At 70.8% G+C, this 227,105-nt stretch carries 195 protein-coding genes, 1 tRNA gene, 1 other RNA gene and 2 pseudogenes (1 of these 199 only partly in view); 113 read left to right on the top strand and 86 right to left on the bottom strand.

The genetic code is table 11. The features are described 5' to 3' along the window. The 34 genes from flgK to WQ53_RS15430 all read left to right on the top strand — a co-directional run. Positions 1-754 carry the 3' end of a flagellar hook-associated protein FlgK gene (flgK, locus tag WQ53_RS15595; protein ID WP_052633619.1) on the top strand. Its footprint begins 1,124 nt before the window's first position, so only the last 754 of its 1,878 coding nucleotides appear in the window; the start codon falls outside the window, past its left edge; the stop codon is at positions 752-754. After that, positions 751-1,953, top strand: a complete 1,203-nt coding sequence (gene flgL, locus WQ53_RS15590; protein WP_052633618.1) for a flagellar hook-associated protein FlgL — start codon at positions 751-753, stop codon at positions 1,951-1,953. The genes flgK and flgL overlap by 4 nt, the downstream gene beginning before the upstream one ends. A 591-nt stretch (positions 1,954-2,544) precedes the next feature. Next, positions 2,545-3,711, top strand: a complete 1,167-nt coding sequence (locus WQ53_RS15585; RefSeq protein ID WP_144409350.1) for a flagellin — start codon at positions 2,545-2,547, stop codon at positions 3,709-3,711. Between the two features lie 214 nt (positions 3,712-3,925). Continuing rightward, positions 3,926-5,314 carry a flagellar filament capping protein FliD gene (fliD, locus tag WQ53_RS15580; protein ID WP_052633616.1) on the top strand — a complete coding sequence of 463 codons (1,389 nt, stop codon included), beginning with the start codon at positions 3,926-3,928 and terminating at the stop codon, positions 5,312-5,314. A gap of 22 nt (positions 5,315-5,336) precedes the next feature. Beyond that, positions 5,337-5,756, top strand: coding sequence for a flagellar export chaperone FliS (gene fliS / locus WQ53_RS15575; RefSeq protein ID WP_052633615.1), 420 nt, complete (start codon positions 5,337-5,339; stop codon positions 5,754-5,756). After that, complete coding sequence (locus tag WQ53_RS15570; RefSeq protein ID WP_201774017.1) at positions 5,753-6,049, top strand: hypothetical protein; 297 nt, start codon at positions 5,753-5,755, stop codon at positions 6,047-6,049. Before fliS ends, WQ53_RS15570 begins: the two co-directional genes overlap by 4 nt. Next, a complete protein-coding gene (locus WQ53_RS15565; protein WP_052633614.1) occupies positions 6,046-6,624 on the top strand; it encodes a PilZ domain-containing protein in 579 nt (192 codons plus the stop codon). The genes WQ53_RS15570 and WQ53_RS15565 overlap by 4 nt, the downstream gene beginning before the upstream one ends. A 109-nt stretch (positions 6,625-6,733) precedes the next feature. Then, positions 6,734-7,366: a response regulator gene (locus WQ53_RS15560; protein WP_052633613.1), complete on the top strand. Its 633-nt coding sequence runs from the start codon at positions 6,734-6,736 to the stop codon at positions 7,364-7,366. Positions 7,367-7,525: 159 nt separating this feature from the next. Then, positions 7,526-8,953 carry an RNA polymerase factor sigma-54 gene (gene rpoN / locus WQ53_RS15555; protein WP_052633612.1) on the top strand — a complete coding sequence of 476 codons (1,428 nt, stop codon included), beginning with the start codon at positions 7,526-7,528 and terminating at the stop codon, positions 8,951-8,953. Positions 8,954-8,965: 12 nt separating this feature from the next. After that, positions 8,966-9,346, top strand: coding sequence for a response regulator (locus tag WQ53_RS15550; protein WP_052633611.1), 381 nt, complete (start codon positions 8,966-8,968; stop codon positions 9,344-9,346). Beyond that, the gene (locus tag WQ53_RS15545; protein ID WP_052633610.1) at positions 9,343-10,806 is read left to right on the top strand and encodes a sigma-54 dependent transcriptional regulator; all 1,464 of its coding nucleotides are present in this window, start codon (positions 9,343-9,345) and stop codon (positions 10,804-10,806) included. Before WQ53_RS15550 ends, WQ53_RS15545 begins: the two co-directional genes overlap by 4 nt. 414 nt (positions 10,807-11,220) lie before the next feature. After that, positions 11,221-11,601 carry a flagellar hook-basal body complex protein FliE gene (fliE, locus tag WQ53_RS15540; protein WP_052633609.1) on the top strand — a complete coding sequence of 127 codons (381 nt, stop codon included), beginning with the start codon at positions 11,221-11,223 and terminating at the stop codon, positions 11,599-11,601. A gap of 18 nt (positions 11,602-11,619) precedes the next feature. After that, positions 11,620-13,320, top strand: coding sequence for a flagellar basal-body MS-ring/collar protein FliF (fliF, locus tag WQ53_RS15535; protein WP_052633608.1), 1,701 nt, complete (start codon positions 11,620-11,622; stop codon positions 13,318-13,320). A 10-nt stretch (positions 13,321-13,330) separates the two neighbouring features. Then, a complete protein-coding gene (gene fliG / locus WQ53_RS15530; protein ID WP_052634123.1) occupies positions 13,331-14,320 on the top strand; it encodes a flagellar motor switch protein FliG in 990 nt (329 codons plus the stop codon). After that, complete coding sequence (locus tag WQ53_RS15525) at positions 14,317-14,937, top strand: FliH/SctL family protein (protein WP_052633607.1); 621 nt, start codon at positions 14,317-14,319, stop codon at positions 14,935-14,937. Before fliG ends, WQ53_RS15525 begins: the two co-directional genes overlap by 4 nt. Continuing rightward, positions 14,934-16,364, top strand: coding sequence for a FliI/YscN family ATPase (locus WQ53_RS15520; RefSeq protein WP_052633606.1), 1,431 nt, complete (start codon positions 14,934-14,936; stop codon positions 16,362-16,364). The genes WQ53_RS15525 and WQ53_RS15520 overlap by 4 nt, the downstream gene beginning before the upstream one ends. Beyond that, complete coding sequence (fliJ, locus tag WQ53_RS15515) at positions 16,361-16,819, top strand: flagellar export protein FliJ (RefSeq protein ID WP_052633605.1); 459 nt, start codon at positions 16,361-16,363, stop codon at positions 16,817-16,819. Before WQ53_RS15520 ends, fliJ begins: the two co-directional genes overlap by 4 nt. Then, positions 16,816-17,997, top strand: a complete 1,182-nt coding sequence (locus WQ53_RS15510) for a flagellar hook-length control protein FliK (protein ID WP_052633604.1) — start codon at positions 16,816-16,818, stop codon at positions 17,995-17,997. The genes fliJ and WQ53_RS15510 overlap by 4 nt, the downstream gene beginning before the upstream one ends. A 283-nt stretch (positions 17,998-18,280) precedes the next feature. Beyond that, positions 18,281-18,811 (top strand): flagellar basal body-associated FliL family protein, encoded by a 531-nt coding sequence (locus tag WQ53_RS15505; protein ID WP_052633603.1) that lies wholly within the window; start codon positions 18,281-18,283, stop codon positions 18,809-18,811. Between the two features lie 18 nt (positions 18,812-18,829). Further along, positions 18,830-19,849: a flagellar motor switch protein FliM gene (gene fliM / locus WQ53_RS15500; RefSeq protein ID WP_052633602.1), complete on the top strand. Its 1,020-nt coding sequence runs from the start codon at positions 18,830-18,832 to the stop codon at positions 19,847-19,849. Further along, entirely contained in the window at positions 19,846-20,181 is a 336-nt protein-coding gene (gene fliN / locus WQ53_RS15495) for a flagellar motor switch protein FliN (protein ID WP_052633601.1), read from the top strand. The genes fliM and fliN overlap by 4 nt, the downstream gene beginning before the upstream one ends. A gap of 20 nt (positions 20,182-20,201) precedes the next feature. Then, on the top strand, positions 20,202-20,588 hold the full coding sequence (gene fliO, locus WQ53_RS15490; protein ID WP_052633600.1) for a flagellar biosynthetic protein FliO: 387 nt from the start codon (positions 20,202-20,204) through the stop codon (positions 20,586-20,588). Between the two features lies 1 nt (position 20,589). Further along, positions 20,590-21,360 carry a flagellar type III secretion system pore protein FliP gene (gene fliP / locus WQ53_RS15485; protein ID WP_052633599.1) on the top strand — a complete coding sequence of 257 codons (771 nt, stop codon included), beginning with the start codon at positions 20,590-20,592 and terminating at the stop codon, positions 21,358-21,360. Between the two features lie 2 nt (positions 21,361-21,362). After that, positions 21,363-21,632, top strand: a complete 270-nt coding sequence (locus tag WQ53_RS15480) for a flagellar biosynthetic protein FliQ (RefSeq protein WP_052633598.1) — start codon at positions 21,363-21,365, stop codon at positions 21,630-21,632. Positions 21,633-21,644: 12 nt separating this feature from the next. Further along, positions 21,645-22,439: a flagellar biosynthetic protein FliR gene (gene fliR, locus WQ53_RS15475; protein WP_052633597.1), complete on the top strand. Its 795-nt coding sequence runs from the start codon at positions 21,645-21,647 to the stop codon at positions 22,437-22,439. A gap of 527 nt (positions 22,440-22,966) precedes the next feature. Then, positions 22,967-25,171 carry an EAL domain-containing protein gene (locus WQ53_RS15470; RefSeq protein ID WP_052633596.1) on the top strand — a complete coding sequence of 735 codons (2,205 nt, stop codon included), beginning with the start codon at positions 22,967-22,969 and terminating at the stop codon, positions 25,169-25,171. A 94-nt stretch (positions 25,172-25,265) separates the two neighbouring features. Further along, positions 25,266-26,405: a flagellar biosynthesis protein FlhB gene (gene flhB, locus WQ53_RS15465; RefSeq protein ID WP_052633595.1), complete on the top strand. Its 1,140-nt coding sequence runs from the start codon at positions 25,266-25,268 to the stop codon at positions 26,403-26,405. Positions 26,406-26,425: 20 nt separating this feature from the next. Beyond that, the gene (gene flhA, locus WQ53_RS15460; protein WP_082113079.1) at positions 26,426-28,489 is read left to right on the top strand and encodes a flagellar biosynthesis protein FlhA; all 2,064 of its coding nucleotides are present in this window, start codon (positions 26,426-26,428) and stop codon (positions 28,487-28,489) included. A 42-nt stretch (positions 28,490-28,531) separates the two neighbouring features. Next, positions 28,532-29,944 (top strand): flagellar biosynthesis protein FlhF, encoded by a 1,413-nt coding sequence (gene flhF / locus WQ53_RS15455; protein ID WP_052633593.1) that lies wholly within the window; start codon positions 28,532-28,534, stop codon positions 29,942-29,944. Next, positions 29,931-30,800, top strand: a complete 870-nt coding sequence (locus WQ53_RS15450; RefSeq protein ID WP_052633592.1) for a P-loop NTPase — start codon at positions 29,931-29,933, stop codon at positions 30,798-30,800. Before flhF ends, WQ53_RS15450 begins: the two co-directional genes overlap by 14 nt. Next, positions 30,797-31,540: an RNA polymerase sigma factor FliA gene (locus tag WQ53_RS15445; protein WP_052633591.1), complete on the top strand. Its 744-nt coding sequence runs from the start codon at positions 30,797-30,799 to the stop codon at positions 31,538-31,540. The genes WQ53_RS15450 and WQ53_RS15445 overlap by 4 nt, the downstream gene beginning before the upstream one ends. Positions 31,541-31,601: 61 nt before the next feature. Then, positions 31,602-31,994: a chemotaxis response regulator CheY gene (gene cheY / locus WQ53_RS15440; RefSeq protein WP_052633590.1), complete on the top strand. Its 393-nt coding sequence runs from the start codon at positions 31,602-31,604 to the stop codon at positions 31,992-31,994. Further along, on the top strand, positions 31,991-32,617 hold the full coding sequence (locus WQ53_RS15435; RefSeq protein ID WP_052633589.1) for a protein phosphatase CheZ: 627 nt from the start codon (positions 31,991-31,993) through the stop codon (positions 32,615-32,617). Before cheY ends, WQ53_RS15435 begins: the two co-directional genes overlap by 4 nt. 18 nt (positions 32,618-32,635) lie before the next feature. Next, positions 32,636-34,492, top strand: a complete 1,857-nt coding sequence (locus tag WQ53_RS15430; protein WP_052633588.1) for a chemotaxis protein CheA — start codon at positions 32,636-32,638, stop codon at positions 34,490-34,492. Between the two features lie 70 nt (positions 34,493-34,562). On the opposite strand, the gene WQ53_RS17340 is transcribed toward WQ53_RS15430, so the two are convergent. From WQ53_RS17340 to WQ53_RS15395, 7 genes are all read right to left on the bottom strand, one after another. Beyond that, positions 34,563-36,728, bottom strand: coding sequence for a M56 family metallopeptidase (locus tag WQ53_RS17340; protein ID WP_052633587.1), 2,166 nt, complete (start codon positions 36,726-36,728; stop codon positions 34,563-34,565). Then, positions 36,721-37,149, bottom strand: a complete 429-nt coding sequence (locus tag WQ53_RS15420; RefSeq protein WP_052633586.1) for a BlaI/MecI/CopY family transcriptional regulator — start codon at positions 37,147-37,149, stop codon at positions 36,721-36,723. Before WQ53_RS15420 ends, WQ53_RS17340 begins: the two co-directional genes overlap by 8 nt. Positions 37,150-37,307: 158 nt before the next feature. Continuing rightward, positions 37,308-38,264, bottom strand: a complete 957-nt coding sequence (locus tag WQ53_RS15415; protein WP_052633585.1) for an HDOD domain-containing protein — start codon at positions 38,262-38,264, stop codon at positions 37,308-37,310. Positions 38,265-38,347: 83 nt separating this feature from the next. Next, the gene (locus WQ53_RS15410) at positions 38,348-39,271 is read right to left on the bottom strand and encodes a M14 family metallopeptidase (RefSeq protein WP_052633584.1); all 924 of its coding nucleotides are present in this window, start codon (positions 39,269-39,271) and stop codon (positions 38,348-38,350) included. A gap of 71 nt (positions 39,272-39,342) precedes the next feature. Then, on the bottom strand, positions 39,343-41,052 hold the full coding sequence (locus WQ53_RS15405; protein ID WP_144409348.1) for a hypothetical protein: 1,710 nt from the start codon (positions 41,050-41,052) through the stop codon (positions 39,343-39,345). Between the two features lie 25 nt (positions 41,053-41,077). After that, entirely contained in the window at positions 41,078-42,820 is a 1,743-nt protein-coding gene (locus tag WQ53_RS15400) for a TIR domain-containing protein (protein WP_052633582.1), read from the bottom strand. Beyond that, positions 42,813-44,561 carry a TIR domain-containing protein gene (locus WQ53_RS15395; protein ID WP_052633581.1) on the bottom strand — a complete coding sequence of 583 codons (1,749 nt, stop codon included), beginning with the start codon at positions 44,559-44,561 and terminating at the stop codon, positions 42,813-42,815. The genes WQ53_RS15400 and WQ53_RS15395 overlap by 8 nt, the downstream gene beginning before the upstream one ends. A 437-nt stretch (positions 44,562-44,998) precedes the next feature. On the opposite strand from WQ53_RS15395, the gene WQ53_RS15390 reads away from it, so the two are divergent. Next, positions 44,999-45,469, top strand: a complete 471-nt coding sequence (locus WQ53_RS15390) for a YaiI/YqxD family protein (protein WP_052634122.1) — start codon at positions 44,999-45,001, stop codon at positions 45,467-45,469. Between the two features lie 12 nt (positions 45,470-45,481). Here WQ53_RS15390 and WQ53_RS15385 read toward each other — a convergent pair whose 3' ends face one another. Beyond that, complete coding sequence (locus WQ53_RS15385) at positions 45,482-45,949, bottom strand: YciI family protein (RefSeq protein ID WP_052633580.1); 468 nt, start codon at positions 45,947-45,949, stop codon at positions 45,482-45,484. Between the two features lie 134 nt (positions 45,950-46,083). Here WQ53_RS15385 and WQ53_RS15380 point away from each other — a divergent pair, with 134 nt between their 5' ends. From WQ53_RS15380 to WQ53_RS15360, 5 genes are read left to right on the top strand one after another with little or no spacing between them, the layout of a single operon-like run. Next, entirely contained in the window at positions 46,084-46,425 is a 342-nt protein-coding gene (locus tag WQ53_RS15380) for an ArsR/SmtB family transcription factor (RefSeq protein WP_052633579.1), read from the top strand. After that, positions 46,422-46,904 carry an ArsI/CadI family heavy metal resistance metalloenzyme gene (locus WQ53_RS15375; RefSeq protein ID WP_052633578.1) on the top strand — a complete coding sequence of 161 codons (483 nt, stop codon included), beginning with the start codon at positions 46,422-46,424 and terminating at the stop codon, positions 46,902-46,904. Before WQ53_RS15380 ends, WQ53_RS15375 begins: the two co-directional genes overlap by 4 nt. A 17-nt stretch (positions 46,905-46,921) precedes the next feature. Beyond that, positions 46,922-47,323, top strand: a complete 402-nt coding sequence (locus WQ53_RS17470; RefSeq protein ID WP_428992254.1) for a hypothetical protein — start codon at positions 46,922-46,924, stop codon at positions 47,321-47,323. Next, positions 47,320-47,715 (top strand): arsenate reductase ArsC, encoded by a 396-nt coding sequence (locus WQ53_RS15365; protein ID WP_052633576.1) that lies wholly within the window; start codon positions 47,320-47,322, stop codon positions 47,713-47,715. Before WQ53_RS17470 ends, WQ53_RS15365 begins: the two co-directional genes overlap by 4 nt. Then, on the top strand, positions 47,712-48,383 hold the full coding sequence (locus WQ53_RS15360; protein WP_052633575.1) for an aquaporin: 672 nt from the start codon (positions 47,712-47,714) through the stop codon (positions 48,381-48,383). Before WQ53_RS15365 ends, WQ53_RS15360 begins: the two co-directional genes overlap by 4 nt. On the opposite strand, the gene WQ53_RS15355 is transcribed toward WQ53_RS15360, so the two are convergent. The 5 genes from WQ53_RS15355 to WQ53_RS15340 form a co-directional block, all read right to left on the bottom strand. Then, positions 48,380-49,294 (bottom strand): VOC family protein, encoded by a 915-nt coding sequence (locus WQ53_RS15355; RefSeq protein ID WP_052633574.1) that lies wholly within the window; start codon positions 49,292-49,294, stop codon positions 48,380-48,382. The two genes, WQ53_RS15360 and WQ53_RS15355, sit on opposite strands and share 4 nt — an antisense overlap. A 111-nt stretch (positions 49,295-49,405) precedes the next feature. Then, a complete protein-coding gene (locus tag WQ53_RS17095; protein ID WP_158497852.1) occupies positions 49,406-49,549 on the bottom strand; it encodes a hypothetical protein in 144 nt (47 codons plus the stop codon). 11 nt (positions 49,550-49,560) lie between these two features. Then, positions 49,561-50,184 (bottom strand): hypothetical protein, encoded by a 624-nt coding sequence (locus WQ53_RS15350; protein ID WP_144409347.1) that lies wholly within the window; start codon positions 50,182-50,184, stop codon positions 49,561-49,563. 112 nt (positions 50,185-50,296) lie between these two features. After that, positions 50,297-51,187, bottom strand: a complete 891-nt coding sequence (locus tag WQ53_RS15345; RefSeq protein ID WP_052633572.1) for an acyltransferase — start codon at positions 51,185-51,187, stop codon at positions 50,297-50,299. Between the two features lie 87 nt (positions 51,188-51,274). Further along, on the bottom strand, positions 51,275-51,808 hold the full coding sequence (locus WQ53_RS15340; protein ID WP_052633571.1) for a hypothetical protein: 534 nt from the start codon (positions 51,806-51,808) through the stop codon (positions 51,275-51,277). 306 nt (positions 51,809-52,114) lie between these two features. Between WQ53_RS15340 and WQ53_RS15335 the strand changes: the two genes are divergently transcribed. Next, positions 52,115-52,510 carry a hypothetical protein gene (locus WQ53_RS15335; RefSeq protein WP_052633570.1) on the top strand — a complete coding sequence of 132 codons (396 nt, stop codon included), beginning with the start codon at positions 52,115-52,117 and terminating at the stop codon, positions 52,508-52,510. A gap of 67 nt (positions 52,511-52,577) precedes the next feature. On the opposite strand, the gene WQ53_RS15330 is transcribed toward WQ53_RS15335, so the two are convergent. Then, positions 52,578-53,345 carry an amidohydrolase family protein gene (locus tag WQ53_RS15330; protein ID WP_144409346.1) on the bottom strand — a complete coding sequence of 256 codons (768 nt, stop codon included), beginning with the start codon at positions 53,343-53,345 and terminating at the stop codon, positions 52,578-52,580. Here WQ53_RS15330 and WQ53_RS15325 point away from each other — a divergent pair. After that, the gene (locus WQ53_RS15325) at positions 53,344-55,101 is read left to right on the top strand and encodes an amidohydrolase family protein (RefSeq protein ID WP_082113076.1); all 1,758 of its coding nucleotides are present in this window, start codon (positions 53,344-53,346) and stop codon (positions 55,099-55,101) included. The two genes, WQ53_RS15330 and WQ53_RS15325, sit on opposite strands and share 2 nt — an antisense overlap. A 52-nt stretch (positions 55,102-55,153) precedes the next feature. Here WQ53_RS15325 and WQ53_RS15320 read toward each other — a convergent pair whose 3' ends face one another. After that, the gene (locus tag WQ53_RS15320) at positions 55,154-57,016 is read right to left on the bottom strand and encodes a right-handed parallel beta-helix repeat-containing protein (RefSeq protein WP_201774016.1); all 1,863 of its coding nucleotides are present in this window, start codon (positions 57,014-57,016) and stop codon (positions 55,154-55,156) included. Positions 57,017-57,255: 239 nt separating this feature from the next. Between WQ53_RS15320 and WQ53_RS15315 the strand changes: the two genes are divergently transcribed. Next, positions 57,256-58,209, top strand: coding sequence for a glutathione S-transferase family protein (locus WQ53_RS15315; protein WP_052633568.1), 954 nt, complete (start codon positions 57,256-57,258; stop codon positions 58,207-58,209). 261 nt (positions 58,210-58,470) lie between these two features. On the opposite strand, the gene WQ53_RS15310 is transcribed toward WQ53_RS15315, so the two are convergent. Together WQ53_RS15310 and WQ53_RS15305 are read right to left on the bottom strand one after the other, a co-directional pair. Continuing rightward, entirely contained in the window at positions 58,471-58,944 is a 474-nt protein-coding gene (locus tag WQ53_RS15310; RefSeq protein ID WP_052633567.1) for a heme-binding protein, read from the bottom strand. A gap of 50 nt (positions 58,945-58,994) precedes the next feature. Next, positions 58,995-60,479, bottom strand: coding sequence for a PQQ-dependent sugar dehydrogenase (locus WQ53_RS15305; protein ID WP_082113074.1), 1,485 nt, complete (start codon positions 60,477-60,479; stop codon positions 58,995-58,997). 166 nt (positions 60,480-60,645) lie between these two features. Between WQ53_RS15305 and WQ53_RS15300 the strand changes: the two genes are divergently transcribed. Beyond that, positions 60,646-62,880, top strand: coding sequence for a winged helix-turn-helix domain-containing protein (locus WQ53_RS15300; protein WP_052633565.1), 2,235 nt, complete (start codon positions 60,646-60,648; stop codon positions 62,878-62,880). 32 nt (positions 62,881-62,912) lie between these two features. Here the strand turns inward: WQ53_RS15300 and WQ53_RS15295 are convergent, their stop codons facing one another. Continuing rightward, a complete protein-coding gene (locus WQ53_RS15295; RefSeq protein WP_052633564.1) occupies positions 62,913-63,773 on the bottom strand; it encodes a CPBP family intramembrane glutamic endopeptidase in 861 nt (286 codons plus the stop codon). 430 nt (positions 63,774-64,203) lie between these two features. Between WQ53_RS15295 and WQ53_RS15290 the strand changes: the two genes are divergently transcribed. The 4 genes from WQ53_RS15290 (at position 64,204) to WQ53_RS15275 (ending at position 69,076) form a co-directional block, all read left to right on the top strand. Beyond that, the gene (locus WQ53_RS15290) at positions 64,204-65,559 is read left to right on the top strand and encodes an alpha/beta hydrolase family protein (RefSeq protein WP_052633563.1); all 1,356 of its coding nucleotides are present in this window, start codon (positions 64,204-64,206) and stop codon (positions 65,557-65,559) included. Positions 65,560-65,894: 335 nt separating this feature from the next. Then, positions 65,895-66,524: a hypothetical protein gene (locus tag WQ53_RS15285; RefSeq protein WP_144409344.1), complete on the top strand. Its 630-nt coding sequence runs from the start codon at positions 65,895-65,897 to the stop codon at positions 66,522-66,524. Positions 66,525-66,614: 90 nt separating this feature from the next. Further along, positions 66,615-67,922 (top strand): HdeD family acid-resistance protein, encoded by a 1,308-nt coding sequence (locus WQ53_RS15280; RefSeq protein WP_052633561.1) that lies wholly within the window; start codon positions 66,615-66,617, stop codon positions 67,920-67,922. After that, positions 67,922-69,076 (top strand): MFS transporter, encoded by a 1,155-nt coding sequence (locus tag WQ53_RS15275; RefSeq protein ID WP_052633560.1) that lies wholly within the window; start codon positions 67,922-67,924, stop codon positions 69,074-69,076. Before WQ53_RS15280 ends, WQ53_RS15275 begins: the two co-directional genes overlap by 1 nt. A 57-nt stretch (positions 69,077-69,133) precedes the next feature. Here WQ53_RS15275 and WQ53_RS15270 read toward each other — a convergent pair whose 3' ends face one another. After that, the gene (locus WQ53_RS15270) at positions 69,134-70,996 is read right to left on the bottom strand and encodes a DUF885 domain-containing protein (RefSeq protein ID WP_052633559.1); all 1,863 of its coding nucleotides are present in this window, start codon (positions 70,994-70,996) and stop codon (positions 69,134-69,136) included. 110 nt (positions 70,997-71,106) lie between these two features. Continuing rightward, positions 71,107-72,147 (bottom strand): S66 peptidase family protein, encoded by a 1,041-nt coding sequence (locus tag WQ53_RS15265; RefSeq protein ID WP_052633558.1) that lies wholly within the window; start codon positions 72,145-72,147, stop codon positions 71,107-71,109. Between the two features lie 198 nt (positions 72,148-72,345). Between WQ53_RS15265 and WQ53_RS17335 the strand changes: the two genes are divergently transcribed. Together WQ53_RS17335 and WQ53_RS15260 are read left to right on the top strand one after the other, a co-directional pair. Next, entirely contained in the window at positions 72,346-72,480 is a 135-nt protein-coding gene (locus WQ53_RS17335; RefSeq protein WP_269078951.1) for a hypothetical protein, read from the top strand. 222 nt (positions 72,481-72,702) lie between these two features. Next, positions 72,703-73,182, top strand: coding sequence for a VOC family protein (locus tag WQ53_RS15260; RefSeq protein WP_052633557.1), 480 nt, complete (start codon positions 72,703-72,705; stop codon positions 73,180-73,182). A gap of 123 nt (positions 73,183-73,305) precedes the next feature. Here WQ53_RS15260 and WQ53_RS15255 read toward each other — a convergent pair whose 3' ends face one another. Both WQ53_RS15255 and WQ53_RS15250 read right to left on the bottom strand, forming a co-directional pair. Beyond that, entirely contained in the window at positions 73,306-74,373 is a 1,068-nt protein-coding gene (locus tag WQ53_RS15255; protein ID WP_158497851.1) for an endonuclease/exonuclease/phosphatase family protein, read from the bottom strand. Between the two features lie 129 nt (positions 74,374-74,502). Further along, positions 74,503-75,351, bottom strand: a complete 849-nt coding sequence (locus WQ53_RS15250; RefSeq protein WP_052633555.1) for a plasmid stabilization protein ParE — start codon at positions 75,349-75,351, stop codon at positions 74,503-74,505. 344 nt (positions 75,352-75,695) lie between these two features. Here WQ53_RS15250 and WQ53_RS15245 point away from each other — a divergent pair, with 344 nt between their 5' ends. Continuing rightward, the gene (locus WQ53_RS15245) at positions 75,696-76,601 is read left to right on the top strand and encodes an SDR family NAD(P)-dependent oxidoreductase (RefSeq protein ID WP_082113072.1); all 906 of its coding nucleotides are present in this window, start codon (positions 75,696-75,698) and stop codon (positions 76,599-76,601) included. A 37-nt stretch (positions 76,602-76,638) separates the two neighbouring features. On the opposite strand, the gene WQ53_RS15240 is transcribed toward WQ53_RS15245, so the two are convergent. Both WQ53_RS15240 and WQ53_RS15235 read right to left on the bottom strand, forming a co-directional pair. Then, the gene (locus WQ53_RS15240; protein ID WP_052633554.1) at positions 76,639-76,842 is read right to left on the bottom strand and encodes a hypothetical protein; all 204 of its coding nucleotides are present in this window, start codon (positions 76,840-76,842) and stop codon (positions 76,639-76,641) included. Positions 76,843-76,970: 128 nt separating this feature from the next. Beyond that, the gene (locus tag WQ53_RS15235) at positions 76,971-78,422 is read right to left on the bottom strand and encodes an amidohydrolase family protein (RefSeq protein WP_052633553.1); all 1,452 of its coding nucleotides are present in this window, start codon (positions 78,420-78,422) and stop codon (positions 76,971-76,973) included. A 373-nt stretch (positions 78,423-78,795) separates the two neighbouring features. On the opposite strand from WQ53_RS15235, the gene WQ53_RS15230 reads away from it, so the two are divergent. Both WQ53_RS15230 and WQ53_RS15225 read left to right on the top strand, forming a co-directional pair. Beyond that, the gene (locus tag WQ53_RS15230; RefSeq protein ID WP_330217143.1) at positions 78,796-79,755 is read left to right on the top strand and encodes a hypothetical protein; all 960 of its coding nucleotides are present in this window, start codon (positions 78,796-78,798) and stop codon (positions 79,753-79,755) included. Positions 79,756-80,109: 354 nt separating this feature from the next. After that, positions 80,110-80,559 (top strand): VOC family protein, encoded by a 450-nt coding sequence (locus tag WQ53_RS15225; RefSeq protein ID WP_052633551.1) that lies wholly within the window; start codon positions 80,110-80,112, stop codon positions 80,557-80,559. A gap of 205 nt (positions 80,560-80,764) precedes the next feature. Here the strand turns inward: WQ53_RS15225 and WQ53_RS15220 are convergent, their stop codons facing one another. The 5 genes from WQ53_RS15220 to WQ53_RS15200 all read right to left on the bottom strand — a co-directional run bounded on the left by WQ53_RS15220 (position 80,765) and on the right by WQ53_RS15200 (position 89,068). Then, positions 80,765-81,682 carry a DUF4344 domain-containing metallopeptidase gene (locus WQ53_RS15220; RefSeq protein ID WP_052633550.1) on the bottom strand — a complete coding sequence of 306 codons (918 nt, stop codon included), beginning with the start codon at positions 81,680-81,682 and terminating at the stop codon, positions 80,765-80,767. 666 nt (positions 81,683-82,348) lie between these two features. Further along, entirely contained in the window at positions 82,349-83,251 is a 903-nt protein-coding gene (locus WQ53_RS16480) for a restriction endonuclease (RefSeq protein WP_082113071.1), read from the bottom strand. 23 nt (positions 83,252-83,274) lie between these two features. Continuing rightward, positions 83,275-87,048 (bottom strand): methylmalonyl-CoA mutase family protein, encoded by a 3,774-nt coding sequence (locus WQ53_RS15210; protein ID WP_052633548.1) that lies wholly within the window; start codon positions 87,046-87,048, stop codon positions 83,275-83,277. A gap of 414 nt (positions 87,049-87,462) precedes the next feature. Continuing rightward, a complete protein-coding gene (locus WQ53_RS15205; RefSeq protein WP_082113070.1) occupies positions 87,463-88,401 on the bottom strand; it encodes an alpha/beta hydrolase in 939 nt (312 codons plus the stop codon). A 22-nt stretch (positions 88,402-88,423) separates the two neighbouring features. Continuing rightward, positions 88,424-89,068, bottom strand: coding sequence for a TetR/AcrR family transcriptional regulator (locus WQ53_RS15200; protein ID WP_052633547.1), 645 nt, complete (start codon positions 89,066-89,068; stop codon positions 88,424-88,426). A gap of 224 nt (positions 89,069-89,292) precedes the next feature. On the opposite strand from WQ53_RS15200, the gene WQ53_RS15195 reads away from it, so the two are divergent. Beyond that, a complete protein-coding gene (locus tag WQ53_RS15195; RefSeq protein WP_052633546.1) occupies positions 89,293-90,393 on the top strand; it encodes a Glu/Leu/Phe/Val family dehydrogenase in 1,101 nt (366 codons plus the stop codon). 255 nt (positions 90,394-90,648) lie between these two features. Beyond that, the gene (locus WQ53_RS15190; RefSeq protein ID WP_052633545.1) at positions 90,649-91,806 is read left to right on the top strand and encodes an acyl-CoA dehydrogenase family protein; all 1,158 of its coding nucleotides are present in this window, start codon (positions 90,649-90,651) and stop codon (positions 91,804-91,806) included. A 235-nt stretch (positions 91,807-92,041) separates the two neighbouring features. Here WQ53_RS15190 and WQ53_RS15185 read toward each other — a convergent pair whose 3' ends face one another. Further along, positions 92,042-94,912, bottom strand: a complete 2,871-nt coding sequence (locus tag WQ53_RS15185; RefSeq protein WP_052633544.1) for an autotransporter serine protease — start codon at positions 94,910-94,912, stop codon at positions 92,042-92,044. A 162-nt stretch (positions 94,913-95,074) separates the two neighbouring features. On the opposite strand from WQ53_RS15185, the gene WQ53_RS15180 reads away from it, so the two are divergent. The 14 genes from WQ53_RS15180 (at position 95,075) to WQ53_RS15120 (ending at position 111,102) form a co-directional block, all read left to right on the top strand. Beyond that, positions 95,075-96,250, top strand: a complete 1,176-nt coding sequence (locus tag WQ53_RS15180; protein WP_052633543.1) for a thiolase family protein — start codon at positions 95,075-95,077, stop codon at positions 96,248-96,250. Between the two features lie 124 nt (positions 96,251-96,374). Then, a complete protein-coding gene (locus WQ53_RS15175) occupies positions 96,375-96,716 on the top strand; it encodes a hypothetical protein (protein ID WP_052633542.1) in 342 nt (113 codons plus the stop codon). Between the two features lie 162 nt (positions 96,717-96,878). Next, on the top strand, positions 96,879-97,277 hold the full coding sequence (locus WQ53_RS15170; RefSeq protein WP_052633541.1) for a hypothetical protein: 399 nt from the start codon (positions 96,879-96,881) through the stop codon (positions 97,275-97,277). 126 nt (positions 97,278-97,403) lie between these two features. Then, positions 97,404-99,011, top strand: coding sequence for a carboxyl transferase domain-containing protein (locus tag WQ53_RS15165; protein WP_052633540.1), 1,608 nt, complete (start codon positions 97,404-97,406; stop codon positions 99,009-99,011). A gap of 56 nt (positions 99,012-99,067) precedes the next feature. Next, complete coding sequence (locus WQ53_RS15160) at positions 99,068-99,844, top strand: SDR family NAD(P)-dependent oxidoreductase (RefSeq protein ID WP_052633539.1); 777 nt, start codon at positions 99,068-99,070, stop codon at positions 99,842-99,844. Between the two features lie 95 nt (positions 99,845-99,939). After that, positions 99,940-100,389 carry an SRPBCC family protein gene (locus tag WQ53_RS15155; protein ID WP_052633538.1) on the top strand — a complete coding sequence of 150 codons (450 nt, stop codon included), beginning with the start codon at positions 99,940-99,942 and terminating at the stop codon, positions 100,387-100,389. 222 nt (positions 100,390-100,611) lie between these two features. Next, the gene (locus tag WQ53_RS15150) at positions 100,612-101,817 is read left to right on the top strand and encodes a glycosyl hydrolase family 8 (RefSeq protein ID WP_236685869.1); all 1,206 of its coding nucleotides are present in this window, start codon (positions 100,612-100,614) and stop codon (positions 101,815-101,817) included. A 261-nt stretch (positions 101,818-102,078) separates the two neighbouring features. Then, positions 102,079-103,914, top strand: a complete 1,836-nt coding sequence (locus tag WQ53_RS15145; RefSeq protein WP_236685868.1) for an FTR1 family protein — start codon at positions 102,079-102,081, stop codon at positions 103,912-103,914. Continuing rightward, the gene (locus tag WQ53_RS17090) at positions 103,911-104,084 is read left to right on the top strand and encodes a hypothetical protein (protein ID WP_158497850.1); all 174 of its coding nucleotides are present in this window, start codon (positions 103,911-103,913) and stop codon (positions 104,082-104,084) included. Before WQ53_RS15145 ends, WQ53_RS17090 begins: the two co-directional genes overlap by 4 nt. A gap of 267 nt (positions 104,085-104,351) precedes the next feature. After that, on the top strand, positions 104,352-105,140 hold the full coding sequence (locus tag WQ53_RS15140; RefSeq protein WP_052633535.1) for an enoyl-CoA hydratase-related protein: 789 nt from the start codon (positions 104,352-104,354) through the stop codon (positions 105,138-105,140). 4 nt (positions 105,141-105,144) lie between these two features. Next, entirely contained in the window at positions 105,145-105,531 is a 387-nt protein-coding gene (locus WQ53_RS15135; RefSeq protein ID WP_052633534.1) for a VOC family protein, read from the top strand. 17 nt (positions 105,532-105,548) lie between these two features. Then, on the top strand, positions 105,549-107,636 hold the full coding sequence (locus tag WQ53_RS15130; protein ID WP_052633533.1) for an acetyl/propionyl/methylcrotonyl-CoA carboxylase subunit alpha: 2,088 nt from the start codon (positions 105,549-105,551) through the stop codon (positions 107,634-107,636). Next, a complete protein-coding gene (locus WQ53_RS15125; RefSeq protein ID WP_052633532.1) occupies positions 107,633-108,526 on the top strand; it encodes a hydroxymethylglutaryl-CoA lyase in 894 nt (297 codons plus the stop codon). The genes WQ53_RS15130 and WQ53_RS15125 overlap by 4 nt, the downstream gene beginning before the upstream one ends. Then, complete coding sequence (locus WQ53_RS15120; protein WP_052633531.1) at positions 108,523-111,102, top strand: sensor domain-containing protein; 2,580 nt, start codon at positions 108,523-108,525, stop codon at positions 111,100-111,102. Before WQ53_RS15125 ends, WQ53_RS15120 begins: the two co-directional genes overlap by 4 nt. A 313-nt stretch (positions 111,103-111,415) precedes the next feature. On the opposite strand, the gene WQ53_RS15115 is transcribed toward WQ53_RS15120, so the two are convergent. The 3 genes from WQ53_RS15115 to WQ53_RS15105 all read right to left on the bottom strand — a co-directional run bounded on the left by WQ53_RS15115 (position 111,416) and on the right by WQ53_RS15105 (position 113,935). Further along, complete coding sequence (locus WQ53_RS15115) at positions 111,416-112,114, bottom strand: MOSC domain-containing protein (RefSeq protein ID WP_052633530.1); 699 nt, start codon at positions 112,112-112,114, stop codon at positions 111,416-111,418. A 31-nt stretch (positions 112,115-112,145) separates the two neighbouring features. Further along, complete coding sequence (locus WQ53_RS15110; RefSeq protein WP_052633529.1) at positions 112,146-113,345, bottom strand: PLP-dependent aminotransferase family protein; 1,200 nt, start codon at positions 113,343-113,345, stop codon at positions 112,146-112,148. Between the two features lie 92 nt (positions 113,346-113,437). Next, positions 113,438-113,935, bottom strand: coding sequence for a nuclear transport factor 2 family protein (locus WQ53_RS15105; protein ID WP_144409342.1), 498 nt, complete (start codon positions 113,933-113,935; stop codon positions 113,438-113,440). A 165-nt stretch (positions 113,936-114,100) separates the two neighbouring features. Here WQ53_RS15105 and WQ53_RS15100 point away from each other — a divergent pair, with 165 nt between their 5' ends. Next, on the top strand, positions 114,101-114,292 hold the full coding sequence (locus WQ53_RS15100) for a hypothetical protein (protein ID WP_052633527.1): 192 nt from the start codon (positions 114,101-114,103) through the stop codon (positions 114,290-114,292). Between the two features lie 8 nt (positions 114,293-114,300). Here the strand turns inward: WQ53_RS15100 and WQ53_RS15095 are convergent, their stop codons facing one another. The 6 genes from WQ53_RS15095 to hrcA all read right to left on the bottom strand — a co-directional run bounded on the left by WQ53_RS15095 (position 114,301) and on the right by hrcA (position 122,140). Further along, entirely contained in the window at positions 114,301-115,431 is a 1,131-nt protein-coding gene (locus tag WQ53_RS15095; RefSeq protein ID WP_052633526.1) for a prephenate dehydrogenase, read from the bottom strand. Positions 115,432-115,433: 2 nt separating this feature from the next. After that, positions 115,434-116,342 (bottom strand): pyridoxal kinase, encoded by a 909-nt coding sequence (gene pdxY, locus WQ53_RS15090; RefSeq protein WP_052633525.1) that lies wholly within the window; start codon positions 116,340-116,342, stop codon positions 115,434-115,436. A gap of 827 nt (positions 116,343-117,169) precedes the next feature. Beyond that, positions 117,170-118,294, bottom strand: coding sequence for a molecular chaperone DnaJ (gene dnaJ, locus WQ53_RS15085; RefSeq protein WP_052633524.1), 1,125 nt, complete (start codon positions 118,292-118,294; stop codon positions 117,170-117,172). A gap of 101 nt (positions 118,295-118,395) precedes the next feature. After that, a complete protein-coding gene (gene dnaK, locus WQ53_RS15080) occupies positions 118,396-120,321 on the bottom strand; it encodes a molecular chaperone DnaK (protein ID WP_052633523.1) in 1,926 nt (641 codons plus the stop codon). A gap of 111 nt (positions 120,322-120,432) precedes the next feature. After that, complete coding sequence (gene grpE / locus WQ53_RS15075) at positions 120,433-120,945, bottom strand: nucleotide exchange factor GrpE (RefSeq protein ID WP_052633522.1); 513 nt, start codon at positions 120,943-120,945, stop codon at positions 120,433-120,435. A 133-nt stretch (positions 120,946-121,078) separates the two neighbouring features. Beyond that, positions 121,079-122,140 carry a heat-inducible transcriptional repressor HrcA gene (gene hrcA / locus WQ53_RS15070; protein WP_052633521.1) on the bottom strand — a complete coding sequence of 354 codons (1,062 nt, stop codon included), beginning with the start codon at positions 122,138-122,140 and terminating at the stop codon, positions 121,079-121,081. Between the two features lie 208 nt (positions 122,141-122,348). Here hrcA and recN point away from each other — a divergent pair, with 208 nt between their 5' ends. Continuing rightward, a complete protein-coding gene (recN, locus tag WQ53_RS15065; protein WP_052633520.1) occupies positions 122,349-124,097 on the top strand; it encodes a DNA repair protein RecN in 1,749 nt (582 codons plus the stop codon). 165 nt (positions 124,098-124,262) lie between these two features. Here recN and fur read toward each other — a convergent pair whose 3' ends face one another. Further along, on the bottom strand, positions 124,263-124,670 hold the full coding sequence (gene fur / locus WQ53_RS15060; RefSeq protein ID WP_052633519.1) for a ferric iron uptake transcriptional regulator: 408 nt from the start codon (positions 124,668-124,670) through the stop codon (positions 124,263-124,265). Positions 124,671-124,787: 117 nt separating this feature from the next. On the opposite strand from fur, the gene WQ53_RS15055 reads away from it, so the two are divergent. Next, entirely contained in the window at positions 124,788-125,192 is a 405-nt protein-coding gene (locus WQ53_RS15055; protein ID WP_052633518.1) for an outer membrane protein assembly factor BamE, read from the top strand. 6 nt (positions 125,193-125,198) lie between these two features. Here WQ53_RS15055 and WQ53_RS15050 read toward each other — a convergent pair whose 3' ends face one another. Together WQ53_RS15050 and WQ53_RS15045 are read right to left on the bottom strand one after the other, a co-directional pair. After that, positions 125,199-125,471: an RnfH family protein gene (locus WQ53_RS15050; protein ID WP_052633517.1), complete on the bottom strand. Its 273-nt coding sequence runs from the start codon at positions 125,469-125,471 to the stop codon at positions 125,199-125,201. Then, positions 125,468-125,896, bottom strand: a complete 429-nt coding sequence (locus WQ53_RS15045; RefSeq protein ID WP_052633516.1) for a type II toxin-antitoxin system RatA family toxin — start codon at positions 125,894-125,896, stop codon at positions 125,468-125,470. Before WQ53_RS15045 ends, WQ53_RS15050 begins: the two co-directional genes overlap by 4 nt. A gap of 45 nt (positions 125,897-125,941) precedes the next feature. On the opposite strand from WQ53_RS15045, the gene smpB reads away from it, so the two are divergent. Together smpB and WQ53_RS15035 are read left to right on the top strand one after the other, a co-directional pair. Continuing rightward, complete coding sequence (smpB, locus tag WQ53_RS15040; RefSeq protein ID WP_052633515.1) at positions 125,942-126,457, top strand: SsrA-binding protein SmpB; 516 nt, start codon at positions 125,942-125,944, stop codon at positions 126,455-126,457. Between the two features lie 282 nt (positions 126,458-126,739). Continuing rightward, complete coding sequence (locus tag WQ53_RS15035) at positions 126,740-126,952, top strand: hypothetical protein (RefSeq protein WP_052633514.1); 213 nt, start codon at positions 126,740-126,742, stop codon at positions 126,950-126,952. A gap of 63 nt (positions 126,953-127,015) precedes the next feature. Here the strand turns inward: WQ53_RS15035 and ssrA are convergent. Further along, positions 127,016-127,370, bottom strand: a transfer-messenger RNA (tmRNA) gene (gene ssrA / locus WQ53_RS16475). Positions 127,371-127,549: 179 nt separating this feature from the next. On the opposite strand from ssrA, the gene WQ53_RS15030 reads away from it, so the two are divergent. Further along, positions 127,550-127,786, top strand: coding sequence for a hypothetical protein (locus WQ53_RS15030; RefSeq protein WP_052633513.1), 237 nt, complete (start codon positions 127,550-127,552; stop codon positions 127,784-127,786). Positions 127,787-127,802: 16 nt separating this feature from the next. Here the strand turns inward: WQ53_RS15030 and WQ53_RS15025 are convergent, their stop codons facing one another. From WQ53_RS15025 to WQ53_RS15000, 6 genes are all read right to left on the bottom strand, one after another. Beyond that, a complete protein-coding gene (locus WQ53_RS15025) occupies positions 127,803-128,282 on the bottom strand; it encodes an MgtC/SapB family protein (protein WP_052633512.1) in 480 nt (159 codons plus the stop codon). A gap of 61 nt (positions 128,283-128,343) precedes the next feature. After that, positions 128,344-129,789 carry an efflux transporter outer membrane subunit gene (locus WQ53_RS15020; protein WP_052633511.1) on the bottom strand — a complete coding sequence of 482 codons (1,446 nt, stop codon included), beginning with the start codon at positions 129,787-129,789 and terminating at the stop codon, positions 128,344-128,346. Next, positions 129,783-130,517, bottom strand: a complete 735-nt coding sequence (locus tag WQ53_RS15015) for an SDR family oxidoreductase (protein ID WP_052633510.1) — start codon at positions 130,515-130,517, stop codon at positions 129,783-129,785. Before WQ53_RS15015 ends, WQ53_RS15020 begins: the two co-directional genes overlap by 7 nt. A gap of 31 nt (positions 130,518-130,548) precedes the next feature. Then, the gene (locus WQ53_RS15010; RefSeq protein WP_052633509.1) at positions 130,549-133,719 is read right to left on the bottom strand and encodes an efflux RND transporter permease subunit; all 3,171 of its coding nucleotides are present in this window, start codon (positions 133,717-133,719) and stop codon (positions 130,549-130,551) included. 90 nt (positions 133,720-133,809) lie between these two features. Further along, a complete protein-coding gene (locus tag WQ53_RS15005; protein WP_173427220.1) occupies positions 133,810-134,991 on the bottom strand; it encodes an efflux RND transporter periplasmic adaptor subunit in 1,182 nt (393 codons plus the stop codon). Positions 134,992-135,069: 78 nt separating this feature from the next. Beyond that, positions 135,070-135,861, bottom strand: coding sequence for an SDR family NAD(P)-dependent oxidoreductase (locus tag WQ53_RS15000; RefSeq protein ID WP_052633507.1), 792 nt, complete (start codon positions 135,859-135,861; stop codon positions 135,070-135,072). Between the two features lie 349 nt (positions 135,862-136,210). Here WQ53_RS15000 and WQ53_RS14995 point away from each other — a divergent pair, with 349 nt between their 5' ends. Then, a complete protein-coding gene (locus WQ53_RS14995) occupies positions 136,211-137,245 on the top strand; it encodes a LysR family transcriptional regulator (RefSeq protein WP_052633506.1) in 1,035 nt (344 codons plus the stop codon). Positions 137,246-138,064: 819 nt separating this feature from the next. On the opposite strand, the gene WQ53_RS14990 is transcribed toward WQ53_RS14995, so the two are convergent. From WQ53_RS14990 to WQ53_RS14960, 7 genes are all read right to left on the bottom strand, one after another. Further along, positions 138,065-138,742, bottom strand: coding sequence for an OmpA family protein (locus WQ53_RS14990; RefSeq protein WP_082113068.1), 678 nt, complete (start codon positions 138,740-138,742; stop codon positions 138,065-138,067). A 160-nt stretch (positions 138,743-138,902) separates the two neighbouring features. Further along, positions 138,903-140,300: a replicative DNA helicase gene (locus WQ53_RS14985; RefSeq protein ID WP_052633504.1), complete on the bottom strand. Its 1,398-nt coding sequence runs from the start codon at positions 140,298-140,300 to the stop codon at positions 138,903-138,905. Between the two features lie 212 nt (positions 140,301-140,512). Next, complete coding sequence (rplI, locus tag WQ53_RS14980) at positions 140,513-140,962, bottom strand: 50S ribosomal protein L9 (RefSeq protein ID WP_052633503.1); 450 nt, start codon at positions 140,960-140,962, stop codon at positions 140,513-140,515. A 74-nt stretch (positions 140,963-141,036) separates the two neighbouring features. Then, positions 141,037-141,267, bottom strand: coding sequence for a 30S ribosomal protein S18 (gene rpsR, locus WQ53_RS14975; protein WP_052633502.1), 231 nt, complete (start codon positions 141,265-141,267; stop codon positions 141,037-141,039). A 23-nt stretch (positions 141,268-141,290) separates the two neighbouring features. Beyond that, positions 141,291-141,719 (bottom strand): 30S ribosomal protein S6, encoded by a 429-nt coding sequence (gene rpsF / locus WQ53_RS14970; RefSeq protein WP_052633501.1) that lies wholly within the window; start codon positions 141,717-141,719, stop codon positions 141,291-141,293. A gap of 328 nt (positions 141,720-142,047) precedes the next feature. Continuing rightward, positions 142,048-143,841 (bottom strand): DUF885 domain-containing protein, encoded by a 1,794-nt coding sequence (locus WQ53_RS14965; RefSeq protein WP_052633500.1) that lies wholly within the window; start codon positions 143,839-143,841, stop codon positions 142,048-142,050. A gap of 752 nt (positions 143,842-144,593) precedes the next feature. Continuing rightward, positions 144,594-144,926 (bottom strand): HesB/IscA family protein, encoded by a 333-nt coding sequence (locus WQ53_RS14960; protein ID WP_052633499.1) that lies wholly within the window; start codon positions 144,924-144,926, stop codon positions 144,594-144,596. A gap of 183 nt (positions 144,927-145,109) precedes the next feature. On the opposite strand from WQ53_RS14960, the gene asnS reads away from it, so the two are divergent. The 14 genes from asnS (at position 145,110) to WQ53_RS14890 (ending at position 161,053) form a co-directional block, all read left to right on the top strand. Beyond that, positions 145,110-146,510, top strand: coding sequence for an asparagine--tRNA ligase (gene asnS / locus WQ53_RS14955; protein WP_052633498.1), 1,401 nt, complete (start codon positions 145,110-145,112; stop codon positions 146,508-146,510). A gap of 66 nt (positions 146,511-146,576) precedes the next feature. Beyond that, on the top strand, positions 146,577-146,882 hold the full coding sequence (locus tag WQ53_RS14950) for a hypothetical protein (RefSeq protein WP_052633497.1): 306 nt from the start codon (positions 146,577-146,579) through the stop codon (positions 146,880-146,882). After that, the gene (locus tag WQ53_RS14945) at positions 146,879-147,190 is read left to right on the top strand and encodes a hypothetical protein (RefSeq protein ID WP_052633496.1); all 312 of its coding nucleotides are present in this window, start codon (positions 146,879-146,881) and stop codon (positions 147,188-147,190) included. The genes WQ53_RS14950 and WQ53_RS14945 overlap by 4 nt, the downstream gene beginning before the upstream one ends. Positions 147,191-147,195: 5 nt before the next feature. Further along, positions 147,196-147,828: an FMN-binding negative transcriptional regulator gene (locus WQ53_RS14940; protein ID WP_052633495.1), complete on the top strand. Its 633-nt coding sequence runs from the start codon at positions 147,196-147,198 to the stop codon at positions 147,826-147,828. A gap of 55 nt (positions 147,829-147,883) precedes the next feature. Further along, entirely contained in the window at positions 147,884-148,549 is a 666-nt protein-coding gene (gene can / locus WQ53_RS14935; protein ID WP_052633494.1) for a carbonate dehydratase, read from the top strand. A gap of 29 nt (positions 148,550-148,578) precedes the next feature. After that, the gene (locus WQ53_RS14930; protein ID WP_052633493.1) at positions 148,579-149,142 is read left to right on the top strand and encodes a 3-hydroxyanthranilate 3,4-dioxygenase; all 564 of its coding nucleotides are present in this window, start codon (positions 148,579-148,581) and stop codon (positions 149,140-149,142) included. Positions 149,143-149,188: 46 nt separating this feature from the next. After that, on the top strand, positions 149,189-150,469 hold the full coding sequence (gene kynU / locus WQ53_RS14925) for a kynureninase (protein ID WP_052633492.1): 1,281 nt from the start codon (positions 149,189-149,191) through the stop codon (positions 150,467-150,469). 81 nt (positions 150,470-150,550) lie between these two features. After that, complete coding sequence (locus WQ53_RS14920) at positions 150,551-150,880, top strand: GIY-YIG nuclease family protein (protein ID WP_052633491.1); 330 nt, start codon at positions 150,551-150,553, stop codon at positions 150,878-150,880. Positions 150,881-150,926: 46 nt separating this feature from the next. After that, positions 150,927-152,324: an FAD-dependent oxidoreductase gene (locus tag WQ53_RS14915; protein WP_052633490.1), complete on the top strand. Its 1,398-nt coding sequence runs from the start codon at positions 150,927-150,929 to the stop codon at positions 152,322-152,324. A gap of 11 nt (positions 152,325-152,335) precedes the next feature. Then, positions 152,336-153,775 (top strand): exodeoxyribonuclease I, encoded by a 1,440-nt coding sequence (gene sbcB, locus WQ53_RS14910; protein WP_052633489.1) that lies wholly within the window; start codon positions 152,336-152,338, stop codon positions 153,773-153,775. Continuing rightward, positions 153,772-154,458, top strand: coding sequence for a DUF2461 domain-containing protein (locus WQ53_RS14905; RefSeq protein WP_052633488.1), 687 nt, complete (start codon positions 153,772-153,774; stop codon positions 154,456-154,458). Before sbcB ends, WQ53_RS14905 begins: the two co-directional genes overlap by 4 nt. Before the next feature lie 4 nt (positions 154,459-154,462). After that, the gene (locus tag WQ53_RS14900) at positions 154,463-155,065 is read left to right on the top strand and encodes a DUF2939 domain-containing protein (protein ID WP_082113067.1); all 603 of its coding nucleotides are present in this window, start codon (positions 154,463-154,465) and stop codon (positions 155,063-155,065) included. Between the two features lie 76 nt (positions 155,066-155,141). Continuing rightward, complete coding sequence (locus tag WQ53_RS17220; RefSeq protein WP_201774015.1) at positions 155,142-157,811, top strand: N-acetylmuramidase domain-containing protein; 2,670 nt, start codon at positions 155,142-155,144, stop codon at positions 157,809-157,811. A 41-nt stretch (positions 157,812-157,852) separates the two neighbouring features. Further along, positions 157,853-161,053: a hypothetical protein gene (locus WQ53_RS14890; protein WP_052633485.1), complete on the top strand. Its 3,201-nt coding sequence runs from the start codon at positions 157,853-157,855 to the stop codon at positions 161,051-161,053. 298 nt (positions 161,054-161,351) lie between these two features. On the opposite strand, the gene acnB is transcribed toward WQ53_RS14890, so the two are convergent. From acnB to WQ53_RS14875, 3 genes are read right to left on the bottom strand one after another with little or no spacing between them, the layout of a single operon-like run. After that, positions 161,352-163,955 carry a bifunctional aconitate hydratase 2/2-methylisocitrate dehydratase gene (gene acnB, locus WQ53_RS14885; protein ID WP_052633484.1) on the bottom strand — a complete coding sequence of 868 codons (2,604 nt, stop codon included), beginning with the start codon at positions 163,953-163,955 and terminating at the stop codon, positions 161,352-161,354. A gap of 51 nt (positions 163,956-164,006) precedes the next feature. Further along, positions 164,007-164,411 carry a type II toxin-antitoxin system VapC family toxin gene (locus WQ53_RS14880; RefSeq protein WP_052633483.1) on the bottom strand — a complete coding sequence of 135 codons (405 nt, stop codon included), beginning with the start codon at positions 164,409-164,411 and terminating at the stop codon, positions 164,007-164,009. Between the two features lie 42 nt (positions 164,412-164,453). Further along, positions 164,454-164,702 (bottom strand): AbrB/MazE/SpoVT family DNA-binding domain-containing protein, encoded by a 249-nt coding sequence (locus WQ53_RS14875; protein WP_052633482.1) that lies wholly within the window; start codon positions 164,700-164,702, stop codon positions 164,454-164,456. 226 nt (positions 164,703-164,928) lie between these two features. On the opposite strand from WQ53_RS14875, the gene acnA reads away from it, so the two are divergent. Beyond that, complete coding sequence (gene acnA, locus WQ53_RS14870) at positions 164,929-167,697, top strand: aconitate hydratase AcnA (RefSeq protein WP_052633481.1); 2,769 nt, start codon at positions 164,929-164,931, stop codon at positions 167,695-167,697. A gap of 500 nt (positions 167,698-168,197) precedes the next feature. On the opposite strand, the gene WQ53_RS14865 is transcribed toward acnA, so the two are convergent. After that, positions 168,198-168,650, bottom strand: a complete 453-nt coding sequence (locus tag WQ53_RS14865; RefSeq protein ID WP_236685867.1) for a nuclear transport factor 2 family protein — start codon at positions 168,648-168,650, stop codon at positions 168,198-168,200. A gap of 103 nt (positions 168,651-168,753) precedes the next feature. Here WQ53_RS14865 and WQ53_RS14860 point away from each other — a divergent pair, with 103 nt between their 5' ends. Continuing rightward, positions 168,754-170,457, top strand: a complete 1,704-nt coding sequence (locus tag WQ53_RS14860) for a long-chain fatty acid--CoA ligase (RefSeq protein ID WP_052633480.1) — start codon at positions 168,754-168,756, stop codon at positions 170,455-170,457. A 282-nt stretch (positions 170,458-170,739) separates the two neighbouring features. Further along, the gene (locus tag WQ53_RS14855; protein ID WP_052633479.1) at positions 170,740-171,609 is read left to right on the top strand and encodes a crotonase/enoyl-CoA hydratase family protein; all 870 of its coding nucleotides are present in this window, start codon (positions 170,740-170,742) and stop codon (positions 171,607-171,609) included. Positions 171,610-172,418: 809 nt separating this feature from the next. Here the strand turns inward: WQ53_RS14855 and WQ53_RS14850 are convergent. The 6 genes from WQ53_RS14850 to WQ53_RS14825 all read right to left on the bottom strand — a co-directional run bounded on the left by WQ53_RS14850 (position 172,419) and on the right by WQ53_RS14825 (position 181,425). Further along, positions 172,419-174,617 (bottom strand): ATP-binding protein, encoded by a 2,199-nt coding sequence (locus WQ53_RS14850; protein WP_052633478.1) that lies wholly within the window; start codon positions 174,615-174,617, stop codon positions 172,419-172,421. Then, the gene (locus WQ53_RS14845) at positions 174,610-175,749 is read right to left on the bottom strand and encodes an HD-GYP domain-containing protein (protein ID WP_052633477.1); all 1,140 of its coding nucleotides are present in this window, start codon (positions 175,747-175,749) and stop codon (positions 174,610-174,612) included. The genes WQ53_RS14850 and WQ53_RS14845 overlap by 8 nt, the downstream gene beginning before the upstream one ends. 173 nt (positions 175,750-175,922) lie before the next feature. Further along, positions 175,923-177,440 (bottom strand): lysine--tRNA ligase, encoded by a 1,518-nt coding sequence (lysS, locus tag WQ53_RS14840; RefSeq protein ID WP_052633476.1) that lies wholly within the window; start codon positions 177,438-177,440, stop codon positions 175,923-175,925. Between the two features lie 103 nt (positions 177,441-177,543). Beyond that, a protein-coding gene (gene prfB, locus WQ53_RS14835; RefSeq protein WP_144409341.1) for a peptide chain release factor 2 occupies positions 177,544-178,672 on the bottom strand; the annotation gives its coding sequence in 2 pieces (ribosomal slippage) (positions 177,544-178,596 and positions 178,598-178,672; 1,128 coding nt in all). Positions 178,673-179,076: 404 nt separating this feature from the next. After that, positions 179,077-180,813 (bottom strand): hypothetical protein, encoded by a 1,737-nt coding sequence (locus WQ53_RS14830; RefSeq protein WP_052633474.1) that lies wholly within the window; start codon positions 180,811-180,813, stop codon positions 179,077-179,079. Positions 180,814-180,828: 15 nt separating this feature from the next. After that, positions 180,829-181,425 carry an NfuA family Fe-S biogenesis protein gene (locus WQ53_RS14825; RefSeq protein WP_052633473.1) on the bottom strand — a complete coding sequence of 199 codons (597 nt, stop codon included), beginning with the start codon at positions 181,423-181,425 and terminating at the stop codon, positions 180,829-180,831. Positions 181,426-181,505: 80 nt separating this feature from the next. On the opposite strand from WQ53_RS14825, the gene WQ53_RS14820 reads away from it, so the two are divergent. From WQ53_RS14820 to zupT, 3 genes are read left to right on the top strand one after another with little or no spacing between them, the layout of a single operon-like run. Further along, positions 181,506-181,850, top strand: coding sequence for a 4a-hydroxytetrahydrobiopterin dehydratase (locus tag WQ53_RS14820; protein WP_052633472.1), 345 nt, complete (start codon positions 181,506-181,508; stop codon positions 181,848-181,850). A 3-nt stretch (positions 181,851-181,853) separates the two neighbouring features. Next, positions 181,854-182,276, top strand: a complete 423-nt coding sequence (locus WQ53_RS14815; protein ID WP_052633471.1) for an energy transducer TonB — start codon at positions 181,854-181,856, stop codon at positions 182,274-182,276. A 30-nt stretch (positions 182,277-182,306) separates the two neighbouring features. Further along, positions 182,307-183,116, top strand: a complete 810-nt coding sequence (gene zupT, locus WQ53_RS14810) for a zinc transporter ZupT (protein WP_052633470.1) — start codon at positions 182,307-182,309, stop codon at positions 183,114-183,116. 732 nt (positions 183,117-183,848) lie between these two features. Here the strand turns inward: zupT and WQ53_RS14805 are convergent. Beyond that, complete coding sequence (locus WQ53_RS14805; protein WP_052633469.1) at positions 183,849-184,820, bottom strand: RluA family pseudouridine synthase; 972 nt, start codon at positions 184,818-184,820, stop codon at positions 183,849-183,851. A gap of 434 nt (positions 184,821-185,254) precedes the next feature. Here WQ53_RS14805 and WQ53_RS14800 point away from each other — a divergent pair, with 434 nt between their 5' ends. Continuing rightward, positions 185,255-188,359, top strand: coding sequence for an Rne/Rng family ribonuclease (locus WQ53_RS14800; protein ID WP_052633468.1), 3,105 nt, complete (start codon positions 185,255-185,257; stop codon positions 188,357-188,359). Between the two features lie 100 nt (positions 188,360-188,459). Here the strand turns inward: WQ53_RS14800 and WQ53_RS14795 are convergent, their stop codons facing one another. After that, positions 188,460-189,107 carry a response regulator gene (locus WQ53_RS14795; RefSeq protein WP_052633467.1) on the bottom strand — a complete coding sequence of 216 codons (648 nt, stop codon included), beginning with the start codon at positions 189,105-189,107 and terminating at the stop codon, positions 188,460-188,462. Between the two features lie 99 nt (positions 189,108-189,206). Between WQ53_RS14795 and WQ53_RS14790 the strand changes: the two genes are divergently transcribed. Next, positions 189,207-190,118 carry a M28 family metallopeptidase gene (locus tag WQ53_RS14790; RefSeq protein WP_082113064.1) on the top strand — a complete coding sequence of 304 codons (912 nt, stop codon included), beginning with the start codon at positions 189,207-189,209 and terminating at the stop codon, positions 190,116-190,118. Between the two features lie 335 nt (positions 190,119-190,453). Here WQ53_RS14790 and WQ53_RS14785 read toward each other — a convergent pair whose 3' ends face one another. The 4 genes from WQ53_RS14785 to WQ53_RS14775 form a co-directional block, all read right to left on the bottom strand. Then, the gene (locus WQ53_RS14785) at positions 190,454-191,911 is read right to left on the bottom strand and encodes a serine hydrolase (RefSeq protein ID WP_052633465.1); all 1,458 of its coding nucleotides are present in this window, start codon (positions 191,909-191,911) and stop codon (positions 190,454-190,456) included. A 294-nt stretch (positions 191,912-192,205) separates the two neighbouring features. Further along, complete coding sequence (locus tag WQ53_RS17085; protein WP_158497849.1) at positions 192,206-192,376, bottom strand: hypothetical protein; 171 nt, start codon at positions 192,374-192,376, stop codon at positions 192,206-192,208. Positions 192,377-192,589: 213 nt separating this feature from the next. Further along, positions 192,590-192,679, bottom strand: a tRNA-Ser gene (locus WQ53_RS14780). Positions 192,680-192,762: 83 nt separating this feature from the next. Beyond that, positions 192,763-193,743: a LysR family transcriptional regulator gene (locus WQ53_RS14775; protein WP_052633464.1), complete on the bottom strand. Its 981-nt coding sequence runs from the start codon at positions 193,741-193,743 to the stop codon at positions 192,763-192,765. A gap of 119 nt (positions 193,744-193,862) precedes the next feature. Here WQ53_RS14775 and WQ53_RS14770 point away from each other — a divergent pair, with 119 nt between their 5' ends. After that, positions 193,863-194,450, top strand: a complete 588-nt coding sequence (locus WQ53_RS14770) for an FMN-dependent NADH-azoreductase (protein WP_052633463.1) — start codon at positions 193,863-193,865, stop codon at positions 194,448-194,450. 141 nt (positions 194,451-194,591) lie between these two features. Here the strand turns inward: WQ53_RS14770 and serS are convergent, their stop codons facing one another. Then, positions 194,592-195,869: a serine--tRNA ligase gene (gene serS / locus WQ53_RS14765; protein ID WP_052633462.1), complete on the bottom strand. Its 1,278-nt coding sequence runs from the start codon at positions 195,867-195,869 to the stop codon at positions 194,592-194,594. 115 nt (positions 195,870-195,984) lie between these two features. On the opposite strand from serS, the gene WQ53_RS14760 reads away from it, so the two are divergent. Further along, on the top strand, positions 195,985-196,629 hold the full coding sequence (locus WQ53_RS14760; protein ID WP_052633461.1) for an energy transducer TonB: 645 nt from the start codon (positions 195,985-195,987) through the stop codon (positions 196,627-196,629). A gap of 133 nt (positions 196,630-196,762) precedes the next feature. Continuing rightward, positions 196,763-197,326 carry an energy transducer TonB gene (locus tag WQ53_RS14755; RefSeq protein ID WP_052633460.1) on the top strand — a complete coding sequence of 188 codons (564 nt, stop codon included), beginning with the start codon at positions 196,763-196,765 and terminating at the stop codon, positions 197,324-197,326. Positions 197,327-197,536: 210 nt separating this feature from the next. On the opposite strand, the gene aroA is transcribed toward WQ53_RS14755, so the two are convergent. The 3 genes from aroA to serC form a co-directional block, all read right to left on the bottom strand. Then, positions 197,537-198,847: a 3-phosphoshikimate 1-carboxyvinyltransferase gene (aroA, locus tag WQ53_RS14750; RefSeq protein ID WP_052633459.1), complete on the bottom strand. Its 1,311-nt coding sequence runs from the start codon at positions 198,845-198,847 to the stop codon at positions 197,537-197,539. Between the two features lie 295 nt (positions 198,848-199,142). After that, a complete protein-coding gene (pheA, locus tag WQ53_RS14745; protein WP_052633458.1) occupies positions 199,143-200,309 on the bottom strand; it encodes a prephenate dehydratase in 1,167 nt (388 codons plus the stop codon). Between the two features lie 88 nt (positions 200,310-200,397). Next, complete coding sequence (serC, locus tag WQ53_RS14740; protein ID WP_052633457.1) at positions 200,398-201,483, bottom strand: phosphoserine transaminase; 1,086 nt, start codon at positions 201,481-201,483, stop codon at positions 200,398-200,400. Between the two features lie 148 nt (positions 201,484-201,631). On the opposite strand from serC, the gene msrP reads away from it, so the two are divergent. Together msrP and msrQ are read left to right on the top strand one after the other, a co-directional pair. Continuing rightward, positions 201,632-202,603: a protein-methionine-sulfoxide reductase catalytic subunit MsrP gene (gene msrP / locus WQ53_RS14735; protein WP_052633456.1), complete on the top strand. Its 972-nt coding sequence runs from the start codon at positions 201,632-201,634 to the stop codon at positions 202,601-202,603. Between the two features lie 28 nt (positions 202,604-202,631). After that, on the top strand, positions 202,632-203,276 hold the full coding sequence (gene msrQ / locus WQ53_RS14730) for a protein-methionine-sulfoxide reductase heme-binding subunit MsrQ (protein ID WP_052633455.1): 645 nt from the start codon (positions 202,632-202,634) through the stop codon (positions 203,274-203,276). Here msrQ and WQ53_RS14725 read toward each other — a convergent pair. Next, positions 203,245-204,042 carry an FHA domain-containing protein gene (locus WQ53_RS14725; protein ID WP_052633454.1) on the bottom strand — a complete coding sequence of 266 codons (798 nt, stop codon included), beginning with the start codon at positions 204,040-204,042 and terminating at the stop codon, positions 203,245-203,247. The genes msrQ and WQ53_RS14725 overlap by 32 nt on opposite strands. Positions 204,043-204,134: 92 nt before the next feature. Here WQ53_RS14725 and WQ53_RS14720 point away from each other — a divergent pair, with 92 nt between their 5' ends. From WQ53_RS14720 to WQ53_RS14710, 3 genes are all read left to right on the top strand, one after another. After that, positions 204,135-204,410 (top strand): polyhydroxyalkanoic acid system family protein, encoded by a 276-nt coding sequence (locus tag WQ53_RS14720; protein ID WP_052633453.1) that lies wholly within the window; start codon positions 204,135-204,137, stop codon positions 204,408-204,410. 74 nt (positions 204,411-204,484) lie between these two features. After that, complete coding sequence (locus WQ53_RS14715) at positions 204,485-204,964, top strand: phasin family protein (RefSeq protein WP_082113062.1); 480 nt, start codon at positions 204,485-204,487, stop codon at positions 204,962-204,964. Between the two features lie 187 nt (positions 204,965-205,151). Continuing rightward, on the top strand, positions 205,152-206,132 hold the full coding sequence (locus WQ53_RS14710) for a restriction endonuclease (protein WP_052633452.1): 981 nt from the start codon (positions 205,152-205,154) through the stop codon (positions 206,130-206,132). A gap of 465 nt (positions 206,133-206,597) precedes the next feature. On the opposite strand, the gene gyrA is transcribed toward WQ53_RS14710, so the two are convergent. Continuing rightward, positions 206,598-209,210, bottom strand: a complete 2,613-nt coding sequence (gyrA, locus tag WQ53_RS14705; protein ID WP_052633451.1) for a DNA gyrase subunit A — start codon at positions 209,208-209,210, stop codon at positions 206,598-206,600. 288 nt (positions 209,211-209,498) lie between these two features. Between gyrA and WQ53_RS14700 the strand changes: the two genes are divergently transcribed. The 6 genes and pseudogenes from WQ53_RS14700 (at position 209,499) to WQ53_RS14680 (ending at position 214,355) form a co-directional block, all read left to right on the top strand. Further along, positions 209,499-209,843: a GntR family transcriptional regulator gene (locus WQ53_RS14700; protein ID WP_173427219.1), complete on the top strand. Its 345-nt coding sequence runs from the start codon at positions 209,499-209,501 to the stop codon at positions 209,841-209,843. Beyond that, complete coding sequence (locus WQ53_RS14695; protein ID WP_052633449.1) at positions 209,840-210,730, top strand: ABC transporter ATP-binding protein; 891 nt, start codon at positions 209,840-209,842, stop codon at positions 210,728-210,730. Before WQ53_RS14700 ends, WQ53_RS14695 begins: the two co-directional genes overlap by 4 nt. Further along, positions 210,727-211,395: an ABC-2 transporter permease gene (locus tag WQ53_RS14690; RefSeq protein WP_052633448.1), complete on the top strand. Its 669-nt coding sequence runs from the start codon at positions 210,727-210,729 to the stop codon at positions 211,393-211,395. The genes WQ53_RS14695 and WQ53_RS14690 overlap by 4 nt, the downstream gene beginning before the upstream one ends. Positions 211,396-211,407: 12 nt before the next feature. Further along, positions 211,408-212,490 (top strand): annotated as a pseudogene (locus tag WQ53_RS17295) (acyltransferase family protein); the annotation flags it as partial. A 207-nt stretch (positions 212,491-212,697) separates the two neighbouring features. Further along, on the top strand, positions 212,698-213,564 hold the full coding sequence (locus WQ53_RS17290; RefSeq protein ID WP_052634116.1) for an ABC transporter ATP-binding protein: 867 nt from the start codon (positions 212,698-212,700) through the stop codon (positions 213,562-213,564). Continuing rightward, positions 213,561-214,355, top strand: a complete 795-nt coding sequence (locus WQ53_RS14680) for an ABC transporter permease (protein ID WP_052633447.1) — start codon at positions 213,561-213,563, stop codon at positions 214,353-214,355. The genes WQ53_RS17290 and WQ53_RS14680 overlap by 4 nt, the downstream gene beginning before the upstream one ends. 726 nt (positions 214,356-215,081) lie before the next feature. On the opposite strand, the gene mtnA is transcribed toward WQ53_RS14680, so the two are convergent. The 5 genes and pseudogenes from mtnA to ligA form a co-directional block, all read right to left on the bottom strand. Beyond that, entirely contained in the window at positions 215,082-216,137 is a 1,056-nt protein-coding gene (mtnA, locus tag WQ53_RS14675) for an S-methyl-5-thioribose-1-phosphate isomerase (RefSeq protein ID WP_052633446.1), read from the bottom strand. A 305-nt stretch (positions 216,138-216,442) separates the two neighbouring features. Beyond that, positions 216,443-217,111, bottom strand: a complete 669-nt coding sequence (locus WQ53_RS14670) for a DUF3011 domain-containing protein (protein WP_144409340.1) — start codon at positions 217,109-217,111, stop codon at positions 216,443-216,445. A gap of 128 nt (positions 217,112-217,239) precedes the next feature. Next, entirely contained in the window at positions 217,240-218,232 is a 993-nt protein-coding gene (gene epmA, locus WQ53_RS14665) for an EF-P lysine aminoacylase EpmA (protein ID WP_052633444.1), read from the bottom strand. 189 nt (positions 218,233-218,421) lie between these two features. After that, positions 218,422-218,676: pseudogene (locus tag WQ53_RS17155) on the bottom strand (endonuclease domain-containing protein); the annotation flags it as partial. Between the two features lie 4 nt (positions 218,677-218,680). Further along, positions 218,681-221,029, bottom strand: coding sequence for an NAD-dependent DNA ligase LigA (ligA, locus tag WQ53_RS14660; protein ID WP_052633443.1), 2,349 nt, complete (start codon positions 221,027-221,029; stop codon positions 218,681-218,683). 135 nt (positions 221,030-221,164) lie between these two features. Here ligA and WQ53_RS14655 point away from each other — a divergent pair, with 135 nt between their 5' ends. Continuing rightward, positions 221,165-222,295, top strand: coding sequence for a pyridoxal phosphate-dependent aminotransferase (locus WQ53_RS14655; RefSeq protein ID WP_052633442.1), 1,131 nt, complete (start codon positions 221,165-221,167; stop codon positions 222,293-222,295). Here WQ53_RS14655 and fosX read toward each other — a convergent pair. The 3 genes from fosX to smc all read right to left on the bottom strand — a co-directional run bounded on the left by fosX (position 222,250) and on the right by smc (position 227,049). Beyond that, the gene (gene fosX, locus WQ53_RS14650) at positions 222,250-222,681 is read right to left on the bottom strand and encodes a FosX/FosE/FosI family fosfomycin resistance hydrolase (protein WP_162488671.1); all 432 of its coding nucleotides are present in this window, start codon (positions 222,679-222,681) and stop codon (positions 222,250-222,252) included. The two genes, WQ53_RS14655 and fosX, sit on opposite strands and share 46 nt — an antisense overlap. A gap of 25 nt (positions 222,682-222,706) precedes the next feature. Then, entirely contained in the window at positions 222,707-223,459 is a 753-nt protein-coding gene (gene zipA / locus WQ53_RS14645; protein ID WP_052633440.1) for a cell division protein ZipA, read from the bottom strand. 86 nt (positions 223,460-223,545) lie between these two features. Next, positions 223,546-227,049, bottom strand: coding sequence for a chromosome segregation protein SMC (gene smc, locus WQ53_RS14640; protein ID WP_052634115.1), 3,504 nt, complete (start codon positions 227,047-227,049; stop codon positions 223,546-223,548). Positions 227,050-227,105: the final 56 nt, after the last annotated feature.

Here is a 227,105-nt window from a genome sequence, read left to right as displayed (position 1 = left end):
GCCGGTCGCCGGCAGCGGCGCCCCAGGCGACCCGCTGCGGGTCAACGGCATCGCGATCGTGGTCGCCGGCACGCCGGCCAGCGGCGACCGCTTCCTGCTGCAACCCACCGCCGGCGTCGCCGGCGGGATCTCGGTGGCCATCACCGATCCGTCGCGGATCGCCGCGGCGACGCCGGTCAAGGCCCGCGCCGACATCGGCAACCTCGGCACCGGCATCCCGGGCAAGGTCACCGTCACCGACGCGTCCGACGCGGCGCTGCTGGTCCCGGCCCGGATCGAATTCCTCGACGCCGGCCAGTACACCGTCGACGGCGCCGGCCCGTTCGCCTACACGCCCGGCCAGAGCATCAGCGCCAACGGCTGGAGCCTGGTGCTGGACGGCATGCCCGCCGCGGGCGACTTCTTCGAGGTCGTTCCCACCGGACCGGGTTCCAGCGACAACGGCAACGCGACCCGGCTGGCCAACCTGGACGACGCGCGCGTGCTCAGCGGCGGCACGGTCACCCTGAACGGCGCGATCGGCGGCCTGACCACCGCGATCGGTTCGGCCGCGCGCCAGGCCGGGTACTCGGCCGAGGCGCAGCAGGTGCTGCACGACCAGGCCCAGTCCGCGCGCGACGCCATCTCCGGGGTCAACCTGGACGAAGAGGCGGCCAACATGCTGCGCCTCCAGCAGGCCTACCAGGCGGCGGCGCAGATCATCGCCACCGCCGACACCATGTTCCAGTCCATCCTCAACGCGGCCCGCCGATGAACACGCGCATCTCCACCGGCATGATGTACAGCCAGACGGTCGGCACCCTGCTCTCCAAGCAGGCCAAGCTCAACCACCTGCAGCAGCAGCTGGCCACCGGGCAGAAGCTGGTCAGCGCCAAGGACGATCCGGTCGCGGCCGGCGTGGCGGTCGGCCTGGACCGGGCGCTGGCCGAACTGGAGCGCTTCGGCGCCAACGCCAACAACCTGCAGAACCGGCTCGGCCTGCAGGAGAACGTGCTCGCGCAGGCCGGGCAGATGATGGCGCGGATCAACGAGCTGACCGTGCAGGCCAACGGCGGTGCGCTGTCGGATGCCGACCGCAACGCCATCGGCAAGGAGATCCGCAGCCTGCGCGACGGCCTGCTCGACCTGGCCAACAGCAGCGACGGCGCCGGCCGCTACCTGTTCGGAGGCACCGCCGACGGCAGTGCGCCGTTCGCGATCGGCAGCGGTGGCGTGGTCTATTCCGGCGACCAGACCCAGCGCCGGGTGGAAGTGGCGCCGGAGATGAGCGTCGCCGACACCCGTCCCGGCAGCGAACTGTTCCTGCGCGTGCGCACCGGCGACGGCCGGGTCGACGTCCAGGCCGACGCCGGCAACGCCGGCTCCGGCCTGGTCAAGCAGTACGGCGTCGCCGATTCCGGCGCCTGGAACGGCGGCATCTACCGCATCGAGTTCACCGCACCCGATGCCTACGTGGTGCTCGACGGCAACGGCAATCCGGTCGGCGGCGGCAGCTACGCCTCCGGCGACAGCATCGTCTCGCACGGCCTGAAGCTGCAGCTGGAAGGACAACCCGCCGCCGGTGATGCGTTCACGATCGGCCCGGCCGGCACCCGCGACGTGTTCGCCACCATCGACCGCCTGATCGGCGCGCTGGCGCTGGCGCCGACCACCGACGCTCAGAAGACGGAAATGCAGAACCTGCTGCAGTCCTCGCTGCGCGACATCGCCACCGCGCAGGAACATCTGATCGATGCGCGCGCGGCCGGCGGCGCGCAGCTGGCGGCGCTGGACACCGCCGCCGGCCTGCGCGACTCGCAGTCGCTGACCATCAGCACCACGCTTTCCGGACTGCGCGACCTCGACTACGCCGAAGCCATCAGTCGCTTCAGCCTGGAGAAGACCGCGCTGGAAGCAGCGCAGTTGGCCTTCACCCAGATCCAGCGGATGTCGCTGTTCAACCTGCTGCGCTGAGGCGGCGAGGGGTCGCCTCTGCCGGTACCGTCGCGTCGCGGGCAAGCCCGGCTCCTACAGCAGCCGGAGCCCCCGTCCAGTAGCCAGAGCCCCGTCGTTCCGGCGAAAGCCGGAACGACGGGGAATGCAGGAGCCCAGCCAGTCGGCGACACCGGCATCGGGACAAGGAGGCGTCGCCTGTGCCCGCGTCGCCGCGGCGCCGGGAAACCGCCTCCCGCACCAACCACCCCGCGAAGATCGCCCACGCATGACGAGGCCGGATCGGCCAAGCCGTCTCGCCGAGCCGCCTGGACGACAGCGCCTGCGGCATGACCATGAGCCCTGCGAGACGGGGGCGAAGATCCCTAAATTTCCCGCTGCGCCCGCCGCTACACGCAGCAGCGGCAGGCATCTGCCGGGCCATCGGATCTTCTCTCCATCCGCCGGCCCTACAGACAGCCGGAAATTTTTTCAAGGCCACGCTAAAGGTTCCTGGAAAAGCGCCGCTACTCATGTCAGCAGAGGACAGGGCCGGCACAGACGGCAAGCCCCTGCGGAGCCACCGGCAAGGCCCTGTAATCCACGCCGGATTCCCCAAACCAGGAGACCAGCATCATGTCCGTCATCAACACCAACACCATCTCGCTGAACGCACAGCGCAACCTGGCCACCAACAGCGCCAGCCTGTCCACCACCATCCAGCGCCTGTCCTCGGGCCTGCGCATCAACAGCGCCAAGGACGACGCCGCCGGCCTGGCGATCTCGGAGCGCTTCAGCACCCAGATCCGCGGCATGAACCAGGCCGCCCGCAACGCCAACGACGGCATCTCGCTGGCGCAGACCGCCGAGGGCTCGCTGAGCGAGATCGGCAACAACCTGCAGCGCATCCGCGAGCTGGCCGTGCAGTCGCGCAACGCCACCAACTCCACCTCCGACCGCGAGGCGCTGAACGCCGAAGTCACCCAGCTCAAGGCCGAGATCCAGCGCGTGGCCGAGCAGACCGACTTCAACGGCACCAAGCTGCTGAACGGCAACTTCACCGCCCAGGCCTTCCAGGTCGGTGCCAACCAGGGCCAGACCATCACGGTCGCCTCGATCGCCAACGCCAACACCACGGCGCTGGGTAGCTGGACTTCGCCGGATACCACCGCGTACACCCAGACCACCGCCGCGGCCACGGCGACGGCCTTCGCCACCGGCATGTCGATGGAAATCAACGGCGTCACCATCACCACCGCCGCCGGCGCAGCGGATGCCCCCGCCGCCGCCGCAGCGCTGAAGGCAGCGTTCGACGTCGCCAAGGCGATCCCGGCCAACACTGGGCTGGCCAACGTCACCATGGCGGCCGACGGTGCGATCACCTCGACCGACCAGAACCTGACCCTGGCCAACCTGACCAACGTCAGCGGCGTCACCGCAGGCACCACCGCAGGCACCGCCAGCGTCGTCGCAGGCACCGCCCAGACCGGTTTCTCCGCCGAAACCGTGCTGACCGCCGAGGCCGCCGACCGCATGATCCTGGCCATGGACGCTGCGCTGACCGCGGTGAACTCCTCGCGCGCCGACCTGGGTGCGATCCAGAACCGCTTCACCTCGGTGGTCGCCAATCTGAACACCGGTTCGGAGAACCTGTCGGCATCGCGCAGCCGCATCCGCGACACCGACTTCGCCAAGGAGACCGCTGAGCTGTCGCGCACGCAGATCCTGCAGCAGGCCGGTACCGCGATGCTGGCCCAGGCCAACCAGATCCCGCAGAACGTGCTCAGCCTGCTGCGCTGATCCCGCGGCACCCGGTTCGGCCATACAGCCCTCCCCCGGCGACGGGGGAGGGTTTTTTTGTGGCGGCGGCGTCCCGGCATCGGTCCCGCGGCACGGATCCTGCATCGGCTAAAGATCGCCGTCCCCGCGCCGCTAGAACAGGCGGACGGGTCGGCAGCGCTGCCGCCCGTGGGGCGGCGCTTCCACATCCACCGGGCGCCCAGGAGAACCGGCAATGGCAGATTACAGCTTCGGATACGGCGGCGTGGGCTCGAGCCTGGACATCAGCGGCATCGTCAGCCAGCTGGTGGCGGCCGACCGCGCGCCGATGGACGCGCGCCTGACCAAGCTGGAAAGCAACACCAAGTTCAAGATCTCCGGCCTGGGCACGGTCACCTCGGCGTTCAGCACGCTCAAGACCGCACTCGAGGCGCTGAAGAAGGTCGACTCGCTGGAGGCGCGCACGGTCAAGTCGGTCTCTGCCGACAGCAGCAACGGCGTCGACAACGTGCTGTCCGCCAGCGGCAGCAAGGGCATTCCCGTCGGCAGCTACCAGGTGGAGGTCCTGTCGCTGGCCAGCGCGCACAAGCTGGTCGGTGCCGGCGTGACCGAGGACGCCACCTTCGGCGCCGGCCGGCTGTCGCTGTCGATCGGCGGCGAGGCCGTCGAGATCGAGGTAGGCGAAGGCAACACCCTGGCCGACGTGCGCAGCGCGATCAACAAGGCCGCGCAGAACCTGGGCGTGCAGGCCAGCCTGCTCAAGTCGGATGCCGGACTGCACCTGGCGGTGGGCTCGGACAAGACCGGCGCCAGCCACGTGGTCTCGTTGCAGGTGCTCGAGGGCGGCAGCGACCTCGCCGGGCTGGTCGCCGGCCTGGAGGAACGCTCACCGGCCAGCGACGCCCGGGTCTCGATCGACGGACTGGTCACCACCTCGGCCAGCAACAAGATCGGCGACGCCGTGCCTGGCCTGACCCTGGAACTGAAGAAGACCGGCACCAGCACCGTCAACGTCGGCAGCGACCCGGCCGCCAGCCGCGCGGCGGTGCAGGGTTTCGTCAATGCCTACAACGGCGCGATCAAGGCGCTGGGTTCGGTCACCTCGTTCAATGCCGGAAGCAACACGCCGTCCTCGCTGACCGGCGACGCCCAGATCCGCGGCGCGGCCAGCCAGTTGCGCAACGTGCTCGGCAACCTGCTGGGCGAGCTGGCTGCCAGCGGGCTCGACGCCCGGACCCTGGGCCTGCAGACCCAGGGCTATCCCAATCCGGATGGCACCCTGGTCCTGGACGCGGCCAAGTTCGACGCCGCCCTCGCCGCCGAACCGGGCAAGGTCGCCGCCGCCTTCACCGGCGACCAGGGACTGGCCGCCAGGCTCGCGGCGGTGGTCGACAACTACGTCGGCAGCAACGGCGCCTTCACCCTGCGCAACAAGACCCTCAACGACCAGCTCAAGGACGTGGCCAAGCAGCGCGAGACGCTGGACCTGCGCATGGAGAGCGTGGCCGCCCGCTACAAGGCGCAGTTCGTCGCCCTGGACAGCCTCATGGGCCAGATGACCACCACCAGCAACTACCTGGCCCAGCAGCTGACCGCGATCGCCGCGCAGACCAGCAGCCGCTGACGCAGCCACCAAGGAGAATCCCATGTCCTCCCGCGCCTACGCCGACCAGTACCGGCAGAACAGCCTGGAAGGCGCCGTCATGGGCGCCGACCCGCACAAGCTCGTCGCCCTGCTCCTGGCCGGCGCCTGCCAGCGCATCCGCCTGGCGCAGGCCTGCCTCGACCAGGGCGACCTGGCGCGCAAGGGCAAGGCGATCGGCGAGGCCTGCGCGATCGTCGGCCACCTCAACGGCTCGCTCGACCACGAGGCCGGCGGCGACCTGGCCGGCAACCTGGCGGGGCTGTACGACTACGTGGTCCAGCGGCTGACCGAGGCCAACCTGCACAACGACCACGCCGCCCTGGACGAGGCCCTGCAGCTGCTGGGCGAGATCGACTCGGCCTGGAACGCGATCCCGCAGGCGCAGCGCCAGGGCCATCCGGCGCTTGAGGCCACGCCGTGAGCACCGACACCCTGGCCACCCTGCACCAGGACCTGGCCACCCTGCGCCGGGCCCTGGACGAGGGCGACTACGGCCGCGCCGGCGACGTGCTCGCCTGGCACGACCAGCGCCTGCGCGAATACATCGACACCGTGGGCCTGCAGGCGCCGATGCAGGCGCTGCGCGAGCTGCTGCAACTGCAGCACCGGCTGCAGGACGACATGCTCGCCGCGCGCGACGCCGCCGCCGCCGGCCTGCGCGGGCTGCGCCAGTCCGACCAGGCCAGCCGCCGCTACCGCGAGGTCGCGCCGTGAACCCGGCCTGGCCGCGTGCGGCGCAGGCGGCCGAAGCCGGCCTGTTCGAAGAGACGCTGAGCTGCGAGGCGGTGCTGCCGGCCTGTTTCATCCCCGACGGCGGCCACGGCCGCCTGCCCCAGGCCGAAACGCTGCTGCGCGGCCTGGCCCAGGTCGAGGACCTGCGCTCGGACGAGACCGGCGAGGAAAAGCGCGGCGAACTGCCGCTGCTGGCACAGCGCATGGACGCCAAGCTGGACCTGATGCTGGTCCTGCTCGGCCGCCTGGTGCGGCAATCGGAACGCCCCCTGCCGCCGCGCCCCCTGCGCTGGTCCGCGCGCGGCCTGCGCCTGCGGCTGGATGCGGACACCGCGGCGCCGGCGACCGACACCGCCGGCACCCTGCGCCTGCAGCCCTCGGACTGGCTGCCGGACGAGCTGGAACTGCCGGCGATCGTGGCCGCCAGCGCCGCCGAGGCCGGCGGCCACTGGCTGTGGCTGCGCTTCCCGGCGCTGCCGGCGGGCCTGGAAGAGGCGCTGGAACGGCACCTGTTCCGCATGCATCGCCGCCAGGTCGCGGACGCGCGCCGGCGCTGAAGACCCCCGCCGCCCCGGTCGGGGCGGCCACTCGCGGGAGCGGCGCCTACAACTCGCTGCCACGATGGGCTAAGGTGACCGTCGACGTCCGGGGATCCTTCACCCATCCGTGCGAGTTCTGATCGTTGACGACCACACCCTGGTGCGCGCCGGCCTGAGCCGCCTGCTGCAGACCTTTTCCGACGTGGACGTGGTCGCCGAAGCCAGCAACGCGGACCAGGCCATCGACCTGGCCGCCATCCACCGCCCGGAGCTGGTCCTGCTCGACCTGTCCCTGCCCGGCCGCACCGGGCTGGAAGCGCTCAGCGGCATCCTCGAGCGCGTGCCGGACACGCGCGTGGTGATGATGTCCATGCACGACGACCCACTGCACGTGCGCGACGCGCTGGACCGCGGCGCGGCCGGCTTCGTGGTCAAGGACGCCGCGCCGCTGGAACTGGAACTGGCGCTGCGCTCGGCGGCCGGCGGCGAGGTGTTCCTCAGCCCGCGCATCTCCTCGCGGATGATCGCCCCGATGCTGGGCAAGGCCAAGCCGGTCGGGGTGGCGGCGCTGCCGCCGCGCCAGCGCGAGATCCTGGCCCAGATCGGCCGCGGCCTGAGCAGCAAGGAGATCGCCGCCGACCTGGGGATCAGCGTGAAGACGGTGGAGACCCACCGCGCGCGGATGATGGAGACGCTGGGCTGCCGCCGCGCCAACGAACTGGTCCTGCTGGCGGTCAAGCACCGGCACGAGCTGGGCTGACCGCGCCCCGGCGCCGGAAAACCGGCGATGTAGGGAAAACCCCGACAGCATGTCGGGGAAACGACCACCGGCCTCGGGAACGCCCCGATTCAATTCCCGACACGGCGGGCGCACGATGCCTCCATCGCGCCAGGGGGTCCGGCGCAGCGGGGGAAATCGATGAAAGCCAGCGTCTCGGTCCAGCTTGGGCAGCAACTGCACCTCACGCCGCAGCTGCTGCAGTCCATCCGCCTGCTGCAGCTCGATGCGCAGCAGCTGCAGCTGGAAATCACCCGCGTGCTCGAGCAGAACCCGATGCTCGAACTGGACGAGGAACTGGCCGACACCGCCGATGCAGGCGCCGTGCCGGAAGGCACGCAGCCGGACACGCAACTCGAGACGGCCGCGTTCGACGAACTACCCGAGTCTTCGATGTGGGACGTGGCCGGCGCCAGCTGGAACGGAGAAGGCGACGACCGCATGCAGCGCATCGCCGAGCCCGGCTCCAGCGACCCGTGCGTGCGCGTGCTGCAGCGGCTGGCCCTGGAACTGGACCCGCAGTCGCTGGAGATCGCCGCCTTCTGGCTGGAGCATTGCGACGACGCGGGCTACCTGGACGGCACCCACGAGGCGCTGCTGCTGCGCGCCTGCGCCCGTTTCGACGTCGCCGCCGAGCGCATCGAGGCAGTGCGCCAGCGCCTGCTGCACGGCGAACCGGCCGGCCTGGCCGCGCGCGACCTGGGCGAATGCCTGCAGGCGCAGCTGGCCGCCCTGCCCGCCCCCTGCGCCGGCCGCCCGCTGGCCGCGCGCATCCTCGAATACTGCCTGCCGGCGCTGGCCGCGCACGACCACGCCGCCATCGCCCGCCAGCTGCACGTCGAAGAGGCCGACGTGGCCGAGGCCGTGCGCCTGGTGCTGTCGCTGCAGCCGCGCCCGGCGCAGGCCGAGGCCGAACCCGGCGACGCCGGCTACGTGGTCCCCGACGTGGTGGTGTGGCAGGCCGACCGCCAGTGGCGGGTGGCGCTGAACCCGGCCACCGCGCCGAAGCTGTCGGTCAACGGCACCTACGAGCGCGCCCTGGCCCAGGCCGGCGACGGCGAAGGCGCCGGCCGCCTGCGCGAACTGCTGCAGGAGGCGCGCTGGCTGACCCGCGGCCTGTCGATGCGCTATGACACCCTGCTGCGCACCACCCGGGTGATCGTCGAACGCCAGGCCGCGTTCCTGGAGCGCGGCGACGAGGCGATGGCGCCGCTGACCCTGAAGGAAGTGGCCGACGCGATCGGCATGCACGAGTCCACCGTCTCGCGCATCACCAGCGGCAAGTACGTGCAGACCCCGCGCGGCACCTTCGAACTCAAGCACTTCTTCGCCGTGCGCCTGGAAGGCGCCAGCGTCTCCGGCGCGGCGGTCAAGGCGATGGTGCGCCGGCTGATCGAATCCGAACCGGCGGCGCGGCCGCTGGCCGACGACGCGATCGCCGCGCTGCTGGCCCGCCAGGGCGTGCACATCGCCCGCCGCACCGTGGCCAAGTACCGCGAACAGATGTCCATCGCCCCGGCGCGCGAACGCCGCCGCGGCGCCGCCCCCCTGCTGGCCCGCGCGGGCTGAGGAACAGCGACCATGCGCCACCTCCGTGTCCTGCTCGTGGACGACCACGACGGCTTCATCAACGCCGCCATGCGCCATTTCCGCAAGCTCGAATGGCTGGAGATCGCCGGCACCGCCAGCAACGGCCTGGAGGCGATCGAACGCTCCGAGGCGCTGCGCCCGGACGCGGTGCTGATGGACCTGGCGATGCCGGAGATGGGCGGGCTGCAGGCCACCCGCCTGATCAAGGCCCAGGACGATCCGCCGTACATCGTGATCGCCAGCCACTTCGACGACGCCGAGCACCGCGAGCACGCCATGCGCGCCGGCGCCGACAACTTCGTCAGCAAGCTGTCCTACCTGCAGGAAGTGATGCCGATCCTGGAGCGCCTGGCGCAGAGGGACGGGCCGTGAGCGAGTCGCGCATCCTGGTGATCGACGGCAACGCCGAGCGCGCCGAGCGCGTGTGCGGCCTGCTGGAGTTCATGGACCTCAATCCGCGCTGGGCGGCCTCGCCCGGCGACGTGGCCACCGCGCGCCAGCGCCCGACCGACTGGATGGCGCTGGTGGTGGGCGAACTGGACGACGAGGCTGCCGCGCGCGACTTCTTCGCCTGGCTCGGCGCCACGCCGCTGCCGCCGCCGGTTCTTCTGCTGCAGGGTGACACCGGTGCCTTCGCCGCCGCCCACGGCCTGCACGAGGCCGGGGTGTGGCCGCTGGAATCGCCTATCCGCCACGCCCAGCTGGAAGCCTGCCTGCGCCGCGCCAGCCTCAAGCGCCTGGACGCCGAGCAGCAGGCCGGCGCCGCGGTGGCCCAGGACAGCGGCCCCACCGGCAACAGCCCGGCGGTGCAGCGCCTGCGCCGGATGATCGGCCAGGTCGCCCCGTTCGACACCACGGTGCTGGTGCTGGGCGAATCGGGCACCGGCAAGGAAGTGGCCGCGCGCGCGATCCACCAGCAGTCGGCGCGCCGCGACGGCCCGTTCGTGGCGATCAACTGCGGCGCGATCCCGCCGGACCTGCTGGAGAGCGAGCTGTTCGGCCACGAGAAGGGCGCCTTCACCGGCGCGCTGAGCGCGCGCAAGGGCCGCTTCGAGATGGCCGAAGGCGGCACCCTGCTGCTGGACGAGATCGGCGACATGAGCATGCCGATGCAGGTCAAGCTGCTGCGCGTGCTGCAGGAACGCAGCTTCGAGCGGGTCGGCGGCAACCAGACCATCAAGTGCAACGTGCGGGTGGTCGCCGCGACCCACCGCAACCTCGAGGACCGGATCGCCGACGGCCAGTTCCGCGAGGACCTGTTCTACCGCCTCAACGTGTTCCCGATCGAGATGCCGGCCCTGCGCGAGCGCACCGCCGACCTGCCGGCGCTGGTGGAGACCATCGCCGGACAGCTGGCCCGCACCGGTCGCGGCGAGGTCCGCTTCGCCGCCGAGGCGCTGGCGACCCTGGCCGGCTACGCCTGGCCGGGCAACGTGCGAGAGCTGACCAACCTGGTCGAGCGCCTGGCCGTGCTCAACCCCGGTGGCCTGGTGCGGCTGGAGGACCTGCCGGCGCGCTACCGCGCGCACATCCCGGCCGGCGCCGTGCCGGCGCCGCTGGTGACGCCGGTTGTCGCCGCCACGCCGGCCACTCCCGCGACCACCCCGGCCCCGGCCGCTGCGGCTGCCGTGGATCCGGCCACCACCCTGCCCGAAGAAGGCCTGGACCTGCGCGAGCACATCGCCCGGATCGAACTGCAGCTGATCCGCGAGGCGCTGGAGCGCAGCCAGGGCGTGGTCGCCCATGCCGCCCAGCTGCTCGGCCTGCGCCGCACCACCCTGGTGGAGAAGCTGCGCAAGTACGGCATCGAGCGCGAAGAGCTGGCCCAGTAAGGCCATCCCGCCGCCGCGACGCGGCCGCGCTCCTGTAGGAGCTGACTTCAGTCGGCGACACGGGCGTCGGGAACACGGGGGCGTCGCCTGGGCCGACGGCGTCGGGTCGCCGGCTGAACCCGGCTCCTACAACAGCCGCGACACGGGCGCTCTTCATGTAGGAGCTGACTTCAGTCGGCGACAGGGGCGTCGGAGACGCGAGGGCGTCGCCTGTGCCGACGGCGTCGGGTCGCCGGCTGAACCCGGCTCCTACAACAGCCGCGGCCTCGGGCGCCCTTGTGTAGGAGCCGACTTCAGCCGGCGACACGGGCGTCGGAATCACGAGGGCGTCGCCTGCCGCCCTTCCGCCGGAAACCCGCCGCCATTCCGGCACGCCGCTTGCATCGTGAGCGGCGAGCACCGCCAGGAGGCCCCATGACCGATTCGATCAGCTCCGTCCTGTCGCAGATCCGCGCCTACCAGAACCAGCTGGGCCAGGCCACGCGGGTCGCCGGCGACATGCCGCGCAGCGACGCGATCCAGGGCTTGGCCGGCGGCGTGCAGGCACCCGGCCAGGCCGGCGCGGTCACCGGCGCCAGCTTCAGCGAAACCCTGCGCGGCGCGCTGCAGGGCGTCAGCGAGGCGCAGGCCAAGGCCGGCGCGCTGCAGCGCGCCTTCGAACTGGGCGAGCCCGGGGCCGACCTGGCCCGGGTGATGGTCGCCTCGCAGCAGTCGCAGGTCGCCTTCCGCGCCACCGTGGAAGTACGCAACCGACTGGTGCAGGCGTACCAGGACGTCATGAACATGCCGCTCTAACCGCAGGACCGGATACCGATGGCGCTTTCGATCACCAAGGATTCGTTGAACCGCGACCAGGCCGCCGAGAAGGCCGCGCAGGCCGTGGTCAAGCTGCAGGAGATGCAGCTGGGCCGCAAGGCCGGCACGATGCTGATGATCGCGCTGGCGGTGGCCGCCGGCCTGTACGTGTTCTTCTGGTCGCAGAAGCCGGACTACAGCCCGCTCTACACCGGCCTGGACCCCAAGGCCACCGCCGAGGCCGTCGACCTGCTGCGCGCGGCGAAGATCCCGTTCAAGCTCGACCAGGCCAGCGGCGCGATCGCCGTGCCCGAGGCCCACCTGCACGACGCCCGCCTCAAGCTGGCCGGTTCGGGTCTTGCCGACAGCGGGCGCCTCGGCTTCGAGCTGATGGAGCGCGACCCCGGCTTCGGCGTCAGCCAGTTCGTCGAGAACGCGCGCTACCAGCACGCGCTGGAAACCGAACTGGTCCGCACCATCGGCACCCTGCGCCCGGTGCGCGACGCGCGCGTGCACCTGGCCATTCCCAAGCCTTCGGCGTTCACCCGCCAGCGCGAGGCGGCCAGCGCCTCGGTGGTGCTGGAACTGCGCTCGGGCGCGCTGCTGGAGCGCAACCAGGTCGACGCCATCGTCCACCTGGTTGCCTCCTCGATCCCCGACCTGGCCCCGGAACGGGTCACCGTGGTCGACCAGAACGGCCGCCTGCTCAGCCGCAACGGCAGCGACAGCGCCTCGGAAATGAGCGCGGTCCAGTTCGAGCAGGTGCGCCGCCAGGAAACTTCCTACAACCAGCGCATCCGCGAGCTGCTCGAGCCGCTGACCGGCCCCGGCCGGGTCAACGCCGAGGTCACCGTGGACATGGACTTCTCGGTCACCGAGGAGGCGCGCGAACTGTTCAACGCCGAGCCGCCCAAGCTGCGCAGCGAGCAGGTCAGCGAGAACAATTCCAGCACCGGCGACGGCCCGCAGGGCATTCCCGGCGCGACCAGCAACACCCCGCCCGGCGCGACCGCCGCCCAGCAGGCCGACGGCACCCCGCTGCCCGGCGCCGCCACCGCGGCGGCGGCCACGCCGACCGAGTCCTCGCGCAGCGCCACCCGCAACTTCGAGCTGGACCGCACCCTGCAGCACACCCGCCAGCCGGCCGGGCGCATCCGCCGGGTGACCGCGGCGGTGCTGGTCGACCACGTGCCGCGCCCGGGCAAGGACGGCAAGGCGGCGATGCAGGCGATGGGCGAGGACGAGATCAAGCGGGTGGAGGACCTGGTCCGCCAGGCGGTCGGCTTCGACGCCGCCCGCGGCGACGTGGTGTCGGTGGTCAACGCGCCGTTCGTGCGCGAGACCGGCGACACGGTCGAGCCGCCGCAGTGGTGGGAGGACCCGCGCCTGCGCGACGTCGCCCGCCTGGTGCTCGGCGCGCTGGTGGTGCTGGCGCTGCTGTTCGGCGTGCTGCGTCCGGCGCTGCGCCAGATCGCCGGCCCGGCCCCGCGCAAGGCCAGGCAGGCGGCCGACGAGACCGCCGAGGTCTCGCTGGTCCAGGACGACATGCCGGTGCTGGCCGACGACACCGCGCAGATCGGCGGGGCGCGGCAGCAGCCGATCGCCCTGCCCTCCAATGCATACGAGGACCGGCTGCGCAACGCGCGCGAGGCGGTCAAGTCCGATTCCAAGCGGGTCGCCCAGGTGGTGAGGGAATGGGTGGGCAATGAAGCAACCTAATGCCGACGAACTGAACGGCGTGCAGCGCGCCGCGGTGCTGCTGCTGTCGCTGGGCGAGAACGACGCGGCCGAGGTGCTCAAGCACATGGGCGCCAAGGAAGTGCAGAAGCTGGGCCTGGCGATGGCCACCATGAGCGGCGTCACCCGCGAGCAGGTGCTGCGGGTGATGGACGAGTTCGACGGCGCGCTGGACAAGCAGACCTCGCTGGGCGTGGGCGCCGACGACTACATCCGCAACGTGCTGATCCAGGCGCTGGGCGCGGACAAGGCCGGCGGCCTGATCGACCGGATCCTGCTCGGCCGCAACACCACCGGCCTGGACACGCTCAAGTGGATGGACTCGCGCGCGATCGCCGACCTGGTCCGCAACGAGCACCCGCAGATCATCGCCATCGTGCTCTCGCACCTGGACGGCGACCACGCCGCCGACACCCTCAAGCTGCTGCCCGAGCGCACCCGCGCCGACGTGCTGCTGCGCATCGCCACCCTGGACGGGATCCCGCCCAACGCGCTCAACGAACTCAACGAGATCATGGAGCGGCAGTTCTCCGGCAACCAGAACCTGAAGTCGTCCAACATCGGCGGGGTCAAGGTCGCGGCCAACATCCTCAACTTCCTCGAGACCGGCCAGGACCAGTCGATCCTCGGCGCGATCTCGCAGGTCGACCAGGAACTGTGCCAGCGCATCCAGGACCTGATGTTCGTGTTCGACGACCTGGTCGAGCTGGACGACCGCGAGCTGCAGACCCTGCTGCGCGAGGTCTCCGGCGAGCGCCTGGGCATCGCATTGCGCGGCGCCGACGTCAGGGTGCGCGAGAAGATCACCCGCAACATGTCCCAGCGCGCCGCCGAGATCCTGCTCGAGGACATGGAGGCGCGCGGCCCGGTGCGCCTGACCGACGTCGAGGCGGCGCAGAAGGAGATCCTGACCATCGTCCGGCGCCTGGCCGACGAGGGCGTGATCGCGCTCAGCGGCGGCGGCGGCGAGGAGCTGGTATGACCGGGACGGCGGTGCGCTGGCTGGCGCCGGAGCTGGCCGCGGTCGCGCGCGCGCCTGCCGGCGTGCCGGTCGACGTGCCGGTGCCGCGGCCGCCCAGCCTGGAGGAGATCCAGGCCATCGAGGACGCCGCGCGCCGCGAAGGCTACGAGGCCGGGCTGGCCCAGGGCCACCAGGAAGGCTTCGCCCAGGGCCAGGCCGAGGTGCGCCGCCTTACCGCGCAGATCGAAGGCATCCTCGACAACTTCTCCCGTCCCCTCGCCCGCCTCGAGGACGAGGTCACCGCCGCGCTGGGCGAACTGGCGGTGCGCATCGCCGGCAGCCTGGTCGGCCGCGCCTACGATGCCGACCCGGTGCTGCTGTCGGACCTGGTCGCCGAAGCGCTGGACGCGGTCGGCGGCGCGAGCCGCGAGGTCGAGGTGCGCCTGCACCCGGACGACATCCAGGCGCTGGCGCCGCTGCTGGCGCTGGTCGCCGGCGCGCGGCTGACGCCGGACCCGGCGCTCGGCCGCGGCGACCTGCGCGTGCATGCCGAGAGCGTGCGCATCGACGGCACCCTGGAGGCGCGCCTGCGCGGCGCGCTGGAAACCGTGGTGCGCAAGGCCGGGACCGGCGCATGACCCCGCCTCCCGCACCCGCCACCGCCGCGGTCGTGCCCGGCGCCGTGCCCGCCGACTGGCTGGCCGCGCGCAACCTGCGCCTGGCCACGCGGCTGGACGCGATCGCACTGGACCCGGCCGCCGGCCGCGGCCTGATCCGCGAGGGCATCCTGCGCCGCGCGGTCGGCCTCACCCTCGAGGCGACCGGCTGCGAGGCGCCGATGGGTGCCACCTGCAAGGTCGAGGTCGCCGACGGCGGCTGGGTCGAGGCCGAGGTGGTCGGCTTCGCCGGCGAGCGCACCTCGCTGATGCCCAGCGCCGAACTGCACGGCCTGCTGCCCAATGCCCGCGTGGTGCCGGTGCGCCGCCGCGGCGGCGTGGAGGTCGGCGAAGGCCTGCTCGGCCGGGTGATCGATTCCGACGGCGTGCCGCTGGACGGGCGCGGGCCGATCCGCGCCGAGGGCAGTGTCGGCATGGCCGGCGTGGCGATCAATCCGCTGGCGCGCGAACCGATCATCCAGCCGCTGGACGTGGGCGTGCGCGCGATCAACGCGCTGCTGCCGATCGGCCGCGGCCAGCGCGTGGGCCTGTTCGCCGGCTCGGGCGTGGGCAAGTCGACCCTGCTGGGCATGATGACCCGCTATACCGCCGCCGACGTCATTGTCGTGGGCCTGATCGGCGAGCGCGGCCGCGAAGTGCGCGACTTCGTCGAGACCACCCTGGGCGAGGAAGGCCTGCGCCGCGCGGTGGTCGTGGCCGCCCCGGCCGACCGTCCGCCGCTGGCGCGCCTGCACGGCGCCTACCGCGCCACCGCCATCGCCGAATGGTTCCGCGACCAGGGCCTGAACGTGCTGCTGCTGATGGACTCGCTGACCCGCTTCGCCCAGGCCCAGCGCGAGATCGGCCTGTCGGTCGGCGAGCCGCCCACCACCCGTGGCTATCCGCCGTCGGTGTTCGCCAAGCTGCCGGCGCTGGTCGAGCGCGCCGGCAACGGCGCCGCCGGCCGCGGCTCGATCACCGCCTTCTACACCGTGCTGACCGAGGGCGACGATCCGCAGGACCCGATCGCCGACGCCGCCCGCGCGATCCTCGACGGCCACATCCTGCTCTCGCGCCGGATCGCCGACGCCGGCCTGTACCCGGCCATCGACGTGGAATCCTCGGTCAGCCGCGTGGTCCAGGACATCGCCGACGAGACCTGGCGCATGCGCATCCGCGCGCTCAAGCGCCTGGTCGCCGCCTACAACGCCAACCGCGACCTGATCGCGATCGGCGCCTACCAGCGCGGCGGCGACGCGGCGGTGGACGAGGCGCTGGAGCGCTGGCCGGAGATCGTCGAGTTCCTGGGCCAGGACGTGGCCCGCGCCGCCGACCTGCACCACAGCCGCGACGCGCTCACGGCCCTGCTCGAGCCCGGTCTGCTGCAACCCAAGGAGAACGCCGCATGATGCAGTCCCGCCGCATCGACCCGCTGCTGCGCCGCGCGCAGGAGCACGAGGATGCCGTGGCCCGCGAGCTGGCCGAGCGCCAGCGCGCGCACGAACTGCAGGAATCGCGGCTGGCCGAACTGCGCCGCTACGCCGACGAATACGCCTCCAGCCAGATGGCCGCGATCAGCCCGGCGCAACTGGCCAACCGCCGCGCCTTCCTCGATCGCCTGGAAAACGCGGTCGAACAGCAGACACTCAACGTGGACAACAGCCGCGAGAAGCTGGAGGCCGAGCGCACCCGCCTGCTGCTGGCCAGCCGCGACAAGCAGGTGCTCGAGCAGCTGGCGGCCAGCTACCGCGCGCAGGAACGCAAGGGCGAGGAACGCCGCGACCAGCGCGAGATGGACGACCTCGGCGCACGCCGGGTGCGTGCCGCGCAGCAGGCTGGCGAAGCGGAAGGAGAAGCGCGTTGAACCTGCCGGCGATCGGCGGTCCCGGGCCGGCGCAGCCGCAGTCCGCGCCCCAGTCCGGCAACGGCAGCGGCGCCGCCGGCGGCGAGGATTTCTCGCGCCTGCTCGACGGCGGCGCACACAAGGCGGAGACGACGGACGCGAAGGCGTCGAGCGCGGCGGCGGCCTCCCGCCGCGACGCAGGCGACCAACGCCGCACCGGCGCCGCCGACCGCGACGGCCAACGCCAGCGGACGGCCGACGCGCGACCCGAACCGGCGCCGGTCGACGGGTCCGAAGCAGCCGTCACCGCCACCAGCACCGACACCAGCAGCGCATCCGCCAGGGAAACCGACATCGCAGCCGGCGGCTGGCCGCCGCCGGGGCTGGCCAGCCTGCTCGATCCGACCGCTGCCGCTACCGCTCCTCCCGCCATCCCCGCCGCGTCCCCGACGCCTGCCGCTGCTGCCGGCGATGACCAGACGCAGCCACCGCACGGCAGCCTGTCGGGCAATGCCGGGCCGGGCATCGCCGCGGCGGCCAACGCACTGGCGGCACCGTCCCGGCAGGCCAGCCAGACCGTGCAGGCCACGCAGGCAGCGGCCGAGCCGCTGCCCGGCGAAGCCATGGCCGGGCTGCTCCAGGAGGTCGACGCAGCCGCCGGTGATGACAAGGCCGGCGCCAGGCCGACGGCGGCGCCAGGCCTGGCGTTCGCCCTGCAGCCCGCGGCACCTGCGGGTGCGGCCAGCGCCACCGCACCGGCGCCGCCGCTTTCCGCCGCGCCGGCACCGGTGCCGCAGCTGCACGGCGAAGGCTTCGCCGACGATGTCGGCGCCCACGTGCAGTGGCTGGCCGGGCAGAAGATCGGCCACGCCCACATCCGCATCTCACCGCAGGAACTGGGCCCGGTCGAGATCCGCCTGCAACTGGACGGCGACCGCATCAGCGCCGATTTCAGCAGTGCCCAGCCGGAAGTCCGCCAGGCGCTGGAGAACGGCCTGCCGCGCCTGCGCGAGATGCTCGGCCAGCACGGCTTCCAGCTGGCCCATGCCGGCGTCGGCCAGCAATCGCGGCAGGACGGCGGCGAGCGGCAGGGTCGCTCGTCCGATGGCCCGGGCGGCGGCGACGGCACCGGCGACGAGCCCGCTGCCGCGGCACCGCTGCAACGCATCGCCCGCGGCCTGCTCGACGCCTACGCCTAGCCGCGCCGGGCCCTTCTGCCCGGAGCCCATCTCCCTCCAGCGCTGACGGCCCGCGCTGGAGCCCCTCTCCGTACGGGAGAGGGGTTGGGGTGAGGGTCGGGCAGCCCGCGGCAATCCAGACCGCGCGGGCCTCCCCGTACCCTCATCCGCCCCTTCGGGGCACCTTCTACCCCGAGGGCACCCTGTCCCGAAGGGAGAAGGAAATTCCCTCCCCGTCAAAACCCCGCCGCGACCACGGCACACCGCTTGCATCCTGACCGGGGCAACCTCCAGGAGACGACGCGTGGCCGCCGCAGCCGACAAGAATTCCCGCTCCCCGGCGCCGAAGAGCGCCGCACCCGCCGCCAAGGCCGGCGGCAAGCTGCCGCTGATCATCAGCGCGGTGGCCGTGCTCGCCGCCGCTGCCGCCGGTGGCGGCTGGTACTGGACCTCGCGCCAGGCCGCCGAAGCCGAGCAGGCCGCCGCCGAGGCGAGCAAGCCCAAGCTGCCGGCACCGGCCCAGTACCTGGCCCTGGAGCCGCCGTTCGTGGTCAACCTCCACGGCGCCAACGGCGGCCCGCAGTACCTGCAGGTCGAGATCCAGCTGATGACCCGCGACAGCGGCGCGCTGGCCCACCTGGAACGCCACGCCCCGGCGATCCGCGCCTGCCTGCTGATGCTGCTGGCGCAGCAGGACGCGCACGGCATCGCCGACCGCGCCGGCAAGGAACGGCTGCAGGCCCAGGCCCTGGCCGAGGTGCGCAAGCTGATGCGCGCCGAGACCGGAACCCCGGCCGCCGAAGACCTGCTGTTCACCAGCTTCGTCACCCAGTAACGGAAGCGGCCCGCGCCCATGAGCATCAACGACCTGCTGTCCCAGGACGAGATCGACGCGCTGCTGCACGGCGTCGACTCCGGCGCGGTGAACACCGAGCCGGAGCCGGTCGATCCCGGCGTGGCCCGCACCTACGACTTCGCCAGCCAGGACCGGATCATCCGCGGCCGGATGCCGACCCTGGAGATGGTCAACGAGCGCTTCGTGCGGCTGTGGCGGATCGGCCTGTTCAACCTGATCCGCCGTTCGGCCGACCTGTCGGTGCGCGGCATCGACCTAGTCAAGTTCGGCGAGTACATGCACTCGCTGTACGTGCCGACCAACCTCAACCTGATCCGCTTCAAGCCGCTGCGCGGCATGGGCCTGATCGTGTTCGAGCCGAAGCTGGTGTTCAGCGTGGTGGACAACTTCTTCGGCGGCGACGGCCGCTATCCCACCCGGATCGAGGGCCGCGAGTTCACCCCCACCGAGATGCGGGTGATCCAGCTGCTGCTCAAGCAGACCTTCGCCGACCTGGTGGAGGCCTGGGCGCCGGTGATGGACGTGGAGTTCGAGTACATCAACTCCGAGATCAACCCGCACTTCGCCAACATCGTCACCCCGCGCGAGTACGTGGTGGTCAGCCGCTTCCACGTCGAGCTGGACGGCGGCGGCGGCGAGATCCACGTGACCCTGCCCTATTCCATGCTCGAGCCGATCCGCGAACTACTCGACGCCGGCATCCAGAGCGACCGCATCGACCGCGACGAGAGCTGGAACACGACCCTGCGCGAGCAGCTGATGCTGGCCGAGGTCACCGTCTCCAGCGTGCTCGCGCGCAAGCGCATCGACCTGCGCCAGCTCACCCGGATGAAGGTCGGCGACATCCTGCCGATCGAGCTGCCGCCGTCGGTACCGGTCTGCGTCGAGGACATCCCCGTGTTCACCGGCGAGTTCGGCGTGGCCAACGGCCGCAACGCGGTGAAGATCGTGCAGACCCGCCCCCCTGGCGCCCCGCAGCCCCGCCTCCCCGTCGTCACCGAGGAAACACCCGCATGAACACCCAAGACACCGACACCGCCCTGGCGCAGTTCGACGCACTGCAGTCGGACGTGGCCGCCGATGCCCGCGACCTGAACCTGGACGTGATCCTCGACGTCCCGGTCACGCTGTCGCTGGAAGTCGGGCGCGCGCGCATGCCGATCCGCAACCTGCTGCAGCTCAACCAGGGCTCGGTGATCGAGCTGGAGCGCGGCGCCGGCGAACCGCTGGACGTGTACGTCAACGGCACCCTGATCGCGCACGGCGAGGTGGTGGTGATCAACGACCGCTTCGGCGTGCGCCTGACCGACGTGGTCAGCCCCAGCGAGCGGATCCGGAGACTGCGTTGAGCGCTTCGGCCGCCATCGCGATGCTCGGCGCGGCCGCACCGGCCGCGGCCCAGGCACCGGCGACGCCCGGCGTGTTCGGCGCGTTCTTCGCGCTGCTGCTGGTGCTCGGACTGATCCTGGGCCTGGCCTGGCTGCTGCGGCGCCTGCCCGGCGCCGGCCTGCGCCCGGCCGACGGCCTGCGGGTGGTGGCCAGCCTGCAGCTGGGCGCCAAGGAGCGCGCGGTGGTGGTCGAGGTCGGCGGGCAGCAGTTGCTGCTCGGCGTGACCCCGGCCGGCATTTCCCGCCTGCACGAACTGCCGCAGCCGCTGCCGCCGGTCGCGCCGGCGAAGCTGCCCAGCCTGCCCAATCTGAAAGAACTGCCCAATTTCGCCCAGCTGCTGTCGCAGCGGCTGCGCAAGGACGCCTGAGATGTCGCGCCAGAGCTTCAAACGCTTCGCCCTGCCGCTGCTCCTGCTGCTGCTCGCCTGCGCGCCGCTGCTGGCGGCGGCGGCGCCGGCGCAGGTCCCCGCCCTGCCCGACGTGACCGTCGGCCGGATCGGCGACGCACCGGTCAGCGTGCCGCTGCAGACCCTGCTGCTGATGACGGCGATCACCCTGCTGCCGTCGCTGCTGCTGGTGATGACCGCCTTCACCCGGATCATCATCGTGCTGGCGCTGCTGCGCCAGGCGCTGGGCACCGGCCAGACCCCGTCCAACCAGGTGCTGGTCGGCCTGGCCCTGTTCCTGACCGCGATGGTAATGATGCCGGTCTGGCAGACCGCCTGGGACGCCGGCTTCGCGCCCTACCTCAACGGCGAGATCGACTTCCGCACCGCCTGGGACCTGGGCAGCGCGCCGCTGCGCGGCTTCATGCTGGCGCAGGTGCGCGAGACCGACCTGATGACCTTCGCCGGCCTGGCCGGGCACGACACCTACGCCGGCCCGGACGACGTGCCGTTCCCGGTGCTGGTCGCCTCGTTCGTGACCTCCGAACTGAAGACCGCGTTCGAGATCGGCTTCCTGATCTTCATCCCGTTCGTGATCATCGACCTGGTCGTGGCCAGCGTGCTGATGTCGATGGGCATGATGATGCTGTCGCCGATGCTGATCTCGGCGCCGTTCAAGATCCTGCTGTTCGTGCTGGTCGACGGCTGGGTGCTGACGGTGGGCACGCTGGCCGCCAGCTTCAACGGGGTCTGAGCATGTCCCCCGAACTCGCCCTGACCGAACTGCGCCGCGGCCTCGAGGTCGCGCTCTGGGTCGGCGGCCCGCTGCTGCTGGCGGTGCTGGTGGTCGGCGTGGTGGTCGGCATCATCCAGGCCGCCACCCAGCTCAACGAGCCGACCATCGCCTTCATCGCCAAGGCGGTCGCGCTGACCGCCTCGCTGTTCGCGCTCGGCAGTTTCCTGCTCGCCTACCTGGTCGACTACACCACCGCGCTGTTCCAGCGCATCCCGCACCTGATCGGCTGAGCGCGAGCGCCCGTGGACGCCGCCACCGCCATGGTCATCGACGGCCAGCAGGCCTTCGGCATGATCGGCACGATCATGTGGACCATGCTGCGCACCGGCGCGATGCTGATGGCGATGCCGCTGATCGGCACCCGCGCGGTGCCGGTGCGGGTGCGGGTGCTGTTGGCCGGCACCCTGGCGATGGCGATCGCGCCGATGCTACCCGCGCCGCCGCAGTCGGCCGGGGTGGATGCGGCGACCGTCATAGGGGTAGCCCGCGAACTGGCGCTGGGGGTGGCGATGGGCTTCGTCCTGCGCCTGGTGTTCGAGGCCGGCGCGCTGGCCGGCGAACTGGTCTCGCAGGGCATGGGCCTGGCCTTCGCGCAGATGAACGACCCGCTGCGTGGCACCAGTTCCGCCGTCGTGGGGCAATGGTTCTACATCGCCTTCGGCCTGCTGTTCTTCGCCGCCGACGGCCACCTGGCCATGGTCGCGCTGCTGGTGCGCAGCTACCAGGCGCTGCCGGTGGCCGCGGCGTGGCCCGACACCGGCGCCAGCCTGGGCGTGGTCATCGAGCTGTTCTCGCTGGTCCTGCGTGGCGGCCTGATCCTGGCCCTGCCGGTAATGGTCGCGCTGCTGGCGACCAACCTGGCCTTCGGCGTGCTGGCCCGCGCTGCGCCGCAGCTCAATCCGATCCAGCTGGGCCTGCCGGTGGCGGTGCTGAGCGGCCTGTTCCTGCTGGCGGTGCTGGCCGGGGAACTGGCTGCGCCGGTGCAGCGGCTGTTCGACGCGGCCTTCGCCAGCGGCGCCCGCTTCCCGGCGCCCTGAGCGCACCCGGCACGACCGGCGCTTGTGCACGCGCGCATTCATGGGCGGCACGGGCGTCGGTACCAGGAGGAAGTCGGCTGTGCCGACGGCGTCGGGTCGCCGGCTGAACCCGGCTCCTACAACAGCCGCGACGCCACCGCTCTCCTGTAGGAGCTGACTTCAGTCGGCGACACGGGCGTCCGAAGCATGAGGACCTCGCCTGTGCCGACGGCGTCGCGTCGCAGGCAAGCCCGGCTCCTACAAGAGCAGGTCGCCGACGCGAACGGAGCCGCGCCTCCAAAGCCCCCGAAGACGTGGCAGGCCGGGTGTGTTGCGGCAACAGCCATGGATGGCCGCGTCGGCGAGTCGGCACACGGATGTGCCGCCGAGACGACCGCAACACACCCAGCCTGCCGCGGCTCAGCCCGAAGCCGACCACGCCCAACGCTCTGGCCGTTACCGTTGCCCCCTCCCCGAACCGGCGAAGCATCTTTTCATTTGCCGGCCGCGGCCGCATAGTGGCCGCAGGCAGTGACGCAGGGGGCGTCATGGACCGATGGAGCCGGCGCAATACACGCGACGCGATCCTGATCGCGGTGACCTGCTTTGTCCTGCCGCTGCTCACCATCCCCTACTGGCCGGGCTTCGGCGACGGCGAGCCCGCCTCGCTGGCCCACCTGCAATGGGGTCTGCTGCTGGCGCTGGCGATGCTCTCGCCACACAAGCTGTATTTCCGTATCGGCTATCTGTCGCTGCTCCTGGCCTGGTGCCTGCAGCTGCTGCTGCGCGCGCCCGAGGGCACGGCCCTGTCCCTGTTGCTGCGCTCGCTGCCGCTGTACGCGGCCATGTACGGCTGGACAGTGCTGTGCGCGCACTGGATGGGCTGGCCGCGCCCGCCCGAGCAGGCGCGGATCCGGCAGCGCGACATCGTGCCCTTCGGCGCGATCGCGTTCGTGCTCTATCCGCTGGGCTGGGCCCTGGGCCATGCGCTGGTCAACGGACTGTTCTCCGCCGTCAGCCCGCCCAACCTGCTCGACCATACCCTGCAGGTCGGCTTCTCCCGCTTCTTCGGCGTGCTCTGCCTGACCCTGCCGATCGTCCTGTACTTCACCGGCCGCCACGAGCCGGCGCCGATACCCAGCCGCATGCTGTGGTGGGAATGGATGCTGCTGGGCGGCTACTCGATGCTGCTGACCGCGCTGCTGTGGGCCCTGCCGAAGCAGGGCGAGCACCCGCTCGGCGGCCTGATCGACCAGCGCTTCATGCTCGCCGCACTGATGGTCTGGGCGGTGTTGCGGCTGCCGTGGCGCTGGTCGGCGCCGCTGATCGCCGCGGTGACCATGCTGCTGGTCTACCTGGTCGGCGCCGGTACCCGCGCGGGCCTGCGCACCGACGCCCTGCACCTGCTGCAGATCGGCTTCGAGATGAGCATCCTGCAGCAGCTGATGGTGCTGACCCTGGTGATCGGCCGCGACAACCGCCGCGCGATCGCGCGCCTGGCCCAGGAGAGCCGCCGCGACGGCCTCAGCGGCGTGCCCAACATCAACGCGCTGCGCCACGACCTGGCCCATCACCCGCAGCCGCCGGCGGAGATCGGCTGCCTGGGCATCGAACACCTGGACAACCTGATGGCCGGCTACGGGCTGCCGGCGCAGGAGGCGCTGACCGCCGCGATCCACGACCACCTGGCCCCGGAGGTGCAGGCCTACACGCTCGGCATGGGCCGCTTCGCGCTGGTGCCGCGCGCGCAGGATCTGTCGTGGAAGGCGCTGCTGGCGCGGATCGAGCACTTCGAGTTCAACCTGGGCGAGTCGCAGGTGCGGATCGAACCGCACCTGGGCGTGTGTCCCCTGCGCGACAACAGCCAGCAGTCGCTGGACCTGGCGCTGGACGCGGCCTACGGGGCGATGCAGGCCGCGCGCCGGCGCGGCGAGACCGCGCCGGTGTTCGCCACCCCCGGGCTCAGCGACCCGGCCGCGCTGCGCGCGGTGCTGGAGACCCACTCGCTGGCCCTGTCGCTGCTGCGTCGGCGCCAGCTGGAGCTGCACCTGCAGCCGATCCGGCGCCTGTCCGGCGGCGCCGCGTCGATGGGCGAGATCCTGTGCCGCCTGCGCACCGACGACGGCCGCCTGCTGATGCCGCGCGACTACATGGGCGAGCTCGACGCCAGCCGCGGCGTGGTCGAACTCGACCGCGCGGTGATCGAGACCCTGCTGGCCTGGATGCGCGACCACGCCGCCACGCTGCCCTACCAGCGCCTGACCGTGAACCTGACCGGCCGCAGCCTGGTGTCGGAGAACTTCCGCAACTGGCTGCTGTACCAGCTCGACATCTTCCCCGGCTGCGCCGAGCGGCTGTGCTTCGAGATCACCGAGCGCGCGGTCGGCGGCAGCCTGGCCCAGGTGCGGCCGCTGCTGGACGGCCTCAGCCAGCGCGGCTGCCTGATCGCGCTGGACGACTTCGGCACCGGCATGCAGAGCTTCGAGCGGCTGCAGCAGCTGCCGATCGACCTGGTCAAGATCGACGGCACCTTCGTCCGCAACGTCGCCGACAACCCGCGCGACCGCGACCTGGTCCGGGCGATGGTCGCCATCGCCCGCGCCTACCAGGCCGAGACCGTCGCCGAGTACGTCGAGGACGCCGGGATCCTGGCGGCGCTGGAGGAACTGCAGGTCGACTGGGTCCAGGGCTACCACATCGGCCGCCCGGCGCCGCTGTCGACCCTGCCCGCCGCGGCCGGATCGGCCGCCTGAGCCCGCGCCGCGCCCGGCCGCGCCGGGCACTGGAACGGGGCTTGCATCGCCAGCCCCGAGTCCCCCCGGCCCTCCGCCCGGGCAGGAGCCGGCGATGGCCGAGAACGAAGACGGCCAGGAACGTACCGAACAACCCAGTGCCAAACGCCTGCGCGAGGCACGCGAGAAGGGCAACATCCCGCGCTCGCGCGAGCTCGCCACCGCCGCGGTGTTCGGCGCCGGCGTGGCGGCGCTGCTGGCCGCCGGGCCGCTGCTCGCCCGCGGCGCCCAGGGCTGGATGCGCGGCGCGCTGAGCCCGGAGCCGGCGCTGCTGCAGGCGCCGGAGCGCCTGTTCGGACACATGGGGCTGCTGCTGCTGAAGCTGCTGTGGGTGGTGCTGCCGCTGGTGGCCGTGTCGCTGCTGGCCGCCCTGCTCGCGCCGCTGGCGATGGGTGGCCTGCAGTTCTCCAACAAGGCGCTGACGCCCGACCTGAACCGGCTCAACCCGGCGGCCGGGCTCAAGCGCATCTACGGCCCCGAAGGCCTGGCCGAACTGGCCAAGTCGCTGCTGCGCGTGGCCCTGGTCGGCACCGCCGCCGGGCTGACCCTGAGCCACGGCATGGACCTGCTGCGGACCATGCCCAACCAGGGCCTGGAGGACGCCGCGCGCACCGGCCTGCACTTCACCGGCCGGCTGCTGCTGGCCACCGCCTGCGCGCTGGCGCTGCTGGCCGCCATCGACGCCCCGTACCAGAAGTGGAACTGGATGCGGAAGCTGAAAATGACCCGCCAGGAACTGCGCGACGAACTGAAGGAAAGCGAAGGCAACCCGCAGGTCAAGGGCAAGATCCGGCAGATGCAGGCGCAGCTGTCGCAGCGCCGGATGATGGAGGCGGTGCCCACCGCCGACGTGATCGTGGTCAACCCGACCCACTACGCGGTGGCGCTCAAGTACGAGAGCGGCAGCATGCGCGCGCCCACGGTGGTGGCCAAGGGCGTGGACGAAATGGCCCAGCGCATCCGCGAGGTGGCCGACCGCCACCGGGTCGCGACCGTCTCGGCCCCGCCTCTGGCACGCGCCTTGTATAGGGAAGGCGAGCTCGGCAAGGAAATCCCCGTGAGACTGTACGCCGCCGTCGCCCAGATCCTGTCCTACGTCTACCAGTTGCGTGCCTGGCGCGCCGGCACCGCCCCGGCCTCGCCCGAGCTGGGCCCGGTGGCCGTCGACGAATTCCCCGCGGAGCCGGGCCGGTGAGCGCCGTTCCCGCCACGCCGATGTCGCGGCGCCTGCTCGAACTGGCCCGCAACGGCCTGGGCGCGCCGCTGGTGGTGATGGCGCTGCTGGCGATGATCGTGGTGCCGATGCCGCCGGTGCTGCTGGATGCGCTGTTCAGCTTCAACATCGCCATCTCGCTGGTCGTGCTGCTGTCGGTGGTCTACGTGAAGCGGCCGCTGGACTTCACCATCTTCCCGATCATCCTGCTGACCACCACGATGCTGCGCCTGGCGCTGAACGTGGCCTCCACCCGAGTGATCCTGCTCCACGGCCAGGACGGCCCCGCCGCCGCCGGCAAGGTGATCCAGTCGTTCGGCGAGTTCGTGGTCGGCGGCAACTATGCGATCGGCATCGTGGTCTTCGCGATCCTGACCATCATCAACTTCGTGGTGATCACCAAGGGCGCCGGGCGCGTGTCCGAGGTGACCGCGCGCTTCATCCTCGACGCGATGCCCGGCAAGCAGATGGCGATCGACGCCGACCTCAACGCCGGCCTGCTGACCCGCGAGGAGGCCAAGGCCCGGCGCGAGGAAGTCCGCCAGGAAGCCGACTTCTACGGCGCGATGGACGGCGCCAGCAAGTTCATCCGCGGCGACGCCATCGCCGGCATCCTGATCCTGTTCGTGACCCTGATCGGCGGCCTGGTGGTGGGCGTGCTCCAGCACGGCATGCCGGTCGGCGATGCAGCCGCCACCTACACCCTGCTGTCGATCGGCGACGGCCTGGTCGCGCAGCTGCCGGCGCTGCTGGTCTCCACCGCCGTGGCGATGCTGGTGACCCGCGCCTCGCGTGCCCAGGACATGGGCGAGGAGATGGCCGGCCAGGCCTTCGGCCAGCACAAGGCGCTGGCGATCGCGGCCGGGATCCTGACCGTGGTCGGGCTGGTCCCGGGCATGCCCAATGCCGCCTTTTTGACGCTGGGCGCGGCGCTGGGCTTCGGCGCCTGGAAACTGTGGAAACGCAGCCTGGAGCACGCACCGGCGGACGCAACCGAGGCCGCGGCGGCGCTGCCCGCGCCCGGCCAGGCCCAGGGCGAGCTGGACTGGGACGAACTGCGCCCGGTCGATCCGCTGGACCTGGAAGTCGGCTACCGCCTGATACCGCTGGTGGACAAGGCCCAGGGCGGCGAACTGATGGCCCGGATCAAGGCCGTGCGCCGCAAGCTGACCCGGGAGATCGGCTTCCTGGTGCCGCCGGTGCACATCCGCGACAACCTGGAGCTGCCAGCCAACCACTACCGCCTGCTGGTGCACGGCGTGCCGGTGGCCACCGCCGAGATCCATCCGGACCGGGAACTGGCGCTGGACCCGGGCGGCGCACTGGGCGCGCTCGACGGGATCAAGGGCAAGGACCCGGCGTTCGGCCTGGACGCGGTCTGGATCCAGCCGCACCAGCGCGCCCAGGCCGAGTCGATGGGCTACACCGTGGTCGACCCGGCCACCGTGGTCGCCACCCACCTCTCGCACCTGGTCCGCGAGCACGCCCCGGAACTGCTCGGCCACGAGGAAGTGCAGCAGCTGCTGGCCACCCTGGCCAAGAGCGCGCCGAAGCTGGCCGAAGACCTCACGCCCAAGGCGCTGCCGCTGTCGGTGGTGGTGCGGGTGCTGCAGAACCTGCTGGTCGAACGCATCCCGGTCCGGCAGCTGCGCAAGATCGCCGAGTCGCTGGTCGAGCACGGCGCGCACACCCAGGACCCGGCCGTGCTCACCGCCGCGGTGCGCAACACGCTGGGCCGTTTCATCTTCCAGGAGATCGCCGGGACCGCGCCGGAGCTGCCGGTGTTCACCCTGGCCGCGCCGCTGGAACGGGTCTTGCAGGATTCCGCGCAGGGTGCCGCCGGCGCCGCGCTGGAACCCGGCCTGGCCGAACGCCTGCAGCAGAGCCTGGCCGATTGCGCCGGCCGCCAGGAGGCGCGCGGCGAACCGGCGGTGGTGCTGGTGCCGGCCACGGTGCGCGCCGCGCTGGCGCGGCTGGTCCGCCACAGCGTGCCCTCGCTGTCGGTGCTGGCCTACACCGAGGTACCGGAAGACAAGCGGCTCAAGCTGGTCGGCACGATCAGCTGAAGCCGGTAACGCGGGAACGGAACGGAGCGGTAAGGAGCAGTCATGAAGATCAAACGATTCGTCGCCGCCGACATGCGCACCGCGCTGCGGATGGTCCGCGCCGAGCACGGCCCGGACGCGGTGATCCTCTCCAACCGCCGCACCGACGAGGGCGTGGAGATCGTCGCCGCCAGCAACTACGACGAGAACGCGGTGCAGAAGGCGCTGGTCGAAGCCCAGCGCGCCGCCGAGGCCGAAGCCCAGGCCGCCGCCGCGGCCCGGCCGGCACCGCGCCCGAATCCGTTCCTGGACAACCTGCCGCCGTTGCCGCAACCGGCCGCACCGGCGCCGGCACGCCCGAGCGCCCACGATTTCTCCGCGGCGATGGCCGCCGCCCTGTCCACGCCGACCGCGCAGGCGGTCGTCGCCCAGCCACCGGCGGCCGTGCCGGCAACAAGCGACATCCCCGCCGCCGCGGTCGCGGCGCCGCCGGCCGCCGTACCGGCCGCTGCCCCGGCATCCGCCGCGCCGACGCTCGCGCCGGTGCCCGCGCCTCCGCCGCCGGCCAACGACGAGCAGCTGGTCGCCATGCGCGAGGAACTGGCGCAGATGCGGCAGATGATCGAGCGCGAGATGCACCGCCTGACCGACGAGCGCCTGCGCGGTTCGCCGGTGCGGCTGCAGGCGATGGAGCTGATGGAGGACTACGGCTTCGACGCCGGCATCACCCGCGACATCGTCCTGCAGCTGCCGGCCGACACCGCCGCGCACCGCGGCCGCGGCCTGATGCTGGGCCTGATCTCGCGGCAGCTGCCGGTGTGCCCGGCCGACCCGCTGGAACAGGGCGGCGTGATCGCCCTGGTCGGCCCGACCGGCGCCGGCAAGACCACCACCATCGCCAAGCTGGCCGCGCGCTACGCCGCCGAGCACGGCGCCCGCAACGTGGCCCTGGTGACCACCGACACCGCGCGCATCGGCGGCCGCGAGCAGCTGTACAGCTACGGCCGCCAGCTCGGCATCGCCGTGCACGAGGCCGACACCGACGCGGCCCTGATCCAGCTGCTGCAGCGCCTACAGGACTACAAGCTGGTGCTGGTGGACACCGCCGGCCTGGGCCAGCGCGACCGCGCCCTGGCCAGCCAGCTCAACTGGCTGCGCGCCGCGCGCGAGGTGCGCACCCTGCTGGTCCTGCCGGCCAACTCCCACTACGCCGACCTGGACGAGGTCGTGCGCCGGTTCGGCGCCGCCAAGCCGCAGGGCGTGGTCCTGACCAAGCTGGACGAGACCGGCCGCCTGGGCAGCGCCCTGTCGGTGGTGGTCGACCACCAGCTGCCGCTGACCTGGGTCACCGACGGCCAGCGCGTCCCCGACGACCTCCACCGCGCCAACGCGGCCAGTATTGTTCTTCGCCTTGAAGATCTGCGCCGCGCGGCCGATAAGCCGAACATCCCGGAGCACGACCATGCCGCCGCGTGAGTACCCCGCCTTGAACCTGACCGCCGCCAACCACAGCCTGGCCCCCGTCCGCAGCATCGCCGTCACCGGCGGCAAGGGCGGCGTGGGCAAGACCAACCTGTCGGTCAACCTGGCCGCCTCGCTGGCCGGGCTGGGCAAGCGCACCCTGCTGCTGGACGCGGACCTGGGCCTGGCCAACGTCGACGTGCTGCTGGGCCTGTCGCCGCAGTACACCCTGGCCGACCTGGTGTCGGGCCGCTGCGAGCTGGACGAGGTGATCCTGGAGGGCCCGGCCGGCATGCTGGTAGTGCCCGCCGCCTCCGGCCGCCGGCACATGGCCGAGTTGCAGCCGGCCCAGCACGTGGGCCTGGTCAACGTGTTCAACGACCTGCAGCGCGAACTGGACATCCTGATCGTCGACACCGCCGCCGGCATCACCGACAGCGTGCTGACCTTCTGCCAGGCCGCGCAGGACGCCATCGTGGTGGTCTGCGACGAGCCGGCCTCGATCACCGACGCCTACGCCCTGATCAAGGTGCTCTCGCGCGAGCGCGGGGTCGACCGGGTGCAGGTGGTGGCCAACATGGTGCGCAGCCCGGCCGAGGGCCGCGGCCTGTACGACAAGCTCTCGCGGGTGTGCGAGCGCTTCCTCGGCGACGTCTCGCTCAACTTCCTCGGCGCGGTCCCGCACTGCGACTGGCTGCGCATGGCGGTGCAGCGCCAGCAGGCCGTCGCCACCGCCTACCCGGCCAGCCCCTCGGCCCGCGCCATCGCCGAGATCGCCCGCCGCGCCGCGCGCTGGGAAGCACCGGCCGCACCGCGCGGCAACATCGAGTTCTTCGTCGACCGGATGATCCGGCAAGGCGCGGTGGCATGAACGCCCTGGCCGAATACCGCGCCGTCCAGCGCACCGGTGCCGACGACGCCGTCACCCGCCACGCCGACCTGGTCCGGCGCATCGCCCACCACCTGGCCGCGCGCCTGCCGGCGAGCGTGGAGATCGATGACCTGATCCAGGCCGGGATGATCGGCCTGATCGAGGCCTCGCGCAGCTACGACCCCGAACAGGGCGCCTCGTTCGAGACCTACGCCTCGATCCGCATCCGCGGCTCGATGATCGACGAGATCCGCCGCGGCGACTGGGTGCCGCGCTCGGTGCACCGCCGCGCCCGCGACGCCGCCGCCGCGGTGCGCCAGATCGAGCAGGCCACCGGCCGCGCCGCCAGCCCGCAGGAAGTCGCCGCGCACCTGGACATGCCGCTGCCCGAGTACCTGCGCCTGCTCGAGGACGCCTCGCGCGGCCAGGTGCTGAGCCTGGACTCGCACGTGGAGGACCACGGCGAGGTGCCGGTGCACAGCGGCGCCATGAGCCCGCAGCAGGCGCTGGAGCGCAGCGACTTCGGCCGCGAGCTGGCCGCCGCCATCGGCCTGCTGCCCGAGCGCGAGCAGCTGGTGCTGTCGCTGTACTACGAGCAGGAGCTGAACCTGAAGGAGATCGGCGCCGTGCTCGGGGTCAGCGAGTCGCGGGTCTGCCAGATCCACGGCCAGGCCGTGCTGCGCCTGCGCGGCCGCCTGTCCCAGTACGAATCGCGCGACGCCGGCCTGGAAGAACCCTAGGCCGTCCCGCACCGCGACCCGCAATGCCGCGCCACACAAGAACCAAGAACCGGAGCACGAAGTGAACAAGAACATGCGCATCCTGATCGTTGACGACTTCTCGACGATGCGCCGCATCGTCAAGAACCTGCTCAACGATCTGGGCTACAGCAACACCGCCGAGGCCGACGACGGCCACACGGCGCTGGCCGCGCTGCGCTCGGCCCCGTTCGACTTCGTGGTCACCGACTGGAACATGCCCGGCATGACCGGGATCGAGCTGCTGCGCGCGATCCGCGCCGACGACAAGCTCAAGACCCTGCCGGTGCTGATGGTCACCGCCGAGGCCAAGCGCGAGCAGATCATCGAGGCCGCGCAGAACGGCGTGAACGGCTACATCATCAAGCCGTTCACCGCGCAGACCCTGGAAGAGAAGCTCGGCAAGATCTTCGAGCGCCTGGCGGCCACCGCATGAGCGCCGTCGCCGCCGTGTCCCCCGAACGCGCCGCGCTGATCCAGCGCCTGCACGAGGCCCTCGACGCGCTGGAGCGCGGCGACGAGAGCGCCATGCGCGCGGTGATCGACGCCCTCGCCTCCGCCCGCACCCGCCCGCTGGTGCAGGGCCTGGGCCGGCTGGCCCGCGAGCTGAGCCAGGCCCTGGGCGACCTGCCGCGGCTGCCCGGCGAGGACGCCCAGGCCGCCGAGCTGGACGACGCCTGCGCCCGCCTCGACCACGTGGTGGCGATGACCGAGCAGGCCACCCACCGCACCCTGGACCTGGCCGACCAGTGCCGCGACCTGCTCGAGGACGTGCGCGTGGAAGGCGTGTCCGCGCGCCAGGACGAAGTCCTGGACCGGGTCCGCCACAACCTCACCGAGATCGGCCTGACCCAGAGCTACCAGGACCTGACCGGGCAGATCATCCGGCGCGTGGCCGACATCGTCAGGCGCGTGCACGAAGGCTTCGGCGCGCTGGGCCTGCCGCCCAAGGACGAGCCGGCCGAAACCAAGCTGGCCGGGCCTGCGGTGGCCGGCCTGGACCGCCACGCCGTGTCCCAGGACGACGCCGACGCCCTGCTGGCGGACCTGGGGCTGTAACCCGATGGAGAGCTTGCGATGAGCGGGGTCACGCCGGAGATCGCCGCCGACTTCGTGGTCGAGGCGCAGGAGATCCTGGACCGCCTCGGCGAGCAGCTGGTCGCGCTGGAGTACGCGCCGGACGACCGCGGCCAGCTCAACGCGGTGTTCCGCGGCTTCCACACGCTCAAGGGCGGCGCCGGCTTCCTCGGCGTGCTGGCAATGGTCGAACTGTGCCATGCGGCCGAGGACACCCTCGGCCGCGTGCGCGCCGGCGAGGCCGCGATCGAGCCGCAGCACTTCGACGCCGCGCAGCGTTCGCTGGACTGGCTGCAGGCCATGCTCGACGCGCTGGCCGCCGGCACCGAGGTGCCGCATGCGCCGCCGGAACTGATCGCGCAGTTCAGCCTGGACCCGGCGCCGGTCGCCGCGACCGCGGCGGCCAAGGCCGCCGCGCCTGTGTCCGACCTGATCGACGATGATGAATTCGAGGCCCTGCTCGACCAACTGCACGGCGCCGCCTCGCCGGGTACCGTCGCGACGCGGCCGGCCGCCGCGCCGGCCGCGGCCGGATCCGGCCTGATCGACGACGACGAATTCGAAGCCCTGCTCGACCAGCTGCATGGCGCGGCCGCCCCCGGCGCCGTGCTGTTGCCGGCCGTGGCCGAGGCTGGCGTCGCGGTCGCCGCGCCGCCTGCGCCGCCGCGTCCAGCCGCGCCGCCACCGCGCGCCGCCCCGGCCGGCGAAGCCGAGCAGACCGTGCGCGTGGACACCCGCCGCCTGGACGCCATCGTCAACCTGATCGGCGAGCTGGTGCTGGCGCGCAACCGCCTGAAGACCCTGCGCACGCGGCTGAAGGACGAAGAGCTGGACCGCGCCGTCGCCACCCTGGACGTGGCCACCGCGCGCCTGCAGTCGGCGGTGATGCGCACGCGCATGCAGCCGGTCGGCAAGGTGTTCTCGCGCTTCCCCAAGGTCGCCCGCGACGTGGCCCGCTCGCTGCGCAAGGAAGTCGAACTGGAGATGGTCGGCGCCGAGACCGAGCTGGACCGCAACCTGGTCGAGGCGCTGGCCGATCCGCTGGTGCACCTGGTCCGCAACGGCATCGACCACGGCGTCGAATCGCCGGAGCTGCGCGAGGCGGCCGGCAAGGCGCGGGTCGGCCGGCTGCGCCTGTCGGCCCAGCAGGAAGGCGACTACGTCGGCATCGAGGTGCAGGACGACGGCGCCGGGATCGACCCCGAACGCCTGCGCGCCAAGGCACGCGAGAAGGGCCTGCTCGACCCGGAGGCCGCCGCGCGCCTGGGCCCGGAGGAATGCCTCAACCTGATCTTCCTGCCCGGCTTCTCGACCAAGGCCGAGGTCACCGACATCTCCGGCCGCGGCGTGGGCATGGACGTGGTCCAGTCGCGGATCCGCGAGCTCGGCGGGCAGATCCAGATCCAGTCCGAACTCGGCCGCGGCACCCGCTTCCTGATCCGGGTGCCGCTGACCCTGGCGATCCTGCCGACCCTGCTGGTCCAGGCCGGCGAAGCGGTGTACGCGCTGCCGCTGGCGCGGGTGCAGGAAGTGCTGCACGCCGCACCGGCCTCGCTGGGCTGGTTCGACGGCCGCCCGGTGCTGGACCGGCACACCCACACCCTGCCCCTGCTCGACCTGCGCCGCTGGCTCGGCATCGAGGCGCACGAGGCCACGCTGCTGACCGTGGTCGTGCTGCAGATGGGCGACTCGCGCTTCGGCCTGATCGTCGACCAGGTCCGCGGCCGCGAGGAAGTGGTGATCAAGCCGCTGCCGCGCGCGCTGCGCGGCCTGCCCGGCTACGCCGGCGCCACCCTGATCGGCGACGGCCGCCTGGCGCTGATCCTGGACGTGGACGGGCTGCGCGCCTCGGGCTGAGGCGCCGGTATCGCGGGCTGCGGACCACGGGCATCCCGGCCGCGGGATGCCCGGCAGCGCATGCGCGTGGTCACTGCCGCTGCGGCAGCGGCTTGGCCAGGCCCTTGTCGAACGATTCGGCGATCAGCTGGCGGGTTTCGCGTTCGGCGCGCTGGCTGGCCTCGTCCATCTGCCGGCCCAGCCCGTCCATCTGCCTGCCCAGGGCGTCCATGGGCTTCGACGCCTCCTCCATCTGCCGCGACAGCGCCTCCATCGGCTGCATCTGCCGCTGGTGGCGTCCGGCTTCGGCCTCCAGTTGCCTGGACTGCGCCTCCATCTTCCGGGACAGCGCCGCCTGCTCGCGCTCCAGCGCCTGCATCTGCCGCTGCAGTTCGGCCTGGCGCTGGTCGTCGGCGCCGATCATGGCCAGCGCCAGGCGCGCCTGGCGCTCGCCGATACCGCCCTGCTGGCGGCCCAGCGTTTCCATCTGCCGCGCCGCCGCCTCGAATCCCGCCGGCGGCCTGGCGGCGCCGGCGACCTTTTCCATCTCGCGGCCGATCGTTTCCATCTTGCGGCCGTGGCCCTCCATCTCCTGGCCGAGGACGCGCATGCGCTCGCCCAGTGCGTCGGCCTGCGACCAGGACCGCCCCACGCGCGACAGCACGGCCGGATCGGTGACCACGTACGCCTGGCCGTTGCGGCGGAACCAGAAGAAGTCGCCGTCCAGCGAGCGGCGCGCCGCCTCGATCTGCGGCATGTCGTCGCTGGAACCGGACATCAGGTAGGCCTCGCTGCCCCTGCGCACCAGCGCATACGGCTCGCCGGCGGCGCCGTGGTGGCGCACCTGGGCCACTGCCGGCGGACGCGGCGGCGCCGGCGGTGCCGGAACGGGCCTGGCCGACGGCGTCGCGGGAGGCGCGGGTGGCGCCGGGACGGTGCCGGCCGAGGGCACTGCGGGAGGCGGAGGCGGCGCAGGAACGGCCCTGGAAGGCGGCGTGGGTGGTGCAGGCGGCGCGGATACCACCGGTGCGCCGCCAGGCGATGCGGCGGCCGCTGGCGCTGCGACCGGCGCGGCCTGCACCGCCGCGGTGGCACGCGGCGCAGGCGCCGGAGTTGCCGGCGCATGCGCGGTCGCTGCGACCACGCCGCTGATCGCTGGTGCCTCCGCCTCCAGCGGCGTCGTGGCGGTCGCCGGCGCCGTGGCCACGCTGGCCGCCGGGACTGTGGTCGCCAGCTCGCGCTGCGCCTGGGCGTAGAACGCCAGGCCGGCCGCGGCCAGGCCCAGCAGCGGGAACACGAAGCGGCCGCCGCTGGCGGCGCGGCCGGGAGCGACGAGTTGTTCGATGCGTTTCACGAGATGTCCTCCAGGCGGACCGAGTGCGGTAAGTGCGGGTTGCGGGACGGCGCGCAGCGCCGCCTGTTCGTCGGCCAGCGCGGCCAGAGCCACGGCCAGCCGCCGCGGTTCGCCGATCGCATCGGCGGCCAGCCGGTCGGCCACCTGCTCGCGCTCGAGGCGGATCCGCCGCGACAGCCACCAGGTGACCGGGTGGTAGAACAGCAGCGCCTCGGCCACGCCCTGCAGCAGGTTGACCAGGTAGTCGTGGCGGCGCACGTGCGCCAGTTCGTGGGCCAGCAGCGCCTCCAGGTAGTCCACCGGCATCCGCGCCAGCAGCGCGGCGGGCACCAGCACCACCGGCCGCCACCAGCCCGCCACCACCGGCGAATCCAGGGTCATCGCCAGCCGCAGTTCCACCGCCCGGCGCACGCCCAGGCGCGTACCGAGCGCGTCGAGCCGGGCCTGCCACTTGCGCTGCAGGTGCGGCGCCGACAGCACCGGCAGGCGACCGATCCACCACACGCCGAGCGCCAGGCGCAACGACAGCGTGCAGGCGCCGGCCGCCCACAGCAGGACCAGGCGTGGCAGCAACGATTCCAGGCCCTGCACGGCCTGGCCGACCGGCAGCAGCGCCAAGGCGACCACCAGGCCGGTCGCGCCTGCCTCCGTCGCGGCCGCCGCCTTCGACGCAGACGCCATGGCCGCGGGCGCGTCCATCGACGCCCAGGCAACGTACGCCATCGGCGCCAGCACGCAGGCCAGCAGCGCCAGGCAGGCCACCGCGTAGCGCAGCTGTGGCCGGGCATCGCGCAGCAGCTGCAGCGCCAGCGCCGCCAGCAGGCCGATCAGCGCGCCCTGCCAGAGGAAGTGCAGCAGCGCACGCCCCAGTATCGGTACCAGTCCAGCGATCGACTCATGCATGGCGCTTGCCTCCCTTGCCCGGTGCCCGGGGTTCGGTTTCCTGCAGCAGGCGGCGGATCTCCTCGCGCTCGCGCTCGCTGACGTGGCCGTCGAGCGCGGCCATCACCAGCGCCTTGCCGGAGCCGGCGAACGCCTTGTGGATCAGCTCGCCCAGCAGGTTGGTCTGCAGCGCGTCCTGCGCGTGCGCGGCGGCATAGACGTGCGAGCGCTGACTCTCGTCGCGCACCACCAGGCCCTTGCCGTGCATCACCTGCAGCAGGCGCAGCACGGTGGCCTGCTGCAGTTCCGGCCGTTCGGCCTGCAGCGCCTGGTGGACCTCGCGCGCGGTCGAAGGCCCCTGTCGCCAGATCACCCGCAACAGGTCCAGTTCGGCGGCGGTGGGCCTGGGCGGACGCGGCTTGCGGTCGTGTGGACGCGACATCGTCGGGGTCATCCAGGAGGAGCGATGGCCGCATCCTGCGCCTTCCAGACAAGTTTGTCTAGACCATTTTGTCTAGGTCGAAAGTCATGGGTCCAGCACCCCGTCCGCAGGATCGGGATCCGTGCGCATCGAGTGGCTCGCCGCCGTGCGGCGACGGCCTAGCCTGCGACCGGCTCCTGCCGCATCCGCTCCGCCGCTTCCGCCCCGGCGGCCGCCAGCGCGCGTCCGAGCCCGCCCATCGCCCCCGTCTCGGGCCGGGCCTGGTCGTCCAGCGCCTCGAGCAGGCGCGGCGACAGCTGCCACTGGCCGGCCAGCAGCCGGCCGATGCGCGGCGACCACTGCCGCAGCAGGTCGGCGGTGGTCGCGGCCTGCGGCGCACCGCCGCCGGCGCGCTGGCATTCGTCGCGCAGGGTCTGCACCACCACGATCGCGCCCAGGCCCTGCAGCAGCACCAGCAGCTGCGCGGCGAAGGTATCCTCGCCCGCCACCTGCGCGTGCCGCACCGCCGCCACGGTCGCGTGCTGGGTGTGCTCCCAGACCAGCCCGGGCAGGCGGCCGAACACTCCGCCTTCGGTGCGCATCACCGGCTGCATCAGCGCCACCGCCACCAGCCGGCGCAGGCCCTCGGTGCCGACCAGCATCACCGCCCGGTCCACGCTTTCGACCGGCGCCTGCTGCAGGCGGTACAGCGGACTGTTGGCCAGCTTGAGCAGGGTCGCGGCCAGCGCCGGATCGCGCGCGATCAGCGCGGCGATCTGGCGGCCCGATGCCTCGTCGTCGTTGAGCGTGCCCAGCAGCTGCGGCAGCAACTGCGGCCGCCGCGGCAGGCGCTGCGGTTCGGAGGCGAAGGCAGCCAGCGCCCGCGCAGCGGCGGCGCGGAGCCCGGCATCAGCGTCGACATCGGCTGAAACGGACGAGCAAGGCAGCGCGGCCAGCTCCACCAGCGGCAGCGCCCACTCGCGTGTGGCGTCCGGGCCGACCGACGCCGGAACGGCGGACGGCGGCGTGGCGATGGGCATCGGCGATGGCCGCGTTGCACGGCTGGCGCGCAGGCGCCACCCCAGGACCGCTCCGACCACCACCAGCACCAGCACGATCCAAGGAAACAACGACATTCGACCCCTGCAGGCGCACGGCGCCATCCGACCCCGCGCCATGTTAGCAATCCGCGCGTCCGGCAACGCGCCGGCGTGGCCGGCTACGGATGCGCCAGCGCGTAGTCGATCGCCGCGCGCACCGCCGCCACCTGCGCCGCGTTGCACTGTTCGGGCGTGGCGCTGGGACTGTCGGGATAGACCTCGGTGGTGGTCACGTACCTGGCGCCGGTCGCCGACGCGCACAGGCCCAGCGCCTTGACCGGGTAGTTGATCACCCCGTGCGCGACCACCGGCGAGCCGATCATCTTGCCGTCGGCATCGGCCGGGGCGATGTGGGTCACCTGTTCCACCGCGGCGATGATCGCCTGCTGGAACTCCGGCTGCGGGTCGTCCGCGTCGCCGACCAGGTAGAAGCCGTCGGGGATGCCGCCGGGCTCGAACGGCTTGCCGTCGCGCGCGGCCAGCGCCGGGCGGAACTCGCTCTCGTCGGTGTCGGTGGTCTCGTGCAGGTCGACGTGGACCAGGAACCGGCCCTGCAGCGGCGCCAGCAGCCGCATCAGCGCGATCGCTTCCAGCGCCTGGCCGTGCTCGCGGAAGGAGCGGTTCGGGTCCACCGCGGCCGGGTTCCAGCGCTGGATGTGCTCGTAGCCCCACGGGTTGACGCAAGGCACCACCAGCAGGTTGATCCGTCCCTCGTAGGCGCTGCCGTGCTCGGCCGCGAACTTCAGCGCGCCGTGCACGCCGCTGGTCTCGTAGCCGTGCACGCCGCCGGTCACCAGCGCGACCGGGCGGGTGTGGTCCCAGTCGGCGCTGTGCAGCGCGACCAGCGGGTAGAAGTCGGGGTCGTAGTCGAGCTCGCCGTAGGCCTGCGCGTCCCAGTGCGCATGCAGGCGGCCGACCGCCTCGAGCACGTCGGCGGCGTAGCTGCGCTGGCGCCGCTGAAGCGCGCGCCATTGGGTCCGCTCCGCCTCGCCCCAGGGCTGGCCGGGAACGCCGACGGAAAAGGGACTTGCGGGGGTGGCCATGGCGATGGGTTTCCGGTGCGCGGTATGGCTGCCACTCTAGCAGCCGGCCCGCCGCAGGCACCGCGCGTCGTTCAGATCCTGGACGTCGGCAACGGCCGATCGCGATGCATCAGCGACCACTCGGCGTGCTCGGTGAGCGCGGCCTCGCCGAGCGCGGCCAGGATCCGCCGCTTCTCCGCCTTGTCCCTGGCGCCGTCGAGCAGGCGCCGCGCCGAGGCGAATATCCGCTGCATGAACCGGAACTGGCGCGCCAGTTCCTTGTCCGCCTTCTTGTGCATGTAGGCCTCGTGCACGGCGGCGGCCACCGACAGGATGCCCATGACCGACACCAGGATGTGCTTGAGGTGGTCGTCGAACTGCCTGGCGAACAGCGCGAGCACGACGCTCATGCCCACGCCGAGCGTGATGCAGACCAGCCCCAGGGTCTCGGCACGGCGATGCTGCCGCTCGCGGCGCAGCGAGGCCGCCGAGTAGTAGCCCAGCTGCCCGCCCGACTGCGCGCTGCCGATCCATTCGCGGATCACCGCGTCCACTTCGGCGACGTCGTCCGCGACCTGAACCCGCATGCCGTCCAGGCTGGCGCCGCGCATCACGTTGCGGATCCAGCCCAGTTCCACGTCCTGCTTCTGCAGGAAATTGTCGTGGACGAAGGCCGGGGCACCCGGCTGCACCAGCCCGGCCCGCCGCCAGTAGGACTGGACCCTCAGGCCCTCGGCCAGGGTGCGGTAGTCCAGGTACTTACGTTGCCACTGGCGGCGGCTGGCGAGCGTGGCCACGCCGAAGCCGACCAGGAAGATGGTCAGGAACGCGTAGATCACCACGTCGTGGCTGATGACATGGGTATAGGTGAAGAAGGTGAAGCCCATCAGCGCCACCAGCACGTAGGTGATCCAGAGCACGCGCGCCACCCGCCGCTGGCAGGTGCGTGCCAGCCAGTCGGCCGCGGAGAACGTGCGCCAGATCGGGCACCGGCGCGCGCCGGGCGACGCCTCGTGCTGCGCCGCGATCTCGGCGGCGTACTTGTCGCGATCCACGTTGAACGCCGACTGCCGCGCGAACATCCGCGCGAACGCCGGAGGCGGGTCGGCGTACGAGGAGACGATCTCGTCTTCCGCCGTCAGCCAGCGGCCGGGCAGCGGCGGTGTGTCCGTATCCCCCTGCCTGGCCGTGGGCAGGTGATAGACGACGCTCTCCCGGTCCGGCCCCAGCAGCGTGTCGGCCGAGTACCGCCGCTCGACCGCGCCACCCAGGGTTCCGTGCAGGTGGTAGCGCACCACCTGGGCGGTTCCGCCCGTGCTTCCGGACTCCTTGCCGTCCCACAGGGCCAACAGCACGTGGCAATGGCTGGAGACGAAGACCCCCGAGCGGGCGTACTGGCGATCGCGCGCCGGCCCGGGCCGGGCCACGTCCTCGGGCCAGACGCCCTGCTCCAGCGGCAGCTCGATCGCCTCGACCTGCCGCAGTTGCTGCCCGAACCCGTCCAGCGCCTGCGGGTCCTCGAAATCCTCGCGGTACATCCGCTCCGGCAGCGGCAACGGCGCGACCACGCGGATGCCCAGGTCCAGCGCGGCCTGGGCGGCCAGCTGGTCGCTGCCCTCGGCCAGCGAAGACAGCAGCACCACCGGCAGCCGCGGGTAGCGGGCCTGCAGTTCCTGCAGGAAGCTGCTCACCCGCGACTGCAACGCGGGAAGATCGGTATCGCGCAGCTTGCGGTGGCCGGTGACCCCTACGACGAGGCTGTGGGCGAGCAGCGGGGCCTCTTGAGTATCGGCACGGGTCATCGGCGGTTCCATCCGTCCCCGGGCCTCAGGCCGGCCGGGCGTCGGCCTTCTGTGCCAGGCGCTGCCTGGCGCGGTCGATCATCACCCGGTAGCGCGGATCGTCGCGGATCGCGTCCAGGTCCGAATCGGTCTCGATCCAGCTGAGCATGCCCAGCGAAGAGCGCTCGGCCACGCCTTCCAGGATGTCCAGCGCCCGGCCGCGCTCCCCCAGCAACGACATCCCGCACGCCAGGTTGTACAGCAGGTTGGCGTTGTCCGGATCGATCAGGCGGGCCCGGGTGGCCCATTCCATCGCCCGCTCGCGTTCGCCGAGCGCCACCAGCATGGCCACGCCGAAGCCGATCGCGCGGCCATGGCCCGGATCCTCCGACACGATCTTCTCGATCCGTTTCATCGCCCGCAGTGCCGCCGTCCGGGTGCGGGCCTGGTCGTTCTTGACCTCGTAGCACTGGACGATGATGCCGGCCGCGGTGAAATCGGACTCCATCACGTCGGCCGCCACCCCCAGGTACTCGATCGCCTCGTCGTAGAGTCGCAGTCCCATGCAGCTCAGGCCCGCCAGCCGGTTGGCGACGTACGAGGTCGGCTCAAGCTCGATCGCCCGCCTGGCCGCCGCCAGCGCCTCCTTGAAGTTGCCCACGCTGCGCAGCACCGCCGCCCGCGCAGCGTGCGAATCGGCCAGGTGCGGGCCCAGCGCCAGCGCCTGGTTGGCCGGGTACTCCAGGTCTTCATACGCCAGATCCGCCTGCCAGAACAGGTTCCACTGGGCCAGCGCCATGGTCGCCCAGGCCTGCGCGTAGTTGGGGTCCAGCTCGACCACGTGCCTGCAGATGCGGATCACGATCTCGTTGTTGCGCTCGTTGTCCTTCAGCCAGAACTGCCGCGCCATCAGGTACAGCCGGTAGGCCTCGGCGTTGCTGGTGGCGCGCTGCGCCAGTGCCTCCTTCTCCTCGGGCAGCAGGGTCAGCTTCAGCGCCGCGACGATCGCCTTGGAGATCTCGTCCTGCAGGGCGAAGATGTCGTTGAGGTCGCGGTCGTAGCGTTCGCCCCAGACCTGGGAATCCCGCGACGCGTCGATCAGCTGGGCGGTGATGCGCACCCGCTCGCCAGCCTTGCGCACGCTGCCGACCAGCACGTGCGAGGCATGGGCCTGGCGGCCGATGTCGGCCATCCCGCCGGTGGCGCCCTTGAACGAGAACGCCAGGTTGCGCGACACCACCGACAGCGCCGAAACCTTGCCCAGGTCGGTGATGATGTCCTCGGTGATGCCGTCGGAGAAGTACTCCTGCTCCGGGTCGCCGCTCATGTTGGCGAACGGCAGCACGCAGATGCTGACCTGCGGGCGCTTCTTCTGCGCGACCGAGGCCACCGCCCGCGCCGCGCCCAGCTTGGCCTCCAGCGCCTTGCACAGGCTCAGGAACGCGGCGTGTCCCCGGTCTTCGTTCCAGCCGTCCAGATCGGTGGCGTGCAGGGCGCGGAAATCGATCGGCAGCTTGGCATTGTCGAGCCGGACCGGCACCAGCACGCCGCGGTCGGCCGCATCGCGCGCCTCGCCGCGCACCCAGCGCGACTCCACCGACAGCGGCGTCCACACCACCACCAGCGAACGCGCCGCGTCCAGCTCGCGCGCGATCAGCGAATCGAACTCCTCGCCCGGAGTGATCTCCGGATCCCACCACACCGACCAGCCCTGGGCTTCCAGCGCCGCCACCAGCGGCGCCACCCGGGCGCGGTCCTGGCGGGAATAGGAGACGAAGATGTCAGCCATGGGCTTCCGTTCCCCGCGTGGCGGCCGCCATCGCATCGATCCTTGCCAGCAGCGCCGCGAAACGGGGATGGCTGTGCAGCGGGTCCAGGTCGCTGTCGGTCTCGATCCAGGCGCGGTCGCCGAAGCCCATCTCGACCGCCCGTTCGAGCAGGTCCATGGCACGCTCGTGGTCGCCCCGGATGACGTTGAAGCAGGCCACGTTGTAGAGCACCAGCGGCTCGTCCTGGTCCTGGCGCAGCGCCTGCTCGGCGAGTTCCGCGGCCTGTTTCCGCTCGCCGACGTGGAGCAGGTTCAGGGCGCTCATGTACAGCGCGCGGGTGTCATGCGGATTGAGCCGGATGTGCTGGCCCAGCGTCGACAGCGCGGCCAGGCGCACGCGCATCTCGTCCTGCCGGCGGCCGAGCGATGCATAGGCCTGGGCCAGGAACATCGGCGTCTGGAAGTCGGCCGGGTTGATCGCCATCGCGCGCTGGTAGCGCTCGGCGGCGCGCTCGTGCTCGCCCTGGGAGGACAGCGCCAGGCCGTAGTAGAGATAGGCCTCGAACAGGTTCGGGTTGAGCGTGGCGGCCAGTTCGAACTCCTGCTGGGCGGCCGCGTAGTCCCCGTCGATCAGCAGGGCCAGGCCCCGCGACGCGTGCGCCTCGGCCGACTGCGGGTCGAGCACCAGCGCCTGCTCGCTGGCGCGCTTGGCCTGGGCCACGTTCTCGGCGCTGGCGTCGGCGTAACGGTAGATCTGCGAGTACGCATCGGCCATTCCGGCGTAGGCGAGCGCGTACAGGTTGTCGATCTGGATCGCCTGCTCGAACATGCGGATCGCGTGCTCGTAGTCGCGCTTGGCCATCGAGTACATGTAGCGGCGGCCGCGCAGGTAGAAGTCGTAGGCCACCGGATCGGTGGTGGCGACAACCTGCAGCGCACGCCGCTCGCCCGGCGTCAGGGTCACCTGCAGCGCCTTGACGATGCTCTGCGCGATGTCGTCCTGGATGGCGAACACGTCCTTCATGTCGCGGTCGTAGGTTTCCGACCACAGGTAGGAATCGGATTCGGCTTCGATCAGCTGCGCGGTGATGCGCACGCGGTCGCCCACCCGGCGCACCGTGCCCTCCAGCACCACGCCCACGCCCAGTTCGCGCGCGACCGTCGGGATGCTGACCTGGCGGCCCTTGTAGTTGAAGGAAGACGTGCGCGAGGCCACCTTCAGCTTCGGCAGCTTGGCCAGCAGGTTGAGGATCTCGTCGGCGATCCCGTCGGAGAAATATTCGGTGTCGGCGACGTTGCTCATGTTCAAGAACGGCATCACGCAGATGCCGATGCGGTCACTCTTGCCCCCTTCGGCAGCGGCATGCGTGCCCGCGCCCAGCTTGGCCTCCAGCGCCTTGCACAGGCTCAGGAACGCGGCATGCCTGCGATCGCCGTTCCAGCCGTCCAGGTCGGTCGCGTGCAGCGCGCGGAAGTCGATCGGCAGCTTGGCGTGGTCGAAGCGCACCGGCACCAGCACGCCGCGGTCGGCCGCATCGCGCGCCTCGCCGCGCACCCAGCGCGAATCCACCGACTGCGGCGTCCACACCACGATCAGCGAACGCGCAGCGTCCAGTTCGCGCGCGATCAGCGAATCGAACTCCTCGCCGGGGGTGATTTCCGGATCCCACCACACCGACCAGCCCTGGGCTTCCAGCGCCGCCACCAATGGCGCCACCCGGGTCCGGTCCTGCCGGGAATAGGAAACGAAGATGTCGGCCAAGCATCGCCTCCATACGTCCGGAAAAGCGTCGCACTTGCCCCCGCACCGAACGTGCGGCCCGCCTGGAGATCTCTGGATACCCCCTTGCCCCGGCTGGCATCGCCGCGGCCGCGGGCCAGCGGCCCGACCGCCCGATTAGGCGCCGCTTTCCCTTCTGGGTCAACTCATTGCAGGTGGCTGCCACATGACCTCGGGTCGGTGGCCGGTCCGGCGGACAGTCTGCGTTGAGCCTGCGCGACGAGCCTGGAGATTCGCTGCCGCGCGGACCCTCTGCCCGCCCGCGCATCGACGCGGTGGCGCATCGCGATGCCGGGCCTGCGGCTATGCTGCCAACGCATGGACGCCACCGACCTTCCCCGCCCGATACCGACCGCCTCCCGGCACCGTTGCCGGACGAACCGAACCTGCAAGATGCCTGCGGCCGGCGGGGCGACACCGTGAACAGCCCGGCGCCCGGCACCTCGCAGATCTGGGTCGACGCCGATGCCTGCCCGGCGGTCATCAAGGACATCCTGTTCCGCGCTGCCGAGCGCGCGCGCGTACCGGTCACCCTGGTCGCCAACCAGTGGCTGCGCACGCCGCCTTCGCGCTATGTCCGCGCCCTGCAGGTACAGGGCGGCTACGACGTGGCCGACGACGCGATCGCCGAGCGGGCCGGTCCGGGTGACCTGGTGGTGACCCAGGACATCCCGCTGGCCGCGCGGGTCCTCGAGCGTGGCGCCGAGGCGGTCAACCCGCGCGGCGAGCGCTTCACCGCCGACAACATCGCCCAGCGGCTGTCGATGCGGAACTTCATGGAAGAACTGCGCGGCGCCGGCGTGCAGACCGGCGGCCCGGCAGCGTTCCATGCCCGCGACCGGCAGGCCTTCGCCAACGCCCTGGACGGCTGGCTGGCGAAACGCGGCTGAAGCACCCGGGGGTCAGGGCGCGGGCGGCGGCACCAGCCGTTTGTGCAGGTCCGACAGCAGCATGTTCGCCGCGCTGCCGTACCAGCGGTGGTACTCGGCGACCATCTCGCCATTGACGATGACCGGGTCGGTCTCCGTCAGCGCCCTGGCCTGCTCCACGTCGTCGAGCGCGAACACGAACAGCCCGCGCCACCCGTCGGGGTCCTGGACGAAGGGGCCGGCCAGCACCAGCTTGCCCTCGTTGGACAGGCGCTCCATGTTGGCGAAATGGCCGGCGAACATCGCCTGGCGCGCCTCACCGTCGGGCATGCGCTGCGGCCCGGTCTTCAGGATCACCAGCACGTACGGCCGCATGCCGCGCTCGTCGGCGCCGGTGCGCCTGGCCAGTTCGGCGTCGAACGCCGGCACGGGCGCGGGCTCGGCAGCCGCCGCCGGCATCGCGAGCAGGACAGACAGCAGGCAGATGGATGTCAGGTTCATGCGATGCCTCCTTTGGCTCGATGGCTTCGTCCCCGTCGGACCACCGGCGGAATGCGCGGTCGCCGGTTCCCGTGCACCGATATTAGTGCGGGCGGTGGACTTGACGGAGATATTATTTCCATTATTCTGGAAATATGGAAACAAATACCGCCCTTCGCGCCTTGGGTGCGCTCAGCCACGAATCGCGCCTGTCGGCGTTCCGCCTGCTGGTCCAGGCCGGTCCCGATGGCATGTCCGTCGGTGAGCTGCGCGAACGGCTGGACCTGCCGCCGGCCACGCTGAGCGCGCACCTCAACGTGCTGCGCGCCGCGGCGCTGGTGCACGACCAGCGCGAGGGCCGGGTGATCCGCGTGCGCGCCAACTACCTGCAGATGAACGCCCTGCTCGCCTACCTCACCGAGAACTGCTGCGGCGGCGCCATCGCTTGTGCGCCCGCCACGGCCTGCACCCCACGAAGGAAGGGAACCCGCCGATGAACCGCTTCCACGTCCACCTCAACGTCGCCGACCTGGAGGCCAGCATCCGCTTCTACACCGCGCTGTTCGGCGCCGGACCGAAAGTGCTGAAAGACGATTACGCCAAGTGGCTGCTCGACGACCCGCGCGTGAACTTCGCCGTCTCCCGCACCGGGCGTGCGCCGGGTGTCGACCATCTCGGCCTGGAGGCCGACGACGCGGCCGGGCTCGCCGAGTTCGGCGCGCGGCTCGATACCGCTGGCGGCCGGGTGCTTCCCGAAGCAGATGCACACTGCTGCTACGCCCGCTCGGACAAGTTCTGGACCGAGGACCCGCAGGGCACGCGCTGGGAGACCTTCCACACCCATGGCGAGGCCGCCACCTACCACGGCGGCCCGGCCGCCTGCGCCGGGGGGACAGCCGCCTGCGCACCCACGCGCCAACCAGCCGCGCAACCGGTCGGCGTCAACGCCTGCTGCGCAGGCTCGGACTGCTGCTGAGCCGGAAGGAGCGCGCCGTGGGCGAATCCGTCTACAACGTCCTGTTCCTGTGCACCGGCAACTCGGCGCGGAGCCTGATGGCCGAGGCGCTGCTCAACGTGCTCGGCCGGGGCCGGTTCCGCGCCTGCAGCGCGGGCAGCCGGCCGGCCGCGTGCAGCCGTTGGCGGTGCAACTGGCGCACCGACTCGGCTATCCGCCCGAACGGCTGCGCAGCAAGGACTGGGACGAATTCCTCGCCGGCGACGCGGCCGGACGACATGTCCGGCTTCATGGATGCATGGGCCACCCTGCGCCGGCGCATCGAACTGCTGCTGGCCCTGCCGCTGGACAAGCTCGACGCGCTGGCGCGCGAGCAGCACCTGCGCCGCATCGGCAGCGCATCCGCCGATTCCTCCCGCACGGACGCCCCCGACCCATGACCCCGCCGAAGAAACGCGTGCTGTTCGTCTGCATCGAGAACGCCAACCGCAGCCAGATGGCGCAGGCCTTCGCCCGCATCCACGGCGGCGCGGCGGTCGATGCGCTCAGCGCCGGCTCGCGGCCATCGGGGAAGATCAATCCGAAGGCGGTGCGCTTCATGGCCGAACTCGGCTACGACCTGGGCACGCACGCCTCCAGATCGCTGGACGAGGTCGACGGCGAGTTCGACGCGGTGGTGACCATGGGCTGCGGCGACGCCTGCCCCTGGGTGCCGGCGCGCCTGCGCGAGGACTGGGCGCTGCCCGATCCGCGCGACATGGACGACGACGGCTACCGCGCGGTGCGCGACGAGATCGGCACGCGCGTGCGCCAGTTGCTGGCGCGGCTGTGAACGCCTCGACCACGCAGCGCCTGCTGGCCGAATTCGCCGGCACGGCATTGCTGCTGGCCACCGTGGTCGGCTCCGGGATCATGGCCGCGACGCTGTCGGGCGGCAACGCCGCGCTGGCCCTGCTCGCCAATGCCGCGGCCACCGCCGCGATCCTGTACGTGCTGATCGCGTTGTTCGGGCCGTTGTCGGGTGCGCATTTCAACCCGGCGGTGACCCTGGTCGCCGGCCTGCGCCGCGAGCTGCCGGCCCGGACCGCGCTGGCGTACGCCGCGGTGCAGCTGGCCGGCGCGGTGGCCGGCGTGCTGCTGGCCCACGCCATGTTCGAACTGCCGCTGCTGCAGCCCGGCATCCGCGTGCGCAGCGGCGCGGCGCAATGGCTCAGCGAGGCGGTGGCGACGTTCGGCCTGCTGCTGACGATCCTGCTCGGCCTGCGCCATCGTCCCGCCGCGATCCCCGCGCTGGTGGGCGGCTACATCTTCGCCGCCTACTGGTTCACCGCCAGCACCTCCTTCGCCAATCCCGCCGTCACCCTCGCCCGCGCCCTGACCCGCAGCTTCGCCGGCATCCGCCCCGACGACGTCGCCGGCTTCGTCCTGGCGCAACTGGCCGGCGCGCTGGCGGCAATGGCGTTCGCGGCCCGGTTGGCGCCGCCGACCGCAAGGCCCTAGTCCTCGCCGCGCGCCGCCTCGAGTGTGGCCAGGTCCGGCTTGTGCATCGGCATGAACGCCCGGGTGACGCGGTCGATCGCCGCCTGGTCGCCGGAGGCCATCACGTCCTCCATCAGCACCGGCGTGATCTGCCAGGACAGCCCGTAGCGGTCCTTGCACCAGCCGCACTGCTCGGCCTCCGGCACGTGCGACAGCGCCGCCCAGTAGCGGTCGATCTCGGCCTGGTCGCGGCAGTGGACCAGGAACGACACCGCCTCGTTGAAGACGAAGCCGTGCGGATACCCGCTTTCCATCGCCGCGAACCAGGTCTCGCCCAGGCGGAAGTCCGAGTACATCAGGGCACCCGCCCGGTCGGTCTCCGTGTCCTCCGGGTACGGCGCCAGCTGGCCCTCGCGCGAACCGTCGAACACCGAGCGGTAGAACGCGCCGGCCTCGGCGGCCTGGCCGTAGACCTCGCCGGTGAACAGCAGCGCAGGCATGACCGGCGGCCGCGGCTCGCCGTCCGGAGCGGACAGGATCAGCTGCCAGGACAGCCCGTAGCGGTCCTGCACCCAGCCGTAGCGCGGACTGAAGGGATAGGCGTCCAGCGGCATCAATGCCTGGCCGCCTTCGGCCAGCGCCGCCCAGGTGCGGTCCAGCCGCGCGCGCGCATCCGGCTCGCGCGAGGGATCGAAGTTGAGGAAGAACGAGACCGACGGGTTGAAGGTGAAATGCGGCCCGGCGCTGATCGCCATGAACGGCTGGCCGTGCAGGACGAAGGACACCACCTCGCAGTCGCCCGACGGGGTGTCGCGCAGGGTCGCCAGCGATTCGATCCGGGAGTCCGGCAACAGCGAACAATAGAACTCGGCGGCTTCGCGGGCCTGGGTGTCGAACCACAGGTGCGGAGTGATCGGCTTGACGAGCGGCATGGGCATCCTCCCTCGCTGGATGGGTCTATGCGGTGGCGACGGCCCAGGGGCCCGCGGATCGACAATGCCGACCCGGGCAACGCCCGGCGGCGGCCGCGTCGCAGGTGGCTGTCAGGCAGCGTCGCAGGCATGCCTGTGCCAGGCCTCGACCCCGGCGGCGTTGGCCTCGGCGATCGACTCGCTCCGGCTCCAGCCGGTCCGCTTCTCCAGGTTGGCCCACTGGCTCGCCTCGGCGGCCTGGCTCTTGTCGTTCATCGCGTCCCTCCTCAACATCCCATCGGCGGCAGGAAGGTCAGCACCGCGATCTCGTCCCAGTCCCCGCCGCGTTCCACCTCCAGCTTCACCCGCACCCGGCCGATCTCCACGAACGGGTACACGCCGATGTCGGAGGTCACTCCGTGCAGGTCGTCCAGCCATGCCTCGGCCAGGGCGGGATTGCCCATCCTTAGGCCCAGCGCCCGCACCGCCTGCTCCAGTTCCTCGCGCGTGTAGTCCGGGAAGCACGACTGCTGTTCCGGCGTCGGCGTGGGCAGGACGAACGACAGGGGCTCCGACGATTGCGCCGGCATCCAGGCGGAGTTGCAGTGCTTCCAGTCCAGCAGGTCCAGGTGCGGGCCTCCGGCGGCCAGGCCCATGCTGGTTTCGTACTGCACCTGTACCCGGTAGCGGCCGCCGGGCCGCTCCGGCTCCAGCTGCAGGGTGGCGCCGTATATCTGGTCGCCCAGTTCCAGGTGCACGTCCAGCGCCCGCGGTGGCGGCCCCTCGCTGCGCCAGCCTGAGAAGGAATACTCCGGCCCCGTATGCGCCAGCACTTGCACGCCGCGCAGTTCGGCTGCCTGCGCCACCATGCCCAGGCACGATGCCAGTGCGACCGCGGCGACGCGACTCATCCCGAATCCGGCCATCGCATCTTGCTCCTGTGCCCCTGTGGATCGCCGCCGATGGTAGCCGGTCCGGCGACGACGCCCACCCGTCGCCGCCTGCCGTGCGCAGAACCGGCCGCTACCTGGACTCGAGGAACCACTCGAGGTCGGCGTCCTTCTCCTCCCACAGCCCGTTCATCCACTGCTGGAAACGGGCGCGGAAGGCGCGGTCGTCCTGGTAGCTGCCGGCGGCCAGTTCGGCCGGGATCGGGCGCTGCCGTACCCGCACGCACACCTCCGGCACGCGGTCGGCCATCAGGTCGATCATCGTGGGCCGGCCGCCGGGATAGGCGATTGTCACGTCCAGCACCGCGTGCAGTCCCTGCCCCATCGCGTCGATCACGAAGGCCACGCCGCCGGACTTGGGCTTGAGCAGGTGCCGGTATGGCGAGGCCTGGCCGGCGTGCTTGGCCGGGGTGAAGCGGGTGCCCTCAACGAAATTCATCACCGCCACCGGGATGTCGCGGAACTTCTCGCAGGCGCGGCGGGTGACCTCCATGTCGCGCCGGCCCAGCTCCGGGTTCTTCGCGATCTGCCTGCGCGTGTAGCGGCCCATGAACGGGAAGTCCAGCGCCCACCAGGCCAGGCCCAGCACCGGCACCCAGAACAGCTGGCGTTTGAGGAAGAACCGCAGCAGCGGGATGCGCCGGTTGAACACCTTCTGCAGCACCACGATGTCCACCCAGCTCTGGTGGTTGGCCAGCACCAGGTAGTGACCGTCGCGCTGCAGGGCGGCATCCTGCTCGACCTGGAAACGGGTGCCGGTGAACACCCCCATCATCGCGCTGTTCAGCCCGATCCAGCTTTCGGCGATACCGGTCAACAGCGGGTCGAACGCCCGCCGCACGGGCGGGAACGGCAATACCGCCTTCACCAGCGCCGCCGCCAGCAGCGGGATCGCGTGCAGCAGGGTGTTGGCCGCGATCAGCAACAGGATCAGGGTCGCGCGCAACCACAGCAGGAAGGACACCGGTCTGGATTCCTGGCCAGGAAAGGGCGCGCAGCGTACCAAATCGCCGGCCCGGCCAACTCCCCCTGCCTGGCGCCTTGCCGTTCGCTACAGAGTACGGATCGTTTCGCCGCCGTGCGCCGAGAGCATTTCATGCGCGCGGTCACGCTCGCTGTCGTCGAAGGCATGCACCACGACCGCGCAGCGGCCCTCCTTCAACGCGGTGCGGACCTTGGCCACGTACGGGCTGTGGTCCGGCCGCAGCGACACCAGGCCGCCGGCCATCAGGCCGAACACGCCGCCGTAGCCGATGATCAGTGCGGCGGCCAGGCCCGGCGAGAGCACCACCGCTTCCAGTCCCACCGCATACAACACGGCGAACAGCAGCACGCCCAAGCCCAGGCCGATCAGCCCCAGCTTGTAGTGCGCGACGATGATCGTGCGGAAGATGCCGCGTCCCTCCGGCTCCATCTTGCGGCCGGGCCGGGTGTCCTGCGGGGTGATCACCTGCACCTGCGCCGGCTGCGCGCCGAGCATGTGCTGCACCTGCCGCGCGATGGCGCGGGCTTCGCGTTCGCTGTCGAACACCGCCGCCACCTTGCTGTCGGATTTCTCGCCGGTCACGGAGGAAAGGATGTCCATGGCCTGGGTCCGGTAGTAATCATGGACGGAAGGCTAGGACGATTGCGGTCACGGGGACGTGAGCCCTCGGCAGGTAAAAATGGCTGAGGTTCAGCCTGAACGACGATAGCGTGCGCAGGCATGAATGCATCGTTGCGCCCCCGGCGGTCCGACTTTCACCGTTGCCGCCACTTCCAAGCGCTTCCGGTGACCGGCAACGTCCGCCGGCATCCGGTCCGCCACCGCCCCCTACGGCATGCCTGTCGCAACGGGCATCGGCATGGAGACAGGCGTACCCTGCACTTGCCGTCCCCCAAGTCGCGCACCATGGCCCGCCCCGCCTACGAACTGATCCGCGAAGCCGCCGCCGGCTCGGCCGAGGGACGCCTGCATTTCGGCCAGGTGGTCGGCCTGATGGTGGTGGCCGGGGTGGACTCCTATGTCGTCGATTACCGCAGCCGGCGCACCACCTACTATCCGCGCGGTGCCGCTCCGCTCGACCTGGCCCTGGACGTACCGGACATCCCGATCAGCGAGGAGTTCGACGTCGACGCACTCCGGGCGGCCATCGCCGGCGCCCAGCGCAACCAGGTCATGTATCCGCAGTTCAAGCGCCTGTCGATGCTGGCCGGCTGCGTTGGCTACACGGTATGGATCACCGGCCGCCACGTCACCTACTACGGCCGGCGCGGCGAAACCCATGTGGAGCAGTTCCCGGACTGAACCGGGGCCGCTGGCCGGGCGGGCAGGCATCTCCACCCGTCATCGCCATGCCGCGGTACTTGCCGCGCTAACGGTCGAGCAGCCGCTGTGCGTTGCCGGACCGGATCTTCGCCTTCTCCCCCTCGTCCAGCCCCAGGCGCTCGAGTGCCTCGACGGTACGGCCCAGGCCGATCTGCGGATAGTCCGACCCCACCAGGACCCGGTCGATGCCCACGTTGCGCAGCGTCCACACGAACTCGTCCTCGATCGGCGAGTCGGCCACCAGCAGCACCGTGGCCGAAATGTCGAAGTTGACGTTGTCCATCGAGAAGCCCTCGGCGGTGCGCGCCAGTGCCAGGACGTTCCAGAAGCGGAAGCCCAGGCCGCCGATATGGGCGAACACGAACGTCGTCTGCGGGGCCCGCAGCGCCAGGTCGAACAGCCGCTGGTGGTCGCCGGCGACGATGCCGGCGTTGTCCAGCAGCACCGCCAGATCCAGTTCGCCTGCACGGCGCAGCAGCGGCAACACGCGCGGATCGGCCAGGTCGAACTGCTGGGTGTGCGGGTGCAGCTTGAGCACCCGCACGCCCTGCGCCGCCACCCGCGCCAGTTCGTCCAGCGCGGCCTGGCCGTCGTAGGGATGCACGGTGGCCACCGCCACCACGTCCCGGTGCCGGCGCGCGAGGGCGATGACGCCGTCGTTGCCGGCGCGGATCGCCGCGGGATCGCCTGCTCGCGCCTGGTGCGGGCCGCCGAACCACATCGCCGCCAGCCCGGACAGTTCCAGGCCCGAGGCCGCCACATCGGCCCGGTAGGCCGCCAGCGACGCCTCGCCATCGTGCAGGTGCACGTGCATGTCGAACACCGGCGCCTGTGCCGATGCGGTGCCGAAGACGCAGACGAGCAGGAAGGCAAGCGATCGCGGGACCATACCGCGAACTCCGGATGACGTGGCCGCACGAGTCTACGTCGCGCACCGTGCCTCCGACTTCACATTCGCCCCATCTTCGCCTCGCACGCGGCCGCTGAAGCGGCGGCATGCTCAGCGGCCGCCAGACAAGGACAAAACTGGATCCGACGTCTGCAAGGGCCATCCGGCCCTACACTGCCGGGATATCGATGAAGGGAGGAAGGGCATGCGTTTCCTGATCGCGATGACCGCCGCGGGCCTGTGCCTGTCCGCCTGCACCTCGGGACAACCCGGAAACGACGCCGGGGGACCCGCCGGCACCCTGATCCGCGACGTCATGGTCGCTTCACCCGAACGCGATGCCGCCTACGGTCCGGTCTCGGTACGCATCGCCGGCGACGCCATCGCCGAAATCGGCGACGACCTGAGCCCGCGCCGGGGCGACACCGTGATCGAAGCCGCCGGCCGCTACCTCAGCCCCGGCCTGATCGACAGCCATGCCCACGTCGGCGACATCCCCGGCCTGCGCCCGGAGGACGAGCAGGCCCATCCCGGGCTGGTCGAAGTGGCGCGCGCGCAGATCCCACGCTCGTACCTGTTCCACGGCTACACCACGGTCGTCGCCCTGGGCAGCGGCAAGGCACCGGTCGAGGCGTGGAACGCGCATGACCTGAGTCCCCAGGCCTACTTCTGCGGCGCCGCCCCGGTGCTCGACGGCTATCCCACCAATTACGCGCCGGCCCCGCAGCGCTATGCGATGGCGCCGGACTACCTGCACGACCCCTCGCGAAGCGAACCGCTCCCGTCCGGTGCCGATCCCGCGCAGCACACTCCAGAAGCGGTCGTCGCGCGCATCGCCGATGCCGGCGCAGTGTGCCTGAAGACCTACTACGAGACCGGTTTCGGCCAGGCCCGCAACCTGCCCGTTCCCAGCCCCGGACTGATGCAGGCGCTGGTGGCCGCAGCGCATGCGCGTGGTCTGCCGGTGTTCCTGCACGCCAATTCGCAGCAGGCACAGGCGTTCGGCCTGGCCAACGGCGCGGATGCCTTTGCCCACGGGCTATGGCACTGGAACGCGCGCGAAGCCACCGAAGTGGACGACGACCTCGCCGCGCAGCTCGACCGCACCGTCGCCGCCGGCATCGCCCTGCAGCCGACCATCCAGGTGCTGTACGGCGAAGGCGAACTGCTAGATCCGGCCTTCCTGCAGCGTCCCGGCCTGGCCGACGTCTACCCGCAGGAGCTGCTCGACTTCTACGCCACCGCCGACGGCCAGTGGTTCCGCGACATCCTCGCGCAGTACGTCTACACCGGCGGCTGGACGCCGGACTCGCCGGTGGTGCTGCGGGTGAAACACGCGCTACGCCATTTCGCCGACCGCGGCGGGCGCCTGCTGTTCGGCACCGATACGCCCAGCGCTCCCACCTACGCCAATCCTCCCGGCCTCAACGGCCGCTGGGAAATGGACCGCTGGGTCGAATCCGGCGTCGCGCCGCGCGAGGTCTTCCGCGCGGCCACGCTCGGCAACGCCGCCTTCTTCGGGCTGGACGACACGCTCGGCAGCATTGCCGTGGGCAAGCAGGCCGACCTGCTGCTGCTCGGCGCCGATCCGTTCCAGTCCGTGTCCGCCTTCGATCGCATCGAAACCGTCTTCATCGATGGCCGTGCGGTACCGCGGGCCGAACTCTCCGCCCGGCGCTGATCCGAAGAAGCGGGGCCGCACGCACCGGCTTCGGCCGCGGCGCGACCCGTTGTCACTGTTGCGCGACCGGATGGGCACCCGGCACGTGGGTTGGTCCGCTCCAACCGAGCACCTCCAGCGCCTCGGGCGCGACCGCGACCTCCTGCATGCCGGGCGGAAGCGCCGCCAACTCGAAACGGCGCAGTTCGACGCTGCGGAACAGCGTGCCCTCGTGCGGCACCCAGGCCTTGCCCTGCGCCTCCAGCCCGGTCGCCTTACGGAACGCCTCCAGGGTGGCGAAGCCGGTGCGGCAGTCCTTGTTGCGCGCCGGGCTCCAGACGACCAGCGGCTCGTCGCCCAAATCGGCGCGGAAGTAGGCGTTGCCGTCCACCCGCGTCGTCATCGGTCGGGTCAGCTGGCCGCACAGCGCGGCCGGCTGCTCGAAGTTCAGCAGCGGCTTGGCGAAACCGGGACCTGCCGCCAGCAGGTTGCCCTCGAACACGTGGCCGTCGCGCTCGTCCACGTCCGGTCCGGTCTGCGGGTGCCAGCCGAAATGATCGTCCTTGGCGCTGCGTTCGTTGCGGTCGAACAGCACCGGCGAATTCAGGAATGTGTTGTGGTACACGCGCGCACCGGCGCTGTTGAGCACGCGGATACCCTGCCCGTTGTCCACGAACACGTTGCCGGCCACCACCACGTCCCTGGAGATCTCGAAGAAGAAGCCGATCTGGGTGCCCTCGACGTGGTTGTTGGCGAACACCCCGTCGACGTTGCCGACGTCGTACCAGACCCCGTTCGAATGCGGGTGGTCGATCACCAGGTTGTCGCGGACCACGACCCGGTACGACTGGTTGAAGATCTTCACCGCCGCCGGGAAGTAGCCGGTCAGCTGCTCGATGTTGTTGCGGCGGACGATATTGCGCTCCAGCAGCACGTCCGAGGAGCCGATCACGTAGATGCCCTCGGTGCCGGTATCGCTGACCAGCGAATTGCGGATGGTCAGCCCGTCGCCGCGGAAGTACCCGGCCACGCGCGAGGTGAAGCTGATGGTCACGTGCTCCAGCGTGGTGCCGACCACCTCCTTGCCGTGGTCGGCCGGGTCGGACACGCCGACCGGATCGTCGGTCGGCTCCTGGTCGGCCGTGGTCGAGGGCTTCTTGCCCTCGATGTCGATCGCCCGGTACGCGTACTGGGTGAAGGTCAGGCCGCGGATCGTCGGCCCCTTGCCGTCGGAGGGCTTGCCGTGCACCGGCCGCGACGGGCGGTGCAGCGCGATGTCGTGGGCGGTGATCTCGACCAACCGGTCCTTCGGATCCGCGCCCAGGTAGACGTAGCCATTGGTGTAGTCGACGTAGAACGAGTCCTCGTCCAGTTCGCCCTCCCAGCCGGCCGACTTCAGCAGCCGGCCGTCGACGAACACCATGTCGTTGTTGAAGCGGTGCAGCGGCGTGCGCATGCCCTCGCGCTCGCGCCGCCACCAGCCCAGCGGCCCGGCCGGGAACAGCGTCGTCCACTTGGTGCGCCAGACATTGTCGCGCAGCGCCTCCCACTCGCTGGCGACCCGTGTGCCCTTCAGCACCGGACGCTCGCCCAGATAGGGCTGCAGGGTGATGCCCTGGTTGAGCTGCAGGCCGCCGACCCGGTAGGTGCCGCCGCGCAGCACGATGGCATCGCCGGTGACGACGCGTGCGACCGCCGACTCGAGGGTGGTCGGCCGCGCCAGCGCGGTGCCCGGTGCGGCGGCGTCGCCGTTGGGCGAAACGTAGTAGACCGTGCCTGCCGCCGGCACCTCGTAGGACTGCGGGATCGGCCCGTAGGGCCCGCCCGAGGGCTGGGCCGCGGCCGGCGCCGCGGCGAGTACGCCGAGCACGAACAGCACGGGCCACGGCAGGCGGCCCAGGCGGCGGAGCGGAACCAGGAACAGCGGCATGAGCATCGACAACCTCCCCGTGACTCGTCTGGATGCGCGCGTGGAACAGGCGGTGCCCGCACGCGGGTCCGGCGAGGCTACCACTGGAGTGTTACCGCTACCACTCGCCCGCGGACTCCCACCTCGGCATGGCCGTCCACAGGCGCGACAACGGTGGGTGGCGCGCAGCAGCAACACACAGGTCACCGCGCCTCCACATCCCACGGTCTTCAATGGCGCGAACGGATAGCGGACACGGGCACACCATGGGCATGCTGATCGACGGCAAGTGGGACAGCGACGCCGACACGCTGGTCGACAAGGACGGCCGCCTGCAACGCCCCGAATCGGCGTTCCGCCACTGGATCACCGCCGACGGCAGTCCCGGCCCGACCGGAGATGGCGGCTTCCGCGCCGAGCCGGACCGCTACCATCTCTACGTCGCCCGCGCCTGCCCGTGGGCGCACCGCACCACGATCTTCCGCGAGCTGAAGGGCCTGCAGGAAATCATCGGCCTGTCGGTCACCCACTGGCTGATGGCCGACGACGGCTGGACCTTCCGCGACGGCCCCGGTGTCGTCCCCCACCCGCTGTACGGCAGCGATGCCCTGTGGCAGCTCTACGCGAGATCCGATCCACGCTACAGCGGCCGCGCCGCCGTGCCGGTGCTGTGGGACCGGCGCACGCAGCGCATCGTCAGCAACGAGTCGGCCGACATCATCCGCATGTTCAACAACGCCTTCGACGCGGTGGGCGCGAGCGGGGGCGACTACTGCCCCGAGCCGTTGCGCGCGGAGATCGACGCGGTCAACCGGCGCGTCTACGACGGCCTCAACAACGGCGTGTACAAGGCCGGCTTCGCCCGCAGCCAGTCCGCCTACGACGAGGCGGTGACCGGCGTGTTCGAGACACTCGACTGGCTGGAGGACCGGCTGTCCGCCCGGTCGTGGCTGTGCGGCGACACCCTCACCGAGGCCGACTGGCGCCTGTTCACCACCCTGCTGCGCTTCGACCTGGTCTACCACGGCCACTTCAAGTGCAACCTGCGCCGGCTGGTGGACTATCCCGCTCTGTGGACCTATACGCGCCGCTTGTATGCGCATCCGGCGGTCGCACCCACGGTCGATTTCGACCATATCAAGCGCCACTACTATCAGAGCCACCGGCATATCAACCCGACCGGAATCGTGCCGAAGGGGCCGGACATTTACTTTGAGTAGGTATTGCTAGGCAAAGCCGGGGGCTTCAGAGGTGAACCCCGCCAGGGAGTCATCCAAATACAAACTCCGCCTGAAGGCGGCAGATACCCTTTCCCTTCTCCCTCCGGGACAAGGTGCCCTACGGGGTAGAAGGTGCCCGAAGGGCGGATGAGGGTAAGGCGAAGCGATGGAGGTCTGAGCCGTCGCAGCTTCACCGTACCCTCTCCCCAACCCCTCTCCCAGAGGGAGAGGGGCTTTTTAAAGCAGGCCACCGGCTTCTTCCTAGCGCCCGGCGGGCGACACCGCCAGGCCCGCCGCCTCGGCCGCGCGGGTCGCGCATTCGGCGTCGAACGCCGACGGTGCGCCGGACACGCCGACGCCGCCGATCCCGATACCGTCGCGGGTGAACAGCGGCACGCCGCCTTCGATCGTGGCGATCATCGGCGCGGTCGGCACGTTCCAGGAACCGGTCTCAAGCGTCGAGTTCAGGTAGACGGCGGCCGAGCGGCCCTTCCACTGGGCCACGGCGGCCGTGCCCGGCTTGGCCCGGTCCTTGGCGAAGCTCACCAGTTCCCCACTGTGGTCGAAGACCGCAACCGCGACGATATGCCCGGCCCGTTCGGCGTGGGCCAGGCAGTGGTTGCGGATGGCGTCGGCCGTGCGGAAGTCGAGGACGGGCCGCGGGGTCTGCGCCTGCGCTTCGATGCCCGCGAAGCCGGCCAGTGCAACTGCGAGCGCGGAAACGATCGTCTTCATCGGACTCTCCTCGTGGAAAACGGCATGGCTGGACTGGAACGGCGGGTCCGCTACTGCCGGCGCTCTTCCTGCGCCGTCAGCCGCAGGATCTGCGCCGGATCGTCGGTGACCAGGTAGATGGCGCCATCGGGACCGACCACCGGTTCGTAGGGCCGGCCCTGCGACCGGAACAGGATTTCCTCGTGCTGGACGCGGTCGCCGTCGAGGGTCAGCAGGCGCAGCTCGCGCGGCGCCAGCGCGGTGACCAGGAGCTTGCCGTCCCACAGCGGGAACTCGGTGCCGCGGTAGAACGTCAGCCCCGACACGCCAATCGAGGGCCGCCAGTAGTAGACCGGCTGCTTCACCCCGTCGGCGCGCGTATGCGGAGTCAGGATCGTGCCGTCGTAGTTGATGCCGTGGGAGACCACCGGCCAGCCGTAGTCGCCGCCGCGCTCGACGATGTTCAACTCGTCGCCGCCGCGCGGTCCGTGCTCGGTCGACCACGGGCGCCCGCTCGACGGTTCGATCGCCAGGCCCTGCGGGTTGCGGTGGCCGAAGCTGTAGATCGAGGCCAGCGCGCCGTCGCGACCGCGCAGCGGGTTGTCCGCCGGCACCGCGCCGTCCGGCAGCAGCCGATGCACCTTGCCGGTGGGCCGCCCCGGCTCGCGCGCCAACTCTTGCGCGCCGCGGTCGCCGACGGAGAAGTACAGCCGTCCCTGCGCGTCGAACGCCATGCGCCCGCCGTAGTGCCAGAACGGTTCGCCATAGGCGGACGGATCGGCTTCGAACACCACCTGCTGGTCGACCCAGGCGTTGTCACGGATGCGGCCGCGCACGACGCGGGTCATGGCCAGCGGATCGCCCTCCGGCCCGGTCCGGTCCAGGCGGTGGCTGTAGGACAGGTAGATCCAGCCGTTCTCCGCGTGGCGCGGATCGATCGCCACGTCCAGCAGGCCGCCCTGGTTCCAGCGGTGGGTATGGACGTATACCTCGGGCGTGCCGGCCACCGGCTGCGGCTGCAGCACGCCGTTGCGGACGATCCGTAGCCGGCCCGGACGCTCGCTGACCAGCGCCGTGTCCGCATCCACGAAGGCGATCGCCCAGACCGTCTGCAGCCCGTCGGCGAACACCTCGGCCCGCAGCGCGTAGTCCAGGGTGTCGACCACGCCGGGCACCGGGTCGAACACGCGCGGCGGCGCTTCGGCCTCGGCGTCGTCCGTCTCCGGGGCCTGCGCGCTTTCCCGCGCGGGCAGGAACGCGGCGACCGCGTCGATCTCCTCGGCCGAGAGGATGCCGCCGAACGCCGGCATGCCCTGCGAGTCGATGCCGTTGCGGATGATCCGGGACAGGTCGCGGCGGGTCCCGCCATAGCGGTAGGCCTGCGTGGACAAGGGCGGGCCCAGCCCCGTGCCCTGCCGCTCGGCACCGTGGCAAGCCGCGCAGTTGCGCTGGTACAGCGCCGCTCCCGACGGCTGCGCGACCGCCGGCGCCGCGGCGGCAATCGCCAGCAGCAATGCGGCCGTGCGGGCGGCGGTTCGGGTAATGAGACCGTGCATGGATTCCCTCCTGGCTGCGGAATGTCCGGGCGCGGTCGCGGACCGCACGCGACCAGCAGAAGACCGAAGGTCGTCCGGCTGAATGGAGGGAAGCTATGGTTCTGCTATAGATTTCCTGCGCACGCCACCGGCGGCGCCTGAATGCGCATTGCGGGCGGAAGGACGGATGAGCGAACACACGGCCATCGGCAAGATCGACGACGCGTCCGAGGCCAGGGCGGGCGGCGGCAACGCCGGCTTCACCGCCGGCGAGGCGCTGGTCCAGCCCGCGCTGAACCGGATCTCGATCCGCGGCCGCGTCGCCCAGGTCGAGCCGAAGGTGATGCAGGTGCTGGTGCTGATGGCGCAGCGGCCGGGCGCGGTGATTTCCCGGAAGACCTTCCTCGACACGGTCTGGGCCGGCACCGTTGCCGACGACTACCTGCTCAACCGCGCCGTGTCGGAGCTGCGCAAGATCTTCGACGACGACCCGCAGGCACCGCGCTACATCGAGACCATCCGCAAGAGCGGCTACCGGCTGGTCGCGCCGATCGCGCCGGCCCGGGTGGCCGCGGCTGTCGCCACGCCGACCGCCGACGCGGCGGCCACGGATCCGGCGCCGGACGCATCATCCACTGCACCGTCGCCCTCACCTCCCGCCACCGGGTTCCTGCGCAGCGCGCCGGCCAGGCAGGGGCTGGCCCTGGCCTGTGTGGCGGTCGTCGCGGCCGGCGTGGTGCTGCTGGCCTGGCGCCCGTTCGGCGGCGCCTCCGGCGGCGTCGAGGCCTACGAGGTCCGCCCGCTCACCAGCCTGGTCGGCCGCGAGCTGGAGCCGTCGCTGTCGCCGGACGGAAGCCGGGTCGCCTTCATCTGGGATGGCGGCGATGGCGGCCCATTCGACGTCTTCGTGAAGACGATCGGCAGCGAGGACCTGCTCAACCTCACCGACAGTCCCGCCGGCGAGCGCCATCCGCTCTGGTTCCCGGACGGGCGCGCCCTGCTGTTCGCACGTACCGAGGGCGACGGCACTTCGTTCATGCGCGTATCGGCGCTGGGCGGCGGCGCGACCCGCGTGCACGCCGACCCGGCCGCGACCGACGTCCGTGGCCTGGGCCTGTCGCCCGACGGTACGCGGATCACCTACGCCGCACGCGCGGACGCCACCGCCCCGTATCGCATCGTGCTGGCCAGCCTCGACGGCGGCGAGCAGCGGATCGTCACCGACCCGCCGCCGGGCACGCTCGGCGACACCGACCCGCGTTTCGCCCGTGACGGCCGCTCGCTGGTATTCGTGCGCGGCGTCAACGAGGTCACCAAGGACCTGTACCGGACCGGCCTGGATGGCGGCGAGGCCACCCGGTTGACCTTCGACAACCGCAAGATCAACGGCCTGGCCTGGTCGCCCGACGGCACCCGGCTGCTGTTCACCTCGACCCGCGCGGGCATGTACGCGCTGTGGTCCGCCGACCCGGACGGCGGCGACCTGCAGCCGCTGTCGCTGGGCAACGAGGACGTGCACCAGCCGGCGACCGCGGCCGGCGTGGACGCGATCGCCTTCGAACAGTGGATGCACCGCTCGCGGCTGCGGCAGGTCGACCTGGCCGCGCCGGCCGGCGATGCCGGCAGGACGCTGCAGTCCACCCGCTGGGATTCCAATCCGGCGTGGTCGCCCGACGGCGAGCGGATCGCCTTCACCTCCAACCGCGGCGGCCCGCACGGCATCTGGGTCAGCCGGCACGACGGGCGCGGCGCGGTGCAGATCGCTGCTTTCGGCGGCGCCTTCGTCGACAACCCGGCGTGGTCGCCCGACGACCGCCTGATCGCCTTCGACGGCAGCCCGGACGGCAGCACCGCGATCTACGCCGTCTCGCCCGAAGGCGGGACGCCGCGGCGGATCGTCGAAGGCCCGGGCGACAGCCGCAATCCGTCCTGGTCGCGCGGCGGCGCCTGGCTCTATTTCGAATCCAACCGCAGCGGTCAGTGGCGGATATACGCCCAGCCCGCTGCCGGCGGCGAGCCGGTCGCGATCACCGCCGGATCCGGCATCAATCCGCGCGAATCGGCCGACGGCCGGCACCTGCTCTACAACAAGCCGGACGCGGCCGGCCTGTGGCAGCGGCCGCGACAGGACTGGCGCGCCGCCGTCGCGACGCCGGAGGCGCTGCTGATCGCGGAGCTGCAGCCGCAGGACGGCGGCAACTGGGCACCCGCGGACGCCGGCGTCTACTTCGTGCGGCGCCCGTCCGACGGCGCGCCGCAGCTGTCGCTGTTCGACCCGGCGAGCGCGTCCACAACCGACATCGTCGCCCTGTCGCCCGCGTTCGAGGGCTGGGGCCTGGACCTGTCGCCCGACCAGACCCGGCTGATGTTCTCGGAACTGATGGCCCGCGAGAGCGACCTGCGGCTGGCGGTGCCGCGGTAGGCGACCAGGAACGCCCGGATGACGCCTGCCTGTCATCGGCCGGCCGCATGCCGCCCCTCCTGCCGGCGCTGCCACCACCATGCCCCGATCCCCAATGCGGTCACGCCCGCCAGCAGTACCATCGTCGGCGCCGGACCTTGCGGCTCGAACAGCGGCGTCGGTGCGTTGCCCAATGCGTGCGCGCCGACGGCGACGAACAGGTTGCGCGTGGCCGCATACAGCAACGCGAACACCACGCCGACCACGAACAGCATCAGCACCATGCCGACAATCGCCTCGCTCCCGGCGCCGGCCTGCAGCTGCAGCGGCACATGCAGCAACCCGAACAGCAGCTGCGAGGCGACCAGGCCGATCCATGGCGCATGGCGCCCGGCGCCGCCGTCGGCCAGCCGCCGGGCCAGCTGCGGCCACAGGTAGCCGCGGAACACCGTTTCCTCCATCAGCGCCGTCCCCAGCAACTGCGCCAGCAACGGTCCCAGGGCCACGCCGAGGCCGGTGCTCCAGGCGGCCGCCGGTTGCAGGGTCGTCCCGGACGACCACGCAGCCGCCACGCTCGCCAGCTGCATCGCCGCCCACAGGCCCACGGTGGCCAGCAACGCCGGCCCCAGCGCGCGCCGCCGCCAACCGACGTCGCCCGGGCGTTGCCGGCCCGGGCCGAAGATCACCAGCAGCTGAAGGCCGCCCAGCAGCACCGAGGCCATCAATGTGACCGACACCCAGCCACCGCTGGCCAGCTGCCACTGCCTCAGCCACGCCAGCGGGAACGCCGGCGAGGCGAACCACAGCGTCGACGCCACCACGACGACAAGCAGCAGGCCGAGTGCCCGGCCGGGCGAACGGCGCGCGGCGATCGCGATGACGCTCTCCCGTTGGATGGGGTGGACGCAGGGCACGAGCCGACTCGGCATGGATGACGAAGGCTCGCGGACATTACTGCAGCAGGTGTCCGGCATCCCCTGCCAGAAGCTGGGAGCATGAACCGCCTAGTCGTTCGCGGGGAAACGGCTTTACCAGCGGGCTGCCGGTGAACCGTCCCGCCGGGTCTGCACTACCTTGCGGACCATCGTCCGCCTGTAGGAGCCGACTTCAGTCGGCGACACGGGCGTCAGGACCACGATGGCGTCGCCTGCGCCAACGGCATCGGGTCGCCGGATGAATCCGGCTCCTGCAACGGCAGGAGCCCGATGATCCAAGCCGCAGCGTTGGCGCTTGCCAAGCCCGGCAGGGAGTGTGCCTTTCGTCTGCAGATCCAGTGACTTCTGGAACTTGTCCCGGACCTCCCGCAGCCACACGCTGGTGGACGGGTGCCAGGGAGAACGCGTCATGGTCACGAAGCTGCTCGGCCTGCTCACCGTGGTGGCCATGGCCTCCGTGCTGTGGTTCTGGCCGAGGGAGCCCGCGCTGGACCCGGAAGCGGCCTGCCATGTCGGCACCTGGCGCCTGGATGACGGACGCACCGTGGACCTGTCGCCGTTGAGCGACGGGCGTTCGCTGCGCTGGCGGTTGCTCGATGGCCGCAGCGGGCGCCTGCGTCCGGAGCCGGTGGGCCAGTGGCGCAACCTGCAGGGCTGGACCAACCGCCCCGCACCGGAGCAGGTCGCGCTCGGCGACTGCCAGGCACCCGCGCTCCGGCTTGAGGGACATGCCGCGCAGCGGCTGGCGTTCGAGGTGAGCGAAACCCGCTTCCCGGCCCGTGGCGCGCAGCTGGCCGGCCGGCTGGTGCTGCCACCCGGCGATGCGCCGGTACCGATCGCGGTGCTCGTGCACGGCTCCGAGGACCGGTCGGCGCGTCGCTACGACGCGATGCAGCGCCTGCTGCCGGCACAGGGCGTGGGCGTGTTCGTCTACGACAAGCGCGGCACCGGCGCCAGCACCGGCAAGTACACCCAGGATTTCGACCTGCTCGCCGACGATGCGGTGGCCGCGCTGCAGCAGGCGCGGCGGCTGGCTGGGGCGCGCGCCTCGCGCGTCGGGTTCAGCGGCGGCAGCCAGGCCGGCTGGATCGCACCGCTGGCCGCCACGCGCAGCGACGCGGATTTCGTCGCAGTGGCCTACGGCCTGGCCGACAGCCCGCTGGCCGAGGACCGCGACCAGGTCATGCTCGACCTGCAGGCCGCCGGCCATGGCCCCGAGGTGCTCGGCAAGGCGCGCGAAGTGACCGACGCCACCGGCGCGATCATGGCCTCCGGCTTCCGCGACGGTTATGACCGCCTGGAAGCGGTGCGCGCGAAGTACGGCCACGAGCCGTGGTGGAAGGACCTGCGCGGCGAGTTCACCGGCGACCTGCTGCGCCATCACCGTTTCGCGCTGCGCCTGGCCGGCCCGCTGTTCGACCAGGGCACGAGCTGGGAGTACGACCCGATGCCGACCCTGCGCGCGCAACGCGCGCCACTGCTGTGGATCCTCGCCGGCGCCGACCGCGAGGCGCCGCCCGAGGAGACGCGCCGGCGCCTGCTGGCCGTCGCAAGCGAAACCGGCCGCCTCACCGTGGTCGAGTTCCCGGACACCGACCACGGCGTGCTCGAGTTCGAGACGGGACCCGACGGTGCACGGACACCGACGCGCGTGGCCGCAGGCTACTACGCGCTGCTGGCCGACTGGATCCGCGACGACCGCCTGGGCGAAGGCGACTACGGCCGCGCAGTCGTGCTGGCACGCACGGTTGGCCAGGCGCGGTAGCCGTCGGCCTGACGGACATCCAGGGAATTCCCAAACGCGAGCCGGATCTGGCCGCGGCCTGCGTCACCGTGTGCCCCGTACTCACCCTCCCGGCGGAGTGCCGCATCGCACCGGACACGCGCCCCTCCCTGGTCGAGGCGCTGTCGATCCTCCCGATGCCGGCGACCCCGGCCGTGCGCCAGTGGCGCCTGCGTCCGCCGCGCCGGGGTACATGTGGAACAGTTCCCGGACTGACCTGCGGCGGCTGTCGCCGTTCGGCCGCGGCTGGCATACAGTGGCCGCCGAGGTACGGATGGTTCACGTTCCCCGCCGACAGACAGACCGGGAGTATCGAGATGAAATCCATGCTGCTCGCTGTTTCGATCCTGTTGCTGGCCTGCGCCTGTCGCGCGCAGGCACCCGCGGACGCCGCGCCCGCGGCGGGGCCCGCCGCGGAAGCCGCGCCCGCCGGTGTTCCTGCCGACGCGGTGGCCGCGCCCGCGGACACCGCGACGCCGCCTGCCACGACACCTGCCCAGGCCGAGGCGACCGCACCGGCGGCTGCCGCCAATCCCGCTGCAGAAGCGGCCACCGACGCCGCGGGCGAGCAGGCCGTCAACCACGCCATCGACGCCACCCTGGGCGACCATACCCGCTACAAGCCGGTCATCCAGGCGTTGCAGTCGGCGGTGGCCGCCGGGGACGCGGCACAGGTGGCCGCCCTCGCCCGCTATCCGTTCAACGTCACCATCAACGGCCGGCCGACGGTGTTGCACGACGAGAAAGCCTTCATCGCCCGGTACCCGGAGTTCATGACCCCGGAGATCCGCGACGCCATCGTCGGGACGAAGTACGGCGACCTGTTCGTCAACTACCAGGGCGTGATGTTCGGCCGCGGCCAGGCCTGGATCAACGGACTCTGCCACGACGACAAGTGCAAGGAGTTCGAGGTGAAACTGGTGACCCTGCAGCCCTTCTCCGGCTGATTCCCCGGCACCGCGCGGCGCTGCCGCGCACGGCCACGGCGCGGACGTACGGACGACGGCGGGCATCCGCCGCCCCCAGAGGAACGACGCATGGTGCGATTGGCGATGCTGCTGGTGGGTGCCGACGCCTTCAGGCGGCGCTGGTGGCTGCTGTGGCTGGCCGGCGTGCTGTGGATCGGCCTGGGCGCATGGCTGGCGATCGACGCCTCCGACGGCGTGCTGTTCTATGCGGTGGAACTGCTGGGCCTGGTGCTGGTCCTGCAGGGCCTGGGCGCGCTGTTCGCCGCCGGACGCAAGCCGCCATCGGTGCGGCCGCTGCTGTACCTGCGGGCCACGGCCCTGGTCGTGCTCGGCCTGCTGGTGGCGATGCCGTTGCGGGTGGACCACGGCATCCCCGACCGGCTGCTGTTCGGCTCCGCCTTCCTGATCGATGGCGCCATCCGCACCGCCTCGGCCTGGGTGGTCCGGTTCCGCCACTGGCACGTCGCGCTGGCGGCCGGCGTGGCGGAGATGCTGGTGGCGATCGCGGTGGCGACCAACTGGCCGCTGCACCACCACTACACGGTGCCGATGGCCTTCGGCATGATCCTGGCCGTGTCGGGCTGGAGCGCGATCCTGCTGGCACTGCAGATCCGCCGCCTGCCGCCCGGCACCTCGATCACTTCGCTGCCACTCTTCTCCGCGCGCAGCTGGTACCGCGCCACCGCCGCGCCGGTCGTGCTGCACACCCGTCCCGAAACCCACGCCGAGCCGATGATCCTGCACGTGTGGACGCCGGTGGGATCGGCGGACCATCCGCAGCGCCGGCTGCTGGTGGACCGCTACATTGCCGCGGTCGACGCCAAGGGCGTGATCTCCACCGGGCACTCGTCGCTGGAACGCCTGCCGGACCTGTACATCAGCCACTACCCGGCCGTTGAGATCGACCATTCCCCCGACGACTTCACCCACCTGCTGCGGGCCGGCCCGGAGAACGACGTGCCCGGGCGCTGGCAGCCCGGCTACGCGTTCGAGGTCTCGCAATGGTGCGAAGCCGACCAGCACGTGCGCTTCCACTACTACAACGCCGGCGCGCTTGAGCAGTTCTGGGCCAACTACCGCGTCGACGCCACCTACAACCTCACCAGCCGCAGCTGCTCCACGGTGACCGCGCTGGCGATCGAATCGGCGCTGGAAGGCACCCGCACTTCCCGGTGGCCGCTGCTGACCTTCCTGCGCCTGCTGTGCGACCCCAACGTCTGGACCGCGGCGCTGCTGCGCCGGCGCGGCGCCACCATGGCCTGGACCCCGGGCCTGGTGCTGGACTACGCGCGGCTGCTGCGGGTGATCGTGGGCCATCGCCACCGCACCGGCGCCGAAAGCGGCGCCGCCCCGGCGGCCGGCGCGGAAACGGCCTGATGTCCACCGCCGCGCGCGGCCCCCTCGCCGGCCTGCTCCCGGTCCACGCCGCCGCCGCGGTGTTCGGCCTGGCCTATGGCCTGAGCGCGCCGCTGATCTCGCTGGCGCTGCACGCGCAAGGCGTCACCGAATCGGTGATCGGCGCCAACGCGGCGATGTATGCCCTGGGCGTGCTTGCGGTGGCGCCGCACCTGCCCCGCGGCATCGTCCGCTGGGGCAGCTGGCCGCTGCTGGCGGCGGGGCTGGCGCTGGTCGCCCTGGTGCTGCCGGCGTTCTGGCTGCTGCCGTGGATCGGCGCCTGGTTCGTGCTGCGCTTCCTGCTCGGCGCGGCCTCGGAAACGGTGATGGTGCTGACCGAGACCTGGGTGAGCGCCGGCAGCGGCGACGCGCACCGCTCCACCCACATCGCCATCTACACCGCCAGCCTGTCGGCCGGGTTCGCGATCGGCCCGGCGATCCTCAGCGTGGTCGGCACGCACGGCTGGATGGCCTACGCGGTCGGCGGCCTGCTGCCGCTGGTCGCCCTGGCCGTGCTCTCGATCGGGCGCGCCCGGCCGCCCGTCGTGCCGGCCGAAACCGGGCACCGCGGGCTGCTGGCGCTGGCCGCGTCCGCGCCATTGGCGATGGCCGGCGCGGCGCTCAACGCCGCGCTGGAGGCCGCCGGCCTGTCGCTGCTGCCGGTCTACGCGGTGCAGCAGGGCTGGCCCGCCACATCGGCCACCCTGCTGATCTCCACCCTGATGCTCGGCGCGATCGTGCTGCAGCTGCCCGTCGGCTGGCTCGGCGACCGGCTTCCGCGCCGGCCGCTGATCGTCTCGCTGGCCGTGCTGTCGACCCTGGGCGCCTGCCTGTGGCCCTGGGCGATGGCCACGCCCTGGCTGGCCTACTCCCTGCTGTTCGCCTGGGGCGGCGTCTTCGTCGGCATCTATACCCTGATCGTCACCGAGGTCGGCGCGCGCTACCAGGGCCCCGAACTGGTCGCGGTCTACGGCGCGATGTCCATCGCCTGGGGCGTGGGCGCGCTGCTGGGCCCGCTCGGCGCCGGCCTGGCGCTGGAAGTGTCGCCGCACGGACTGCCATGGTTCGCTGCCATCTGCTGCGGCCTGTTCGCGCTGGGGGTGGCGGTTGCGGGAAAGCAGGACGAAGGACGCTGAGGCCGAACGCGAACGCCGCCGATCGCAATACCGCCGCGGCGTCGCGTGCGCCCGCGTTCAAGTCGCCGGCGTGCTCTTCACCATCGCGATCCAGTCGTCCACCGCCGCCTCCAGCACCGCCAGCGGCACGGCACCGTTGCCCAGCAGCAGGTCGTGGAAGGCGCGGATGTCGAAGTGCTCTCCGAGCTGCGCGCGGGCGCGCTCGCGCAACTCCACGAACTTCAGGTGGCCGACCTTGTACGAGCTGGCTTGCCCCGGCTGCACCAGGTAGCGGTAGACCTCGGTGCGCACCTCGGCCGGATCCATCCCGGTCTGCGCGTGCATGTAGGCGATCGCCTGCTCCGGGGTCCAGCGCTTGCGGTGCAGGCCGGTGTCCACCACCAGCCGCACCGACCGGAACAGCTCGGCGCGCAGGCGACCGATGTCGCCCCAGGGGTCGTCGCGGTACAGGCCCATCTCCGCGACCAGCTGTTCGGCGTAGAGCGCCCAGCCCTCGGTGAAGGCGCTGGGGTTGAGGCTGCGGCGCATCAGCGGCAGGTCGGTCAGGGTCTGGCCGATGGCGATCTGGAAGTGGTGCCCCGGCGAGCCTTCGTGGTAGGTCAGGGTCGGCAGGCTCCAGCGCGTGTTCGCCTTCGGATTGCCGAGGTTGATGAAGTACAGGCCCGGGCGCGAGCCGTCCATCGCCGGCCCCAGGTAGTAGGCGCCCGGTGCGGTCGCCTGCGCCTCGACCGCCACCGTGCGCACTTCCAGCGGCGCCGGCACGCGGCTGAAGTATTCGGGCAGGTGCGGTTCGAGCCGGGCCAGGATCGCGTGGATGTCGGCGACCAGTTCGGCGCGGCCGGCCTCGGAGTCGGCGTACAGGAAGCGCGGATCGTGGGTCAGCGCGGCCATGCGCTCGCCGACCGTGCCCTTGGCCATGCCCTGCGCGCGCAGCAGGCGGTCCATCTCGTTCTGGATGCGCGCGACCTCGGACAGGCCCAGGCGATGGATCTGGTCGGCATCCAGGTCGGTGCTGGTGTTCCAGCGCAGCGCGGCGTCGTAGTACGCATCGCCGCCGGGCAACGACCACATTCCCTGGTCTCCCGGCCGGGTGGCGATGGCCGCGTCCAGCCGCGCCAGCAGGCGCGCATAACCGGGGTTGGTGTCGGTCTCCACTGCCGCCACCGCCTGCGCCACCAGCTCCTGCCGCCGCTGCGCCGGCAGCGAGGTGTTCTCGAGCTTGCGCTGCAGCGCGAGCACGAAGCGGCTCTGCGCCGCCGGCGGCGCGATGAGGGCGCGGATCTGCGCGGCGGCGCCTTCAAGCGCCACCTGCGGCGGCAGCACGCCCTGCCCGGCCTGCAGGTCGAAGTTGTCGCGCACCTGGTCGAGCTTGGCGCCGATGGCATGCAGCCGCGAAACATAGGCCAGCGCACTGTCCTCGTCGCGCACCACGTGCTGGTTCTCCATGAACTGCGGCAGCGACACCGGGATGCTGAACAGCTGGTCGACCGCATAGACGGTCGCGCCGGCCGGCAGCCAGGCCGGCGCCCAGTCCGGGGCCATCATCTCGATCTGGCGCTGGTACAGCCAGCGCATCAGGCCCAGGCTCCAGCGGTCCTGGCCGACGATCTCGTGGGCGGCGGCGTAGCCTTCCAGTTCGGCGAGGTTGTCGCGCATGGTCGCGCGCAGCACCTCGCGGCGCGGCAGCGAAACGTCGGTCAGCTGCCCGGACAGGTCGATGCCATCGCCGGACATGCCCAGCAGCGTGCGCACCTCCGGATCGGTGCCGATCGCGCGCATGGTCTGCGCGTCGACCAGCGCGCCCAGCGCGTGCGGGGCCTGCGCGTCCTCCAGCGGCGGCGATGCGGCGGATGCGGGCATCGGCGCAGCGATGCCGCAGGCGGACAGGCAGGCCAGGAACAAGACGGCGTGGCGACGCATGGGACTCCTTGACGCGGTGGCCGGGGAAAGCCGCCAAGGATCGCATGCGCAGGACAACCGGAACCGGGATCGAAGCGCGCTTTTCCGGAAGTGAGCGTTCCGCCGCCCCTTCAGCCCTGGAACACGGGTTCCAGCAGGCGGAAAGTGCCCGCGTCGGCATCCATCTCCACCCGGCCGCCCACCGGCACGATGAACTGCTGGCGGATGTGGCCGATCATCGCGCCGCGGTAGGCGGGGATTTTCAGCGGCGTGATGTGGTCGTCGAGGATCTGCTGCAGGTTCAGCGAGCCGTAGCCGCCGCCAGGATTGCAGTCGGTGCATTCGCCGAAGATCAGGCCGGCGATCCGGTCCAGCGCGCCCATCAGCTTGAGCGTGCTGAACATCCGGTCGATGCGGTACGGCGCTTCCGACACGTCCTCCAGGAACAGGATCTTGCCGGTGAAATCCGGCAGGTAGCGCGAGCCGGCCAGCGCAGTCAGCACGGTGAGGTTGCCGCCGACCAGTTCGCCGCGGGCCTTGCCGCCGGTGAGGGTGACGGTGCGGTTCCTGCGCGGCACCAGCTCGTCGCCGGCCTCGGCCACGTTCCGGTACTCCACCAGCTCGCGCTCGAAGAACACGCGCCGGAACTGGTCGACGTTGAAGCTGTTCCAGCTGCCCGAGCCGATCGGCCCGTGGAAGCTGACCAGCCCGGCCTGCGTCAGCAGCGCGTTGTGCAGGGCGGTGATGTCCGAATAGCCCAGCAGCACCTTGGGGTGGCGGCGGATCAGCGCGTAGTCGAGCAGCGGCAGCAGCCGCGCGGCACCGGAGCCGCCGCGGGCGCAGACGATGGCCCTGACCTCCCGGTCGGCGAACATGGCGTTGAGGTCGCCGGCACGCTCGGCGTCGCTGCCGGCCAGGTGGCCCCAGCGCGAGCCCAGGTGCGGGCCGAGCTTCACCTTGAAGCCCAGCGCCTCCATGGCCTCCCGCGCCAGCTGCAGGTCGAACGGATCGTCGGTGGCCGCCGACGGGCTGACCAGGGCGATGGTGTCGCCCGGGTTGAGCGGCACTGGCAACAAGCGCCGGTGCGGGGCCGCCAGTACCTCGCCGCCGCGGACCAGCGGCAGCACCAAGGCCGCAAGTGCCGCGCTTCCGATGAAGTGTCGCCTTTGCATGGTGCGTCAGTCCGACGATCGGCAGGCCGGTGCCAGAGTAACAACCGGCCTCTCCTTCCCACAATTCGGGGGGACGCCGGATTCCGGCCCCCGACTTCCTGGCAGGCAAGTGAACCCACCCCCCGTCGTCAGCTGCCTGTTTTGCCCTTCTTCCGGCTTCGGTCCGTACACTGGGCATCCACACCAGAGAGATCGCCCATGGCCAAGCCCAATTATTCGTTCGAGAAGCGGCAGCGCGAACTTGCCAAGAAGAAGAAGCAGGACGAGAAGGACGCCAAGAAGCGCGCCGAACGCGAAGCCGCCAAGGCCGCCGCACTCCCCCCGCAGGAGTAACCGGGCCGGGTCCCAATGATGCCGTCCGGACGGATGCCGATGGGCGTCCGGCGCGGATCAAGGGAGTCCCTTTCCCCGCGCGGCTCACCGGTACGGCCCGGGCCCCTGCCACGCCAGCGCCCCGGTCTTCGCCTCCTGTCCGTTTTTTCCGGTCCCGCTGTCGATCCCGCTCCTTGGCGTTCGTCCTACTCTGGTCACACACCAAGACCCAGGAGAAGCAAGATGACGTCCAAGAACACGATCTGCCTGTGGTTCGACGGCACCGCACTTGATGCTGCGACGTTCTATGCCCGGACCTTTCCGGACAGCGCGGTGACGGCCGTGCACCACGCCCCGGGCGACTTTCCTTCCGGCAAGCAGGGCGACGTACTGACGGTTGAATTCACCGTGCTGGGCATTCCCTGCCTCGGCCTCAACGGCGGGTCGGCGTTCCGGCACAGCGAGGCCTTCTCGTTCCAGGTGGCCACCGACGACCAGGCCGAAACCGACCGCCTGTGGAACGCGATCGTCGGCAACGGCGGCCAGGAAAGCGCCTGCGGCTGGTGCAAGGACAAATGGGGCCTGTCGTGGCAGATCACTCCGCGCGTGCTGACCGAGGCCGTCACCGGTCCCGACCGCGCAGCCGCCAAGCGGGCGTTCGAGGCCATGATGACGATGCGGAAGATCGACGTCGCCGCGATCGAGGCGGCACGGCAGGGTTGATGCCGGCCCATGCAAGGAAGCGCGGCGGCACGGCTGTTGTAGGAGCCGGGTTCAGCCGGCGACACGACGCCCTCGGCACAGGCGACGCCCCCAGCATTCCGACGCCCGTGTCGCCGACTGAAGTCAGCTCCTACGAAAAAAGCGGAAAGCGGACGGCGCGCCGCCCGTGCCCGCCTCAGTCCGGCACCCCGGCGAACGGCTCAGGATGGTCCATATCCACCCCAGGATGCCCGCCATCGCCTCCTCGCTGCGGTCGGTGGAGAACTCGATCCACAGCGGCAGGTGGTCACTGATGCGGGGCGACACCTGGGTCTGGGCCAGCTCCTGGAACACGGCGCCGGCGAAGTCGATGGTCCCCGCAAGTCCGCTGGGCCGCAGCCCGAAGTCCTCGCCCTGGAACCAGGCGATCTGGTCGTAATGCTTGGCCCTCTTGCCGGTGGTGGTCCTGACCGCCTGCAGGGCCTCGGGCACCCACAGGCCGGTCTCGACGAAGGCATCGAACAGCGGGTTGCCTTGGCGCCTGTCGATGTTGAAGTCGCCCAGGACCAGCAGGTTCGGCTCCTCGCGGCTCTGGCCGGTGCGCGTGCGCTCGCGCAGTTCCCGCGCGGCGTAGTGGGCGAACTGCTGCAGTTCGGGGAGGCGGTTGGCCGGGAGGGCGCCGTAGCGGATGTGGACCGTGAGCAGGGTGAAGTGCTCCTGGCCCGCGCGGAATCCGGCAATGTAGGGCGTGCGGTCGAACTGCTCGGGCACTCCGGCAGGCGCAAGCGGCAGCACGATCTCGCCCGACAGCCCGGACAGCACCACCCGCCGCGTGTCGTACAGGTAGGCCAGCCGCTCGGAGTTGCCCTTGTCGCCGGCGGTCACGTCGGTGAGCAGCACCGCCCAGTGGGAACCGAGGAAATGCTCCATCAGGTAGCGCAGCGCGGAGGTATCGCGCTGGACCTCCTGCAGGGCGATCACGTCGAAGCCGCGGATGACCTCGGCGATGAGCGCCAGGCAGCGCAGATTGCGCTTGGGGCTGCCCGGGTTTTCCGTCCAGGCCGGATGGAAACCACCGAACTTCTGCAGGTTCCAGGTGCCGACGATGACGTTGGCATCGGTGCGCCGCGGCGGCAGGCCGGCCGCCTGGATGCGGCGGCGGAGGCGGATGATGTCCTGGACCACTTGGCTCGGGTATCGGGAGTAGTCCACGGACGCCTCCACATGTGCAGGCTCTGGAAACAACGGAGCCCGGGCCGGCGCCAGGTCAGTCAGCCCCTTGGATGCAGTGGAGTGAACCCGATCCCGGGCGTTGCCGACCCTGCCCCCTTCTTCGCGGGCTCACCGGTACGGCCCGGGCCCGCGCCAGACCAGTTCCCCCCGCCGGTACACGGCGATCACCACGACGACCTGGCGGGCATCGCCGATGGCCTGCATTTCAGGGTCATTGGGGTCGAGCAGCCGGCACTTGCCGGAGCCGCGCTTGAGCGCGATTTCCACGGGGCAGACCATCTGCGATCGCATGCCCGGCAGCGGAAAGGAGATTTCCTTCATGCCCTGGTCTTTCCAGATGCGCAGCCGCTCTTCCGCGAGCAGGTCGTAGTAGATCTGGAAGCCGCCCACTTCCATGCTGGCCTCGCCGGCCTCCGGGTCGTTCTGGTTGCCCTGGCGATCGGCCGGGCCGCGCGCCCTGCCTCTGTTCACGGGTGCGGTGTCTTCATCGAGCATCCCCGGTGGCCGCCCGGTCCAGGTCTCCGGACGACGCTGGGCCGGTTCGGGCGGGCTCGAGGCGGGCGCCTGCGCCTGGCTGTCCGCCGGGGGGGCCTGGCTCTCGCGCTGCTCGGGTTGAAGGTCGCTCGGACGCTGGATGTATTCGGCCTGCAGCACTGGCCGGCGCTCGTCGGCGCGGTCTGGCGCCTTCGCCTTGGAGGGCGGCCTGGGCGCTGGCGAGGGGGCCGGGCTTGGCGGGGCCGGTGTGGGCTGCTGCGCCGACTCGCCGACGAAATTGACCCGGACCCGGCCGCCGGCGGACGCACCCTGCGGCGGCGTCACGACCGGCGTGGAGGAGAACAGCAGGATCAGCAGAAGCAGCACATGCAGCAGCGCGCTCAGAAGCGCGGCGATCCACGGCTGCCAGCGTTCGATCCGGGGCTTGGCGCTGGCGTCCAAGCGAGTCGGGGTGTGGCTCATGCCGCCTGGGGGGTGTAGGGATTGCGGGCCCTCATGCGGGAACCACGAAGTGCTGCGGATGGGAGTGCGACATCGTAACGCCTGCCGCTGGCCGATGAGCGTCCTGTTGCCCTTGCTCCGGTACCGGCTCGTTCATCGGACGCCCATGCCGACCCGAGAGCCCGGTGGACCTGGCCCGCTGCTGGCCGTCGGCAGGAACCGCTACGCAGCGCCCCCGCCCGCGAAGCCCCCCCCACGACGTACGCTGAGACGACGTCAGAGACACTTTCGGGTGAGCAGGTGACCCTGAAACCGCCTTTCCTCGTTCTGGCCTATGCTGCTCCCCGTCCGAATGGAGAACCGTCATGCGCATTCTGCTGGCCGCATTCGCACTGTCCGTCCTGCTCGCTGTCGCGCCGGCGCATGCACAGACGCCCGCAGCGCCCCTGTCCTACGCGGGCAAGACCGTCCTGGTCACAGGCTCGACCGATGGACTCGGGCGCGAACTCGCCCTCGCGCTCGCCGCCGACGGCGCGCATGTCATCGTCCATGGCCGCAATGCCGAACGCGGCCAGGCCGTGGTCGACGAAATCACCGGATCGGGCAAGGGATCGGCGAGATTCATCGCCGCCGATTTCTCCTCGCTGCAGGCGGTCCGCGACTTCGCCGACACCATCGCAAGCGACTACCCCAGGCTGGACCTGCTGGTGAACAACGCCGGCATCGCCTTCCTCAAGGCACCGCAACGCAGCGCCAACGAGGACGGCTACGAACTGCAGTTCGTCGTCAACTACCTGGCCGGCTGGATCCTGGCCAACCGGCTGCTGCCCAACCTGGAGGCCGCCGCGCCGTCGCGCATCGTCAACGTCGCCTCGATCAGCGCGAACTCGATCGATTTCGACGACGTCATGCTCGACCGGCCGGACGCCCACCATCGCGGTTACGGCCAGAGCAAACTGGCGCAGGTCATGATGACCATCGAGCTCGCCCCCGCGTTCGCCGAACGCGGCGTCACCATGATCTCCCTGCACCCGGCCACGCTGATGGACACCACCATGGTCAAGGGCATCGGCGTCCCCGCGCGCACCACCGTGGCCGAGGGACGCGACCACGTGATGGGCCTGATCACCGCGCCGTCGCTGCAGCCCGGCGCCTTCTACGTCGACGGCCGGCCCGTCGCGCCCTTCGACGAACAGGCGGGCGATGAGGAAGCGCGCGTGCGCCTGGTGGCGGTGAGCATCGTGCTGACCGATGTGCCCGCTGCGCCCTAGCCGGACCGGAGAAGGCAGAAGCCGAGGCGTCAACCGCCTATTTCCGGTCGCGCTCGCGTTCGGCCTCCACCTCGGCCTGCACTTCCTCCTGCGCCCCACCCTTGCCGTCATAGAGCGCGCCGCTCAGGTCGTCCGACGACACGCCGAATCCACGCGCCCAGATACTGACCTCGTGCTGCCGGTCGGCTTCGATCTGCTCGCCGTCCGGGCGCGTAGCCTCCTGCTCCTTCTCCCTACCCATGGCCCTTCTCCGGTCGTTGACCAATGCCGCCGGCCAACGATCGCGTGCACCGGCGACACCCACGGTTCTACCGGCCTGGCCGTGCCGCGCGCGTGACGTGCCGATGACACCTTTTCCCTCGGGGCAACCTACTCCGCCACCTGCCTTTCCTCACCGACCGTCTCCGCGATCCGCTGCAGTCGCGCCTGGATATCCGCCTCCGGCAGCCAGCGCCCGTTCACCAGCACACCGGCGCGCCGCTGCACATTGGCCAGGTCGTCCAGCGGATTGGCCTCGAGCAGGATCAGGTCTGCACGGCGGCCGGGCTCAACCGTACCGAACGCGTCCGGCGTGCCGAAATACCGCGCCGGCTCGCGCGTTCCCGTCGCCAGCACCTGGTAGGGCGTCAGCCCCGCGGCCGCCATCATCCGCATCTCGTGGTGGATCGAGAAACCGGGCACGTTGAAGAACTGCGGCGCGTCCGAGCCGAGCGCGATCGGTGCGCCGGCGTCGTGCAAGGCCTTGAGCAGTCGCCGGCGCAGCTCGACCAGCTGCTGAGCCGCCAGCGGCTGGAAGTTGTCGCGCGACTGCACTTCCCGCTTGGACCGTACCCAGCCGTCGAGGACGTCCTGCGGCAGATAGCGCATCTCCGGCCACCGGATCATCGCCTCGGCCGGCTCCGCCGAGGCCAGGTGCTCGATGAGGCTCAATGTCGGCACGTTCCACGTGCCCGCGACGAGGGTCCGTTCCACCGCTTCCGCAATGCGGTCGGTATCGACCAGATCGACCACGCCACTGCCGAACCAGCCAGGGTCGCGCCCCGAGACCTCCGCACCCTCGGCCACCAGGAATTCGACGTAGCTGTCCAGGTGGTCGATCGACGCCTGCCGCGCATCGAGCGCGCCGGTCAACCCGACTTCGCGCGGCACGTGGCCGGCGAACGGCATGCCGAGCGCGTGCGCCGTCTCGGCCATGCGCACGTAGGCGTCGGGTGGGATGCTGCCGAGCTTGATCAGGTCGAAGCCCGCGGCTTGGTACTCGCGTACCGCCTGCTCGGCGGACTCCGGCGTGCCCGCCTTGTCGGGGCTCAGCCACGGACTGGCCGCGTAGAGTCTCGGTCCGAGCAGATCGCCCCGGGCGATCCCGTCGCGCAGTTCGAGGTGTGACGCGTTCCCGGCCATGTTGCGCACCGTGGTCACGCCGTTGGATACGTACAGGAACAGCACGTCCTCCGCGTAAGCGGGGTTGTCCGGCCCCGGCACGTGTCCGTGCATCTCGGTCAGCCCCGGCATCAGCCAGCGGCCGGCGCCGTCGATGCGCTGTGCGCCCTCGGGCACCTGGGCTTCGTCCGCCGGAGCGACGGACACGATCCGGCCGTCCTCGACCACCACCGTGTGGTTCTCCAGCACTGCCTCACGGTCCATCGGCACCACGTTGACGCCGACGAAGGCGATTGCCGCGGAGGAAGGCGCCGAAGTGGTTCTGCCGTCGACGGCCGCATCGGTGGAATCCGGCGACGAGCAAGCGGCCAGCAGCAGCCCGAACGCGGCCGCGGTCAGGATCGTTCCCAGGCGCGGCGCAGGCGACGCAAGTCGGTGCATGGGGGGTTCCTCCTTTCGATCGGATGCTGCCCGCGACCCTACCGTCGACCGCGTGCGGGCTCAAGCAGGACGGCCATTCCAGGCCTGCTGCCTTGCACCATGTCGCCGGACGCGGGGCGGCCTTCCGGAGCGTCCGGGCCGGTTCGCCTTCCGGAAGGTCCCGGAGTTGTCTCGGCAAGCTTTTCTGCCGGACGGTCTGCGCAGATCACGGAAAGTGCACTCTTCACAATCTCCTGACTTTTTCCCTTGCCAGAGATCGCATCCACTTCACGGCGCCGCACGCAGCATGCCGTGAAACACCCATCGAGCGAGGACCGCTATGCATCCAGCATCCGCATCTCCAGCGGCATCCACCGTCATCGCAGCCCCGCCCTTGGCCGCTCCCGAGCAGAGCGCGGTTTCCTGGGCGGCCATCCTGGCCGGTGCCGCAGCCGCGGCGGCGCTGTCGTTGATCCTGCTGATCCTCGGCGTGGGGCTTGGCATGTCGACCGTGTCGCCCTGGTCGTATGAAGGGGTCAGCCGGGAAGCCTTCGGCTGGTCGACGATCGCCTGGATCACGCTCACCTCCATCGCCGCCTCGGGCCTGGGTGGTTACCTGGCAGGACGGCTGCGCACCCGATGGGTTTCCGTCCACACGGACGAGACCTATTTCCGCGACACCGCACATGGGTTCCTGGCGTGGGCCGTGGCGACGCTGCTGACCGCCGCCGTGCTGACCACCGCGATCGGAGCGATCCTCGGTACCGGCGCCAAGGCGCTGGGCTCGGCAGCGGGCGCATCAGCCACGGCCGCCGGCGGCATCGCGGCCGCCGGTGCCGGCGCTGCCGCGTCCGATGACGCCGAGAACGACATCCAGTACTGGGTGGACGCGATGTTCCGGCAACCGGCCGCCGCCGCCCAACTGGCCCCGAGCGATGACCCGACCGCCAACGGTGCCGCGACGGGGCCGCTGCAGGCACGCATCGCCTCGTCCGCGTCTGCCCGTCCGGCCACACCGGCAACCGCCGACACCGACCTGCGTCCCGAAATCGGCCGCATCCTCGCCAATGGCCTGCGCGGCGACGCGCTCGACGCGGACGACGCCCGCTACATCGCCCAGCGGATCGCCGAACGCACCGGGCTGGGCCAGGCCGAAGCCCAGGCGCGTGTCACCGAACTGGAGGCCAGCCTGCGCGCCCGCCTCGACGAGGCGGAAACCCAGGCACGCGAAGTGGCGGACGAGGCCCGCAAGGCATCGGCCTACGCCGCGCTCTGGCTGTTCATCACCCTGCTGATCGGAGCATTCTCCGCCAGCCTGCTCGCCACCTTCGGCGGCCGCCAACGCGACCGCTGAGCGCGCCATCCTTTCCGACCAAGGAGACGTCCCATGAAATACCTCTTGCTGTGGCTGCTGGGCCTGCCGATTCCCGTGCTGATCCTGATCGCCCTGCTGACCTGACTCCGTCGTCGTGACACCACGAACAGGCGGCCCCATGCAGGGCCGCCTGTTCCTTTCTGAAACAAAGAGCTCAAATGCGCGTGCCAACGATCGCCACGCCCCATCTTGCCGGCAGGCAACGGCGACGCTGCGGCCCGGGTCGCGGCCGCTCCGGTGAAACCCGCCGGACATCCCCCGTTCGCGGTCAGCTAATGCGGGCAGGCGTACCAATGACCCGCCCATCCCCCGTGGGCCCACCGAGGAGACCGCATGAAGATCGTGACCAGCCTGAGCTTCCAGGGCCAATGCCGCGAAGCGTTCGAGTTCTACGCCAAGGTGCTGGACGGCCGCATCACCGGCGCCTTCCCCTACGGTGACGGCCCGCCGGGCATGGAGGTCAGTGACCCGAAGCAGAAGGAGTGGCTGATGCACTGCTGGATGGACGTCGGCGACCAGGCGCTGATGGGCGCGGACATGGCCCCCGAATGGGCGCCGAACATCGACAAGCCCAAGAACGGCTTCGACGTCAGCCTGCACACCGACGACATCGACCAGGCGCGGCGCTGGTTCGAGCAGCTGTCCGAAGGCGGCAAGCAGGTCATGCCCTTCGCCGAGACCTTCTGGTCGCCGGGGTTTGGCTCCCTGGTCGATCGCTTCGGGATCCCGTGGATGGTCAATACCCAGCCGTCGGCCGACTGGAAGCCGTCGCACGGATCGTGAGCAGCGCGTCCGGCGGGCGGCTACGCCGGGTTCCCTGCAGGAGCTTCAGCCGGTGACCCGAGGCCGCTCGGCCGAGCCAACACACCTGTCACGGTCATGCCCGCACCTGCGAGGGCGGTACCCATGCCCGGCAGGGAAACTAGGCCTCGCAGGAGAACGACCTGGAAAAAGCAAGGCGCGCCCCCGGCTTTTCAACAACGCTGGCCTACCCCTCCCACCCCAGGTAGCGCTTCGCCTCTTCCGCGTACACCTCGTGGCCGGGCGCCAGGTATGGCAGGAGCAGGCGCAGCCAGGCGCGGACCACCTGGCGCATCTCGCGCTCGCAGCCGGCGGCGCGCTCGGGGGTCAGGTCCCTGGCGGCCACCATGTCCGCGAACCCGGCCGGATCCGTGCCGAAGATCATGCATTGCAGGTTGAAGTAACGCTGCTCGCCCAGCGCGTGGACATCGGCGTAGGCGTGCAGGTCGTAGGCACCGGTACTGTTGGACAGCAGCCAGTTGGCCGCCAGGCGCATGTTGTCGATCACCTCTTCAGGCGTTTCGTCGCCGCTGGCGAAGCGCAGCATCAGGATCGTGGCCAGCTGGTCGACCGCATCCTCCTGGCGCCCGGTGACCGGCAGGTCCAGCAGGTCCACCAGCGCGTGGCCGATCTCGTGCAGCACCATGAAGCGCATGCTGGCGCGCACGTATCGCAACGGATAGCCCTCGCCCAGGCCCAGCGTACGCTGCTGGTCCTGGCCGCGCTCGTACAGGGCGCGCAACGTCTCGTAGCACAGCACCACTTCGGTCCCGGCCGGCCGGTAGAGGGCGCCGGCGCCGCCGCATTCGGCCATCACCAGGCGCAGGGGCCGCGGCAACACGAACATCCCGTCGATCGCCTGCACCTCCGGCAGCTGGCGCCACAGGTCCGCCTCGCGTACCTGCGCGTAGATCGGCTTCAGGTCGGCCGATTGCGGCGGCTCATAGGCGTACTCGAACCGGGGTACCGCAGGCCGCACCGCTGGCGTTGCCCGCACCACGCTGCGCGGCGTGCGATGGACGGTTCTCTGCCCTACCGGTGCGGCGGCCGGATCCAGCGCGATGGACGTCGGAGCGCTGGCGCAACCGACGATCGCGACCGCCATCGCGAACAATAGCGCGCTAATGCAGCACTTCAATAACACCTGCCTCAACCCCTACATCCATGCCGCGACTTGGAAGGCTACTCCATACTCGCCACATAATCCCGCCTCTTGAAGATCCAGCTCTCATGCACTAGCAGCGTGACGACATCACCCTCCTTAATGGGCCCTTGAGCGACAGTCACTGGAAATATCGCGCCACTCTCTAGCCTTACTCGGATGGTGATCGAAGGACCTGAGAATCGACCGCGCCCTTCGACCTGAACCACCTCGCCGTGGACGCGCCCGACATAGCGCGAGAAGGGATCCAAGACAATGAAGACGCCAGCAACGAGAAGTAACGAAAGAACCATCTTGCGAAGCAGATCCATCCTCTGACTTTCTCCTTGGCTGGAAGTATCGTGGCGCACACACGCAGCCGTCCTTCAGGCAGTCCTCCTTGAGGACGAACTGCCATGAAACATCATGACGAAACCTGCGTGGGACTTGTCCCTGACACCTTCTCCATCACATCAAATTTCGTCCGGACCGCAAGTGAACCTGCCCTGCTAGCCGACAAGCCAACTTGACCCCGTTAAGCCCCAAGAAGTGAACCTGACCCCGTTACCTATCGACCTGCTTCACGAAAGTGCACTCTGACCCCCGTTTCTGATAACAAAGTGAGCTTGATTATCGGAAGTCGTCGAAGAATGCCTCTTGAACTTCATATGTCGTGACTGGGCGCAACCCAAGTTCGAGTTTGGCAAACAACTCTACAAGTTTGTCTCCGTCAACGAGTTCGATAGGCGGAGCACCATCTCTAGATGCCTCACGCTTAGCTTCTGCAGTGAAGGTACCTGTCGTCAAAATGATTCCCTTGTCAGCACGCCCCTGCATCGCACCCCTAAAATCACGAATCTGCGCCGGAGTGACAGAGCCCGAGTAGCGCTTGCATTGGAAAAGTACTCGGAAGCTCACGAACGCATTCAACGAAAGCAGGCCATGCCCATCGATACCGCCGTCGTTGCTTCGCCCTGTAACGAAGACTTGTTCGAAGCCAGATTCACGAAGAAGTCTTTGGCAAATCCTCTCGAAACCGGAGGGACTGAGACCCCGCAACACCCACATCAGCTTGGCTCGATAGTCACCATGCTCAGCATCTGGCGGGAGCGCCTCGAGCTCACCGCTGATTGAAGAGGTTTCTGCAGGCCCCGCTAGCACTTCTCCAGTTACATTCACCTCCCTTGCCTCACGGTCACGGCGCTGCACTTCCGTTACCAATAGGCGCACCTGACTAGGTGATAGCACAGGTGTGAGGCTGGCTTTTTCCGTTAGAGCCCATACGCCCCTCCGAGATCGATCAATGTACCCATCTTCAGCCAAGAAATATCGCGCCCAATGGACTTGATTAGTAAATCTTGATCCACCGTTCGTATTTATACGATCTAGAACCGCATCCGAAACCTTTTCGCTATCTGCGACAAGCTCAACTACTTCGCGCGGCTTGCCTGAACCACCCAATTCTCGTAATGCAGCCAGAACTGGATTCACCCACTGAGCGAACTCCGGGACGGATGCATCCAAATCAGGCATTGGCCCCTCCACTCTTTGTGGACTCACATATTCCTCCGATACTCCCCACCCACGTCATACAGCGCATGGCTGATCTGCCCCAGGCTGTGGGTCTTGACCGCTTCCACCAGCGCCGCAAAGACGTTCCCCCGCCTGCGCGCCGTGTCCTGAAGATACGCCAGGCCGTGGCCGTCGTGAACGGCCTCGGCCAGCCCGCTGCCTGACTCGTCGGCCCCGGCAATGTGGCCGGTGACGGTCTCACCTTCCGGGGCCAGGCGGTTGCGGTTGGCCTGCCACCCCCGCACGTTCTCGATCTGCTGCGCCTTCTCGCCCTCGGTCGAGCGGATCAGCTCGATCTCGGTGACCACCTCGCCGGCGTGCTCCTTGGGCAGGAAGGTGTTGACGCCCACCAGCGGCAGCGAACCGTCGTGCTTCTTGTGCTCGTAGTACATCGACTCTTCCTGGATCTTGCCGCGCTGGTACATGGTGTCCATGGCGCCGAGCACACCGCCGCGCTCGCTGATCGCCTCGAACTCCTTGTACACGGCCTCCTCGACCAGGTCGGTCAGGTACTCCACCGCGAAGCTGCCCTGCCAGGGGTTCTCGCAGAAGTTCAGCCCCAGCTCCTTGTTGATGATCATCTGGATCGCCACCGCGCGGCGCACGCTCTCCTCGGTGGGCGTGGTGATGGCCTCGTCGTAGGCGTTGGTGTGCAGGCTGTTGCAGTTGTCGAACAGCGCGTACAGGGCCTGCAGCGTGGTGCGGATGTCGTTGAACTGGATCTCCTGCGCGTGCAGGGAGCGGCCGCTGGTCTGGATGTGGTACTTCATCATCTGGCTGCGCTCGTTGCCGCCGTAGCGCTCGCGCATGGCGCGGGCCCAGATGCGGCGGGCGACGCGGCCGATGGCGGTGTACTCCGGGTCCATGCCGTTGCTGAAGAAAAAGCTCAGGTTGGGCGCGAAGTCGTCGATGTGCATGCCGCGCGCCAGGTAGTACTCGACGATGGTGAAGCCGTTGGACAGGGTGAAGGCGAGCTGGCTGATCGGGTTCGCCCCGGCCTCGGCGATGTGGTAGCCGGAGATCGACACCGAATAGAAGTTGCGGACCTGGTGGTCGACGAAGTACTGCTGGATGTCGCCCATCATGCGCAGGGCGAACTCGGTGCTGAAGATGCAGGTGTTCTGGGCCTGGTCCTCCTTGAGGATGTCGGCCTGCACGGTGCCGCGCACGGTCTTCAGGGTCTCGGCCTTGATCCTGGCGTAGGTCTCCGCGTCGAGCAGTTGCTCGCCGGTGATGCCGAGCAGGCCCAGGCCGAGGCCGTCGTTGCCGGCCGGCAGGTCGCCGTGGTAGCGCGGGCGCTCCCTGCCCTCGAAGAACGCGTCGATCTGCTGCTGCGCCTGCGCCCAGCGGGCCTCGTCGGCCTTGAGGTACTTCTCCACCTGCTGGTCGACGGCGGTGTTCATGAACATCGCCAGGATGATCGGCGCCGGGCCGTTGATGGTCATCGACACGCTGGTGGTCGGCGCGCACAGGTCGAAGCCGGAGTACAGCTTCTTCATGTCGTCCAGGGTCGGGATGTTGACCCCGGAGTTGCCGATCTTGCCGTAGATGTCCGGGCGCGGCGCCGGGTCCTCGCCGTACAGGGTGACCGAGTCGAACGCGGTGGACAGGCGCGCGGCCGGCTGGCCGGCCGACAGGTAGTGGAAGCGGCGGTTGGTGCGCTCGGGCGTGCCCTCGCCGGCGAACATGCGGATCGGGTCCTCGCCGGTGCGGCGGTAGGGGTAGACGCCGCCGGTGTAGGGGTAGCTGCCGGGGAGGTTTTCCTTGCCGAGGAAGGTCAGCAGTTCGCCCCACGATTTGTAGGTGGGGGCGGCGATCTTCGGCACCTTCTGGTGGCTGAGGGATTCGCGGTAGTTCTCGACGCGGATGGCCTTGTTGCGGACCTGGTATTCGGTGAACTCGTCGGTGATCGACTTCAGGCGGGCGGGCCATTCGCGCAGCTGGCGCAGGGATTCGCTGGACAGCGACTGGACGGCGTCGTTGTAGCGCTGGCGCAGGGTCAGCAGGGTAAGGTCCGCTTGAGCCCCTCTCCCTCCGGGAGAGGGGTTGGGGTGAGGGTTCGGAGTACTGCGGGATACGTTGGCCGACGAACCCTCTCCCCCGGCCACTGAGGGGAGCAAGGCGTCGGGGGCGTACAGGTCCAGGGGTTTGGGCAGCAGTTCGTCACCCAGGTCGCGCAACGATTCCCAGTAGGACTGCGCGCGGCTGGCGGTCTCCGCCTCGCTCTCGATGCGGCGATTGATGCCGCGGCCCTGCTCGGCGATCTCGGCCAGGTAGCGCACGCGGGCGCCGGGGATCAGCACGGTGGCGCGCGGCTCCTTCAGCGTGGTGTCGATGCGCGGCCGGAAGTCGCAGCGGGGAGAAGAAAAGGGGTCAGACTCCTTTTTCCCCTCACTGACGTCGCCGGCCGCGGGTACCTCGGAGGAAAAAGGAGTCTGACCCCTTTTCTTCCCCTTCTCGCGCAGCAGGCGGCACAGGTTGGCGAACATCCAGCTGATGCCGGGGTCGTTGAACTGGCTGGCGATCGTCGGGTAGACCGGGATGTCCTCGTCCTTGACGTTGAACGCGGTGCGGTTGCGCTTCCACTGCTTGCGCACGTCGCGCAGGGCGTCCTCGGCGCCGCGGCGGTCGTACTTGTTGAGCACTATGAGCTCAGCAAAATCCAACATATCGATCTTCTCGAGCTGGCTGGCTGCGCCGTAGTCGGAGGTCATCACGTACATCGGGAAGTCGACCAGGTCGACGATCTCCGAGTCGGACTGGCCGATGCCGGCGGTCTCCACGATCACCAGGTCGAAGCCCAGCGACTTGAGGTAGCCGATGCAGTCCTTGAGCACCGCGTTGGTGGCCACGTTCTGCCGGCGCGTGGCCATCGAGCGCATGTACACGCGGTGGCTGCGCAGGGAGTTCATGCGGATGCGGTCGCCCAGCAGCGCGCCGCCGCTGCGGCGGCGGGTCGGGTCGACCGAGACCACCGCGATGCGCATGGCCGGGAAGCTGGACAGGAAGCGGTTGAGCAGTTCGTCGGTGACCGAGGACTTGCCGGCGCCGCCGGTGCCGGTGATGCCGATCACCGGGGTGCGGCCGGCGGCCAGCTGCCACTGCTTGCGTAGCTTGCCGAGCTCGGCGTCCGTGTATTCGCCGTCCTCGATCGCGCTGAGCACGCGGCCGATGGCGATCTCGGCAATGGGGTCAGCCGAAATGGGGTCAGGTTCATTTTTCCCCGATGTCATTTCCGGGGACTGATCGACGCCGGAAGAAAAATGAACCTGACCCCATTTCGGCTGGCCCCATTTCGTCTCGCGTGCGGCGGCGGCGCGGGCGACGACGTCCTCGATCATCTCCACCAGGCCCATCTTCATGCCGTCGTTGGGGTGGTAGATGCGCTCGACGCCGTAGGCCTCCAGTTCGCGGATCTCCTCGGGCGTGATCGTGCCGCCGCCGCCGCCGAACACGCGGATGTGCGCGGCGCCGTGCTCCTTCAGCATGTCGACCATGTACTTGAAGTACTCGACGTGGCCACCCTGGTAGCTGGACAGGGCGATGGCGTCGGCATCCTCCTGCAGCGCGGCGCGGACCACGTCCTCGACGCTGCGGTTGTGGCCGAGGTGGATGACCTCCGCGCCCTGCGCCTGGATCAGGCGGCGCATGATGTTGATCGCCGCGTCGTGGCCGTCGAACAGGCTGGCGGCGGTGACGAACCGCAGCGGGGTGGCGTCCGGGCTGGCGTCGGGGATCTGGCTGGCGGGGGTGCTCATGGGCGCGCTGCTTGAATCGGGGATTTGGGCCCGATTCTAGTGCTTTCACGCGAAACCGAAGGGTGCGCTGCAGCGTGACTTCGCCTGCAGGCGGCCGAGGTGGCGGCAGCCCCGGATCCCGCCGTGCCGGCCTTTCCCCTGTAGGAGCCCATTCATGGGCGACCCGACGCCGCCACCCGGCATCACGTTCAACCGCGCCCTTGGCCGGAGGCAACCCTCCGACGATCGCCTGTTGGCATTGGAACCCGGTGGCGTTGCCCGTGCCGACGGCGTCGCGTCGCCGGCTGAACCCGGCTCCTACAAAGAGCGACCAAAGAGCGGCGCCCCGCAGGCAAGCCCGCCCCCGTCGGCCATCGGGCGCCTTGGGGAGATCGCCCCACGAGGGGGCGGACTTGCCTGCGGGGCGGCCTGCGCTCAGCCGAAGCCGAACGGCAGGTTCGGCGAGGACACCACCCGCTCGCCCACCGCCTCGCCGCGCAGGAAACGCAGCGCCACCTCGATCACCCGGGGCTCGCCGGCGATGCGGTGGTGGCCCAGGCCGGTGGTGGTCAGCAGCCGCGCGCCGGGCCACAGGCGCGCGTAGCGCTCGCCTTCCTCCCACGGCACGTCGTCGTCCTCCAGGTCGTGCACGACCAGTGCCGGCGCGCCCAGCCGGGGGGCATGCAGGTGCGCCGAGAAGCTGTCCACCGGCAGGCCGATCTGCCGCTCGAAGCCTTCGAACATCCGCGCCACCAGCGCCGGCGCCAGGCCGATCGCACGGCCGAAACGCCCGCCGGCCGCACGCAGGTCCGCCGCCGGGGCGACCAGCACCACGCGCTCGGCGCGCAGGCCGGCACTCAGGGCCAGCATCGCCGCCGCGCCCCCCATCGAATGGCCGACCAGCGCGGCCGGATCGCCATGCCGGCGCGCGACCGCCGCCAGCGCCGCGGCGAACGCCGGCAGGATCGCGCGGCCGCCCTGGTTGCGGCCATGGCCGGGATGGTCGAAGGCCACCACCGCGTAGCCGGCCTCGCGCAGCGGCGCCACCCACGGCCGGCAGCGCAGGCCGAAGCTCGACCAGCCATGCGAGAACAGCACGTACGGCTGCCTGGCCGGATCGCCCCACACGTACGTGGCCAGCGCCTGGCCCTCGCTGTGCACGTGGCCGAACGCGGCGTCGCCGGCGTCGGCGGCCAGCGCCCGGCTGCGCGAGGACGGCAGCGGCGCGCCGAACAGGTGCGAGGCACGGCGCACGGTGGCTTCCGGCATCAGCCAGCTGCCCACGCCGCAGGCCAGGCGCAGCAGGCGCGGCGCCGCCGGCGACCGAACGATCGTGCTTTTTTGTGGCGAAGCGACAGGGGCGACGGCGGCCATGGCGGGATTCCTTCGTGGGGGATCAGCGGGAGGTTCGGGGGGACGACGCCACGGCGTCGGCCCGGTAGCGGTCGAACAGGTCCGCGACCGCGCGCCGCACCAGGTCCTGCGCGGCCTGCGGCTGGTGCAGCCGGGCGTGGTGCAGGCCCTGCATCAGTGCCTGCAGCTGGAAGGCCACCAGCGCCGGGTCGGTGCCGGCGCGCAGGTGCCCCTGCTCCACCGCCAGCGCGACCGCGCGCTCGAGCGCGGCGCGCCAGGACTCCAGCATCCGCACGACGTGGTCGCGCATCGGGCCGGGACGGCCGTCGTACTCCATCGCAGCGCCGAGGAACACGCAGCCGTCGGGATGCCCGGCGATCCAGCCGATCCATGCCTCGGCGATCGCCTGCAGCCGCGGCAGGCCGCGCGGCCGCTTCAGCGACGGCGCCATCACCTCGGCGATGAACTGCCCGGCGGCCCAGTCCAGGGTCTGCCGGACCAGGTCCTCGCGCGAACCGAAGTGGGCGAACACCCCGCTCTTGGACATGCCGGCCGCGCTGGCCAGCTCGCCGATGGTCACCCCTTCCAGGCCGACCCGGGCGGCCATGCCGCAGGCCCGCTCCAGCAACATGCCGCGGGTGCTGGCGCCCTTGGCGGTCGGGGTGGCGATGGCGGCGGACGGTGTCATGGCGCCCGTAATAGCACGACCGTTCGTTTTATTCAACCCCGGTTGCGACGAGTGTCACGAGGCTGGGGTTAGAATCCGCATCGCGACGCACGCCCCCTCCCCCTGGCCCCGTCGCTTTTTTGTTTTCCGGACCGGGTGTTGCCGGGCATGACGGCCATCCACAGCCACACGGCCACTGTCGCGAACCGCCCGCCGACGCACGCGACACGACGCGGAGCCAACCGATGCTTTTCGAGACCCTCGCCACCTCCGGCCACGAACAGGTCGTCTTCTGCAACAACCCCGACGCCGGCCTGAAGGCGATCATCGCCGTGCACAACACCGTGCTCGGCCCGGCGGTCGGCGGCGTGCGCATGCGCCACTACGCCAACGAGGCCGACGCGGTACGGGACGTCCTGCGCCTGGGCCGGACCATGACCTACAAGAACGCGCTGGCCGGCCTGAACATCGGCGGTGGCAAGGCGGTGATCCTGGGCGACCCGAAGGTCGACAAGACCGAGGCGCTGTTCCGCGCCTTCGGCCGCGCGGTCGACGCGCTGGGCGGGCGTTACATCACCGCCGAGGACGTGGGCACCGACGTCAACGACATGGAACTGATCTACCTGGAGACCGAGTTCGTCACCGGCGTGCACCAGGTCCACGGCGGCTCCGGCGACCCGGCCCCGTTCACCGCCTACGGCACCCTGCAGGGGCTGATGGCCTCGCTGCAGCGCAAGTTCGGCCACGAGGAAGTCGGCAAGGTCAGCATCGCGGTGCAGGGCCTGGGCCACATCGGCATGGAACTGGTGAAGCTGCTCAAGGAACGCGGCGCCAAGCTGTTCGTCGCCGACCTGGACCCGAAGCTGGTCGAGCGCGCGGTGAGCGAATACGGCGCCGAGGCGGTGTCGTGCAGCGACATCTACGACGTGCCGGCCGACGTGTTCGCGCCCTGCGCGATGGAAGGGGTGATCGACGCGCAGACGCTGGAGCGGCTGAAGGCCAAGATCGTCTGCGGCTCGGCCAACAACCAGCTGGCCAGCCATGCGGTCGGCGACGAGCTGTACCGGCGCGGCATCCTCTACGCCCCGGATTACGCGGTCAACGCCGGCGGGGTGATGAACGTGTCGCTGGAGATCGACGGCTACAACCGCGAGCGGGCGATGCGCCTGATCCGCAGCATCTACCACAACGTCTCGAAGATCTTCGACCTGTCCGAGCGCGAGAACATCAGCCCGCAGTATGCGGCCGACCGCATCGCCGAAGCCCGGCTGACCTCGATCGGCAAGCTCAAGCTGCCGATGGGCCGCACCCGGCCGCGGATGGGGCACCTGCGCGGGGAGCACTGAGCGCGTCGCCACGGCGCGACGGGTGGCCCATCGGGATATCAGTCCCCTGTCTTCGCCCTCATCCCCTCCCTTACCCGTCATCCCCGCGAAGGCGGGGACGACGGCAGGAGGATGACGGCACGGGAATGGCAGCGTGCGGAAGCACGCATATGCACCGCCCGCGGCCACGCACACGCCCTCCATTGCTGCGCCCGCACGTGTCCCCGGCCCCGCGTCGCTCTACACTAGGTACAAGTGAAACCATCAGGGGGCCGGATGCGCACGTTCCAGTTGGGTGAGGAGATCGACGCCCTGCGCGACGCGGTGCGCCGGTTCGCAGAGGCCGAGATCGCCCCGCGCGCGGCGGCCATCGACGAGGACAACGCGTTCCCGCAGGACCTGTGGCCCAAGCTGGGCGAACTGGGCCTGCTGGGCATGACCGTGCCCGGCGAGTACGGTGGCAGCGATCTGGGCTACCTGGCCCACCTGGTGGCGATGGAGGAGATCTCGCGTGCATCAGGCTCGGTCGGCCTGAGCTACGGCGCGCATTCCAACCTGTGCGTGTCCAACCTCCACCTCAACGGCAACGAGGCCCAGCGCGCCAGGTACCTGCCGAATCTGTGCAGCGGCGAATGGAAGGGCGCGCTGGCGATGAGCGAGCCCGGCGCCGGTTCGGACGTGGTCGGCTCGATGCGCTGCACCGCCGAGCTGCGCGGCGACGTCTGGGTCGCCAACGGCAACAAGATGTGGATCACCAACGGTCCCGAAGCCGACGTGCTGATCGTCTACATGCGCACCGCCGGCAAGGACGCGGGCAGCCGCTGCATGACCGCGTTCCTGGTCGAGCGCGGCATGAAGGGCTTCTCCACCGCGCAAAAGCTGGACAAGCTGGGCATGCGCGGCTCCAACACCTGCGAACTGGTGTTCGAGGACTGCGAGATCCCGCAGGAGAACGTGCTGGGCCAGGTCAACCAGGGCGTGCGCGTGCTGATGAGCGGCCTGAACACCGAACGCCTGGTACTGACCGGCGGCCCGATCGGGCTGATGCAGGCGGCGCTGGACATCACCCTGCCCTACGTGCGCGAGCGCAGGCAGTTCGACGCGGCGATCGGCACCTTCGGCCTGATGCAGGGCAAGCTGGCCGACATGTACACCGCGCTGCAGTCCAGCCGCGCCTTCGCCTACCAGGTCGCGCGCGACTACGACGCCGGCCACGCCTCGCGCGCGGCCGCCGCCGGCTGCCTGCTGCACGCCTCCGAGGCCGCAGTGCAGGTGGCGCTGGAGGCGATCCAGGCGCTGGGCGGCAACGGCTACATCAACGAGTTCGCCACCGGCCGCATCCTGCGCGACGCCAAGCTCTATGCCATTGGTGCCGGTACCAACGAGATCCGGCGGATGCTGATCGGCCGCGAGCTGTTCGAGGGCCACGGCTGACGGTCGTCGGGCGACATCATCTCACCGTCGTCCTGGCGAACGCCGGGACCCAGCGTCTTTGCTACGTCGTGTCGTGTGCAGGATGCAACCCTGAGGGAATAAAGCTGCAAGGCACTCGGTCCCGGCGTTCGCTGGGACGACGGGGCTTAGGGTGCTCCGCTGGCAGGCATCACGCCCTAGCCGCAGTCGCCGCGTCCTGCCGCGCAGGCGCGGCACCAGACGCACGATGCCTGCTTCAGAACCCGAACGCGTAGCGCAGCGACACCATCCGCGCGTCGCCGCGCGGACCGAAGCGCTGGTCGTAGCCGAACGCCAGTGTCGAACGCGGCGATAGCCAGGCCCGCGCCGACACGCCGAACATTCCGCCCGACCGCGCCGGATCGGTGCCCGCCAGCGGCGACCAGGCATCCACGCCGACGAAACTGGCCGCCAACTCCAACCCGTCGCTGGCCAGGGTCTTCTGCCACTCGGCGTAGCCGTCCAGGCTGAAGCGATCCCAATCGCGCCCGGCGCGCAGGCCGGCGATGGCCTGGGTGCGGGTCGCCACGCTGTCCCCGGTACGCAGGCCGAACCCGCCCGCGCCCGTCTCGCTGAAGCCGTCGCTGGCCACGCGGGCATGCTCGGCGCCCAGGTACGGCACCAGCGTCGCCGCCGCGGCGGCGAAGCGGTAGCCCGCCTCCAGCCCGGCCACGGCGAAGCTGCCGTCGTAGTCGCTGTGCACGCCGTAGCGGCCGGCGCCCAGCAGCAGCTCGCGATCGATCTGGCGCTGCCACTGGCCGGTGCCGAACTGGCCGAGCAGGTAGCCCTGGTTCCACTGCCGGCCCAGGTAGGCCTGCGCCTGCGCCTGGCGCTCGCGGCTGCGGTCGGCCAGGCCGTCGATGCGGCTGTCGCTGCGGCTCTCGCCGAACGCCACGCCCGCCACCATCGTCCCGTCCATCGCCACGTCGTGGCCGGCCATCCAGCCGCCGACCTGGACGCCGGCGCCCTCGCCCAGCGCGGCCGTCCCGCCCAGCGCCTGGATCCAGCCACCGGTGCGGTCACTGCCGCTCGCCAGCTCGTCGAAGCGCGAGGACAACGCCCGCCGGCTCAGATCCAGCGTATCGAAGGTGGCCGCCGCCGCGGCCGCATGCACCTCGCCCGACAGGCTGCGCAGCGAGGCCGCCGCCGCGTCGGCGCCGGCCGTGCGCTGGAAGTCGCCGGCGATGCGGATGAAGCCGTCGGAGATGCTCCCGTCCCCATCGCGCTGCTGCTGGTCGATCCCCTCGAAGGCCGCCTCCACGCGCTGGGCCGCGCCCACCGCCGCGGGTGTGATGTCGGCCAGGCTCATCGCCGCGGCAGTGACGTCCAGGCGCCGCACATCGAGCCAGGCGTCGGTGCCGCTGTACAGCAGCGAAGCGTCGAGGAAGATGCTCGAGGCGCTGGTCAGGCGGTTGAAGCGGCCGGCCAGGCCGCCGCTCGCGCTAAGCACGTTCTCGCGCACCTGGACGACGTAGCCGCCACGAACGCCGGCCACGTGCACGTCGCCGCCATCGAGCGTGGCCATGCCGTCGACCTGCAGGTGGCCGTAACCGAGCACCAGCGACAGCTGGCTCCCGGCCCGCTGCACGTAGTTGCCGTCCACATGGATACCGTCGCCGCCGGGCGTGGCCGCACCGATGTGCACGACGCCGGCATTGACCAGGTTGCCGCCAAGCGAGGCGGCGCCTTCCAGCCGCCCCGCGGCTTCGACATGGACGTTCGAACGGTGCACGTCGCCCAGGATCCTGAGCGTGCCACCCTGGATGCGGGTGTCGCCGCTGTACTCCAGGTTCGCACTGGCGCCGCCGATGCTCAGCGTGCCACTGCCCTGCTTGACCAGTCCGCCGCTGCCGGTGATCGCATTGGTCCAGGCCGACTCGCCGCTGAAGGCAACCGTGACGTTGCCCCAGTCGAACTTGGCCGGCCCGCCCAGCGCCGCCGCGACGTTGAGCAGGCCGTAGCCGAACACCGCGTCGGGGCCGGGGGCACCGATGTCGGTGGCCGTGCCCAGCAGCGTCTGCCGGACCAGGTCGTTGTTGAAGTACGGGAACTTCTGCCACACCAGCGCCGCCGCGCCGGACACCTGCGGCGCCGCGTACGAAGTGCCGCTGCCGAACCAGTAGCTGGGATTGCCTGCGGTGTCGTTGTGCCCGGTGTACACCACCGTGCCCGGGGCGACCAGGCAGTAGTCCCTGGCCAGGCCGCAGGCGTTGGAGTAGTACATCAGCCGGCTCGGATCGGAGGTGTCCAACGCCGCCACGGCCAGCCAGCCGCGCTCCAGATCGGCTGCCGGCCGGGTCCCGCCGGGTCCTGCCTGGCTCGGCAGCGAGGACATGTCGGTGGGGTTGGAGCGGCTTTCGTTGCCGGTGGCGAACACCACCAGGCCATCGTGGTCGCGGATGAAGAAGCGGTACTCCTCGGCGATCGGCGCGGTGGCCGTGTCGCGGGTCCAGTACAGGCCGCCCCAGGAGTTGTTCATGATCCGCATGCCGCGGTTGACCAGGTCCTGGTGGATCGGCCTCAGGCCCAGGGCGCCGGTCACTTCGTTGCCCTGGCCCGAACCGTCGTCCTTGGGCCGCTCGTCGTTGATGATCCGCGCCGACAGGATGCTGGCCCCGGGCGCGATGCCGCCGGGCCAACTCCCGAACGCCCGCCCGGCGGCGATCTGCGCCACCGTGGTGCCGTGGCCGACCTTGTCGTCCACGGTCATGTCGTTGGTGTTGCGGTTGACGTAGACCAGGTTGGCCTCCACCCGCCCGGCCAGGGTCGGGTGGTTGCGGTTGACGCCGGTGTCGATCACGCCGATCCGGTAACCGGCGCCGGTGTAGCCCTGGCGCTCGGCCTCGGTGGCGTGGGTCAGGACCAGGTGCGCATTGGCTGGCGGCTGGACCAGTGGCGGCGGCGGCGGGGATGGTGGCGGCGGCGGCGGCGGGGACACCGGTGGCGATGTCGGCGTCCCGGACTTCAGGTTGCTACCGCCGCCGCCGCCGCAGGCTGCCAACCCGGTCGCCAGCGCAGTGGCGACCGCGACCGCCAGCAGGGAACGCGCCACGCCGCCACGTGCCGCCTCGTTGCTAAAAATGTGCATTGCGTCACCTGAATTTGGTCGCTGGACGGCTTCCGCCGTGCCTGCCTCCGACATGCCCGATCTATACCGCAATCGGCGGAAACTGTCGCCTGTCCGGCGGGACGGTGGCGGCTGCCGGCGGCTGCCGCGATAATCGGGGTTCATCCGCAGAGGCATTCCCCCATGTCCGACATCGTCATCGCCGCCGCCAAGCGCACCGCCATCGGCTCGTTCCTCGGCCAGTTCACCGGCGTGCCCACGCCGACCCTCGGCGCGGCCGCGATCGCCGCCGCCCTGGAGCAGTCCGGCATCCCCGCCGACGACGTGTCCGAGGTGATCATGGGCTGCGTGCTGCCGGCCAACCTCGGCCAGGCGCCCGCCCGCCAGGCCGCGCTGGCCGCCGGCCTGCCGAGCTCGGCTGGCGCCACCACCATCAACAAGGTCTGCGGCTCGGGCATGAAGGCGATCATGCTCGGCCACGACCTGATCAAGGCCGGCTCGGCCACCATCGTCGTCGCCGGTGGCATGGAGTCGATGAGCAACGCGCCGCACCTGATCCCCAACTCGCGCACCGGCAACCGCTACGGCGCCTTCCAGGCGGTCGACCACATGGCGTGGGACGGCCTGACCAACCCGTACGACGGCCAGGCCATGGGCGTGTTCGCCGAGAAGACCGTCGAGAAGTACGGCTTCACCCGCGAGGAGCAGGACGCTTTCGCCATCGAGTCGGTCACCCGCTCGCAGGCCGCGCAGTCCTCCGGCGCGTTCGACGGCGAGATCGTCCCGGTCAAGGTCGCCACCCGCAAGGGCGAGGTCGAGGTCGCCAGCGACGAGCAGCCCGGCAAGTCGGACGTGGCCAAGATCCCGACCCTGAGGCCGGCGTTCAAGAAGGACGGCAGCGTCACCGCCGCCAGTTCCTCGTCCATCTCCGACGGCGCGGCGGCCACCGTGCTGCTGTCGGCCGAGGAAGCCGCGCGCCGCGGCGTGCAGCCGCTGGCGCGCATCGTCGGCCACAGCACCTTCTCGCACCAGCCGGAATGGTTCACCACCGCCCCGGTCGGCGCGATCTCCACCCTGCTCGACAAGGTCGGCTGGAAGGTGGAGGACGTGGACCTGTTCGAGATCAACGAAGCCTTCGCCGTGGTGGCCATGGCGCCGATCAAGGAACTGGGCATCCCGCACGCCAAGGTCAACATCAACGGCGGCGCCTGCGCCCTGGGCCATCCGATCGGCGCCTCCGGCGCCCGCCTGGTGGTGACCCTGATCAATGCCCTGCGCAAGCAGGGGCTGAAGCGGGGCGTCGCCGCGCTGTGCATCGGCGGCGGAGAAGCCACCGCGGTGGCGGTGGAAACGCTGTAACCGTTTTTCACTAACCTTTTACAAAAGTGACCAGCCGGCGCTTGACAGCCGTTGTCGGCTTGTCATCATGTTGCCGGCGCGCAACCGCGCGTTGCCCAATCTTAACGACGAGGAACATCCAATCATGAGCATCAACAAGCTGCTGATCGCCCTGGCTCTGGGTCTGGCCCTGGCCGCGTGCTCGAAGCAGGAAGCGGCTCAGGACGCTGCCGCTGCGGCCGACGCCGCCGCTGCCGAGGCCCAGGCTGCCGCCGATTCGGCCGCTGCCGCCGGTGCCGAGACCGCCGACGCCGCCCAGGGCGCTGCTGACGCTGCCGCTGCCGCCGCCGACACCGCTGCCGACGCCGCCGCCGCCGCTGGCGCCGCCGCGACCGACGCCGCCGCCGAGGCCGCTGCCGACACCGCCGAGGCTGCTGCCGACGTCGCCGAGCAGGCGAAGGACGCCGCCGAAGAAGCCAAGAACTGATATTCCAGTTCCAGCTGCACGGATGAGGGCCGCCGGGAAACCGGCGGCCTTTTTCTTTGCTCCGGGCTAAACGGCGGGGAGCAACGGTTCACGGGACACTGAAGCCGTCCCCGGCATGCTCGCGGCGACCCGACACGTCGCCCTTCCAACCGGAGCATCGCCATGAACCGACTCCTGCCGCTGGCCACCCTGGCCCTGCTCGTGCCCCTGGCCGCATGCAACCAGCCCGCGCGCGACGAAGCCAATCGCGCCGCCGACCATGCCGCCGCCGCGGCCGACCACGCCGCCGCGGCGACCGAAAGCGCCGCCGCCAGCGCGGTCGATGCCGCCCGCGAAGCCGGCGCCACCGCCGAGGTCCGCGCGCAACAGGCCGCCGCCGAAACCGAACGCGCGCTCGACGAAGCGGCGGTCGCCACCCGCCAGGCTGCCGACCGCGCCGCCGAGGCCACCCGCGATGCGACCGCACGCGCGGCAGATGCCAGCGCCGACGCCGCGGAGAAGGCAGCGGCCAAGGCGCGCGAGGCGGCCGAGGCGGCCGAACGCAAGGCCGAGCAACGCTGACGCCGCGATCCGGGCCCGCCGTCCGCGCGGACCCGGCATGCGCCTTGCGCCGCGCCTTGCTGCGCCGCCAGAAGGCCGACTGCGGGCACTGCCGTATCCTTGCCGCATCCGCACGCCAGGATGCCCATGCCCGCCCTCCGCAGCCAGATCGATCCGCGATCGCCCGAATTCGCCGCCCACGCCGAGCACCACCGTGGGCTCGTCGCCGAACTCCACCGCCGCCTGCAGCGCGCCGCCGAGGGCGGCGGCGAGAAGGCCCGTCGCCGCCACACCGAGCGCGGCAAGCTGCTGGCGCGCGAACGCATCGACGCCCTGCTCGACCCCGGCTCGCCGTTCCTGGAGATCGCCGCGCTCGCCGCCGAGGACATGTACGACGGCGCCGCGCCGGCCGCCGGCATGGTCTGCGGCATCGGCCGGGTGATGGGCCAGGAAGTGGTGGTCGTGGCCAACGACGCCACGGTCAAGGGCGGCACCTACTTCCCGATCACGGTCAAGAAGCATCTGCGCGCGCAGGAGATCGCCCGCGAGAACCGCCTGCCCTGCGTCTACCTGGTCGATTCCGGCGGTGCATTCCTGCCGCTGCAGGACGAGGTGTTCCCGGACCGGGAGCACTTTGGCCGGATCTTCTACAACCAGGCCCGGCTGAGCGCGGAGAACATCCCGCAGGTGGCGGTGGTGATGGGCAGCTGCACCGCCGGCGGCGCCTACGTGCCGGCGATGTGCGACGAGTCGGTGATCGTGCGCGAACAGGGCACGATCTTTCTCGGCGGCCCGCCGCTGGTGAAGGCGGCCACCGGCGAGGTGGTCGACGCCGAGGCGCTCGGCGGCGCCGACGTGCACACCGCCGTGTCCGGCGTGGCCGACCACTACGCCGAGGACGACGCCCACGCGCTGCAGATCGCGCGCGGCATCGTCGGTCATCTCAACCGCAAGAAGACCGTGGCGGTGGCTACGCGCGAGCCGCGCGAACCGCTGCATCCGGCCGAGGAGCTGTACGGCATCGTCCCGCCCGACACCCGGCGTCCGTTCGACGTGCGCGAGGTGATCGCGCGGCTGGTCGACGGCAGCGAGTTCGACGAGTTCAAGGCGCGCTATGCCAAGACCCTGGTCACCGGCTTCGCCCACCTGCACGGCTACCCGGTCGGGATCGTCGCCAACAACGGCATCCTGTTCGCCGAGAGCGCGCTCAAGGGCGCGCACTTCATCGAGCTGTGCAACCAGCGCGGGATCCCACTGGTGTTCCTGCAGAACATCACCGGCTTCATGGTCGGCCGCAAGTACGAGAACGCCGGCATCGCCAAGGATGGCGCGAAGATGGTCACCGCGGTGGCCTGCTCGTCGGTGCCCAAGTTCACCGTGGTCATCGGCGGCAGCTTCGGCGCCGGCAACTACGCCATGTGCGGCCGCGCCTACGGGGCGCGGTTCCTGTGGATGTGGCCGAACGCGCGGATCAGCGTGATGGGCGGCGAACAGGCCGCCAGCGTGCTGGCCACGGTGCGCCGCGACGCGATCGAGGCCGGCGGCGGCAGCTGGAGCGCGGAGGAGGAAGAGGCGTTCAAGGCGCCGGTACGCGACCAGTACGAACACCAGGGCAGTCCCTGGTACGCCACCGCGCGGCTGTGGGACGACGGGATCATCGATCCGGCCGATACCCGCCGCGTGCTCGGACTGGCGCTGTCGGCCTCGCTCAACGCGCCGATCGAGCCGGCGCGCTTCGGCGTGTTCCGGATGTAGCGGCGCGCCGCCACGGCATCGGCCTGGCCTGGCCTGGCCTGGCCTGGAGGGGAACCATGGACCTGCAACTGCAAGGCAAGCGCTGCGTCGTACTCGGCGGCAGCCGCGGCATCGGCCGGGCCATCGCCCTGGGACTGGCCACGGAGGGCGCCGACGTGGCGTTGTGCGCGCGGGGCGCGGACGTACGCGGGCGCAATGCGCTGCGCGAAGTCGAGGAATCGCTGCGTGTCCACGGCCGGCGCGTGCATGTGCGTCCGTGCGACCTCGGCGACGCGGCGGCGCTGGGCAACTTCCTCGATGGTGTCCGCCAGGCCTTCGGCGGCGTCGACGTGCTGGTCCACAACGCCTCGGCGCTGGCACTGGGGCCCTCGGTGGCCGACTTCGAGGCCAGTCTGCAGCTGGACGTGCTGGCCGCCGCCCGCGCCTGCGGCCAGGTGATCCCGTGGATGAAGGCGGCCGGCGGCGGCAGCATCGTGCTGGTCGCCTCGATCTCCGGACTGGAAGCCAGCCCCGGACCGGACTTCGGCTACGCCTCGGCCAAGGCCGCGCTGATCGCCTACGCCAAGAAGCTGTCGATCTTCCACGGCCCGGACCGGATCCGCGCCAACGCCATCGCCCCGGGCTCGATCGAGTTCGAGGGCGGCCTGTGGGACCAGGTGCGCCGGAAGGATCCGCCGTTCTACGAAGCGGTGCGCGCCGGCATTCCCTGGGGCCGGATGGGCACGCTGCAGGAAGTGGCCGACGTGGCCGTGTTCCTGGCCTCGCCGCGGGCGCTGTGGGTCACCGGCGCCTGCGTGCCGATCGACGGCGGCCAGCACAAGGGCATGCGCTGACGCGGCGCAGCCGCACTCCGTGCGTCGGCGATGTCGATCCGGGCCGCGCTGCCTCGTCGCCTGGATGTGAGTCCCCTTCCCGCCAGGAGAATTCCATGCCCACCGGCACCGTCCGCCTGCACCGCGTCCTGCGCTGTCCGCCCGAGCGCGTCTACCGCGCCTTCCTCGAAGCCGAAGCGATGGCCAAGTGGCTGCCACCGTATGGTTTCACCGCCAGCGTCGAGCAGATGGATGCGCGCGTCGGTGGCCATTTCCGGATGGCGTTCACCAATTTCGGCAACGGCCAACGCCATTCCTTCGGCGGCGAATACCTGGAACTGGTCCCGCACTCGCGGATCCGCTACGTCGACCGCTTCGACGATCCGGGCCTGCCGGGCGAGATGCAGGTCAGCGTGCAACTGACACCGGTGCTGTGCGGCACCGAACTGCAGATCGTGCAGGAAGGCATTCCCGAGGCGATCCCGGAAGCGATGTGCTACCTCGGCTGGCAGGAATCGTTGCAGCAACTGGCTGTCCTGGTGGAGCCGGACATCCCCGCCGAATGAGGCTGCCCATCCGCGTGCCGGTGCGTACGGAAGCACGGGTCTGCTAACGTCCTGCGCTTCCCACGCATTCCCCGCAGGATCCGCATGCCCGCCCGCCGCTTCCGCACCGCCCGCCTCCTCGCCTGTCTTGTGCTGCTCGCCGGCGCGGCTGCCTGCACGCCTGCACCGGGCGACAGACCGGCATCGGCCGATCCGCAAACGGCGGATGTGGCGAAAGGCGCGGTGGCCAGCGGCCGTTACCCGGACCTGTTCGCCGAAGCCGGCTATCCCCGCGCCGAGGTGGAAGCCAAGATCGAGGCGGCGTTCCGGCAACTGTTCCATGGCGATGCGTCCGAACAGACCGTCTACTACGAATCCGGCGCCAACGAGTACGGGCCGATGGCCTACATCCACGACGTCAACAGCGACGACGTGCGCTCGGAAGGCATGTCGTACGGGATGATGATCGCCGTGCAGCTGGACCGGAAGCGCGAGTTCGACGCGATCTGGAACTGGGCCCTGACCCACATGTACCGCGACGACCGCACGCATCCTGCGCACGGCTACTTCGCCTGGTCGGTGCGCACCGACGGCGTGCCGATCGACGAGATGCCCGCGCCCGACGGCGAGGAGTACTTCATCACCGCGCTGTACTTCGCCGCCGAGCGCTGGGGCGACGGCGAAGGCCGCTACGACTACCGCGCGCAGGCCGAGCGCCTGCTGACCGACGTGCTGCACCGGGAGCGGATCACCGGCCCGACCAACCGCGGCGAGATGACCGCGGTCAACCTGTTCGACCACGACGCGAAGATGGTGCGCTTCACCCCCGACGTGGTGAATGCCGCGCACACCGACGCTTCCTATCACCTGCCCGCGTTCTACGAGATCTGGGCGCGGATCGGACCCGAGGCCGACCGCGGGTTCTGGCGCGAGGCCGCGCAGGTCAGCCGCGACTACTTCGCCAAGGCCGCGCATCCGGATACCGCGCTCACCCCGGACTACGGCAACTTCGACGGCACCCCGTGGGCCGCGCCGTGGCGGCCGGACGCGGTGGACTTCCGCTACGACGCCTGGCGCAGCGCCATGAATTGGTCGGTGGACTGGTCGTGGTGGGCGGCCGACCCGCGCCAGGTCGAGATGAGCAACCGCCTGCAGGCGTTCTTCGCCGCGCAGGGCATGGACGACTACCAGAGCCTGTACACACTGGACGGCAAGCCGCTCGGCGGCGGCCACACCACCGGCCTGGTGGCGACCAACGCGGTCGCCAGCCTGGCCGCCGACCACCCGCGCCGGCTGGACTTCGTGCGCGCGCTATGGGAGCAGCCGGTGCCCAGCGGCACCAGTCGCTACTACGACGGCATGCTCTACCTGATGGCCCTGCTCCATTGCAGTGGCGACTTCCGTGCCTGGTTGCCGGAAGCAGAAGATGGAAGCGGCGAGACCCAGTAGGCCCGCTCGCTGGGTGCCGGCCGCCACCCACCCCCGTCGTTCCGGTGAAACGCTTCACAACAGCCGAACGGCTGGTCTAGCCGGGCCCAGCGAGGCCTGGCCCGAACTGGCGGCAGGGTGCGCGACGTGGGTCGGTCCGGTAGACTGAATGAGATTACTTCTCATTTGACTCCCATGATCCTCCGACGTCTCCTGGCGCCGCTGCTGGCCTGCGCCACCCTGACCCTGGTTTCCCTCCCCGTCTTCGCGTCCGAACAGTCCGTGGCCACCACCTGGCGGCTGCTGGACTACATCGCCGTGGACTACCGCGAGGCCGTCGAGGACGGTGCAATCGTCAACCAGCTCGAATACGACGAAATGCTGGAGTTCTCGGCGACTGCCGCCGCCGCCATCGAGGCGCTGCCGGCCACCGAGGGCTCGTCTGAACTCACGGCACAGGCCAGCCGGCTGCAGGATTCGATCGGCGACAAGGCCGCCCCGGACGCCATCGCCCTCCAGGCCCGTGCCTTGGCGGCGTTGCTGGTCCAGCACTATCCGATCCCGCTGCTGCCCACCGCGCCGCCCCACTTCGGACGCGGCAGGGAGCTCTACGCGCAGCTTTGCGCCAGCTGCCATGGCCCCGCCGGGGCCGGCGACGGTCCGGCCAGCGCGGGCCTGGATCCGCCGCCCATCGATTTCACCGACGAGGCGCGCGCGCGGGAACGCAGCGTATTCGCCCTGTACCAGGTGATCGACCAGGGCCTGGAAGGCACCTCGATGATCAGTTACGCCGGCCTACCTGTGGAAGACCGCTGGGCGCTGGCCACCTATGTCGGGGCCCTGGCGTTTCCCGAGGACCGCGCCGACCGGGGGCGCCGGCTGCTGGAAGGCGGCACGCTGGGAGCGTTCGATCTCGATCGCTACGTGAGCGAGACGCCGGCGGCGCTGGCCCAGAAGATCGGCGAGGAAAACGCCGAGGCCATCGTGGCCTACCTGCGCCGCAACCCCACGGCCGCGCAGGCCGAGGAGCCGGGATCCTCCCTGGCCACGGCCCGTGGACTGCTCAGGCAATCCATGGACGCCTACCGGGGAGGCGACGCCAAGGCGGCCAAGGATCTGGCGCTGTCGGCCTACCTGGACGGCTTCGAGCCGGTCGAACCGCTGCTGTCCGCGCGCGACAAACCGTTGATGGTGAAGATCGAGGCCGCCATGGCCCGCGTCCGCACGGGCATCGCGGCCAGCGTCGGCGCGGACGAGCTCCAGGTCCAGGTCGACGCACTGGACGGGCTGTTCACCGAGGCCGAGCAGGTGCTGTCGCAGCAGCAGACATCGGCGCTGGCCAGCTTCGCGGCTGCTTTCACCATCCTGCTGCGCGAGGGCCTGGAAGCGCTGCTCATCGTGGTGGCGATCATCGCGCTGCTGCGCAAGGCCGGGCGCACCGAAATGCTGCCCTGGGTCCACGTGGGCTGGACAACTGCGCTGATGGCCGGGCTGGTGACCTGGATACTGGCTACCTGGGCCGTCACTATCAGCGGCGCGAGCCGGGAATTGACGGAAGGGTTCGGCTCGCTGCTGGCTGCCGTGGTCCTGGTGTGGGTCGGCATCTGGATGCATGGCAAGAGCCATGCCGATGCCTGGCAGCACTACGTGCGCGAGAAGCTGTCCCATGCACTGAGCAGGAAGTCGGGAGTATTCCTGCTCGGGTTGGTCTTCATCGTGGTCTACCGCGAGGTATTCGAAACCATCCTCTTCTTCGCTGCCATCTGGAACCAGGGCAGCAAGGGCAGCGTCATCGCGGGCGGAGTCACGGCGGCCCTGGTGCTGGTCGTCGTCGGCTGGGCGATGATGCGGTACAGCCGCCGACTGCCGATCGGCCAGTTCTTCCGCTTCAGCTCCATCCTGCTGTCGGTGCTGGCCGTGGTCCTGATCGGCAAGGCGGTCTCGGCCCTGCAGGAAGCCGGGTACCTGCCCGTCACCTGGCTCGAGCATGGCCTGAGGGTGGAGCTGTTCGGCATCTATCCCACGCTGGAAGGTGTCGCAGCCCAGCTTGGCGTGGCCGCCATCCTCGCCGCCGGCTTCGTGCTATCCAACCGCTCGGCAGGCAAAGCCCACGCATGAGTCTGGATGCCGTTCGCGATCGTCCGGAGCATCGCCAGATCGCTGCCCCTGGCGCTGCCGATGCGGGCGCCCTGCCCATGGATCCTGCCGTCGCTTTCACCCGGATGTTGGTTGAGTTCGTCGCGATGCTCGTCCACATCCCCGCGCCAGCAAGGATCGCCCGCCGATAGCGCGATCCGCGGGCGGCCGACACCTCCTCCGGTCCGCCGGCGGCGGGCGACCGGATCGTGCGGTGGGCTGCCCTCCACGGGCCCGACCACGGTGGGCGCTCCTGTGGGCCGGTCGGACGACGCCGCTGCATCCGGCCGCCGGGAACCGTTCCCGGATCCATCGCCGGTCCGCCGCCGCGGCGTGCACCCGCCACGACGCCGCGCTGCGTCATGGCCGCGCCAGCGCCGGCGGCTATCATCCGGGACTGCAACCTTCCGGGAACGACGATGGCGGAACCGCTGCTGATCGAACGCGCAGGCCCCGTGCTGCGCCTGCGCCTGAACCGCCCGCAGCTGCACAACGCCTTCGACCCGGCCCTGATCGCGGCGCTGACCGCGGCGCTGCAGGCCGCCGGCGCGGACCCGGCGGTGCGGGTGGTGGTGCTGGAGGGCGAAGGCGCCTCGTTCTCGGCCGGCGCCGACCTGCAGTGGATGCGCGGCATGGCCGCCGCCGGCGAGGACGAGAACCGCGCCGACGCCCTGGCCCTGGCCCGGTTGATGCGCACCCTGGACGAGCTGCCGCGGCCGACCATCGCCCGCGTGCACGGCCCGGCCTTCGGCGGCGGCGTCGGCCTGGTCGCCTGCTGCGACATCGCCATCGGCACCCCGGCCGCGCGCTTCGGCCTGACCGAGAGCCGGCTGGGCCTGCTGCCGGCGGTGATCTCGCCGTATGTCGTCGCCGCGATCGGCACGCGCCAGGCGCGGCGCTGGTTCGCCACGGCCGAGTCGTTCGACGCCGACACCGCGCTGTCGATCGGCCTGCTGCACCAGGTCGTGGCCGCCGACGCGCTGGACGCGGCGGTCGAGGCCCAGGTCGGCCTGCTGTGCCGCGCCGCGCCGCTGGCGGCGGCCACGGCCAAGGCGCTGGTGCGCCAGGCCGCGCACGTGGCCGACGCGGTCGCCTGCGACCGCGCCAACGCCGACCTGATCGCCCGCCTGCGGGTGTCGCCGGAAGGCCAGGAAGGCATCGGCGCGTTCCTGGAGAAACGCGCGCCCGCCTGGGCGCCGAAGGAGTGAGGCCATGCTCGACCATCTCGGGTTCACCGTTTCCGACTTCGCCCGCAGCCGCGCGTTCTACGCGCAGGCGCTGGCGCCGCTGGGCATCGCCGTGGTGATGGAGGTCGACCCGGCGCAGACCGGCGGCAGCTCCCACGCCGGCTTCGGCGACCACGGCAAGCCGTATTTCTGGATCGGCGACGGCGGCACCGCGCACGGCGGCGTGCATGTCGCCTTCCTCGCCGGCTCGCGGGCCACGGTGGACGCCTTCCACCACGCCGCACTGGCCGCCGGCGGCCGCGACAACGGCGCGCCCGGCCTGCGCCCGCACTACCACCCGAACTACTACGGCGCCTTCATCCTCGACCCCGACGGCAACAACGTCGAGGCCGTATGCCACCAACCGGAATAGGCAGGTCGCAGACTCGCATGCCCCAGACAAGCACGCTTCAGACCGGCACGCCCCATACCGGCACGTTCGACAAGATACTGATCGCCAACCGCGGCGAGATCGCCTGCCGCATCATCCGCACCTGCCGCCGGCTGGGCATCGCCAGCGTGGCGGTGTATTCGGAGGCCGACGCCGGCGCGCTGCACGTGCGCCTGGCCGACGAGGCGCACTGCATCGGCGGCCCGGCGCCGGCCGACAGCTACCTGCGCGGCGACGCGGTGATCCGCGCGGCGCGGGACAGCGGCGCGCAGGCGATCCATCCCGGCTACGGCTTCCTGTCCGAGAACGCGGACTTCGCCGAGGCGGTGGCCGCGGCCGGACTGGCGTTCGTCGGCCCGCGCGCCGAGTCGATGCGGCGCATGGGCAGCAAGGCCGGCGCCAAGCAGCTGATGGCACAGGCCGGCGTGCCGGTGGTGCCCGGCTACAACGGCGAGGACCAGTCGCTGGCCACGCTCTCGCGCGAGGCCGCGCGGACCGGCTTTCCGCTGATGGTCAAGGCCGCGCACGGCGGCGGCGGCAAGGGCATGCGCGTGGTCCACCGGCTGGAGGACTTCGTGCCGGCGCTGGAAAGCTGCCAGCGCGAGGCGAGCAACGCCTTCGGCCGCGACCGGGTGCTGCTGGAGCGCTACGTCGCCTCGCCGCGGCACATCGAAGTGCAGGTGTTCGGCGACGCGCACGGCAACCTCATCCACCTCAACGAGCGCGAATGCTCGGCGCAGCGCCGCTACCAGAAGGTGCTGGAGGAATCGCCCTCGCCGTTCCTGACCCCGGAGTTGCGCGCGGCCATGGGCGAGGCCGCGGTCACCGCCGCGCGCGCGATCGGCTACGTCAACGCCGGCACCGTCGAATTCATCGTCGACGGCGACGGCCACTTCTACTTCATGGAGATCAACACCCGCCTCCAGGTCGAACACCCGGTCACCGAGATGGTCACCGGCCTGGACCTGGTCGAATGGCAGCTGCAGGTGGCCGCCGGGCAGCCGCTGCCGATGGTCCAGGAACAGGTGCCGCAGCACGGCCACGCGATCGAGGTGCGGCTGTACGCCGAGGATCCCGACTCCGGCTTCCTGCCCGCCTCCGGCACCCTGCGCGCGCTGGAACTGCCACCGCCGTCGCCGCAGGTCCGGATCGACGCCGGGGTGGAAGCCGGCGACACGGTGACCGTGTTCTACGACCCGATGATCGCCAAGCTGATCGTCCACGACAGCGACCGGCCGCACGCGCTGGCGCGCCTGCGCGAGGCGCTGGCGCAGTGCCACGTGGCCGGCCCCAAGACCAACCTGGCCTTCCTCGAGGCGCTGGCGCGGCACCCGGCTGTGGTCGAGGGCCGGATCGACACCGGCTACCTGGACCGCCACCTGGACGAATTCCTCCACGCCGATGCGCCGGTGTCCACGCCGCTGCTGGCCGCCGCCTGCACCGCCCTGCTCCTGCGCCGCCAGGCCGGCGAAGCCGCCGCCGATGCGGCCGGCGGCGACCCGCATTCGCCATGGGCGGTGGCCGACGGCTGGCGCCTGCACGGCCGCGCCCCGAGCCGGCTGCGCCTGCAGGCCGGCGGCCGGGTCCACGAGGCCGCCGCGACCGGCCATGGCGGCGACTGGCGGATCGCGGTGGACGGCACCGAGCACGCGGTCGCCGGCGCGCGCCTGGCCGACGGCATCCTCGACCTGCGTATCGACGGTCAGGGATGGCGGCTGGCGGCCTTCCTCGACGGGGACCTGCTCGAACTGCACGACGGCCAGCGGCGCCTGCCGCTGCGCCTGCTGCCGGCCGAGCGCGCCGAAGGCGGCGACGACGCCGGCGGCGACGGCCGCGTGCTGGCGCCGATGCCGGGCCGGGTGGTGCTGGTCAAGGCCGCCCCCGGGCAGGTCGTGGCCGCCGGCGCCGAGCTGCTGGTGATGGAGGCGATGAAGATGGAACTGACGGTTAGGGCCCCGCGCGACGGCGTGCTCGCCGAACTGCGCGCGGCCGCCGGCGACTTCGTCGAGGCCGACGCCGTGCTCGCGGTCGTGGCCGCGGCCGAACCTGCCGTCGAGCCCGCGGGCGAGTCGGCGGAGCAGGCATGAGCGACTTCGTCCGCATCGTCGAGGTCGGCCCGCGCGACGGGCTGCAGAACGAACCGGCGATGGTCGCCACCGCCGACAAGATCGAACTGGTCGACCGGCTCTCGGCCACCGGCCTGCGCAGCATCGAGGCGACCAGCTTCGTCAGCCCGAAGTGGGTGCCGCAGCTGGCCGACGCGGCAGAGGTGATGGCCGGCATCCAGCGCCGCCCCGGCGTGGCGTACCCGGTGCTGGTGCCGAACGAACAGGGCTACGAACGCGCCCGCGCCGCCGGCGCCGACGAGGTGGCGGTGTTCACCGCCGCGTCCGAGGCGTTCAACCGCAGGAACACCAACGCCTCGATCGACGAATCGATCGAACGCTTCGCGCCGGTGCTGGCGCGGGCCAGGCAGGACGGGGTGCGCGTGCGCGGCTACGTCTCCACCGTGCTCGGCTGCCCCTACCAGGGCGCGGTGCCGCTGGCCGACGTGGTGCGGGTCGCGCGCCGGCTGCACGACCTGGGCTGCTACGAGGTCTCGCTCGGCGACACCATCGGCGTGGGCACGCCGCGCCAGGCGCGCGACATGCTGCTGGCGGTCGCCGCCGAGGTGCCGATGGCGGCGCTGGCGGTGCATTTCCACGATACCTGGGGCCAGGCCGTGGCCAACGTCGCCGCCTGCGTCGAGGCCGGGGTGCGGGTGGCCGACTCGGCGGTGGCCGGCACCGGCGGCTGCCCCTACGCCAAGGGCGCCAGCGGCAATGTTGCCAGCGAGGACCTGGTGTATATGCTGCACGGCATGGGCATCGACACCGGCATCGAGCTGGAGGCGCTGGCGGATACCGGCCGCTGGCTGGCCGCGAAACTCGGCCGGGCCACCGGCAGCAAGGTCGGGCGGGCGCTGGCGGCCGCATGAACGCTGCCGGCCAGGCCGTCTCCGAGTCCGTGCTGCAGGCGGAGCCGGAAGCGGTTTTGGCCGCGCTGGAACGAGCCCTGCAAGAGCACGCCCTGCACGACCGCGCCCTGCCCGCCGCCACGCGCCTGCTCCTGCAGCAGGCCCGCGACGCCCTGCACCAGGCGCTGGCCGAGGGCGAGTCGGCGCGGCTGCGCTACCACGCCCTGTTCGACGCGGTGCCGGACCCGGTCAGCATCCTCAGCGAGACCGGCATCGTCCTGGACCTCAACAAGGCCGGTATCCGCGCCTACCATCGGCCGCGCGAGGACATCGTCGGCCAGCCGATCGAGACGCTCAACCCGGACCTGCCGCCGGACCACCTGATGCCGGTGTGGGAGACGCTCAACCGCGGCGAGACCTACGTCATCGAGGTCACCAACATGCGCGGCGACGGCAGCCGCTTCCCGGTCGAGGTGCACTCGGCCGGATTCGAGCACGCCGGCCGCCGCTGCATCGTCGCCGTGGCCCGCGACCTCAGCGGCCGCTGGCAGGCCGAGTCGCGCTACCGGCTGCTGATGGAGTCGATCGACAAGGGCGTGATCCTGCTCGACCGCAATTTCGTCCTGCTGTCAGCCAACCCCGCCGCGCACCGGATCCTCGGCGCCGGGCTGGAGGCCGACCTGCGCTCGCATGCCGAGGAATGGACCATCGTCGACGAGCACGGCCGGGTGCTACCGGCGGACCAGTGGCCGCCGCAGCGCGCGCTGCGCACCGGCCAGATCGTCCCCAGCACCACCATCGGCCTGCACCACCGGCCCAGCGACCGGATGGTCTGGATCTCGGCGACCACCGTGCCGGTGTTCTCCTCCGGCCGCGCCGAGGCCGACCACGTGTTCGTGCTGTTCAGCGACATCACCGACCTCAAGCGCGACAGCACCCTGTTCGACCGCGCGCAGTCGCTGGCGCACATCGGCGGCTGGGAATGGGACCGCGGCCGCCAGCGCCTGTACCTGACCGGCGAAGCCCTGCGCATCGTCGGCCTGGAGCCGGGCGCGCACGCCATGGACGACCTGCTGGCGCGGCTGCGCAGCGGCGACCGCCACCGCCTGGAGGCCGCACTGGAACGCGAGTTCGGCCAGCGCACCGGCTTCGACCTGGAACTGCAGGGCCAGCGCGGCGACGGCCACGCGTTCTGGATCCGCATGATCGGCGAGGTCGAGCACGGCAACCACGTCTCGCCGCGCATCGCCGGCACCCTGCAGGACATCACCGAGCGCAAGCAGGCCGAGGAAACCCTGCGGATCCAGGCGCGCACCGACCCGCTCACCGGCATCCTCAACCGCGACGCGATCCTGGGCGAGCTGGACGCGCGGCTGGGCGAGCCGGCGCAGGCCGAGGTGGCGGTGCTGTACATCGACCTGGACCGGTTCAAGACGGTCAACGACGTGCTCGGCCACGCCGCCGGCGACGACCTGCTGGTCCGTACCGGCCAGCGCATCGCCCACGCGATCGGCACCGAAGGCCTGCTCGCGCGCTTCGGCGGCGACGAGTTCCTGGTGCTGTGCGACGGCAACGAACGCGCGCACGCGCCGCAACTGGCCGATGCAGTGCTGCAGGCGCTGACGCGCCCGTTCCTGTTCGGCGAGGACGAGTTCACCATCAGCGCCAGCATCGGTATTGCTTACGCGCCGACCGACGGCACCCGGCCGCAGCAGCTGATCCAGAGTGCCGACATCGCCATGTACGACTGCAAGCGCCGCAGCCGCAATGGCTGGCAGGTGTTCACCCCGGACCTGGCGCAGAAGCAGCAGGACCGGCTGCAGATCGAGACCCAGCTGCGGCGCGCGCTGGACAATTCCGAGTTCCGCCTGGTCTACCAGCCGCAGGTCGACCTGAGGCACGGCGGCATCGTCGCCGCCGAGGCGCTGATCCGCTGGCAGAGCCACCAGCTGGGCGAACTGCGCCCGGACCTGTTCATCAGCCATGCCGAGACCACCGGCGACATCGTCCGCATCGGCGACTGGGTGCTGCGCGAGGCCTGCCGCCAGGTGCGCGAGTGGCGGGAACAGGGCCTGGATTTCGTCCGCGTGGCGATCAACGTCTCCTACCGCCAGTTCGTCGCCGAGGACCTGGCGGTGAAGGTGGCCGAGACCCTGCGCGAATTCGACCTGCCGGGCTCGGCGCTGGAGCTGGAGTTCACCGAGCGGGTGCTGATCGAGGATGCGCCGGCCACGCTGCGCACCTTCGCCGAGCTGCGGCGGATGGGCGTGGTGCTGACCATCGACGACTTCGGCGAGGGCTACAGCGCGCTCAACTACCTGCGGCGGCTGCCGATCCACGGGCTCAAGCTGAGCCAGCTGTTCGTCGAGGGCGTGCCGGAGAACCGCTCGGACGTGGCGGTGTGCGAGGCGGTCGGCGCGATCGCGCGCAGCCTCGGCCTGGACCTGGTGGCCGAGGGCGTGGAACGGGAGTCGCAGCGTCGCTTCCTGCTGGAACTGGGCGTGCCGGTCGGCCAGGGTTTCCTGTTCGCGCCGGGCCTGCCGCCGGACGAACTGGCGCGACGGCTGGCGAACAGCGGGACGCGGCCGGCAGGCTGAGCCGCACTCTTAGTCCTGCATCGCTGCCGGCGACACGACGCCGTCGGCGCAGGGGCCGCCCCGATACTCCGACGCCGGTGTCGCCAACAGGCTGGGCTCCTGCCCAAAACGCCACCACCGTATCGGCGCTGCTTTGCTCCCTCTCTTTCGCCGCATGCGGAGGGGTGCCTGAGGGCCGGACGGGCTGGAGAGGGGTGCTTCTTGTAGGAGCGGGCATGACCGCGACGCGACGCCGTCGGCCCAGGCAACGCCCTCATGGCTCCGACGCCCGTGTCGCGGTCATGCCCGCTCCTACACACAGGAAGCCCCGGCATCAGCGTGCCGGTCCGCCCAGCCGCGATTCCCAGCTTTCGGCATCGCCCTGCTCGAGCCGCCGTTCGAACAGCTTGCGCCACGACGGCACCAGCGGCAGCGCCAGCGCCGCAGCCAGCTCGTCGCGGTCCAGCGTGCGCCGGTAGAGCAGTTCGGCCAGCCGCGGCAGCGGCCAGTCCGGATGTGGGCGTTCGAGCAGGACCAGCGCATCGCCGGCCTGCACCGTGCCCGGTTCCAGCACGCGGTAGTACCAGCCGCTGCGGCCACTGTCCTGGACCCGGCGCGCCATGTCGGCGATGCCGAAGCGGTCCGACAGCTTCCAGCACGGCTGTCGCGCCTGAGACACCTCCACCCGCGCGCTGCCCAGGCGCAGGCGATCGCCCAGGCACAGGTCGGCTTCGGTCACGCCGGCGGTGCTGATGTTCTCGCCGAAGGCGCCGGGCTCCCGCAGCAGCGGATGCGGGCCGACCTCGGCCCGCCAGGCCACATAGTGGTCGCGCGGATAGTGGTGGATCGCCTTGTCCGGACCGCCGTGCACCCGGCGGTCGCCCTGCTCGTCGCCGGCCAGGCCGTCGGATCCGACCGCCACCGGGCCCTCGACCGCCCGCTTGGCGATTGCGCTGCGGCTGCCGGGCCGGGTGTAGTCGACCACCCGGCCGGTCAGCACCGCCTCGACGGTGGCCGACAGGCGCGGCGTCATCGCGCGGCGCCCGTCACCCAGGACCCGCCGCTCAGGCCGCCGCCGGCAGCGCGGCGATCTCGGCCTTGATCAGTTCGCCCAGCACCTTCACCCCGGCATCGATCTTCTCGCCCGGCACGGTGACGAACGACAGCCGCAGCGTGTTCTCCTTCGGATCGACCGCATAGAACGGCGCGCCCGGCACGAACGCCACGTTGCGCTCGATCGCCTTGGCCAGCAGCGCGCCGCTGTCGATGCCCCCGGGCAGGTCGACCCAGATGAACATGCCGCCCTCGGGGCGGTTCCACTTCACCTGTGCCGGGAACTCGCGCTCCAGTGCCGCCAGCATGCGCTGGCACTGCGCCGCGTACAGGGTGCGGATCTCCGGGATGTGCCGGTCGATGAAGCCGTCCTGCAGCGCCTCGTACACGATCCGCTGCGAGAACGACGGGGTGTGCAGGTCGGCGGCCTGCTTGGCCTGGACCATCTTCGCGTGCACGTGCTCGGGCGCGACCACGTAACCCAGGCGCAGGCCCGGGGCCAGCACCTTGGAGAACGAGCCCATGTAGATCACTCCGTCCGGGTTCATAGACAGCAGGCTCGGCAGCGCCTCGCCACCGTAGGACAGCTCGCCGTACGGATCGTCCTCGACCAGCGGCACGCCGGCCGCGTCGGCCAGCGCGACCAGCGCCTGGCGTCGCTCCAGCGGCATGCGCCGGCCGGTCGGGTTCTGGAAGTTGGGCAGGCAGTACAGGAAGCGGGCGCCGGCCAGCTGCTCGGGCGTCAGCGCATCGGTGACGATGCCCTGCTCGTCGCTGGGCAGCGAGCCGAACTGCGGCGCGAACAACGAGAACGCCTGCAGCGCGCCGAGATAGCTGGGGGTCTCCACCAGCACCTTGCTGCCCTCGTCGATCAGCACCTTGCCCAGCAGGTCCAGGCCCTGCTGCGAGCCGGTGGTGATCAGCACGCGCGAGGCCGGGATGCGCGCGCCGCCCCGGCTGAGGCGGTCGGCGATCCACTCGCGCAGGGGGGTGAAACCCTCGGTCGGGCCGTACTGCAGCGCCGCCTCCGGCGCCTCGCGCAGGACCTTCTCGGTGGCCTGGCGCATGCGCTCGACCGGGAAGGTGGCCGGGGACGGCAGGCCGCCGGCGAAGGAGGTGACTTCGGGACGTTCGGTGACCTTGAGGATCTCGCGGATGGCCGAACTGGTGAGCGCCTGGGCGCGGCGGGACAGGGTGTATTGGGTCGTCATGCGCCTAGTCTACCGGCTCGGCACCGCTCGCCCCACCGTGCCCGGCCGTACTGGCGCCCGCGACCGCCCCCGGAAACGCTTTCCGGCGCGGCTCAACCCGCCGGTCCGACCCAGGCCGTGCCCTCGCTGCGCACCACGCGCGTCTTCCAGCGGCGCCGGACCAGGGTGTCGGTGCTGCGCTCGGTCGAGTGGATGCCGGGGATCGCGCTAGTCGCGCGCGTTTCGACGGTGGCGCTGCGGCCGCCTGGCGCGATGCTGATGCGGGTCAGGGTGTACCGGTGGTCCACCAGCCGGCGGCCGTTGGGCAACGGGCCGAGCTGGCGCAGGGCGCCGAGGATCTCCTCCTGCGCTTCGCAGTAGTCCTGCTTGCCCAGCGTTTCGTACGAGCGCTGGCCGCCCACGTGCAGGGTCAGCCGCTGCTCGAAATCGCGGTCGAGCATCGCGCACAGCGCCTCGTGGTCCAGTGAGTGGAAGGCCTGCTGGCTGGCCGCGTACAGGCTTTCCACGTGGACCTGGCTGATCCGGTTGCCACCGAGGAAATAGACGCCGGCGACCGACAGCAGCGCCAGCAGCAACAGCAACATCCGCATCCGGCTTCCCCCTGCGACGCTCCCTGCGTCCTGGCCGAGTCTAGCCGCCGTGGCCGCGGCGCGGCTACCAAACTTTCACACCGATTCAACACTTGCTTACCGCATCGCGGAAACAATCGGAACCGGCCACAAGCCGCGCGACGCACCACGCCCCAGGAGGTTTCCATGTCCTTCCGCCAGTTTCCCGCCACCGGCAACGACGGCAACGCCTACATCATCCTCGAGTTCCACGACGCCAGCGCCGACGCTGACGGCAAGCCGACGCTGCGCTACGAACTGGCCGACGGCCAGCGCCTGCAGCGCAAGGACGACCGCTTCACCAACGCCGACGCCACCCTGGTGCTGACCGCGGACTGAGCGGCGCTTCAGGGCAGTTCGATCACGCGTCCCAGGCCGCTGCGGTCGATCTCCCCGGCGGCGGCGCGCAGCGCATCGACGTCGGCGCCGGAATCGAAGCCGATGCGGAAATGCACCTCGCCGGCCGGGGTGCGCGAGGAATGGATCGAGGACAGGCTGATGCCGTGGCGCTCGAACACGTGCAGCAGCGCGCGCAGCGAGCCGGCACGGTCCTCCGGCAGGTGCACGCTCAGGCGCCGGGTCTCGGTGAGGTCGGCCAGCAGGTAGCCGACCCGCTCGAAGGTGTAGCTGCCGTCGGCGACCGCCGCCCCGCCCCAGGCCTCGCGGTTGCCATGCAGGAAGTGCTCGCGGAACTCGGCGCGGGCCGCGTCGTCGCCGCGCCCGACCAGCGCGCGCAGGCGTGCGATCTCGCCGGCCAGGCGGTCGAGCACCTCGGCCGCGTGCGGGTTGCCGAACTGGATGTCCTCGTAGATCTCGGGGTTGAGCGAGAGGATCCGCGCGATCACTGCCGCGTCCATCTCGAACGCGATCGATCGATAGGGCATCAGCGCCGCTGGCCCGCCCAGTTCGCCGGCGAAGCTGCGCAGCACGCCCGCCTGGCCCAGGTGGCTGGCATGCACCATCGCCTGCACCAGTGCCATCACCCGGTCGTGGTGCGCCGGCGTGGTGCGCACGTACTCGCCCTGCAGCGCGTCCAGCAGCTGCTGCAGCCATGGCCGCCAGGCGTCCAGGCGTTCCTCGCACACCACCACCACCCGGCCCTTGAGGGTCGGCGTCTTCAGCGGCGCGGTCATCGGATGCAGGCCGACCACCTCGGCCTGCGAGGCCAGCATTGCCGCCACCGGCGCCTGCTTGAGCGATGTGATGTCCAGCCACAGCCGGCCGCGTTCGCGTCCGGCCGACTGCGCCACGTACTGCGCGATCAGCGCCGGGGTCTGCCGGATCGGCGCGGCGAACACCAGTACGTCGGCGTCCTCCAGCAGCTGCTCGGGCGGGTCGCTGGCGGCGTCGGCCGGATCGTGGCCGAGCACGCGCAGGCCCATGCGCTGCTCGAAGAAGCGCCGCAACCAGACGCCGTACGCACCGGCGCTGCCGACCAGGCCGATCGCCGGCCATGCCGCCGGCGCGGACGCGTGCACGCTCAAAACGCCACCGCCGGGAAGCGTGGCGGGCCGTCGGCCAGCGCCGCCGCCGGCGCGGCCTGCACGTCCAGCTCTTCCCAGCCGTTGGCGAGGGTGGACTCCAGCGCCGCATGCACGCCGGCCAGCGCGCGCTCGGCCGCGCGGTGCGGCGGCTCGCCGCGCAGCAGGAACGCGGCCAGCAGCGCCGCCAGCACGTCGCCGGTGCCGGCCACGTCCAGGTCCAGGCGCGGCGACTGCAGCCGCCAGGCGCCGGCACGGCCGACCAGCAGTGTCACCAGTCCGTCGCCCTCGCCGGCCACGCTGTGGGCGAGCACCCACTGCGGGCCGCGCGCCAGCAACGCGCGCGCCGCGTCCAGCGCATCGGCCTCGCGCAGCGCGGGCCGGCCGGCGAGCCGCTCCAGTTCGAATGCATTGGGCGCGACCATCCACGCCAGCGGCAGCAGCCGGTCGGCGAACACCGCCTCCAGCCCGCGCTCGACGTAGGCGCCGGTGTGGGTGTCGCCGATCACCGGGTCGAGCAGGTAGCGCGGCGCGGTACCGGCCCGATGGTGGGCCTCCAGCCAGTCGGCGAAGGCCTCGCCGTTGGCGACGCTGCCGAAGTAGCCCGACAGCAGCATCGGCACGCGCTCGGTCACGCCGCGCTCGTCCAGCCCGCGCAATAGGTCGGCCAGCCAGTCGGCCGGCAGCACGCGGCCGCGCAACGTTGCATAGAACGGGGTGTTGCTGAGCAGCGTGGTCGGCACCTCGGCCACGCGCACGCCGAGCATGCGCAGCACCGGCACCGCGGCGCTGTTGCCGGCGTAGCCGTAGGCCAGCTGCGACTGCACCGAGACCAGGTCCACCGGCGACGGGCCCGGCGGCCGGTTGCGGCGTTCGTGGACCAGATGGCTTTCCAGCGCGTCGCTCATTCGCTCGGCCGAGGCTGCGGGCCACGCATGCTAGCGCGTCGCCCCGCGGCCGGCGCGCAGCGTTTCAGGTGCAACGGAAATAGGCTGATTCCGTCGGGTTGTTTGCATGTCCAGGCAAAAGGTTCTTCACCCACCTCCAGGGAAGACCGCACGGATCCTGGGGCAGCAGCAAACGTTGTCACGGACCACAGGCGTCGGCTTCGGTGGGCCGCCGTCGCTGATGGCCGCTTGGAGCAAGAGCGCCAGCTTCGGCCGGGGTCGCCGTCCGATGATTCCGAGCTTCCTGTAGGAGCGCAGCTTACTGGCGACACGGGCGTCGGAACCATGAGGGCGTCGCCTGTGCCGAGGTCGTCGTGTCGCCGGCTGAACCCGGCTCCTACAACAGCCGCGGCGCGGCTGCTCTCCTGTAGGAGCTGACTTCAGTCGGCGACACGGGCGTCGGGATCACGAAGATGTCGCCTGTGCCGATGGCGTCGCGTCGCGGGCAAACGCGGCTCCTACAGAACAGCGCGGCGGCGGCGGTTGCTTCTGGACACCGGAACGGAGCCACGACCCCAAAGTTCCCGAAGACGTGACAGTGCGGGTGTGTTGCGGCAGCGGCCAAGGATGGCCGCGTCGGCGAGTCGGCACATGGATGTGCCGTCGAGACGACCGCAACACACCCGCACTGCCGCGGCTCAGCCCGAAGCCGGCCACTCCAGGCGCTCTTGCGGGTGCCTCTTGCCGTCGCGGCCCATTCCCTCGAATGGGCCAAGAACCAAAAAAAGCCTCCGCCCGTCCTCGCCGAACGGTGCAGACCCGCGCCAACTGCGCGGGCCGCGAACCGATCAGGGCGAGGTGATCCGCCCGAAGAACGACTTGACCCCGTCCAGGAACGTGGCCGAACGCGGCGAATGCCGGCGGGCCTCCTCGCCGGTGAAGGTCGCCTCGAACCGTTCCAGCAACTCGCGCTGCTCGGCGGTGAGGTTGACCGGCGTCTCGACCACGACGCGGCAGTACAGGTCGCCGGGACCGCGGCTGCGCACCGACTTGACGCCCTTGCCGCGCAGGCGGAACACCTTCCCGGCCTGGGTCTCGGCCGGGATCCGGATCTCCGCCTCGCCGTCGAGCGTGGGCACGTTGACCGTATCGCCCAGCGCGGCCTGCGAAATGCGGATCGGCACGTCGCAGTGCAAGTCGTCACCGTCGCGGCGGAAGATCTCGTGCTCGCGCACCCGCACTTCCACGTACAGGTCGCCCGGCGGGGTGCCGGGCGGGCCGGCCTCGCCCTCGCCGGTCAGGCGGATGCGGTCGCCGCTGTCCACGCCGGCGGGAATCTTCACCGACAGGACCTTCTCGTCCTCGATCCGGCCGGCGCCGTGGCAGTCCTTGCACGGATTGCGCACCACCTGGCCGCGGCCGCCGCATTCCGGGCAGGCCTGCTGCATGGTGAAGATGCCGCGCTGGAAACGCACCTGGCCGCGCCCGTGGCAGGTATTGCAGGTCTCGACCTTGCCGTCCTCCGAGCCGCTGCCCCTGCAACTGCCGCACTCGGCCAGAGTCGGGATCTCGATGCGCTTCTCGACCCCGGCGACCGCCTCTTCCAGGTCCAGTTCCATCACATAGCCGATGTCGGCACCGCGCCGCGCCGCGCGACCGCCACCTGCACCGCCGAAGATGGTCCCGAAGATGTCGCCGAAGATGTCGCCCATGTCCGGGCCGGGACCGCCGCCCCCGCCCATGCCGTGCTCGAACGCGGCATGGCCATGGGCGTCATAGGCGCGCCGCTTGCCGCCGTCGGACAGGACCTCGTAGGCCTCCTTGCACTCCTTGAACGCAGCCTCGGCAGCGTGGTCGCCCGGGTTGCGGTCCGGGTGGTGCTTCATCGCGCAGCGGCGATAGGCCTTCTTCAGGTCTTCGTCGCTGGCGTTGCGGGCCACGCCCAACACTTCGTAGTAATCGCGCTTGCTCATCTCGGATCGCAGTCCATCATCGGCTCACCTGCATGGAACAGCCCGCGCCGTCGTCGACGGCGCGGGCTGCATGACCGCCGGCGCCTTCGCGCCCGCGCGGCTTACTTCTTGTCGTCGTCCTTGACTTCGGTGAACTCGGCGTCGACCACGTCGTCCTGCGCACCGCCCGGAGCACCCTCGGCTGCGCCGGCATCGCCGCCCGGCTGGGCGGCCGCCGCGGCGGCCGCGTACAGCGACTGCCCGGCCTCCTCCAGCGCCTTGCTCTTGGCTTCGATCTGCGCCTTGTCGTCGTTCTTCATCGCCGTCTCCAGCTCGGCGATGGCGCCTTCCACGCGGCCGATCACGTCGCCCGGCACCTTGCTGCCGTGCTCGGTGACCGCGCTGCGGGTGGCGTGGACCAGGGCATCGGCCTGGTTGCGCGCCTGCACCAGCTCGTGGAACTTCTTGTCCTCCTCGCGGTGCGCCTCGGCGTCGGCGACCATCCGCTGGATCTCGTCGTCCGACAGGCCCGAGCCGGCCTTGATCTCGACCTTCTGCTCCTTGCCGGTCTTCTTGTCCTTGGCGGTGACGTGGACGATGCCGTTGGCGTCGATGTCGAACGACACCTCCACCTGCGGCATGCCACGCGGCGCCGCATCGATCCCGGTCAGGTCGAACTTGGCCAGCGACTTGTTGAAGCGGGCCTGCTCGCGCTCGCCCTGCAGCACGTGCACCGTCACCGCGGACTGGTTGTCCTCGGCGGTGGAGAACACCTGCGAGGCCTTGGTCGGTATCGTGGTGTTCTTCTCGATGATCTTGGTGAACACGCCGCCCAGGGTCTCGATGCCCAGGCTCAGCGGGGTCACGTCCAGCAGCAGCACGTCCTTGACGTCGCCGGCCAGCACGCCGCCCTGCACCGCCGCGCCCAGCGCCACGGCCTCGTCCGGGTTGACGTCCTTGCGCGGCTCCTTGCCGAAGAACTCGGCCACCGCGGCCTGCACCTTGGGCATGCGGGTCTGGCCGCCGACCAGGATCACCTCGCCGATGTCGCTGGCGCGCAGGCCGGCGTCCTTCAGCGCGATCCGGCACGGCTCGATGGTCTTCTTGACCAGGTCGTCGACCAGGGCTTCCAGCTTGGCCCGGGTCAGCTTGATGGTCAGGTGCTTCGGGCCCGACGCGTCGGCGGTGATGTACGGCAGGTTGACTTCGGTCTGCTGCGCGCTGGACAGCTCGATCTTGGCGCGCTCGGCCGCGTCCTTCAGGCGCTGCAGCGCCAGCGGGTCCTTGCGCAGGTCGATGCCCTGGTCCTTCTGGAACTCCTCGACCAGGTAGTCGATCACGCGCGCGTCGAAGTCCTCGCCGCCGAGGAAGGTGTCGCCGTTGGTGGCCAGCACCTCGAACTGCTTCTCGCCGTCGACCGAGGCGATCTCGATGATCGACACGTCGAAGGTGCCGCCGCCCAGGTCGTAGACCACGATCTTGCGGTCGCCGCCGGCCTTGTCCAGGCCGTAGGCCAGCGCCGCGGCGGTGGGCTCGTTGATGATGCGCTTGACGTCCAGGCCGGCGATGCGGCCGGCGTCCTTGGTCGCCTGGCGCTGGCTGTCGTTGAAGTACGCCGGCACGGTGATCACCGCCTCGGTGACGGTCTCGCCCAGGAAGGCCTCGGCGGTCTTCTTCATCTTCTCCAGCACCTTGGCCGAGATCTCCTGCGGGGCCATCTTGCGGCCGTCGCTGGTCTCGACCCAGGCGTCGCCGTTGTCGTGGGCGAGGATGCCGTACGGCACCAGGTCCAGGTCCTTCTTGACCTCGGCATCGGTGAACTTGCGGCCGATCAGGCGCTTGACCGCGTAGAAGGTGTTCTTCGGGTTGGTCACCGCCTGGCGCTTGGCCGGCGCGCCGACCAGGACCTCGCCGTCCTTGGTGTAGGCCACGATCGACGGCGTGGTGCGGTCGCCCTCGGCGTTCTCGATCACGCGGGCCTTGCCGCCCTCCATGATCGCCACGCACGAATTGGTCGTGCCCAGGTCGATGCCGATGATCTTGCTCATGAATGTGTGCTCCCTCGGGAATGGATGTGGCCGGTGACGCGGTGGCCTTGCTTGCTAGATAGGGACCCGCTGGCGCCGTTCAAGTGGGCGTCCAGGCGGGCCGAGAAATGTTCAGTCGTGGCGCGCGACCACCACCAGCGCCGGGCGCAGCAGGCGGTCGTTGAGCAGGTAGCCCTTCTGGAACACCTGCAGCACGCTGCCCGGCGCCGCGCCGGCCGGGTCGGCCTGGCTGATGGCCTGGTGGTGCTCGGGGTTGAACGGCTGGCCGACCGGGTCGACCACGGCCAGGCCGTTGTCGGCGGCGACCTTGAGCAGCTGGCGGTAGGTCAGTTCCATCCCGTCCTTCAGCGGACCGGTCTGGTCGCCGGCCGCGGCCAGGCCCGCGTCGAGGCTGTCGAACACCGGCAGCAGCTCGCCGAGCAGGCGCTCGTTGGCGAACCGGCGGGCCTGCTCGACGTCGCGGGCCACGCGCTTGCGCTGGTTCTCCAGGTCGGCGCGCTCGCGCAGGGAGTCGGCCCGCAGTTGCTCGATCTCGCCGCGCAGGGCCTCGATCTCGTCGCGCAGCTGCGACTCGAGGGTAGCCTCGGCGTCCTGGTCGGGGGTCGGGATGTCGTTCTGGGTCATGCAATCGGCTCCGTGGCGGCACTCCCGGCCGCCCATCCCCGCCCCAATGGGGGCCCTGGCGGAGCGATTCAAGTCGCGGAGCGATCCCGGACCCGGGACGACACGCGGGGCGCGACGCCGGAGCGGGGCACGATCAGGCCGGGGGCTGACCACCCTGCCCAGGCGGCTGCAGCGCCGCGCCGAGGACGTCGGCGGCGGCCTGGACCACGGGAATGACCCGGTCGTAGGCCATCCGGGTCGGGCCGATCACCCCGAGCACGCCCAGCACCTGGCCACCGGCGCCGTAGGGGGCGGTGACCAGCGAGACCCCGTCCAGCGGCGCCAGCCCGGTCTCCTCGCCGATGAAGATGCGCACCCCCGGCGCGCGCTGGGTGCGCTCGAGCAGCTGCAGGATCTCGCGCTTGCGGGCGAAGGCCTCGAACAGCTCGCGCAGCCGCTCCACGTCCGACAGGTCCTGCAGGCCCATCAGCCGGGTCTGCCCGGCCAGGACCATGTCGTCGCCCGGCGGCTCCAGCGCCTGTTCGGCCAGCTCCACCGACTGCGCCAGCAGCAGTTCCATCTCGTCGCGGGCCTGGCGCAGCTCGTGCAGCAGGGTCGCGCGGATCTGCGCCAGCGGGCGCCCGGCGCAGTGGGCGTTGAGGTAATTGGCCACCCGCTCCAGCTCGGCCGGCTCGAACGGGCGCTGCGGCTCGACCACCCGGTTCTGCACCTCGCCGTCGGCGAACACCACGATCGCCATCACCCGCCTCCCGCCCAGCGGCACGAAGTCGATCTGGCGGAAGGCGAACTGCTCGCGCCGCGGCGCGCTGACCACGCCGACGAAGTGGGTCATCGCCGACAGCAGCTCCGAGGCGTTGCCCAGCAGCGCCTGGGTGCCGGCGCCGGCGGTCAGTTCGGCGCGCAACCGCGCCACCTCGCGTTCGCCCAGCGACTTGACCTGCAGCAGGCTGTCGACGAACACCCGGTAGCCCTGCGCGGTCGGTATCCGCCCGGCCGAGGTGTGCGGCGAGCTGAGCAGGCCGCTGTCCTCCAGGTCGGCGAGGATGTTGCGGATCGTGGCCGGGCTCACGTCCAGCCCGGCGTGGCGGGCCAGGGTCTGCGAGCCGACCGGCTCGCCGTCGCGGATGTAGCGGCCGATCAGGGTGCGCAGCAGCTGGCGGGCGCGGGGATCCAGGGGCGTGGCGGGGACGGTCATGTCGAATAGATAGCGGCCGGCCGGCCGCGCCGCAAGCGCCGGCTTGCGGGAAGGTGTCGCAGCGGGTGGTGCTGCCCTCGGACAGGCCACTTCTTGGAGCCGTCATCACGGCGAAGTTGCGGGGGTTCGCTCTTCCCTACCCCGTCGCGCGGGGTGCGACTACGGGCCTGCAGCATCCACGTGTGCCGCCGCCCCCTACAATGCGCCCATGCTGACCCACCTCGCCCTCAAGGACTTCGCCGTCGTCCGCGCCACCGAGCTGGAATTCGGTCCGGGCATGACCGTGATCTCGGGCGAGACCGGCGCCGGCAAGTCGCTGCTGGTCGACGCGCTGGGCTTCCTGTCCGGACTGCGCGCCGACAGCGGCGTGGTCCGCCACGGCAGCGAGCGCGCCGAGCTGGCGGCCGGCTTCGACCTGGCCGGCAATTCCTTTGCGCAGGGCTGGCTGCGCGAGAACGAACTGGACGAGGACGGCCAGTGCCAGCTGCGCCGGGTGATCCGCGCCGACGGCGGTTCGCGCGCCTGGATCAACGGCCGACCGGTGACCCTGGCCCAGCTCGCCGAACTGGCCAGCCTGCTGGTGGAGATCCACGGCCAGCACGAACACCAGTCGCTCCTCTCGCGCGCCAGCCAGCTCGCCCTGCTCGACGGCCACGCCGGCAACGACGCCGAGCGGGCCGCGGTGCGCGCCGCCGCCACCGCCTGGCAGGCGCTGCTGGCCGAGCGCGAGCGGCTGCAGGCGCAGGGCGATGTCTCCGACCGGATCGGCTGGCTGGAGCACCAGCTGGCCGAACTGGAGCGCGAGGACCTGGACCCGGAGGCGCTGGCCGCGCTGGATGCCGCGCACCGCCGCCAGGCCAACGCCGCCGGCCTGATCGCCGCCTGCGACGACGCCCTCGCCCGCCTCGGCGGCGAGGACGCGCCATCGCTGGCCCGCCAGCTGCAGCAGGCCCGCGCCGCCCTGGCCCGTGCCGCCGAGCACGAGCCGCGCCTGGCCGAGGCCGACGGACTCCTGGAAGGCGCCAGCGTGCAGATCGAGGAGGCGCTGGCCCTGGTCGGCCGCATCCGCGACGACCTGGAGCTGGACCCGGCGCGCCTGGACGAGCTGGAGCGGCGCCTGGGCCGGATCCACGACCTGGCGCGCAAACATCGCTTGGCCCCGGTCGAGCTGGCCGCGCACCGTGACCGCGTCGCCGCCGAACTGGCCACGCTGCGCGGCGCCGGCGAACGCCTGGACCGGCTGGACGGCGAAATCGCGGTCGCCTCCCAGGCCTGGCAGGCCGCCGCCGCCGCGCTCAGCGCCACCCGCCGCGCCGCCGGCGGCGCGCTGGCCGCGGCCACCACTGCGCTGATCGCCGAACTGGGCATGGACGGCGGCCGTTTTCTGGTCGAACTGGAACCGGTCGAGGGCGGCCGCCCCGACCCCAATGGTGCCGAGCGGGTGGAGTTCCTGGTCGCCGCCAACGCCGGCCAGCCGCCGCGGCCGCTGCGCAAGGTCGCCTCCGGCGGCGAACTGTCGCGGATATCGCTGGCCATCGAGGTCGCAGCGCTGGGCTCGGACGCGGTGCCGACCATGGTCTTCGACGAGGTCGACTCGGGCATCGGCGGCGCGGTGGCGGAAATCGTCGGCCGCAAGTTGCGCGCCCTGGGCGCCTCCCGCCAGGTGCTGTGCGTGACCCACCTGCCGCAGGTCGCCGCGCAGGGCCACGCCCATTACCGGGTCAGCAAGGCGCCGGTGGAAGGCATCACCCGCAGCGCGGTCGAACTGCTGGACGACGCCGGCCGCGAGCGCGAACTGGCGCGGATGCTCGGCGGTGTGGAAGTCGGCGCGGAAGCCCATGCCGCCGCGCGGCGGCTGCTGGACGAGGCGGTGGCGGCCGATGCGGCCAACAACGGCGATGCCGGGCAGGATGCGGCGGCCCGGCCGGCGCGGCGTAGCGGCGCCCGTTCGCGCTAGGTAAAGGTGAATTTGCTCGTCATTCCCGCGAAGGCGGGAACCCAGTGACTTCAAGCCCTTGAAAGCCAAAGTCGCTGGGTTCCCGCCTTCGCGGGAACGACGACATTGTCTAGAGCTTCCCGCGAGTACCGGGGCAATCGGCAGCGCAGCGGCCGCCGGAAGGATTCAGCGGCGCTTCTTGCGCACGTACAGCACCAGCGAGTGCTCTTCCAGCTCGTAGCCGTGCTTGGTGGCGATCTCGCGCTGCAGCTTCTCGATCTCCGGGCTCTCGAACTCGATGATCTTGCCGGTGTCCACGTCGACCATGTGGTCGTGGTGGCCGCCGCGGTCCAGCTCGTACATCGCCTGGCCGCCCTCGAAGTTGTGCTTGATCACCAGCCCGGCCGCCTCGAACTGGGTCAGTACCCGGTACACCGTGGCCAGGCCGATCTCGTCGCCGTGGTCGAGCAGGCGGCGGTAGATGTCCTCGGCGGTGAGGTGATGCTGCGGCTGCTTCTCCTCCAGCAGCTCGAGGATGCGCATCCGCGGATGGGTCACCTTCAAGCCGACGCGGCGCAGATCGTTCGATTCCATGGCCTTCTCCGTTCCTCCGCTCCGTTCACTGCCGGTTTACCGCCAGCCGCCATGCGACGGGCGCCAGGGCGCGCCGGGAGTGTATCATCGGCCCACTTTCCGTCCCGCGTGCCCGCAATGCCCAGCTTCCGCCGCCTGCTGCTGATCGCCCCCCTTTCGCTCGCCGTCGCCGGTTGCGGCGTGCTCTACAAGCAGCCGATCTACCAGGGCAACCTGATGGAGAAGGAAGCGGTGGACCAGCTCCGGCCCGGCCTGAGCAAGCAGCAGGTCGCCGGGCTGCTGGGCACGCCCTCGGTCGCCGATCCGTTCCACGCGCAGCGCTGGGACTATGCCGCCAGTGAGCGCACCAACCGCCACGGCGACACCCAGATGAAGACGCTCACCCTATACTTCGAGAACGACGCCCTGGTGCGCTGGGAAGGCGACTACTTCCCCGAGCAGGACCTGGAGCTGTCGCAGAAGTCCTACCGCCAGTTCGGCCCGAACCTGGCCAAGGACAAGGACAAGAAGGGCCGCCGCTGAGCGACCTTACCCACCGCGCTGGCGCTGCGCGCGCCGGCGCCTGGCGTCCTTGGGATCGGCCTGCAGCGGCCTGAGCAGCTCTACCCGGTCGCCGTCCCGCAAGGGCGTGGACGGCTCGGCGGCGATCCCGAACACGGCATAGCCGGCGATCTCGTCCGCGTGCCCCAGCGCCGCCTGCCGCACCGCGTCGGCGACGGTGGCGCCCTCCTCCAGCACCAGGTCCCGCTCTAGGAACCGGTGCGGCCAGGCCAGCACCACCTGCACCCGCAGCGCGTTCATTCCCCGCGGTCGGCCACGCGCACGAAATCGTCGACCATCCGGTCGGCCAGCCCCTGGAATCCCAGGGTGAGCACCGGCACCAGCAGCCGCGACTTCGGCTCGAACTCCAGGGTCAGCGAGACCTTGCACGCCGACTCGTCCAGCGCATGGAAGTCCCACACACCGTGCAGCTTGCGGAACGGGCCGTCGCGCAGCTGCATGTCGATGCGGTGCGGCCGCTCCAGCCGGTTCTCGGTGGTGAACCAGGTGCGCAGCGAACCCAACCCCAGGTCCAGCCGCGCCAGCATCCGCGTGCCGTCCTGCTCCAGCACCTGCGCCTGCTCGCACCAGCCAAAGCGCCGCGGATAGGCGGCCACGTCGTTGACCAGGTCGTACATGCGGGTCGCCGAATGCCCGACCAGGGCGCTGCGATGGATGCTGGGCATGCGGCGGCGTGTGTCCGGACGCCCGGATTGGGCGACAATGGCGGGATGAGCAAGCAACCGGCCCATGATAAGGCAAAGGCCAAGGCGAAGGCCGAGCCGGCCAACCGCACCATCGCCCTGAACAAGCGCGCGCGCCACGAATATCACCTGATCGACCGCGTAGAGGCCGGACTGGCGCTGCAGGGCTGGGAAGTGAAGGCGATCCGCGCCGGCCGCGCCAACCTCACCGACGGCTACGCCTACGTCGAGGACGGCGAGATCTACCTGGTCGGCGCCCAGATCACCCCGCTGATCCAGGCCTCCACCCACGTCATCGCCAACGACCGCCGCACCCGCAAGCTGCTGCTGCACCGCCACGAGATCGACAAGCTCATCGGCCGCGTGCAGCGCGACGGCTACACCCTGGTGCCGACCGCGCTGTACTGGAGCAGGAACAAGATCAAGCTCGAGATCGCGCTGGCCAAGGGCAAGAAGGAACACGACAAGCGCGACACCGCCAAGGAACGCGACTGGCAGCGCGAGAAGCAGCGCGCGATGCGCCGGCACAACAAGGACGCCTGACCGCGACGGTTGGCGCCACGGGCGCCCCGGCTGGCCGGGGCCCCCGCTGCGGACCTGGATTCCCACGCCCGGGACGTCCGCCGTGAGGCGGGGGCCACGCGAAGGTAGGAAAATTCCTACACGACAGCAGGCCTTGGCCTGACTGTGCCCGGACCCGTCCTGCCGGCAATCTGTCTCCGCCCCGGCAGAACGGCTTGCACCGCCCGGTACGGAACCGCTCTGCAATGGACAAGGTCGCCGGCAGGAAGCCGGGCCGGGGAGCCCCTTCGCGGAAGTCCTCCTATGTCGCTCAGCATCCTGCAACTGGTCGGATCCCATGGCGGCTGGCGGCTGATCGACAACGGCACGCCCTCGTTCTGGTTCCTCGAACGCGAGCAGGCCATGCAGATAGCCCGCGTCATCGCCGACTCGCGCGCCGGCCTGCGCTTCATCCCGACCCGGATCGAGGCCGAGAACGACGCCGGCGAACTCGAACTGGTCGCCTCCTTCCCCTGATCGTCGGATGCGCGGAAAACGGAAAGGCCGGGAGCGATCCCGGCCTTTTCGTTTGCGGCTGATTGGTGGAGGTGGGCGGAGTCGAACCGCCGTCCGAAGGCACTCCATCTCCGGCACTACATGCTTAGCTCACCGTTGAGTCTCGTCCCGGGGCAGCACGGTGTGCGAAGCGCGCCCAAGGACCAGCCTGCTTTGTGTTGATCGAAGGCTGACAGGCAACCACCTCCGACGATCCTGTGATGATGACCCTACATCCACGAGCACAGGCACAAGTGGGTTCGGGGCTAGGCCTTAAGCGGCCAGAGCGTAGTTGTCGTCGTTGGCAACTATGAGTTTTGCCGCTGGATTAACGAGGAAAGCTGCCCCCTCGGCATGCGCCAGTCGATTTCGCGACCCCCGTCGAAACCAGGACACCCCCGGAAACTTCGGGCGAAGCATCTCGCCAGACGCAGCCAGTGTAGGGACGCTCCCACCCCGCCACAAGGCGCGGGCGCGACCGGACCGGGCGACCGTTCATGCATCCCTCGCCCCGGCCTCGCCCTGCGTTCACGCCGCCTGCGCTGCAATCGGGCCTTCCCCGAGCCCAAGGAGCGCGCCATGCCCCGCTGCGACGTCTGCGGAAACGACTACGACAAGGCCTTCCAGCTGATCCAGGCCGACGGCACCCGCGGCACCTACGATTCGTTCGAATGCGCGATCCATGCCGTGGCCCCGACCTGCGAGCACTGCGGCTGCCGGATCGTCGGCCACGGCGCCGAGCACGATGGCCGCTTCTTCTGCTGCGCGCATTGCGCCACGCATGCCGGGGTCGAGGGCATCGAGGACCGCGTGTGAGCGACAGGCGGGACCGTCAACGGCCGCCATCGCCGCCCGGCTCCGCCTTGCGCACCGCCCGCCGTTCCAGCACCCGCAACACGGTCAGCACGGCCAGGGTCAGCAAGGTGATGACCAACGCCAACAGGTAGTAGCGGAAGCCCACCGTGATCCCGATTGCGGCCACGGTCAGCAGCGAGGCGGCCGTGGTGATGCCCTGCACGCCCTCGCCGCGGCGGCTGGCGAAGATGGTGCCGGCGCCGATGAATGCCACGCCGGCCACCACCGCCTCGACCAGGCGCAGCGGATCGATCTGCAGGCCGATGCCGCTGTAGTGGCTGTCCTCCAGCACCATCCGGCTCAGCCCCAGCAGCAGCGCCGCGGTGCCGGCCACCAGCATGTGCGTGCGGAAGCCGGCCGGCCGGTCCTTCAGTTCGCGTTCGAAGCCGATGGCGCCGCCCAGCGCCATCGCGTAGAGCACGGCGGGCAATATCCGCAACTCTTCGATCCAGTCCATGGCCGCAACATGGGCGAAGCCCCGCGCAGGCGCCGTGAAAGGGGCCGCCAGCGCGGGCCCTTCAGCGCGCAGGCGACCCAAGCCCGGTCGACGCGAGGCCCGCCACGCCGCCTCCCGGGTCGGCACCTGCCCCACCGAGCGCCTTGTAGACCGCCACCGCCGCGATGTTCACCGCCGCCTCGGCGTCGGCCAGCGCATCGTCGGCGGCAAGCTGGGTGCGCTGCGCATCGAGCAGGGTCAGGAAGTCGGCCGCGCCCTCGCGGTAGCCGATCCGGGCCAGCTGCTCGGCGCGGCGCGCGGCCGCTGCCTGCTCGACCACGATGCGCAGGCGCTCCTGGCGGCGGGCATAGTCCAGCAGCGAGTTCTCGGCATCCTCGAGCGCGGCCAGCACCGCCTTCTCGTAGGCGACCGCCACGCCGTCGGCGTTGGCCTCGGTGGCGCGCAGGCGCGCGCGCACGCTGCCCAGGTCGAACGCGGCCCAGCTGATCGACGGCGCCAGCGACCAGGCCTCGTTGGCGCCGGCGACCAGGCCGCCGAAATCACCGGACACGAAGCCGGCGAAGCCGCGGATGCTGATCCGCGGGAACAGGTCGGCGGTGGCCACGCCGACCCGCGCGGTGGCCGCGGCCAGGCGGCGTTCGGCCAGGCGCACGTCCGGCCGCTGGCGCAGCAGTTCGCGGGTGTCGCCCAGCGGCAGCGCGCGTGCATAGGCCGGCGTTTCGCGCGGCGCCAGCTGCGCGTCGAGCGCGCCGGGCCGCAGGCCCAGCAGCACCGCGAGCCGATGACGGGCGCGCGCTTCCGCGGTTTCCAGCAGCGGGATGTCGGCCTCGATCGCTTTGATCCGCGTGCGGCTGCTCTGCACGTCCAGTTCGCTGCCGGCACCCAGTTCGCGCCGCACTTCGGTCAGGCGCTGGGTCTCGTGCAGGTTGTCCAGGGTCCGGGCGGCGACCGCGATCCGCTTCTGCGCGCCGCGCAGCAGGAAGTAGTTGCGTGCCACCTCGGCGGCAACGCTCACCTGTGCGTCCTCCAGGCCCGCCCGCTCGGCTTCGAGGTCGGCGCGGGCGGCTTCCGCGCCGCGCCGCAGCCGGCCGAACAGGTCCAGCTCCCAGGCCGCGTCGAAGCCGAGGCTGTAGTCCTCGGTGGTGACGCGCGCGCCGCCGGCGTCGGCCGACGGCTGCCGGGTGCGGACCTGGTCGGCACCGGCGCTCACGTGCGGCCACGGTTCCAGCCGCCGCTCCACGAACACCGCCCGCGCCGCCTGCACCCGGGTCACCGCGATGCGCAGGTCCGGGTTGGCCACCAGCGCATCGCCGACCAGCCGATCGAGCACCGGGTCGTCGAACTGCCGCCACCATCCGGCCACCGGCGAATCGGCCGCGAACACGCCGGGCGCCGTGGCGTTGCGCAGCTCTACCGGCGCCGGTGCCGCGGCCCGGTAGTCGGGGCCGACCGCGCAGGCGGACAGCAGCGCGGCGGACAGCGCGAGCACGAGCGGACGCGTCACCATGGCAGCACCTGGTCGAAATGGAAGAAGCCACCCTGCGGACCGTCCTCGCCAGTCAGCGCCAGGCTGACGCTGGTGCGCGCGCCGTCGGCAACGACGATCTCGCCTTCGCCGGCGTTCATGTCGGTCTTCACATAGCCCGGATGCAGGGTGTTGACCTTGATCCGGCTGTCGCGCAGTTCCCAGGCCAGCTGCACGGTCCAGGCGTTCACCGCGCTCTTGGAGACGTTGTAGGCCGGCAGCTTGAAGTCGTAGATCGGCGAGGACGGATCGCTGTGCAAGGTCAGCGATCCGAGCAGGCTCGACACGTTGACGATGCGCCCGGCCGGCGAGCGGTGCAGCAGCGGCAGGAAGGCCTGGGTGACCGCGATCAGTCCGAACAGGTTGGTGTCGAAGGTCCGGCGCCAGGTGTCCAGCGACTGCGCCGAGACTGGCTTGCCGATCTCGTCGAGCAGGACGCCGGCGTTGTTGACCAGGATATCGAGCCGGCCGTGGCGACGCTCGACCTCCTGCACGGCCGCCGCGATCGCGGCCTCGTCGGTGACGTCCAGGGCGATGGCCTCGACCGGCAGGCCCAGGGCCTGCAGTTCCAGCGCGGCTGCGACGGCCCGGTCGCGGTTGCGGCCGGCCAGCAGCACGTGGACGCCGGCCTCGGCCAGCTGGCGCACGGTCTCGCGGCCGATGCCGCGGGTGGCGCCGGTGACCAGCGCGATCTTCTGGGATGCATTCATGATGGGAATCCTTGGGGGGAATGGATCGGTGTCAGGCGTGGATGGGGGCGGTCTCCGCCGCCGGCGCATGCGACACCAGCGGCCGGTTGGCCAGCTTGCGCAGGGCCACGTAGAACACCGGGGTCAGGAACAGGCCGAACACGGTCACGCCGAGCATCCCGGCGAACACGGTGATGCCGGTGATCGAGCGCACTTCGGCGCCGGCACCGCTGGACAACACCAGTGGCACGGTGCCGGCGATGAAGGCCACCGAGGTCATCACGATAGGGCGCAGGCGCAGCCGGCAGGCTTCCAGCGCGGCCTCCACTATTCCCTTGCCCTGCAGCTCCAGCTCGCGGGCGAATTCGACGATCAGGATCGCGTTCTTGCACGCCAGGCCCATCAGCACCACCAGGCCGACCTGCACGAACACGTTGTTGTCGCCACCCGCCAGCCAGACGCCCAGCAGCGCGGACAGCATCGTCATCGGCACGATCAGGATCACCGCCAGCGGCAGCGTCCAGCTCTCGTACAGCGCGGCCAGCACCAGGAAGGCCAGCAGCACCGCCAGCGGGAACACCACCAGCGCCGCCCTGCCCTGGGTGGCCTGCTGGTAGCTCAGGTCGCTCCAGTCGATGCCCATCCCGGGCGGCAGCACCTGCTGCGCCAGTTCGGTGACCTTGGCCATCGCCTGGCCGGAGGACAGCACCCGCGGGTCGGCCTCGCCGAGCAGGTCGGCGGCCGGGTAGCCGTTGAAGCGGATCACCGGGTCCGGGCCGTAGGTCTGCCTGATGTCGACCATCGAGCCGATCGGCACCATCTCGCCGCTGGCATTGCGGGTGCGCAGGTTGGCGATGTCCTCGACGTCGTCGCGGAACGGGCCGTCGGCCTGGGCGATCACCTGCCAGGTGCGGCCGAACATGTTGAAGTCGTTGACGTAGGCCGAGCCCAGGTAGGTCTGCAGGGTGTCGAACAGCTCGGTCAGCGGCACCCCCTGGGCCTTGGCCTTGACCCGGTCGACCTCGGCGTCCAGCTGCGGCACGTTGGCCTGGTAGCTGGAGATCGGGTAGCCCAGCCCCGGCGTCTGCGCCGCCGCGCCCTGGAACGCCTGCACCGCGGCCTGCAGTTCGCCGTAGCCCAGGCGGGTGCGGTCCTCGACGAACAGCGACCAGCCCGAACCATTGCCCAGCCCCTGGATCGGCGGCGGCATGAAGGCGAAGGTGAAGCCCTCCTCGATCGCGGAGAAGCGCTGGTTGAGCTCGGCGGTGATCGCCTCGGCGCTGGCCTTGCGCTCGCCGAAGGGTGCGAGCGGGAAGAACACCACGCCGCTGTTGGGCGTGTTGGTGAACTGCAGCGGATTAAGGCCGGGGAACGCGACCTCGTGGGTCACGCCTTGCACTTCCATGGCCATCGCCGCCATCTTCTTCAGCACCGCGTCGGTGCGCTCGATCGAGGCGCCCTCTGGCATCTTCACCCCGGCGATGACGTACAGCTTGTCCTGCACCGGGATGAAGCCGGCCGGCACCGCCTGGAACATCACGCCGGCGCCGAGCAGCAGCAGCGCATAGACCGCGAACACCGCGCCGCGGCGGCCGAGGATCCGCGCCACCGCGCGCTCGTAGCGCTCGGAGCTGCGCTTGAAGAAGCGGTTGAACGGCCGGAACACCCAACCGAACAGGCGCTCGATGATCCGCGCCGGCCGGTCCTTCGGCGCGCCATGCGGCTGCAGCAGCTTGGCCGCCAGCGCCGGCGACAGGGTCAGCGAGTTGATCGCCGAGATCACCGTGGAAATGGCGATGGTCACCGCGAACTGCTGGTAGAACTGGCCGGTGACGCCGGACAGGAACGCCATCGGCACGAACACCGCGCACAGCACCAGGGCGATGGCGATGATCGGGCCGGAGACCTCCTTCATCGCCAGATGCGCGGCCTGCAGCGGCGTGGCGCCCTCCTCGATGTGGCGCTCGACGTTCTCCACCACCACGATGGCGTCGTCGACCACGATGCCGATCGCCAGGACCAGGCCGAACAGGGTCAGGGTGTTGATCGAATAGCCCAGCAGGTACAGCACCGCGAAGGTGCCGACGATCGAGACCGGCACCGCCAGCAGCGGGATGATCGAGGCGCGCCAGGTCTGCAGGAACAGCAGCACCACCAGCACCACCAGCAAGGTGGCCTCCAGCAGGGTGGTGATCACCGACTTGATCGAGTCGCGGACGAAGATCGTGGTGTCGTAGATCGACTGGATCTCCACGCCCGGCGGCAGGGTCGTGCGGATCTCGTCCATCTTGCCGACCACCGCGTCGCGGATCTCCAGCGCGTTGGCGCCCGGGGCCTGGAAGATGCCGATGGCGGCGGCGTTCTTGCCGTCCAGGCGCGCGCGCAGGGTGTAGTCGCCGGCGGCCAGCTCGATCCGGGCCACGTCGGCCAGGCGCACCACCTGCCCGTCGGCGCCGCTCTTGAGCACGATGTCGCCGAACTCCTCCACGCTCTCCAGCCGGCCCTTGGCGTTGATCGGCAGCAGGAAGTCGCTGCCGTTGGGCATCGGTTCGGCGCCGAGCTGGCCGGCCGAGACCTGCACGTTCTGCTCGCGCACCGCGCGCAGCACGTCGCCGGCGGTCAGGCCGCGCGCGGCGACCTTGTCCGGGTCCAGCCACAGGCGCATGGCGTAGTCGCCGCCACCGAACAGCTGCGCGTCGCCCACGCCGGGGATCCGCGCCAGCTCGTCCTTGACGTGCAGGCGCATGTAGTTGCGCAGGTACAGCGAGTCGTAGCGGCCGTCGCTGGAGGTCAGGTGCACGACCATCAGGAACACCGGCGACTGCTTCTGCGTGGTCACGCCCTGCCGGCGCACGTCCTCGGGCAGGCGTGCCAACGCCTGGGCCACCCGGTTCTGCACGCGCACGGCGGCCTCGTCCGCGTCGGTGCCAGGGCGGAAGGTCGCGGTCAGCTGCAGCACGCCGTCGGAACCGGCGACGGACTTGAGGTACATCATGTCCTCCACGCCGTTGATGGCCTCCTCCAGCGGCGTGGCCACGGTCTCGGCGATGACCTTGGGGTTGGCGCCCGGGTACACCGTGCGCACGACCACCGATGGCGGGACCACTTCAGGGTATTCGCCGATCGGCAGCAGCGGGATCGAGATCAGGCCGGCGGCGAAGATCACGATCGACAACACCGCGGCGAAGATCGGCCGGTCGATGAAGAAACGGGAGAAGTCCATGGGTGGATTTCCTGTGGAAGTCGGGAAAAAAGCCTGCCTGTCCCCTGCGCTCAGGCGCAGGGGACCAGGGTGGATCGGATCGCGGGCAGATCAGTGGGCGGCGACGGCGGGCGCGGCGCCCCCCGGCCTGGCGTCGGTGGCGAGCGGCCGCGCATCGACCGGCATGCCCGGGAAGAACACCTTCTGCACGCCGCTGACGATCACCCGGTCGCCGGCGGCCAGGCCTTGCTCCACGATGCGCAGCTCGCCGGCCATGCGGCCGACCTGCACGTCTCGGCGCTGCGCCTTGCCGTCCGGATCGACCACGTAGACGTACTTGCGGTCCTGGTCGGTGAGCACCGCCTTGTCGTCCACCAGCGCGGCATCGAACTCGCCGCTGCCGAGCACGCGTACGCGGGCATAGAGGCCGGGGGTGAAACGACGGTCGGCGTTGTCGAGCAGCGCGCGGGCGCGGATGGTGCCGGTGCCGCGGTCGATCTGGTTGTCGAGGAAGTCCACCGTCCCGGCGTGCGGGAAGCCGGTTTCGTCGGCCAGCGCGACCCGCACCGGCACCTGGCCGTCGCGCTCGCTCGGGCGTTGCCCGGTGCGCGCCATCTCGGCGTAGCGCAGGAAACTGCGTTCGTCCGCGTCGAAATGCACATGCACCTTCTCCAGCGAGACCACGGTGGTCAGCACGCTGGCCGCATCGCCGGCGCCGACCAGGTTGCCGGCGGTGACCAGAGCCCGCCCGGCGCGGCCGTCGATCGGCGCGCGCACCTGGGTCCATTCCACCGCCAGACGCGCCGCTTCCACCGCGGCCTGCGCCCCGGCGACATCGGCCCGCGCCTGTTCGGCCGCAGCGCGGCGCTGTTCCCAGGTCTCGGCCGAGATCACCTGCTGCTCGCTCAGGCGGCGCGCGCGCTCGGCCTCGCTGCGGCCCAGTTCGGCCCGCGTCCGCGCCCGCGAGAGCTCGGCCTGCGCCCGCGCCAGCTCGGCGCGGTAGCTGCGCGCGTCGATGGTGAACAGCACGTCGCCCTTCTTCACCTCCTGGCCTTCGCGGTAGTTCACCTGTTCGATGTAGCCGGACACGCGGGGACGCAGTTCGACGCTTTCGACCGCCTCGATGCGGCCGCTGTACTCGTCCCACTGGCGTACCGGCTTGACCTCGACCGCGGCGATGCCGACCTGCGGCGGCGGCGGCGCGCCTTCGCTGGCCTGGCCGCTGCAACCGGCCAGCACGGCCAGCGCGAGCACGCTGGCCACACCGAGGGCCAGTGGGCCGCGTGAGTGCATCGGGAATCCTCTGTTCGTTTTCATGGAAGCGTCTCCTGGGGGAGGAAGTGGGAAAGTGGAGTCAACCGATCGACGGAGTCAGGCAGCGGCCTGGCCATCGCCGGTCGCGGCGAGCACGCGCAAGGGGTTGGCCACGTCGCAGGCGAGCAGGCGCCGCGGTGGAGTCGCTTTCGGCGTCGAGTACGCGACCACGCAGCGGCCGGAGTCGCCCTCGCCAGCCAGCAGCGCCACGACGTTGCGGCCCACCGCCAGCGCGCTGGGCCAGCCGGCGCAGGCATGCGCCGCGTTCTCCGACGTCCACACCGGTGCGTCGACGGCCAGCAGCTGCAGGCGCACCCCGAGCGGCTGCGCCTCTTCGTGCAGCACCTTGGCCAGCATGCGCACGGCGGTCACGCTGATCGAGGCGTGGCCGTAGCCGGACCAGCCGCATTCGGCCTGCGGACCGCCGATCAGGACGTAGCGCGCCAGTTCATCGCGCCCGCCCAGCAGCGGCAGCAGGTGGCGGGCAGCGGCCAGGCGCGGCAGCAGGTCGCGATCCAGGCTGCGGCGCAGGGACGACGCCGGCCGGTCCAGCAGGCGCCCGCTGCGGTGGCTGCCGCCGATCGCGTCGACCACGGCGCGCAGCGGGCGCGGCCGCCGGGCGACCCGCGCAGCCAGCTGCTCGGCCGCACGCTCGGTGGCCACCGAACCGGACAGCACTTCCAGGGCGGGCTCGTCGGCATGCCGTGCAGCCAGCTGCTCCAGCCGCCGCGGGTCGCGGCCGACCGCCAGCACCGGGCTGCCGGCCTCGAGCAGGGCGGACACGATGCCCGCACCGACCCGGCCGCTGGCCCCGAGGACCAGCACTTCGGGGGCGAGCATCCCACTCATGGGATATTTTCTCCCGTACATGGGACAATCCCGTTCCGGCGCGCCCATGCGTCCGATCGTGGACTCGGGCCGGAACCGCCACCGCGCTGGTAACGGCGCGGCACCGTGAATTCGCGGAAATGCCCATGCGGCCTGCTTTCCCCCAGGCGCGGCACCGACAAACCATTGTCCTGGCTGGGGGTAACCCGGGGGAACAGGCGGGAGAGCAGGCCCTTGAACGGCATGGCGACGATCCTTCGATGGGGGAGTGGCCGCCAAGTTACGCCTCCAATCAGGACTTGATTAGTCCGGATTAAAGGGAATAATCATCCCGCAACAGGGCCAATCTCCTCCCCCTTGGAATTCCCCCATGGCACACGACCTCAACGACACCCTGGTCTTCGTCAAAGTCATCGAACAGGGCAGCTTCATCGCCGCGGCCAAATCGCTCGGGCTGCCCAAGACCACCGTCAGCCGCAAGGTGCAGGAGCTGGAGGCGCGCCTGGGCGCGCAGCTGTTGCACCGGACCACGCGCAGGCTCGGCCTGACCGAGGCCGGCAGCGTGTACTACGAACATTGCCAGCGCATCGCCCACGAACTGGCGGAGGCCGAGAGCGCGGTCGGCCAGCTGCAGGGCGGCCCGCGCGGCTGGCTGCGCTTCACCGTGCCCTACTCGGTCGGCATCGCCTGGATCTCGCCGCTGCTGGGCCAGTTCCATGCGCAATACCCGGAGATCCGCCTGGACATGCACATGAGCAACGATCCGGTGGACCTGATCGGCAGCGAGATCGACGTCGCCCTGCGCGCCGGCGCCCTGCCCGACTCGACCCTGGTGGCCCGTCGCCTGGCCGGCTTTCGCACCCAGGTGTTCGCCAGTCCGGATTACATCGAGCGCCACGGCGAGCCGCTGCACCCGGACGAGCTGCAGCACCACCGCATCCTGGCCGTGCGCAAGCACTACCACGCCCATCCCTCGCGCATCACCTGGCCGCTGAGCGACGGCACGCGGACGACGGACTACCCGGTCAATCCGCTGATGGTGGCCAACGACCCGTCCGCGCTGATCGGTGCGCTGCTGGCCGGCGAGGGCCTGACCCTGGGCACCGACGTGGCGGCCAAGCCCTACGTCGAAGTAGGCGCGCTGCGCCGCGTGCTGGCCGGCTGGACCGGGCCGGAGGTCGACTTCAACGCGGTGTTCCCGCGTGGCCGGGTGGCGTCGCCGAAGGTGCGCGCGTTCGTGGATTTCCTGGTCGACCGGCTCAGTTCCAACGCCGACTACATGATGGTGCACTGCCCCTCGATGTGCGCCGGCAACGCAGCGGCGCCCTCCAGCGATGCGGACGCGCCGGCGGAGGACACCGTCGTGCGCGAGGGCAAGCGCATCCTTGAGCAGGTGGTGGGCTGAGCGATCCTGCATTCGGGCATTTCGAGTCCGATAGGCGTGTACCGAAACGGCAACGGCAACGGCAAGAGCGATCGGCGTGGTCGGCTCCGGGCTGAGCCGCGGCAGGCCGGGTGTGTTGCGGTCGTCTCGGCGGCACATCCATGTGCCGACTCGCCGACGCGGCCATCCCTGGCCGCTGCCGCAACACACCCGGCCTGCCACGTCTTCGGGGCGCTTTGGGGTCGTGGCTTCGTCATCGCCAACGGCCTGCCCGGCTCCATTCGTCGCCCGACGACCCACTCTTGTGTAGGAGCCGGGCTTGCCCGCGACGCGACACCGTCAGCACAGGCGACGCCTTCGTGATTCCGACGCCCGTGTCGCCGACTGAAGTCAGCTCCTACAGAAAGAGCAGCGACGGCGCGGCTGTTGTAGGAGCCGGGTTCAGCCGGCGACCCGACGCCGTCGGCACAGGCAGCGTCCTAAAGCTGTTCGACGCCCGTACGACGGGCTCCTGTCGCGAGAGCCAAGGGACCTTTCGGAGCCTGGTGCTTCTTATGCCAGCCAATGGAAGCCACGACCTGGAAGCCGCCCGAGGACGTCGTCCCCTCGGGGTATGGCGCAAGTGGCACAGGGATGTGCCACGGCCCCGGGTTGGAGGGCAGGATGCCCGACCGAGGGGTAAGCCATCCCCGATGGGACGGCGGCCCCCGGCCGAAGCGACGCTTTTGCTTCACAGGACGCCGGAGTCGCCGAGGAGCCAAAAGAAAGCGGGCCGCAACGCGGCCCGCTTCAGGCCCGGAAACCGGCCTAACCGGTCCCGTGGACGCCCGCAGACGGCGCTTACGACTGCACCGGCACCAGGGTGATCTCGACCCGGCGGTTGGCCGCGCGGCCGGCCTCGGTGTCGTTGCTGGCGATCGGGTAGCGCTTGCCGCCGCCGACGGTGATCAGGCGCTGCTGCTGCACGCCCTGCGCCTGCAGGTACTGCGCGACCGCGGCGGCACGCTGCTCGGACAGGCGCTGGTTGACCTCGTCGCTGCCGATGTTGTCGGTATGGCCGGCGACCTCGACCACGGTCTGGTGGTACTCGCGCAGCACGCCGGCCACGTCGTTGAGCACCGGGTAGAACTTCGGATCGAGGTTGGAACTGTTGAAGGCGAAGGTGACGTTGCCCGGCATGTTCAGGGTGATGTTGTCGCCCTTGCGGGCCACGTCCACGCCGGTGCCGCGCAACTTCTCGTTCAGCGCCGCCTGCTGGCGGTCCTGGTAGTTGCCGACCGCCGCGCCGGCGAGGCCGCCGATGCCGGCGCCGATCATGGCGTGCTGGCGGCGCTCGACCGCGCTGTCGCCGGTCAGCAGGCCGGCGGCGACGCCGAGCCCGGCGCCGATCAGCGCGCCGGTGCCGGTGCGGTTGGTCTGCGGCTGGCCGGTATAGGGATCGGTGGTCTGGCAGCCGGCGGCGAGTACCGCGACGAACGCGGCGGCGGTGGCAATGGCTAAGGTCTGCTTGCGGATCATGGACACGCTCCTGTGCATGGGGAAGGCACGGCCATCCGGCCGCTGGGGCCGAATGCTACGGCGTTCGCCGTGAGCAACAGGTGTCCGGAATGCAACCCTGTGACGGGCTCGTCGGTTTCCGTTCAGCGTCCACGCAAGGCGGCCGGCCGCCATGGACGCGCTACTCGAACACGCCCACCGCGTCGTGGCTGAGGTTGTCGAAGCGGGTGTACTCGCCGAAGAACTTCAGCTTCACCGAACCGGTCGGGCCGTTACGCTGCTTGCCAATGATGACCTCGGCCAGGCCCTTGTCCGGCGAATTCTCGCGGTTGTAGTAGTCGTCGCGGTAGATGAACACGATCACGTCCGCGTCCTGCTCGATGGCGCCCGACTCGCGCAGGTCGGCCATCACCGGACGCTTGTCGGTGCGAGTCTCCAGCGAGCGGTTGAGCTGCGACAGGGCGATCACCGGCACGTTCAGCTCCTTGGCCAGGGCCTTGAGCGAACGGCTGATCTCGGAGATCTCGGTGGCGCGGTTCTCGTTGTTGCCCGGCACCTGCATCAGCTGCAGGTAGTCGATCACGATCAGGCCCAGGCCGTGCTCGCGCTTGAGCCGGCGCGCCTTGGAGCGCAGCACGTCCGGCGACAGTGCCGGGGTGTCGTCGATGAAGATCTTGACGTCGCGCAGCATGCGGATCGCGCTGGTGACCCGGCTCCAGTCCTCGTCCTCGAGCTGGCCGGTGCGCAGGCGGGTGGCGTTGACCCGGCCCATCGAGGAGATCAGGCGCAATGCCAGCTGCGAGGCCGACATTTCCATCGAGAACACCGCCACCGGCTTCTTCGACTTGATCGCGCCGTACTCGGCCATGTTCAGCGCGAGCGTGGTCTTGCCCATCGCCGGGCGCGCGGCAAGGATAATCAGGTCGGTCGGCTGCAAGCCGGCGGTCATCTCGTCGAACTCGGTGTAGCCGGTCGGCAGGCCGGTGACGCCGCCGCCGCTGTTGTAGCGGGTCTGCAGGAGCTCGAAGGCCTCGGTCAGGGCGCGGTTGACCGGGGTGAAGTCCTGGCGTCCGCGCGAGCCGGCCTCGGCGATGGCGAATACATCCTGCTCGGCCTTGGCCAGCAGCGCGGCGCTGTCGCGCCCCTCCGGCTGGAAGCCGTCGTTGACGATCTCGGTGCCGACCTCGATCAGCTGCCGCAACACCGCCTTGTCGCGCACGATCTCGGCGTAGGCGCGGATGTTGGCCGCCGACGGCGTGGTGGTGGCCAGTTCGACCAGGTAGGCGCCGCCGCCGATCAGCTCGGAGTAGCCCTGCGAGTCGAACCACTCGCCCAGGGTCACCGCGTCGAACGGCCGGCTCTTCTCGGCCAGCTCGCGGATGGCGCGGTAGATCAGCTGGTGGTCGCGGCGGTAGAAGTCGTTCTCGACCAGCACGTCGCCGACGGCGTCGTAGGAGTCGGGGGCGAGCATCATCCCGCCCAGCACCGCCTGCTCGGCCTCGACCGAATGCGGCGGCACGCGGAGCTGTTCGATGCGGGCGTCGCTGCGGTCGTTGCGGAAGCCGGGACGTGCGGACATCGGGGCGCTGGACTCCAGGCTGCGTGCGGCGGGAAGGAAGAGGACCGGGTCGGGCATGGTAGTCGCCTCCGCTGCGGGGACGTTGCAGATAACCCTGTGCATAACCGGTGGGAATCTCACCGGGCGCGACGGGCCCCGCGGCAGCATGCGGTCTCCCGCAAAAAAGGAAGGGCGCCCTGCGGCGCCCTTCCCGGTGAAGCCTGGCCGGTGGCTCAGGCTTCCGGCTCGACCACCACCTTGACGGTGGTCTCGACGTCGGCGTGCAGGTGCACCAGCACGTCGAACTCGCCGATATGGCGGATCGGGCCTTCGCCCAGGATCACTTCGCTCTTCTCCAGCGGCAGGCCGGCAGCGGTGAAGGCCTCGGCGATGTCGCGCGGGCCGACCGAGCCGTACAGCTTGCCCTCGGTGGAGGCGTTGGCCTTCAGGGTGACGCTGGCACCTTCCAGCTGGGCCAGGCGGCCCTGGGCGCCGTCGAGCTGCGACTTGGCCTTGGCCTCGTACTCGGCGCGCTTGGCCTCGAACTCCGCCAGGTTGGCGGCGGTGGCCGGCACGGCCTTGCCCTGCGGGACCAGGAAGTTGCGGCCATAGCCCGGCTTCACGGTGACCTTGTCGCCGAGGTTGCCCAGGTTGGTGACCTTCTGCAGAAGGATCAATTGCATCGTAGTGCTCCGTTATCCGTTAGCGGCGCCATGGCAGGCGCCGCAACGATTGCTGTCCGAATAGGACGGTTCAATTAAACATCGTGGTTGTCGGTGTACGGGATCAGGGCCAGGAAACGGGCGCGCTTGATCGCGGTCGACAGCTGGCGCTGGTAACGCGACTTGGTGCCGGTCACGCGGCTCGGGACGATCTTGCCGTTCTCGGTCAGGTACTGGCGCAGGGTGTTGAGATCCTTGTAGTCGATCTCCTTGACACCCTCGGCGGTGAACTTGCAGAACTTGCGGCGGCGGAAGAACTTGGACATGGGTGTGCTCCTAGGGGGCGCGATCAGGCGGCTTCGGCGTTGTCGCCGTCGGTGTCGGCGGCGGCAACGGTGCCCTCGCCTTCCTCGTCACGGCGGCGGCGCTCGCCACGCTCGGGCTTGTCGCCCTTCTCGTCCTTGCTCTTCATGATCAGCGACTGCTCGGTCTCCGGGCCGTCGCGGCGGATGACCAGGTGGCGCAGGATCGCGTCGTTGAAGCGGAAGGTCTCGACCAGTTCGTCGATCGCGGCCTGGGTGGCCTCGATGTTGAACAGCACGTAGTGGGCCTTGACCAGGTTCTGGATCGGGTAGGCCAGCTGGCGGCGGCCCCAGTCTTCCAGGCGGTGGATGGTGCCGTTGCCGTTCTCGACCAGCGACTTGTAGCGCTCGATCATGGCCGGCACCTGCTCGCTCTGGTCCGGATGGACCAGGAACACGACTTCGTAGTGACGCATTGTGTCTTCCTCGTGGATGCGGCCCTCGCGGGCCTGGCAGCCCCCCGTCGACCGGAACGGAAGCGGTGGGGCAAGGTGTCCCGGTGCCTGGCGGGCGCAGGGAGCCGGAAATTATGCCGGGTCAGGCACTTGGGCGCAAATCCGCGGGTCCGGGATCGGGGGCTGGCCAGGTGGCGGGCCGGATCACGATCCGGATGGCGACGCCCGCCGGACCGCCGGAGTTACCGCGCGGCCGAGGCGCTCCGGCCTGTATCCCGGCACCCGCCGGAATATAGGATTGGCTTCAATAATCCAATGCAACTTGCTGAAATTAATTGAATATTTCGCGTCAATTCGCCCTGCCTGCCTGCTGCCGCGCGGCGATCCAGGCACGGATATGCGCCTCCAGCGTCTCCAGCGGCACCGAGCCGGTGGCCAGCACCGCGTCGTTGAAGTCGCGCAGGTCGAACGCTTCGCCCAGCTCGCGCCGCGCTTCCTCGCGCAGGGCCGAGATCCGCAGCTGGCCGATCTTGTAGGCCAGGGCCTGGCCCGGCCAGGCGATGTAGCGGTCGATCTCGTTGACCACGTCCTGCTCGGTCTTGGGCGAGTTGTCCATGAAGAAGTCGATCGCCTGCTGCCGGGTCCAGCCCTTGGCATGCATGCCGGTGTCGACCACCAGGCGCACCGCCCGCCACATCTCGTAGGCCAGCTGGCCCATGCGGTCGTAGGGGTCGTCGTACAGGCCCATGTCGTAGCCCAGCTGCTCGGCGTACAGGCCCCAGCCCTCGCCGTAGGCGACGAAGTAGGCGGTGCGGCGGAACATCGGCAGGTCCGGCAGCTCGGCGCCGCGGGCGAACTGGAAGTGGTGGCCGGGCACCGCCTCGTGCAGCGACAGCGCCATCATCTCCCACTTCGGCCGCACCTCGGGCCGGTACAGGTTGACGTAGTAATAGCCGGCGCGGCTGCCGTCGACCGCGCCGGGCTGGTAGTAGGCGGTGGTGGTGTCCGGGGCGATGTTGTCCGGGATCGGCCGCACCCCGTACGGCAGGCGCGGAATGGTGCGGAACACCTTCACCAGCTCCGGGTCGATGCGCTTGGACATGGCCTGGTAGGCCTCCAGCAGCTCGGCCGGCTCCGCGTAGAAGAACTTCGGATCGGTGCGCAGGTACTGGAAGAAGGCCTGCAGGTCGCCCCGGAAGCCGACCTCCTCGCGGACCTTCTCCATCTCCGCCCGGATCCGCGCCACTTCCTGCAGGCCGATCGCATGGATCTGCCCGGCGGTCAGCCCGGTGGTCGTGTACCAGCCGGCGAGGAAGTCGTAATAGGCCTTGCCGTCCGGCAGCTCGGTGGCGGCGATGCTATCTCGCGCATGCGGCAGGTAGTCCTGCTCGAAGAAGCGGCCGAACTCGCGGTAGGCCGGCACCACCTTGCCGGCGATCGCCTCGCGTGCCTGCGCGCGCAGCACCGCCTGCTCGGCGGCCGGGATCGACTCGGGCATCTTCAGGAACGGCTTGTAGAACGGGCTTTCCGTCGGATCCTCGACCAGCTGGCCGCGGATCTGCGCCGGCACGCGCTGCATCAGCACCTTCGGCGGCACGCTGCCGGCCTCCACGCCGGCCTGCATCAGCGCGGCGGTCTGTTCCAGCAGGGCCGGCAGCGCGTTCAACCGCGCGATCCAGTTGCGGTAGTCCTGCGCGCCGGCGAACGGCAGCAGCTCGGCGATGCCGTCGGCGGTCTGCACCCCGCCCTGGTGGCCGATGGGTTGCAGGTACTCGCGGAAGCGCTGCCGCGTCACCGCCCGCTCCTGCAGCCAGGCGAAGGTGTCGTAATTGAGCTGGTCGGCCGGCGACAGCGCGGCGCGGTCGATCCGCTTCAGCGCGGCCAGCGCCTCGCGGTCGGCGGCCTCGCGCCGGGCGATGGCGTCCAGGCTCATGTCGCTCCAGCGATCGTCGTAGCGGCGGTCGCCCTGGTAGGCGGCGTTCTCCGGCGATTCGCGCAGGCCGCGCTCCCACTCCGCGTCGAACAGGCTGTGCAGCGCGGCGGCGGCCTGGCTGCGGGTTTCGGCCGCCGGCGCGGCGACCGCGGCCGGGAGATTCGGGAAGAAGCAGATGGCCAGGGCGGCGAACAGCACGGTGCGGCGCATGCGGGCTCCGGAGGATGGAAAGCGCCAAGCCTAGCGCGGCAGGCGGCTCCCCGGGGTCGTGGCTTCCCGGCTGGCGAAGAAGCGCCGCGCCAAGGATGGTGCCGGGTATCCTCCTGCAGGAGCCCATTCATGGGCGACACGGGTGTCGGAATCATGAGGAAGTCGCCTGTGCCGACGGCGTCGGGTCGCCGGCTGAACCCGGCTCCTACAACAGCCCCGACGCCGCCGCTCTTCTGTAGGAGCTGACTTCAGTCGGCGACACGGGCGTCGGAATCATGAGGGCGTCGCCTGTGCCGGCAGCGTCGCGTCGCGGGCAAGCCCGGCCTCCTACAAGAACAGGTCGTCGGGCGACGAACGGAGCCGGACAAGCCGTTGCCGATGACGAAGCCACGACCTGGAAGCGCCCGAAGACGTGGCAGGCCGGGTGTGTTGCGGCAGCGGCCATGGATGGCCGCGTCGGCGAGTCGGCACAGGGATGTGCCGCCGAGACGACCGCAACACACCCGGCCTGCCGCGGCCTAGCCCGAAGCCGATCACGCCTAACGCTCTGGCCGTTGCCGTTGCTGGCCGTTGCAGTGGCGATTCGGGCCGTTTCCAGGATCGGCGAAGAACCCGTCTTGCCCGGTTTGCCGTCGGCGGAAGGCGAATCCAGAGCCCAAAATCACTGGGTCCCGGCGTACGCCGGGACGACGGGAGTTTGGGGGCGGTGGCGACACCGGGACTGTCTCCGGCCGGCGCCGCTGACCCGGGGCTCAGCCGGGGCCGGTGGTGAAGCTCTCGCCGCAGCCGCACTCGGCTGCCGCGTTGGGGTTGTTGAAGACGAAGGTCTCGCTCAACCCCTGGCGGGCGAAGTCGATCTCGGTGCCGTCGACCAGCGGCAGGCTCTGCGCGTCGACGAAGATGCGGACCCCGTCCTGCTCGAACACTGCGTCGTCCTCGCGGCGGTCGCGGGCCAGGTCGGCGACGTGGCCCCAGCCCGAGCAGCCGGTGCGGGTGACGCCGAAACGCAGGCCCAGCGCGGCCGGATCGTGCTGCAGGAAGCGCTGCACGCGGTCCAGGGCGACGGGGGTCAGGGTTACGGCCATCGGGGAACCTCCAGGATTGCGCTGACGATTATAGGCGGAGCCGGCGTCCCGCCACCGTCGCGATCGGCGTTGGTCATGGGACGTTGTGGCGAGGCGGCGGCACCGCCGCCTCGCAACCGCGCGGCCGCAACCGCTACACTTCCGCCCTTCCCAGATGGGCTCCACGACACAAGGATTCAAGCCATGACGGTGGTCAGCGTCGAACATGCGCTCGCGGGCAGGATTCCCGCCGGCGGCGAGGTCACCGTCCGCGGCTGGGTCCGGACCCGGCGCGACTCCAAGGCCGGGCTGAGCTTCGTCAACGTCAGCGACGGCTCCTGCTTCGCCCCGATCCAGGTCGTGGCCCCGGCCGCCCTGCCGAACTACGAATCCGAGGTGAAGCACCTGACCGCCGGCTGCTCGGTCATCGCCACCGGCACCCTGGTGCCCTCGCAGGGCCAGGGCCAGGCGTTCGAGATCCAGGCCAGCGCGGTCGAAGTGACCGGCTGGGTCGAGGACCCGGAGACCTACCCGATCCAGCCCAAGGCGCACTCGCTGGAGTTCCTGCGCGAGGTCGCCCACCTGCGCCCGCGCACCAACCTGTTCGGCGCGGTCACCCGCATCCGCCACTGCCTGGCCCAGGCCGTGCACCGCTTCTTCCACGAGCGCGGCTTCTACTGGATCAGCACCCCGATCATCACCACCTCCGACGCCGAGGGCGCCGGGCAGATGTTCCGCGTCTCCACCCTGGACCTGGCCAACCTGCCGCGCGGCAAGGACGGCGCGGTCGACTTCTCGCGCGACTTCTTCGGCAAGGAGACCTTCCTGACCGTCTCCGGCCAGCTCAATGTCGAGGGCTACTGCCTGGCGCTGAGCAAGGTCTACACCTTCGGCCCGACCTTCCGCGCCGAGAACTCCAACACCACCCGGCACCTGGCCGAGTTCTGGATGATCGAGCCGGAGATCGCCTTCGCCGACCTGGCCGCCGACGCCGACCTGGCCGAGGATTTCCTCAAGTACCTGTTCCGCGCGGTGCTGGACGAGCGCGCCGACGACATGGCCTTCATCGCCGAACGCGTGCAGAAGGACGCGGTCACCCGGCTGGAGGCGTTCATCAACGCGCCGTTCGAGCGGATCGACTACAGCGACGCGATCGGGCTGCTGCAGAAGGCCGGGAAGAAGTTCGAGTTCCCGGTCGAATGGGGCCTGGACCTGCAGACCGAGCACGAGCGCTGGCTGACCGAGGAGCACGTCGGCCGCCCGGTGGTGGTGATGAACTACCCCGAGCACATCAAGGCCTTCTACATGCGCCTCAACGACGACGGCCGGACCGTCGCGGCGATGGACGTGCTGGCCCCGGGCATCGGCGAGATCATCGGCGGCAGCCAGCGCGAGGAGCGGCTGGACGTGCTCGACGCGCGCATGGCCCAGTTCGGGCTGGATCCGGAGCACTACGGCTGGTACCGCGACCTGCGCCGCTACGGCGGCGTGCCGCACGCCGGCTTCGGCCTGGGCTTCGAGCGGCTGGTGGTCTACGTGTGCGGGCTGTCCAACATCCGCGACGCGATCCCCTATCCGCGCGCGCCGGGCAATGCGGAATTCTAGGCCCATACCGTCGTCCAGGCGTACGCCGGGACAACGGTATGGACGGCTTGCAAATACGGAATCGACATGATCCTGTTCCTCGCCCTGTGCTTCATCGGCGTGGCCATCGCCGGGGCCAGCGCGTTCGTGATCTTCTGGCCGCTGACCCTGGTCCACGTGCGCGACCGCCACGCCGGTACCGCCGCCGACTTCGGCCCCGGCGCCTTCGCCAACCCGGCCGCGCTGCGCTGGCTGCTGGGCGGCGGCTACCGCGCCACCGGCGACCGCTCCCTGAGCGGCCTGGCCACCCCGGCGCGGATCGCGCTGCTCACCGTCATCGTCGCCCTGGTCCTGGCCGGCCTGCTCTGGCTCGCCGCGGAGGCACTGCCATGAACGACCCCTACACCACGCAGAGCTGGTGGATCGCCACCCTCGGCCACACCCTGCACTGGGCGCAGCTGCGCGAACGCGAGGCCGGCACCGCCGAGGTGCTGGACCACGACGGCAAACTGCACGCCTACGACAGCGAGGACACCGCCCGCTCGATGCTGCTGGACGCCGGCTACGTCGAGTTCGACGGCCTGGACGAGGAGGACGCGCTGGAGCGCGGCTTCTCGCTGGACGAAGTCGCCCCGCCGCGCGCGGGCAGCGACGCCGAACTGGTCGGACTGATGAGCGTGAGCCTGGGCCGGCAGGCCTGAGCGCGGTGTACACCCCGCGCGCCTTCGCCGAGGACGACCTGGCCGGGCTGGACTGGCTGCTGGCGCGCGATCCGTTCGCCACCCTGGTCACCTGCGGCGGCGACGGCCTGCCCGTGGCCACCCACTTGCCGGTCCTGTACGCGCGCGACGGCGGGCGCGTGGCCATCGAGGGCCACTGGGCGCGCCCCAACCCACAGGCCACGCACGCCGGCCCGGCGCTGCTGATCGTGCACGGTCCGCACCACTACGTTTCCCCGGACTGGTACGTCGACAAGGCCGAGGCGGCCCGGGTGCCGACCTGGAACTACGCCGCCGCGCACCTGTACGGCGCGCTGCAGCCGCTGCACGACGAGGCCGGCCTGGCCTCCATCGTCGCCCGCCTCGGCGAGCGCTTCGAGCCGGCGGTCGGCGGCCGCTGGCGCTACGACCACGACGACGAGCGCGAACGGCGGCAGCTGCGCGGCATCGTCGGCTTCCGCTTCGCGGCCGAACGGATCGAGCTGAAGTTCAAGCTCAACCAGAACCATCCGGCCGCGAACGTCGAGAGCGCCATCGCCGGCCTGCGCGCGCTGCCGGGCGAGGCCGCGGCCGAGGTGGCCGCGCTGATGCAGGACCGGCTCCGCCGCCGGCCGGCCTGAGCGCCGGCCAGGCCGGACGACAGACGCGCGACGCCGGGTCTGTGATAATGCCGCCATGGCCGACGAACTCAACGACCTGATCCGCCGCAACCATGCCTGGTCCGAGCGCGTGCGCGCCGAGGACCCGGAATTCTTCTCCCGCCTTTCGCAACAGCAGGCGCCGGAGTTCCTGTGGATCGGCTGCTCCGACTCGCGGGTGCCGGCCAACCAGATCATCGACATGGCCCCGGGCGAAGTGTTCGTCCACCGCAACGTGGCCAACGTGGTCGTGCACACCGACCTGAACTGCCTGTCGGTGGTCCAGTTCGCGGTGGACGTGCTCAAGGTCAAGCACATCCTGGTGGTCGGCCACTACGGCTGCGGCGGCGTCTACGCCGGCCTGACCCGGCTGCGCCTGGGCCTGGTCGACAACTGGATCCGCCACGTCACCGACGTGGCCGAGCGCCATGCCGAGTGCCTGCACCAGGCCGGCGGGCTGGAGCTGCAGCACGACCGCCTGTGCGAACTGAACGTACTCGAGCAGGTGGTCAACGTCTGCCAGACCACCATCGTCCGCGACGCCTGGGCACGCGGCCAGGAACTGACCGTGCACGGCTGGGTCTACAGCCTCAAGGACGGCCGCGTGCACCACCTGGGCATGGACATCGACTCGCTGGACTGCCTGGGCGAAAAGTACGACGCCGCCCTCGCCCGCATCCGCCAGGACCGCGAGAACCGCTGAGTCCGCATTCCACGCCGCAGGAACCCGCCATGCTGCCCGCCCCGCTCAACCTGCAGGCCTGGATCGAGGAGCACCGCCACCTGCTCAAGCCGCCGGTCGGCAACAAGTGCATCTACGACGGCGACTTCATCGTGATGGTGGTCGGCGGGCCGAACGCGCGCACCGACTTCCACTGGGACGAGGGCCCGGAGTGGTTCTACCAGCTCGAGGGCGAGATGGTGCTGCGCGTGCAGGAGCATCCGCACGGCGGCCCCGGCGCGGTGCGCGACATCCCGATCCGTGCCGGCGAGATCTTCCTGCTGCCGCCGCGGGTGCCGCATTCGCCGCAGCGACTGCCCGGCAGCGTCGGCCTGGTGGTCGAACGCCGCCGCCAGGCGCACGAGGACGACGGCCTGCTGTGGTACTGCGAGCGCTGCAACCACAAGCTGTACGAGGAGTTCTTCCACCTGCGAGACATCGAGCAGGACTTCCCGCCGGTGTTCGACCGCTTCTACGGGTCGGAGGAGCGCCGCACCTGCAAGCACTGCGGCCACCTCAACCCGCGTCCTGCCCGTTACGACCCGCAACCCGATTCGCTCGCCGACATCACCTGACGCGGCCACGCCCTCCGCCGCGCCCTCCCTCTTGCCACCGGACTCCATGAGTCACTCCAATACCAACGCCCGTACCCACGCCCTGGCCCTGGACGCCGCCGATCCGCTGCGTCCGTTCCGCAACGAATTCCTGATCCCCAAGCACGGCGATCGCGAGCAGACCTACTTCGTCGGCAACTCGCTGGGCCTGCAGCCACGCGGCGCGCGCGCGCACGTGCTCGAAGTGCTGGACAAGTGGGCCAGCGAAGCGGTCGAGGGCCATTTCAGCGGCATCACCGGCTGGATGAACTACCACGGCCTGGTGCGCGAGCCGCTGGCGCGGCTGGTCGGCGCGCAGCCGCAGGAAGTGGTGGCGATGAACACGCTCACCGTGAACCTGCACCTGATGCTGGCCAGCTTCTACCGGCCCACGGCGCAGCGCCCGGCGATCCTGATCGAGGCCGGTGCGTTCCCTTCCGACCGGCATGCGGTCGAATCCCAGATCCGCCTGCACGGCTTCGACCCGGCCACCGACCTGGTCGAGGTGGAACCGGACGAACCGAACGGCACGATCTCGCTGGCGGCGATCGAGCGCGCCATCGCCACCCACGGCCCGCGCCTGGCGCTGGTGCTGTGGCCGGGGGTGCAGTACCGCAGCGGCCAGGCCTTCGACCTGGCCGAGGTCGCGCGGCTGGCGCACGCGCAGGGCGCGGTCGCCGGCTTCGACCTGGCCCATGCGGTCGGCAACCTGCCGCTGAAGCTGCACGATTCCGGCGCCGACTTCGCGGTGTGGTGCCACTACAAGTACGTCAACGCCGGCCCGGGCGCGGTCGCCGGCTGCTTCGTGCACGAGCGCCACGGCCATGCGGGCCTGCCGCGGATGGCCGGCTGGTGGGGCCACGACCCGGCCACCCGCTTCCGCATGGCCCCCCAATTCGTCCCGGCCGCCGGGGCCGAGGGCTGGCAGCTGTCCAACCCGCCGGTGCTGGCGCTGGCGCCGCTGCGCGCCTCGCTGGAGCAGTTCGACCGTGCCGGCGGCATGCCGGTGCTGCGCGCCAAGTCGGAGAAGCTGACCGGTTTCCTCGACTCGCTGATCCGCCAGCGCCTGGCCGGCGCGCTGGAGATCGTCACACCCGCCGAACCGGAGCGCCGCGGCGCCCAGCTCTCGCTGCGCGTGGCCGGCGGCAGGGAGCGCGGGCGCGAACTGTTCGACTACCTGCGCGACACCGGCATCCTCGGCGACTGGCGCGAGCCGGATGTGATCCGGATATCGCCGGCGCCGCTGTACAACCGCTACGCCGACGTGCTGCGCTTCGTCGAGGAAGTGGAGCATTGGCGGGGGGTGTGAGCAACATCGTCATCCCACCCATATCCCGTCATCCCCGCGTAGGCGGGGATCCAGTGACTTTCGCTCTCTCGGGTCTTGCTTATGGACAAGCAGCCTGCCACGTACATCCTGGCGAACCAACGCAATGGCACCCTCTACATCGGCGTTACCAGCGATCTCGTCGGACGCATATGGCAACATCGGGAGCACTTCGTTCCGGGATTCACCGATCGGCATGACGTGGTCCATCTGGTCTGGTACGAAATCCACGAAACCATGGAATCGGCCATCCTTCGGGAAAAGCGGCTGAAGAAATGGAACCGTGAGTGGAAAATTAGGTTGATTGAGGAATTGAACCCCTACTGGAACGATCTGTGGCCGACAATCTGCGGACAAGGCCAAGTCACTGGGTTCCCGCCTACGCGGGAATGACGGGCTTCGAGCGTTGCAAACCCACCCAGATGACGGGAATACCGGATTGAACAGCGAGCAGTACCGCGAACTGACCCTCATCGGCGCCGGCCTGGCTGGTTCCCTGCTCGCGATCCTGCTGTCGCAGCGCGGCTGGAAGGTCACCGTCTACGAGCGCCGAGGCGATCCGCGGATCAAGGGCTACGAATCGGGCCGCTCGATCAACCTGGCCCTGGCCGAGCGCGGCCGCCACGCGCTGCGCGCCGCCGGAGTCGAGGACGCGGTGATGGCCCAGGCGGTGATGATGCGCGGGCGCATGATCCACGGCCTGGACGGCTCGCTGCAGCTGCAGCGCTACGGCCGCGACGACTCCGAGGTGATCTGGTCGGTGCACCGCGCCGACCTCAACATCACCCTGCTGCGGGCCGCCGAGCGCGCCGGTGCCACTGTGCACTTCCACCGCCGCCTGCACACCGTCGACTTCGACGCCGGCTACGCGCGCCTGATCGACGACCGCGACGACCAGCCGCACGACATCCGTTTCCGCACCCTGGTCGGCGCCGACGGCGCCGGTTCGGCACTGCGCGCGGAGATGGTGCGCAAGGCCGATTTCGACGAGTACACCGAGTTCCTCGACCATTCCTACAAGGAACTGACCATCCCGCCCGGGCCCGACGGCGGCTTCCGGATCGAGCCGCACGCGTTGCACATCTGGCCGCGCGGGCGCTACATGTGCATCGCGCTGCCCAACGACGAGCGCACCTTCACCGTCACGCTGTTCTTGCCGAACCATGGCCTGCCCAACCACGCAGCGCCCGGCACCGACGACCCCAGCTTCGCCAGCGTGCGCAGCGGCGCCGAGGTCCGCGCCCTGTTCGCCCGTGACTTCCCCGACGCGCTGCCGCTGATCCCGGACCTGGAACAGGACTGGGAGCACCACCCGCCCGGCCTGCTCGGCACCCTGTACCTGGACCGCTGGCACCTGGACGGCCGGGCGCTGCTGCTGGGCGACGCGGCGCACGCGATGGTGCCGTTCCACGGCCAGGGCATGAACTGCGCGTTCGAGGACTGCGTGGCGCTGGCCGAGGCGATGGACCGCCACGGCGTGCTGGAGCAGGCGTTCGCCGCGTTCGAGGCCGAGCGCAAGCCGAATGCGGCGGCGATCCAGGCCATGGCCCTGGAGAATTACATCGAGATGCGCGACCGGGTCGACGATCCGGACTTCCTGCTGCAGCGGGAACTGGAACGGGCGCTGCAGGAGCGCCACCCGCAGCGCTTCGTCCCGCACTACACCATGGTCACCTTCATGCGCATCCCGTACGCGGTGGCGCTGGAGCGCAGCGAGATCCAGCGGCAGATCCTGGTCGAGGCCACGCGGGGCCGCCGCGACCTGGCCGGCATCGACTGGCCGGCGCTGGCGCGGGTGGTGGAGGAACGCCTGCCGGTGCTGGAGGAAGCGCGCTGAGGCGCGCGGCCATGGCCGAGAGCTTCCTGTTCTACGACCTTGAGACCTTCGGCGCCGACCCGCGCCGCAGCCGCATCGCCCAGTTCGCCGCGGTCCGCACCGATCCGGAACTGAACGTCGTCGAGGAACCGATCAGCCTGTTCGTGCGGCCGGCCGACGACCTGCTGCCCTCGCCCGTGGCCACGCTGATCACCGGCATCACGCCCCAGCAGGCGCTGCGCGACGGCCTGGCCGAGGCCGAGGCCGCCGCGCGCATCGTCGAGGAGATGGCGCGCCCGGGCACCTGCACCCTGGGCTACAACTCGCTGCGCTTCGACGACGAGTTCGTCCGCCACACCCTGTTCCGCAACTTCTTCGACCCCTACGAGCGCGAGTGGCGCGGCGGCAACTCGCGCTGGGACCTGCTCGACGTGCTGCGCCTGGCCCACGCGCTGCGCCCGGACGGGATCGCCTGGCCGCAGCGCGAGGACGGCGCCACCTCGTTCCGGCTCGAGCACCTGGCCCTGGCCAACGGCGTGCGCGATGGCGACGCGCACGAGGCGCTGTCGGACGTGTACGCCACCGTCGGCCTGGCCCGGCTGCTGCGCCGGGCGCAGCCACGGCTGTGGGACTACGCGCTGAAGCTGCGCGACAAGCGCCACGCCGCGTCCCTGCTCGACACCTTCGCCATGGCGCCGGTGCTGCACGTGTCCCAGCGCTACCCGGCCAGCCGCCTGTGCGCGGCGGTGGTGCTGCCGCTGGCGGTGCATCCATCCATCTCCAACCGGGTGATCGTGTTCGACCTGGACGGCGACGCGGACGCGCTGCTGGACCAGGACGCGGCGGGGATCGCCGACCGCCTGTACACGCCGGCGGCCGACCTGCCCCCGGGCGTGGCGCGCGTCCCGCTCAAGGAAGTGCACCTGAACCGCTCGCCGATGCTGGTGCCCTGGGCGCACCTGCGCAGCGACGACTTCCAGCGCCTGGGCCTGGACCCGGATGCGCTGCAGGCCAAGGCCGCGCGGCTGCGCGCGCACGGCCCGGCCCTGGCCGAGAAGGCCCGGCAGGTGTTCGCCGGCAGCCGCGAGCGCGCCGACGGCGACGTCGACGGCGCCCTGTACGCCGGCTTCGCCGGCGACGGCGACCGGCGCCTGTGCACGCAGGTGCGCGCCACCGCGCCGGCCGAACTGGGCGCGCGCGCGTTCGAGTTCAGGGATGCGCGCCTGCCGGAGCTGCTGTTCCGCTACCGCGCCCGCAACTGGCCGGGCACCCTGTCGGCGAGCGAGCGCGAGCGCTGGGACGACTACCGCCGGCGACGCCTGGCCGACGGCAGCGACCTGTCCGAATACGGCTTCGGCGCCTATTTCGCCGAGATCGCCACGCTGCGCACCGCCCATGCCGGCGACGGCGGCAAGCGGGCCCTGCTCGACCGGCTCGAGCAGTGGGGCCGCGAACTGCAGGACGCGCTATGAGCAGCTATTTCAGCGACGCCAGCTTCCGCTTCCTGCGCGGCCTGGCCCGGCACAACGACAAGGCCTGGTTCGAGCAGCACCGGCAGGACTACGAGGCGAACGTGCGCCAGCCGTTCCTGCGCCTGCTGGTCGACCTGCAGCCGGCACTGGCGAGTGTCAGTCCGCACTTCCGCGCCGACCCGCGCACGGTCGGCGGCTCGCTGTTCCGCATCCATCGCGACGCGCGGTTCTCGAACGACAAGTCGCCGTACAAGTCGTGGCAGGGCGCGCGCCTGTTCCACGAGCGCCGCCGCGAGGTGCCGGCGCCCTCGTTCTACCTCCACCTGCAGCCCGGCGAGAGCTTCGTCGGCGCCGGCCTGTGGCATCCGGAGCCCGACACCCAGCGCCGCGTGCGCCAGTTCATCCTCGACAACCCCGGCGCCTGGAAGAAGGCCGCGCACGCGCCGGCGCTGCGCCGCCGCTTCGACCTGGACGACAGCGAGGTGCTGTCGCGGCCGCCGCGCGGCTTCCCCGCCGACTTCGAGTTCGTCGGCGACCTCAAGCACCGCAACTGGGTATTCTGGCGGTCGCTGGACGATGCGACCATGACCGGCCCGCGCCTGCGCAGGACGCTGGAGACCGACCTGGCCGCGCTGGGCCCGTTCGTGGACTACCTCTGCGCCGCCCTGGACCTGGAGTTCTGACGCCATGGCTCCTCCCGCCCTGCCCACCGGGAAACCGCCCACCCGCCCGCTGCGCTGGATCGCCCTCGCCACCGTGCTGGTAATGCTGGCACTGCTGGCCTGGGTGGCGGCCGGCCCCTGGTTGGCGGTGCGCGGCATCGAGCGCGCGATCGTCCAGCGCGACGCCGCCGCGCTGAAGCGCCATGTCGACTTCCCGCGCCTGCGGGTGAACCTCAAGGCCCAGCTCGACGACCGCCTGGTGCGCGCGGTGGGAGACGAGGTTCCCGCCAACCTGTTCGGGGCCGCCGCGCTGGCGGTGGCCGGCGGCGCCACCGGCATGGCGGTGGACACTCTGGCCACGCCGCTGGGCGTGGCCGGCCTTCTCCAGGGCCACGTGCTGTGGCAGCGCGCCGGCGGCCGCACCGTCGGCGGCGACACCTGGGCGGCGACCGAGCCGGCGCGCCCGCTGCAGCATGCGCGGCTGCGCTACGAGTCGACCTCGCGTTTCACCGGCACCGTCGAGCATGAAAACGGCCACGCCACCGTGTTCGTGCTGCAGCGCCAGGGGCTGCGCTGGCGGCTGGTGGACATCCGCCTGCCGCAGGAGTTGTCGACCTACCTGCGCTGACTCCTTCAGCAGGCGGTGGCCTGCGTCACGGCCGGCCTGCGTTGTCCCCGTTGTCACCCGCATGGAGTGGAACCGCATGGACACGGATCTCAAGCGCACGGTCAGCGACGCGATGTGGGCACAGCTCGCCGCGCGGCTGCAGGTCGAACTGCCCGCCCTGAAGGCGATCGCCGAGGTCGAATCCAGCGGCTCTGGCTTCCTGCCGGCGCCGGACCGGCGGCCGAAGATCCTGTTCGAAGGCCACATCTTCCACCGCCTCACCGCCGGCCGCCACAGCGCCGGCCACCCCAACATCAGCTACCCGAAGTGGGACCGGCGCCAGTACTCCGGCTCGCTGGCCGGCGAATGGAAGCGGCTGGACAAGGCCGCCGCGCTGGACCCGGCCGCGGCGATGCAGTCGGCCAGCTGGGGTGCGTTCCAGATCATGGGCTTCAACTACGCACTGTGCGGCTTCGACAACGTCGGCCGCTTCGTCGACTGCCAGGCCGCCGGTGCCGACGGCCAGCTCGAGGCCTTCGCCAACCTGCTCTCGCGCCCCGGCTCGCCGCTGATCCAGCCGCTGCGGCGCAAGGACTGGGCCAAGTTCGCCAGCCTCTACAACGGGCCCGGCTACCGGCAGAACCGCTACGACGAGAAGATGGCCGCGGCCTACGCGCGCCATGCCGCGGCCACGCCGGCACGCGGTGGGCGCGCCGCCGCCGGCGCGGCACGTCCGCCGTCGGTGCGCGCACTGGTCGCGCCGGGACGGCCGGAACTGGCGCCGCTGGAGATGCTCGAGCTCACCGCCTCCGGCACCCCGCGCAAGCGCACCACCCGCGTCTTCAATGTGCGCCCGGACAGTGTCGATCTGCGCGACTGGGAGTACCAGCCGCCGGTGTCCTCGGCGCCGAAGGACGTGTGCTACCCGCGGGACGCGCGGCCGATGCTCGACCAGGGCCTGACCAGCGCCTGTACCGGCTATTCACTGGCGGTGGTGATCGAGTACCTGCTGGTGCGCGCCGACCGCCACGTCGAATCGATTTCACCGCACATGCTCTACAGCATGGCCCGGCGCTACGACGAGTGGGCCGAGAACGACGACGACGACGGCCCAGAAGCCGACACCGGCTCCTCGCTGCGCGGCGCGCTGAAGGGCTGGCTGCGCCACGGCGCCAGCAGCGCGCGGCTGTGGCCGAAGATGGAGATGCCCGACCCGGTGGCCAAGGCCAACGAGGACTGGTGGACCGATGCGATCAAGCGGCCGCTGGGTGCCTACTACCGGATCGACCCGCGTTCGCTGCGCGACATGCACGTGGCCATCGACCAGGTCGGCGCGCTGTACGCCAGCGCGTTCACCCACGCCGGCTGGGAGGATTTGCTGCGCGAGGAAGCCGTGCCGCGCCCGGAGAACGCCGATGACCTGCCGGTGATCCGGCGCCGCAGCGGCAGCCCCGACGGCGGCCATGCCTTCGCCATCGTCGGCTACACCCGCGACGGTTTCATCGTCCACAACTCCTGGGGCCTGGTCTGGGGCAAGGGCGGCCTGGCGGTGCTGCGCTACAGCGACTGGCTGGAGAACGCGATGGACTGCTGGGTCGCGCAGCTGGGCGTGGTCACCGCCGAGCACGAGGCGATCGCCGACGCCACCTCGCTGCGCACCGACACCGGCGGCACCCGCGCGGTGGTCTCCCGCAATCCGATCCTGGCCGCGCACGAGCTCAGCCCGTTCATCGTCAACATGGAAAACAACGGCCGCCTGAGCCAGCGCGGCCAGTTCCGCACCCAGCCGTCGGACGTGGACGCGCTGCTGCGCATCCATCTGAAGGAAGCCTGCCGCAAGTGGGGAGTGCGCGCCAACCAGGCGGTGGACATCGCCATCTACGCCCACGGCGGCCTCAACGACGAGGACGCGGCGGCCGAGTCGGCGCGGCTGTGGGTGCCCAAGCTGTACGACGAGAAGATCTTCCCGGTGTTCCTGATGTGGGAGACCGGTGCGATCAAGACCATCGGCAACATGATCGAGGACCGCCTCTCGCCCGACGACCAGCGCGCGGCCGGCGCCTGGCTGAAGGTCAAGGACCGCTGGAAGGAATGGTGGAACCAGCGCGTGGAGGGCATCGCCCGTCCGCTCGGCCGCCCGCTGTGGAACGAGATGAAGGACAACGCGGCCAGGATCAGCAGCAATCCCGCCTCCGGCGTGCGCCAGCTGTTCGACCTGTACAAGGCCAAGGGCAAGGAGTACGGCCTGCCGAAGGTGCGCCTGCACCTGATCGGCCACTCGGCCGGCGGCATCCTGCACTCGCACCTGGGCGCGGCCGCGATCGCCGCCGGCTTCGACCTGCGCTCGGTCAGCCTGATCGCGCCGGCGGTGCGCATCGACGAGTTCGACCGCACCCTGGGCAAGGCGGTGCTGAAGACCGGCACCAAGCTGCTGGTGGCGCACCTGACCGACGCGGCCGAACGCGCCGACCCGACCTGCAAGCCCTACGGCCACTCGCTGCTGTACCTGGTCTCGCGCTCGTTCGAGGACAAGAAGGAAACGCCGCTGCTGGGCCTGGAGCGCGACCTGGTGCCGGCGCGCGCGACCATGGCCTGGGGCGCGCAGATGATGGCCGTGGCCAGCCCGCATTCGGGGCTGGTCCGCCTGCCCAGCGCCACCACCCTGGACGTCGGCGGCACCCTGCCGACCGAGGCCACCACCCACGGCAGCCTCGACGATGACAAGGCGCTGCAGCGGCTGGTGTTCGACCTGATCCACAAGGCCTGAGCGGGAGTTCCCGCCCGGGCCGCCCGACGAGGGTGGCAGCGATGGAGCGAGGGATCACCCGGGCGGCCTCACGGATCCGGCGCATCGCCGGCAGCAGCCTGCTGCTGGTCCTGGCGCTGGCCGCAGGCGCCCCTGCCGGCGCGACGACCGTGGCGGTGCCGCTGCTGCACAACAATGGCGCCGCCGCAGAGGTCCGCAGCGAACCGGATCCCGCCGTCCGCGGCGAAGGCGTGCTGGTCGATTCGGCCGCGGTGCGCGACGTGTTCGATCCCCTGCCCGGCGTCAGCGCGCAAGGCGGCGCGGAGTGGCGCGCGGCGGTTGCCACCCTGCCCGACCCGGTCGAATCGCGGCTGGCGCGTTCGTTCGACATCGAGGTCGCCACCCTGGTGCGCAGCTTCCAGTTCGCCGGCTACGTCCTGCAGGGCCATGCAATGCCCTGGCCGGAGGCCGGCGCGAAAGCCGACGAGCCTTCGTCCCGCCCGTACCGCGGCACGCCGGGCGTGCTGGTATTCCGCCACGACGCCTGGCGCGAGGAAGGCAACGTCGGCCCGCGCACGCGCTACTTCGTGCTCTACCTGGTCGGCGAGTCGCCCACCTTCGGCGTGCAGCGGCTGGCGTTCTGCCGTGCCACGCGCCAGGCCCTCGCGCTCAACGACGGCGGCGAACGCCCGGCCCGGGACGACGGCGAAGCCGGATGCATGGCGCCGCGCACCGGCGCGGACCCGTCCGCCACGCCGGCGCAGGTCAGCGTGCTTGGCCCGACCTTCTCCGGCTCGCTGGCCTCGATCGCATCCGTAGCGCGCCAGGCCGGGCTGCACCTCGACCTGATGAGCCCGTCGGCAACGGTGACCAGCAACCGCCACATCGCCGAGCGCGATCCCGGCGGCCGCCATTCGATCGGCTACCGCACCTTCGCCCAGTGGGACCAGGTGCAGCAGATGGCGCACCTGTTCGCCTACCTGGAAACGGTGCATGGCATCTGCCCCGGCGATGTGGTGGTGCTCAGCGAGGAGTCGGCCTTCGGCCAGGGCAGCCAGGAGACCGAGAAGCAGCTCGCCGGCGAGCGCGCGGCGGCCGAGGCCATGGGCGCGCCCGCCCCGGCCTGCCTCGACCGGTCGCAGCCGACCTACCTGCAGTTCCCGCAGAACATCTCGGCCATCCGCGCCGAGCATGCGAACCTGGACCGCGAGACGGCGAAGAATCCCCAGCTCACGCCGCGGCGCTTCCTCGAGCTGGACATGCGCGATGCCGGCACCGGCCTGGACCTGCCGCCGGTGTACCAGCCGCAGCTGAGCACGCGCTCGGACGAACTGAGCCTGCAGCAGCTGATGGACACGCTGAACGTCTACGTGCGGCCGCGGGCGGTGATGGTGGTGGCGACCGACGTGCGCGACCGCCTGTTCATGCTCGCCGTCGTGCGGAGGACGGTGCCCGGCGCCATCCCGGTGGTGCTGGAGGGCGACCACCTGCTCACCCACCCCGACTACCGGCGTGCCAACCGCGGCACGCTGATGGTCGCCAACGGCCGGATGCAGGCCTGCTACGTGCAGGTGGCCGAAGGCGGCCGCCAGTACCGGACCGAGTGTCGTCCGCGCCAAGGCGGCGGCGAGCGCGAGGTCGTGCCCGGCAGCCGCCGGATCTTCGCCTTCCCGACCGACTACGCGGCCAACCTGTTCCGCGCCAGCCAGGAACTGCTCTCGGCGCCGGCCACGGCGCAGGCCGACGCATCCGCCGCGGCGGCGCAACCACGCCGCGGCCGCTCGCCGCTGAGCGTGGTGACCCTGGCCGGCATCCAGTGGATCGATCCCGATTCGTACGTCCGCTCCGACGGCGGGAACGGAACGCCACAGGCCACTGCCGCGGCGGATTCCACCGAGCGACGGCGCTCCCATCCGCGCAGCACGCTGATCGCGGCCGACTTCCGGGTGCTGTCGCTCAACGTGGTGCTGCCGCTGCTGGTGGCGGCCAGCGGCCTGGCCCTGGCCGCCAGCGGATGGCTGCTGCTGTCCTCGCGGCCCGGTCGCACGGTCCTGCCGCCGGTCCGCTACGCGCTGCGCGAGACCGGCTGGGCCCTGGACCGGATGCTGCGCCGGCGCGGGTCAGGGCGCGAAGAACAGGCGGCGAGGCTGCCGGCACCCGGCCGCCGTCGACACAGCACCGGCGCACTGTCCTGCGCGCTGCTGGGGCTGCTCGCGCTGGCCACGCTGCTGCTGTTCGCCACGCGCTGGGGACACCTGCTCCTGACCGAGCAGTTCCGTGGCGCGATGCGCGGTGCGCTCGACCTGATCCACGGCCGCGACCGGTTCATGCTGTGGGCGATGTTCGGCCTGTACCTGTGGTTCGCCTGCCTGGTGATGACGCGCCTGCGGGCCTGGAACCGGCGCTGCGTGTTCCATCTGCTGCAGGCACCCGCCGCGTTCGACGCCGGGCGCTACCTTGGCCGCCGCTACACCCTCAGTTCGCTGCTGCTGGCGACGGCCGCGGCGGTCCCGCCGCTGGCCTACTGGGGCAGCCGGCTGCCGGACGCGGTCGACGGCGCGCGCATGCCCGGCGCCCTGGCGCTGGCCATGCTCGGCCTGGGCGTGTTCTTCCTCTCGCAGGCGCTGCTGCAGAACGGACGCCTGGTCCGCCTGGGCCGCGACCTGCGCGACCACGTGCTCGAGCGGCTGCCCGACGGGGCGCTGCCCGCGGACTGGCCGAATCCGCAGTGGCTCGGCACCTCGCCACGCTCGCCGCTGGCGGCGATCTTCCATGACAACGACTGGCTGGCGCTGGACCGCGGCGACGACCGCTGGCCGGCGGTGGACCCGGCCGAACTGCAGGCCGCCCTCGACCAGCCAGACCCACGCGACCGCCTGCCGTGCTGGCGCGCGCAGACCGTGGCCGAGATGAAGTTCGGGCTGACCTGCGTGCGCAGCTGCCTGTGGGCGGCATTCGCCGCGCCGGCGGTGCTGCTGGCCATGCAGGAGGTGTTCCCGTTCGCCCTGGAGTTCGAGCAGAGCGCGGTGGCGCTGGGCCTGATGACCGTGGCCTTCGTGGCGAGCGCGTGGCTGTCGATCTCGCTGGAGCGCGCGCCGCTGGTAGGGCAGATGTTCACCAAGGACGCGCACCACGTCTCGCTGATGGACCTGCTGCGGATCCTGGGCACCAAGCTGCTGCTGTTGCTGCTGATGCTCGCCGCGACGTTGACCCCGAACCTGGGCGAGTGGCTGCAGAACCTGGTCGGCGTGCTGCGGCTCTGACGCTGCTGTTTGTAGGAGCCGGGTTCAGCCGGCGACACGACGCCCTGGCGCAGGCGACTCCCTCGTATTCCCGACGCCCGTGTCGCCGACTGAAGTCGGCTCCTACAGGGAGCGATCGCACCACGGCTGTTGTTAGAGCGAGGTTCACCCGGCGATACCCCTTCGGCACAGGCGATGCCCTCGTGGTCGTAGCACCCGGGTCGCCAGCAAGCTGGGCTCCTACAGGAGCAGCGCGTCGGCCCCTGAAACGGAAACGCCCGGCGGTGCCGGGCGTTTCCTGGTTGCCGCGTGGCGCCGATCAGGCCGCGACGGTGTTCGCCACGTCCTGGTACTCCTGGATCTGGTCGAAGTTCATGTAGCGGTAGATCTCCGCGCCCTTCTCGTTGATCACGCCGATGTCGGCCATGTACTCGGCCTTGCTCGGGATCCGGCCCAGGCGCGAGCAGATCGCCGCCAGCTCCGCCGAACCCAGGTACACGTTGGAGTTGCGGCCCAGGCGGTTGGGGAAGTTGCGGGTCGAGGTCGAGAACACGGTGGCGCCCTCGCGCACCTGGGCCTGGTTGCCCATGCACAGCGAGCAGCCCGGCATCTCCATGCGCGCGCCGGCGGTGCCGAAGGTGCCGTAGTGGCCTTCCTTGGTCAGCTCGCTGGCGTCCATCTTGGTCGGCGGCGCGACCCACAGGCGGGTCGGGATGTCGCGCTTGCCTTCCAGCAGCTTGGCCGCGGCGCGGAAGTGGCCGATGTTGGTCATGCACGAACCGATGAACACCTCGTCGATGGTGGCGCCGGCCACGTCGGACAGGGTCTTCACGTCGTCCGGGTCGTTCGGGCAGGCCACGATCGGCTCGTGCACGTCGGCCAGGTCGATCTCGATCACCGCCGCGTACTCGGCGTCGGCATCGGGCTCGAGCAGCTGCGGGTCGGCCAGCCACTCCTCCATCTTCTTGATCCGGCGGCCCAGCGAGCGCGGATCGGCGTAGCCCTCGGCGATCATCCACTTCAGCAGGGTGATGTTGCTGGTGAGGTATTCGATGATCGGTTCCTTGTCCAGGCGCACGGTGCAGCCGGCGGCCGAACGCTCGGCCGAGGCGTCGGACAGCTCGAACGCCTGCTCCACCTTCAGCTGCGGCAGGCCTTCGATCTCGAGGATGCGGCCGGAGAAGATGTTCTTCTTGCCCTGCTTGGCCACGGTCAGCAGGCCCGCCTTGATCGCGTACAGCGGGATCGCGTTGACCAGATCGCGCAGGGTCACGCCGGGCTGCATCTGGCCCTTGAAGCGGACCAGCACGCTCTCGGGCATGTCCAGCGGCATCACGCCCGTCGCGGCGGCGAAGGCAACCAGGCCCGAACCGGCCGGGAACGAGATGCCCACCGGGAAGCGGGTGTGCGAGTCGCCGCCGGTGCCGACGGTGTCGGGCAGCAGCATGCGGTTGAGCCAGCTGTGGATCACGCCGTCGCCCGGGCGCAGCGAGATGCCGCCGCGGGTGGAGATGAACTCCGGCAGGGTGTGGTGGGTCTTCACGTCCACCGGCTTGGGATAGGCGGCGGTGTGGCAGAACGACTGCATCACCAGGTCGGCCGAGAAGCCCAGGCAGGCCAGGTCCTTCAGTTCGTCGCGGGTCATCGGGCCGGTGGTGTCCTGCGAACCGACCGAGGTCATCTTCGGTTCGCAGTAGGTGCCCGGGCGCACGCCCTGGCCTTCGGCCAGGCCGCAGGCGCGGCCGACCATCTTCTGCGCCAGCGAGAAACCCTTGCCGCTGTCGGCCGGCTGCTGCGGCAGGCGGAACAGGTCCGAGGCCGGCAGTCCCAGCGACTCGCGCGCCTTGGCGGTCAGGCCGCGGCCGATGATCAGCGGGATGCGGCCGCCGGCGCGCACTTCGTCGAACAGCACGTCCGACTTGACCTGGAACTGTGCGATCACCTCGCCGTTCTTGAGCGCCTTGCCCTCGTACGGACGCAGCTCGACCACGTCGCCGTGCTCCATCTGCGACACGTCCAGCTCGATCGGCAGCGCGCCGGCGTCTTCCATGGTGTTGTAGAAGATCGGGGCGATCTTGCTGCCCAGGCAGACGCCGCCGAAGCGCTTGTTCGGGATGAACGGGATGTCCTCGCCGGTGAACCAAAGCACCGAGTTGGTGGCGGACTTGCGCGAAGAGCCGGTACCGACCACGTCGCCGACGTAGGCGACCAGGTGGCCCTTGTCCTTGAGCTTCAGGATCTCGGCGACCGGGCCGCGCTTGCCGTCTTCCTCCGGCACGAACGGCGCGCCTTCGCGCTTGTTCTTCAGCATCGCCAGCGCGTGCAGCGGGATGTCGGGGCGGGTGGTGGCGTCCGGGGCCGGCGACAGGTCGTCGGTGTTGGTCTCGCCGGGCACCTTGAACACGGTGATGGTCAGGCTCTGCGGCACTTCCGGACGGCCGGTGAACCACTCGGCCTCGGCCCAGCTGCGCAGCACGGCCTGGGCATTGGCGTTGCCGGGCGCATTGCCCGAGCGTGCCTTCTCCTCCACGTCGTGGAACTGGTCGAACACCAGCAGGGTCTTCTTCAGGCCCTCGGCGGCGATCGCGCCGACCACGGCGTCGTCCAGCAGTTCGATCAGCGGGTGCACGTTGTAGCCGCCGAGCATGGTGCCCAGCAGTTCGGTGGCGCGCTCGCGGCTGATCAGCGGGTTGTCCTCGGTGCCGAAGGCCAGCGCGGCCAGGTACGAGGCCTTGACCTTGGCCGCGTCGTCCACGCCCGCGGGCACGCGGTTCGTGATCAGGTCGACCAGGAACTGTTCCTCGCCGGCCGGGGGAGCCTTCAGCAGTTCGATGACCTCGGCGGTCTGCTGCGCGCTCAGCGGCAGCGGCGGGATGCCGAGGGCGGCGCGTTCGGCGGCGTGGTGGCGGTAGGCTTCCAGCATGGGGGGTTCTCCGGGTGGTGCTTATGGAAAGGCGGATATCGGAACGTGGACTCAGGCCTTGGGCACGATCAGCTTCAGGCCCTTGAAGTAGTCGCGGTAGAAGGCGTCATCGCGGGTGATCAGCGCGTTGCACTGGAGCATGGCGTGGGCGCCGACCAGGAAATCCGCGACGACCCGCTCGCGGCGGCCGCCGCGGGTGCGGAAGCGCTTGTTCATGTGCCCGGCGCGCATCGCCGCGGCCTCGCCGAGCGGCTGGTAGCGGATGCCCAGTGGCGCCAGCAGGTCCATCAGGCTGACCGAGGTATCGAGCATGGCCTGGACCTCGGCGACCACCGCCTCGCAGACGACCACGTCGTCGTGCACCAGCGCCTCGCCCACGCAGGCCTCGGACGCCTCGGCGAACACGTCGTCGCCGATCAGGATGTCGATCAGGACGGAGGAATCCAGGGCGATCATCGCCCGGGCTTCCGGATACGGGCAAGGCGGCGGTGCCCGGACTCACACATCGAGTGGATCCCCCGGCGCACGGCCGCGGATGGCGCGCATGGCCTCGTCGGTGCGGGTCATTCCGTCGACCAGCTTGTACTTGCCGCGCACTTCGCGCAGCGCCTTGCTGACATCCTTGCGCAGGATGATGCGCCCGCCCTCCAGCTCGACCTTGAGCAGGGTGCCCTTGGTCAGGCCCAGGGCGTCGCGTACGGCCTTGGGCAGGGTGATCTGCCCGCGCTCGGCAACGGTGGCTTCCATGGGATTTCCTCCGCGGACGGTATGGCGGAATGATACATACTTTTCCATGCATACTCAAACCGGCATGGCGATTCCGGCCGACAATGGCCAGGCTGCAGCGCGGCCCGGCGACCTCCCCGAAGGGCGTATTGCCGAGGCGACGGCCCTGTCATTGAATGGCGGGGATAATGCGGTGATCCCTTCCCGCCGCCGGGATTGGCGGCGTCAAAGCCACAGGAGCCCGCCCATGCGCGATTCCTTCGCCACCCGCAGCCGCCTGGACGTCGGCGGCAAGAGCTACGCCTACGCCAGCCTGCCCAAGCTGGGCCAGCGCCACGACCTGGCCCGCCTCCCCTACTCGATGAAGATCCTGCTGGAGAACCTGCTCCGGCACGAGGACGGGGTCACGGTGCTGCCGGAGCACATCGAGGCGGTGGCGACCTGGGACCCGAAGGCCGAGCCGGACACCGAGATCGCGTTCATGCCCGCGCGCGTGGTCCTGCAGGACTTTACCGGCGTGCCCTGCGTGGTCGACCTGGCGGCGATGCGCGACGCGGTGGTGCGGCTGGGCGGCAGCCCCGAGCAGATCAACCCGTTGATCCCTTCCGAACTGGTGATCGACCACTCGGTGCAGGTGGACGTGTTCGGCACGGCCGACGCGCTGGACATCAACGGCCGCATCGAGTTCGAGCGCAACCGCGAGCGCTACGCCTTCCTGCGCTGGGGCCAGAAGGCGTTCTCCGACTTCAAGGTGGTGCCGCCCAATACCGGCATCGTCCACCAGGTGAACCTGGAGAACCTGGCCCGGGTGGTGATGACCGCAGAGAAGAATGGCGAAGCCTGGGCCTACCCGGACACCGTGTTCGGCACCGACTCGCACACCACCATGATCAACGGCATCGGCGTGCTCGGCTGGGGCGTGGGCGGGATCGAGGCCGAGGCGGCGATGCTCGGCCAGCCATCCTCGATGCTGATCCCGCAGGTGGTCGGCTTCGAGCTGACCGGCCGCCTGCCCGAGGGCGCCACCGCCACCGACCTGGTCCTGACCGTCACCCAGATGCTGCGCAAGCACGGGGTGGTCGGCAAGTTCGTCGAGTTCTACGGCGACGGCCTGCAGCACCTGCCGCTGGCCGACCGCGCCACCATCGGCAACATGGCGCCGGAATACGGCGCCACCTGCGGCATCTTCCCGATCGACGCCGAATCGCTGACGTACCTGCGCCTGTCCGGCCGCAGCGAGGAACAGATCGCGCTGGTCGAGGCCTATGCGAAGGCCCAGGGCCTGTGGCACGAGCCGGGTAGCCCGCAGGCCGAGTACAGCGCCACCCTGCACCTGGACATGGGTGATGTGAAACCATCGCTGGCCGGCCCCAAGCGCCCGCAGGACCGCGTGCTGCTGGGCGACATGAAGCAGAACTACCGCGAGAACGTCGCCCCGCTCACCGCCAACCGCGACAGGCGCACTCCGGAGGTAGCCGATTTCATCGCCGAGGGCGGCGCGGCCGCGGTCGGCAACGAGGCCCTGCTCAAGGGCGTGGCCCACGTCGAGCTCGACGGCCAGCCGGTCAAGCTCAAGGACGGCGCGGTGGTGATCGCCGCGATCACCTCCTGCACCAACACCTCCAACCCGGCGGTGATGGTCGGCGCCGGCCTGCTGGCGCGCAACGCCGCGGCCAGGGGCCTGGACCGCAAGCCGTGGGTGAAGACCTCGCTCGGCCCGGGCTCGCGGGTGGTCACCGACTATCTCGAAAAGGCCGGCCTGCTGAAGGAGCTGGAGAAGGTCGGCTTCTACATCGTCGGCTACGGCTGCACCACCTGCATCGGCAACTCCGGGCCGCTGCCGGTCGAGGTCAGCGCGGGCATCGCCGCCGGCGACCTGGTGGTGACCTCGGTGCTGTCGGGCAACCGCAACTTCGAGGGCCGCGTGCACCCCGAAGTGAAGATGAACTACCTCGCTTCCCCTCCCCTGGTCGTCGCCTATGCGCTGGCCGGCACCACCGACATCGACCTGACCACCGAGCCGCTGGGCACGGACCGCGGCGGCCAGCCGGTGTTCCTGCGCGACATCTGGCCCAGCAGCAAGGAGATCGGCGACGTCATCGCCGCCACCATCGGCCCGGAGATGTTCAAGCAGAACTACGCCGACGTGTTCAAGGGCGACACCCGCTGGAACACGATCGACTCGCCCGACGGCGAGCTGTACGTCTGGGACGATGCCTCGACCTATATCAAGAACCCGCCCTACTTCGAGGGCATGACCATGGCCGTGGGCGGCATCGACGACATCCACGGCGCGCGCGTGCTGGGCCTGTTCGGCGACTCGATCACCACCGACCACATCTCCCCGGCCGGCAACATCAAGAAGGACTCGCCGGCCGGCCGCTTCCTGCAGTCGCGCGGCGTGCAGCCGGTCGACTTCAACAGCTACGGCAGCCGCCGCGGCAACGACGACGTGATGGTCCGCGGCACCTTCGCCAACATCCGGATCAAGAACCTTTTCTTCGGCGGCGAGGAAGGCGGCAACACTCTGTACTTCGGCGTGCCCGCAGCTGACGGGAGCGGGCCGGAGAAGATGTCGATCTACGACGCGGCGATGCGCTACAAGGCCGACGGCACCCCGCTGCTGGTGATCGCCGGCAAGGAATACGGCACCGGTTCCTCGCGCGACTGGGCGGCCAAGGGCACCAACCTGCTCGGGGTCAAGGCGGTGATCGCCGAGAGCTTCGAGCGCATCCACCGTTCCAACCTGGTCGGCATGGGCGTGCTGCCGCTGCAGTTCAGGGACGGGGAAAGCGCGCAGTCGCTGGGCCTGGACGGCACCGAGGTCTACGCCATCGCCGGCCTGGCCGACGGCGCCAGCAGGAGCGCCACGGTCACCGCGCGCAAGGCCGACGGCCGCGTGATCGAGTTCCAGGCGCACGTACTGTTGCTGACACCGAAGGAGGTGGAGTACTTCCGCCATGGCGGCCTGTTGCAATACGTGCTCCGCCAGCTCGCCGCCAGAAAGGCTGCATAGGCTCCGGAACGGGCGGAAGCCCCGCCCCGCGCAGCGCGCGGGGCGTTCGGGCGCACCGCGCGGCAGTGCCGCGCAAACGGTGCATCCTCACCCACCACGGCGGCCTGTTGCAGTACGTACTCCGGCAACTCGCCGCCAGAAAGGCCGCATAGGCTGCGGATCGGGCGGAAGCCCAGCCCCACGCAGCGCGGGGCGTTCGGGCGCACCGCGCGGCAGTGCCGCGCAAACGGTGCATCCTCACCCGCCACGGCGGCCTGTTGTAGGAGCTCACTTCAGTGGGCGACACGGGCGTCGGGATCACGGAGGGCGTCGCCTGTGCCGAGGGCGTCGTGTCGCCGGCTGAACCCGGCTCCTACAAAAACCACTGCGCCGATGCTTCCACAGAGAAACTGTTTACCGGTGACTCTACTTGTAGGAGCACAGCTTGCTGGCGACACGGGCGTCGGAATCACGGGGGCGTCGCCTGTGCCGAGGGCGTCGTGTCGCGGTCATGCCCGCTCCTACAACGGCGTCCACTCCGCGTAGTACAGCCGCCACTGCCCGTCCTCGTCGCGCCAGCCGCTGGTCACGTCCCAGGCCTGCGCGCGGTCGGGCAGGAAGCGCCCGCCGCCACCGGTGGCGACCGCGCTGAAGCGCACCGTCGCCCGCTCGCCCCTGACCTCGATCTCGGCCGGGCCAAGCGTCAGCCCGATCCGCGCATTGGCCAGCACCTGCGCGCGCACGATCTGCTGCAACGCAGCACGATCCATGCCGCCATCGCCCGCGAAATCGGCCGCGACCCCGTCCATGAACGCCGACGCCTGGCGCTGCTCCAGCGCCTCCTGCATGGACGCCAGCTGCTCGCGCAGCCGCTGCTCCGGCGGCGTGCGGCTGCAGCCGCCGAGCAGCAGCAGCAGGGCCAGCAGGCAGCCGGCCACGTATCGCACCTTGAAAACGCCGAATCCGTACGTCATGGCTTCGCCTTTTCCATCCGGGACGGTATGCTCCCATCCACGGCAGCGGAATGTCGAGACTGCCGGGATCGCCAGCAAGCACACCACCTCGGGAGGAGGCGCAATGAATCCGGATCGTCCTTGGCTGAAAAGCTATCCGCAGGGTGTGCCCGCCGACATCGATCCGGACGAATACCGCTCCATATCGGCGGTGTTCGCCGCCTCCGTCTCCAAGTACGGCGACCATCCCGCCTACCGCAACTTCGGCAAGACCCTGACCTACGCCGAAGTCGACGCGCTCAGCACGCAGTTCGCCGCCTACCTGCTCGGCGAGCTGGGCCTGAAGAAGGGCGATCGCGTGGCGCTGATGATGCCCAACTGCCTGCAGTACCCGATCGCCACCTTCGGCGTGCTGCGCGCCGGCCTGACCGTGGTCAACGTCAACCCGCTGTACACCGCGCGCGAGCTCAAGCACCAGCTGGTGGACGCCGGCGCCGCCGCGATCGTGGTGGTCGACAACTTCGGCCACACCGTGCAGGAAGTGCTGGCCGACACCCCGCTCAAGCAGGTGATCACCACCGGCCTGGGCGACATGATCGGTTTCCCCAAGGGCGCCATCGTCAACTTCGTGCTCAAGTACGTGAAGAAGATGGTGCCGGACTACGACATCCCCGGCGCGGTGCGCTTCCGCGAGGCGCTGGACATCGGCAAGCGCCACGCGCTGCCGCAGGTGGACATCGACCCGGGCGACATCGCCTTCCTGCAATACACCGGCGGCACCACCGGCGTGGCCAAGGGCGCGATGCTCACCCACCGCAACCTGGTGGCGAACATGCAGCAGGCCTCGGCCTGGCTGGGCGCCAACAAGCTCGAGCGCGGCAAGGAAGTGATCATCACCGCGCTGCCGCTGTACCACATCTTCGCGCTGACCGCGAACGGCCTGGTGTTCATGGAACTGGGCGGCCTCAACCACCTGATCACCAACCCGCGCGACATGCCCGGCTTCGTCAAGGAGCTCAAGGGTGCGCGCTTCACCGCGATCACCGGCGTCAACACCCTGTTCAACGGCCTGCTCAACACCCCCGGCTTCAGCGAGGTCGACTTCTCCGCGCTGAAGGTGACCCTGGGCGGCGGCATGGCGGTGCAGCGCGCGGTGGCCGAACGCTGGAAGCAGGTCACCGGCGTTACCCTGGTCGAGGCCTACGGCCTGACCGAGACCTCGCCGGCGGCGTGCATCAACCCGCTGGACATCGCCGAGTTCAACGGCTCGATCGGCCTGCCGATCCCGTCCACCGACGTGTGCGTCAAGGACGACGACGGCAACGTGCTGCCGACCGGCGAGATCGGCGAGCTGTGCGTGAAGGGCCCGCAGGTGATGAAGGGCTACTGGCAGAAGCCGGAGGAGACGGCCAAGGTGATCGACGCCGACGGCTGGCTGCACACCGGCGACATGGCCCGGATCGACGAGCAGGGCTTCGTCTACATCGTCGACCGCAAGAAGGACATGATCCTGGTCTCGGGCTTCAACGTGTACCCGAACGAGGTCGAGGACGTGGTCGCCGCGATGCCCGGGGTGCTGGAGGTCGCGGCGGTCGGCGTGCCGGACGAGCGTTCCGGCGAGGCGGTCAAGCTGTTCGTGGTGAAGAAGGACCCGGCGCTGACCGCCGAGCAGATCAAGGCCTACTGCCGGGACGCGCTGACCGGCTACAAGCAGCCGCGCCAGATCGAGTTCCGCACCGAGCTGCCGAAGACCAACGTCGGCAAGATCCTGCGCAAGGAGCTGCGCGACTCCAAGCCGGCCGCCACGACGGGCGACGCCGCGCACTGAGGCGGCCAGGCCCTGCCCCGGACACGCCGGGGCCGTGGTTTTCCGCGGCACCTTCTCCCCACGGGGGCATGACACGCCGCGCCCGCCGCCCTTCCCGGGGATCACCCCCGCCCGGCCTCCTGGACCGGGCCCGGTCATGTCGCCTTTTAACAATCCGCCACGCGGATTTCCGGACCAACCGGCCAGGTGCTTTTAATTCTCCGTTCAGGTGTAGCATGGTCCGGCAACATCCCCCGCCTGCCGGGTCATGCCGGCAGGCCAGCCGCCCCCGGAGAAGACGCCATGAGCAACATCGAGAAGCTGCAGCGCACCCATTCCTATCCCACCATCCGCGTGCAGACCCCGCCGGATGGCAGCGCCCACTGGCTGTACATGCACGCCGACGCCAGCCAGGGCGCGCGCCCGTGTTGCCGGTTCGAGATGCTCGAGGACATGTGGAGCTACATGAGCTCGATCACCCTGCGCGAGTCGCAGCGCCAGCAGGGACGCCTTCGCCACTTCGTGCTCGCCTCGGCCGCCTCGGCCTACAACCTCGGCGGCGACCTGGAACTGTTCGGCCGCCTGATCCGCGAGGGCAACCGCGAGCGTCTGCTGGCCTACGCCCGCCGTTGCGTCGAGGGCGTGCACCACGTCCACACCGGCTTCGGCGGCGACATGCACACCGTGGCCCTGATCCAGGGCGACGCGCTGGGCGGCGGCCTGGAGATGGCCCTGGCCTGCCACACCATCGTCGCCGAGGAAGGCGTCGGCATGGGCCTGCCGGAAGTGCTGTTCGGCCTGTTCCCGGGCATGGGCGCCTACTCGTTCCTGTGCAAGCGCGTGACCGCGCGCCAGGCCGAGAAGATGATCCTCAGCGGCGAGGTCTACAGCAGCGAGGAGATGTACCGCCTGGGCGTGGTCGACGTGCTGGTGCCCAAGGGCCAGGGCGAGTCGGCGGTGCAGGACCTGATCCGCCAGCAGCAGCGCGCCCCGCACTCGCACCTGGCAATGAACGCCGTGCGCCGGATCGGCCAGCCGGTCAGCTACGACGAGTTGATGGGCATCACCGAGGTCTGGGTCGACACCGCGCTGGCGCTGGGCGACAAGTCGCTGCGGACGATGGAGCGCATCGTGCGCGCCCAGGCCCGCAGGGCCAGTTCGGAAGCCGCCTGATCGATCGCCTAAGGCGGCCAGTTCGAGCCGCCGGCGTCAGGGGGCAGATCGGGCCCGGCAGGATGCCGGGCCTTCGCTTTTCTGGGGTACTGCGACGATCCGGGGATGGACCCGCGCCGCGTCGAACAAAGGCAACGGCAAGAGCAATTGGTGTGGCTGGCTTCGGGCTGAGCCGCGGCAGGCCGGGTGTGTTGCGGTCGTCTCGGCGGCACATCCATGTGCCGACTCGCCGACGCGGCCATCTCTGGCCGCTGCCGCAACACACCCGGCCTGCCACGTCTTCGGGGCGCTTCCAGGTCGTGGCTTCGTTTACCGCCAGGTGACCATCGCGCGTTGCGATCCCGGCTCTTGTAGGAGCCGGGCTTGCCCGCGACGCGACGCCGCCGGCACAGGCGACGCCTTCATGATTCCGACGCCCGTGTCGCCGACTGAAGTCAGCTCCTACAGGAGAGCGGCGGCGCCGCAGCTGTTGTAGGAGCCGGGTTCAGCCGGCGACCCGACGCCGTCGGCACAGCCAGCGTCCTCGCTGTTCGACGCCCGCACGCTAGGCTCCGGTCGCGGAGCAATGGGGCCTTGGCCTGGTGCTTCTACGCCACCCAATGGAAGCCATGATCTGGAAGCCGCCCGAGGACGCCGTCCCCTCGGGGTATGGCGCAAGTGGCACAGGGATGTGCCACGGCCCCGAGTTGAGGACAGGATGTCCGACCGAGGGGTAAGCCATACCCCGAGGGGACGGCGGCCCCCAGCCGAAGCGAGGCTCTTGCCCACAGCATGGTGGCCGGCCAGGCCGCCGCAGGCGCAGTTTGCAGCTAGCCGGGTTCGCCGCCGCCGTCGCGCACGCCGCGGGCCTGCTGGCGCGCCATCAGCGCGTCGCGGCCCTGGGTCAGGGCGGCGTTGAGCATCGCGATCCGCTGCCGCCATTCGTTGCGGATCTGCCAGTCGGCCAGCCGCATCAGCTCGCTGCCCTGCTCGGCCACCCGGACCAGGCCCATGTTCGCGGCCACGCCCTTGATCGCGTGGGCATGGTCGCGCAGGCGTGCCCAGTCGGCCGCCTCGGCGGCGTGCTGCATGGCGCCGATGCAGCCGTCGGCGTCGGCCAGGCAGTGGGCGATGAACTCGCGCTCGAACTCCTCGCCCATGCCCATCGCCGCCAGTTCGTCCAGCACCGAGCTGTCGAGCACGCCGTTGGACGCGTCGGCGCCACCCTGGCGCGGCGGCAGCGCGGCACTGCGGCGGCCGCGGTGCGCGGCGATGTCCGACAGCGTCTCCAGCAGCTTTGCGGCCGCTACCGGCTTGGCCAGGAACGCATAGGCGCCGGCCTGCTCGCAGCGCTGGATCGATTCGGGGGTCACGTCGGCGCTGAGCACGACCACCGGGGTCCGCTGGCCGCCGCCGGCCTGCATCACCCGCAGCTGCTTGAGCAGGTCCAGGCCGCTGACCCCGGGCATGTGCAGGTCGACGATCACCGCGTCGTACTCGCTGGCGGCCATCGCGTCGAGCACCTCCTCGCCGCCATCGACCGAGGTGACGCGGTGGCCGGCCTTCTGCAGCAGGCGCTGCAGGACCATGCGGTTGGCCTCGTAGTCGTCGGCCACCAGCAGGGTCATGCTGCGCACGCGGGCGCGGTGGCGCAGGAACGGGTCGGCGAAGGCGATGACGTTGCCGCCGGCGTCGCGCAGCGCGGTCTCGCCCTCCACCTCGGTCACCGACGCGGTGACCGGGCGCAGCGGCCGCTGGCTGGGGCCGGCGAACGGGAGCTCGACCCAGAACCGGCTGCCGCGGCCTTCCATGCTCTCGAAACCGATCCGCCCACCCATCGCCTCGGCCAGGCCCTTGGCGATGGTCGTACCCAGGCCGGTGCCGCCGTAGCGGCGGGCCAGGCCGGCGTCGGCCTGCTCGAAGGCCTCGAACAGGCGCCCGCGCATCTTCGCCGGGATGCCGATGCCGGTATCGGTGACCGTGAAGCGCAGGCGGGCGCGGGTGTCGTCCGCGGTGGCGGCGGCCACCTCGACGTCGACCCGGACCCGGCCCTGGTCGGTGAACTTGACCGCGTTGCCGACCAGGTTCAGCAGCACCTGGCGCACGTGGCCGGCGTCGCCGTTGAGCGTCTCGGGCACGTCCTCGCCGATCACCACCAGGTAGTCGAGGTTCTTGGCCCGCGCCTGCGGCTGCAGGATCAGGCCGATGCTGGACACCAGCTCGCGCGGCGAGAAGTCCTCGAGGTTGAGCTTGAGCTTGCCGGCCTCGATCGCCGAGATGTCCAGCACGTCCTCGACCAGCGCCATCAGCGAGCGGGTCGAGGCCTGGATGGTGCGCACGCACTCGCGCTGCTCGTCGTCCAGGCGGGTGGTGGCCAGCAGTTCGGACATGCCGGCCAGGCCGTTGAGCGGGGTGCGGAACTCGTGGCTCATGTTGGCCAGGAAACGGCTCTTGGCCTCGCTCGCGCGCCGCGCTTCCTCGGTGGCGCGGGTCAGCTGCCTGAGCAGGCTCGACAGGTACAGCGGCACCGCCGCCAGGCCGACCAGCAGGCCGATGCCCAGGCCCTGGACCTGCGGCTGCCGCCAGTAATCGTTGAACAGCAGCACGCTGCCGAAGCTGGCCAGCGCCATCGCCACGGCCAGGTGCAGGTAGCGGTTGCCGTAGCGCAGGCCGTTGCCGACGGTCACCCACATCAGCACCACGTAGACCCAGGCCAGCGGCTCGCCCATGCGGATCATGCCCGCGGCCATCAGCCCGTAGTCGGCCAGCATGCCGACGATCCGGCGCACGTCCGAGCGTCCCGGCCGCGCCAGCAGCCAGGCGAAGATGCCCAGGCTCAGGCTCAGGCCGGACAGCACGATCACCAGCACGTCGCGGTATTGCCCCGGATCCAGGCCGGCGCGCGACGAGGGCAGCAGCACGTAGCACAGGATCAGCAGGATCAGGATGATCCGGACCAGCGCCTGCCCGTGCTCGCTGTCGGGGCGATGGGAAAAGCGCTGGCGGAACCAGGCGAAGGCGTCAGCCATGGACCAGCCCTCCCGGCCGCGCCGAAGCGGTGGAGTACTGGTCGCAGATCTGCTGCAGGCGCTCGCGCCCGCGGACCAGCGCGTCGACGCAGTCCGGGTCGAACAGGCGGCCACGCTGGGCGTACAGGTAGGCCAGCGCCGCGTCGACCGTCCACGCGTCCTTGTACGGACGCGGCGAGATCAGCGCGTCGAACACGTCGGCCACCGCCACGATCCGCGCCTCCAGCGGGATCGCCTCGCCGGCCAGGCCGTCGGGATAGCCGCTGCCGTCATAGCGCTCGTGGTGGCGCAGGGCGATCATCGCCCCGACCTGGATGAAGCGGTTCTGGCTGCCGCTGAGCAGTTCGTGGCCGATCCGCGGGTGGCGGCGCATCACCGCCATCTCCACCTCGTCCAGCTTGCCGGCCTTCATCAGCACCGAATCGGGGATGGCGATCTTGCCCATGTCGTGCAGCGGGGCGGCCATCTCGATCGTGCGCACGTCATCCTCGGGCAGGCCCATGCCCTCGGCGACCAGCCCGGCCACGCGCGACATGCGCTCCAGGTAGGCGCTGGTGCCGGCGTCGCGGAACTCGATCGCGCGCGCCAGCCGCGACAGGGTCTCGCGCTCGCGCTCCTCGACCTCGTGCATGCTCGACAGCAGCCGCTGCTCCAGCGACAGGGCGCGCTGCTTGACCGTCTCGGACTGCTGGCGCAGCTGCAGCAGGTTGTGGCAGCGCGCGCGCAGCTCGCGCGGGCGGACCGGTTTCACCAGGAAGTCGATCACGCCCGATTCCAGCGCGGCCTGGCGCACCGGCTCGTCGCCGACCACGGTGATCAGGATGATCGGGATGTCGCGGTGCTTGGGCAGGCGGCGGAAGCGGCGGGCGAATTCCAGCCCGTCCATGCCGGGCATGCGGTAGTCGAGCAGCAGCAGGTCGGTCGGATTGTTGTCGCACCACGCCAGGGCCTGGCGCGCGTCGCCGAAGTCGTGCACGGCCAGCTCCGAGGTGATGTCCTCGATGATGTGCCGCAGCATCGTGCGCGCAGATGCTTGATCGTCGACGATGACGATGTCCAAGTCCCGTTCCGCCCCGTTGCGCTCCGCCGTAGGAACGCAGAATAGCGCGCTGCCGGCCCTGCCCGCACCCATGTCGCCCCCATCCGCCCGGGATCGCGGGACGCCAGTCGCCCCGCCTCTGCCAGGAAAGGACGCAGGGACCGTGCCAGGGACGCCGCCAGCTACCCCGAAAACAGTGACACAGCGCAGGAAACGGTCCCTTGCACGGGGTCCGGGACACCCGTGCACCCGGCCCCCCACCCGGTTCAGCCGCCCTGCTCGGGCCGCATATACGGGAACAGCAGCACGTCCCGGATCGAGGTGCTGCCGGTCAGCAGCATCACCAGCCGGTCGATGCCGATGCCCAGGCCACCGGTCGGCGCCAGGCCGTATTCCAGGGCGCGGATGTAGTCGGCGTCGTAGTGCATGGCTTCGTCGTCGCCGCCCTCCTTGGCCTCGACCTGGGCCTGGAAGCGGGCCGCCTGGTCCTCCGGGTCGTTCAGCTCGGAGAAGCCGTTGGCGATCTCCTTGCCGTTGATGAACAGCTCGAAGCGGTCGGTGTAGCCCGGCTCGGTGTCGCTGGAGCGGGCCAGCGGCGAGACCTCGACCGGGTGGTCGGTGATGAAGGTCGGCTGGACCAGGGTGTGCTCGACCGTGGCCTCGAAGATTTCCAGCAACAGCTTGCCCCAGCCCCAGGACGGCTTGACCTTGATCTTCAACCGTTCGCAGTGGCGCAGCAGCGCCTCGCGATCGGTGCAGTCGGCCGCGGAGATTTCCGGGTTGTAGTGGCGCACCGCCTCGTCCATGCGCCAGCGGCGGAACGCCGGTCCCAGGTCGATCGCCTGCCCTTCCCACTCGACCGCAGTGGTGCCGAGCACCGCCCGGGCGGTGTCGCGGACCACGTTCTCGGTCAGGTCCATGACCTCGTGGTATGTGGCGTAGGCCTCGTACAGCTCCAGCATCGTGAACTCGGGGTTGTGCCGGGTCGACACGCCCTCGTTGCGGAAGTTGCGGTTGATCTCGTAGACCCGTTCCAGGCCACCGACCACCAGCCGCTTGAGGTACAGCTCCGGGGCCACGCGCAGGTACAGCTGCAGGTCCAGCGCGTTGTGGTGGGTGACGAACGGCTTGGCCGTGGCGCCGCCGGGGATGTAGTGCATCATCGGCGTCTCGACTTCCAGGAAGCGGCGCTCGTCCAGCCACGAGCGCATCGCGCGGATGATCCTGCTGCGCTTGACGAACACCTCGCGCGCCTCCGGCGTCACGATCAGGTCGACGTAGCGCTGGCGGTAGCGCTGCTCCACGTCGCTCAGGCCGTGCCACTTGTCCGGCAGCGGGCGCAGCGACTTGACCAGCAGGCGCAGCGAGGCGGCCTTGACCGACAGCTCGCCGGTGCGGGTGCGGGTCAGCCCGCCCTCGACCGCGACGATGTCGCCCACGTCGAAGGACTTGAACGCCTCGTAGGCCTCGCCCAGCGCGTTGGACTGCAGGAACAGCTGGATCTTCCCGGACTCGTCCATCACCTGGGCGAAGCTGGCCTTGCCCATCACCCGCTTGGCCATCAGCCGGCCGGCGATGGCCACGCGCCTGGGCAGGGCCTCCAGCGCTTCGGCGGTCCAGGCCTCCGCGTCGGCGAACTCGGCCTGCAGGTCACCGGCGTAGTCGGCGCGCTTGAAGTCGTTGGGGAAGGCCACGCCCTGCGCGCGCAGCGCGGCGAGCTTGGCGCGGCGCTCGGCGATCAGGTGGTTCTCGTCGGCGTGCTGGGGTTCGGTCGCTTCGTTCATCTCTTGCCCGTCTTGCCGTCGCTCCCGCGCAGGCGGGAGTCCGGTGTCTTCAATGGGTGGAACCAGTCAAGTCGCTGGGCTCCCGCCTGCGCGGGAGCGACGATCAGGCCGCGTCGGAACGCTTGGCGCCGGCCTCCAGGCCCGCCTTGAGGCTGGCCTCGACGAACTCGTCCAGGTCGCCGTCCAGCACCTTCTGGGTGTCGCTGCGCTCGATGCCGGTGCGCAGGTCCTTGATCCGGCTCTGGTCCAGCACGTAGTTGCGGATCTGGCTGCCCCAGCCGATGTCGGACTTGGTCGCCTCGACCGCGTCGCGTTCGGCGTTGCGCTTCTGGATCTCCAGCTCGTACAGCTTGGCGGCCAGCATCTTCATCGCGTTGTCGCGGTTCTGGTGCTGGCTGCGCCCGGTCTGGCAGGCCACGACAATGCCGGTCGGCACGTGGGTGATGCGCACCGCCGACTCGGTCTTGTTGACGTGCTGGCCGCCCGCGCCCGAGGAGCGGTAGACGTCGGTCCTCAGGTCGGCCGGGTTGATCTCGATGTCGATGTTGTCGTCGACTTCCGGCGACACGAACACCGAGGTGAAACTGGTGTGGCGGCGGTTGTCCGAATCGAACGGCGACTTGCGCACCAGCCGGTGCACGCCGGTCTCGGTCTTGAGCCAGCCGTAGGCGAAATCGCCCTCGACGCGCAGCGTGGCCGACTTGATGCCGGCGACGTCGCCGCCGCTGGCCTCCATCAGTTCGGTCTTCCAGCCGCGCGACTCGCACCAGCGCAGGTACATGCGCAGCAGCATCTCGGCCCAATCCTGCGCCTCGGTGCCGCCGGCGCCGGCCTGGATGTCGACGAAGGCGTTGGAGGCATCCATCTTCCCCGAGAACATGCGCTGGAACTCGAGCTTCTCGACGTCCTTCTCGTAGCGGTCGACGTCGGCCACCACCGCGTTGGCGGTGTCCTCGTCCTGTTCGCTCTCGGCCAGTTCCAGCAGCTCGGAGGACTCGCTCAGGCCCTCGAGCACCGAGGCGATGCCGCCGACGGTCTTCTCCAGGATCGCGCGCTCGCGGCCCAGGCCCTGTGCCCGCTCCGGATCATCCCAGACGTTGGGCAGCTCGAGCTCGCGGTTGACCTCTTCCAGACGCTCCTTCTTGGCGTCGTAGTCAAAGATACCCCCGGAGCGAAATCACCCGACCGGTCAGGTCGGCGATGCGCTGGCGGACGGGATTGAGCTCGATCATGGCAGGGGCGGCGGGCTTGAAAACGGCCGCCGATTCTAGCAGTTGCGCGCCGGCCAGGGGGCCGGGATGCCTTTGCAGGAGCACAGCTTGCTGGCGACACCGGCGTCGGGATCATGAGGGCGTCGCCTGGGCCGACGGCGTCGGGTCGCCGGCTGAACCCGGCTCCTACAACGGCGGAGCCGCCTGGCTTCTGTAGGAGGCCACTTCAGTGGGCGACACGGGCGTCGGGATCATGAAGGCGTCGCTTGGGCCGACGGCGTCGGGTCGCCGGCTGAACCCGGCTCCTACAACAGCTGGGTGGCAGCTGTCCCTTTGTAGGAGCGCAGCTTGCTGGCGACACGGGCGTCGGCAATATGAAGGCGCCGCCTGTGCCGACGGCGTCGCGTCGCGGGCAAGCACGGCTCCTACAACGGCACGCTGCCGTTGTCTTCCTGCAGTTCGGGCTTGAACGGGATGTCCGGCGGCGGCCGCGCGGTGGTCGGCTGCTCGTTGAGGTCCGGGTCGGAGATGCCGCAGCCGAAGCCCAGCTGCAGCATCGAGACCACGCAGTCGATCTTCTTGCCGGTGCCCGGGATGGGGATGGCCACCGACTTGATGCCCTTGCGCACCCAATCGGCCAGCAGCGACTCGTTCGGCACCCAGTAGCGGTCGAAGCTGGTCGGTTCGTAGTCGTAGGGTGGACGCTTGAGCCAGGTGCCGGACTGGTCGATGCGGTCCCGGGTCCAGGTGTCGTTGTCGCCGCCCGGCGCGCCGCGGTCGGCCATGCCGGCACCCGCGCCGGCACCGCTCGCCGGTCCCTGTCCCGGCCCCGAGCCGTCCCCGGGAAGGCGCACCCGACCCTCGCCGTCGAACAGGCCCGAGGTGCCACCCGGCCGGACCTCACCGCTGCGCGCCTGGCCCCAGTCGTCGCCGGTGCGTGGGCTTTCCCAGCCACTGCCGGCGCCAGGCCCGGTGGCGGCGGTCGCCGGCGAGGCACTGCCCGGCGCCTGTCCGCTGGCAGGACGCGGCGCCGGATCCTGGCCGGTACCGGCGGGCGCAATGCCCGCGGCCGGTGCGGCGGACGATGCGGCGGCCGCGGCGCTCGCCGCACCGGCCGCGGTCGATGCGGACTCCGCCGCCGCCGGCGACGGCATCGCCACCTCGCGCTGGCGCACGCTCGCCTCGGGCGCGCCCGGCGGCCTGGCCTCGATCCGCGGTCCCTGCACGGCGACCGGCCGGACCTCCACCTGCGGCACCGGCTCGTCGACCTCGCGCATGCGCAACTCCGCCTCGCGCGGCTGCCGCAACGGCACGTCGACCGGCCGCACCTGCGGCGCCTCGATCGTCGGCGCCTGCACCACGGTCACCTCGCGCTCGCGCAGCTGCGGCGCATCGACCGGACGCACGGTGACCTGGCTGGGCGTGGTCGGCGGCAGCACGTAGTCGATGGTCGGCCGCTCGACCTCGGTCACCTGGACCGGCTGCGCGACCGTGGGCTCGGACGGCACCGGCTCCGGAACCTCGCGCACGGCGACCTCCGGCAGCGGCGGCGCCTGCAGGACCGGCGTGGGCAGCGGGGTGCCGACCTGCGGCAGCGACGGCGCCGACGGCGCGGCCTCGGTGCTTGCGGCCGCCTGCGCCGGTGCCGGCGCCGGGTCGGCCGAATCGGCGGTCTCGCCCGGCGCTCCGGCGGGCGCGTCGGCGGCGTCGGCGCGCGGCGTGCCCGGATCGCCGGCGCCGACGAAACCGACCTCGATCCGCTCGCCGCCGCCTGCTTCCGGTGGCGGCGGCGGCAGCAGGGACTGCAGATAGGCCAGCCAGGCCAGGAACACGACGAACAGCAGATGCAGCAACAGCGTGGCCAGGCGCGAGGTCCAGCGCAGCGGGCGCTCGTCGCGCGGCGACGGCAGCCAGCCCTGGCGGAACAGCGAGGCGAACGCCGGCCAGGTCGCCAGTTCCTCCCCCGGCGGCAGCGGCCGCAGCGGCCGCTGCGCCAGCAGGTCGACCACCTCGCCGGGCTCGGCATGCGGGCGCGCCGGCAACGGCTTCAGCGCGCGCAGCCACAGCGCCCAGCCATAGGGCATGCGGGTGGTTCGTTCCAGCGGGGGACGCAGTGGCGTGCGCTCGATCAGCGCCTGGACGATTTCATACGCCCGCGTCACCAGCGCAGCGCCGCGTCAGGCCGCGTTTCCGCGCGGCATGTACGGCGCCTGGCCACTGTCGTGGTCGGTGGCGTCGCGCACCGCGGTCACTCCCGGCACCCGCGCGATCAGGGTCTTCTCGATGCCCTGCTTGAGGGTCACGTCGGCCATGCCGCAGCCGTGGCAGCCACCGCCGAAGCGCAGCAGGACCACGCCCTCGGCCGACACTTCCTGCACGCTGGCGCGGCCGCCGTGCTGGGCCAGCTGCGGATTGATCTCGTTCTCCAGCACCCAGCGCACGCGCTCGACCAGCGAGGCCGAGTCGGCCGGCGCCTCGCCCTTGATTTTCGGCGCGCGGATGGTCAGCTGCGCGCCGGTGCCCTGGTAGACGTAGTCGATCTCCGCGCCGTCCAGCCAGGCCACGCTGTCGGCGGCCACGTACAGGGTGAAGCCGTCGCAGTCGACCGCCCACTCGTCGCCGGCCAGTTCGGCCGGCTCGGCGAACTCCAGCCGCGCGTCGGCGCGCGGCGTGCCCGGGTCCACCGCACTCAGGCGCACGCCCAGGCCGGGGATGGCCTCGCGTTCGACCAGCTTGCGGAAGTGCGCCTGCGCGCTGTCGGAGATATTGATCATGCGGGTATTCTAGCCATGTCCCGGCGCCGGCCCGCAGCCGCCCGCCGCAGCGTTCAGGCAGGCACCACGGAGGCTCCCCCATGTCCGACCTCATCCCGCTGGCACAGGCGCACTGCCTGCCCCGCAAGGGCCACGAACACCGGCTGGGGCAGGCCCGCATCGCCGAGCTGCTGCCGCAGGTACCGGGCTGGGAACTGGCCGAGGAAGGCCGCGCATTGGTACGAACCTTCAAGTTCAAGGACTACCACCGGACGATGGCGTTCGTGAACGCGCTGGCCTGGATCGCCCACCGCGAGGACCACCATCCGGACCTGGGCGTGCACTACGACCGCTGCGTGGTGCGCTTCTCGACCCATGACGTCGGCGGGCTGAGCGAGAACGACTTCATCTGCGCGGCGCGCGCCGCGGCCCTGCTGGAGGACTGAGCCATGACCCGTCCCTCCCCGTCCCTGCCGGGCGCGGTGGCGCTGACCGTCCTGCTGGCCGGTTGCGGCGGCAGCGCACCGCCGGCCGAACCGGTGCCGGCGCCGACCCAGGTCGCGGCGATCGACACCCCGCCGCCGCAGTTCCCGATCGAGCTGGCCTGCGCCGGCGTCGGCGGCCAGGCCCTGCTCAAGGTCGAGGTCGGCCCGGCCGGCACCCCGACCCGGATCGATGTGGTCGGCAGCAGCGGCAACGACGAGCTCGACCGGCTGGCGCAGGAATCCGTGCAGGGCTGGAAATTCCGACCGGCCACCCGCGCGGGCGAACCGGTGGCGCAGATCATCCAGGTGCCGGTGAACTTCACCCCGCCGGCGGTACGCCCGGACGCCTGCTTCGCGCTGGACGCCGGCCGCCAGCCCGCGCTCTGAACCCGCCACCTCAGGGACGAGGAAGCACGCATGCACGAGCCTTCGACCTCCGCGGTGCTGGTCGCCCTGGCGGTGACCCTGGCCGCGGGCCTGGCCACCGCGCTCGGCAGCCTGCTGGTGATCTTCGCGCGCGGGCCCAACCCGCGTTTGCTCGCCTTCGGCCTGGCCTTCGCCGGCGGCGCGATGGTGTTCGTGTCGCTGTCGGAGATCCTCAACAAGTCGATCTATTCGTTCACCCTGGCCTTCGACGCGCGGCTGGGCTTCACCTACGCCACGTTCGCGTTCCTGGCCGGCGTGCTGCTGATCATGGTCATCGACATGCTGGTGCCCAATCCGCACGACGCCCTGACCCCGGACGACCCGGCGCTGCGCCAGCACAACCGCGACTACATCCGCCGGGTCGGGCTGATGACGGCGGTGGCGATCACCGCGCACAACTTCCCCGAGGGCCTGGCCACGTTCTTCGCCACGCTGGGCAACCCGGCGGTGGGCCTGCCGCTGGCGTTCGCGATCGCGATCCACAACATTCCCGAAGGCATCGCCATCGCGGTGCCGGTGTACTACGCCACCGGCAACAAAGGCTATGCCTTCATCGCCAGCCTGCTGTCCGGGCTGGCCGAGCCGGTGGGCGCGATCATCGGCTTCATGCTGCTGTCCAACCACCTGACCGACGCGGTATTCGGCATGGTGTTCGGCGTGATCGCCGGCGTCATGGTGTTCCTGGCGATCGACGAGCTGCTGCCGGCGGCCAAGCGCTACGCCAAGGGCCACGAGACGGTCTACGGCCTGGTCAGCGGCATGGGTGTGCTGGCGCTGAGCCTGGTGCTGTTCAAGTGGTGAATACGGCGATGCCCCACCGCTGGCACCCGTAGCACGGCACCGATAGCGATCGACGCGCCACAGTCGGAGTCGGGGTTCGGCGGGCAGCAGGCGGCGGGTGGCGGGCGGCGGGAAGGAAAGCAACCGCATAGTCAAAAGCGCCGGATGTGGTCGGCTTCGGTCTGAGCCGCGGCAGGCCGGGGGTATTGCGGTCGTCTCGGCGGCACATCCGTGTGCCGACTCGCCGACGCGGCCATCCATGGCCGCTGCCGCAATACTCCCGGCCCGCCACGTCTTCGGGGAGCTTTGGGGTCGTGGCTCCGTTCACAGGCGATGAGCAGGGCAAAGCTTTTTGTAGGAGCGGGCATGACCGCGACCCGACGCCGTCGGCCCAGGCGACACCCTCGTGATTCCGACGCCCGTGTCGCGGTCATGCCCGCTCCTACAGAAGGCAGTGCCGTCTGGGAGGGGTGCTTTTGCCTTTGCTGTTGCTCTTCCTATCGAAGCCACGACCTACAAGCCACCCGAGGCCGCCGTGCCCAGGGGGTCTGGCGCAAGCAGCACAGGGATGTGCTGCGGTCGCGACTCGGAGGCAGGACGCCGCAGCGGAGCGATGCGCCAGACCCCCCTGGGCACGGCGGACCCAGCCGAAGCTGGCGGCCCTGAAGCTCTTGCCTCAAGCCATGCAATCGCAATCTTGACCGTTCAAGTCACTGGCTCCCCGCCTTCGCGGGGATGACGGCGAAAATACCGTCACTCCAGCCGATCCAGCACCTCTCGCAACTCCGGTGCCAGCGGCGCACTGATCGTGTACGCCGTGCGCCCGTCGTCCAGCGCGAACTCCAGCGACGCCGCATGCAGGAACAGCCGCCGCAGCCCGGCCTTGTCGCGCAGCCGCCGGTTGGCCTCCGGAGCGCCGTACTTGTCGTCGCCGGCCACCGGATGGCCGATGTGCTGCGCATGCACGCGGATCTGGTGGGTGCGGCCGGTGTCGATCCGCACCTCGCAGTAGGACTGCCCGCCGCGCCGCTCCAGCACCTTGAAGTGGCTCAGCGACGGCTTGCCGTCCGGATCGACCTGCACGTGGCGCTCGCCACCCTGGCGCAGGCCCACGTGCAGCGGCGCGTCCACGCTCATCGTGCCGTCCGGCATCCGCCCGGTGAGCAGGGTCAGGTAGCGCTTGCGGATGCCGCCGCCCGCCCCGCCCTCGCGCATCAGCGCCTGCAGCTCGGCCAGCGCCGAACGCTTCTTGGCCACCACCAGCACCCCAGACGTGTCCCGGTCCAGGCGATGCGCCAGCTCCAGCGTATGCCCCGGCCGCAGCGCGCGCAGGGTCTCGATCGCGCCGAAGCTGATCCCGCTGCCGCCGTGGCTGGCCACTCCCGAGGGCTTGTCCAGCGCCAGCAGGCGCGCGTCCTCGAACACGATCGCCGCCTCGATCCGCTGCAGCAGGCCCGGCGCCGGGGTGCCGCGCTCGGCCTCCTCGCCCAGCCGGACCGGCGGAATCCTGATCTCGTCGCCCGCAGCCAGCTTGCGCTCGGCCTTGGCCCGGCCACCATTGACGCGGACTTGGCCGCTGCGCACCAGCTTGTAGACCAGGCTGCGCGGGGCCCCCTTGAGCTGGCCCAGCAGGAAGTTGTCCAGGCGCTGGCCGTCGCGGTCTTCGGGCACCTTCACGGTGCGGGCGCCGGCCCGGGCGGGGCCGTCCGTGGGGGATGGGGTCATGGGAGGTGAATTCTGTTAGACTCGGCCGGCGATGTAAGGGTTTGATTCCGCTGGAAGAAGTTGCAGGGCCGAAAGCCCGGGCTTCCCGCGATCCCGGCACAGTGCGCGGCCACCGCTCCCGGAGCGGCCATGTTAGCGGCTTGCAGGCAGACCCGGCCATGGCCCGGTGGGTCAGAGCACCGGTTGCTGAACATGTCCCGCATGGCGTCCGCGCCGGCGGCCCGCCGTACCCAATAAGAAACCCATAGCAAAGCGCTCCCGCGGTCCGCCGTGGTGTTGCAGCGCTGGAAACCAGGATCCGTCCGGACCGCGCCCCGCGCGACGGGCGGCGAAACCCGCCTCCCCTCCCGATCACGCAAGAACGGGCGGCCGGCGGGATTCCAGAGAGCGAACGCCCCGGCGTTCCGCGCGGTAGAGCGCGCGAGGAACGCACCATGAAGCGAATGTTGATCAATGCCACGCAGGCCGAAGAACTGCGCGTGGCCATCGTCGACGGCCAGACCCTGTACGACATCGACATCGAACAGCCGTCGAAGGAACAGAAGAAGTCCAACATCTACAAGGGCCGCATCACCCGGCTCGAACCCTCCCTCGAGGCGGCCTTCGTCGAGTACGGCGCCGAGCGCCACGGCTTCCTGCCGCTCAAGGAAATCTCCCGCGACTACTTCCAGAGCGGCGTCGACCCGAACAAGGCCGGCATCCGCGAGCTGCTGCGCGAGGGCCAGGAAGTGGTGGTCCAGGTCGACAAGGACGAGCGCGGCAACAAGGGCGCGGCGCTGACCACGTTCATCTCGCTGGCCGGCCGCTACATGGTGCTGATGCCCAACTCGCCGTCGGCCGGCGGCGTCTCGCGCCGGATCGAGGGCGAAGACCGCGCCGAGCTCAAGCGCGCGATGGACGCGCTGACCATCCCCGACGACATGGGCGTGATCATCCGCACCGCCGGCGTCGGCCGCGACGCCGAGGAACTGCAGTGGGACCTGGACTACCTGCTGGCCGCCTGGCGCGCGATCGCCGAGGCCGCGCTGAGCAAGCCGGCCCCGTTCCTGATCTACCAGGAGTCGCGGCTGATCATCCGCGCCCTGCGCGACTACCTGCGCGCCGACATCGGCGAGATCCTGGTCGACACCGAAGAGATGCACCAGGACGCACGCCAGTTCATGGAACAGGTGATGCCGCAGACCCTGCGCAAGCTCAAGCATTACAAGGACGACATCCCGCTCTTCAACCGCTTCCAGATCGAGTCGCAGATCGAGAACGCCTACGAGCGCACCATCCGCCTGCCTTCCGGCGGCGCGCTGGTGATCGACCAGACCGAGGCGCTGACCGCGATCGACGTCAACTCGGCGCGCGCCACCAAGGGCGGCGACATCGAGGAGACCGCGTTCCACACCAACCTGGAGGCGGCCGAGGAAGTGGCCCGCCAGCTGCGCCTGCGCGACCTGGGCGGCCTGGTGGTGATCGACTTCATCGACATGTCCTCGTCCAAGCACCAGCGCGCGGTCGAGGACCGCCTGCAGGGCGCGCTCAAGTACGACCGCGCCCGCGTGCAGCTGGGCCGGATCAGCCGCTTCGGCCTGATGGAGATGAGCCGCCAGCGCCTGCGCGCCAGCCTCGGCGAGTCCAGCCAGATCGTATGCCCGCGCTGCGAGGGCCACGGCCGCATGCGCAGCGTCGAGTCGCTGTCGCTGTCGATCATCCGCGTCGCCGAGGAGCACGCGATGAAGGAGAACACCGGGCAGGTGCTGGTCCAGGCCCCGGTGGAGATCGCCAACTTCCTGCTCAACGAGAAGCGCGGTGCGCTGCGCGAGATCGAGCAGCGCCACGACGCGCCGATCATCATCGTCGCCGACGAGCAGCTGCATACCCCGCACTACGAGGTCACCCGCCTGCGCGAGAACGAGCTGGGCGAGGAAAGCGGCAAGCCGAGCTACCAGCGCGGCACCCCGCGCAAGCTGCCGGTGCACGCGCTGACCAAGGCCCAGCTCAACATCCCGCCGCCGCCGGCGGTCACCCGCGTGGCCCCGCCGCGCCCGGCCCCGGTGCGCGAGGAACGCGAGGAGGCGCCGGCCCCGGTGGCCGCCGCGCTGGCGCCGCGCGCGCCGGTAGCGGCCCCGGCTTCCGGTGGCGTGGTCGGCTTCTTCAAGCGCCTGTTCGGCGGCGACAACACGCCCGCCGCGCCGGCACCGGAACGGCAGCCGCAGAGCGAAGGTCGCGGCAACCGCAACGACCGCGGTCGCCGCGACGGCCGCAATGAAGGCGGCAGCGCCCAGCAGGGCAACCGCGGCGGCCAGCAGCAGAAGCAGCGCGGCAGCCAGCAGGGCAAGGGTGGCGGCAACGCCCCGCCGCAGCAGAAGCAGGAGCGCCAGGCGCAGCAGAAGGCCGCGCAGGCGCAGGGCCAGCCCGGCAACCGCCAGCAGCAGAAGCAGCCGAAGCCGCAGAAGCCCGAAACCGCCGAAACCACCAAGCCCGCGCAACAGCAGGCACCGGCTCCGCGCAGCGAGGAAGCGCCGCGCGCGCCTGCGGCGCCGGCCGAGGTGGTGGCCGAGAACGTCGCGACCGCCGCCGTGGCGCTGCCGGCTGCCGTGGTGGTCGGCGATCCGACCGCGACCGCAGCCGAGGTCACCGCGACCACTGCCAACGTGGGCGGCGACACCGTGCCCGCGACCGAGGACGGCACCGCGGAAGGTGGCAGCCGCCGCCGCCGCGGCCGTCGCGGTGGACGCCGCCGCCGTCGTGGCGGCGAGGCCGCAGGCGCGCTGGCCGAAGCCGGCAGCGAGACGGGGACCGACCTGGACGACGCCGACGACGACGAGATCGGCGGCGAGGAGCCGGAGGTGTCCGCGGACGCTGCGACACCGGCGCACGCCGGCCAGCCCGAGTTCGATTTCGACGACCTCCCTGCTCCCGCGCCACAGCCGGTGAAGGCTGCACCTGTCGCGGAAGCGCAGGAACTGCCAGCGGCCGATCCGGCGCCCGCGCACGCGGCCGTCGACGAGATGGCCGCGCCGGCGCCGGCGCCGCTGGTCTCCCCGGCGCCCGTCGAGCAGCTGGCGGCAGCCGAACCTGCCCTGGCCGCCGCTCAGGCCGTCGCCGGCGAACCGGTACCGGCGGCCGACCCGGTCGAGCCGGCCGCTGCGGCTGCCATCGCGGCCGCGGAAGCGCCGTCGGTGGACGCGGCTCCGGAAGTGAGCGCTGCTGAAGTGACCGCTACTGAAACGCCTGCCACCGACGTGGCCGCCACGGAAGCGCCGGTACCAGACGTAGTCCCGGAGACTGCGACCGTGGAAACGGCAGCCGCTGCCAGCGACGATCCGATGGCGACTGCCAGCGATGCCGCGCCGGACGCGGCCCCGACGCCCTATCCGACCACGGCCGGCCTGTTCGACCAGGCGCCTGCCGCGCAGGAAACGCCCGCGCCCGCACCGCAGGATGCCGCCGCCCAGGTGGCTGAGGCCGAGCCGACGGACGATGAAGCCGTCGAAGGCCACGCCGACACGGCAGCGGTCGAAGGCTCCGACCAGAGCCGCCAGGCCTGACCTGCACGGCACCGGCCTTCCGTCCATGACGGGAGGCCGGCCGTAGCGAACGCGTGGCCACGGGACCATCGATGGCCGCGCGCCGTGCGCGGTCCGCGCTTCAGATCGTGCTGCCCGGATCCATGAGCCCGTAGCGCGCCGCCAGGCGCGCCAGGGCGATGCTGTCCTGCACCCCGATCTTCTCGAACAGCCGCGACTTGTGCGTGTTGATGGTCTTGGCGCTGAGGTTCAGGCGCCGGGCGATCGTGTCCTGGCGCATGCCCTGGACCAGCAGCATCGCCACTTCCAGCTCGCGCGGCGACAGCAGGTCGAACGGCGAATCGCCGCCGTCGACGCTGGCCAGGGCCATGTTCTGCGCGATGCTGCTGCCGAGATAGCGCTTGCCGCGCGCGGCGTCGCGCACCGCGTTGAGCAGTTCGCGCGCATCGCCACCCTTGCCCACGTAGGCCGACGCACCGACGTCGAGCAGCCGCTTCGGCAACGGCCCGTCCTCGAGCACGGACACGATCACCACGCGGCTGCCGAGCTGGCTGCGGACGATGCGCTCGGTGACCTCCAGCCCGCTGATGCCGGGCAGGTGCAGGTCGCAGATCACCACGTCGGGCTTGTGCTTGCGGATCAGCGGCAGCGCGTCCTCGCCGCTTTCGGCCTCGCCCAGGATCTCGATGTCGGTCTCCGCCGACAGGATCATGCGCAGCCCGGTCCTGACCAGCGCATGGTCGTCCACCAGGAAAACACGGATGGTCATGCCGCTCCCTCGGTATGCCCCGCGCGCAGACTATCCCCGCGCCGGCCGCCGGACAAGCGAACGCCGTGCATACTGTGACTCCGTTACCGGGGAAACCTAATGAGCCATCCTGCCTTCCGCCGGGCATGCCGCCCGGCCGCCGTGTTCGCCTTCGTCCTGTGCGTGCTCGCGGCATCGCCGGCTTTCGCCGACGCGTCCCGGGATCCCGTCGCCGCCCGCTGGCAGGCGCAGGTCGCGCAGATCAGCGCGGGCGTCGACACCGCCGCCCGCGCCGCCGCCATCGGCGCGCGTCTGGACGCGATGGGCGTGGACTGGCGCGAGGAAGCCTTCGAACTGGACGGCAAACAGGGCCGCAACCTCGTCGCCGATCTCGGTGGCCCGGCCGGCGCGCCGCTGCTGCTGATCGGCGCGCACTACGACCGCGTCGACGTCGGCCATGGCGCCACCGACAACGCCTCCGGCGTGGCGACGGTGCTGGAACTGGCCCAGGCGCTGCAGGCCGCGCCGCTGCAGGCGCACCGGGTCGCGCTCGCCTTCTGGGACCTGGAAGAGCACGGCCTGCTCGGCTCGCGTGCGTGGGTCGCCGCGCCTGGCCGGGAGCAGCCGGCGCTGTACGTTAACTTCGACGTGTTCGGCTGGGGCGACACGCTGTGGATGATGGCGCCGCAAGCGGGCACGCCGATGGAAGCGGCGATGCGCGCGACCAGCCAGGACCTGCAGCTCGGATTCCAGCCCGGCGACAAGTACCCGCCGACCGACCACCTGGCCTTCCTCAGGGCCGGCTGGCCGGCGGTCTCGTTCTCGCTGGTGGGCGGCGACGAGATACCCGCGATCCTGCAGGCCTTCGCCGGCCAGAGGCCGGAACAGGCGCCGAAGGTGATGCAGGTGATCCACAGCCCGCAGGACGACGCCTCCCAGCTCGACCCCGGCAACGTGCCGAAGGCGCTGCGCGTGCTGGAAGCGGGGTTGCGCTCGCTGGATGCGAAGCCGGCGCCGCCGGGGGCGTCGTAGGGGTTGGCGGAAGGAGGGATTCACTCGGCACCTGCGGTGCCTCGCCCTGCGGGCGGCTCCGCCGACCTGTCGAACCCTCGGATTCTCATCCCCTCGGCCGCGCCTTGGATGCGACCGGGTGCTCCATGCTGTCGGGACCCTGGGATGGCGTAGAACTACGTCTACGCCATGGCCCTCTAATCCCTACGCGCCCTCACACGCCGGAATCCTCGCGAAAGCGATCGATCTGGTGCATCCGCTCGTGCAGGATCGTCACGATGCCGAGTTCGAGGAGGCGTGCCGGCAGGTCGAGCGCATCGCCGAATTGCGCCTCGAAGCGCTGCTCGGGGGCTGAGCTATTCGACGCGCGGCGCCCGCATTTCGAGCCCAGGCTGGTGCAGGATCAAGGCGTTGGCGCGGCCATCGTCGCCGGTCTCGAAGGTAATCTGGGCGTACATCACCCGGTAGAAGAATTCCGTCTCGCTTTCGGGGAAGATCGGAAATCGCTCCTCCCCCGTCGCCTGGGCGTAAAGCCCGTCGCCCTGACGGGTGATGGTCAGCATGACACCCGGCGCGAGCTCGTAAACGCCCGTCAAACCTTCATAGATCGCCGGATCGACCTCCACCTCGACCCGCTCCCTCGGCGGTGCCAGCGGCGCCAGCGGCAGCGACTGGTCGAGAAGATGCAGAGCGAGATCGTCGACGCCGATTGCGGTACCCATGTTCGAGAGCACCACCACGCCCACGCCGGCATTGCGCAGATAGCCGGCAAAGCTGCGGAATCCGCCGCTGCCGCCACTGTGCCAGACCAGCTCGTCGTCGCCGAGCGGCTTGATGAGCCAGGCCAGCCCGATCTGCATCCCGGCCCCGATATCGGCGTGCGCTTCGGTGGCCAACGCGATTGCCGGCGCCAGATCGGTCGCTGTGTTCTGTCTCCCGGCCTCGACATCGGCGTACGCTTTGGTGGCCGACGCCATTGCCGGCGCCAGATCGGTCTCTGTGTAACCGATTACCGCGGAAAGGAATTTCGAGAGGTCGTCAGCGGTGGAGCGCAGCGCGCCTGTTCCTTCCAGAACGTCCCAGGTCCAGAACGGCACCGGTTGCATCACCCCGTCGTGGCCGGTGGCGTGGCGCCGCGCCAGATCCCCGGGCAGCTTGATGACCGTGTCGGTCAAGCCCAGGGGTTCGAGGATGCGCTCGCGCAGCAGCGTCTCATAGTCCACCCCCGCCGCTCTGGCCAGGGCGTGGCCGAGCAGTCCCGTGCCGAGATTGGAATATTCGAACGCCTCGTCGATATCGCGGGTCAGCTCGTAGCCGGCGAGAAAGGCGTAGAGATCCTCGGCGGTGTAGTCGGCATAGGGGTCAGCCCAGTCGGCGGGATCGAGATTGTCCGGCAGCCGCGGCAGCCCGGAGCGGTGGGTGGCGAGATGCTCCAGCGTAATCTGCTTGCCGCCGCGCCCCGGCACCACGACGCCGTCGGGCAGCAGCTCGGCGACTGGCTGGTCGAGCCGAACCTCGCCGCGCTCGACCATCTCGGCCAGCAGCACGCCGGTGAACACCTTGGTGATCGAGGCGATCTCGAACAGCGTGTCGCCGCCGACCGGGCGCGGATCGCCGGTTGCGAAGGTCCCGTGGGCGACGACGCGCGTGCCATGCGGCTCGATCACGCCGACGACGATGCCGACGCCCTGGCGCTCGACATCGATACGCTGCTCCAGCAGCGCGCGTATCCCGGCGTCGCCGGGCACCGGCGACTGGGCGATCGCGGGCAAGGCCAGCAGGGCTCCAAGAACGAGAACGGATATACGCAACATGGGACGTCTCCGGAACGGATGCCAGCGGGAATGCGTCGCGGCAGCATCGGTTGTGCCGGGCTATCGGTAGAAGCCCTCGCGCAGATTGATGCCGCTCCCCAGAAACACCTTAATGGCGCACAGCATGCCGGTCCAGCCCTCGCAATTGCCGTAGGAGGCCTTTTGGCCGGCGGGGTTGTCCCGAAAAACCCTCTTCCTCGATGGTGACCAAAGTTTGGCCGTCCTCCAGCGCCTTGAAGCTCATCGTCACCGTGATGTCATAGGCGCGGTCGGATCGCCGTCGGGCGCCGCGCCTCATTGCAGCACGATCCTTTTGTCCGTCTCGACCTTGACCATCTTCACCGGGAAGGCGCCGGGGAAATCGCGAAAATCCCAGGTGACCTCGGCACCGGGCTCCAGCCGCCCGACGGCACCGCCGGTGGTGAAATAGCCCGAGACCTGTTGCGGACGCTTGTTGCCGGCCAAGGGGGGAAATCGGCGGGAATTGGCGTTCCCGGATATATACCGAAGTGGCGGAGAGAGTGGGATTGCTGCGGCACCTGCGGTGCCTTGCCCTTCGGGCGGCTTCGCCGCGCAGGCCGGCTGCGCCGGCTTGTCGAACCCTTGGGTTCAAATCCCACTCGGTTCGCTTGCCCTCGACAGCATCGTCGGCACTGGGAGCGCCTGCATTCAACAGGGTGGCGGAGAGAGTGGGATTCGAACCCACGGTAGTGTCGCCACTACGCCGGTTTTCAAGACCGGTGCCTTAAACCGCTCGGCCATCTCTCCGTTTTTCAGTCGCCCGCGATGCTGTCCGGCGCCGCCGGTCCGGACGCGGCGGCGCGCGATTGTCGCACGCGCCGCGGCGGCGATCAGCCGGCCTCGACGGCCTCGGTCGCCGGCATCGCTGCACCCGGCTTGCGCCCGCAGTTGCCGCAGTCCAGCCGCGAGGACTCGATCTGCTGCGGCAGGTGCTCGGCCAGGAAGTCGATGAACACCCGCACCGCTGGCAGCATACCGCGCCGGGAGGCGAATACCGCGTGGCAGATGCCCTGCGGCAGCGACCATTCCGGCAGCACCACCTCCAGCTCGCCCTTGCGCACGGCCTCGGCGCAGACCGTCTCCGGCAGCATGGTGATGCCGAAGCCGTCCTTGACCATGGCCTGCAGCAGCGGGAAGTCGAAACCGGCCACGCGCGGCTGCAGGTCCACCCGGCGCACCTCGCCGCCCGGGCCGTGCAGTTCCCAGCGCTGGTGCGCCTCGTCCTCGTGGATGCTCAGGGTCAGGTGCGAGGCCAGGTCGGCCGGGTCCTTCGGCCGTCCGGCGCGGTCCAGGTACTTCGGGCTGGCGACCAGCAGTTCCTGGATCTGGCCGAAGCTGCGCATCACCAGGCTGCCATCGTCGTCCAGGCGCGCACGCACGCGCAGGGCCAGGTCGAAGCCCTCGTTGATCAGGTCGACGCGGCGGTTGCCCACATGCAGTTGCAGGCGCACCTTCGGGTACTGGTCGAGGAACTTCGGCAGCAGCTTCGGCAGCTGCTGCTGGGCCAGCGCCACCGGCACGCTGACCCGGACCACGCCGCGCGGCTCGGCGCTGAGCCGGTCCACCACCTCGCGCGCAGCCTGGGCCTCGGTGAGCATGGTCTGGGCGTGGCGGTAGACGCTCATGCCCACGTCGGTGACCGCGAAGCGGCGGGTGGAGCGCTGCAGCAGGCGCACCCCCAGGTCGGTCTCCAGCTGGCTGATGCGCCGGCTCAGGCGCGACTTGGGGATGCCCAGGGCGCGCTCGGCGGCGGCGAAACCGCCATGCTCGACCACCATGGCGAAGTAGTAGAGGTCGTTGAGGTCCTGCATGGCTATATTTCCATGTACGGAACGGATGGTGGCATATAACCACCTTTATCCCATCAATGCAACGACGGATAGTGTCCCGGTCGCGGCGACGCCGCCCTCTCCGGACCAAGGACACCACCATGAAACTGCTGCACATCGACTCCAGCGCCCTGGGCGACAACTCCGTCACCCGCGAGCTCACCGCGGCCATCGTCGCACAGTGGTCGGCCGGGCTCGACGGCGTGCAGGTCGAGCACCGCGACCTGGGCCGCGACCCCCTGCCCCACCTGACCGGCGGCAGCCTGGCCAAGGCCGACCCGGCCGAGGCGGCGGAGGCCGAGCGCGCCCTGCAGCAGTTCCTGGACGCCGACGTCGTGGTGGTCGGGGCGCCGATGTACAACTTCAGCATCCCCTCCACGCTCAAGGCCTGGATCGACCGGATCGCGGTGGCCGGGCGCACCTTCCGCTACACCGAGCACGGCCCGCAGGGCCTGGCCGGCGGCAAGAAGGTGATCGTCGCCAGCGGCCGCGGCGGCCTGTACACCGGTTCGCCGGCGGATTTCCAGGAGCCCTACCTGCGCCAGGTGTTCGGCTTCCTCGGCATCGACGACGTCGAGTTCGTCCGCGCCGAGGGCGTGGGCCTGTCGCCGCAGCACCGCGCCGAGGCGATCGCCGCGGCCAAGGCGGCGATCCCGCAGGCGACGGCATCGCTGCGCGAGGCGGCCTGAAGAACTCTGCTGTTGTAGGAGCCGGGTTTAGCCGGCGACACGCCACTTCGGCACAGGCGACTCCCTCATGGTTCAGACGCCCGTGTCGCCGGCTGAACCCGGCTCCTACAAGGAAGGGCGCGGCCCAGCCGCACGCAGGTGTCAGGCGATGCGCTCGGCGCCGCCCATGTACGGACGCAGCGCCTCCGGCACGGTGATCGCGCCGTCGGCTTCCTGGTAGTTCTCCATCACCGCGATCAACGCGCGGCCCACCGCCACGCCCGAACCGTTGAGCGTGTGCACCAGTTCCGGCTTGCCGGTGGCCGGGTTGCGCCAGCGCGCCTGCATGCGCCGGGCCTGGAAGTCGCCGCAGTTCGAGCACGACGAGATCTCGCGGTAGGTGTCCTGCGACGGCAACCACACCTCCAGGTCGTAGGTCTTGCGCGCGGCGAAGCCCATGTCGCCGGTGCACAGCAGCACCTTGCGGTACGGCAGGCCCAGCCGCTCGAGCACGGTCTCGGCGGCGCGGGTCATGCGCTCGTGCTCGGCGTCGCTGTCCTCGGGCTTCACGATCGACACCAGCTCGACCTTCTCGAACTGGTGCTGGCGGATCATGCCGCGGGTGTCGCGCCCGCCGCTGCCGGCCTCGGAGCGGAAGCACAGCGAGTGCGCGCTCATGCGCAGCGGCAGCCGCTCGGCCTCGACGATCTCCCCGCGCACCGTGTTGGTCAGCGGGATTTCCGAGGTCGAGATCAGGTAGCGGCGGTGTTCGCCCAGTTCGGTGGCGAACATGTCCTCCTCGAACTTCGGCAACTGGCCGGTGCCGTACAGGGCATCGGCGTTGACGATCAACGGGACGTTGGTTTCCTCGTAGCCGTGCTCGCCGGTGTGCAGGTCGAGCATGAACTGCGCCAGCGCCCGGTGCAGCCGCGCCAGCTGGCCGCGCAGCACGGTGAAGCGGGCGCCGGACAGCTTGGCGGCGGTGTCGGCATCGAGCCAGCCGTGGCGCGCGCCGAGCTCGACATGGTCCTTGACCGGAAAATCGAATTCGCGCGGCGTGCCCCAGCGGTGCCGTTCGAGGTTGCCGCTTTCGTCGTCGCCGGGCGGCACGTCCTCGGCCGGCAGGTTGGGGATGCCCAGCGCGATCGCCTCGATCCGGCCGCGGATTTCCTCCAGCCGCACCTCGGAAGCCTTGAGCTCGTCGCCGAAGCCGGCGACCTCGGCCATCAGCGCCGACACGTCCTCGCCCTTGGCCTTGGCCTGGCCGATCGCCTTGGAGCGGGTGTTGCGCAGGTTCTGCAGTTCCTGGGTGCGCACCTGGATCGCCTTGCGCTCGGACTCCAGCGCCTCGATCGTGGCGACGTCGAGCGCGTAGCCGCGCGCGGCGAGGCGTTCTGCCAGGGCGGCGGTCTGGTTGCGGAGCAGCGCGGGATCGAGCATGGCGGAGGCAAGGTGGCGGATTCGGCCGGGCATTATCGCCAATCGCGAGCGGGTACGCCCACCGCGGTTCACCGGCCCTGTGACAGAATCCGGGCGACCTTCCTGCCGCATGCCCATGGCCGCCTCCAGTCGCTCCGCCCCGACCGGCTTCCTCCATCACCTGCCGCACGGCCGCTGGGCCGTGGTCGGCGGCGCCTTCCTGCTGGGATGGCTGCTGTTCGCCCTGGTCTGGCTGGCCGGGCGTGGCGACGGCGTCGCCGCCCCCGGGCCGGAACAGCCGGCCGCCGCCGCGCAGGTATTCGAACCGCTGCCGCGGCCCGCGACCGCCGGCGACGCGGCCACCCCGCTGCCGGCGCCGTCCGCGGAGGCACCACGCGTGGTCGAGGAACCGCCCGCGGCCGCCGCGCCGGCTCCCCTGCCGGCCGAACCGGTACCGCTGCCACCGAGCATCGAGGAAAGCGCGCCGATCGCCGGCGAAGCGGTACAGGCGCCCTCGCCGCTGGCCGAGCAGTCGCCGTCGCCGCGCTATCCGCTCGAGGCGCTGCGCCGCGGCGACAGCGGCACGGTGGTGCTGCAGGTCCAGGTCGACGCGCAGGGGCAGCCGGTATCGATCGACGTGGCCGAGCGCAGCGGTTCGCGCGACCTCGACCGCGCCGCGCTGGAGGCGGTGTCGCGCTGGCACTTCGAACCGGCGCGCGACGCGGCCGGCACCCCGGTGCCCGGCACGCTCGCGGTTCCGATCGACTTCAAGCTGGAGTGAGCCCGGCCCTCACCCGCCGTGCAACTCGCTGAACCGCGCCCGCGGCTCGGGAATCGTTCAGCTGAAATCGACCCGGCGCAGACATCGTCGTGCGGAAACTCGGCCACGGTTCCACCCGCCGAGGAGAACGACCATGACGACGTACACCACACGCCCGCAGGACACGCCGCACCTCGATCCGGCCAACGCCGACGCCGTGCGGGAGCGCGAACGCACCTCGCCGCTGCTGCTCGGCGCATTGGCAGTGGCATTGGTCGCCGCCGGCCTCTGGTGGTACTCGCAGCGCGAGGCCACGATCATTACCCCGACCGCACCCGTGGTCACAATTGAACCGCCGGCGGCGGTGCCGGCACCTGCCGACGCCCCGGTGGCGACGCGCAGCGCCCGCACCGAGCAGCCGCGGCCGGCCGCGGTCGCCGACCGCGCGCCGCTGCCGCTGGCCGGCAATCCGATGCCCGAGTACCCACGTGCCGCGCTGCGCGCCGGCAATGAAAGCAGCGTGCTGCTGAGGATCGCGATCGACGAGCGCGGCATTCCCACCGACGTGCAGGTGGTCGAGCGCAGCGGCAACCGCGACCGCGCCTTCGACCGCGCCGCGATCGAGGCCGCGCGCCAGTGGCGCTTCGAACCCGCCATGCGCGGCGGCAAGGCCGTGCCGGCGACAGTGCAGCTGCCGGTGGACTTCCGCCGCGGGTAATGCTGCTGGCAATGCTTGAGACCCCGGTCTGAATGGACCGGGGTCGCCTTCAAGGCACGCCGCCATCCCCGCGAAGCGCTTTACAGCATTTACAGCAGCCGAATGGCTGATCTCGCCGGGACTGCGACCCCAAGTGCAAGTCGCTGGATCCCCGCCTACGCGGGGATGACGGGAGAGGGGTGCGCAGATGGAGGATGACGGACAGCGGCCTCAACCGCGCAGGCCGAAACCGCAGTCCTGCGCCAGCCGGTCGAAGCCCGGGAACGACGTGGCCACGTTGGCCACGTCGTCCACCCTCACCTCCCCGGCCGCGCGCTGCGCGGCCACCGCGAAGGCCATGGCGATCCGATGGTCGCCATGGCTTTCGATCGTGCCGGCGCCCAGCGGCCCGGGATGGATCGTGGCGCCGTCGGGCGTCTCGTCGATCCGCAGGCCCAACGTGCGCAGGCCGACCGCCATCGCCGCCAGCCGGTCGGATTCCTTGACCCGCAACTCGGCCGCGCCGCGCACCACGGTCGGGCCTTCAGCGCAGGCCGCGGCCACGAACAGCGCCGGGAACTCGTCGATCATGTCCGGCACCAGCACCTCGGGCACCTCGATGCCTCGCAGCGGCGCGTACCGCACCACCAGGTCGGCCACCGGCTCGCCGCCGTGGGTGGACGGATTCTCCTCGCTGATGTCCGCACCCATCAGCCGCAGCGCCCGCAACAGCCCGGTGCGGCGCGGGTTGAGCCCGACCGCACGCAGGCGCAGCTCGGAGCCGGGCACGATGCTGGCCGCGACCAGGAAGAACGCCGCCGAGGAGAAGTCCGCCGGCACCGCGATGTCGGTCGCGCGCAGGCGCTGGCCACCGCGCAGCTTCGCGTAACCGGGCGCGAACTCGATCTCCACCCCGAAGGCGGAGAGCATGCGCTCGGTGTAGTCGCGGGTCGGATGCGGCTCGGTCACCGAGGTCTCGCCCGACGCGTACAGGCCGGCCAGCAGCAGCGCCGACTTCACCTGCGCGCTGGCCACCGGCAGGGTGTAGTCGATCCCGGTCAGCGCCTGGCCACCGTTGATGCGCAGCGGCGGCGTGCCGTCGTCCTGCGTGTCGATCCTCGCGCCCATCTGCACCAGCGGCCCGGTCACGCGCCGCATCGGCCGCCTGGACAGCGACTCGTCGCCGACCAACACGCTGTCGAACGGCTGCGCCGCCAGCAGGCCGGCCAGCAGGCGCATGCCGGTGCCGGCGTTGCCGCAATCCAGTGATCCGTCGGCGGGCTTGAGGCCATCGACGCCCACCCCGTGCACGATCCGCCGCGACGGCGATGGCGTCTCGATGCGCACGCCCAGCCGCGAGAAGATCGCCGCGGTCGCCCGGGTGTCCTCGCCCTCGAGGAACCCGTCGATGGTCGACACCCCGTCGGCCAGCGCGGCCAGCATCACCGAGCGGTGCGAGACCGACTTGTCCCCCGGGATCTCCAGCGTGCCGCGCAGCGGCTGCCCGGCGGTTGCGACCCAATGCTGCGACTGCTGCGACATCTCTGCTCCGTAGTTTCCAGCTGACTGAAGTCGATTGAATTCCGTTCGCGCCGGTCACGCGACACGAAACGTGGTAGCGGGGGCAGGATTTGAACCTGCGACCCTGCACCGGCAGTCCCGGCCTGCCTTTGCCTTGAACCGCACCGCCACGTGTCGAGGAGCGCGGCCATGCCCCTCGCGGGACCGTCGGCGCCATGGATGGCGCCGTCGAGCCTCCATGGATGGATTCACGGCGTGTCCCGCGAGGGGCATGGCCGTGCTCCCACCGACATGCGTTTCCGTGCGACGGAATGCCCTACGGCACCGCCACCGGATACGACCCCAGTACTTTCACCTGCGCTGCGTGCTTCTCCAGTTCCGCCAGCGCCTGCTTCATCGCCTCGTCCTCCACGTGCCCGGCAAGGTCGATGAAGAACGCGTACTCCCACTTGGCCTGGTGCGACGGCCGCGACTCGATCCGGTTCATGCTGATCCCGTGCCGGGCGAACGGACTGAGCACGTCGAACAGCGCGCCGGGCTTGTCGTGGATGAACACCAGCACCGAGGTGCGGTCGTGCCCCGACGGCGGGAAGATCTGCCGGCCGATCACCAGGAAGCGCGTGGTGTTGTCCTTGTCGTCCTGGATCGGACGCATGATGACCTTCTTCAGGCCGTACACGTGCGCCGCGCTCTCGCCGGCGATGGCCGCCGCGTCGTCGGCGCCGCGCGCCCGGCGCGCGCCCTCGGCATTGCTCGACACCGGCACCTTCTCCGCCTTGGGCAGGTTGGCGCGCAGCCAGCCGGCGGTCTGCGCGAACGCCTGCGGGTGCGCGTAGACGCGTTCGATGTCCTCGATCCGCCCGCTGCGCGAGAGCAGGTACTGGTGCACCTTCAGCTCGACCTCGCCGCAGATCTTCAGCTGCGAGGTCAGGAACATGTCCAGGGTGACCTGGATCGTGCCCTGCCCCGAATTCTCCACCGGCACCACCCCGAAGTCGGCGTTGCCGGCCTCGACCTCCTGGAACACTTCCTCGATGCTGCCCAGCGGCAGCCCGTGCGCCGAGCGGCCGAAGTGCTTGAGCACCGCCTGCTGGCTGAAGGTGCCCTCCGGACCCAGGTAGCCGATCTTCAGCGGCTCCTGCTGCGCCAGGCAGGCCGACATGATCTCGCGGAACACGTGGACCAGGACTTCGTCCGACAGCGGCCCCTCGTTGCGGTCGACCACCATGCGCAGAACCTGCGCCTCGCGCTCGGGCCGGTAGTAGTCCACCGCCGCGGCCAGCTTGCCCTTGGCCTTGCCGACCTGGAGGGCGAAGCCGGCGCGCTGCGCGATCAGTTCCTGGATCCGGCGGTCGATGCCGTCGATCTGCGCGCGCACGTCGGCAAGCAGCGGCGGCGCAGCCGCAGGCGCGGCCTGCTTGCCTCGCGGCGCCGGTTTCTTCTTCGCCGGCTGTCCGGCCGCGGTTTTTTTCGGTGGTGCCATGGGCGGGGTTCCGTGGTCTCTGGCGTCGGCCGCATGGCGGTCGCGCCCTGAAGTGCGCTTCCTACAAGAAGATCAATCTGCCAGCCGCTCAGCCATGCCGCTGCTGGAAATCGTGCATGAAATCGACCAGCGCCTGCGCGCCGGCCACCGGCATGGCGTTGTACAGCGAGGCGCGCAGCCCGCCGACCGCCTTGTGCCCCTTCAACGCCAGCAGGCCGGCCGCCTTCGACTCGGCGACGAAGCGCGCGGTCAGGGTCTCGTCGGACAGGAAGAACGGGATGTTCATCCGCGAACGTACCGCCGGGGCCACTTCGTTGCGGTAGAAGCCGCCGGACGCGTCGATCGCGCCGTAGACGAGTCCGGCCTTGGCCGCATTGCGCCGCGCGAATTCCTCCACTCCGCCCTCGTCAAGCATCCACTTCACGGTCAGGCCGAGCAGGTACCAGTTCCAGGTCGGCGGGGTGTTGAGCATCGAGTCGCGCGCCGCGTGCGAGGCATAGGTGAAGATGTCCGCGCGCGGCTGGCCCTCGCGCTGCAACAGCTCGCGGCGCACGATCACCACCGAGATCCCGACCGGGCCCAGGTTCTTCTGCGCGCCGGCGTAGATCAGCCCGTAGCGGGACACGTCCACCGGTTCGGAGGCGATCGAGGAACTGAAGTCGGCGAACAGCGGTGCGGCGCCCACCTCCGGCGTGTCGCGGAACTCGACGCCGTGGATGGTCTCGTTGGCGGTGATGTGGACGTAGGCCGCATCCGCGCTCAGCGACCAGGTGTCGCGCGGCGGGATGTCGCGGAAGCCGCCCGGCCCGCCGTCGGCGGCCACGTGCACGCGCACGTACGGCTCGACCTGCCTGATCGCGGTCCTGCCCCAGTGGCCGGTGACCACGTAGTCGGCGACCTGCCCGGGCGCGGCGAAGTTCAGCGCCAGCAGTGCCTGCTGGGTGGTCGCGCCGCCGGCCAGGAACAGCACCGCGTAGTCGTCCGGCACCGACAGCAACCGGCGCAGGTCGGCCTCGGCCTGCGCGGCCACGTCCATGAATTCTGCGCCGCGATGGCTCAGCTCCACGATCGAGGCGCCCACGCCGTTCCAGTCCAGCATCTCGGCCTGCGCCTGGCGCAGGACCGGTTCCGGCAATGTCGCAGGGCCGGCACTGAAGTTGTAGGCGCGCGCCATGAACCACCCGTCACGAAAGGTCCCGTAGTATGCCGCAGTGCAGCGGTTGCGGGCGCAACCAAGACCGGCGCCGACGACCGCGTGCGATGCCGGGAACCGCCCTGCCCCGGCCGCGGTCCCAACCGTTGCGTTCCACCGGAGCCATGCGATGCCGATCCTGCGCCTGCCCAGGATTCCTGCCGGCGAAATCACCGACGAGCCGGTCTACCGCGACCGTCGCCGGTTGCTGGCCGCCTTCGCCGCCAGCCCGCTGCTCGGCGCCGTGTCCGGTTGCGCCGAGGCCGAACCTCCGCCGCCACCGAAGACAGCGATCAGCAGCGCCGACGCGAAGGCCGGCTTCCGCACGGACGAGGAACTCACCCGCTACGAGGACATCACCACCTACAACAACTTCTACGAATTCGGCACCGACAAGGGCGACCCCTCGCGCGCGGCCAAGACGCTGCGTACCTCGCCCTGGTCGGTGGCCGTGGACGGCGAATGCGCCAGGCCCGGCCGCGTCGCGCTGGAAGACCTGCTGCACGGGCTGGCGCCGCAGGAGCGCGTCTACCGGCTGCGCTGCGTCGAGGGCTGGTCGATGGTGATCCCGTGGCTGGGCGTGCCGCTGGGCGACGTGCTCAAGCGCTTCGAACCGACCTCCCGGGCGAAGTACGTGGCCTTCACCACCCTGGCCGATCCCAAGCAGATGCCGGGCATCCGCTACCGCTCGATCAACTGGCCGTATCGCGAGGGCCTGCGCATCGACGAGGCCATGCACCCGCTGACCCTGCTGGCCACCGGCCTGTACGGCAAGCCGCTGCCGCAGCAGAACGGCGCGCCGCTGCGGCTGGTGGTGCCGTGGAAGTACGGTTTCAAGTCGATCAAGTCCATCGTGGCGATCCGCTTCGCCGAGCGGATGCCGCCGACGGCCTGGCACGACCTGCAGCCGTCGGAGTACGGCTTCTTCTCCAACGTCAACCCGGACGTCGACCACCCGCGCTGGAGCCAGAAGACCGAGCGCCGCATTGCCGGCAGCAAGAGCAAGCTGTTCGCCGGGCGGATCCCGACCCGCCCGTTCAACGGCTACGCCGAGCAGGTCGCCGCGATGTACGCCGGCATGGACCTGCGCAAGTGGTACTGACCGCGACCGTGGCGGCGACGGGCGACGCATGAGCCGCCGCCCGCGACCGCCCACGCCGGCGGCGCTGGTGTGGGCCAAGGCCGCCGTGCATGTGGCCGCGCTGCTGCCGGCGGCGTGGCTGGCCTGGCAGATCGCCGACGTATGGCGCACCGGCAGAGACGCGCTCGGCGCCGACCCGGTGGCCGAGATCGAGCACCGCACCGGCCTGTGGGCGCTGCGCCTGTTGCTGCTGACCCTGGCGGTGACGCCGCTGCGGCAGCTCACCGGCCAGGCGGTGCTGCTGCGCTTCCGGCGCATGCTCGGCCTGTACGCCTTCTTCTACGCGAGCCTGCACCTGACCGCCTACCTGGTGCTGGACCTCGGCGGCTACTGGACGCAGGTGTTCGAGGAGATCGCCAAGCGCCCGTACATCACCGTCGGTTTCGCCGCCTGGCTGCTGCTGGTGCCGCTGGCGATCACCTCCACCCTGGGCTGGATGCGGCGGCTGGGCCGGCGCTGGGGCCAGTTGCACCGGCTGGTCTACGCCGTGGGCGTGCTGGCGGTGCTGCACTTCTGGTGGCTGGTGAAGTCCGACCTGCGCGAGCCGGCGCTGTACGCGGCGATCCTGGCGGTGCTGCTGGGCTGGCGCGCGGTGCGGTGGCTCAGCGCGCGCCAAACCACAGCAGCGCGCTGAACACCAGGCCCAGCAGCAGCGCGGCCAGCAGCAGCCAGGGCAGGCGCGCCCGGGGCCGGGCCGGGCCATCGTCCGACACTGCGGCAACCGGCTCGGTCTCCGCGGCCGGCACCGTCGCCTGCGACGGAACGTCCGCCGGCGCGGCCGGGAATTCCACGACGAACCGGTGCTGCCCGTCGAACACCACCTGGTCGCCCACACCGAGCACAGCGTCGCGCACCGCCACGCCGTTCACCACGCTGGATTCCTGGCCGAGGCCGCGCAGCAGGACCACGTCCCCATGCCGCTCAAGCAGCGCATGCCGCGCCGGGAACGCGGGGTCGTCGATGCGGATGTCGGCCTCGCGCGAGGTGCCGACCAGCCGCGGCGGACCGAGAGTGAAGCTGCGGCCATGGTGCTGGCCACCCACGCCGCGCAGGACGACGCGGGGGTCGCCGGCATGCTCGCCCGGGTCCAGCGGCGCCGGCCGCGGCCGCAGCGGCGCGCGCACCAGCAGTTCCACACCGTCGACGTAGACCGCGTCGCCGGCACGCAGCAGCGCCATCCGCTGCACCGGGCGCCCGTTGACGTGGACCCCGCGGGCGCCGGGAGGCACCTGCAGCCACAGCCCACGCCGGTCCAGGCAGAACTGCAGCAGCAGCACCCCGGGCAGCGCATCGCCGATCCCCAGCGCGCCGTTGGGCTGGCGGACGACGCGGTGGACGCCGGGGGACAGGGGGTGGTCCGCCTGCTGGCGCTGGGCGAAATGGAGTTGCAGGTCGGACATTGGGGGCAGAGCCTAGCATTCGGATGCCCGTCCCGCTGGCCCTGTGCCGGCATCGCGGCTACCCTTTCCGCCCCCCGTTCCCGACCTGCGCCATGGCCCGCATCGACATCCTGCATCCGCACACCCGCAGCGCGGACGAGGCGCGCGCGATCGTCGACGGCATCGCCGCGCAGCTGCGCGACCGCTACGGGGTTTCCGGTGCTTGGCAGGGCGACTCGGTCCAGCTGTCCGGCCCCGGCCTGCAGGGCCAGGTCGAGCTGCTGCCGCGCCAGGTCCGGGTGACGGCCGAACTGGGTTTCCTGCTGTCGGCGCTGCGCGGCCAGGTCGAGGCCGAGATCCGGCGGGTGCTGGACGAGCGCCTGGACTGACGGCGGGCAACTCACGTCCTCTTATCGCGCCGGTGCGCAGACTGGTCCGGTCGCGAACACCACGAGGACCGGACATGAGCGCTGAACCCGACACCCCCGGCCACACCCCCGGACTGGGCAGCGTCGCCGACCTGCAGGCACAGGCCGGCCGCATCGCCCGCGAACTGGGTGACAACGCCCACCAGGTCTGGCTCGCCGGTATCGGCGCGCTGGCCCGCGCACAGAACGAGGGCAGCCGGCTGTTCGACCAGCTGGCCGAGGAAGGCCGCCAGGTCGAGGGCGCGGATGCTTCGGCCGCCGGCGCCGCCGGCCGGCTGGAAGGCCTGCGCCAGAGCCTGGACTCGGCGATGGGCCGGGCACAGGCCCGCGCCGGCGAGGCCTGGGAAACCATGGGCAAGGTGTTCGAGCAGCGCGTGCAGCAGACGTTGCGCCAGCTCGATGTGCCCACCCGCGACGACCTGGACGCGCTCGGCGCGCGCATCGACGCGCTGACCCGCGAACTGCAGCGCTCGCGCGGTACGGACGCCGCTGCCCCGCCGCCGCCGGAAATCTGACCTCCACCGGTTTGTTGCAGAGCACAAAGCGCTGCGGCAGAATCGGAACCGGCCCGCCAGTCCCACCGCCGTTTGCTCCCCTCCCCTCTCGGCTACCGGACTGGCGGGCCACTTTCTTTCCGGCGCGCGCCATCGCCAGACGTGTAACATCGCGCTCCGGTACAGGGGCTTTCTGGCAGGGATCCGCATGTCTTCCTGGATATTGGGACTGGCCTTGGCTGCGCTCGCGGCCGTGTTGGCAGTGATCTACTTGTGGCTGGTGCGGCGTCAGGAAACGGAAACCGCCGCAGGCCTGCGTGCATTGGCCAACCTGCGCTGGCGCGAGTTCGCCACGATCATCGGCCAGGCCATGCAGCAGCGCGGCCTGCGCGACGCCAGCCACGGTCCCGATCCGGGCAGCGACTCGAGCAGCAGCCAGTTGCTGATGACCGACGGCGACAGCCGCTGGCTGCTGTCGTGCAAGCACGGCATGGCCTACCGCCTCGGCGAATCGAGCGTGGAGGAACTGGCCAGTGCGATGGACATGGCCGGCGCGCGCGCCGGGATCCTGCTCACCGAGGGCCGCGCCGAGCGCGACGCGCTGGCCGCCGCGGCCGCGCGCGGCATCGAAGTCATCGACGGTCGCCGCCTGTGGCCGCTGCTCAAGCCGTTCATGCCCGCCGACACGACCCGGCGCATCGAGGCCGACGCCACCGCGCAGGCCAAGCGGCACACCCTGATCGCGCTGGGCGCCTCGCTGGCGCTGGGCCTGGTGGTGGCGGTGCTGCTGCCGCAGCTGGAATCTTCGGCGAACCGCGATTCCGCCACGGTCGCCGCGACGCCGACGTCGGCACCCGCCGCCACGCCGGCGACCCCCGCCGAACCCGCCGCCGCAGCGGCGGCCCCCGTCGACGATGACGTCATCCAGGAGAACCCGGACGACACCACCCTGGCCCGCTACCAGAGCGACGTCGCGCGCACGCTGTCCGAGGTGCCCGGTATCACCCGCGCCTACTGGCTGACCCGCGCCACCCTGGTGATCGACCGCAGCGGCAGCGACCAGATGGTCTGGCCGCTGATCTGCAGCGAGCTGGAGCGCTACCCGCCGCTGCGCACCGTGCGCGTGCAGCTCAACCCGCGCCCGGGCAGCGAAGATGCCGTGCGCTGGAGGCAGTGCCGGACGATCTAGGCACGCCGGTTGGTCTGGCGATGCCGGCTGCAATGACAGCCGCATCGCGAACGGGAGCCATCGTCAGTTCGCCTCTGCTGGCCTTGCCCATCCCTCGCCCGTCGTCCCGGCGAAGCGCTTCATCACAGCCGAAGCGATCTATAACAGCCGAATGGCTGGTCACGCCGGGACCCAGTGACTTTCCTCGCGACCTGTCCGTTCGCGGCAAAGCCAGAAGTCGCTGGGTCCCGGCGTTCGCCGGGACGACGGGGTCGTTGCTCCATGCGCCAACCCTGGCTGCAGCGCCGTAGGCGCAATGCCGCACGAACGTTGCATCAGGCACTGCGGATGCCGGCCCGGCCGGCTCCGGCAGCGATCGGGCGGAATCCGGCGGCAGCGGCCACGAACGGCACGGCGACGCTACGCGACACCCGAAAACACGAACGCCGGCCCATGGCCGGCGTTCGCTCTCCCGCATGCGCAGGCTCAGGCCTGCGGTGCGGACTCCGCCGCCGCGGCATCGTCGCCACGCGCGACCGTCGGCTCGTCCTCTTCGTCCAGCGAGGCGTCCACCCGCTCGACCGCCTGGAGCGACTCGCCCTCGCCCAGCCGGATCAGGGTCACGCCCTGGGTGTTGCGGCCGACCTGGGAGATCCCCGAGGCGCGGGTACGCACCAGGGTGCCGCCGTCGGAGATCAGCAGGACCTCGTGCTGCTCGGACAGCTGGATCGCGCCGACCAGCTTGCCGTTGCGGGCGCTGGTCTGGATCGCGATCACGCCCTGGGTGCCGCGGCCCTTCTTCGGGTACTCCTCCAGCGGCGTGCGCTTGCCGTAGCCGCGTTCGCTGGCGGTGAGGATGTCGCCCTCGCCCTCCGGCACCACCAGGCTGACCACCTCCCCGCCATCGGCCAGGCGGATGCCGCGCACGCCGGTGGCGGTGCGGCCCATCGAACGCACTTCGGACTCGTCGAAGCGCACCGCCTTGCCGTTGGAAGCGAACAGCATGATGTCGGCGGCGCCGTGGGTCAGGGCCACGCCGACCAGCGCGTCGCCCTCGTCCAGGTTGATCGCGATCTTGCCGCGCGCCAGGCGGAAGGCGAACTCGGTCAGCGGGGTCTTCTTGACCGTGCCGTTGCGGGTGGCGAAGAACACGTACAGGCCTTCGGCGTACTCGCGCACCGGCAGCACGGCCTGGACCTTCTCGCCTTCCTCCAGCGGGATCCAGTTGATGATCGGCCGGCCACGGGCATTGGAGCCGGCCTCGGGCAGCTGGTGCACCGGCAACCAGAACACCTTGCCGTTGCTGGTGAAGGTCAGCAGCGTGTCGTGGGTGTTGACCAGCCACAGCTGGTCGATGAAATCCTCTTCCTTGGTCGCCGCCGCGCTGCGGCCGCGGCCACCGCGCCTCTGTGCGCGGTACGCCGACACCGGCTGACGCTTGGCGTAGCCGGCGTGCGACAAAGTCACCACCACGTCTTCCGGCGCGATCAGGTCGAGGATGTCCAGGTCCTCCTCGCTGGCGCGGATCTCGCTGCGGCGCGCGTCGCCGAACTCCTCCTTGAGGTTGTTCAGCTCGGTGCGGATCACTTCGCGCAGCACGTCCGGATCCTCGAGGATCTCGATCAGGCCGCGGATGGTCTCCAGCAGCTGGCGGTACTCCTCGGTCAGCTTTTCCTGCTCCAGGCCGGTAAGGCGGTGCAGACGCATCTCCAGGATCTGCTGGGCCTGGGTCTCGGTCAGCCGGTATTGCCTGATTGAAGCCGGCCCGTCGACCAAGCCGACCCCGGCCGGCAGGTCGTCCGGCTTGGACGCCTCGGCGCCGGTCGCGGCCAGCAGCGCGCCGACCAGGCCCGGCTCCCAGGTGCGGCCGAGCATGCGCTCCCTGGCCACCTGCGGGCTCTCCGAGGTCTTGATCAGCTCGATCATCTCGTCGATGTTGGCCAGCGCGACGGTCAGGCCTTCGAGCACGTGGGCACGGGCGCGGGCCTTGCGCAGTTCGAAGATGGTGCGGCGGGTCACCACCTCGCGGCGGTGGCGCAGGAAGGCGTCGAGGATCTGCCTGAGGTTGACCAGCTGCGGGCGGCCGTCGACCAGCGCCACCATGTTGATGCCAAACACCGACTCCAGCTGGGTCTGCTGGTAGAGGTTGTTGAGCACCACCTCGGCCGAGTCGCCGCGCTTGACCTCGATGTAGATGCGCATGCCGTCCTTGTCGGACTCGTCGCGTAGTTCGGAAATGCCCTCGAGCTTCTTTTCCTTGACCAGCTCGGCGATCTTCTCGATCAGCCGCGCCTTGTTCACCTGGTACGGAATCTCGGTGACGATGATCGCCTCGCGGCCGTTGTCGGCCACCTCGACCTCGGCCTTGGCGCGCATGCGCACGCGGCCACGGCCGGTGCGGTAGGCCAGCTGGATGCCGCCGACGCCATTGATGATGCCCGCGGTCGGGAAGTCCGGACCGGGGATGTGCTGCATCAGTGCGTCGACGTCGAGCTCGGGCTCGTCGATCAGCGCCAGCAGGCCGTTCACCACCTCGGTGAGGTTGTGCGGCGGGATGTTGGTGGCCATGCCCACGGCAATACCGGCCGAACCGTTGACCAGCAGGTTCGGGAACCGGGTCGGCATGACCGTCGGCTCCTGTTCCTTCTCGTCGTAGTTGGGCTGGAAGTCGACGGTTTCCTTGTCGATGTCGGCGATCAGCTCGTGGGTCAGGCGCGACATGCGCGCCTCGGTGTAACGCATCGCCGCCGCGGCGTCGCCGTCGACCGAGCCGAAGTTGCCCTGCCCGTCCACCAGCAGGTAGCGCAGCGAAAACGGCTGGGCCATGCGCACCAGCGTGTCGTAGACCGACTGGTCGCCGTGCGGGTGGTACTTGCCGATGACGTCGCCGACGATGCGCGCGGACTTGTAGTACGGCTTGTTGCTGTGCGCACCGAGCTCGTTCATCGCGAACAGCACGCGCCGGTGCACCGGCTTCAGGCCATCGCGGACGTCGGGAAGCGCGCGGCCGACGATCACGCTCATGGCGTAATCGAGGTAGCTGCGGCGCATTTCGTCTTCGAGGTTGACCGGGATGATTTCTTTGGCGGTTTCGGTCATTCAGGACGCTTCGGTTGGGGCGGATCGGCGCCCGCGCCATGGCGGCAGCGGCGGGCGGTGCGGAACCGGCGGATTGTAGCACAGGGCGGCACCCCGAGGCCCGCCATTCCATGCAGAAACAAGAACTTGCGCGTCCCATAGCCCCCTCGGGAGGGGTACGGCGCCCGCCCACCCGACCCGGGCCGAGGAAGGTTCGCGCAGGGACTTCCCTTCGCCCGGAAACTGTGCATACACTGTATGCACAGTATGTACAGTAGCCTCCACATCTCGCAGACGGACGCCCGCCCGATGTACCTCCAGATCATGGAGCAGATCCGGGCGCGCATCGCCGCCGGCGATTGGCCGGCCGGGAAGGAACTGCCGTCGATCCGGGCACTGGCGGCGGGCCTCAACGTCAGCGTGATCACCGTCAAGCGCGCCTATCTGGACCTGGAGTCCGAAGGCGTGATCGTGACCCGCCACGGCAAGGGTTCGTTCGTGGCCGAGGCCGGCAACCTGGCCAGCGAGATCCGGAACCAGAAGCTGGACGAGCACCTGGAGGCCGCCGCCGGGATCGCCCTGCAACTGGGCCTGTCCCCCGAAGAACTGGCGGCGCGCCTGCGCCGCGTGCAACAGAAGCTGGAATCGAAATGACTGCGACCCGACACATCGAGATGCGCGGCGTCACCAAGGCGTTCCGCTTCTTCACCCTGCAGGACCTCTGGCTTGATCTGGAACCGGGACAGGTGCTCGGCTTCGTGGGCCCGAACGGCGCCGGCAAGAGCACCACCATCCGCATGGCCATGGGAATGCTGGCCCCCGACGCGGGCGAGATCCGCGTGCTGGGTTGCCCGATGCCCGAGGCGCAGGCCGTGGCCAAGCGCGACATCGGCTACGTCTCGGCGGACATGCGCCTGATGCCCAATGCCACGCTGGGCTGGCACATGACGCTGGTGTCCTCGATCTACCCGGACTGGGACGCGGACTACGCCGCCCGGCTGATCCGGCGCTTCAACCTGCGCCCGGCGCAGACGGCACGCAGCCTCTCGCACGGCGAACACATCAAGGCCACGCTGCTGCTGGCGCTGGCGCGCCGCCCGCGGCTGCTCATCCTCGACGAGCCCACCACCGGCCTGGACCCGGTGGCGCGCCACGAGCTGCTCACCGAGTTCATGGACGTGCTGCGCGACGAGCGCCGCTCCATCCTGTTCTCATCGCACAACACCGTGGACGTGGAGCGCATCTCCGATCGCATCACCTTCCTGGACCGCGGCCGGATCGTGGACAGCGGCGACAAGGAGGAGTTCCTGGAGCGCTGGCGCCGGATCGAGGTGCAGCTGGCGCCGGGCGCCACCCTGCCGGAACTGCCGGACATCGTCGGCCACGCCTGCGACGGCCACTTCCATACCCTGACCACCAACCGCTTCGACGAACGGCAACTGGCGCAACTGGGCCCGGCGGTGCGCCACGTGCAGCGCATGAGCCTGGAGGAGATCTTCGTCGCCAACGTCATGCACCACCGGGAGGCGCGCGGCCAATGAGCATCGTCATCCGCAAGCTCGTCGCCAAGGAGCTGTACCTCAACCGCTGGATGATGGCCGGCACCGCCGTGGCCGCCGCGCTCGCCGCCCTGGTCTGCAGCTTCGGTGCGACCGCCTTCAACATCGGCTCGCTGGCCTGGATCACCGCCGTCATCGCCTGCGGCGTCATGCTCGCCCTCTACGGCGTCACCCAGGAGCGCAAGGAACAGTCGCTGCAGTTCGTGCTCAGCCTGCCGGTCTCGATCCGCGGGTACGTGTTCGCCAAGACCGCCGGCCTGCTGTTGAGCTACATGGTGCCGTGGCTGGTGGCCACGGCCTCGGCGGTCGTCCTGGTGCTGGCCTCGCCGGATGTGCCGGACGGCATGCTGCCCTACGTGGCCCTGCTGTCCGGCTTCCTGCTCGCCAACTTCTCGGTGGTGCTGTGCGCAGCGCTGCATGCGCGCTCGGAGGCCGCCGTGATCGCGATCATCATCGTGACCAACATGGCGGTGAGCATCTTCATGTTCGTCGTCGGCGCCCTGCCCGGGATCCGCGACCACCTGTCGGGCCCGGTTCCGGTCTGGAACGGCACGGTCCTCAACGTCCTGCTCGTCGAATTCCTGGTTCTCGCCATCGCCGTCGCGCTGCCGCTGGCCACGGCCGCGCGCCGCCGCGACTTCATCTGAGGAACCCCGCCCATGCACCACGCCGACCCACAACGCCTGCACGCACTGGATGCCGTGCGCGGCTTCGCGCTCCTGCTCGGCGTGGCCTTCCATGCCGCGCTGTCGTTCATGCCCGGATGGCCGCCCGGCATCTGGGCCATGGTCGACAACTCGCCCAGCCCCTTCCTCGCCGATGCCGCGTTTGTCGCGCACATCTTCCGCATGTCGCTGTTCTTCCTGCTCGCCGGCTTCTTCGCCCGGCTCCTGCACCAGCGCCTGGGCACCGGCGGCTTCTGCAGGAACCGGTTGCTGCGCATCGCCGTGCCGCTGGTGATCGGCTGGGTGGTTCTGTATCCGCTGATCATGTGGATCTGGATCGCGGGCGTCAGCAAGTCCTTCGGCGGCAACCTGCCGCCGATGCCGGAGATGCCGAAGGCCTTCGGCGCCTTCCCGCTGGCGCACCTGTGGTTCCTGTACCAGCTGCTGCAGCTCTATGCGGTCACGCTGCTGGTCCGCGCCCTGGTCGTGCGCATCGACCGCTCGCGCAAGCTGCGCGGCGCGGTGGACGCACTGGTCTCGGGCATGCTCCGGGTGCCGCTGGTGGTGCTGCTGCTCGGCATCCCGGTGTCGCTGGCGCTGATGGCGCTGCCGATGTGGTTCTACTGGTCGGGAATCCCCGCGCCGGACCAGACCGTGATCCCGCAACCGGCGCCGCTGGTGGGCTATGGCGTGGCCTTCGGCTTCGGCTGGCTGGTGCACCGCTCGCGCGACGCGCTGGCCTCGATCGCCAGGCACTGGCTGCCGAACCTGCTGGCGGGCACGCTGGCCGCCGCCTGGATGCTGGCGAGCCTGCGCGTGTCGCCGATGGCACCGCCGGGATTCCCGGCCAATCCCTTCGACCTGGTCGACGACACCACCCTCACCAAGTCCGGCTTCGCGCTGATGTCCGGCGTGGCCGCGTGGGGCCTGGCGATGGGCATCACCGGGGCCGCGCTGCGCTTCCTGTCCGGCCCCAGCCCGCTGCGCCGCTACATCGCCGACGCCTCGTACTGGGTGTACCTGGCGCACCTGCCGGTGGTCGTGGCGCTGCAGGTCTGGGTAGGCCATTGGCAGCTGCACTGGGGCATCAAGTATCCGTTCGTCCTGGCGGTGAGCCTGATCGTGCTGTTCGCCAGCTACCACTGGCTGGTGCGGCCGACGGCCGTCGGCCAGTTGCTCAATGGCCGCCGGTATAGGCGCGGCAAGTCCGCGGGCGCGCCGCCCGACCCGTCTTCGCCGGCTCCGGTACCGCCACCCGGCAGCGGCGGTTCGCCGGTCGCGGAGCTGCGTGGCATCACCAAGACGTTCGGCAACGTCACCGCACTGGACGGCATCGACCTCCAGGTGCGCGGCGGCGAGTTGCTGGCCGTGCTCGGGCCCAACGGCGCCGGCAAGTCCACCGCCATCGCGCTGTGGCTGGGCCTGATCGAAGCCGACGGCGGCAACGCCACCCTGCTCGGCGGCGACCCACAGGAGATCGCCCGCCGCCAGGGCCTGGGCGTGATGCTGCAGGACGTGGAGCTGCCCAAGGAACTGAGCGCGCACGAACTGGTGCGGCTGGCCTCGAGCTACTACGCCGATCCGCTGCCACTCGAGGAGACCCTGCACCGCGCCGGCGTCTCCGCCTTCGCCGGCAGGCCCTACGGCAAGCTCTCCGGCGGGCAGAAGCGGCTGGTCCAGTTCGCCGTGGCCATCTGCGGGCAGCCGCGCGTGCTGTTCCTCGACGAGCCCACGGTGGGCCTGGACGTGCAGGCGCGCCAAGCGCTGTGGGCCAGCATCCGCAGCCTGCTCTCGGGCGGATGCTCCATCGTGCTCACTACCCACTACCTGGAGGAAGCGGAGGCGCTGGCCGACCGGGTCACGGTGATCGCCAAGGGCCGGGTGGTGGCCTCCGGCAGCGTCGACGACATGCGCGCGCTGGTGGCGCAGCGCCGGATCAGCTGCGAGTCGCGGCTCAGCGCCGCCGAGGTGGGCGGCTGGCCCGGCGTGCTCGACGCGCGCCTGGAGCGCGACCGCCTGCACCTCACCGCCAGCGACGCCGAGACCGTGGTGCGCCGCCTGCTCGCCGAGGATCCCACCCTCGCCCGGCTGGAAGTGCGCCAGGCCGGGCTCGACGAAGCATTCAACGAACTCACCCGGGAGGCCGCATGAACGCCGATGCCCTGAACGATCGCGCCCTCGCGGGACCGCCGCCGCGGCGGCTCATGGCCGCCTACCTCGAGGAGACCCGCTGCGAGGCGCTGCGGCTGCTGCGCAACCCCGGCCTGGCCTTCCCGGTGCTGGTCATGCCGGTGGCGCTGTACGCGCTCATCGGGCTGGTGGTGACCGCCGACGCCACGGCCAAGGATCCCATGGTGGGGGTGTTCCTGTTCTCGGCGTTCTCGGTGATGGCGATCAGCATGCCGGCGCTGTTCGGCATCGGCACGTCGCTGGCGATGGAGCGCGAGATGGGCATGCTGCGGCTGAAGCGCGCGCAGCCCGCGCCGACGGGATCCTGGCTGGTGGCGAAGATCGCGTGCGGGCTCGCCTTCGGCGCCATCGCCTACCTGCCGATCCTCGGTGTGGCGCTGGCGGCCGGCCGCCTGCCGCTGGAACCGGTGCGGATCGTCGCCATGAGCGCGACGCTGCTCGCCTGCGCAATCCCCTTCTGCGCTATGGGGTTGATGATCGGCACCCTGTTCCGCGGCAGCTCCGCGCCCGGCTACGCCAATCTGGTCTACCTGCCCGGCTGCTACCTCTCCGGGATGTTCTTCCCACTGCCCCAGTCGATGCACTGGCAGGTGCCGCTGTGGCCGCAGTTCCACGTCAGCCAGCTGGCCATGCACGCCGGCGGCATCGACAAGCTCCAGTTCGTGCCGGTGCTGGTGGCCGCGGGCGGCGCGGTGGGGTTCACCGTGCTGTTCAGCGCGGTCGCGATCTGGCGGCTGGCGCGCAAGGGTTGAGGCGCAGGAAGGGTTTTTCTCCCGACTCCGGGGAAGGCCGCCCGGCTCCCGGGTCAGCCGCAGGCGTCGTCGCGAACCAAGGGCGTCGGCTTCGGTGTGGGGCCGTCGCTACGGCCCTGGAGCAAAAAGCACTGGCTTTAGCCGGGGCCGCCGTCCGATCGTTCCGGGTTTCCTGCAGGAGCACAGCTTGCTGGCGACACGGGCGTCGGAACCATGAGGGCATCGCCTGTGCCGAGGTCGTCGGGTCGCCGGCTGAACCCGGCTCCTACAACAGCCAAGGCGCGGCCGCTCTTCTGTAGGAGCTGACTTCAGTCGGCGACACGGGCGTCGGAATCACGAGGGCGTCGCCTGTGCCGACGGCGTCGCGTCGCGGGCAAGCCCGGCTCCTACAGAACAGCGCAACGACGGCTGTTGCTTCTGGACGCCGGAACGGAGCCACGACCTCGACGTTCCCGAAGACGTGGCAGTGCGGGTGTGTTGCGGCAGCGGCCAGGGATGGCCGCGTCGGCGAGTCGGCACACGGATGTGCCGTCGAGCCGACCGCAACACACCCGCACTGCCGCGGCTCAGCCCGAAGCCGCGCCACGATGCGTCCCGGCAGCCGAAGTCGATGAACGCGCCGCCGCGCGCTGCGGCAATGACACCCTTGCGGTTGCGGTTGCCATCGCGGCCCATTCCTCTCAAACAGGCCAAGAACCGCAAGCGTGCTCGATCGCCTCCGCCCCCTTATCCGAACAGCGCCCGCATCTTCGCCGCGTCCGGCCGCTCGACCACGCCCTTCTCGGTGACGATCGCGTCGATCAGATCCGCCGGGGTCACGTCGAACACCGGATTCCAGGCACCGATGCCCTCGGCCACCGTGCGCACGCCACCGACCCCGTGCAGCTCGCCCGGGTCGCGCTGCTCGATCTCGATGGCGCCGCCGTCGGGCGTGTCCAGGTCCACGGTTGAGGACGGCGCCACGACCATGAACTTCACCCCGTGGTGGCGGGCGGCAATGGCCAGCTGGTAGGTGCCGATCTTGTTGGCGGTGTCGCCGTTGGCGCAGATCCGGTCGGCGCCCACCACCACCCACTGCACCGACCCGGTCTTCATCAGGTGCGCGGCGGCCGAGTCGGCGATGAGCGTGGCCTCGATCCCGTCCTGCTGCAGCTCCCACACCGTCAGGCGCGCGCCCTGCAGCCACGGCCGGGTCTCGCCGGCGAACACGCGGCCGATGCGGCCCTCGGCCACGCCGGCGCGGATCACGCCCAGCGCGGTGCCGAAGCCGGCAGTGGCCAGCGAGCCGGTGTTGCAGTGGGTCAGCACGCCGCTGCCCGGCGCGACCAGCGCCGCGCCCAGCGCGCCCATGTGGCGGTTGGCGGCCAGGTCCTCGTCGGCGATCGCCTGCGCCTCGCGTTCGAGTGCCTGCCGCCAGTCCGCGCCCACGCCGTCCAGCGCGCGGCGCATCCGCGCCAGCGCCCAGGCCAGGTTGACCGCGGTCGGCCGCGCGGCGTTGAGCCGCTGCAGCGCCGGTTCGAGCCTGCTCAGCGCTTCGGCGCCGTCGTCGGCCTCCACCGCGCGGCCGGCCAGCACCACCCCCCAGGCCGCGGCGATTCCGATCGCCGGCGCGCCGCGCACGGCCAGATCGCGGATCGCCTGGGCGACCTCGTCGCTGTCGCGGCAGGCCACGTGCTCGACCGCGAACGGCAGCTTGCGCTGGTCCAGCAGTTCCAGCGCCTCGCCGGTCCAGAGGATCGGGCGGATGTGGTCGTAGCGGTCGAAGTCGAGGGCGGTTTCCATACGTGCATTGTAGCCGGCATGCGTACTGGCCCCGTTTCATGTGCAGGAGCCGGGCTTGCCCGCGACGCGACGCCGTCGGCACAGGCGACGCCTTCGTGATCCCGACGCCCGCGTCGCCGACTGAAGTCGGCTCCTACAGAGAGCGGCCGCGCCGTGGCTGTTGTAGGAGCCGGGTTCAGCCGGCGACGCGACGACCTCGGCCCAAGCGACGCCCCCATGATTCCGACGCCCGGGTCGCCGGCAAGCAGGGCTCCTGCAACACGCGTGACGCAGAATGCCAAGGGACATCGCCGTGGCGCCCCCTCCTACTCCACCCCGAACTGCGCCCGGCAGCCCTTGTCGACCCAGACCCTCTCGGCCCCCCATCCCCAGCTCACGCCTTCCTCGCACGGCATGCCCGACAGCTGGTGCAGCAGGACCACGCCGTGCTCGACGGTGGTGCCGCAGTCGCGCCGCACCCGGTCCTTGGACTCGCAGGTCAGCAGCCGCTGGCCCGGTGGGAAGCCGCCGTCGCGGTCGCCTATCTCGAATTCGCCCTTGCAGCCGCGCGACACCCAGACCTCGTTGCGACCCACGCCCCAGCTCTCGTCGCGGCGGCAGGGCAGTACCGAGGACTGGCGCAGCAGGCGCACCGGCGCGCCGCGCAGGCTGACCGCGCAGCTGCGGGTGCGGCCGCTGCTGGACTCGCAGCGGATCACCCGACGGGCCACGGTCGCCCCGGCATCGCGCGCACGGAACTCGGCGCGGCAGCCGCGCGCCACCCACACGCCGTGCGTGTCCAGACCCCAGTCCACCTCGCGGATGCAGGCGCTCCCGGACAGCTGGCGGACCAGGTCCACGCCATTGCCGGTGTCCATCGGACAGTGCACGCGGCGCAGCTCCTCCGACTCGCAGCGCACCACCTTGCCGCTGGCCGCCGACGCCGGCCCGGCCCAGGACAGCGCGGCGACACACACGCAAGCCGCCAGGCCCATGCCCCTGCGCCAACCGGCGAACGCTCCTCGGCCCTGCTCCGCTTCCATCCGCACCGCCCCCTCCGAGTGGTCCTTGTCCGACCGGATTGTGTCCCCGCCGCCGGAAAATCCGGTGAATGCCCGCTGCCTCAGGCGCAGCCGAAATCGAAGGCCAGCACGTCGGCGATCCGGTCGGTTCCGGCCAGGGCCATCAGCAGGCGCTCCACGCCCAGGGCCACGCCGGCGCAGTCGGGCAGGCCCGACTGCAACGCCGCGAGCAGGCGCTCGTCGAGCGGCGGCTGCACGGCGCCGCGGCCGGCGCGTACCTGGCCGTCGCGCAGGAAGCGCCGGCGCTGTTCGTGGGCGTCGGTCAGCTCGTGGTAGCCGTTGGCCAGTTCGAACGCGCCCAGGTACAGCTCGAAGCGTTCGGCCACCGGCGGGGCGCCGCCGGCCTGCGCAGGCTCGCGGATCTTCGCCAGCGCGCACTGCGTGGCCGGCCAGTCGTGGACGACGGTGATCCGGTCGGCCGGGAAATGCGGCTGGACGAGGTGGGTCATCAGCAGGTCCAGCCAGTCGTCGCGCGACAGCCCGTCGCCGTCGATGCCGATGCCGGCCAGCGGCTGCCGCAGCTGCGCATCATCGGCGGCGAACGGATCGACGCCGGCCGCGTGCAGGAACAGTTCGCGGTAGGTCGTCGACACCACGTCGGCGCGGCGCCCAGCCAGGGCCAGGGCGTCCTGCACCAGCGCCACGGTCTCGTCGGCCAGGCGAAGGTGGTCCCAGCCGACCCGGTACCACTCGAGCATGGTGAACTCGGGATTGTGGCGGCCACCGGCCTCGCCGTTGCGGAACACCCGGCCCAGTTCGTAGCAGTCGCCGATGCCGGCCGCGAGCAGGCGCTTGAGCGGGTATTCGGGCGAGGTGCGCAGCCAGCGCTCGGGCGCGCCGGCGTCGCGGTGGCCGCTGAAGCGGGTGGTGAAGCTGTCGATGTTGGGCTCGGTGTTGCCGGCTTCCGACAGCACGGGCGTTTCCACTTCCAGCACGCCGCGTTCGGCGAAGAAGGTGCGGATGAGGGTGTAGAGGCGGGCGCGGAGGCGGAGGGCTTCGATATCGGCGGTGGGGGGCCAGGAGCTCCCCCTCACCCCAGCCCTCTCCCCCGCAAGCGGGGGAGAGGGGGCAGAACCCCGGCTCTCCTGTTTGGCTTGCATAGCCTGCGTCTGGCTCCCTCTCCCCCCCTTGCGGGGGAGAGGGCTGGGGTGAGGGGGCGCTTTTTGCAGTGCCTGCCAGATCGCGTCGACCACCTCGTCCGTACGCACCAGCACCTCATCGTTCCAGAAGCGCACGACCCGCCAACCCGCGTCCTGCAATCGCCGCGTACGCTCTTCATCGGCGGACTGCTGCTCCAGATGCTGCCCACCTTCCAGCTCGACCGCCAGCAACTGCTCCACGCAGGCAAAGTCGAGGATGAACCCTTCAGCCCGGTGCTGCCGACGGAACTTAGCTCCCAACTGGTGGTTGCGCAGCCTCGCCCACAACCGGGCCTCGGCATCGGTGGATTCCTGGCGCAAGCGTCGTGCGTGGTCCATCGCCTCACTCGTGTTGCTTGAGGAACGCCAGCAGGCGCACTTCGTCCCAGACCTCGACGCCCAGCTCCTCGGCTTTCGTCAGCTTGGAACCCGCCTCCGCACCCGCGACCACGAAGCTGGTCTTCTTGGAAACGCTGCCAGCGGCCTTCGCGCCCAGCGCTTCCAGCCTTTCCTTAGCCTGGTCGCGGCCCATCGATTCCAGTGTGCCGGTCAGCACCACCGTCTTGCCCTCCAAGGGACCGGCAGCCTGTTCGGCGCGCGCCGGCAACATCCCGCGCAGGCGTTCCTGCGCCCGGGCGCTGCGTAGCAGCAGGTCGGCGTTGGCATCGATTTCCAGCCAGGCGGCCAGCGCACTGGCGGTCTCGGCCGGCAGGCCGGCGGTCACCAGGTTGTGCACCGGCGCGTCCAGCAAGGCCTGGGCGTCGGCGAAGGCCGCACCCAGCTGCGCGGCGCGCACCGGCGTGACCTTGGGGATCTCCAGGTCGACCAGCAGCGTGGCCAGGTCCAGTCCCTCGCCGAGCCTCGGATCCGGCGGGTGGCCATCGTCGATGCGCACCCCGCGCTCGAGCAGCCGGTCGATCACCTGCTGGTTGCCCGGCTGGTCGAGGAAATGGCCGATCGCCCGCGCCACCTCGCCACCGATGTCGGGCACGCGCTTGAACAGCGGCCACGGCAGGCGACGGACCAGGTCCAGGTCGCCGAACCACTGCGCCAGCGCCTTGGCCGTGCTCTCGCCCACGTGCTGGATGCCCAGCGCGTTGAGGAACCGGGCCAGGGTGGTGCCGCGGCTGCGGTCGATCGCCTCGAGCAGGTTCTCGGCCCACTTGGTCGCGACCTTGCCGGCCTTGACCGTCTCCGGCGTGGTGTCGTCGCGCTCGTCGGCACGGCGCTTCATCTCCAGCAGGTCGTCCAGGGTCAGCCGGTACAGGTCGGACACGTCGCGCAGGTAGCCGAACTCGGCCAGCGACTCGATATAGCGCTCGCCCAGGCCGTCGATGTCCATCGCCCGGCGCGAGGCGAAGTGGAACAGCGACTGCACCAGCTGCGCCGGGCAGCTCAGTTCGCCCGAGCAGCGCCATGCCGCCGCGCCCTCCTCGCGCACCACCTCCGAGCCGCACACCGGGCAGGTCGTGGGCATCGTCCACGGCGCCGCGTCCGGCGGGCGCCGGTCGGCCACCACCTGCACCACTTCCGGGATCACGTCGCCGGCGCGGCGCACGATCACCGTGTCGCCGTTGCGCACGTCCAGCCGGGCGACGTGGTCGGCGTTGTGCAGGGTGGCGCGGGTCACGGTGACCCCGCCCACCTGCACCGGCTGCATCAGCGCCCAGGGCGTGACCGCGCCGGTGCGGCCGACGTTGACCTCGATCGACTCGACCACGGTGGTCTGCTCCTGGGCCGGGAACTTGTGCGCCAGGGCCCAGCGAGGCGCGCGCGAGACGAAGCCCATCTCGCGCTGGCCGGCGTAGTCGTCGAGCTTGTAGACCACCCCGTCGATGTCGAACGGCAGGCCGTCGCGGGCCTCGCCGATGCCGCGGTAGTAGCCGAGCAGGCCGTCGACCCCGTGCACCACCGCGTCCAGGTCGCTGACCGGGAAGCCCCACTCGCGCAGTTTCGCCAGCGTCGCCGAGTGCGTGCCCGGCAGCACCCCGCCCTCGACCAGGCCGACGCCGTAGGCGTAGAAGCTCAGCGGCCGTTGCGCGGTCAGCTTCGGATCGATCTGGCGCAGCGAGCCGGCCGCACCGTTGCGCGGATTGGCCAGCACCTTGCCGCCGAGCAGGCGCGCCTGCTCGTTCCAGCGCTCGAAGTCGGCGCGGGCCATGTAGACCTCGCCGCGCACTTCCAGCACCTTCGGCCAGCCGCTGCCGTGCAGCTGCTGCGGGATGACGGAAATCGTACGCAGGTTGGCGGTGACGTCCTCGCCGGTGGCACCGTCGCCGCGGGTGGCGCCCTGCACGAACGCACCGTCCTGGTAGCGCAGGCTGATCGCCAGGCCATCGAGCTTGGGCTCGGCGGAGAACACCAGGTCTTCGCGGTCCAGCCGCTCGCGGATGCGGCGCACGAAGTCGGCCACCTCGCCGTCCTCGAACGCATTGCCCAGCGACAGCATCGGCACCGCGTGCACCACCGGGGCGAAGCGACCCGTCGGCACCGCGCCGACCCGCCGGGTCGGTGAATCGGCCGCGACCAACTCCGGATGCGCGGCCTCCAGCGCCTCCAGCTCGCGCACCAGCGCGTCGTACTCGGCGTCGGTGATGTCCGGCGCGTCGAGCTCGTGGTAGCGGCGGTTGGCGTCTTCGATGCGGCGCCGGAGATCGGCGGCACGTTCGGCGGGAGCCGGTGCGGAAGTCATGCGGAAGCGGCTGCGTGCGGGAACGCGATCTTACCCGCCGCGGCGTGATGTCCGACAGGCGTCGCTGCCGCCTTGCCGCCGCGCCCGGGTCGGCGCTAGCTTGGCGCTGCTCCCTTCCCTGCCGGTTCCGCCCGCATGTCCGTCGCCGTCTCCCGTCGCAGCTTCCTCCGCGGTTCCGGCCTGGCTGCGGCCGGCGCCCTGCTCCCGTCCGCCGGCACTGCCGCGGCCGCGGCACGGCCCGCCCCCGCGCCGGCCGCACCGGTGATGCTCAACTTCAACGAATGCCCGCTCGGCCCCTCGCCCGCCGCGCAGGAAGCGGTGCGCGCGATCCTGCCATCCAGTGGCCGCTACCAGTTCGGCCTGCGCGGCGAGCTGGCCGCCGAGTTCGCCGCACAGAACGCGCTGCCGGTGGACCATGTCGCCGTCCATGCCGGCTCCAGCGACCCGCTGGACCGCGCCGCGCTGGCTTTCACCTCGCCGCGGCGCGCGGTGGTGGTCCCCGATCCGACCTTCGATGCGGTGGCCGACACCGCCGCCGCCCATGGTGCGCCGGTGCACCGCATACCGCTGCGCGCCGACGGCAGCCACGACGTGCGGGCGATGGCCGCCGCCGATCCGCAGGCCGGGCTGCTCTACGTCTGCAACCCCAACAATCCGACCGGCTCGGTCACCGCCCACGGCGACATAGCGTGGCTGCTGGCGAACAAGCCGGCCGGCAGCGTGCTGCTGGTGGACGAGGCCTACATCCACTACGCCGACGCGCCGTCGATGCTCGACCAGGTGCGTGCCGGCGGCGAGCTGGTCGTGCTGCGCACCTTCTCCAAGCTTTACGGCATGGCCGGGCTGCGCCTGGGCCTGGCGCTCGGGCGGCCGGACCTGCTGGCCAGGCTCGCGGCCTTCGGCAGCAATCCGCTGCCGGTGACCGCGCTGGCGGCCGGCCTGGCCAGCCTGCGCGAACCGGCGCTGGTGCCGGCGCGCAAGCGCGAGAACGCCGCGGTCCGCGACGAGACCATCGCCTGGCTCGCCGCGCGCGGCTACCCCTGCCTGCCCTCGCAGGCCAACTGCTTCATGGTCGACGTGCGCGGCGACGGTGCCGCGTTCGCCCGGGCGCTGGCCGCCGAGGGCGTGGTGGTCGGCCGCAGCTGGCCGGTATGGCCGCAGCGGGTGCGGGTGACGGTGGGCACGCGCGAGGAAATGGCGCGATTCCGCGACGCCTTCGCTCAGGTGGCGGCCGCGGGCGCGACGGTCGCATCGGCCGCGGCATAGGCGGCGAGCCGGCGCTCCAGCGTGCCGGCGTGCAGCTCGAACAGGTGGTTGTCGTGGTCACGGAAGTACAGCGACTCGCCCTCGCCGTCGATCCGTCCGCGCCCCGGCAGGACCTCCACGCCCAGCGCCTGCAGCCGCTGCCGGTACCCCGGCAGGTCGCATGCGTCGACGGCCAGGGCCAGGTGCCGGTAGGAACGCTCGGCCTGCGGCCCGCCTTCCATCGCCACCAGCCACAGGTCGCCGAGCAGGAAGAACTTCTCGCGCGAGAGCGAATGCTCGCGGCCGGCGCTGTCGTAGACCTCGCGCGCGCCCAGCCCTTCGCGCAGCAGCCGCGCCGTGCGCTCCAGGTCGGCGACCACGAAGGTCGCGTGGCTGATGCCGCGCACCGTCACCGGCGCGTCACCGCCGCGTTCACCAGCGTGGCGCCTTGGTCAGAGGCGGCGCCTCGTGCTGGCGGTCGTAGGCACGCAGTTCGTCGCGGATGTGGGCGATGCGCTGGCGGCCCAGGGCGTTGCGGCTGTCGTCCAGGACCACGCCGTCGAGCAGTTCGGCCAGGCGCTGCACGGTCGGCAGCATCTTCTCCCAGGCATCCAGCGCCGGCACCGGCGCCGGCAGGGTCAGGAAGAAGGCGATCGCCGGGGTCTCAAGCTCGCGGATGTGGGCCATGTCGAAGCTGCCGGGCTTGATGATGCTGGCCATGCTGAACACCGGGCCGCGCTCCGGGTGTCCTTCCAGCAGGCGGTGGAACACGTTCATGTGGCCGAAGACCATGCCGGTCTTCTCGGCGGCGACGACGATGTCCTCGCCGCGCAGCACGCTGCCGGCGCGCGCGGCCACGTAGAGCGAGACGATCTTGTCGAAGTCCTGGCTCTCGCGGCGGCCCAGGTGGCTCGACGCCGGCGCCGCCCCGGCGCCCAGGCCCAGTTCCGGCTGGCTGACCTCTTCGCCGCTGTAGTCGCCATCGTCGCCGTCGGCCGGCGGCGCCTGGTCCAGCGACGGCTCCTGCCGCGCGCGGCCGTACTCGGAGGTCATCGCCGGCGACTGGCGGGATTCGCGGCGCGTTCCCTGCTGCTCCTTGCGCGGCCGTCCGAAGAACCAGATCGCCACCAGCAGGAGCAGGCCGACGATCAGGATGCCGATGCGCAGCAGGTCTTTGTCGGACATGGAACGCGTCTCCGCCGGGGGTCAGGGATGCTGCAAGCATGTCACGAGGAGCGGCCGCGGAAAAACCCCGCGCCCGTCCCCGGCACTCACGCCGCGCCGGCCAGGCGCGCCGCCTCCTCCAGGTCCACGCTGACCAGGCGCGACACGCCCGGCTCGCGCATGGTCACGCCGGAAAGCTGGTGCGCGGCCTCCATCGTCGCCTTGTTGTGGCTGACGAACAGGAACTGCACCTTCTCGCTCATCTCCTTGACCATGCCGGTGAAGCGGCCGACGTTGGCCTCGTCCAGCGGCGCGTCGACCTCGTCGAGCAGGCAGAACGGCGCCGGGTTGAGCTGGAAGATGGCGAACACCAGCGCCACCGCGGTCATCGCCTTCTCGCCGCCGGACAGCAGCGAGATGTTGGACACGCGCTTGCCCGGCGGCCGGGCCATGATCGCCACGCCGGTGTCGAGCAGGTCCTCGCCGGTCAGCTCCAGGTAGGCATGGCCGCCGCCGAACAGGCGCGGATACAGCTGCTGGATGCCGGAATTGACCCGGTCGAAGGTGTCCTTGAAGCGGCCGCGGGTCTCGCGGTCGATCTTGCGGATCGCCTCTTCCAGGGTCTCCAGCGCGGTGGTCAGGTCGGTGTTCTGCGCGTCCAGGTAGGTCTTGCGCTGCTCGGCCTCGCCGCATTCGTGGATCGCGGCCAGGTTGACCGGCTCCAACCGGCGCATGCGCGCGTCGATCTGGCCCACCGCCTGCTCCCACTGCGCCGGATCGGCGACCTCGGGCAGGGTGTTGACCACGTCCTCCAGCACCAGCCCTTCGCCGGTGACGGCCTGCACGATCTGCTCGGCCTTCAGCGCCAGTGCCTGCTGCTCCAGGCGGCGCTGGCCGATGCGCTCGCGCTGGGCCAGCGACTGCTCGTCGCGCTGCTGGCGCGCCTGCTCGAAGCCGCGCAGCTCGTGGTCGATGCCTTCCAGCACCGAACGCGCCTCGCCCAGCACGCGGTCGGCGCGCACGCGCTCGGCCAGCGCGGTCTGGTGTTCGGTCTCCAGCGCCTGCACCGGCGAGTCGCCGGTGCTCAGCTGTGCGCTCAGTTCGCCCAGGCGCGAGTCCAGCTGCCCGCGCTGGCCGTCCATGCGCTGCAGCGCCTGGGTCAGCGAGGCGATCTGGGTGCGCTGCGATTCCAGCCCCAGCGCCAGTGCGTGGGTGGCGTCGCGACTGGCGCGGGCGGCGTCGCGGGCCAGGTCGCGGGCCTCGGTGCGCTGGCGGCGTTCGGCCTCCAGCGCCTGCCGCGCCGACTCGAGGTCGCCCATGCGCACCACCGCGTCCTCCAGCCGTGAACGCGCCTCGCGCGCCTGTTCGCGGCTGCCGTCCAGGATCTGGACCAGCTGCGCCAGTTCGTTCTCGATCCGCTCGATGCGCTGGCGCGCGGTGTCCATGCGGCCCTGCTGGCTCTGCAGCTGGCCGGCCAGCTCGGAGACGCTGCGGTGGGCCATGTACAGCTGGCGCTGCGCGTCCTCGCGCTGCTGCTCGGCCGCCAGCAGCTGGTCGCGCAGGCTGGCCAGGCGATGGTCCAGCTCGGCCTCGCGCTGCTGCAGTTCCTCGATGCCGGCGCGCAGCGACTGGATCTCGCGCTCGCGCAGCAGCGCGCCCTGCTTGGCCGCGCCGGAACGCGAGACGCGCACCCAGCCCTCGCCCAGCCGCTCGCCGCCGCGGGTGATGATCGAATCGCCCTCGCCCAGCTGCGGCAACAGGCGCCGGGCCTCGGCCAGGTCCTCGGCCGCGTGCAGGCGCGCGAGCAGGCGGCGCAACGCCAGCGGACCGCGCACCTTGGCCGCCAGCGAGGTCGGCGCGAACGATGCGTCGCCGGCCTGGTCGGCGACCAGCGCGATGCGGCCCTCGCCCAGGTCGGCCAGAGCTTCCACCAGCTGCTCCGGTGCATCGACCAGCACGCCCTCGATCAATTGCCCCAGCGCGCCCTCGACCGCGTTCTCCCAGCCCTCTTCGACCGTGAGCCGCTCGCCCACGCGCGCGGCCGAATCCAGCCCGCGCGCCTTCAGCCAGGCCACCGCCGCGCCCTGCTCCTGGCCGAGCGCGGCCTGCTGCAGGGTTTCCAGCGAGGACAGGCGGCCGCGCGCGGCCTGGGCCTGCTTGCGCACCTCGGCCAGTTCGGACTGCGCGCCGCGCTGCTGTTCCTGCAGCGCCGACACCGCCTGCTTGCGCGCGTCGAGCTGCTCGTTGAGGCCGTCCAGCGCGGCCTTCTGGGTCTCGTGCTGGACCTGCGCCTGCTCGAAGGCCTCGGCCAGCGCCTCCAGGTCCAGGCCGCTGCGCTCGGCGGCCAGCGCCTCGCGCCGGCGGTCGGCTTCCAGCGACTGCCGGTCGAGGTAGTCCACGCGGGTGCGCTCGACCTCACCGGCGCGCGCCGCCTCGGCCGCCTCGCGGCCATGGGTCTCCCAGCGCTGCTGCCAGTCGGCCAGTGCGGCCTCGGCTTCGCGCAGCGCCTCCTGCTTGAACACATCGTCCTCGCGCAGCTGCTCCACCCGCGGCTCGGCCTCCTCGACCGCCGCGCGCAGCACTTCCAGCTTCTGCCGGTCGTCGCCGATGTGCTGGTCCAGTTCGGCCAGCGCGGTGGCGGCCTCGTCGCGTGCCTGGTTCAGGCGGCTGGCCAGTTCGCGCTGGTGCTGGATCTGCTGCTCGATGCGGGCCAGCACGCCGCCGACCTGGTAGACCTCGGCCTGCGCCTTGTTCAGCGCCTCGGCCGCTTCCTCGCGGCGCACGCGGCCGGTCTCGATCTCGCGCTCGGCCTCGCGCTGGCCGGCGATGATCTGCTCGAGCTTGGTCTCCTCCTGCGCCAGCCGCTCGCGCAGGCCCTGCAGCTGCACGTCCAGTGCGCGGAACTGCAGCGCCTTCCACTCGGCGTCCTTGACCTTGCGCTCGGCCTGCAGCGCCTGGTACTGCTCGGCCTGGCGGGCCTGGCGGCGCAGGTGATCGAGCTGCTTGTCGACCTCCTCGCGCAGGTCGTTGAGCCGGTCCAGGTTCTCGCGGGTGTGGCGGATGCGGGTCTCGGTCTCCTTGCGCCGTTCCTTGTACTTGGAGATGCCGGCGGCCTCCTCCAGGTACACGCGCAGGTCCTCCGGCCGGGCCTCGATGATCTGGCTGATCATGCCCTGCTCGATGATCGAGTAGCTGCGCGGGCCCAGGCCGGTGCCCAGGAACAGGTCGGTGATGTCGCGGCGGCGGCACTTGGTGCCGTTGAGGTAGTACTGGCTCTGGCCGTCGCGGCTGACCGTGCGCTTGACCGAGATCTCGTTGAACGCGGCGTACTCGCCGGCGATGGCGTGGTCGGAGTTGTCGAAGATCAGCTCGACCGTGGCCTGGCTGACCGGCTTGCGCGCGGCCGAGCCGGAGAAGATCACGTCGGTCAGCGAATCGCCGCGCAGGCGGCTGGCCGAGCTTTCGCCCATCACCCAGCGCACCGCGTCGATGATGTTGGACTTGCCGCAACCGTTCGGCCCGACCACGCCGGTCATGTTGGTCGGCAGGTGCAGCGTGGTGGGATCGACGAAGGACTTGAATCCGGACAGCTTGATCGTGGACAGGCGCATGCGGCGGTCGATTCCCCGGGTGTCGCGGCGCAATGCGCCACCGGAATGAAGTGGTT

It is taken from the genome of Pseudoxanthomonas suwonensis, assembly GCF_000972865.1.
GTDB lineage: Bacteria > Pseudomonadota > Gammaproteobacteria > Xanthomonadales > Xanthomonadaceae > Pseudoxanthomonas > Pseudoxanthomonas suwonensis_B.
The sequence above is the reverse complement of the archived record's forward strand: the minus strand, read 5'-3'. Positions and strand labels throughout refer to the sequence as shown.

Excerpts from the sequence above, each read along its gene's own strand:
- flgL (WP_052633618.1), top strand. The coding sequence starts at position 751 with ATGAACACGCGCATCTCCACCGGCATGATGTACAGCCAGACGGTCGGC.
- fliD (WP_052633616.1), top strand. The coding sequence starts at position 3,926 with ATGGCAGATTACAGCTTCGGATACGGCGGCGTGGGCTCGAGCCTGGAC.
- fliS (WP_052633615.1), top strand. The coding sequence starts at position 5,337 with ATGTCCTCCCGCGCCTACGCCGACCAGTACCGGCAGAACAGCCTGGAA.
- rpoN (WP_052633612.1), top strand. The coding sequence starts at position 7,526 with ATGAAAGCCAGCGTCTCGGTCCAGCTTGGGCAGCAACTGCACCTCACG.
- WQ53_RS15550 (WP_052633611.1), top strand. The coding sequence starts at position 8,966 with ATGCGCCACCTCCGTGTCCTGCTCGTGGACGACCACGACGGCTTCATC.
- fliE (WP_052633609.1), top strand. The coding sequence starts at position 11,221 with ATGACCGATTCGATCAGCTCCGTCCTGTCGCAGATCCGCGCCTACCAG.
- fliF (WP_052633608.1), top strand. The coding sequence starts at position 11,620 with ATGGCGCTTTCGATCACCAAGGATTCGTTGAACCGCGACCAGGCCGCC.
- WQ53_RS15525 (WP_052633607.1), top strand. The coding sequence starts at position 14,317 with ATGACCGGGACGGCGGTGCGCTGGCTGGCGCCGGAGCTGGCCGCGGTC.
- WQ53_RS15520 (WP_052633606.1), top strand. The coding sequence starts at position 14,934 with ATGACCCCGCCTCCCGCACCCGCCACCGCCGCGGTCGTGCCCGGCGCC.
- fliJ (WP_052633605.1), top strand. The coding sequence starts at position 16,361 with ATGATGCAGTCCCGCCGCATCGACCCGCTGCTGCGCCGCGCGCAGGAG.
- fliM (WP_052633602.1), top strand. The coding sequence starts at position 18,830 with ATGAGCATCAACGACCTGCTGTCCCAGGACGAGATCGACGCGCTGCTG.
- fliN (WP_052633601.1), top strand. The coding sequence starts at position 19,846 with ATGAACACCCAAGACACCGACACCGCCCTGGCGCAGTTCGACGCACTG.
- fliO (WP_052633600.1), top strand. The coding sequence starts at position 20,202 with ATGCTCGGCGCGGCCGCACCGGCCGCGGCCCAGGCACCGGCGACGCCC.
- fliP (WP_052633599.1), top strand. The coding sequence starts at position 20,590 with ATGTCGCGCCAGAGCTTCAAACGCTTCGCCCTGCCGCTGCTCCTGCTG.
- WQ53_RS15480 (WP_052633598.1), top strand. The coding sequence starts at position 21,363 with ATGTCCCCCGAACTCGCCCTGACCGAACTGCGCCGCGGCCTCGAGGTC.
- WQ53_RS15470 (WP_052633596.1), top strand. The coding sequence starts at position 22,967 with ATGGACCGATGGAGCCGGCGCAATACACGCGACGCGATCCTGATCGCG.
- flhB (WP_052633595.1), top strand. The coding sequence starts at position 25,266 with ATGGCCGAGAACGAAGACGGCCAGGAACGTACCGAACAACCCAGTGCC.
- flhA (WP_082113079.1), top strand. The coding sequence starts at position 26,426 with ATGTCGCGGCGCCTGCTCGAACTGGCCCGCAACGGCCTGGGCGCGCCG.
- flhF (WP_052633593.1), top strand. The coding sequence starts at position 28,532 with ATGAAGATCAAACGATTCGTCGCCGCCGACATGCGCACCGCGCTGCGG.
- WQ53_RS15450 (WP_052633592.1), top strand. The coding sequence starts at position 29,931 with ATGCCGCCGCGTGAGTACCCCGCCTTGAACCTGACCGCCGCCAACCAC.
- WQ53_RS15445 (WP_052633591.1), top strand. The coding sequence starts at position 30,797 with ATGAACGCCCTGGCCGAATACCGCGCCGTCCAGCGCACCGGTGCCGAC.
- WQ53_RS15435 (WP_052633589.1), top strand. The coding sequence starts at position 31,991 with ATGAGCGCCGTCGCCGCCGTGTCCCCCGAACGCGCCGCGCTGATCCAG.
- WQ53_RS15430 (WP_052633588.1), top strand. The coding sequence starts at position 32,636 with ATGAGCGGGGTCACGCCGGAGATCGCCGCCGACTTCGTGGTCGAGGCG.
- WQ53_RS17340 (WP_052633587.1), bottom strand. The coding sequence starts at position 36,728 with ATGCATGAGTCGATCGCTGGACTGGTACCGATACTGGGGCGTGCGCTG.
- WQ53_RS15420 (WP_052633586.1), bottom strand. The coding sequence starts at position 37,149 with ATGTCGCGTCCACACGACCGCAAGCCGCGTCCGCCCAGGCCCACCGCC.
- WQ53_RS15415 (WP_052633585.1), bottom strand. The coding sequence starts at position 38,264 with ATGTCGTTGTTTCCTTGGATCGTGCTGGTGCTGGTGGTGGTCGGAGCG.
- WQ53_RS15410 (WP_052633584.1), bottom strand. The coding sequence starts at position 39,271 with ATGGCCACCCCCGCAAGTCCCTTTTCCGTCGGCGTTCCCGGCCAGCCC.
- WQ53_RS15405 (WP_144409348.1), bottom strand. The coding sequence starts at position 41,052 with ATGACCCGTGCCGATACTCAAGAGGCCCCGCTGCTCGCCCACAGCCTC.
- WQ53_RS15400 (WP_052633582.1), bottom strand. The coding sequence starts at position 42,820 with ATGGCTGACATCTTCGTCTCCTATTCCCGCCAGGACCGCGCCCGGGTG.
- WQ53_RS15385 (WP_052633580.1), bottom strand. The coding sequence starts at position 45,949 with ATGAACCTGACATCCATCTGCCTGCTGTCTGTCCTGCTCGCGATGCCG.
- WQ53_RS15380 (WP_052633579.1), top strand. The coding sequence starts at position 46,084 with ATGGAAACAAATACCGCCCTTCGCGCCTTGGGTGCGCTCAGCCACGAA.
- WQ53_RS15375 (WP_052633578.1), top strand. The coding sequence starts at position 46,422 with ATGAACCGCTTCCACGTCCACCTCAACGTCGCCGACCTGGAGGCCAGC.
- WQ53_RS15365 (WP_052633576.1), top strand. The coding sequence starts at position 47,320 with ATGACCCCGCCGAAGAAACGCGTGCTGTTCGTCTGCATCGAGAACGCC.
- WQ53_RS15355 (WP_052633574.1), bottom strand. The coding sequence starts at position 49,294 with ATGCCGCTCGTCAAGCCGATCACTCCGCACCTGTGGTTCGACACCCAG.
- WQ53_RS17095 (WP_158497852.1), bottom strand. The coding sequence starts at position 49,549 with ATGAACGACAAGAGCCAGGCCGCCGAGGCGAGCCAGTGGGCCAACCTG.
- WQ53_RS15350 (WP_144409347.1), bottom strand. The coding sequence starts at position 50,184 with ATGAGTCGCGTCGCCGCGGTCGCACTGGCATCGTGCCTGGGCATGGTG.
- WQ53_RS15340 (WP_052633571.1), bottom strand. The coding sequence starts at position 51,808 with ATGGACATCCTTTCCTCCGTGACCGGCGAGAAATCCGACAGCAAGGTG.
- WQ53_RS15335 (WP_052633570.1), top strand. The coding sequence starts at position 52,115 with ATGGCCCGCCCCGCCTACGAACTGATCCGCGAAGCCGCCGCCGGCTCG.
- WQ53_RS15325 (WP_082113076.1), top strand. The coding sequence starts at position 53,344 with ATGTCGAACACCGGCGCCTGTGCCGATGCGGTGCCGAAGACGCAGACG.
- WQ53_RS15330 (WP_144409346.1), bottom strand. The coding sequence starts at position 53,345 with ATGCACGTGCACCTGCACGATGGCGAGGCGTCGCTGGCGGCCTACCGG.
- WQ53_RS15320 (WP_201774016.1), bottom strand. The coding sequence starts at position 57,016 with ATGCTCATGCCGCTGTTCCTGGTTCCGCTCCGCCGCCTGGGCCGCCTG.
- WQ53_RS15315 (WP_052633568.1), top strand. The coding sequence starts at position 57,256 with ATGGGCATGCTGATCGACGGCAAGTGGGACAGCGACGCCGACACGCTG.
- WQ53_RS15310 (WP_052633567.1), bottom strand. The coding sequence starts at position 58,944 with ATGAAGACGATCGTTTCCGCGCTCGCAGTTGCACTGGCCGGCTTCGCG.
- WQ53_RS15305 (WP_082113074.1), bottom strand. The coding sequence starts at position 60,479 with ATGCACGGTCTCATTACCCGAACCGCCGCCCGCACGGCCGCATTGCTG.
- WQ53_RS15300 (WP_052633565.1), top strand. The coding sequence starts at position 60,646 with ATGAGCGAACACACGGCCATCGGCAAGATCGACGACGCGTCCGAGGCC.
- WQ53_RS15290 (WP_052633563.1), top strand. The coding sequence starts at position 64,204 with ATGGTCACGAAGCTGCTCGGCCTGCTCACCGTGGTGGCCATGGCCTCC.
- WQ53_RS15285 (WP_144409344.1), top strand. The coding sequence starts at position 65,895 with ATGAAATCCATGCTGCTCGCTGTTTCGATCCTGTTGCTGGCCTGCGCC.
- WQ53_RS15280 (WP_052633561.1), top strand. The coding sequence starts at position 66,615 with ATGGTGCGATTGGCGATGCTGCTGGTGGGTGCCGACGCCTTCAGGCGG.
- WQ53_RS15275 (WP_052633560.1), top strand. The coding sequence starts at position 67,922 with ATGTCCACCGCCGCGCGCGGCCCCCTCGCCGGCCTGCTCCCGGTCCAC.
- WQ53_RS15270 (WP_052633559.1), bottom strand. The coding sequence starts at position 70,996 with ATGCGTCGCCACGCCGTCTTGTTCCTGGCCTGCCTGTCCGCCTGCGGC.
- WQ53_RS15265 (WP_052633558.1), bottom strand. The coding sequence starts at position 72,147 with ATGCAAAGGCGACACTTCATCGGAAGCGCGGCACTTGCGGCCTTGGTG.
- WQ53_RS17335 (WP_269078951.1), top strand. The coding sequence starts at position 72,346 with ATGGCCAAGCCCAATTATTCGTTCGAGAAGCGGCAGCGCGAACTTGCC.
- WQ53_RS15260 (WP_052633557.1), top strand. The coding sequence starts at position 72,703 with ATGACGTCCAAGAACACGATCTGCCTGTGGTTCGACGGCACCGCACTT.
- WQ53_RS15250 (WP_052633555.1), bottom strand. The coding sequence starts at position 75,351 with ATGAGCCACACCCCGACTCGCTTGGACGCCAGCGCCAAGCCCCGGATC.
- WQ53_RS15245 (WP_082113072.1), top strand. The coding sequence starts at position 75,696 with ATGCGCATTCTGCTGGCCGCATTCGCACTGTCCGTCCTGCTCGCTGTC.
- WQ53_RS15240 (WP_052633554.1), bottom strand. The coding sequence starts at position 76,842 with ATGGGTAGGGAGAAGGAGCAGGAGGCTACGCGCCCGGACGGCGAGCAG.
- WQ53_RS15235 (WP_052633553.1), bottom strand. The coding sequence starts at position 78,422 with ATGCACCGACTTGCGTCGCCTGCGCCGCGCCTGGGAACGATCCTGACC.
- WQ53_RS15225 (WP_052633551.1), top strand. The coding sequence starts at position 80,110 with ATGAAGATCGTGACCAGCCTGAGCTTCCAGGGCCAATGCCGCGAAGCG.
- WQ53_RS15220 (WP_052633550.1), bottom strand. The coding sequence starts at position 81,682 with ATGGCGGTCGCGATCGTCGGTTGCGCCAGCGCTCCGACGTCCATCGCG.
- WQ53_RS16480 (WP_082113071.1), bottom strand. The coding sequence starts at position 83,251 with ATGCCTGATTTGGATGCATCCGTCCCGGAGTTCGCTCAGTGGGTGAAT.
- WQ53_RS15210 (WP_052633548.1), bottom strand. The coding sequence starts at position 87,048 with ATGAGCACCCCCGCCAGCCAGATCCCCGACGCCAGCCCGGACGCCACC.
- WQ53_RS15205 (WP_082113070.1), bottom strand. The coding sequence starts at position 88,401 with ATGGCCGCCGTCGCCCCTGTCGCTTCGCCACAAAAAAGCACGATCGTT.
- WQ53_RS15200 (WP_052633547.1), bottom strand. The coding sequence starts at position 89,068 with ATGACACCGTCCGCCGCCATCGCCACCCCGACCGCCAAGGGCGCCAGC.
- WQ53_RS15195 (WP_052633546.1), top strand. The coding sequence starts at position 89,293 with ATGCTTTTCGAGACCCTCGCCACCTCCGGCCACGAACAGGTCGTCTTC.
- WQ53_RS15190 (WP_052633545.1), top strand. The coding sequence starts at position 90,649 with ATGCGCACGTTCCAGTTGGGTGAGGAGATCGACGCCCTGCGCGACGCG.
- WQ53_RS15185 (WP_052633544.1), bottom strand. The coding sequence starts at position 94,912 with ATGCACATTTTTAGCAACGAGGCGGCACGTGGCGGCGTGGCGCGTTCC.
- WQ53_RS15180 (WP_052633543.1), top strand. The coding sequence starts at position 95,075 with ATGTCCGACATCGTCATCGCCGCCGCCAAGCGCACCGCCATCGGCTCG.
- WQ53_RS15175 (WP_052633542.1), top strand. The coding sequence starts at position 96,375 with ATGAGCATCAACAAGCTGCTGATCGCCCTGGCTCTGGGTCTGGCCCTG.
- WQ53_RS15170 (WP_052633541.1), top strand. The coding sequence starts at position 96,879 with ATGAACCGACTCCTGCCGCTGGCCACCCTGGCCCTGCTCGTGCCCCTG.
- WQ53_RS15165 (WP_052633540.1), top strand. The coding sequence starts at position 97,404 with ATGCCCGCCCTCCGCAGCCAGATCGATCCGCGATCGCCCGAATTCGCC.
- WQ53_RS15160 (WP_052633539.1), top strand. The coding sequence starts at position 99,068 with ATGGACCTGCAACTGCAAGGCAAGCGCTGCGTCGTACTCGGCGGCAGC.
- WQ53_RS15155 (WP_052633538.1), top strand. The coding sequence starts at position 99,940 with ATGCCCACCGGCACCGTCCGCCTGCACCGCGTCCTGCGCTGTCCGCCC.
- WQ53_RS17090 (WP_158497850.1), top strand. The coding sequence starts at position 103,911 with ATGAGTCTGGATGCCGTTCGCGATCGTCCGGAGCATCGCCAGATCGCT.
- WQ53_RS15140 (WP_052633535.1), top strand. The coding sequence starts at position 104,352 with ATGGCGGAACCGCTGCTGATCGAACGCGCAGGCCCCGTGCTGCGCCTG.
- WQ53_RS15135 (WP_052633534.1), top strand. The coding sequence starts at position 105,145 with ATGCTCGACCATCTCGGGTTCACCGTTTCCGACTTCGCCCGCAGCCGC.
- WQ53_RS15130 (WP_052633533.1), top strand. The coding sequence starts at position 105,549 with ATGCCCCAGACAAGCACGCTTCAGACCGGCACGCCCCATACCGGCACG.
- WQ53_RS15125 (WP_052633532.1), top strand. The coding sequence starts at position 107,633 with ATGAGCGACTTCGTCCGCATCGTCGAGGTCGGCCCGCGCGACGGGCTG.
- WQ53_RS15120 (WP_052633531.1), top strand. The coding sequence starts at position 108,523 with ATGAACGCTGCCGGCCAGGCCGTCTCCGAGTCCGTGCTGCAGGCGGAG.
- WQ53_RS15115 (WP_052633530.1), bottom strand. The coding sequence starts at position 112,114 with ATGACGCCGCGCCTGTCGGCCACCGTCGAGGCGGTGCTGACCGGCCGG.
- WQ53_RS15110 (WP_052633529.1), bottom strand. The coding sequence starts at position 113,345 with ATGACGACCCAATACACCCTGTCCCGCCGCGCCCAGGCGCTCACCAGT.
- WQ53_RS15105 (WP_144409342.1), bottom strand. The coding sequence starts at position 113,935 with ATGCGGATGTTGCTGTTGCTGCTGGCGCTGCTGTCGGTCGCCGGCGTC.
- WQ53_RS15100 (WP_052633527.1), top strand. The coding sequence starts at position 114,101 with ATGTCCTTCCGCCAGTTTCCCGCCACCGGCAACGACGGCAACGCCTAC.
- pdxY (WP_052633525.1), bottom strand. The coding sequence starts at position 116,342 with ATGAGCGACGCGCTGGAAAGCCATCTGGTCCACGAACGCCGCAACCGG.
- dnaJ (WP_052633524.1), bottom strand. The coding sequence starts at position 118,294 with ATGAGCAAGCGCGATTACTACGAAGTGTTGGGCGTGGCCCGCAACGCC.
- dnaK (WP_052633523.1), bottom strand. The coding sequence starts at position 120,321 with ATGAGCAAGATCATCGGCATCGACCTGGGCACGACCAATTCGTGCGTG.
- grpE (WP_052633522.1), bottom strand. The coding sequence starts at position 120,945 with ATGACCCAGAACGACATCCCGACCCCCGACCAGGACGCCGAGGCTACC.
- hrcA (WP_052633521.1), bottom strand. The coding sequence starts at position 122,140 with ATGACCGTCCCCGCCACGCCCCTGGATCCCCGCGCCCGCCAGCTGCTG.
- recN (WP_052633520.1), top strand. The coding sequence starts at position 122,349 with ATGCTGACCCACCTCGCCCTCAAGGACTTCGCCGTCGTCCGCGCCACC.
- fur (WP_052633519.1), bottom strand. The coding sequence starts at position 124,670 with ATGGAATCGAACGATCTGCGCCGCGTCGGCTTGAAGGTGACCCATCCG.
- WQ53_RS15055 (WP_052633518.1), top strand. The coding sequence starts at position 124,788 with ATGCCCAGCTTCCGCCGCCTGCTGCTGATCGCCCCCCTTTCGCTCGCC.
- WQ53_RS15050 (WP_052633517.1), bottom strand. The coding sequence starts at position 125,471 with ATGAACGCGCTGCGGGTGCAGGTGGTGCTGGCCTGGCCGCACCGGTTC.
- WQ53_RS15045 (WP_052633516.1), bottom strand. The coding sequence starts at position 125,896 with ATGCCCAGCATCCATCGCAGCGCCCTGGTCGGGCATTCGGCGACCCGC.
- smpB (WP_052633515.1), top strand. The coding sequence starts at position 125,942 with ATGAGCAAGCAACCGGCCCATGATAAGGCAAAGGCCAAGGCGAAGGCC.
- WQ53_RS15035 (WP_052633514.1), top strand. The coding sequence starts at position 126,740 with ATGTCGCTCAGCATCCTGCAACTGGTCGGATCCCATGGCGGCTGGCGG.
- WQ53_RS15030 (WP_052633513.1), top strand. The coding sequence starts at position 127,550 with ATGCCCCGCTGCGACGTCTGCGGAAACGACTACGACAAGGCCTTCCAG.
- WQ53_RS15025 (WP_052633512.1), bottom strand. The coding sequence starts at position 128,282 with ATGGACTGGATCGAAGAGTTGCGGATATTGCCCGCCGTGCTCTACGCG.
- WQ53_RS15020 (WP_052633511.1), bottom strand. The coding sequence starts at position 129,789 with ATGGTGACGCGTCCGCTCGTGCTCGCGCTGTCCGCCGCGCTGCTGTCC.
- WQ53_RS15015 (WP_052633510.1), bottom strand. The coding sequence starts at position 130,517 with ATGAATGCATCCCAGAAGATCGCGCTGGTCACCGGCGCCACCCGCGGC.
- WQ53_RS15010 (WP_052633509.1), bottom strand. The coding sequence starts at position 133,719 with ATGGACTTCTCCCGTTTCTTCATCGACCGGCCGATCTTCGCCGCGGTG.
- WQ53_RS15005 (WP_173427220.1), bottom strand. The coding sequence starts at position 134,991 with ATGCACTCACGCGGCCCACTGGCCCTCGGTGTGGCCAGCGTGCTCGCG.
- WQ53_RS15000 (WP_052633507.1), bottom strand. The coding sequence starts at position 135,861 with ATGAGTGGGATGCTCGCCCCCGAAGTGCTGGTCCTCGGGGCCAGCGGC.
- WQ53_RS14995 (WP_052633506.1), top strand. The coding sequence starts at position 136,211 with ATGGCACACGACCTCAACGACACCCTGGTCTTCGTCAAAGTCATCGAA.
- WQ53_RS14990 (WP_082113068.1), bottom strand. The coding sequence starts at position 138,742 with ATGATCCGCAAGCAGACCTTAGCCATTGCCACCGCCGCCGCGTTCGTC.
- WQ53_RS14985 (WP_052633504.1), bottom strand. The coding sequence starts at position 140,300 with ATGTCCGCACGTCCCGGCTTCCGCAACGACCGCAGCGACGCCCGCATC.
- rplI (WP_052633503.1), bottom strand. The coding sequence starts at position 140,962 with ATGCAATTGATCCTTCTGCAGAAGGTCACCAACCTGGGCAACCTCGGC.
- rpsR (WP_052633502.1), bottom strand. The coding sequence starts at position 141,267 with ATGTCCAAGTTCTTCCGCCGCCGCAAGTTCTGCAAGTTCACCGCCGAG.
- rpsF (WP_052633501.1), bottom strand. The coding sequence starts at position 141,719 with ATGCGTCACTACGAAGTCGTGTTCCTGGTCCATCCGGACCAGAGCGAG.
- WQ53_RS14965 (WP_052633500.1), bottom strand. The coding sequence starts at position 143,841 with ATGCGCCGCACCGTGCTGTTCGCCGCCCTGGCCATCTGCTTCTTCCCG.
- WQ53_RS14960 (WP_052633499.1), bottom strand. The coding sequence starts at position 144,926 with ATGGCCGTAACCCTGACCCCCGTCGCCCTGGACCGCGTGCAGCGCTTC.
- asnS (WP_052633498.1), top strand. The coding sequence starts at position 145,110 with ATGACGGTGGTCAGCGTCGAACATGCGCTCGCGGGCAGGATTCCCGCC.
- WQ53_RS14950 (WP_052633497.1), top strand. The coding sequence starts at position 146,577 with ATGATCCTGTTCCTCGCCCTGTGCTTCATCGGCGTGGCCATCGCCGGG.
- WQ53_RS14945 (WP_052633496.1), top strand. The coding sequence starts at position 146,879 with ATGAACGACCCCTACACCACGCAGAGCTGGTGGATCGCCACCCTCGGC.
- can (WP_052633494.1), top strand. The coding sequence starts at position 147,884 with ATGGCCGACGAACTCAACGACCTGATCCGCCGCAACCATGCCTGGTCC.
- WQ53_RS14930 (WP_052633493.1), top strand. The coding sequence starts at position 148,579 with ATGCTGCCCGCCCCGCTCAACCTGCAGGCCTGGATCGAGGAGCACCGC.
- kynU (WP_052633492.1), top strand. The coding sequence starts at position 149,189 with ATGAGTCACTCCAATACCAACGCCCGTACCCACGCCCTGGCCCTGGAC.
- WQ53_RS14920 (WP_052633491.1), top strand. The coding sequence starts at position 150,551 with ATGGACAAGCAGCCTGCCACGTACATCCTGGCGAACCAACGCAATGGC.
- sbcB (WP_052633489.1), top strand. The coding sequence starts at position 152,336 with ATGGCCGAGAGCTTCCTGTTCTACGACCTTGAGACCTTCGGCGCCGAC.
- WQ53_RS14905 (WP_052633488.1), top strand. The coding sequence starts at position 153,772 with ATGAGCAGCTATTTCAGCGACGCCAGCTTCCGCTTCCTGCGCGGCCTG.
- WQ53_RS14900 (WP_082113067.1), top strand. The coding sequence starts at position 154,463 with ATGGCTCCTCCCGCCCTGCCCACCGGGAAACCGCCCACCCGCCCGCTG.
- WQ53_RS17220 (WP_201774015.1), top strand. The coding sequence starts at position 155,142 with ATGGACACGGATCTCAAGCGCACGGTCAGCGACGCGATGTGGGCACAG.
- WQ53_RS14890 (WP_052633485.1), top strand. The coding sequence starts at position 157,853 with ATGGAGCGAGGGATCACCCGGGCGGCCTCACGGATCCGGCGCATCGCC.
- acnB (WP_052633484.1), bottom strand. The coding sequence starts at position 163,955 with ATGCTGGAAGCCTACCGCCACCACGCCGCCGAACGCGCCGCCCTCGGC.
- WQ53_RS14880 (WP_052633483.1), bottom strand. The coding sequence starts at position 164,411 with ATGATCGCCCTGGATTCCTCCGTCCTGATCGACATCCTGATCGGCGAC.
- WQ53_RS14875 (WP_052633482.1), bottom strand. The coding sequence starts at position 164,702 with ATGGAAGCCACCGTTGCCGAGCGCGGGCAGATCACCCTGCCCAAGGCC.
- acnA (WP_052633481.1), top strand. The coding sequence starts at position 164,929 with ATGCGCGATTCCTTCGCCACCCGCAGCCGCCTGGACGTCGGCGGCAAG.
- WQ53_RS14865 (WP_236685867.1), bottom strand. The coding sequence starts at position 168,650 with ATGACGTACGGATTCGGCGTTTTCAAGGTGCGATACGTGGCCGGCTGC.
- WQ53_RS14860 (WP_052633480.1), top strand. The coding sequence starts at position 168,754 with ATGAATCCGGATCGTCCTTGGCTGAAAAGCTATCCGCAGGGTGTGCCC.
- WQ53_RS14855 (WP_052633479.1), top strand. The coding sequence starts at position 170,740 with ATGAGCAACATCGAGAAGCTGCAGCGCACCCATTCCTATCCCACCATC.
- WQ53_RS14850 (WP_052633478.1), bottom strand. The coding sequence starts at position 174,617 with ATGGCTGACGCCTTCGCCTGGTTCCGCCAGCGCTTTTCCCATCGCCCC.
- WQ53_RS14845 (WP_052633477.1), bottom strand. The coding sequence starts at position 175,749 with ATGGGTGCGGGCAGGGCCGGCAGCGCGCTATTCTGCGTTCCTACGGCG.
- lysS (WP_052633476.1), bottom strand. The coding sequence starts at position 177,440 with ATGAACGAAGCGACCGAACCCCAGCACGCCGACGAGAACCACCTGATC.
- WQ53_RS14825 (WP_052633473.1), bottom strand. The coding sequence starts at position 181,425 with ATGATCAATATCTCCGACAGCGCGCAGGCGCACTTCCGCAAGCTGGTC.
- WQ53_RS14820 (WP_052633472.1), top strand. The coding sequence starts at position 181,506 with ATGTCCGACCTCATCCCGCTGGCACAGGCGCACTGCCTGCCCCGCAAG.
- WQ53_RS14815 (WP_052633471.1), top strand. The coding sequence starts at position 181,854 with ATGACCCGTCCCTCCCCGTCCCTGCCGGGCGCGGTGGCGCTGACCGTC.
- zupT (WP_052633470.1), top strand. The coding sequence starts at position 182,307 with ATGCACGAGCCTTCGACCTCCGCGGTGCTGGTCGCCCTGGCGGTGACC.
- WQ53_RS14805 (WP_052633469.1), bottom strand. The coding sequence starts at position 184,820 with ATGACCCCATCCCCCACGGACGGCCCCGCCCGGGCCGGCGCCCGCACC.
- WQ53_RS14800 (WP_052633468.1), top strand. The coding sequence starts at position 185,255 with ATGAAGCGAATGTTGATCAATGCCACGCAGGCCGAAGAACTGCGCGTG.
- WQ53_RS14795 (WP_052633467.1), bottom strand. The coding sequence starts at position 189,107 with ATGACCATCCGTGTTTTCCTGGTGGACGACCATGCGCTGGTCAGGACC.
- WQ53_RS14790 (WP_082113064.1), top strand. The coding sequence starts at position 189,207 with ATGAGCCATCCTGCCTTCCGCCGGGCATGCCGCCCGGCCGCCGTGTTC.
- WQ53_RS14785 (WP_052633465.1), bottom strand. The coding sequence starts at position 191,911 with ATGTTGCGTATATCCGTTCTCGTTCTTGGAGCCCTGCTGGCCTTGCCC.
- WQ53_RS14775 (WP_052633464.1), bottom strand. The coding sequence starts at position 193,743 with ATGCAGGACCTCAACGACCTCTACTACTTCGCCATGGTGGTCGAGCAT.
- WQ53_RS14770 (WP_052633463.1), top strand. The coding sequence starts at position 193,863 with ATGAAACTGCTGCACATCGACTCCAGCGCCCTGGGCGACAACTCCGTC.
- serS (WP_052633462.1), bottom strand. The coding sequence starts at position 195,869 with ATGCTCGATCCCGCGCTGCTCCGCAACCAGACCGCCGCCCTGGCAGAA.
- WQ53_RS14760 (WP_052633461.1), top strand. The coding sequence starts at position 195,985 with ATGGCCGCCTCCAGTCGCTCCGCCCCGACCGGCTTCCTCCATCACCTG.
- WQ53_RS14755 (WP_052633460.1), top strand. The coding sequence starts at position 196,763 with ATGACGACGTACACCACACGCCCGCAGGACACGCCGCACCTCGATCCG.
- aroA (WP_052633459.1), bottom strand. The coding sequence starts at position 198,847 with ATGTCGCAGCAGTCGCAGCATTGGGTCGCAACCGCCGGGCAGCCGCTG.
- pheA (WP_052633458.1), bottom strand. The coding sequence starts at position 200,309 with ATGGCACCACCGAAAAAAACCGCGGCCGGACAGCCGGCGAAGAAGAAA.
- serC (WP_052633457.1), bottom strand. The coding sequence starts at position 201,483 with ATGGCGCGCGCCTACAACTTCAGTGCCGGCCCTGCGACATTGCCGGAA.
- msrP (WP_052633456.1), top strand. The coding sequence starts at position 201,632 with ATGCCGATCCTGCGCCTGCCCAGGATTCCTGCCGGCGAAATCACCGAC.
- msrQ (WP_052633455.1), top strand. The coding sequence starts at position 202,632 with ATGAGCCGCCGCCCGCGACCGCCCACGCCGGCGGCGCTGGTGTGGGCC.
- WQ53_RS14725 (WP_052633454.1), bottom strand. The coding sequence starts at position 204,042 with ATGTCCGACCTGCAACTCCATTTCGCCCAGCGCCAGCAGGCGGACCAC.
- WQ53_RS14720 (WP_052633453.1), top strand. The coding sequence starts at position 204,135 with ATGGCCCGCATCGACATCCTGCATCCGCACACCCGCAGCGCGGACGAG.
- WQ53_RS14715 (WP_082113062.1), top strand. The coding sequence starts at position 204,485 with ATGAGCGCTGAACCCGACACCCCCGGCCACACCCCCGGACTGGGCAGC.
- WQ53_RS14710 (WP_052633452.1), top strand. The coding sequence starts at position 205,152 with ATGTCTTCCTGGATATTGGGACTGGCCTTGGCTGCGCTCGCGGCCGTG.
- gyrA (WP_052633451.1), bottom strand. The coding sequence starts at position 209,210 with ATGACCGAAACCGCCAAAGAAATCATCCCGGTCAACCTCGAAGACGAA.
- WQ53_RS14700 (WP_173427219.1), top strand. The coding sequence starts at position 209,499 with ATGTACCTCCAGATCATGGAGCAGATCCGGGCGCGCATCGCCGCCGGC.
- WQ53_RS14695 (WP_052633449.1), top strand. The coding sequence starts at position 209,840 with ATGACTGCGACCCGACACATCGAGATGCGCGGCGTCACCAAGGCGTTC.
- WQ53_RS14690 (WP_052633448.1), top strand. The coding sequence starts at position 210,727 with ATGAGCATCGTCATCCGCAAGCTCGTCGCCAAGGAGCTGTACCTCAAC.
- WQ53_RS14680 (WP_052633447.1), top strand. The coding sequence starts at position 213,561 with ATGAACGCCGATGCCCTGAACGATCGCGCCCTCGCGGGACCGCCGCCG.
- mtnA (WP_052633446.1), bottom strand. The coding sequence starts at position 216,137 with ATGGAAACCGCCCTCGACTTCGACCGCTACGACCACATCCGCCCGATC.
- WQ53_RS14670 (WP_144409340.1), bottom strand. The coding sequence starts at position 217,111 with ATGGGCCTGGCGGCTTGCGTGTGTGTCGCCGCGCTGTCCTGGGCCGGG.
- ligA (WP_052633443.1), bottom strand. The coding sequence starts at position 221,029 with ATGACTTCCGCACCGGCTCCCGCCGAACGTGCCGCCGATCTCCGGCGC.
- WQ53_RS14655 (WP_052633442.1), top strand. The coding sequence starts at position 221,165 with ATGTCCGTCGCCGTCTCCCGTCGCAGCTTCCTCCGCGGTTCCGGCCTG.
- zipA (WP_052633440.1), bottom strand. The coding sequence starts at position 223,459 with ATGTCCGACAAAGACCTGCTGCGCATCGGCATCCTGATCGTCGGCCTG.
- smc (WP_052634115.1), bottom strand. The coding sequence starts at position 227,049 with ATGCGCCTGTCCACGATCAAGCTGTCCGGATTCAAGTCCTTCGTCGAT.